Source organism: Sphingomonas sp. Sphisp66, assembly GCF_047324325.1.
GTDB lineage: Bacteria > Pseudomonadota > Alphaproteobacteria > Sphingomonadales > Sphingomonadaceae > Sphingomonas.
In genome coordinates this window covers 1,897,750-2,123,055 of sequence record NZ_CP168508.1, presented here as the reverse complement: position 1 = coordinate 2,123,055, position 225,306 = coordinate 1,897,750, and the positions used below count along the sequence as shown (strand labels likewise).

The 225,306-nt window shown below is 67.1% G+C and carries 209 protein-coding genes, 3 tRNA genes and 1 pseudogene (1 of these 213 only partly in view); 111 read left to right on the top strand and 102 right to left on the bottom strand.

Annotated features, from left to right (window positions below):
* Positions 1-2,251, top strand: partial view of an alanine--tRNA ligase gene (alaS, locus tag ACEN8G_RS10340; protein WP_413414011.1) — the 3' portion only. The gene continues 401 nt to the left of window position 1, outside the view; the window shows 2,251 of its 2,652 coding nt (coding positions 402-2,652); the start codon falls outside the window, past its left edge; its stop codon occupies positions 2,249-2,251.
* 165 nt (positions 2,252-2,416) lie between these two features.
* Here the strand turns inward: alaS and ACEN8G_RS10335 are convergent, their stop codons facing one another.
* The 3 genes from ACEN8G_RS10335 to ACEN8G_RS10325 all read right to left on the bottom strand — a co-directional run bounded on the left by ACEN8G_RS10335 (position 2,417) and on the right by ACEN8G_RS10325 (position 5,322).
* On the bottom strand, positions 2,417-2,935 hold the full coding sequence (locus ACEN8G_RS10335; RefSeq protein WP_307118997.1) for a hypothetical protein: 519 nt from the start codon (positions 2,933-2,935) through the stop codon (positions 2,417-2,419).
* Between the two features lie 5 nt (positions 2,936-2,940).
* Positions 2,941-3,453, bottom strand: a complete 513-nt coding sequence (locus ACEN8G_RS10330) for a hypothetical protein (protein ID WP_413414010.1) — start codon at positions 3,451-3,453, stop codon at positions 2,941-2,943.
* 72 nt (positions 3,454-3,525) lie between these two features.
* On the bottom strand, positions 3,526-5,322 hold the full coding sequence (locus ACEN8G_RS10325; RefSeq protein WP_413414009.1) for a cation:proton antiporter: 1,797 nt from the start codon (positions 5,320-5,322) through the stop codon (positions 3,526-3,528).
* 424 nt (positions 5,323-5,746) lie between these two features.
* On the opposite strand from ACEN8G_RS10325, the gene ACEN8G_RS10320 reads away from it, so the two are divergent.
* A complete protein-coding gene (locus ACEN8G_RS10320) occupies positions 5,747-7,468 on the top strand; it encodes a hypothetical protein (RefSeq protein ID WP_413414007.1) in 1,722 nt (573 codons plus the stop codon).
* 57 nt (positions 7,469-7,525) lie between these two features.
* On the opposite strand, the gene ACEN8G_RS10315 is transcribed toward ACEN8G_RS10320, so the two are convergent.
* Positions 7,526-7,933, bottom strand: a complete 408-nt coding sequence (locus tag ACEN8G_RS10315; protein ID WP_413414006.1) for a MarR family winged helix-turn-helix transcriptional regulator — start codon at positions 7,931-7,933, stop codon at positions 7,526-7,528.
* 62 nt (positions 7,934-7,995) lie between these two features.
* On the opposite strand from ACEN8G_RS10315, the gene ACEN8G_RS10310 reads away from it, so the two are divergent.
* From ACEN8G_RS10310 to ACEN8G_RS10295, 4 genes are all read left to right on the top strand, one after another.
* Positions 7,996-9,759 carry a chloride channel protein gene (locus ACEN8G_RS10310; protein WP_413414004.1) on the top strand — a complete coding sequence of 588 codons (1,764 nt, stop codon included), beginning with the start codon at positions 7,996-7,998 and terminating at the stop codon, positions 9,757-9,759.
* Positions 9,760-9,955: 196 nt separating this feature from the next.
* On the top strand, positions 9,956-12,544 hold the full coding sequence (locus tag ACEN8G_RS10305; protein WP_413414003.1) for a TonB-dependent receptor: 2,589 nt from the start codon (positions 9,956-9,958) through the stop codon (positions 12,542-12,544).
* Positions 12,544-13,365 carry a hypothetical protein gene (locus ACEN8G_RS10300; protein ID WP_413414002.1) on the top strand — a complete coding sequence of 274 codons (822 nt, stop codon included), beginning with the start codon at positions 12,544-12,546 and terminating at the stop codon, positions 13,363-13,365. Before ACEN8G_RS10305 ends, ACEN8G_RS10300 begins: the two co-directional genes overlap by 1 nt.
* 70 nt (positions 13,366-13,435) lie before the next feature.
* A complete protein-coding gene (locus tag ACEN8G_RS10295; protein ID WP_413414001.1) occupies positions 13,436-14,119 on the top strand; it encodes a hypothetical protein in 684 nt (227 codons plus the stop codon).
* 304 nt (positions 14,120-14,423) lie between these two features.
* Here the strand turns inward: ACEN8G_RS10295 and ACEN8G_RS10290 are convergent, their stop codons facing one another.
* The 4 genes from ACEN8G_RS10290 to ACEN8G_RS10275 all read right to left on the bottom strand — a co-directional run bounded on the left by ACEN8G_RS10290 (position 14,424) and on the right by ACEN8G_RS10275 (position 17,754).
* The gene (locus ACEN8G_RS10290; RefSeq protein WP_413414000.1) at positions 14,424-14,630 is read right to left on the bottom strand and encodes a hypothetical protein; all 207 of its coding nucleotides are present in this window, start codon (positions 14,628-14,630) and stop codon (positions 14,424-14,426) included.
* Positions 14,631-14,796: 166 nt separating this feature from the next.
* On the bottom strand, positions 14,797-15,726 hold the full coding sequence (locus ACEN8G_RS10285; protein ID WP_413413999.1) for an IS1595 family transposase: 930 nt from the start codon (positions 15,724-15,726) through the stop codon (positions 14,797-14,799).
* A gap of 105 nt (positions 15,727-15,831) precedes the next feature.
* Complete coding sequence (locus tag ACEN8G_RS10280) at positions 15,832-17,052, bottom strand: NADP-dependent isocitrate dehydrogenase (RefSeq protein WP_413413997.1); 1,221 nt, start codon at positions 17,050-17,052, stop codon at positions 15,832-15,834.
* Between the two features lie 84 nt (positions 17,053-17,136).
* Complete coding sequence (locus ACEN8G_RS10275) at positions 17,137-17,754, bottom strand: class I SAM-dependent methyltransferase (RefSeq protein ID WP_413413996.1); 618 nt, start codon at positions 17,752-17,754, stop codon at positions 17,137-17,139.
* Positions 17,755-17,905: 151 nt separating this feature from the next.
* On the opposite strand from ACEN8G_RS10275, the gene ACEN8G_RS10270 reads away from it, so the two are divergent.
* The 3 genes from ACEN8G_RS10270 to ACEN8G_RS10260 all read left to right on the top strand — a co-directional run bounded on the left by ACEN8G_RS10270 (position 17,906) and on the right by ACEN8G_RS10260 (position 19,924).
* Positions 17,906-18,307 carry a hypothetical protein gene (locus ACEN8G_RS10270; protein WP_413413995.1) on the top strand — a complete coding sequence of 134 codons (402 nt, stop codon included), beginning with the start codon at positions 17,906-17,908 and terminating at the stop codon, positions 18,305-18,307.
* A gap of 61 nt (positions 18,308-18,368) precedes the next feature.
* Positions 18,369-19,097: a phosphatidylserine decarboxylase gene (locus ACEN8G_RS10265; protein WP_413413994.1), complete on the top strand. Its 729-nt coding sequence runs from the start codon at positions 18,369-18,371 to the stop codon at positions 19,095-19,097.
* Positions 19,098-19,147: 50 nt separating this feature from the next.
* Positions 19,148-19,924 (top strand): CDP-alcohol phosphatidyltransferase family protein, encoded by a 777-nt coding sequence (locus tag ACEN8G_RS10260; RefSeq protein ID WP_413414044.1) that lies wholly within the window; start codon positions 19,148-19,150, stop codon positions 19,922-19,924.
* On the opposite strand, the gene ACEN8G_RS10255 is transcribed toward ACEN8G_RS10260, so the two are convergent.
* Positions 19,875-20,093, bottom strand: a complete 219-nt coding sequence (locus ACEN8G_RS10255) for a hypothetical protein (protein ID WP_413413993.1) — start codon at positions 20,091-20,093, stop codon at positions 19,875-19,877. The two genes, ACEN8G_RS10260 and ACEN8G_RS10255, sit on opposite strands and share 50 nt — an antisense overlap.
* 220 nt (positions 20,094-20,313) lie before the next feature.
* Between ACEN8G_RS10255 and ACEN8G_RS10250 the strand changes: the two genes are divergently transcribed.
* The 13 genes from ACEN8G_RS10250 to fabZ all read left to right on the top strand — a co-directional run bounded on the left by ACEN8G_RS10250 (position 20,314) and on the right by fabZ (position 34,442).
* On the top strand, positions 20,314-20,781 hold the full coding sequence (locus tag ACEN8G_RS10250) for a hypothetical protein (protein ID WP_413413992.1): 468 nt from the start codon (positions 20,314-20,316) through the stop codon (positions 20,779-20,781).
* A gap of 172 nt (positions 20,782-20,953) precedes the next feature.
* Entirely contained in the window at positions 20,954-21,751 is a 798-nt protein-coding gene (gene rpsB, locus ACEN8G_RS10245; protein WP_307119010.1) for a 30S ribosomal protein S2, read from the top strand.
* 216 nt (positions 21,752-21,967) lie between these two features.
* Positions 21,968-22,900: a translation elongation factor Ts gene (gene tsf / locus ACEN8G_RS10240; RefSeq protein ID WP_307119011.1), complete on the top strand. Its 933-nt coding sequence runs from the start codon at positions 21,968-21,970 to the stop codon at positions 22,898-22,900.
* Positions 22,901-23,139: 239 nt separating this feature from the next.
* On the top strand, positions 23,140-25,029 hold the full coding sequence (locus ACEN8G_RS10235; RefSeq protein WP_413413991.1) for a beta-N-acetylhexosaminidase family protein: 1,890 nt from the start codon (positions 23,140-23,142) through the stop codon (positions 25,027-25,029).
* Between the two features lie 178 nt (positions 25,030-25,207).
* The gene (gene pyrH, locus ACEN8G_RS10230; protein ID WP_413413990.1) at positions 25,208-25,939 is read left to right on the top strand and encodes a UMP kinase; all 732 of its coding nucleotides are present in this window, start codon (positions 25,208-25,210) and stop codon (positions 25,937-25,939) included.
* Positions 25,940-25,952: 13 nt separating this feature from the next.
* Entirely contained in the window at positions 25,953-26,510 is a 558-nt protein-coding gene (frr, locus tag ACEN8G_RS10225) for a ribosome recycling factor (protein ID WP_413413989.1), read from the top strand.
* 54 nt (positions 26,511-26,564) lie between these two features.
* Positions 26,565-27,296 (top strand): isoprenyl transferase, encoded by a 732-nt coding sequence (locus ACEN8G_RS10220; RefSeq protein WP_413413988.1) that lies wholly within the window; start codon positions 26,565-26,567, stop codon positions 27,294-27,296.
* On the top strand, positions 27,293-28,087 hold the full coding sequence (locus ACEN8G_RS10215; protein WP_413413987.1) for a phosphatidate cytidylyltransferase: 795 nt from the start codon (positions 27,293-27,295) through the stop codon (positions 28,085-28,087). Before ACEN8G_RS10220 ends, ACEN8G_RS10215 begins: the two co-directional genes overlap by 4 nt.
* Positions 28,084-29,241, top strand: a complete 1,158-nt coding sequence (dxr, locus tag ACEN8G_RS10210) for a 1-deoxy-D-xylulose-5-phosphate reductoisomerase (protein ID WP_413413986.1) — start codon at positions 28,084-28,086, stop codon at positions 29,239-29,241. The genes ACEN8G_RS10215 and dxr overlap by 4 nt, the downstream gene beginning before the upstream one ends.
* Entirely contained in the window at positions 29,238-30,371 is a 1,134-nt protein-coding gene (locus tag ACEN8G_RS10205) for a M50 family metallopeptidase (protein ID WP_413413985.1), read from the top strand. The genes dxr and ACEN8G_RS10205 overlap by 4 nt, the downstream gene beginning before the upstream one ends.
* Positions 30,372-30,439: 68 nt before the next feature.
* Positions 30,440-33,211 (top strand): outer membrane protein assembly factor BamA, encoded by a 2,772-nt coding sequence (bamA, locus tag ACEN8G_RS10200; RefSeq protein WP_413413984.1) that lies wholly within the window; start codon positions 30,440-30,442, stop codon positions 33,209-33,211.
* A complete protein-coding gene (locus tag ACEN8G_RS10195) occupies positions 33,211-33,966 on the top strand; it encodes an OmpH family outer membrane protein (protein ID WP_413413983.1) in 756 nt (251 codons plus the stop codon). The genes bamA and ACEN8G_RS10195 overlap by 1 nt, the downstream gene beginning before the upstream one ends.
* Positions 33,963-34,442, top strand: coding sequence for a 3-hydroxyacyl-ACP dehydratase FabZ (gene fabZ / locus ACEN8G_RS10190; protein ID WP_307119021.1), 480 nt, complete (start codon positions 33,963-33,965; stop codon positions 34,440-34,442). The genes ACEN8G_RS10195 and fabZ overlap by 4 nt, the downstream gene beginning before the upstream one ends.
* A gap of 76 nt (positions 34,443-34,518) precedes the next feature.
* Here the strand turns inward: fabZ and ACEN8G_RS10185 are convergent, their stop codons facing one another.
* Positions 34,519-34,965, bottom strand: a complete 447-nt coding sequence (locus tag ACEN8G_RS10185; protein WP_413413982.1) for a hypothetical protein — start codon at positions 34,963-34,965, stop codon at positions 34,519-34,521.
* Between the two features lie 126 nt (positions 34,966-35,091).
* Here ACEN8G_RS10185 and rpmE point away from each other — a divergent pair, with 126 nt between their 5' ends.
* From rpmE to ACEN8G_RS10170, 3 genes are all read left to right on the top strand, one after another.
* On the top strand, positions 35,092-35,322 hold the full coding sequence (rpmE, locus tag ACEN8G_RS10180) for a 50S ribosomal protein L31 (RefSeq protein ID WP_086130097.1): 231 nt from the start codon (positions 35,092-35,094) through the stop codon (positions 35,320-35,322).
* A gap of 139 nt (positions 35,323-35,461) precedes the next feature.
* The gene (locus ACEN8G_RS10175; RefSeq protein ID WP_413413981.1) at positions 35,462-35,719 is read left to right on the top strand and encodes a PilZ domain-containing protein; all 258 of its coding nucleotides are present in this window, start codon (positions 35,462-35,464) and stop codon (positions 35,717-35,719) included.
* Positions 35,720-35,815: 96 nt separating this feature from the next.
* The gene (locus tag ACEN8G_RS10170) at positions 35,816-36,331 is read left to right on the top strand and encodes a hypothetical protein (RefSeq protein WP_413413980.1); all 516 of its coding nucleotides are present in this window, start codon (positions 35,816-35,818) and stop codon (positions 36,329-36,331) included.
* A 16-nt stretch (positions 36,332-36,347) separates the two neighbouring features.
* On the opposite strand, the gene ACEN8G_RS10165 is transcribed toward ACEN8G_RS10170, so the two are convergent.
* The 4 genes from ACEN8G_RS10165 to ACEN8G_RS10150 form a co-directional block, all read right to left on the bottom strand.
* A complete protein-coding gene (locus ACEN8G_RS10165) occupies positions 36,348-37,388 on the bottom strand; it encodes a DUF2332 domain-containing protein (protein WP_413413979.1) in 1,041 nt (346 codons plus the stop codon).
* Positions 37,389-37,479: 91 nt separating this feature from the next.
* Positions 37,480-39,339 (bottom strand): methyl-accepting chemotaxis protein, encoded by a 1,860-nt coding sequence (locus ACEN8G_RS10160; protein WP_413413978.1) that lies wholly within the window; start codon positions 39,337-39,339, stop codon positions 37,480-37,482.
* A 125-nt stretch (positions 39,340-39,464) separates the two neighbouring features.
* A complete protein-coding gene (locus ACEN8G_RS10155) occupies positions 39,465-41,975 on the bottom strand; it encodes a TonB-dependent receptor domain-containing protein (protein WP_413413977.1) in 2,511 nt (836 codons plus the stop codon).
* A gap of 651 nt (positions 41,976-42,626) precedes the next feature.
* A tRNA-Ser gene (locus ACEN8G_RS10150) sits at positions 42,627-42,716 on the bottom strand.
* Between the two features lie 128 nt (positions 42,717-42,844).
* Here ACEN8G_RS10150 and ACEN8G_RS10145 point away from each other — a divergent pair.
* The 5 genes from ACEN8G_RS10145 to ACEN8G_RS10125 all read left to right on the top strand — a co-directional run bounded on the left by ACEN8G_RS10145 (position 42,845) and on the right by ACEN8G_RS10125 (position 47,698).
* Positions 42,845-43,870, top strand: a complete 1,026-nt coding sequence (locus ACEN8G_RS10145) for a lytic transglycosylase domain-containing protein (RefSeq protein WP_413413976.1) — start codon at positions 42,845-42,847, stop codon at positions 43,868-43,870.
* Positions 43,854-45,017: an SPOR domain-containing protein gene (locus ACEN8G_RS10140; protein ID WP_413413975.1), complete on the top strand. Its 1,164-nt coding sequence runs from the start codon at positions 43,854-43,856 to the stop codon at positions 45,015-45,017. Before ACEN8G_RS10145 ends, ACEN8G_RS10140 begins: the two co-directional genes overlap by 17 nt.
* 17 nt (positions 45,018-45,034) lie before the next feature.
* A complete protein-coding gene (locus ACEN8G_RS10135; protein ID WP_413413974.1) occupies positions 45,035-46,204 on the top strand; it encodes a D-alanyl-D-alanine carboxypeptidase family protein in 1,170 nt (389 codons plus the stop codon).
* A 144-nt stretch (positions 46,205-46,348) separates the two neighbouring features.
* Positions 46,349-47,326, top strand: coding sequence for an AAA family ATPase (locus ACEN8G_RS10130; RefSeq protein ID WP_413413973.1), 978 nt, complete (start codon positions 46,349-46,351; stop codon positions 47,324-47,326).
* 51 nt (positions 47,327-47,377) lie between these two features.
* Positions 47,378-47,698 carry a hypothetical protein gene (locus ACEN8G_RS10125; RefSeq protein WP_413413971.1) on the top strand — a complete coding sequence of 107 codons (321 nt, stop codon included), beginning with the start codon at positions 47,378-47,380 and terminating at the stop codon, positions 47,696-47,698.
* Positions 47,699-47,836: 138 nt separating this feature from the next.
* Here ACEN8G_RS10125 and ACEN8G_RS10120 read toward each other — a convergent pair whose 3' ends face one another.
* Positions 47,837-48,475: a hypothetical protein gene (locus ACEN8G_RS10120; protein WP_413413970.1), complete on the bottom strand. Its 639-nt coding sequence runs from the start codon at positions 48,473-48,475 to the stop codon at positions 47,837-47,839.
* Positions 48,476-48,655: 180 nt separating this feature from the next.
* Here ACEN8G_RS10120 and metG point away from each other — a divergent pair, with 180 nt between their 5' ends.
* The 4 genes from metG to ACEN8G_RS10100 all read left to right on the top strand — a co-directional run bounded on the left by metG (position 48,656) and on the right by ACEN8G_RS10100 (position 52,509).
* Positions 48,656-50,197: a methionine--tRNA ligase gene (metG, locus tag ACEN8G_RS10115; protein ID WP_413413968.1), complete on the top strand. Its 1,542-nt coding sequence runs from the start codon at positions 48,656-48,658 to the stop codon at positions 50,195-50,197.
* The gene (locus ACEN8G_RS10110; protein WP_413413967.1) at positions 50,194-50,973 is read left to right on the top strand and encodes a TatD family hydrolase; all 780 of its coding nucleotides are present in this window, start codon (positions 50,194-50,196) and stop codon (positions 50,971-50,973) included. Before metG ends, ACEN8G_RS10110 begins: the two co-directional genes overlap by 4 nt.
* A 127-nt stretch (positions 50,974-51,100) precedes the next feature.
* Positions 51,101-51,868 carry an MBL fold metallo-hydrolase gene (locus ACEN8G_RS10105; RefSeq protein WP_413413966.1) on the top strand — a complete coding sequence of 256 codons (768 nt, stop codon included), beginning with the start codon at positions 51,101-51,103 and terminating at the stop codon, positions 51,866-51,868.
* Positions 51,865-52,509 (top strand): TIGR02281 family clan AA aspartic protease, encoded by a 645-nt coding sequence (locus ACEN8G_RS10100; RefSeq protein ID WP_413413965.1) that lies wholly within the window; start codon positions 51,865-51,867, stop codon positions 52,507-52,509. Before ACEN8G_RS10105 ends, ACEN8G_RS10100 begins: the two co-directional genes overlap by 4 nt.
* A 3-nt stretch (positions 52,510-52,512) precedes the next feature.
* On the opposite strand, the gene ACEN8G_RS10095 is transcribed toward ACEN8G_RS10100, so the two are convergent.
* From ACEN8G_RS10095 to ACEN8G_RS10055, 9 genes are all read right to left on the bottom strand, one after another.
* A complete protein-coding gene (locus tag ACEN8G_RS10095; protein ID WP_307119097.1) occupies positions 52,513-52,680 on the bottom strand; it encodes a hypothetical protein in 168 nt (55 codons plus the stop codon).
* Positions 52,681-53,103: 423 nt separating this feature from the next.
* Complete coding sequence (locus tag ACEN8G_RS10090; protein ID WP_413413963.1) at positions 53,104-53,877, bottom strand: alpha/beta fold hydrolase; 774 nt, start codon at positions 53,875-53,877, stop codon at positions 53,104-53,106.
* Between the two features lie 11 nt (positions 53,878-53,888).
* Positions 53,889-54,659 (bottom strand): SDR family oxidoreductase, encoded by a 771-nt coding sequence (locus ACEN8G_RS10085; RefSeq protein ID WP_413413961.1) that lies wholly within the window; start codon positions 54,657-54,659, stop codon positions 53,889-53,891.
* Positions 54,656-55,285: a glutathione binding-like protein gene (locus ACEN8G_RS10080; RefSeq protein WP_413413960.1), complete on the bottom strand. Its 630-nt coding sequence runs from the start codon at positions 55,283-55,285 to the stop codon at positions 54,656-54,658. The genes ACEN8G_RS10085 and ACEN8G_RS10080 overlap by 4 nt, the downstream gene beginning before the upstream one ends.
* Positions 55,282-55,923: a sensor histidine kinase gene (locus tag ACEN8G_RS10075; RefSeq protein ID WP_413413959.1), complete on the bottom strand. Its 642-nt coding sequence runs from the start codon at positions 55,921-55,923 to the stop codon at positions 55,282-55,284. Before ACEN8G_RS10075 ends, ACEN8G_RS10080 begins: the two co-directional genes overlap by 4 nt.
* Positions 55,924-56,082: 159 nt before the next feature.
* Positions 56,083-56,547: a carboxymuconolactone decarboxylase family protein gene (locus tag ACEN8G_RS10070; protein WP_413413958.1), complete on the bottom strand. Its 465-nt coding sequence runs from the start codon at positions 56,545-56,547 to the stop codon at positions 56,083-56,085.
* A gap of 27 nt (positions 56,548-56,574) precedes the next feature.
* Positions 56,575-57,021, bottom strand: coding sequence for a hypothetical protein (locus ACEN8G_RS10065; protein ID WP_413413957.1), 447 nt, complete (start codon positions 57,019-57,021; stop codon positions 56,575-56,577).
* On the bottom strand, positions 57,018-57,779 hold the full coding sequence (locus ACEN8G_RS10060) for an SDR family oxidoreductase (RefSeq protein WP_413413956.1): 762 nt from the start codon (positions 57,777-57,779) through the stop codon (positions 57,018-57,020). Before ACEN8G_RS10060 ends, ACEN8G_RS10065 begins: the two co-directional genes overlap by 4 nt.
* A 25-nt stretch (positions 57,780-57,804) precedes the next feature.
* The gene (locus ACEN8G_RS10055; protein WP_413413955.1) at positions 57,805-58,557 is read right to left on the bottom strand and encodes an SDR family oxidoreductase; all 753 of its coding nucleotides are present in this window, start codon (positions 58,555-58,557) and stop codon (positions 57,805-57,807) included.
* A 323-nt stretch (positions 58,558-58,880) separates the two neighbouring features.
* Here ACEN8G_RS10055 and ACEN8G_RS10050 point away from each other — a divergent pair, with 323 nt between their 5' ends.
* Positions 58,881-59,702, top strand: a complete 822-nt coding sequence (locus tag ACEN8G_RS10050; RefSeq protein ID WP_413413954.1) for an alpha/beta fold hydrolase — start codon at positions 58,881-58,883, stop codon at positions 59,700-59,702.
* 38 nt (positions 59,703-59,740) lie between these two features.
* Here ACEN8G_RS10050 and ACEN8G_RS10045 read toward each other — a convergent pair whose 3' ends face one another.
* From ACEN8G_RS10045 to ACEN8G_RS10030, 4 genes are all read right to left on the bottom strand, one after another.
* Positions 59,741-61,435, bottom strand: coding sequence for a sensor histidine kinase (locus ACEN8G_RS10045; RefSeq protein ID WP_413413953.1), 1,695 nt, complete (start codon positions 61,433-61,435; stop codon positions 59,741-59,743).
* A 1-nt stretch (position 61,436) separates the two neighbouring features.
* A complete protein-coding gene (locus tag ACEN8G_RS10040) occupies positions 61,437-61,814 on the bottom strand; it encodes a response regulator transcription factor (protein ID WP_413413952.1) in 378 nt (125 codons plus the stop codon).
* 79 nt (positions 61,815-61,893) lie between these two features.
* Positions 61,894-62,556, bottom strand: a complete 663-nt coding sequence (locus tag ACEN8G_RS10035; protein ID WP_413413951.1) for a response regulator transcription factor — start codon at positions 62,554-62,556, stop codon at positions 61,894-61,896.
* 77 nt (positions 62,557-62,633) lie between these two features.
* Positions 62,634-63,029, bottom strand: coding sequence for a hypothetical protein (locus ACEN8G_RS10030; protein ID WP_413413950.1), 396 nt, complete (start codon positions 63,027-63,029; stop codon positions 62,634-62,636).
* Between the two features lie 181 nt (positions 63,030-63,210).
* Between ACEN8G_RS10030 and ACEN8G_RS10025 the strand changes: the two genes are divergently transcribed.
* Together ACEN8G_RS10025 and ACEN8G_RS10020 are read left to right on the top strand one after the other, a co-directional pair.
* Positions 63,211-66,288: a two-component regulator propeller domain-containing protein gene (locus ACEN8G_RS10025; protein ID WP_413413949.1), complete on the top strand. Its 3,078-nt coding sequence runs from the start codon at positions 63,211-63,213 to the stop codon at positions 66,286-66,288.
* On the top strand, positions 66,278-66,916 hold the full coding sequence (locus ACEN8G_RS10020) for a response regulator (RefSeq protein ID WP_413413948.1): 639 nt from the start codon (positions 66,278-66,280) through the stop codon (positions 66,914-66,916). The genes ACEN8G_RS10025 and ACEN8G_RS10020 overlap by 11 nt, the downstream gene beginning before the upstream one ends.
* Here the strand turns inward: ACEN8G_RS10020 and ACEN8G_RS10015 are convergent.
* The 9 genes from ACEN8G_RS10015 to ACEN8G_RS09975 all read right to left on the bottom strand — a co-directional run bounded on the left by ACEN8G_RS10015 (position 66,913) and on the right by ACEN8G_RS09975 (position 77,123).
* Positions 66,913-67,662: an SDR family NAD(P)-dependent oxidoreductase gene (locus ACEN8G_RS10015; RefSeq protein WP_413413947.1), complete on the bottom strand. Its 750-nt coding sequence runs from the start codon at positions 67,660-67,662 to the stop codon at positions 66,913-66,915. The two genes, ACEN8G_RS10020 and ACEN8G_RS10015, sit on opposite strands and share 4 nt — an antisense overlap.
* A 352-nt stretch (positions 67,663-68,014) precedes the next feature.
* Positions 68,015-68,899 carry a phosphate ABC transporter substrate-binding protein gene (locus ACEN8G_RS10010; RefSeq protein ID WP_413413946.1) on the bottom strand — a complete coding sequence of 295 codons (885 nt, stop codon included), beginning with the start codon at positions 68,897-68,899 and terminating at the stop codon, positions 68,015-68,017.
* A gap of 9 nt (positions 68,900-68,908) precedes the next feature.
* A complete protein-coding gene (locus ACEN8G_RS10005; protein ID WP_413413944.1) occupies positions 68,909-70,477 on the bottom strand; it encodes an acetolactate synthase large subunit in 1,569 nt (522 codons plus the stop codon).
* A gap of 191 nt (positions 70,478-70,668) precedes the next feature.
* The gene (locus ACEN8G_RS10000) at positions 70,669-71,526 is read right to left on the bottom strand and encodes an HpcH/HpaI aldolase family protein (protein WP_413413943.1); all 858 of its coding nucleotides are present in this window, start codon (positions 71,524-71,526) and stop codon (positions 70,669-70,671) included.
* Positions 71,526-72,551: a protocatechuate 3,4-dioxygenase gene (locus ACEN8G_RS09995; protein ID WP_413413942.1), complete on the bottom strand. Its 1,026-nt coding sequence runs from the start codon at positions 72,549-72,551 to the stop codon at positions 71,526-71,528. Before ACEN8G_RS09995 ends, ACEN8G_RS10000 begins: the two co-directional genes overlap by 1 nt.
* A gap of 4 nt (positions 72,552-72,555) precedes the next feature.
* The gene (locus ACEN8G_RS09990) at positions 72,556-73,860 is read right to left on the bottom strand and encodes an MFS transporter (RefSeq protein WP_413413941.1); all 1,305 of its coding nucleotides are present in this window, start codon (positions 73,858-73,860) and stop codon (positions 72,556-72,558) included.
* A gap of 30 nt (positions 73,861-73,890) precedes the next feature.
* Positions 73,891-74,766 carry an amidohydrolase family protein gene (locus ACEN8G_RS09985; protein ID WP_413413940.1) on the bottom strand — a complete coding sequence of 292 codons (876 nt, stop codon included), beginning with the start codon at positions 74,764-74,766 and terminating at the stop codon, positions 73,891-73,893.
* 219 nt (positions 74,767-74,985) lie between these two features.
* Positions 74,986-76,005, bottom strand: a complete 1,020-nt coding sequence (locus tag ACEN8G_RS09980; RefSeq protein ID WP_413419424.1) for an amidohydrolase family protein — start codon at positions 76,003-76,005, stop codon at positions 74,986-74,988.
* 125 nt (positions 76,006-76,130) lie between these two features.
* Positions 76,131-77,123 carry an ABC transporter substrate-binding protein gene (locus tag ACEN8G_RS09975; protein WP_413415420.1) on the bottom strand — a complete coding sequence of 331 codons (993 nt, stop codon included), beginning with the start codon at positions 77,121-77,123 and terminating at the stop codon, positions 76,131-76,133.
* Positions 77,124-77,578: 455 nt separating this feature from the next.
* Between ACEN8G_RS09975 and ACEN8G_RS09970 the strand changes: the two genes are divergently transcribed.
* Both ACEN8G_RS09970 and ACEN8G_RS09965 read left to right on the top strand, forming a co-directional pair.
* Positions 77,579-78,817, top strand: a complete 1,239-nt coding sequence (locus ACEN8G_RS09970; RefSeq protein ID WP_413415419.1) for a LysR family transcriptional regulator — start codon at positions 77,579-77,581, stop codon at positions 78,815-78,817.
* A 5-nt stretch (positions 78,818-78,822) separates the two neighbouring features.
* A complete protein-coding gene (locus ACEN8G_RS09965) occupies positions 78,823-79,935 on the top strand; it encodes a lactonase family protein (protein ID WP_413415418.1) in 1,113 nt (370 codons plus the stop codon).
* Here ACEN8G_RS09965 and ACEN8G_RS09960 read toward each other — a convergent pair.
* Positions 79,932-81,185 (bottom strand): MFS transporter, encoded by a 1,254-nt coding sequence (locus tag ACEN8G_RS09960; protein ID WP_413415417.1) that lies wholly within the window; start codon positions 81,183-81,185, stop codon positions 79,932-79,934. The two genes, ACEN8G_RS09965 and ACEN8G_RS09960, sit on opposite strands and share 4 nt — an antisense overlap.
* Positions 81,186-81,299: 114 nt before the next feature.
* Here ACEN8G_RS09960 and ACEN8G_RS09955 point away from each other — a divergent pair, with 114 nt between their 5' ends.
* Positions 81,300-82,997, top strand: a complete 1,698-nt coding sequence (locus ACEN8G_RS09955) for a thiamine pyrophosphate-binding protein (protein ID WP_413415416.1) — start codon at positions 81,300-81,302, stop codon at positions 82,995-82,997.
* A 142-nt stretch (positions 82,998-83,139) separates the two neighbouring features.
* Here ACEN8G_RS09955 and ACEN8G_RS09950 read toward each other — a convergent pair whose 3' ends face one another.
* Positions 83,140-85,422, bottom strand: a complete 2,283-nt coding sequence (locus ACEN8G_RS09950; protein ID WP_413415415.1) for a TonB-dependent receptor — start codon at positions 85,420-85,422, stop codon at positions 83,140-83,142.
* Positions 85,423-85,592: 170 nt separating this feature from the next.
* The gene (locus ACEN8G_RS09945) at positions 85,593-87,476 is read right to left on the bottom strand and encodes a hypothetical protein (RefSeq protein ID WP_413415414.1); all 1,884 of its coding nucleotides are present in this window, start codon (positions 87,474-87,476) and stop codon (positions 85,593-85,595) included.
* 296 nt (positions 87,477-87,772) lie between these two features.
* On the opposite strand from ACEN8G_RS09945, the gene ACEN8G_RS09940 reads away from it, so the two are divergent.
* The gene (locus tag ACEN8G_RS09940) at positions 87,773-90,634 is read left to right on the top strand and encodes a TonB-dependent receptor domain-containing protein (protein WP_413415413.1); all 2,862 of its coding nucleotides are present in this window, start codon (positions 87,773-87,775) and stop codon (positions 90,632-90,634) included.
* A gap of 129 nt (positions 90,635-90,763) precedes the next feature.
* On the opposite strand, the gene ACEN8G_RS09935 is transcribed toward ACEN8G_RS09940, so the two are convergent.
* Both ACEN8G_RS09935 and ACEN8G_RS09930 read right to left on the bottom strand, forming a co-directional pair.
* Positions 90,764-95,407: an autotransporter domain-containing protein gene (locus tag ACEN8G_RS09935; protein ID WP_413415412.1), complete on the bottom strand. Its 4,644-nt coding sequence runs from the start codon at positions 95,405-95,407 to the stop codon at positions 90,764-90,766.
* Positions 95,408-95,575: 168 nt separating this feature from the next.
* Complete coding sequence (locus tag ACEN8G_RS09930) at positions 95,576-96,568, bottom strand: helix-turn-helix domain-containing protein (protein WP_413415411.1); 993 nt, start codon at positions 96,566-96,568, stop codon at positions 95,576-95,578.
* A gap of 140 nt (positions 96,569-96,708) precedes the next feature.
* Here ACEN8G_RS09930 and mazG point away from each other — a divergent pair, with 140 nt between their 5' ends.
* Together mazG and ACEN8G_RS09920 are read left to right on the top strand one after the other, a co-directional pair.
* A complete protein-coding gene (gene mazG, locus ACEN8G_RS09925) occupies positions 96,709-97,467 on the top strand; it encodes a nucleoside triphosphate pyrophosphohydrolase (protein ID WP_413415410.1) in 759 nt (252 codons plus the stop codon).
* Positions 97,467-97,796, top strand: coding sequence for a low molecular weight protein tyrosine phosphatase family protein (locus ACEN8G_RS09920; protein ID WP_413415409.1), 330 nt, complete (start codon positions 97,467-97,469; stop codon positions 97,794-97,796). Before mazG ends, ACEN8G_RS09920 begins: the two co-directional genes overlap by 1 nt.
* A gap of 3 nt (positions 97,797-97,799) precedes the next feature.
* Here the strand turns inward: ACEN8G_RS09920 and hflX are convergent, their stop codons facing one another.
* The 7 genes from hflX to dusB all read right to left on the bottom strand — a co-directional run bounded on the left by hflX (position 97,800) and on the right by dusB (position 107,281).
* Entirely contained in the window at positions 97,800-99,086 is a 1,287-nt protein-coding gene (hflX, locus tag ACEN8G_RS09915) for a GTPase HflX (RefSeq protein WP_413415408.1), read from the bottom strand.
* Between the two features lie 8 nt (positions 99,087-99,094).
* The gene (gene hfq, locus ACEN8G_RS09910; protein WP_307119113.1) at positions 99,095-99,649 is read right to left on the bottom strand and encodes an RNA chaperone Hfq; all 555 of its coding nucleotides are present in this window, start codon (positions 99,647-99,649) and stop codon (positions 99,095-99,097) included.
* A gap of 363 nt (positions 99,650-100,012) precedes the next feature.
* A complete protein-coding gene (locus ACEN8G_RS09905; RefSeq protein ID WP_413415407.1) occupies positions 100,013-101,392 on the bottom strand; it encodes a sigma-54-dependent transcriptional regulator in 1,380 nt (459 codons plus the stop codon).
* A complete protein-coding gene (locus ACEN8G_RS09900; RefSeq protein WP_413415421.1) occupies positions 101,389-103,701 on the bottom strand; it encodes an ATP-binding protein in 2,313 nt (770 codons plus the stop codon). Before ACEN8G_RS09900 ends, ACEN8G_RS09905 begins: the two co-directional genes overlap by 4 nt.
* 60 nt (positions 103,702-103,761) lie before the next feature.
* The gene (gene ntrC / locus ACEN8G_RS09895; protein WP_413415405.1) at positions 103,762-105,207 is read right to left on the bottom strand and encodes a nitrogen regulation protein NR(I); all 1,446 of its coding nucleotides are present in this window, start codon (positions 105,205-105,207) and stop codon (positions 103,762-103,764) included.
* A complete protein-coding gene (locus ACEN8G_RS09890) occupies positions 105,204-106,307 on the bottom strand; it encodes a two-component system sensor histidine kinase NtrB (RefSeq protein ID WP_413415404.1) in 1,104 nt (367 codons plus the stop codon). Before ACEN8G_RS09890 ends, ntrC begins: the two co-directional genes overlap by 4 nt.
* Complete coding sequence (dusB, locus tag ACEN8G_RS09885) at positions 106,283-107,281, bottom strand: tRNA dihydrouridine synthase DusB (protein ID WP_413415403.1); 999 nt, start codon at positions 107,279-107,281, stop codon at positions 106,283-106,285. Before dusB ends, ACEN8G_RS09890 begins: the two co-directional genes overlap by 25 nt.
* A gap of 535 nt (positions 107,282-107,816) precedes the next feature.
* Between dusB and ACEN8G_RS09880 the strand changes: the two genes are divergently transcribed.
* Both ACEN8G_RS09880 and ACEN8G_RS09875 read left to right on the top strand, forming a co-directional pair.
* Positions 107,817-108,941 (top strand): bifunctional 2-C-methyl-D-erythritol 4-phosphate cytidylyltransferase/2-C-methyl-D-erythritol 2,4-cyclodiphosphate synthase, encoded by a 1,125-nt coding sequence (locus tag ACEN8G_RS09880; protein ID WP_413415402.1) that lies wholly within the window; start codon positions 107,817-107,819, stop codon positions 108,939-108,941.
* 430 nt (positions 108,942-109,371) lie between these two features.
* On the top strand, positions 109,372-109,917 hold the full coding sequence (locus ACEN8G_RS09875; RefSeq protein ID WP_413415401.1) for a CinA family protein: 546 nt from the start codon (positions 109,372-109,374) through the stop codon (positions 109,915-109,917).
* Here the strand turns inward: ACEN8G_RS09875 and ACEN8G_RS09870 are convergent.
* Both ACEN8G_RS09870 and lipA read right to left on the bottom strand, forming a co-directional pair.
* On the bottom strand, positions 109,833-110,339 hold the full coding sequence (locus tag ACEN8G_RS09870; protein WP_307119120.1) for a type II toxin-antitoxin system RatA family toxin: 507 nt from the start codon (positions 110,337-110,339) through the stop codon (positions 109,833-109,835). The genes ACEN8G_RS09875 and ACEN8G_RS09870 overlap by 85 nt on opposite strands.
* A 96-nt stretch (positions 110,340-110,435) precedes the next feature.
* On the bottom strand, positions 110,436-111,362 hold the full coding sequence (gene lipA, locus ACEN8G_RS09865; protein ID WP_413415400.1) for a lipoyl synthase: 927 nt from the start codon (positions 111,360-111,362) through the stop codon (positions 110,436-110,438).
* A 127-nt stretch (positions 111,363-111,489) separates the two neighbouring features.
* Here lipA and ACEN8G_RS09860 point away from each other — a divergent pair, with 127 nt between their 5' ends.
* Positions 111,490-112,119 carry a carbonic anhydrase gene (locus ACEN8G_RS09860; protein WP_307119121.1) on the top strand — a complete coding sequence of 210 codons (630 nt, stop codon included), beginning with the start codon at positions 111,490-111,492 and terminating at the stop codon, positions 112,117-112,119.
* Positions 112,120-112,242: 123 nt separating this feature from the next.
* Here the strand turns inward: ACEN8G_RS09860 and ACEN8G_RS09855 are convergent, their stop codons facing one another.
* From ACEN8G_RS09855 to aspS, 4 genes are all read right to left on the bottom strand, one after another.
* Positions 112,243-113,016: a polyphosphate kinase 2 family protein gene (locus ACEN8G_RS09855; protein ID WP_413415399.1), complete on the bottom strand. Its 774-nt coding sequence runs from the start codon at positions 113,014-113,016 to the stop codon at positions 112,243-112,245.
* A gap of 59 nt (positions 113,017-113,075) precedes the next feature.
* Positions 113,076-114,092 carry a 2-hydroxyacid dehydrogenase gene (locus ACEN8G_RS09850; RefSeq protein ID WP_413415398.1) on the bottom strand — a complete coding sequence of 339 codons (1,017 nt, stop codon included), beginning with the start codon at positions 114,090-114,092 and terminating at the stop codon, positions 113,076-113,078.
* Between the two features lie 182 nt (positions 114,093-114,274).
* Positions 114,275-115,666, bottom strand: a complete 1,392-nt coding sequence (locus ACEN8G_RS09845; protein ID WP_413419395.1) for an L-serine ammonia-lyase — start codon at positions 115,664-115,666, stop codon at positions 114,275-114,277.
* Positions 115,667-115,922: 256 nt separating this feature from the next.
* Positions 115,923-117,761, bottom strand: a complete 1,839-nt coding sequence (gene aspS, locus ACEN8G_RS09840; RefSeq protein WP_413417033.1) for an aspartate--tRNA ligase — start codon at positions 117,759-117,761, stop codon at positions 115,923-115,925.
* A gap of 175 nt (positions 117,762-117,936) precedes the next feature.
* On the opposite strand from aspS, the gene rnd reads away from it, so the two are divergent.
* The 3 genes from rnd to ACEN8G_RS09825 all read left to right on the top strand — a co-directional run bounded on the left by rnd (position 117,937) and on the right by ACEN8G_RS09825 (position 119,773).
* Positions 117,937-119,115 carry a ribonuclease D gene (rnd, locus tag ACEN8G_RS09835; protein ID WP_413417031.1) on the top strand — a complete coding sequence of 393 codons (1,179 nt, stop codon included), beginning with the start codon at positions 117,937-117,939 and terminating at the stop codon, positions 119,113-119,115.
* Complete coding sequence (locus ACEN8G_RS09830; protein ID WP_413417029.1) at positions 119,112-119,399, top strand: I78 family peptidase inhibitor; 288 nt, start codon at positions 119,112-119,114, stop codon at positions 119,397-119,399. Before rnd ends, ACEN8G_RS09830 begins: the two co-directional genes overlap by 4 nt.
* Positions 119,400-119,485: 86 nt before the next feature.
* On the top strand, positions 119,486-119,773 hold the full coding sequence (locus ACEN8G_RS09825) for an I78 family peptidase inhibitor (RefSeq protein WP_413417027.1): 288 nt from the start codon (positions 119,486-119,488) through the stop codon (positions 119,771-119,773).
* Positions 119,774-119,914: 141 nt separating this feature from the next.
* Here ACEN8G_RS09825 and ACEN8G_RS09820 read toward each other — a convergent pair whose 3' ends face one another.
* The 4 genes from ACEN8G_RS09820 to ACEN8G_RS09805 are packed head-to-tail and all read right to left on the bottom strand — an operon-like array spanning position 119,915 to position 125,509.
* Positions 119,915-121,414, bottom strand: coding sequence for a Ppx/GppA family phosphatase (locus tag ACEN8G_RS09820; protein WP_413417025.1), 1,500 nt, complete (start codon positions 121,412-121,414; stop codon positions 119,915-119,917).
* Positions 121,411-123,561 (bottom strand): RNA degradosome polyphosphate kinase, encoded by a 2,151-nt coding sequence (locus tag ACEN8G_RS09815; RefSeq protein WP_413417023.1) that lies wholly within the window; start codon positions 123,559-123,561, stop codon positions 121,411-121,413. Before ACEN8G_RS09815 ends, ACEN8G_RS09820 begins: the two co-directional genes overlap by 4 nt.
* A gap of 47 nt (positions 123,562-123,608) precedes the next feature.
* Positions 123,609-124,214: a chromosomal replication initiator DnaA gene (locus tag ACEN8G_RS09810; RefSeq protein ID WP_413417021.1), complete on the bottom strand. Its 606-nt coding sequence runs from the start codon at positions 124,212-124,214 to the stop codon at positions 123,609-123,611.
* The gene (locus ACEN8G_RS09805) at positions 124,211-125,509 is read right to left on the bottom strand and encodes a heavy-metal-associated domain-containing protein (RefSeq protein ID WP_413417019.1); all 1,299 of its coding nucleotides are present in this window, start codon (positions 125,507-125,509) and stop codon (positions 124,211-124,213) included. The genes ACEN8G_RS09810 and ACEN8G_RS09805 overlap by 4 nt, the downstream gene beginning before the upstream one ends.
* Before the next feature lie 234 nt (positions 125,510-125,743).
* Here ACEN8G_RS09805 and ACEN8G_RS09800 point away from each other — a divergent pair, with 234 nt between their 5' ends.
* From ACEN8G_RS09800 to ACEN8G_RS09750, 11 genes are all read left to right on the top strand, one after another.
* The gene (locus ACEN8G_RS09800) at positions 125,744-126,691 is read left to right on the top strand and encodes a hypothetical protein (protein ID WP_413740776.1); all 948 of its coding nucleotides are present in this window, start codon (positions 125,744-125,746) and stop codon (positions 126,689-126,691) included.
* Positions 126,692-126,782: 91 nt separating this feature from the next.
* Entirely contained in the window at positions 126,783-127,877 is a 1,095-nt protein-coding gene (purM, locus tag ACEN8G_RS09795; protein WP_413417015.1) for a phosphoribosylformylglycinamidine cyclo-ligase, read from the top strand.
* 93 nt (positions 127,878-127,970) lie between these two features.
* The gene (purN, locus tag ACEN8G_RS09790; protein ID WP_413417013.1) at positions 127,971-128,537 is read left to right on the top strand and encodes a phosphoribosylglycinamide formyltransferase; all 567 of its coding nucleotides are present in this window, start codon (positions 127,971-127,973) and stop codon (positions 128,535-128,537) included.
* On the top strand, positions 128,528-128,905 hold the full coding sequence (locus ACEN8G_RS09785) for an MmcQ/YjbR family DNA-binding protein (RefSeq protein ID WP_413417011.1): 378 nt from the start codon (positions 128,528-128,530) through the stop codon (positions 128,903-128,905). The genes purN and ACEN8G_RS09785 overlap by 10 nt, the downstream gene beginning before the upstream one ends.
* Before the next feature lie 93 nt (positions 128,906-128,998).
* Positions 128,999-129,199, top strand: a complete 201-nt coding sequence (locus tag ACEN8G_RS09780) for a hypothetical protein (protein WP_413417009.1) — start codon at positions 128,999-129,001, stop codon at positions 129,197-129,199.
* Between the two features lie 43 nt (positions 129,200-129,242).
* Positions 129,243-129,938, top strand: a complete 696-nt coding sequence (locus tag ACEN8G_RS09775; protein WP_413417008.1) for an endonuclease/exonuclease/phosphatase family protein — start codon at positions 129,243-129,245, stop codon at positions 129,936-129,938.
* Complete coding sequence (locus ACEN8G_RS09770; RefSeq protein ID WP_413417006.1) at positions 129,938-132,229, top strand: patatin-like protein; 2,292 nt, start codon at positions 129,938-129,940, stop codon at positions 132,227-132,229. The genes ACEN8G_RS09775 and ACEN8G_RS09770 overlap by 1 nt, the downstream gene beginning before the upstream one ends.
* Positions 132,230-132,443: 214 nt before the next feature.
* Complete coding sequence (locus ACEN8G_RS09765; RefSeq protein WP_413418243.1) at positions 132,444-132,806, top strand: lipopolysaccharide assembly protein LapA domain-containing protein; 363 nt, start codon at positions 132,444-132,446, stop codon at positions 132,804-132,806.
* Complete coding sequence (gene pyrF / locus ACEN8G_RS09760) at positions 132,803-133,474, top strand: orotidine-5'-phosphate decarboxylase (RefSeq protein ID WP_413418241.1); 672 nt, start codon at positions 132,803-132,805, stop codon at positions 133,472-133,474. Before ACEN8G_RS09765 ends, pyrF begins: the two co-directional genes overlap by 4 nt.
* Positions 133,474-133,839 (top strand): hypothetical protein, encoded by a 366-nt coding sequence (locus tag ACEN8G_RS09755; protein WP_413418239.1) that lies wholly within the window; start codon positions 133,474-133,476, stop codon positions 133,837-133,839. Before pyrF ends, ACEN8G_RS09755 begins: the two co-directional genes overlap by 1 nt.
* Positions 133,840-133,854: 15 nt before the next feature.
* Positions 133,855-134,547 carry a lysozyme inhibitor LprI family protein gene (locus tag ACEN8G_RS09750; RefSeq protein ID WP_413418238.1) on the top strand — a complete coding sequence of 231 codons (693 nt, stop codon included), beginning with the start codon at positions 133,855-133,857 and terminating at the stop codon, positions 134,545-134,547.
* A gap of 129 nt (positions 134,548-134,676) precedes the next feature.
* Here ACEN8G_RS09750 and ACEN8G_RS09745 read toward each other — a convergent pair whose 3' ends face one another.
* Positions 134,677-135,426, bottom strand: a complete 750-nt coding sequence (locus ACEN8G_RS09745; protein WP_413418236.1) for an SDR family oxidoreductase — start codon at positions 135,424-135,426, stop codon at positions 134,677-134,679.
* 98 nt (positions 135,427-135,524) lie between these two features.
* On the opposite strand from ACEN8G_RS09745, the gene ACEN8G_RS09740 reads away from it, so the two are divergent.
* The 9 genes from ACEN8G_RS09740 to ACEN8G_RS09700 all read left to right on the top strand — a co-directional run bounded on the left by ACEN8G_RS09740 (position 135,525) and on the right by ACEN8G_RS09700 (position 142,319).
* Positions 135,525-135,914 (top strand): winged helix-turn-helix transcriptional regulator, encoded by a 390-nt coding sequence (locus ACEN8G_RS09740; RefSeq protein ID WP_413418234.1) that lies wholly within the window; start codon positions 135,525-135,527, stop codon positions 135,912-135,914.
* Between the two features lie 77 nt (positions 135,915-135,991).
* Entirely contained in the window at positions 135,992-136,504 is a 513-nt protein-coding gene (locus tag ACEN8G_RS09735) for a GNAT family N-acetyltransferase (protein WP_413418232.1), read from the top strand.
* Entirely contained in the window at positions 136,504-137,133 is a 630-nt protein-coding gene (locus ACEN8G_RS09730) for a phosphoribosylanthranilate isomerase (protein WP_413418230.1), read from the top strand. The genes ACEN8G_RS09735 and ACEN8G_RS09730 overlap by 1 nt, the downstream gene beginning before the upstream one ends.
* A 105-nt stretch (positions 137,134-137,238) precedes the next feature.
* Positions 137,239-138,465, top strand: coding sequence for a tryptophan synthase subunit beta (trpB, locus tag ACEN8G_RS09725; RefSeq protein ID WP_413418228.1), 1,227 nt, complete (start codon positions 137,239-137,241; stop codon positions 138,463-138,465).
* Entirely contained in the window at positions 138,465-138,647 is a 183-nt protein-coding gene (locus tag ACEN8G_RS09720; protein ID WP_413418226.1) for a hypothetical protein, read from the top strand. The genes trpB and ACEN8G_RS09720 overlap by 1 nt, the downstream gene beginning before the upstream one ends.
* On the top strand, positions 138,644-139,432 hold the full coding sequence (gene trpA / locus ACEN8G_RS09715; RefSeq protein ID WP_413418224.1) for a tryptophan synthase subunit alpha: 789 nt from the start codon (positions 138,644-138,646) through the stop codon (positions 139,430-139,432). Before ACEN8G_RS09720 ends, trpA begins: the two co-directional genes overlap by 4 nt.
* Positions 139,429-140,283 carry an acetyl-CoA carboxylase, carboxyltransferase subunit beta gene (gene accD / locus ACEN8G_RS09710; protein ID WP_413418222.1) on the top strand — a complete coding sequence of 285 codons (855 nt, stop codon included), beginning with the start codon at positions 139,429-139,431 and terminating at the stop codon, positions 140,281-140,283. Before trpA ends, accD begins: the two co-directional genes overlap by 4 nt.
* 110 nt (positions 140,284-140,393) lie before the next feature.
* Positions 140,394-141,701, top strand: coding sequence for a bifunctional folylpolyglutamate synthase/dihydrofolate synthase (locus ACEN8G_RS09705; protein ID WP_413418220.1), 1,308 nt, complete (start codon positions 140,394-140,396; stop codon positions 141,699-141,701).
* A gap of 186 nt (positions 141,702-141,887) precedes the next feature.
* A complete protein-coding gene (locus tag ACEN8G_RS09700; RefSeq protein WP_413418159.1) occupies positions 141,888-142,319 on the top strand; it encodes a DUF6628 family protein in 432 nt (143 codons plus the stop codon).
* A gap of 59 nt (positions 142,320-142,378) precedes the next feature.
* Here the strand turns inward: ACEN8G_RS09700 and ACEN8G_RS09695 are convergent, their stop codons facing one another.
* From ACEN8G_RS09695 to ACEN8G_RS09685, 3 genes are read right to left on the bottom strand one after another with little or no spacing between them, the layout of a single operon-like run.
* Positions 142,379-142,864 carry a DUF2939 domain-containing protein gene (locus tag ACEN8G_RS09695; protein WP_413418157.1) on the bottom strand — a complete coding sequence of 162 codons (486 nt, stop codon included), beginning with the start codon at positions 142,862-142,864 and terminating at the stop codon, positions 142,379-142,381.
* Positions 142,861-143,622: a tetratricopeptide repeat protein gene (locus ACEN8G_RS09690; RefSeq protein ID WP_413418155.1), complete on the bottom strand. Its 762-nt coding sequence runs from the start codon at positions 143,620-143,622 to the stop codon at positions 142,861-142,863. Before ACEN8G_RS09690 ends, ACEN8G_RS09695 begins: the two co-directional genes overlap by 4 nt.
* A complete protein-coding gene (locus ACEN8G_RS09685; RefSeq protein WP_413418161.1) occupies positions 143,622-144,926 on the bottom strand; it encodes an AmpG family muropeptide MFS transporter in 1,305 nt (434 codons plus the stop codon). Before ACEN8G_RS09685 ends, ACEN8G_RS09690 begins: the two co-directional genes overlap by 1 nt.
* Positions 144,927-145,443: 517 nt before the next feature.
* On the opposite strand from ACEN8G_RS09685, the gene ACEN8G_RS09680 reads away from it, so the two are divergent.
* A complete protein-coding gene (locus tag ACEN8G_RS09680; protein WP_413418153.1) occupies positions 145,444-146,568 on the top strand; it encodes an aromatic ring-hydroxylating oxygenase subunit alpha in 1,125 nt (374 codons plus the stop codon).
* Positions 146,569-146,646: 78 nt separating this feature from the next.
* Positions 146,647-146,796, top strand: a complete 150-nt coding sequence (locus tag ACEN8G_RS09675) for a hypothetical protein (protein WP_307119158.1) — start codon at positions 146,647-146,649, stop codon at positions 146,794-146,796.
* On the opposite strand, the gene ACEN8G_RS09670 is transcribed toward ACEN8G_RS09675, so the two are convergent.
* Complete coding sequence (locus ACEN8G_RS09670; RefSeq protein ID WP_413418151.1) at positions 146,793-147,227, bottom strand: response regulator; 435 nt, start codon at positions 147,225-147,227, stop codon at positions 146,793-146,795. The two genes, ACEN8G_RS09675 and ACEN8G_RS09670, sit on opposite strands and share 4 nt — an antisense overlap.
* A gap of 195 nt (positions 147,228-147,422) precedes the next feature.
* On the opposite strand from ACEN8G_RS09670, the gene ACEN8G_RS09665 reads away from it, so the two are divergent.
* Together ACEN8G_RS09665 and rsmD are read left to right on the top strand one after the other, a co-directional pair.
* Complete coding sequence (locus ACEN8G_RS09665; protein WP_413418149.1) at positions 147,423-148,697, top strand: pseudouridine synthase; 1,275 nt, start codon at positions 147,423-147,425, stop codon at positions 148,695-148,697.
* Positions 148,694-149,245, top strand: coding sequence for a 16S rRNA (guanine(966)-N(2))-methyltransferase RsmD (rsmD, locus tag ACEN8G_RS09660; RefSeq protein ID WP_413418147.1), 552 nt, complete (start codon positions 148,694-148,696; stop codon positions 149,243-149,245). The genes ACEN8G_RS09665 and rsmD overlap by 4 nt, the downstream gene beginning before the upstream one ends.
* On the opposite strand, the gene ACEN8G_RS09655 is transcribed toward rsmD, so the two are convergent.
* Together ACEN8G_RS09655 and ACEN8G_RS09650 are read right to left on the bottom strand one after the other, a co-directional pair.
* A complete protein-coding gene (locus ACEN8G_RS09655; RefSeq protein ID WP_413418145.1) occupies positions 149,242-150,390 on the bottom strand; it encodes an aspartyl protease family protein in 1,149 nt (382 codons plus the stop codon). The two genes, rsmD and ACEN8G_RS09655, sit on opposite strands and share 4 nt — an antisense overlap.
* A 72-nt stretch (positions 150,391-150,462) precedes the next feature.
* The gene (locus tag ACEN8G_RS09650; RefSeq protein ID WP_413740775.1) at positions 150,463-151,719 is read right to left on the bottom strand and encodes an MFS transporter; all 1,257 of its coding nucleotides are present in this window, start codon (positions 151,717-151,719) and stop codon (positions 150,463-150,465) included.
* Between the two features lie 123 nt (positions 151,720-151,842).
* On the opposite strand from ACEN8G_RS09650, the gene ACEN8G_RS09645 reads away from it, so the two are divergent.
* On the top strand, positions 151,843-152,028 hold the full coding sequence (locus ACEN8G_RS09645) for a hypothetical protein (RefSeq protein ID WP_413415394.1): 186 nt from the start codon (positions 151,843-151,845) through the stop codon (positions 152,026-152,028).
* Between the two features lie 78 nt (positions 152,029-152,106).
* On the opposite strand, the gene ACEN8G_RS09640 is transcribed toward ACEN8G_RS09645, so the two are convergent.
* Positions 152,107-153,750 (bottom strand): inorganic phosphate transporter, encoded by a 1,644-nt coding sequence (locus ACEN8G_RS09640; RefSeq protein ID WP_413415393.1) that lies wholly within the window; start codon positions 153,748-153,750, stop codon positions 152,107-152,109.
* A gap of 207 nt (positions 153,751-153,957) precedes the next feature.
* Here ACEN8G_RS09640 and ACEN8G_RS09635 point away from each other — a divergent pair, with 207 nt between their 5' ends.
* Positions 153,958-154,230 carry a hypothetical protein gene (locus ACEN8G_RS09635; protein ID WP_413415392.1) on the top strand — a complete coding sequence of 91 codons (273 nt, stop codon included), beginning with the start codon at positions 153,958-153,960 and terminating at the stop codon, positions 154,228-154,230.
* Between the two features lie 66 nt (positions 154,231-154,296).
* On the opposite strand, the gene ACEN8G_RS09630 is transcribed toward ACEN8G_RS09635, so the two are convergent.
* Entirely contained in the window at positions 154,297-154,794 is a 498-nt protein-coding gene (locus ACEN8G_RS09630) for a hypothetical protein (protein WP_413415391.1), read from the bottom strand.
* 179 nt (positions 154,795-154,973) lie between these two features.
* Between ACEN8G_RS09630 and ACEN8G_RS09625 the strand changes: the two genes are divergently transcribed.
* The gene (locus ACEN8G_RS09625) at positions 154,974-157,292 is read left to right on the top strand and encodes an ATP-dependent helicase (protein WP_413415390.1); all 2,319 of its coding nucleotides are present in this window, start codon (positions 154,974-154,976) and stop codon (positions 157,290-157,292) included.
* Here ACEN8G_RS09625 and ACEN8G_RS09620 read toward each other — a convergent pair.
* Positions 157,284-157,751 (bottom strand): hypothetical protein, encoded by a 468-nt coding sequence (locus ACEN8G_RS09620; RefSeq protein WP_413415389.1) that lies wholly within the window; start codon positions 157,749-157,751, stop codon positions 157,284-157,286. The two genes, ACEN8G_RS09625 and ACEN8G_RS09620, sit on opposite strands and share 9 nt — an antisense overlap.
* A gap of 565 nt (positions 157,752-158,316) precedes the next feature.
* Here ACEN8G_RS09620 and ACEN8G_RS09615 point away from each other — a divergent pair.
* From ACEN8G_RS09615 to ACEN8G_RS09605, 3 genes and pseudogenes are all read left to right on the top strand, one after another.
* The gene (locus ACEN8G_RS09615; protein WP_413415388.1) at positions 158,317-158,562 is read left to right on the top strand and encodes a type II toxin-antitoxin system Phd/YefM family antitoxin; all 246 of its coding nucleotides are present in this window, start codon (positions 158,317-158,319) and stop codon (positions 158,560-158,562) included.
* Positions 158,562-158,891, top strand: a pseudogene (locus tag ACEN8G_RS09610) (type II toxin-antitoxin system VapC family toxin); the annotation flags it as partial. The gene ACEN8G_RS09615 and the pseudogene ACEN8G_RS09610, both read left to right, overlap by 1 nt.
* A gap of 134 nt (positions 158,892-159,025) precedes the next feature.
* The gene (locus tag ACEN8G_RS09605) at positions 159,026-159,466 is read left to right on the top strand and encodes a hypothetical protein (protein ID WP_413415397.1); all 441 of its coding nucleotides are present in this window, start codon (positions 159,026-159,028) and stop codon (positions 159,464-159,466) included.
* Between the two features lie 44 nt (positions 159,467-159,510).
* Here ACEN8G_RS09605 and ACEN8G_RS09600 read toward each other — a convergent pair whose 3' ends face one another.
* Positions 159,511-159,858, bottom strand: a complete 348-nt coding sequence (locus tag ACEN8G_RS09600; RefSeq protein ID WP_413415387.1) for a WYL domain-containing protein — start codon at positions 159,856-159,858, stop codon at positions 159,511-159,513.
* Positions 159,859-160,055: 197 nt separating this feature from the next.
* On the opposite strand from ACEN8G_RS09600, the gene ACEN8G_RS09595 reads away from it, so the two are divergent.
* The gene (locus tag ACEN8G_RS09595; protein WP_413415386.1) at positions 160,056-161,531 is read left to right on the top strand and encodes a serine hydrolase; all 1,476 of its coding nucleotides are present in this window, start codon (positions 160,056-160,058) and stop codon (positions 161,529-161,531) included.
* On the opposite strand, the gene ACEN8G_RS09590 is transcribed toward ACEN8G_RS09595, so the two are convergent.
* Positions 161,528-163,720, bottom strand: a complete 2,193-nt coding sequence (locus tag ACEN8G_RS09590; protein ID WP_307119174.1) for a putative bifunctional diguanylate cyclase/phosphodiesterase — start codon at positions 163,718-163,720, stop codon at positions 161,528-161,530. The genes ACEN8G_RS09595 and ACEN8G_RS09590 overlap by 4 nt on opposite strands.
* 186 nt (positions 163,721-163,906) lie before the next feature.
* Here ACEN8G_RS09590 and ACEN8G_RS09585 point away from each other — a divergent pair, with 186 nt between their 5' ends.
* Complete coding sequence (locus tag ACEN8G_RS09585) at positions 163,907-164,638, top strand: hypothetical protein (protein WP_413415385.1); 732 nt, start codon at positions 163,907-163,909, stop codon at positions 164,636-164,638.
* Here ACEN8G_RS09585 and ACEN8G_RS09580 read toward each other — a convergent pair.
* The gene (locus tag ACEN8G_RS09580; RefSeq protein WP_413415384.1) at positions 164,635-165,306 is read right to left on the bottom strand and encodes a hypothetical protein; all 672 of its coding nucleotides are present in this window, start codon (positions 165,304-165,306) and stop codon (positions 164,635-164,637) included. The two genes, ACEN8G_RS09585 and ACEN8G_RS09580, sit on opposite strands and share 4 nt — an antisense overlap.
* Positions 165,307-165,404: 98 nt before the next feature.
* Between ACEN8G_RS09580 and ACEN8G_RS09575 the strand changes: the two genes are divergently transcribed.
* The 8 genes from ACEN8G_RS09575 (at position 165,405) to ACEN8G_RS09540 (ending at position 173,331) form a co-directional block, all read left to right on the top strand.
* On the top strand, positions 165,405-165,854 hold the full coding sequence (locus ACEN8G_RS09575; RefSeq protein WP_413415383.1) for a hypothetical protein: 450 nt from the start codon (positions 165,405-165,407) through the stop codon (positions 165,852-165,854).
* Between the two features lie 452 nt (positions 165,855-166,306).
* A complete protein-coding gene (locus ACEN8G_RS09570; protein ID WP_307119178.1) occupies positions 166,307-166,834 on the top strand; it encodes a glycine zipper 2TM domain-containing protein in 528 nt (175 codons plus the stop codon).
* 131 nt (positions 166,835-166,965) lie between these two features.
* The gene (locus ACEN8G_RS09565; RefSeq protein WP_413415382.1) at positions 166,966-167,514 is read left to right on the top strand and encodes a hemerythrin domain-containing protein; all 549 of its coding nucleotides are present in this window, start codon (positions 166,966-166,968) and stop codon (positions 167,512-167,514) included.
* 185 nt (positions 167,515-167,699) lie between these two features.
* A complete protein-coding gene (locus tag ACEN8G_RS09560; RefSeq protein WP_413415380.1) occupies positions 167,700-169,091 on the top strand; it encodes an MFS transporter in 1,392 nt (463 codons plus the stop codon).
* 79 nt (positions 169,092-169,170) lie between these two features.
* Positions 169,171-170,502: an MFS transporter gene (locus ACEN8G_RS09555; protein WP_307119181.1), complete on the top strand. Its 1,332-nt coding sequence runs from the start codon at positions 169,171-169,173 to the stop codon at positions 170,500-170,502.
* The gene (gene cysK / locus ACEN8G_RS09550) at positions 170,499-171,419 is read left to right on the top strand and encodes a cysteine synthase A (RefSeq protein WP_413415379.1); all 921 of its coding nucleotides are present in this window, start codon (positions 170,499-170,501) and stop codon (positions 171,417-171,419) included. Before ACEN8G_RS09555 ends, cysK begins: the two co-directional genes overlap by 4 nt.
* A gap of 72 nt (positions 171,420-171,491) precedes the next feature.
* A complete protein-coding gene (locus ACEN8G_RS09545; protein ID WP_413415378.1) occupies positions 171,492-171,806 on the top strand; it encodes a hypothetical protein in 315 nt (104 codons plus the stop codon).
* Positions 171,807-171,897: 91 nt separating this feature from the next.
* On the top strand, positions 171,898-173,331 hold the full coding sequence (locus ACEN8G_RS09540; protein WP_413415377.1) for a cell wall hydrolase: 1,434 nt from the start codon (positions 171,898-171,900) through the stop codon (positions 173,329-173,331).
* Here the strand turns inward: ACEN8G_RS09540 and ACEN8G_RS09535 are convergent.
* The 8 genes from ACEN8G_RS09535 to ACEN8G_RS09500 all read right to left on the bottom strand — a co-directional run bounded on the left by ACEN8G_RS09535 (position 173,328) and on the right by ACEN8G_RS09500 (position 179,765).
* Complete coding sequence (locus ACEN8G_RS09535; RefSeq protein WP_413415376.1) at positions 173,328-174,770, bottom strand: PH domain-containing protein; 1,443 nt, start codon at positions 174,768-174,770, stop codon at positions 173,328-173,330. The two genes, ACEN8G_RS09540 and ACEN8G_RS09535, sit on opposite strands and share 4 nt — an antisense overlap.
* Positions 174,763-175,242, bottom strand: a complete 480-nt coding sequence (locus tag ACEN8G_RS09530; protein ID WP_413415375.1) for a PH domain-containing protein — start codon at positions 175,240-175,242, stop codon at positions 174,763-174,765. Before ACEN8G_RS09530 ends, ACEN8G_RS09535 begins: the two co-directional genes overlap by 8 nt.
* 108 nt (positions 175,243-175,350) lie before the next feature.
* Positions 175,351-175,938, bottom strand: a complete 588-nt coding sequence (locus ACEN8G_RS09525) for a hypothetical protein (RefSeq protein WP_413415373.1) — start codon at positions 175,936-175,938, stop codon at positions 175,351-175,353.
* Between the two features lie 239 nt (positions 175,939-176,177).
* On the bottom strand, positions 176,178-177,980 hold the full coding sequence (locus ACEN8G_RS09520) for an acyl-CoA dehydrogenase C-terminal domain-containing protein (protein WP_413415372.1): 1,803 nt from the start codon (positions 177,978-177,980) through the stop codon (positions 176,178-176,180).
* An 18-nt stretch (positions 177,981-177,998) separates the two neighbouring features.
* Entirely contained in the window at positions 177,999-178,418 is a 420-nt protein-coding gene (locus tag ACEN8G_RS09515; RefSeq protein WP_413415371.1) for a MerR family transcriptional regulator, read from the bottom strand.
* A 146-nt stretch (positions 178,419-178,564) separates the two neighbouring features.
* Entirely contained in the window at positions 178,565-179,071 is a 507-nt protein-coding gene (locus ACEN8G_RS09510; RefSeq protein WP_413415370.1) for a hypothetical protein, read from the bottom strand.
* Entirely contained in the window at positions 179,068-179,424 is a 357-nt protein-coding gene (gene hisI, locus ACEN8G_RS09505) for a phosphoribosyl-AMP cyclohydrolase (protein WP_413415369.1), read from the bottom strand. Before hisI ends, ACEN8G_RS09510 begins: the two co-directional genes overlap by 4 nt.
* A 104-nt stretch (positions 179,425-179,528) precedes the next feature.
* Entirely contained in the window at positions 179,529-179,765 is a 237-nt protein-coding gene (locus tag ACEN8G_RS09500; RefSeq protein WP_413415368.1) for a Rho termination factor N-terminal domain-containing protein, read from the bottom strand.
* A 131-nt stretch (positions 179,766-179,896) separates the two neighbouring features.
* Here ACEN8G_RS09500 and purF point away from each other — a divergent pair, with 131 nt between their 5' ends.
* Both purF and ACEN8G_RS09490 read left to right on the top strand, forming a co-directional pair.
* On the top strand, positions 179,897-181,357 hold the full coding sequence (gene purF, locus ACEN8G_RS09495; protein WP_413415367.1) for an amidophosphoribosyltransferase: 1,461 nt from the start codon (positions 179,897-179,899) through the stop codon (positions 181,355-181,357).
* 7 nt (positions 181,358-181,364) lie between these two features.
* Positions 181,365-182,078, top strand: coding sequence for an SDR family NAD(P)-dependent oxidoreductase (locus tag ACEN8G_RS09490; RefSeq protein WP_413415366.1), 714 nt, complete (start codon positions 181,365-181,367; stop codon positions 182,076-182,078).
* A gap of 69 nt (positions 182,079-182,147) precedes the next feature.
* Here ACEN8G_RS09490 and ACEN8G_RS09485 read toward each other — a convergent pair whose 3' ends face one another.
* The 8 genes from ACEN8G_RS09485 to ACEN8G_RS09450 all read right to left on the bottom strand — a co-directional run bounded on the left by ACEN8G_RS09485 (position 182,148) and on the right by ACEN8G_RS09450 (position 190,567).
* Positions 182,148-183,329 carry a serine hydrolase domain-containing protein gene (locus ACEN8G_RS09485; protein ID WP_413415365.1) on the bottom strand — a complete coding sequence of 394 codons (1,182 nt, stop codon included), beginning with the start codon at positions 183,327-183,329 and terminating at the stop codon, positions 182,148-182,150.
* On the bottom strand, positions 183,329-184,564 hold the full coding sequence (locus tag ACEN8G_RS09480; RefSeq protein WP_413415364.1) for a class I SAM-dependent methyltransferase: 1,236 nt from the start codon (positions 184,562-184,564) through the stop codon (positions 183,329-183,331). The genes ACEN8G_RS09485 and ACEN8G_RS09480 overlap by 1 nt, the downstream gene beginning before the upstream one ends.
* A gap of 40 nt (positions 184,565-184,604) precedes the next feature.
* Entirely contained in the window at positions 184,605-185,765 is a 1,161-nt protein-coding gene (locus tag ACEN8G_RS09475; protein ID WP_413415363.1) for an acyltransferase family protein, read from the bottom strand.
* 120 nt (positions 185,766-185,885) lie between these two features.
* On the bottom strand, positions 185,886-186,920 hold the full coding sequence (locus ACEN8G_RS09470) for a 2-oxoacid:ferredoxin oxidoreductase subunit beta (RefSeq protein ID WP_413415362.1): 1,035 nt from the start codon (positions 186,918-186,920) through the stop codon (positions 185,886-185,888).
* On the bottom strand, positions 186,917-187,087 hold the full coding sequence (locus tag ACEN8G_RS09465; protein WP_413415361.1) for a CPCC family cysteine-rich protein: 171 nt from the start codon (positions 187,085-187,087) through the stop codon (positions 186,917-186,919). The genes ACEN8G_RS09470 and ACEN8G_RS09465 overlap by 4 nt, the downstream gene beginning before the upstream one ends.
* 25 nt (positions 187,088-187,112) lie before the next feature.
* Complete coding sequence (locus tag ACEN8G_RS09460; RefSeq protein WP_413415360.1) at positions 187,113-187,583, bottom strand: hypothetical protein; 471 nt, start codon at positions 187,581-187,583, stop codon at positions 187,113-187,115.
* A gap of 74 nt (positions 187,584-187,657) precedes the next feature.
* A complete protein-coding gene (locus ACEN8G_RS09455) occupies positions 187,658-189,601 on the bottom strand; it encodes a 2-oxoacid:acceptor oxidoreductase subunit alpha (RefSeq protein WP_413415359.1) in 1,944 nt (647 codons plus the stop codon).
* Positions 189,602-189,652: 51 nt separating this feature from the next.
* Complete coding sequence (locus ACEN8G_RS09450; RefSeq protein ID WP_413415396.1) at positions 189,653-190,567, bottom strand: histone deacetylase; 915 nt, start codon at positions 190,565-190,567, stop codon at positions 189,653-189,655.
* Between the two features lie 172 nt (positions 190,568-190,739).
* Here ACEN8G_RS09450 and ACEN8G_RS09445 point away from each other — a divergent pair, with 172 nt between their 5' ends.
* The 7 genes from ACEN8G_RS09445 to ACEN8G_RS09415 all read left to right on the top strand — a co-directional run bounded on the left by ACEN8G_RS09445 (position 190,740) and on the right by ACEN8G_RS09415 (position 197,467).
* Positions 190,740-191,219 (top strand): RNA pyrophosphohydrolase, encoded by a 480-nt coding sequence (locus ACEN8G_RS09445; RefSeq protein ID WP_413416536.1) that lies wholly within the window; start codon positions 190,740-190,742, stop codon positions 191,217-191,219.
* Between the two features lie 45 nt (positions 191,220-191,264).
* On the top strand, positions 191,265-192,200 hold the full coding sequence (locus ACEN8G_RS09440) for a YdiY family protein (RefSeq protein WP_413416535.1): 936 nt from the start codon (positions 191,265-191,267) through the stop codon (positions 192,198-192,200).
* A gap of 157 nt (positions 192,201-192,357) precedes the next feature.
* On the top strand, positions 192,358-193,566 hold the full coding sequence (locus ACEN8G_RS09435) for a hydrolase (RefSeq protein WP_413416534.1): 1,209 nt from the start codon (positions 192,358-192,360) through the stop codon (positions 193,564-193,566).
* Positions 193,563-194,573 (top strand): arginine N-succinyltransferase, encoded by a 1,011-nt coding sequence (locus ACEN8G_RS09430; RefSeq protein WP_413416533.1) that lies wholly within the window; start codon positions 193,563-193,565, stop codon positions 194,571-194,573. The genes ACEN8G_RS09435 and ACEN8G_RS09430 overlap by 4 nt, the downstream gene beginning before the upstream one ends.
* Positions 194,573-195,832 (top strand): N-succinylarginine dihydrolase, encoded by a 1,260-nt coding sequence (locus tag ACEN8G_RS09425; protein ID WP_413416532.1) that lies wholly within the window; start codon positions 194,573-194,575, stop codon positions 195,830-195,832. The genes ACEN8G_RS09430 and ACEN8G_RS09425 overlap by 1 nt, the downstream gene beginning before the upstream one ends.
* A 51-nt stretch (positions 195,833-195,883) precedes the next feature.
* Positions 195,884-196,096, top strand: coding sequence for a hypothetical protein (locus ACEN8G_RS09420; protein WP_413416531.1), 213 nt, complete (start codon positions 195,884-195,886; stop codon positions 196,094-196,096).
* 69 nt (positions 196,097-196,165) lie between these two features.
* Positions 196,166-197,467 (top strand): sensor histidine kinase, encoded by a 1,302-nt coding sequence (locus ACEN8G_RS09415; RefSeq protein WP_413416530.1) that lies wholly within the window; start codon positions 196,166-196,168, stop codon positions 197,465-197,467.
* Positions 197,468-197,619: 152 nt separating this feature from the next.
* Here ACEN8G_RS09415 and ACEN8G_RS09410 read toward each other — a convergent pair.
* Positions 197,620-197,696: transfer RNA gene (locus tag ACEN8G_RS09410), tRNA-Arg, on the bottom strand.
* Between the two features lie 82 nt (positions 197,697-197,778).
* Here ACEN8G_RS09410 and ACEN8G_RS09405 point away from each other — a divergent pair.
* Complete coding sequence (locus tag ACEN8G_RS09405; protein WP_413416529.1) at positions 197,779-198,276, top strand: hypothetical protein; 498 nt, start codon at positions 197,779-197,781, stop codon at positions 198,274-198,276.
* A 4-nt stretch (positions 198,277-198,280) separates the two neighbouring features.
* On the opposite strand, the gene ACEN8G_RS09400 is transcribed toward ACEN8G_RS09405, so the two are convergent.
* Positions 198,281-200,563, bottom strand: a complete 2,283-nt coding sequence (locus tag ACEN8G_RS09400; RefSeq protein ID WP_413416528.1) for a fused MFS/spermidine synthase — start codon at positions 200,561-200,563, stop codon at positions 198,281-198,283.
* A gap of 414 nt (positions 200,564-200,977) precedes the next feature.
* Between ACEN8G_RS09400 and ACEN8G_RS09395 the strand changes: the two genes are divergently transcribed.
* The gene (locus ACEN8G_RS09395; protein ID WP_413416527.1) at positions 200,978-202,111 is read left to right on the top strand and encodes an FAD-dependent oxidoreductase; all 1,134 of its coding nucleotides are present in this window, start codon (positions 200,978-200,980) and stop codon (positions 202,109-202,111) included.
* Here ACEN8G_RS09395 and ACEN8G_RS09390 read toward each other — a convergent pair.
* The 7 genes from ACEN8G_RS09390 to ACEN8G_RS09360 form a co-directional block, all read right to left on the bottom strand.
* Positions 202,083-202,226: a hypothetical protein gene (locus tag ACEN8G_RS09390; protein ID WP_413416526.1), complete on the bottom strand. Its 144-nt coding sequence runs from the start codon at positions 202,224-202,226 to the stop codon at positions 202,083-202,085. The two genes, ACEN8G_RS09395 and ACEN8G_RS09390, sit on opposite strands and share 29 nt — an antisense overlap.
* Positions 202,223-202,609: a GNAT family N-acetyltransferase gene (locus ACEN8G_RS09385; RefSeq protein WP_413416525.1), complete on the bottom strand. Its 387-nt coding sequence runs from the start codon at positions 202,607-202,609 to the stop codon at positions 202,223-202,225. Before ACEN8G_RS09385 ends, ACEN8G_RS09390 begins: the two co-directional genes overlap by 4 nt.
* On the bottom strand, positions 202,606-203,148 hold the full coding sequence (locus tag ACEN8G_RS09380) for a GNAT family N-acetyltransferase (protein WP_413416524.1): 543 nt from the start codon (positions 203,146-203,148) through the stop codon (positions 202,606-202,608). Before ACEN8G_RS09380 ends, ACEN8G_RS09385 begins: the two co-directional genes overlap by 4 nt.
* Positions 203,145-203,681, bottom strand: coding sequence for a GNAT family N-acetyltransferase (locus ACEN8G_RS09375; RefSeq protein WP_413416523.1), 537 nt, complete (start codon positions 203,679-203,681; stop codon positions 203,145-203,147). The genes ACEN8G_RS09380 and ACEN8G_RS09375 overlap by 4 nt, the downstream gene beginning before the upstream one ends.
* 43 nt (positions 203,682-203,724) lie before the next feature.
* The gene (gene hemB, locus ACEN8G_RS09370; protein ID WP_413416522.1) at positions 203,725-204,708 is read right to left on the bottom strand and encodes a porphobilinogen synthase; all 984 of its coding nucleotides are present in this window, start codon (positions 204,706-204,708) and stop codon (positions 203,725-203,727) included.
* An 18-nt stretch (positions 204,709-204,726) separates the two neighbouring features.
* Positions 204,727-206,169: an MATE family efflux transporter gene (locus ACEN8G_RS09365; protein WP_413416521.1), complete on the bottom strand. Its 1,443-nt coding sequence runs from the start codon at positions 206,167-206,169 to the stop codon at positions 204,727-204,729.
* Positions 206,170-206,306: 137 nt separating this feature from the next.
* Entirely contained in the window at positions 206,307-209,153 is a 2,847-nt protein-coding gene (locus tag ACEN8G_RS09360) for a valine--tRNA ligase (protein WP_413416520.1), read from the bottom strand.
* Positions 209,154-209,263: 110 nt separating this feature from the next.
* Between ACEN8G_RS09360 and ACEN8G_RS09355 the strand changes: the two genes are divergently transcribed.
* A complete protein-coding gene (locus ACEN8G_RS09355) occupies positions 209,264-209,686 on the top strand; it encodes an MAPEG family protein (RefSeq protein WP_413416537.1) in 423 nt (140 codons plus the stop codon).
* Between the two features lie 47 nt (positions 209,687-209,733).
* On the opposite strand, the gene ACEN8G_RS09350 is transcribed toward ACEN8G_RS09355, so the two are convergent.
* The 4 genes from ACEN8G_RS09350 to ACEN8G_RS09335 form a co-directional block, all read right to left on the bottom strand.
* Positions 209,734-211,779 (bottom strand): prolyl oligopeptidase family serine peptidase, encoded by a 2,046-nt coding sequence (locus ACEN8G_RS09350; protein ID WP_413418141.1) that lies wholly within the window; start codon positions 211,777-211,779, stop codon positions 209,734-209,736.
* Between the two features lie 166 nt (positions 211,780-211,945).
* Positions 211,946-212,467, bottom strand: a complete 522-nt coding sequence (locus ACEN8G_RS09345; protein ID WP_413418139.1) for a DUF2497 domain-containing protein — start codon at positions 212,465-212,467, stop codon at positions 211,946-211,948.
* A 36-nt stretch (positions 212,468-212,503) separates the two neighbouring features.
* Positions 212,504-214,108: a TolC family outer membrane protein gene (locus ACEN8G_RS09340; RefSeq protein ID WP_413418137.1), complete on the bottom strand. Its 1,605-nt coding sequence runs from the start codon at positions 214,106-214,108 to the stop codon at positions 212,504-212,506.
* A gap of 16 nt (positions 214,109-214,124) precedes the next feature.
* Positions 214,125-214,805, bottom strand: a complete 681-nt coding sequence (locus tag ACEN8G_RS09335) for a protein-L-isoaspartate O-methyltransferase family protein (protein ID WP_413740774.1) — start codon at positions 214,803-214,805, stop codon at positions 214,125-214,127.
* 168 nt (positions 214,806-214,973) lie between these two features.
* Here ACEN8G_RS09335 and ACEN8G_RS09330 point away from each other — a divergent pair.
* The 8 genes from ACEN8G_RS09330 (at position 214,974) to ACEN8G_RS09295 (ending at position 220,082) form a co-directional block, all read left to right on the top strand.
* Positions 214,974-215,047, top strand: a tRNA-Cys gene (locus tag ACEN8G_RS09330).
* Between the two features lie 168 nt (positions 215,048-215,215).
* Positions 215,216-215,431 (top strand): hypothetical protein, encoded by a 216-nt coding sequence (locus ACEN8G_RS09325; protein ID WP_307119221.1) that lies wholly within the window; start codon positions 215,216-215,218, stop codon positions 215,429-215,431.
* Positions 215,432-215,487: 56 nt separating this feature from the next.
* Entirely contained in the window at positions 215,488-215,787 is a 300-nt protein-coding gene (locus tag ACEN8G_RS09320; protein WP_413418133.1) for a hypothetical protein, read from the top strand.
* A 37-nt stretch (positions 215,788-215,824) separates the two neighbouring features.
* Entirely contained in the window at positions 215,825-217,258 is a 1,434-nt protein-coding gene (cysS, locus tag ACEN8G_RS09315; protein ID WP_413418131.1) for a cysteine--tRNA ligase, read from the top strand.
* 71 nt (positions 217,259-217,329) lie between these two features.
* Positions 217,330-218,046 carry a hypothetical protein gene (locus tag ACEN8G_RS09310; protein WP_413418129.1) on the top strand — a complete coding sequence of 239 codons (717 nt, stop codon included), beginning with the start codon at positions 217,330-217,332 and terminating at the stop codon, positions 218,044-218,046.
* A 150-nt stretch (positions 218,047-218,196) separates the two neighbouring features.
* The gene (locus ACEN8G_RS09305; RefSeq protein ID WP_413418127.1) at positions 218,197-219,132 is read left to right on the top strand and encodes a D-2-hydroxyacid dehydrogenase; all 936 of its coding nucleotides are present in this window, start codon (positions 218,197-218,199) and stop codon (positions 219,130-219,132) included.
* 165 nt (positions 219,133-219,297) lie between these two features.
* A complete protein-coding gene (locus tag ACEN8G_RS09300; protein ID WP_413415774.1) occupies positions 219,298-219,624 on the top strand; it encodes an ArsR/SmtB family transcription factor in 327 nt (108 codons plus the stop codon).
* Between the two features lie 2 nt (positions 219,625-219,626).
* Entirely contained in the window at positions 219,627-220,082 is a 456-nt protein-coding gene (locus ACEN8G_RS09295; RefSeq protein ID WP_413415775.1) for an SRPBCC family protein, read from the top strand.
* Positions 220,083-220,088: 6 nt separating this feature from the next.
* Here the strand turns inward: ACEN8G_RS09295 and ACEN8G_RS09290 are convergent, their stop codons facing one another.
* Positions 220,089-220,730, bottom strand: coding sequence for a hypothetical protein (locus ACEN8G_RS09290; protein WP_413415776.1), 642 nt, complete (start codon positions 220,728-220,730; stop codon positions 220,089-220,091).
* Positions 220,731-221,050: 320 nt separating this feature from the next.
* Between ACEN8G_RS09290 and ACEN8G_RS09285 the strand changes: the two genes are divergently transcribed.
* Both ACEN8G_RS09285 and ACEN8G_RS09280 read left to right on the top strand, forming a co-directional pair.
* Positions 221,051-222,424, top strand: coding sequence for a class II 3-deoxy-7-phosphoheptulonate synthase (locus ACEN8G_RS09285; RefSeq protein WP_307119601.1), 1,374 nt, complete (start codon positions 221,051-221,053; stop codon positions 222,422-222,424).
* Positions 222,425-222,511: 87 nt separating this feature from the next.
* Complete coding sequence (locus tag ACEN8G_RS09280) at positions 222,512-225,274, top strand: PAS domain S-box protein (protein WP_413415778.1); 2,763 nt, start codon at positions 222,512-222,514, stop codon at positions 225,272-225,274.
* The last annotated feature ends 32 nt before the right edge of the window (positions 225,275-225,306 follow it).

Here is a 225,306-nt window from a genome sequence, read left to right as displayed (position 1 = left end):
CCAGGCGTTCGAGCTGTGGAAGAAGATCGCCGGGCTCCCCGAGGAGCGGATCATCCGCATCCCGACCAAGGACAATTTCTGGGCGATGGGCTCGGACGGTCCGTGCGGGCCGTGCTCGGAAATCTTCTACGATCACGGCGACCATATCTGGGGCGGCCCGCCGGGATCGCCGGAAGAGGATGGCGACCGCTTCGTCGAGATCTGGAACCTCGTCTTCATGCAGTTCCTGCAGGAGAATGATGAGATCATCGGTGACCTGCCGCGGCCCTCGATCGACACCGGCATGGGCCTGGAGCGCGTCGCCGCGGTGCTGCAGGGCGTGCACGACAATTACGATACCGACACGTTCAAGGCGCTGATCGCCGAATCGGGTGCGCTGACCGGCGCATCGACCACCGGCGAGAACCAGGCGAGCCACCGCGTGATCGCCGATCACCTGCGCTCGGCCGGCTTCCTGGTGGCGGACGGCGTGCTGCCGGCGAACGAGGGCCGCGGCTATGTGCTCCGCCGCATCATGCGCCGTGCGATGCGCCACGCCCATCTGCTCGGCGCCAAGGATCCGCTGATGCACCGCATGGTGCCGTCGCTGGTCGCCGAGATGGGCGCTGCGTTCCCCGAACTGGTCCGCGCCCAGCCGCTGATCGAGGCAACGTTGCTGCAGGAGGAGACGCGCTTCCGCCAGACGCTGGCCAACGGCTTGCGCTTGCTCGACGAGGCGACCACCGGCATGGCGGCGGGCGACACGCTGCCGGGCGAGACCGCTTTCAAGCTCTACGACACGTTCGGCTTCCCCTATGACCTGACCGAGGACGCGCTGCGCGCCCAGGAGATCAGCGTCGATCGTGCCGGCTTCGACACTGCGATGGCCGCGCAGAAGGCTGCCGCGCGCGCCGCCTGGAAGGGCTCGGGCGAGAAGGCTTCGGAAGAGCTGTGGTACGACCTGGCCGACGAGCTGGGCGGCACCGAGTTCACCGGCTATGCCGGCACCCAGGGCGAAGGCCAGGTGCTGGCGATCGTCAAGGACGGCGCCAAGGTCGACAAGGCGGTGGCCGGCGACAGCGTGACGATCTTGACCAACCAGACGCCCTTCTACGCCGAGAGCGGCGGCCAGATGGGCGATGTCGGCGTGATCGCGAACGACAAGCTGAGCGCGGCGGTGACCGACACCTCCAAGCCGCTCGGGCGCCTGCATGCGCACCATGCCAAGATCGAGACCGGCGAAGTCGCCGTGGGCGATGCGGTGCAGCTCACCGTCGATGTGAACCACCGCGACCGCGTGCGCGCCAACCACTCGGCGACGCACCTGCTGCACGCCGCGCTGCGCAAGCGGCTGGGCGGGCATGTGACGCAGAAGGGCAGCCTCGTGGCGCCCGATCGCCTGCGCTTCGACTTCTCGCACCCCTCGGCGCTGTCGGCTGAGGATATCGCGGACATCGAGGCCGATGTGAACGCGCAGATTCGCCATAACGGCGCGGTCGAGACCCGGCTGATGACCCCGGACGACGCGATCGCCGCCGGCGCGATGGCGCTGTTCGGCGAAAAATATGGCGACGAGGTCCGCGTGCTCTCGATGGGGCTGGGCGAGGATGCGTCCTATTCGGTCGAGCTGTGCGGCGGCACCCACGTCAATGCGACGGGCGACATCGCGATCTTCAAGATCGTCTCCGAGAGCGCGGTTTCGAGCGGCGTGCGCCGTATCGAGGCGCTTACCGGTGAAGGTGCGCGGCTGTGGCTCAATGGCCGCGACGCGCAGCTGCGCGAGGCTGCGGCGGCGCTCAAGACGTCGCCCGACGATGTCGTGGCGCGCGTCGGTGCGCTGGTCGAGGAGCGGCGCAAGCTCGAGCGCGAGCTGGCCGAGGCCAAGAAGGCGCTGGCGCTGGGCGGCGGCGGTGCCGCCCAGGCGGCTGGTCCGGAGCAGGTCGCAGGGATCAACTTCATCGGCCAGGTGATCGACGGGCTCGAACCCAAGGAACTGCGCGGCGCGGTCGACGAGGCCAAGCAGCGGGTCGGCGCGGGCGTGGTCGCGCTGGTCGCTGTGAACGACGGCCGGGCCTCGGTCGCAGTCGGCGTGACCGACGGGATCGGCGCGAGCGCGGTCGACCTGGTCAAGGTCGCGGTGGCGGTGCTGGGCGGGCAGGGCGGCGGTGGCCGTCCCGACATGGCCCAGGGCGGCGGCCCGGACGGCGACAAGGGCGCGGAGGCGCTCGACGCGGTCAAGGCCGCGCTGGCGGAAGCGCTCGCGGCGGCTTGACTCTAATTCCTCCCCCAGCTTGCTGGGGGAGGGGACCATCCGAGGGATGGTGGAGGGGCCGCGCCGACGGCGTGCCCTTCGCTCGATAGCGCGGACTGCCCCTCCACCACCGGCTTCGCCGGCGGTCCCCCTCCCCGAGACGAGCTCGGGGAGGAATTAGGTGGACTACATCCCCGGTGCCCAGCCTTCCTCGGGCGAGACCCAGAGCGCGCGCTGGTTCATGTCGGCGCGGACCTGGCCGTCGATGATCACGTCGGAGACCAGGCCGTCGCCATCGGGGCGGTCGCGGTAGCAGCGCTTCCGGCCGGCGAGCGGCTGGAGCGCGAGCATCAGGCGCTGGCGGACCGAGGTCTCCACCGCCGGGGCGAGCGCGGCGCCGTCCTTGGTGAGCTTGCCCGACGTGAAGTCGATCGGGCGCACGGTCGAGCAGACCGCGCCGTCCTCGATCTGGCCCGGGGTCTGATACTCGATCAGGATCGTCGGCTCGGTCGAGACCACACCGGTGATCACCGCGTCGAACCGGCCATCGGCATGCACGGTGTAGCGTACCATCGTCGCGCAGGTCCGGGCGCGGCTGTCCGGGTTGATGCAGCGGATCTTGCCGGCGCGGGCGGGATCGAGCAGGTCAGGGGCCGGCAGCGGCGCGGGCGCGGCGGTGGCGAGCAGGAGCAGGGTGGCGATCATCGGCATCAGTTCCCGAGCTTGTAGCCGTCCTTCTCGCCCACCCAGATGAATTTCTGGCTGAGATCGGCGCGGACGGCGCCGTCGATGGTGAGTTCGTTGGTCAGCAGGCCGCCCTCCGCCGGCTTGATCGTCGTGCAGGCGGCCTTGCCGTCGAGAGGGGAGATGGCGGCGACCATCTGGCTCTTCACCGCGGTGGCGGTCGCCTCGTCCGCCGGCGCGCCGTTGACGAGCACGGTGCCGCCCTGGAAATCGGCCAGGCTGATCGTCTCGCAGAGCTGGCCGTCCTTGATCGCGCCCTTGGTGCGCACCTCCATGGTGATCAGCGGGGTGGGGGCAAGGAACAGCTGGGTGGTCGATTCATAGCTCGCGCCGCTGATCTTGTAGCGGGTGGTGCCGAGGCAGGTCTTCTTCTCCGCATTGGGCACCACGCACTGGGTCTTGCCCTCGCGGGCCGGGGCGAGCGGATCGGCGGTCTGTCCCGCGGCGGCGAGGGCGAGAAGCAGCAGGCTGGTGATCATCGAGGCACTCCCGGAACAAGCTATGCGGCAAGAGATGCGCTGCCGCCGCGGGGCGGGCAAGCGCAATCGGCGTCAGGCGGGCGTATCGGTCTCCTCCGTGCCGCCCTTGCCCAGGCGCACGCGGCGGAAGCGGGGCTCGCGGTCCATGCCGGCGACGTCCTTGATCTTCTTGCGCATCTCGTCGCGCTTCTCGTGGATCGAGGCGATCACCGGGCCGACCGCCATGCCGAGATCGACCAGCACCACCTCGGAGAGCTGGAGCGAGCTCTCCAGCGCCTCGGGCACCGCCTCGGTCGCGCCGGCGCGGTAGAGCTCGGCGGCATGAGCGGTGTCGCGGGCGCGGGCGATGATCGGCAGGTTCGGCACCCAGCCGCGCACGCGGCGGGTGAGGCGGACGGTGAGGACGGGATCGTCCATCGTCAGCACCAGCGCCTTGGCGTGGCCGAGGTTGAGCTGGTCGACCAGTTCCGAGCGGGTGACGTCGCCGAACAGCACGTTGTAGCCGCCGCGCCGGGCGGTGTTGACGTTGTCGATGTCGGCATCGACGCCGATATAGGGCAGGTTGTGGCGTCGGAGCATGTCGGCGACGGTGCGGCCGACGCGGCCGAAGCCGATCACCACGGTGCCGGCCTGGACCTGCTCGAGCGCGGTATCGGGCACGTCCTCGCTCCGGCTGCGCTCGATCAGTTGGGCGATCAGGCGCCCGGCCTTGGCGAGCAGCGGCGTGGCGGTGAGGCCGATCGCGGTGACGGTGGTCCAGAAGCCGGCGGTGCTGGGCGAGATCAGGCCCGCCGCACCGGCGACGCCGAGCACGATCAGCGTGGTCTCGGACGGGCTGGCCATCAGCACGCCGGTCTCCGCCGCGGTGCCGGTGCGCGCGCCCGAGAGCTTGAGCAGGCCCATGGTCACGGCGGTCTTGACCAGCATGACCATCAGCGAGGCGCCGAGCAGGGGCGCCCAGTTCTCGAGCACGAAGCGCAGGTCCAGCCGCATGCCGACGGTGATCAGGAACACGCCGAGCGCAAGGCCCTTGAACGGCGCGGTGATCGCTTCGACTTCGCCATGATATTCGGTCTCGGCGATCAGCAGGCCGGCGATCAGCGCGCCGACGATCGGCGAGAGGCCGACGGCGCTGGTCGCCAGGCTGGCGACGATCACGACGAGCAGGCTGGCGGCGAGGAACAGCTCGGGGCTCTTGGTGCGCGCCGCCTGGGCGAACATGCGCGGGAGGAGGAGACGGCCGCCTAGGAACAGCACCGCGACGGTGACGATGCCCAGGCCGAGCGTGGAGAGCAGCTTCCAGGCGCCGGCGTCTCCGCCGACCGCGGGGGCGAAGGCGCCGAGCAGGAAGATGATCGGGACCAGCGCGAGATCCTCGAACAGCAGCATCGAGAAGGCGGCGCGGCCTACCGCGCTGGTGGTGCCGGCGATCGGGATGACGAGCGCGGTAGAGGAGAGCGAGAGCGCCAGGCCGAGCCCGATCGCGCCGCCGGTGCTGAGCCCGGTGAGATAGAGCATCGCGGCCAGGATCAGGCCAGCGCCGAGCAACTCCGCCGCGCCGACGCCGAAGACGAGCGTGCGCATCGCCCAGAGGCGCTTGAAAGACAGCTCCAGGCCGATCGAGAACAGCAGCAGAATGATGCCGAACTCGGCGAACGGCTCGATCGCATGCGCGTCCGAGATGGTCAGGTGGACGAGCCAGGGCTGCTGCTCGACCAGATCGCCCAAACCGCCGGGGCCGACGAGTGCGCCGACCAGGATGAACCCGATGACCGGGCTGATCCGGAAGCGGGCAAAGGCCGGGATGACGAGGCCGGCGGCGCCGAGGATGACGAGCGCGTCGCGCAGGCCGCTGTTCGCCAGGTTCATCGCCGGGCCTCAGCGTCGAAGGCCGGGAGGTTCATGTCGGAGATGGGAAGGGGGCGCGGCGCGCGCGGGATCATCGGGTGCGGGATCGAATTTATGGCCATCTCTCCCTAGGCAGCATGGCGGGGCGGACATTGCAAGGCCGAGGGAGAAATTCCCGTCGGGCTCCGGCAAGGGAAGGGGATGTTTGACAAGGTTCGAGTGGATTTGCTTGGGATCGTTGAGAATATCTGCGCAAATTATCTAAGTTAAGATGCTGTCATCCAAGTAAAAATAGTCGAATTCTTCTTTCATTTCGGTGCATTTGCCAGATTGAGCAGGGTGGTCTGATGCTATATCTTCGAAAAATAGAAGATATGCGGATCAATAGGCCGCGTCGGCGGTCGCCGGGTCGTTTCTTGAAGTCTGGATAGACAGAGGAATCGACATGGAAATTGAATCCGTTCTCGCCCGCCGCGTTGAACTGCGGAATATAAATCGCCTGCGCTTCGATGCGATCGATCGCGGCGACCTGGTGATCAAGCCCTTCCTGGCCCCGTGCCGCGTCAAGATCTTGCTGGTGGCCGATGGCGTGAATGGCGGTTTCGTCAACGTCACCTATGGGCGGCTCTATTTCAGCCTCTCGGCATTGTGCGAAGTCCTGGAGCACAGCCCGGACTGGTGGGTGCGCTACGACCTGACCAAGATGCATCGGCAGACAGATCCCCTTGGCGCGGCGGACAGGAACGACTTCCGCTTCACCGACAAGGATTTCAACATCAACGATTATGACCAGATCTGGTTCTTCGGCGCGCGGACCAACTTCAACGACAGTCAGCGCCTGTCCGACGCGGAACTGGCGATCATCGCGCGCTGGATGGACGAGAAGCAGGGCGGAGTCTTCGCGGTGGGCGACCATGCCGATTTCGGCGCGTCGCTGTGCGGCCGGATCCCGCGCGTCGCGACTATGCGCAAATGGGCGCCGGCGCAGAGCCCGCCGAGCCCCACCGGGGCGGACCGGCATGACACGCTGGTGCGCGGGCACGACAATTTCTACAATTTCAACGACGAATCCGACGACATTCCGATGAAGGTGCGCCTGCGCCGCTATCCTTTGTGGTCGACCTCGCCCTTTCAGCGCCGCTGGGCGCCGCATCCGGTGCTGTGCGGCAAGAAGGGGCCGATCGACATCCTGCCCGACCACCCGCATGAAGGCGAGGTGATCGAGCCGACCAACGGCGCCGCGACCTTCGGCTTCGGCAGCTATACCAACAAGCCCGAATATCCCGAGGTGAACGGCCATCGCGAGATGCCGCACATCATCGCCTGGGCGCGAGTGCAGGGCGACCATACCGAGGGGCGCAGCGGCCAGCCTGGCACCGATCGCAACAAGGGGCCGGCCAATGCCAAGGAGTTCGGTGCGGTGGGCGCCTATGACGGGCATCTGGGCAATGTCGGCCGGGTGGTGGTCGATTCGACCTGGCACCACTGGATGGACGTCAACCTGATCGGCCGGCCGCGCACCGGCGACCAGATTGATCCGGTGGACGATGACGACCCCAAGGCGTTCGGCTTCGAATATAGCGCGGACGGCAAGGCGGCCTATGCGCGGATCAAGGAGTATTTCCTGAACGTCGCCAAATGGCTCGCCGCGCCGGCCAAGCAGAATTGCATGTTCACCCGCGCGACCTGGGGCATCGTGGTCCGCTATCCGCTCGCCGAGCAGCTGAGCCCCAAGCTGCCGATCTGGGAGCTGGGCGGCTTCGCGCGCGATGCGATCGGGCGCCGGGCGTCGCTGTGCACGATGTACTCGTGGATCAAGCCGCATTTCCCCGAATGGCGCGAATTGCTGCCGATCGACATCAAGCGCGTGCCGGACCCGACCGAGGAACTGCTCGCGCCGAGCTGGGAGGCGTTCGAGGCCTATGTGCTGGGCGGCATCACCCGTAAGATGCTCGAACTGGCCTATGCCGCGGCGGCGAAGGAAGACGAGGTGGCGGACCGCCAGGTCGCCGATGCGATGGCCAAGGGGCTGAAGCTCGGCGCGGAGAGCTTCCACAAGGACCTGCAGAAATCGCAGGAGAAGACCGGGCGCCGCTATGCCGAGGCCGTGGCGCAGGGCGCGCGGGTGAAGGTGAGCGCGGCAACTTTCCTCGACGAGCACCGCTAGCCATATGGGCCGGCACCGGGGAAGGCCCCCGGTGCCGGCCCATATGTCGCGCGGCGATCAATCCAGGCGGGTGAGCAGCGCGGTGAACATCGGGCGGAGGCGGAGCAGTTCCTCGCGGTGGGTGGCCGAGAGCTGTTCGAGCAACTCGCACGCCCGGGGCGTCAGCCCGATCAGCGCCTGGCGCCGGTCGCTTTCCGAGATGGAGCGCGCGACCAGACCGAGCGCTTCGAGCCGCTCGATCAGCCCCGAGGCGCTGTGCGGCTTGATCACCAGCCGTTCGGCGACATGGCCGATCGTCACCTGTTCCGCGGGTGCGCCGCGGATCGCGAGCAGCGCCTGGTGCTGCTGGGCGGTCAGCCCCTGCTCCGCCGCGCGCCGCTCGCTGAACACCAGGAACATGCGGAGCGCGTGCCGGAAATCGGCGAGTGCGGCGTAATCGACGGGATCGGAAACTTCCCCGGCCATGATCTTCCTTCGTTGACTATATCGTATTGCGATATATTTGCGCGGCGTGGAGGAAGTGTTCCATGTCAAAACCCCCTATGCAAGCCGCGGCCCGGCTTGCCGATTACAGTGCCGACTGGCGGATGGCGATGCTGGCTGCGGCCGCGCTGGTGGTGGGCACCGGCGGCGCGCTGGGGGCCTGGCTTCTCGTCAAGCTGATCGCGATCGCGGCCAACCTGTTCTGGTTCGGCGAGCTCTCGACCGCTGCGCGCGAGATCACGGACAATCATCTGGGGCTCTGGGTGGCGGCGATCCCGGTGCTGGGCGCGCTGCTGAACGGCGTGATGGCGCGCTTCGGATCGGAGAAGATCCGCGGCCATGGCATCCCGGAGGCGATCGAGGCGATCCTCTATGGCGAGAGCAGGCTCTCGCTGAAGGTCGCGCTGCTCAAGCCGCTTTCCTCGGCGATCTCGATCGGTAGCGGCGGGCCGTTCGGCGCGGAGGGGCCGATCATCATGACCGGCGGCGCGATCGGATCGCTGTTCGCGCAATGCTTCCACCTGAGCGCGGCCGAGCGGAAGACGCTGCTCGTCGCAGGTGCAGCGGCGGGGATGACCGGGATCTTCGGCACGCCGCTGGCCGCGATCCTGCTGGCGATCGAAGTGCTGCTGTTCGAATGGAAGCCGCGCAGCTTCGTGCCGGTGGTGGTGGCGGTGCTGGTCTCCTTCGCCTGGCGGCCGCTGCTGTTCGGTGCCGGCCCGCTTTTCCCCTTCACCTTTGCTGGCATGGCCGACAGCGGCACGATGCTGGGGCTGGCGCTCGGCCTTGGGCTGCTCGTCGGGCTGGAGGCGGCGTTGCTCTCGCAGCTGCTCTACCGGGTCGAAGACCTGTTCCACCGCCTGCCGGTGCACTGGATGTGGTGGCCGGCGATCGGCGCGGTGGTGGTCGGCCTGGGCGGGCTGATCGATGCGCATGTGCTGGGCGCGGGCTATGGCAATATCCAGAACCTGCTGGATGGCGGGCTGGCGGTGCGCGCCGTGCTGGCGCTGCTGGTGGTCAAGGCGGTGGTCTGGCTGGTCGCGCTGGGATCGGGCACGTCGGGCGGCGTGCTCGCGCCGCTGCTGACGCTGGGCGGCGCGCTCGGCTATCTGGTCGGGCTGTGGCTGCCCGGGACGCCGGGGCTCTGGGCGATGATCGGCATGGCGGGGATCATGAGCGGCGCGATGCGGGCGCCGCTGACCGGCGCGCTGTTCGTGGCCGAGCTGACTGGGCATTTCGACATGCTGCCGCTGGCCGCAGCCGCCTCGACGGGTGCCTATGCGGTGAGCGTGCTGGTGATGCGCCGCTCGATCCTGACGGAGAAGATCGCACGGCGCGGGCGGCATATCCTGCAGGAATATACCGTGGATCCGCTCGACTTCCTCCAGGCGGGCGACGTGATGACGCGCGAGCCTACCACCTTGCCCGGGTGCATGCCGGTGGAAGGCGCGGTGGAGTTCTTCGCCGGGCAGGCGGCGCATCGCAGCTATCCGGTGGTGGATGGCGAGGAGCGGCTGCTCGGGCTGGTCTCGCGCAGCGATGCGCTGCGCTGGCAGACCGAGGGACGGGTGTGGGAGTCGACGCTGGCCGATATCCTGTCCGACGCGTCGCAGCCCTGCGCCTTTCCCGACACGCCGATCGGGGCGGTGGCGGACCTGATGGTGGAAACGGGCGTGGGGCGCATCCCGATCGTCGAGCGCGCCGGCAACCGGGTGGTGGGGATATTGTCGCGGCACGACCTGCTCAAGGCGCGGAGCCTGCGCCGGAAGGACGAGCTTGGGCGGGGCCGGGGGTTCGGCGGCCGATAACCGGGGATTCCGTAGCGGTATGCGCATTGGGCAAGCCTGATCGAATATAAACTATCGCTGGTCGCGGAACTGTCATCTTCCCGCAGCGCGATCGTCACCGACCGCGCTCAACGGACCCCGGAACAGGGCATGCTGCAGCTGCGAAGCCCTGTCGTGCGCGCCGCCCGGCGCGTGCCCAGGACATAAGGGGTCGACAATGCGCACCATACGCACGCTTGGGATGCTCGGCATCTCCGCGCTTTCCTTCACCATCGCCAATGCGGCGCACGCGCAGAGCGTGGCGGACGACACCGAGACCGAGATCGTCGTCTCCGGCCAGCGCGCCAGCCAGCAGCGCGCGATCGACGCCAAGCGTACCGCGATCGGCATCCTCGATGTCGCCGCCGCCGACGAAATGGGCCGGCTGCCGGATCGCAACGTCTCCGAGGTGGTGGAGCATCTCCCGGGCGTCGGCGTCACCTATGACCAGGGCGAGGGGCGCTATGTCGCGATCCGCGGCGTGCCGTCGAATCTCAACAACTATACGCTGAACGGCATGGAGATCGGCAATCCGGACGGCACCACCCGTTCGCTGCCGCTCGACATCGTCTCGGGCCAGCTGCTCAACCGCGTCGAAGTCTCCAAGGTCAAGACCGCGGACATGGACGGGCAGGGCATCGGCGGCACGATCAACCTGGTCTCGCAGACCGCGTTCGACTTCCGGGAGGCCTTCGCCTTCTCGGCGAGCGCCAAGGCGGGCTATCAGGAGCTGAACAAGAAGGTGCCGGTGCAGGGCGACGCCAGCCTTGCGGCGCGCTTCGGGGCCGACGAGCAGTTCGGCCTGGTGCTGGGCGTCAGCTATTCCTATCGCGACTTCAACAGCGAGGGCTTCTATCCCGACAACTGGAAGCCCGACGCGCGGTTCGCGCGCGGCGGTACGCCCGACAATATCAAATACACCGAATATTCGCTGGCTCGCCGCCGCCTGGGCGGCACCGGCTCGTTCGACTGGCATCCCAGCGACCGCCAGACCTTCTATGTCCGCGGCTTCTATTCGAAGTTCACCGAGGACGAGGTCCGTCCGCGCTACCGGCTGGATTTCACCACCACGGCCTTCACGGTGAACCCCGATGGCCTGACCGGCTTCACCAACGGCGTGGCGAGCAGCGCCACCGGCACACCGGGTTCGGGCCCGGAGCGGCGCGAGGATTTGCGCCTCGACTACAAGGCCAAGTGGCTCGCCAGCGGCATGGTCGGCGGCACGACCGAGTTCGACGGCTTCAAGCTCGCCTATGAGGGCGGCTACAGCCGCAACCAGACGCTCGACCAGTTCCCGATCTGGCAGTTCCGCTGCAACCCGGGCCGGGTCACCTTCGACTTCAGCGAACCGCTGTACGTGGCGAAGCCGGACACCGAGTGCACCGCGAACCAGATGCAGTTCCGCCAGTATCAATATTCGCACCAGCTCAACGACGAGACGATCTGGCAGGGCAAGGTCGATGGCACGATCGATGTGAGCGACATCGGCTTCGTCAAGTTCGGCGCAAAGTATCGCAACACCGACCGCAGCTTCGACCAGGACACGCCGACCTGGGTGCGCGCCTCGGCGACGGCGAACCGCTGGACGCTGGGCCAGTATAATCTCGGCGGCGCGGCGGTGTGCGTCTATCCGGACAATACCGGCCGCTGCTTCAGCAATGGCCCGACCTTCGACATCCCGGCGCTGCAGGCCTTCACCGCCCAGCATCTCGGCGACGCGCTGATGCCGCTCGACGCGGCGACGACGCTTGCCAACAACAGCCTGTCCGACTTCCGGCTGAAGGAGAAGGTGTGGGCCGGCTATGTGATGGCCAACCTGACCTTCGGCGCGGTCACCGTGACGCCGGGCCTGCGCTACGAGCACACCAGCCTGGACGATCGCGGCAACGCGCTGCGCGGCGGATCGGCGATCGTGCCCGTGGCGACGACGAACAGCTATGACGATTTCCTGCCTTCGCTGGTCGTCAAGATCGCACCGTCGGACCGGGTGATCGTCCGCCTGGCCTATTCGCGCAGCCTGGGCCGGCCGGAATATTCGAGCCTCAACCCCGGCGGCTCGATCAGCGCGCTCGGCACCGACAACAGCGCCTCGTTCGGCAATCCCGACCTGAAGCCCTATCGCGCCGACAATCTCGACGCGATGGCCGAATGGTATTTCGCGCCGGGCGGCCTGTTCAGCGTCGGTGCCTTCGCCAAGTTCATCAAGAACCCGATCTTCAGCCAGGCCACCGTGCTGACCAATGCGACGATCCTGGGCGTCACCTATCCCACGATCAGCGTGAGCCAGCCGTTCAACGCCGACAAGGGCGACATCATCGGCATCGAGGCGCAGTACCAGCAGCAGTTCACCTTCCTGCCCGGGCTGCTCTCCGGCTTCGGCATCCAGCTGACCGGCACGCTGACCGACTCGAACCTGAAACTGCCGAACGGGCGCACCTCGACCTTCCCGAGCCAGTCGCGCTACCTCTATGGCGCCGAGATCTTCTACCAGCGCGGGCCGGTGGAAGCCTCGGTCGCCTATCACAATACCGGCCATGCGCTGATCGCGGTCGGTGATCCTGCATATAACGACCAGTATAATGACGATCTGCGCCGCTTGGACGCCAAGGCGAGCGTCGCGATCCTCAAGGGCGTGCGCATCTTCGCCGAGGCGCAGAACCTGACCGACGAGCCGACCCGCCAATATCAGGCCGGCAACCCCAACTGGATCATCCAGAACGAGCGCTATGGGCGGACGTTCTACATGGGCGTGTCGGCGAAGTTCTGATGCTGGTCGCCTCGATCCTGCTCCTGGCCGCCGCACCCGGCGGCCAGGATGCATCGCCGCCGCTTCGCGAAGCTCCCACGCTCGCCCCGGCCGAAGTCACCGCGCGCTGGCCCGCCGAGGAAGCCAAGCAGGGTGTTGTCGCCGATGCCCGGCATTTCTACGCGATCAGCAACAACCTGATCGGCAAGTATGACAAGAAGACCGGCAAGCGCATTGCCCGCTGGGAGGGCGACAAACGGCTCTACCCGCACATGAACTCCTGCGTCATCGACGGCACGATGCTGGTGTGCGCCGCGTCCAACTACCCCGCAGTGCCGATGGCGAGCGCAGTGGAGTTCTTCGACACGCGGACGATGCAGCATGTGAAGAGCGTCGCGCTGGCGCCGTTCCCGGGCTCGCTCACCTGGATCGAGAGCAAGGGCGATCACTGGTGGGCGATGTTCGCCAACTATCCTGCCGATCATGGCGGCGAGGGCGGGCGCGACCATCGCTGGACGGTGCTGATGGAGCTGGATGCGCAGTTCCAGCCGCTCCGTTCCTGGCATTTCCCGCCGGAGCTGCTCGCGCGGTTCGCGCCGATGAGCAGCTCGGGCGGCTCCTGGGGCAAGGACGGGCTGCTCTACGTCACCGGGCATGACCGGCCGGAGCTCTATGCGGTCAAGCTGCCTGAGGCGGGCACCTTGCTCGAATGGGTGGCGACGGTGCCGATCCCGACCAACGGCCAGGCAGTGACCTGGGACCCGGTGCAGCCGCGCACGCTCTGGTCGATCGAGCGCAAGGCCCGTCAGGTGGTGGCGAGCCGGATACCGTCGGTGCGCTAAGCCCGCCGCTTCGACGGACAAAAGAAAGGCGATATTGTAGTTCGCGTACCCAGCGTGTTATGCTGCCTAAGTGGCAGACGATTCTTCGGATAGCGATCCCATCGCGGCGCTGTTGGTGGCTGGCCTTGCGACGCAAACCTATACTCCCCCCGTTCCCACCGACGAGAGGCAATTCGACGGCATCACGCCGGAGGATTACCATACCTATCTAGAGCCAAGCGCCACCCTACAAGCGATGCCATTCGGCTTGGCAAATTATGAGCAACTTTGGCGCGAGCTGCGGAACGACCGCTACAAGGCCGCGGCTGATGAGGTGGTTTGGGCCTACAAGGGCAAGACCGGTCGCGACAGATTTGCGGTGCTGGACCACTGGATATGGACCATCTTCAAACCTGAGATTGGCTCCGATTTCTGGCAGACCGGTTACTTCGACACCCACATACCCGTCGAGGGCGCTTACAGCGTTTCATCTTCCGGATGGATTCGGGTTTTCGGTACTCGTTTTCTAATCCAGGGCGCGACCGCCGTTCCTAAGATTGCAGGGCCTGACGCTACCGAATCGCGGCCTACTGTGTCGCGAGCGGAGCTAGCGAGCTGGCACGAGGTATTTCGCCAAGTGCATCCCGATGCGCCAGAAGCGCTCGCGCTGCGCTCGGCTACGGCGATGTTTCCCGACAAGCGAGTTCCTCGCGAGTATGTCCGCGAATTGCGCGGCCCTCAAAAGCGGGGAAGACCGGCAACTCGCCACGATTAGCCGCGAATTATCGGCGATTTTGCCGCGATATTAGACGGCGGTTTTTGGGCCGCGGAAAATGCCTCCATCAACACGGGAGGCACGACATGCACACCCTCAGGAGAGATAGCACCTACCGCGTGATGCCTGCGCTCGCGGTGGGGATGAAACGCAGAGACCGCCACAACTCTGGACGGGGAGCGGCAGCGGTCTCAAGTGGGCACATCGCCTTTTCGTGCGCAGGGGGCGGGCTGGAGCCGGGTGACGGATTCCTACCTGTACGCCTTCGGGTCCGATCCCCGACGCCTCCACCGCATAGCATCAACTACCGATCAATGGAATCCTTGCGCTTGGGCTCGGGCGTGACGGTCGTGGATGGTGGTGTCAGCCCGTACTTTTCGTACAGCTCCTTCTTTGAGAGCGGCTTCGACTGCTTCGCTTCAAGGGCCTGAACACGGTTCTCAAGATCGGACACGCGAGGATCGCTGCAAGCAGATGCCATCAGCAAAGCGAGAACGATAGCCAAGCGCATCAGATCTACTCCTTGTCAGTCTTTACCTTGCGAACCAGTCTATCAAACGCCGCGTCGGCCTCGGTGGGGTTTAGTTCGCCAGCATCGATGAGCCTTTGAGCGTTTCGCTTGAAACGCTCGCTCTGCTCCTCCGGTGTCTCGCTGTGCTGTTTCTTGGGCATGGCGCTTAGGCTCCTGCGTTAGTCCTCGCGTAGGTGAGGCGCTTTCCGACCACGCCGGTAAGCAGAATGTCGGCGCGTTCTGTGTCGCCGATGCCGTGCGCAACGCGGTTGTTATAGCGGAACTCGAACTCAGCGAGGTAGCGGTGAAGGTGTTGCTCGCCACAGTGCTGGTAAACGCCCTTCATGCCGCGCTTGAAGATGCTGAAATAGCCCTCGACGGTGTTGCTGTGGATCGTGCGGTCCTCAAGGTTCACGTACTGGCCCTTGCCGTGGCTGGTGGTACCGTGCGCTGCGAAGTGATCCCTGAGGAAGCGATAGCCGCTATGTTCGTCGGTCATAATGCGAGCTTCGCGCGCGACGTTCTCAAGCACGATCGGCATAAGGGTCGCAGCGTTGACGTTATCAACGACCATTGTGCGCGCGGTCCCGCTATCGCGGTCCAGCAGCGCCAGAACCTTCATCTTGTGGTGGAATGCGCGCTTCTTTTCCACGCCCTTCAACTGGCCGATGAAGGTTTCATCAACCTCCACGGTGCCGCCGCCAGTGCCGAACATACCGCCATCGCTCGAACGCATCGCTTCGCGGATGCGCTGCGACATGAACCAAGCGGTCTTGAGGGTAACGCCCAAAATCCGATGAAGCTGGTTGCTCGAAATGCCCTTCTTGCTGCCAGCGATCAGATACATCGCCTGAAGCCAGACGTTCATCGGAATGTGGCTGCTCTCGAAGATGGTGCCGACCTTCACGGTGAAAGGCTTGCGGCACTGGTAGCACTTGTAGGCACCAATGCGGGTGCTCTTGCCCTGCATCTTGCTGATGCGCTCGACGCCGCCGCAGTGAGGGCACACCGGGCCGTTGGGCCAGATGCGCGCCTCAACGTAGGCGTAGGCGGCCTCTTCGTTATGGAAGTGCGGTGCGGAAAGGTTGCTGCTCATGACATGAATCCTGCGCTTTTGCGTGGGTGCGTCAAGTATAATAACGCCAAAAGAAAAGGGGGAGCGTCGCCGCTCCCCCTTCGCATTTCCGGCGGTGCCGAAGGCTTACGCCCAGGCGGCCATCTTGGCTTCGAGGTTCTCGCGGATCGCCTCGAAGAACTGCTCGGTGGTCATCCAGGGCTGGTCCGGACCAATCAGGATCGCGAGGTCCTTGGTCATCTTGCCGCTCTCGACGGTCTCGATGCAGACGGCCTCGAGCGTCTCGGCGAAGCGAGTGACGTCCGGGGTGTTGTCGAACTTGCCGCGGAACGACAGGCCCTGGGTCCAGGCGAAGATCGACGCGATCGGATTGGTCGAGGTCGCCTTGCCCTGCTGGTGCATGCGGTAGTGACGGGTGACGGTGCCGTGGGCGGCTTCCGCCTCGATCGTCTTGCCGTCCGGCGACATCAGGACCGAGGTCATCAGGCCGAGCGAGCCGAAGCCCTGGGCGACGGTGTCCGACTGGACGTCGCCGTCATAGTTCTTGCAGGCCCAGACGAACTTGCCCGACCACTTGAGCGCCGAGGCGACCATGTCGTCGATCAGGCGGTGCTCGTAGACGATGCCGGCGGCCTTGAACTTGTCGGCGAACTCGGCGTCGAAGGTCTCCTGGAAGAGGTCCTTGAAGCGGCCGTCATAGGCCTTGAGGATCGTGTTCTTGGTCGACAGGTAGAGCGGCCAGCCGCGGTCGAGCGCGTAGTTCATGCTCGCCTTGGCGAAGTCGCGGATCGACTCGTCGAGGTTGTACATGCCCATGGCAACGCCGGCGCTCGGGAAGTCGAACACTTCATATTCGAGCTCGTCGCCATTGGTGCCGACCCACTTCATCGTGAGCTTGCCGGCGCCGGGGACCTTGAAATCGGTCGCGCGGTACTGGTCACCGAAGGCGTGACGGCCGACGACGATCGGGTCGGTCCAGCCCGGGACGAGACGGGGAACGTTCTTGATCACGATAGGCTCGCGGAAGACGACGCCGCCCAGGATGTTGCGGATCGTGCCGTTCGGCGACTTCCACATCTTCTTGAGGTTGAATTCCTCGACGCGGGCCTCGTCCGGAGTGATCGTGGCGCACTTCACGCCGACGCCGTACTGCTGGATCGCCTTGGCGGAATCGATCGTGACCTGGTCGTCGGTCGCGTCGCGATTCTCGACCGAGAGGTCGTAATACTTCAGGTCGATGTCGAGGTACGGCTTGATCAGGCGCTCACGGATCCACTGCCAGATGATCCGCGTCATTTCGTCGCCGTCGATCTCCACGACGGGCGTTGCAACCTTGATCTTCGCCATTGCTCGCTGTTCCTTTTAAAGGGTTTGGGCGAGCGTCTAGGAGGATGGGGCGGGGGGATCAAGCCCGCCCCCCTGCAACCGGTATCAGTCGTTCCAGGCCCACCAGAGCTGCGCCGGCGGGATGTTGATCCACTCCATCGCGTGATCGATGTGCGACCAGTGCGGGGTGAGGAAGTTCTTCACGCGCGGGTTGTACTGGTAGACCAGGAAGGCGCCGCCCTTTCGGATGACCTCGCGGGTCGCCTTGGCGATCGCGTCGCCTACGCCCGGCGGAAGCGTCGAAAAGGGCAGTCCCGATGCGATGTAATCCGCATGTTCGAATCCATGATCGGCGACGATCTGCTTCACGTCCGCCGCCGAGCCCTGGATCGCGATCAGGCGCGGATCGGGGATGCTCTGCTTCAGGTAGCGGATGAAATCGGGGTTGGTGTCGATCACGATCAGCTTCGCGTCGGGGGCGAGTCGATCGAGGATCGGACGGGTGAAGGTGCCGACGCCGGGGCCGTATTCGACGAACAGCTTGGTGTTCTCCCAGTCGACCGGGGCGAGCATCTTGTTGATCACGAAGCGGGAGGAGGGCGCCACCGCGCCGACCATCACCGGTCGCTTGAGAAATCCCCGGAAGAACATGCCCCAGGGCGACGGCGCGCCGGCGGGGCGGCGGTTACGCGTACGGGCCTTCGCGGCGGTGGAAGCGGGCATGGGCGACCTTATTACAATTTGGGGACAGTCGCGGCATTTGGGCAATTCGAACGAACATGCAAGCGGCGTGGTTGCATTTCACCGCATCCGGGTGGTTCAGTTGTGGGCAAGTTAGGGTGCGTCATCCTTCTTCGCATAGGAGGGAGGACGCATGATCCTGACGATGATGGCGCTGTTGCTGGCGGTGCAGCAGCAGCAGCAGCGGGAGCCCGATATCGCGCGGGCGGAGATGCTTAGCACGGCGGACAGATTCGAACCGATCACCGACGCGGAGCTGATCGCGGTGGTCAAGGCGCCGTTCGATCCGATGAGCGACGTGCGCACATGGAAGCTTGCGGTGGGGCTGCACCGCGGTGTGCCGGTGGTCGCCACCTACACCTGCTCGGACCTGTGCCCGGACCATACCAAGCGAATCATCCGCTATAATTTGACCGCCGGCGCGGCGTGCGACCGGGTGGGCGGAGTCTCCAAGGACATCATCGTGCCGATCAGGATCGGCGCGGGACCGCGACGCTACTGCCTGCCGGCGGTGACGGCCCCGTTCCAGAACTAGGAGGGATAGAGCGGGCTGCACACGCGTTGTGTTGACCGCGACACGCAGCTAGAGCCTACCGATGGCATCTATCGACAAGCCCCCGCTCGGCACCCCCACGGTGAAATGGCGTTTCCCCGACATTCACCCCGAGGGCCGCAAATATGTGGCGATCGCCGCCGCGATCGCGCTGCTCAGCCTTTTCGTGTTCGATTTCATCACCTGGCCCCTGGTGTTCCTCACCTTCGGCGTCGCGGCCTTCTTCCGCGATCCGATCCGGGTGACGCCGCAGGGCGAGGGGATGCTGATCGCGCCCGCCGACGGGCTGGTCACGATGATCCAGCGCGTCGAGCTGCCGCCCGAGCTGCGGGGCCCGCAGGCGCTGGGCGAGGCGCCGATGGTGCGCGTGTCGATCTTCATGAGCGTGTTCGACGTGCACGTGAACCGCACGCCGATCACCGGCACGATCCGCCACGTCATCTATATCTCCGGCCGCTTCCTCAACGCCGATCTCGACAAGGCGAGCGAGGAGAATGAGCGCCAGCACTTCATCGTCGAGGACAAGAACGGGCTGCGCATCGGCTTTACCCAGATCGCCGGCCTGGTCGCGCGGCGTATCGTCAGCTTCACCAAGCCGGGCGACATGGTCGTGGCCGGCCAGCGCGTCGGCCTGATCCGCTTCGGCAGCCGCGTCGACGTGTTCCTGCCCGAGGATTACGCCGCCCAGGTCACGCTCGGCCAGCGCACGATCGCGGGCGAGACGGTCATCGCCAAGAAGGGGGCCGCGGCCGTCAGCGGCATCTCGCAGTGAGCGACCGACGCGGCGACACGCGGCTGCCGCGCACGCTGCGGCCGCGCCGCATGCGAAGGATGCGGCGGGTGCGGGGCATCCCGCTGCGGGCGATCGCGCCCAATGCCGTGACCGCGCTGGCGCTGTGTTCGGGATTGACCGCGATACGGTTTGCCATCGACGGAAAATGGGAACTGGCGGTTCTCATGGTGCTGATCGCGGGTTTGCTCGACGGTATCGACGGCAAGATCGCCCGGATGATGCGCGGCGAGAGCCGGTTCGGTGCCGAGCTGGACAGCCTGTCCGACGCGATCTCGTTCGGCGTCGCGCCGGCGCTGATTCTCTATCTCTGGTCGCTGCAGGCGATCGGCCGGTTCGGCTGGATGATCGCGCTGGTCCATGCCCTGTTCTGCGCGCTGCGCCTGGCGCGGTTCAACGCGCAGATCGACGCGGAGGAGCAGCCGCACAAGTCGGCGGGCTTCCTCACCGGCGTACCCGCCCCGGCGGCAGCGGTGCTGGCCTTGCTGCCGCTCTATCTCTGGCTGTTCACCGACGAGCCGCATCTGCGCTCGCCGGCGGTGGTGGCGCCCTGGACGGCGTTCATCGCGGTGCTGATGATCTCTAGCGTCGCGACCTTCGCGCCGCATGTCCGCCTGAAGCAGCGCATCCGCTTCGAGGCGATCGCCGTACTGGTGGTGCTGGTCGCGGCGCTGGTGGCCGCACCCTGGCCGACGCTGGCGGTGATCGCGATCCTGTACCTGGTCTCTATCCCGTTCAGCGTGCGAAGCTACCGCAAGGTCAGGCAGCTGCGCGCAGCGGGAACGGTGCGGGGCGGCGCGCCGGAGTAGCGTAGCGAACCGTAACACGGGTCGCGACCAGCTCGGGCAGCGGCTGGACGAGGTTGCGGCCGGTCAGCTCACGCATGCGGGGAAGTGCGGCGGCGATCGACGTGAAGATCGTCCAGCCCGCGATGGCAGAGGCGGCGGCGAACAGCAGAACGGTAAGCAATGCAGTCATCACTTGGCTCCCAAAACGCGCCAAAGCTGGCGAGAACCTTGCGATTCCAACCTATTGGCGCCCGCTGACGTTCCCTGTCCGCGTTGTGAGCCCTTTATGTTCCGCTAACGTTCCTGTGTCAAGCGTGTGTTCTCAGCTTGTTCCGGGTGGGTGGACCGTCGCTTGTCAGCGCACCCCGCATGCCCCTAGCATCCCGGCCAAAATGGGAGGGGTGGATTCCATGCGACTGAAGATTCTGGCGGCGATCACGGGTGTTGCGATGCTCTACACCGATGTCGCCGCGGCGCAGGCGATCAACCTGCAGAGCTGCCCGGCAACCAAGCTGGAGGCGAGCACGCTGATCTCGAAGCTCAAGCAGAATGGCGAGGCGCCGGGCGGGACGCTTTCCTTCGATGCCGGCAACCTGCGCTTCCAGGGCGACCCGGTGCAGGGCCTGTACACCAACCGGGACACCGGCTGGCTCCATATCCGCCTGCCGCGCGCGCCTTCCGCCTATGCGGCGGCGGTGCGGGCGGCGCATGCGGCCGATGCGGCGCGCATCAATTGCGACGAGCCCGACAAGGGCTGCTATATCCGCATGAACGACAAGCGGGCCTGGGGTCTCTACAGCGTCGACTTCTCCACCTTCGAGGGGCGTTTCGTGAAGGAAGGCGAGCCGGACGGGCGCTACTTGATCTGCTTCTACTGACGCCGCCTGGTTGAAAGCGGGGGCTGGGAAGACGCGGCCACGCACCCTTGCACTTCGCGGCGCCTTCGCGTAAGGGCGCCGCCTCAACCCCGCATGGGAAGCATCATAACCCGGTGCCGAACGCCGTTCGGTCACTCGCTTCCCAGAGGAACAACCGGAAGGAGTTATCCCTATGGCGGCACCTGTCGTCACCCTGCAGCAGCTGCTCGAATCGGGCGCGCACTTCGGTCACCAGACCCACCGCTGGAACCCGAAGATGAAGCCCTACATCTTCGGCGAGCGCAACGGCGTTCACATCATCGACCTCTCGCAGACCGTGCCGCTCTTCGCGCGCGCTCTCGAGTTCGTGAACTCGACCGTCGCCGCCGGCGGCAAGGTCCTGTTCGTCGGCACCAAGCGCCAGGCGCAGGAGCCGATCGCCGAGGCAGCCCGCCGCGCGAACCAGCACTTCGTCAACCACCGCTGGCTGGGCGGCATGCTCACCAACTGGAAGACCATCTCGCAGTCGATCAAGCGCCTCAAGACGCTCGAAGAGCAGCTCTCGGGCGACACGCACGGCCTGACCAAGAAGGAAGTGCTGCAGCTCACCCGTGAGCGCGACAAGCTCGAGCTCTCGCTCGGCGGCATCCGCGACATGGGCGGCCTGCCCGACGTGATGTTCGTGATCGACGCGAACAAGGAAGAGCTGGCGATCAAGGAAGCCAACACCCTTGGCATCCCCGTCGTCGCGATCCTCGACTCGAACGTCAGCCCGGACGGCATCGCCTTCCCGGTTCCGGCGAACGACGACGCCTCGCGCGCCATCCGCCTGTACTGCGAAGCGATCGCCATCGCGGCGACCCGCGGCAACCAGGACCGTCAGGCGAGCTTCGGCGTCGACCTGGGCGCCCAGGAAGTCGCTCCGGTCGAGCCGGCCCTGACCGAGGTTTCGGAGCAGGCCGTCGAGGGCGAGCGTCAGATCGACGCGTAAGTTGAAACTGGCTGTCTTCGAACTGACATAGGCGCGCACTAGGCGGCCGTCAGTTCGAAGGCGCCGATCCTTTCTCCCGTTCGTGCTGCGTTTGTCGAAGCACCGTCTTCCTTCCGGCGCCCGGCAAGAGAGAACGGACCTTCGACAAGCGCAGGGCGAACGGGTTTTACATAGATGGCCGGGCTACGCCCCGGCTGCCAGCTAGAGGAATTGAACATGGCCGAGATCACCGCAGCAGCCGTGAAGGAACTCCGCGAGAAGAGCGGCGCCGGCATGATGGACTGCAAGAAGGCGCTGGCCGAGACCAATGGCGACATGGAAGCCGCAGTCGACTGGCTGCGCACCAAGGGCCTCGCCGCCGCTGCCAAGAAGTCGAGCCGCACCGCCGCTGAAGGCCTGGTCGGCCTCGAAGTCTCGGGCACCAAGGGCGTGGCCGTCGAAGTCAACTCGCAGACCGACTTCGTCGCCAAGAACGAGATCTTCCAGACCTTCGTTCGTGACGTGACCTCGGTCGCGCTCGAGCTGGGCGACGATCTCGAGACGATCAAGGCGGCTCCGCTGCCGGCCGGCACCGTCGAGGAAGTGCTGACCAACAACATCTCGACGATCGGCGAGAACCAGGTTCTCCGCCGCGCCAAGAAGGTCGAAGTCGCCAACGGCGCGGTGATCCCGTACGTCCACAACGCCGCGGCCCCGGGCCTGGGCAAGATCGGCGTGCTCGTCGCGCTCGAGTCGGACGCCGCTGCCGACGTGCTCGAGCCGCTCGGCAAGCAGATCGCGATGCACATCGCCGCTGCCTTCCCGCTGGCGCTGTCGGTCGAGGATCTCGATCCGGAGCTGGTCGAGCGCGAGGCCGCGATCCTGCGCGAGAAGAACGCCGACAAGATCGTCGGCAAGTCGGCCGAGGTTGCGGAGAAGATCCTCAACGGGCCGATCGAGAAGTTCAAGAAGGAGAACGCGCTCCTCACCCAGCTCTTCGTGATGGACGGCAAGACCCCGGTCGCCGACGTCATCGCCAAGGCTGGCAAGGACGCCGGTGCCTCGATCGTGCTGAAGGACTATGTCCGCTTCCAGCTCGGCGAAGGCATCGAGAAGGAAGAGAGCGACTTCGCCGCCGAAGTGGCTGCGACCGCTGGTCTCACCAAGTAAGGTCTTCCCGGACCTGAATGCGCGGGCGCTGTCACCCCAGGGTGGCAGCGCCCGTTTGCGTTTCCGGGCATCGCCCGGCTGCCGCCGGGGCATCGACCCTCTCGACAATGTTCGCTTGGTTTCCTACCAATCTAATACCACTATCGGCAGGAGCCTTGTTCATGCGCATGTCCCGTTCCCTTCACGTTGGTGTCGTCATGGGGCGGGGTGCCGTGCTGGCTCTGGCAATGGGGAGCGCGATGCCCGCGCTCGCGCAGGTCTCGACCGCGCCGGCGATCTTCCCGACGCCGGCGGCGATGCGGCTGACTGGACCGGACTTCGCGCTGGGTGAGACGGTAGTGCTCGTGCGGGCGAAGGGCGTGGATGCGGCGACCGAGAAGCTGGTCCGCGAGGTCCTAGTCACCGCCGGCGTGCGTGATATTCGGGTTGCGGCGGCGCTGCCGAAGCGGCTCGACGCGACCTATGTGGTGATCGGCGTGGGCGATGCGGCGCCCGTTCGCGATGCGCTGGCCCGGACGGGCGCGTCGGTGCCCGAGCAGGACGAGGGCTATGCGCTGGCCAGCCAGGCGAGCGACGGCGGTGCGCTGTTGGTGCTGGCGGGCAGGGACTGGGACGGCCTCTACCATGCCGCGCAGAGCTTCCGGCAGATCGTGGCGCGCGGGCGCGCGTCCTCGGTCACTGTCTCCGATTATCCGGCGATGCCGGTGCGCGGCACGATCGAGGGCTTCTATGGCAAGCCCTGGTCGATGGCCGAGCGGGAGGACCACATCGCGTTCCTCGCCCGGTTCAAGGCCAACACCTATATCTACAGCCCGAAGGACGATGTGTTCGCCCGCGACAAGTGGCGCGAGGCCTATCCCGCCGACACGCTGCAGGCGCTCGGCAAGGTGGTGGACGTCGCCAATCGCGAGCATGTCAATTTCGTCTATGCGATCTCGCCCGGGCCGACGATCTGCTACAGCGATCCGAAGGAGCTGGACGCGGTGCGCCGCAAGTTCGCCGCGCTGCGCGGGCTGGGCGTGCGCAGCTTCTATGTCGCGCTCGACGACATCGAATATACCAAGTGGAACTGCCCGGCCGACGAGGCCGAGTTCGGCAAGCCCGGCCAGAAGGCGGCGGCGGCGGCGCAGGCCAGCCTGCTCAACGCGGTCCAGGGCGACCTGGCTGCGGCCGGCCATGGCTCGCTGACCATGGTGCCGACCGAATATTACAACACCACCGAATCGCCCTACAAGGCGGAGCTGCGCAAGGCGCTGGATCCGCGTGTGGTGGTGCAATGGACCGGGACCGATACGGTGCCCGCCGCGATCTCGGTCGCCGATGCCAAGAGCGCGACCAAGGCGTTCGGCCGCAAGACCCTGCTCTGGGACAATTACCCGGTGAACGATTATGGCGAGACCGCCGGGCGGCTGCTGCTGGCGCCCTATGACCGACGCCAGGCCGGGCTTTCGACCGAGCTGGGCGGCATCGTCTCCAATCCGATGAACCAGGAAGTGGCGAGCCGCCCTGCGGTGGCCGGCGTGCTGGCCTTTTCGTGGAACGACCGCAATTACGATGCCCAGCGCACCTGGCGCGCGGCGGCGTTCTATTTGGCCGGCGGCGATGCCGGGACGGCCGAGGCGCTGCTCACCTTCTTCGACACCCAGCATGTCGCGCCGACCTTCGGCCATCAGCCCTGGCAGCCCCAGGCCCCGAAGCTCAAGGCGCTGATCGACACCGCGCGCGACGCGCTGGCGGACAATGATCCGCATGCGATCGCCAGGTCGCTCGGCGCGCTCGGTGACGCTGCCGACGCCCTGACGGCAGCACCCGACCGGATCCGCGCCGGTGTGGTCATGCCGGGCTTCGTCCGCGAGGCCGGGCCGTGGCTCGACGCCGCCGAGCTCTGGGGCCGGGCGCTGCGCCTGACGGTGGACGGCCTGACCGCTGCCCGCGCCGGCCAGCCGGGTGCAATGCTCTCCTTCGCCGCTGCGGCTGAGCTGGCGAAGAAGGCCGCGGCGATTCGCTCGATCCCCGGCGCCACCCGCCCCGAGGGGCCGATAAAGGTTTCGGACGGTGTGCTGGACCGCTTCGTCAGCGATGCGCCGGGGCTGGTCTATCTGGCGCCTGCGGTTTCGCCGAAGGACTGAGGCCACCTTGTTCCCCGGCTTTCGCCGGGGAACTGGAAAGTACTCTGGCATCATCCACAGCTGTTACCGTTGTCACGGCAAGGCGCGCGGCAAATAGGCCGTGCGCCCGCTTGTCCCTTTGTGCGCGCTCCTCTAGGGTCCGCGCCGCTCCCAGTATCCGTAGTAACCAAAGGCTCCGATGACCGCTCCCCGATTCAAACGCATCCTCCTCAAACTCTCGGGCGAGGTCCTGATGGGGCAGGGGCAGTTCGGCATCGATCCGGACACCTGCGAGCGCGTGGCGCTCGAAGTGAAGGACGCCAAGGAAAGCGGCCTCGAGATCTGCATGGTCGTCGGCGGCGGCAACATCTTCCGCGGGCTGGCAGGCGCTGCGCAGGGCTTTGACCGCGCTTCGGCCGATTACATGGGCATGCTCGCGACGGTGATGAACGCGCTGGCGATGCAGAACGCGCTCGAGAAGATCGGCGTGGACACGCGCGTCCAGTCCGCGATCCCGATGGCTTCGGTGTGCGAGCCGTACATCCGCCGCCGTGCCGAGCGCCATATGGAGAAGGGCCGCGTCGTGCTGTTCGCGGCCGGCACCGGCCTGCCGTTCTTCACCACCGACACCACCGCGGCGCTGCGCGCGGCCGAGATGCAGTGCGACGCGCTGTTCAAGGGCACCTCGGTCGATGGCGTCTATGATGCCGACCCCAAGAAGGTGCCGAGCGCAAAGCGTTACGATACGCTGGATTACAACCGCGTCCTCGCAGACGATCTGAAGGTGATGGACGCCTCTGCCGTGGCCCTTTGCCGCGACAACAACATCCCGATCGTCGTGTTCAACATCCGCGACGCGGGCAACCTGACCCGCGTGCTGCGCGGCGAGGGCACCTCGACGATCGTCCAGAACGAAACCCAATTCGCATAAGAAGGAGCCGATAATGGCCGCTTACGACAAGGCCGACCTCGAGCGCCGCATGAACGGCGCGGTGGAGTCGCTGAAGCATGACCTGCAGGGCCTGCGCACGGGCCGGGCGAGCACCACGTTGCTCGATCCGGTGACCGTCGAGGTGTACGGTGCGCATATGCCGATCAGCCAGGTGGCGACGGTCGCGGCGCCCGAGCCGCGCCTGCTCTCGGTGACGGTGTGGGACAAGTCCAATGTCGGTCCCGTCGAGAAGGCGATCCGCTCGGCCGGCCTCGGCCTCAACCCGATCACCGACGGCCAGACGCTGCGCCTGCCGATCCCGGACCTGACCGAGGAGCGCCGCAAGGAGCTCGCCAAGCTCGCCAGCAAATATGCCGAGGCGGCCCGCATCGCCGCGCGCAACGTGCGCCGTGACGGCAATGACAGCCTGAAGACCGACGAGAAGAAGGGCGTCTTTTCGGAAGACGAGCGCAAGCGCCACGAGACCGAGGTGCAGAAGCTGACCGACAGCACGATCGCCGAGATCGATGCGGCGGCGGCGGCCAAGGAAAAGGAAATCCTCGGCAAGTGAACCCGGCCCACGCCCTGTCTGTTGCTTGCCGGAATGACGTCAGTGGCGCTTTCGATGGCCGCTAAGCCCGCTCCCGCGTCGGAAGGCGCCGCGCCCCCGCGCCATGTTGCCATCATCATGGACGGCAATGGCCGCTGGGCGAAAAAGCGCCTGCTGCCGCGCATCGCCGGGCACAAGCAGGGCGTCGAGGCGGTGCGGCGGATCAGCCGCGCCGCGCGCAAGCTCGGGATCGAGGTGCTGACGCTCTACGCCTTCTCCTCGGAGAATTGGCGGCGGCCGGAAGAGGAGGTGCGGGACCTGATGGGCCTGCTCCGCCACTTCCTGGCGAGCGAGCTGGACGAGCTGGTCTCCGAGGGCGTGAAGCTGCGGATCATCGGCGCGTGGCGCAAGCTGTCGCCCGACCTGGTCGCGATGATCGACGGTGCGATCGCGCGCACCGCCAACAATCCCGGGCCGACTTTGGTGATCGCGCTCAACTATGGCGCCCAGGCCGAGCTGGCCGAGGCGGCGCGGATGCTGGCCGAGAAGGCGAAGGCGGGCGAGATCGATCCCGCTGCGATCGACGAGAAGGCGTTCGAGGCGGCGCTCGACACGGGCGACCTGCCGCCACTCGACCTGCTGATCCGCACCTCGGGCGAGCAGCGCCTGTCGAACTTCCTGCTGTGGCAGGCGGCCTATGCCGAATTCCTGTTCACCGACACGCTGTGGCCGGACTTCGACGAAAAGGCGCTTGCCGACGCGCTCGACCAATATGGCCGCCGCCAGCGCCGCTTCGGGGGCCTGTGAGCAAGACCGGTTCCGAGCTCGCCACCAGGCTGGGCGTCGCCTTCGTTTTGATCGGCCTGGCCTTTGCCGCGCTCTATTCCGGGGGCGTGGGCTTCTGGATGGTGGTCAGCGTGATCGGCGTGCTGATGATGGGCGAGTGGGCGATGCTCGCCGGCGCCAATCTCAAGGGCAAAAGGCTCGCTCAATATGCGATCTCGGTGCCGCTGGCGGCGATGCTGCCGGGGCTGGCGCCCGAGCTGGGCAGCGTGGGACAGGAGTTCCTGGCGCTCGGCCTGATCATCGGCGTGTTCTTCTTCCTGGCGATCGTCGCCAAGGGCGGGCAGCTCGCGCTGGGCGCCTTCTATGTCGGCCTGCCGGTGCTGGCGCTGGTGACGATCCGCGAGCAGCCCGTGCAGGGCCTGTTGCTGACCTTCTGGGCGATGGCGCTGGTGTGGGCGTGCGACAGCGCCGCCTATTTCGCCGGCCGCGCGATCGGCGGGCCGAAGCTTGCCCCGGCGATCAGCCCGAACAAGACCTGGGCGGGATTCCTGGGCGGCGTGGCGGGTGCGACACTGTTCGCCTTCGCGCTGGTCTGGTTGTTCGACCTGCCCGTGGCGCTGGCCTGGGCGACGCCGGTCCTCGCCGTGCTGGCGCAGCTCGGCGACCTGTTCGAGAGCCATCTCAAGCGCTGTGCCGGTGTCAAGGATTCGGGCAATCTGCTGCCCGGCCATGGCGGCGTGCTCGACCGGCTCGACGGGCTGGTCGCGAGCGCGCCGGTGGCTGCCCTGCTGGTGCTCTGGCTCGTCCGATGAAAAGCGTGACGATATTGGGCGCCACCGGATCGGTGGGCAGCTCGACGCTCGACCTGATCGAGCGCGAACCCGAGCGATTCGAAGTGGTTGCGCTCACCGCCAATTGCGATGTCGAGAAGCTCGCCGCGGCGGCGATCCGCACCAATGCGCGCCACGCCGTGGTCGCCGACGAGAGCTGCCTGCCGGCGCTGCGCGAGCGGCTGGCGGGGACGGGGATCACCGCTGCCGGTGGCCCGCAGGCGGTGTGCGAGGCGGCGCGGATGGGTGCCGACTGGACGATGGCAGCGATCGTCGGCCTCGCCGGGCTCGGCTCGGCGATGGCGGCGGTGGAGCGGGGCGGCACGGTGGTGCTCGCCAACAAGGAGCCGCTGGTCTCGGCCGGCGATCTGGTCACCGCGGCGGCACGACGCCACGGCGCCACGATCCTGCCCGCCGATTCGGAGCACAATGCGATCTACCAGTGCTTCGATTTCGAGCGGCCGGAACGCGTGCGGCGGATCATCCTGACCGCGAGCGGCGGCCCGTTCCGCGACTGGGACCTGGAAGCGATGCGCGGCGTGACGCCGGCCCAGGCCTGCGCGCATCCCAACTGGTCGATGGGCGCCAAGATCTCGGTCGATTCGGCGACGATGATGAACAAGGGCCTCGAGCTGATCGAGGCGGCGCGGCTGTTTCCGGTGGCGAACGATGCGCTGGAGATTCTCGTGCATCGCCAGTCGGTTATCCACTCGATGGTGGAATATGTCGACGGTTCGGTGCTGGCCCAGATGGGCCCGTCCGACATGCGCGTGCCGATCGCCCATACGCTGGCCTGGCCCGACCGGATGGCGACGCCGATGCCGCCGCTCGACTTTGTGGCAATGGCAAGGCTGGACTTCGAGGCGCCCGATCCGGTGCGTTTCCCGGCGTTGCGGCTGGCGCGCGAGGCGCTGGAGGCGGGCGGTGCCCGTCCGGCGATCCTCAATGCGGCCAATGAAGTGGCGGTAGCGGCCTTCCTTTCGGGCCGGCTCAACTTTCTTGAAATTGCCGCAATCTCTGCCGATACGCTTGACCGCTATGACCCGGTCGCTCCGGAAAGCCTCGAAGCCGTTTGGGCAATCGACGCCGAGGCTAGGCGGATCGCGGGCGAGCGTGTGAAGGACGGCGTCGCTTGATTCAAACTCCCGGCATCCTGGTCACCATACTCGCCTTCGTGCTGGTGCTCGGGCCGCTCGTGTTCCTGCACGAGCTCGGCCATTACCTCGCCGGGCGGTGGTTCGGCGTGAAGGCCGAGGAATTCTCGATCGGCTTCGGCCGCGAGATCGCCGGCTTCACCGACAGGCGCGGCACCCGCTGGAAGTTCGGCTGGCTGCCGCTCGGCGGCTATGTCCGCTTCGCCGGCGACATGAACCCGGCCAGCCAGCCTTCGCCCGAATGGCTTTCGCTACCGGCCAGAGAGCGGGCGCAGACCTTCCAGGCCAAGGCGCTGTGGCAGCGCGCGATCATCGTCGCCGCCGGCCCGATCATGAACTTCCTGGTCGCGATCGCGATCCTCAGCACCTTTGCGGTCGGCTATGGCAAGGTGGTGACGCCGCCGGTGATCGCCAGCGTCGCGCCGGGGAGCGCGGCCGAGCGCTCGGGCCTCAAGGCCGGTGACCGGATCGTCGCGCTCGACGGGCGCCAGGTCGGGGACTTCATCGATATCGGCAGGTTCGCCATGCTCCGCTCGGGCGAGACGGTGACGGTCGAGTATCAGCGCGGCGGCCAGACCCTGCGGACCAGCGCGACGATCGGCTCGCTGACCGAGAAGGACCGGTTCGGTAACATCACGCATCGCGGCGTGCTGGGCATTGGGCGCGGCGCGTCGGAAGTCAGGCCCGTGGCGCTCTGGGAAGCGCCGGGCGAGGGGATTTCGCAGACGATCGGGATCGTGCGGACCACGATCGAGGGGCTGCAGCGGATCATCCTGGGACGCATCCCGGTGACCGAACTGGGCGGCCCCCTCAAGATCGCCAAGGTCTCGGGCGAGTTTCTCGCAATGGGACCGGTCCAATTGGTCTATCTGATCGCGCTGATCTCCATTAATCTGGGATTCATCAACCTGTTGCCAGTTCCGGTGCTGGATGGCGGCCATCTGCTGTTCTACGCAGTAGAAGCCGTCCGCCGCCGCCCGGTGGAGCCGCAGGTTATGGAGTGGGCGTACCGGGGCGGTTTGGTCGCAATTCTCGCGCTCATGCTGTTCGTTACGTTCAATGACCTCGGCACGTTCGGCGTGTGGAGAAATCTGGCCGGGTTGATCGGCTGATGTGGTTCGTGCAGGGCGGTGCAAGCCGCGTGGCTGACGGCCGGTATTTTGATTCCGACTGGGGTGGGATGGTGACTGCGATCAAGGCAACGAAAATCGGCGCGCGCGCCACGGCGACGACCCTTCTCGCGAGCACGATGCTCTCGGGCATGGCAGTCGCGCAGACCGCGCCCCAGACGGCTCCGGCGGCTACGCCCCCGGCAGCCCAGGCCGCGCCCGCTCCCGCGGTGCCGGTACCTGCAGCACGGACGATCAAGTCGATCCGCGTGCAGGGCTCGCAGCGCATCGAGCCGGAAACGGTGATGAGCTACACCCGCCTGCGCGTGGGCGATGCCTATACCAACGAGACGATCGACCAGGCTATCAAGGACCTGCTCGCTTCCGAGCTGCTCGCCGACGTGACGATCGAAGGCGTCGAGACCGGCGACCTGGTGATCCGCATCCGCGAGAACCCGGTGATCAACCGCGTGATCTACGAGGGCAACAAGCGGCTCAAGGAAGACAAGATCAAGAAGGAAGTGAAGCTGGCGCCGCGCCAGATCTTCACCCGCACCGCGGTCCGCGCCGACGTCGCGCGCATCGTCGAGCTCTATCGCCGCCAGGGCCGCTTCGCCGCCGTGGTCGAGCCGAAGATGGTCAGCCTCGACCAGAACCGCGTCGACGTGATCTTCGAGGTCCATGAGGGCCCGAAGTCCAAGGTCCGCCAGATCAACATCATCGGCAACGAGGTGTTCTCGGACGGCAAGCTGCGCAGCGAGATGGCGACCAAGACCGCCAGCCTGATGCACCTGATGAGCTCGAACACGAGCTACGACCAGGATCGCCTGGCCTATGACCAGCAGAAGCTGCGCCAGTTCTACCTGACCAACGGCTATGCCGATTTCCGCGTGATCTCGGCCGTGGCCGAGCTGACCCCGGACAAGAAGGACTTCATCATCACCTACGTGGTGGAGGAAGGCCCGCGCTACAAGTTCGGTCCGGTCACCGTCGACAGCGCGATCCGCGACTTCGACGACAAGAAGCTCGCCGCCGCGCTGAGCATCAAGGAAGGCGACTGGTACAATGCGAAGGCCGTGGAAGACACGGTCGAGCAGCTGAGCGAGACCGCCGGTATCGCCGGCTACGCGTTCGCCGATGTCCGCCCCGACTTCCAGCGCGACAAGGAATCGCTGACGATGGGGATGAATTTCCACATCGCCGAGGCGAACCGCACGTACATCGAGCGCATCGACATCACCGGCAACCGCCAGACCCAGGACAAGGTGATCCGCCGCGAGTTCCGCGTGGCCGAGGGCGATGCCTTCAACACCTTCCTGGTCAAGCGCTCGCAGGACCGCATCAACTCGCTCGGCTATTTCCAGGACAAGTTCGAGATCGAGCGCGCCGAAGGCTCGGCGCCGGACCGCATCGTGCTCAAGGCCAATGTCGAAGAGCGCGCGAACGGCGAACTGACGCTGTCCGCCGGCTTCTCGAGCCTCGAGCAGTTCATTCTCCAGGCGTCGATCCGCCAGCGCAACTTCCGCGGCATGGGCCAGACGGTCTCCGCCTCGGTCGACTATTCGAGCTATTCGAAGTCGGTCGAGCTGGGCTTCACCGAGCCCTATCTGTTCGACAAGAACATCGCGCTGGGCGGCACGATCTTCCGCCGCGACTATAACGCGTTCAACTATATCGGCTCGGATCGCTCGACCACCTACAGCCAGGTCTCGACCGGCTTCCAGGTCGTCGCAGGCGTGCCGCTGACCGAATATTGGACGCTGTCGGGCCGCTACTACCTCGCCCAGGACGATGTGACGCTCGACAAGACGAGCTTCTACACCGACGGCGTCTGCGATCCGCTGAAGGCGGGCCGCTATTATTGCGAGGCCGTGGGCAACCGCATCACCTCGCTGGTCGGCGTGACGCTGACCTATGACAGCCTCAACAGCCGCCTGCGCCCGTCGCGCGGTCAGCGGCTGTCGCTGAGCGGCGACTTCGCCGGCGTCGGCGGCGACGTGCGCTACCTGCGTGCGCGCTTCGACGGCGACAAGTACTGGAATGTCGGCAGCGGCTTCATCGCCTCGCTGTCGGTCGAGGGCGGCTATATCCACAGCCTGGAGAAGAGCCGCGGCGCGGGCATCGATCCGGTGCGCATCACCGACCGCTTCTACCTGGGCGAGCCGCAGTTCCGCGGCTTCGACATCCGCGGCGTCGGCCCGCGCGTCCAGCGCATCAACTATACCGGCGATCCCACCGCGGGCACCCAGCTGCTGGTTACCGACCGCGACCAGATCATCGACGATGCGATCGGCGGCAAGGCTTACTACCTGACCAAGGCCGAGCTCGAGATCCCGCTGGGCGCCGGTGCGGCCGAGATGGGCCTGCGTCCGTCGATCTTCGTCATGGCGGGCAGCCTGTTCAACATCACCCGTCCGGGCAAGACGATCGAGTTCGCCCAGGCCAAGGACGCCAGCGGCAAGCTGCTGTTCAACCAGGACGGTTCGCCGACGCTGCTGCCCAAGGACAATTTCCTGAAGGACGGTTCGGGCAACCAGCTCTACATCGTGAGCGGGTCCGACCCGACCTATTCGGGCTTCTACACGACCTGTAAGGTCGGTTACGCCGCCAGCGCGACCGCGCCGTGCGTCGGCACCTCGATCAACGCCATCGCCAATTCTCCGATCACGCCCTTCTACGAGCGCTATGTGGGCGACAGCGCCTCGCCGCGCCTGTCGATCGGCTTCGGCGTGAACTGGAATTCGCCCTTCGGCCCGCTGCGTATCGACGTGGCCAAGACGTTGCTCCACGCCAAGGGCGACGACACCAAGCTTGTAACCTTCAACGTAGGGACTCAATTCTGATGATTACCAAGAAGCGCATCTTCGCCGCGCTGCTCGCGGCGCCCGCCGCGCTTGTCGTCGCGGCTCCCGCGCACGCACAGGTCAACGGCATTGCCACCGCCAGCCCGGTCCGCGTGATCGATGCTTCCAAGGCGTTCAATGCTGCCCAGCAGCAGATCCAGACGACCTACAAGACCGCCTTCGAGCAGATCAACGCGCGCCGCCAGGCCGCGCAGAAGGAAGCCGAGCCGCTTCTCGCCCAGCTCGACACCAACAAGGACAAGAAGGTCGACGACAACGAGCTCAAGGCGGCCCAGACTGCCAAGAACCCGGTGCTCGACAAGATCGCCGCGCTCCAGAACGCTGCGAACACCGACGTCCAGAAGCTGAGCAACCCGGCCGCCCGCGCCGAGCTGTTCGCGATCGAGTCGATCCTGCGCCAGTATGAGCCGGCCCAGCTGCGCGTCGTCACCGCCCGCAAGATCGGCGTGGTGCTGTCGCCGGAAGTGTTCATGTACGCACCCGATTCGGCCGACATCAGCGACGCGATCACCGCCGAGCTCGACAAGGCGACGCCGACCGTGAGCATCCAGCCGCCGGCCGACTGGCAGCCCGCCCGCGAGACGCTGGCGCTGCAGCAGCAGCTCGCCCAGATCGAGCAGGTCCGTGCCTATCAGGCCGCTGCCCAGCAGCAGCGCGCTGCCGGTGCCGCTCCGGCTGCAGCCGCGCCTGCGCCTGCCGCTGCCGGCGCCAAGAAGCCCGCTGAGCCGCGGTGAGCGAGGAAGCAACGGCAGCCGTCGACATCGGCCCGCTTGACATCAAGCGGGTGATGGCGGCGCTGCCGCATCGTTACCCGATGCTGCTCGTCGATCGCGTCGAGGAGCTGGTCCCGGACCAGCGAATCGCCGCTATCAAGGCGGTCTCGATGAACGAGGAATTCTTCCAGGGGCATTTCCCCGGAAGGCCGATCATGCCCGGCGTCCTCCAGGTGGAGGCGCTGGCGCAGGCGGCGGGTGTGCTCGCGGTCGAGAGTCTCGGCCTCGCCGGATCGGGCAAGCTCGTCTATTTCATGTCGATCGACGGGGTGAAGTTCCGCAAGCCGGTCGAGCCCGGCGTGCTGCTCCGCCTCGAGGTCGAGTTCATCCAGAAGCGGTCGCGCGTCTGCAAGTTCGCTGGCAAGGCGCTGCTGAACGGTGAAGTCGCCACCGAGTGCGAGTTCACCGCGATGATCGCGGATCCGCCTGCGGCCTGATCGGCGATTGCATTGAGCCAGACGCCGGCGGATGGGGTGACCCCGTCTCGCCGGCGTTCTGCTGTCCGGCGTCCGGCTAGTCCGATGGTCTCGGGTTCCGGTTTCTGGCACGCTCCGCCCGGCGTTCGGCGGCTTTCTCCTGCCGTTCGAGCCGGCGTGCCTCACGCAGATAGCGTATGCGTTCGGACCGTGTGAGTATCGGCGCACCACCAACCACGATCTCATCCATCGACACATCCGATGGTGCGACCTGCGCGGCGGGCGCTTCCTGTGCCGCGGCGGGGAGCGCCGCGATGCTTGCCGCCAGCGCCGCCACGGCGATCACTGCTTTCCCGGCCGGGCGACGATAGGAAACGCATAGCTCGCCCTGCGCGGTGGCCAGGGTACGGAGCCGTTGCGCATCGCCGAGCGGATCGAGGTCAGTCACCCGCTTGCTGCATTCGCGGCAGAAGTCGCCGTCCATCACCGTATCCAGCCGGTCTGCGACGGGGCAGGGGCGGGCGATCTTGGGAAAGCTGTCCACGACGTTGCTCCCGGTTGCGTCCTGTCAGCCTATATTGAGGCTTGGCCGTTGCCTAGCGGCTTCGTCTCTGCTAGGCGCGCGCCTCCTCTGCCGGTCGGAAACCGGTGGCTTTGCAAGGAATTCGACGTGAAGAAAGATACCCACCCCGACTACCACATGATCAAGGTGCAGATGACCGACGGCACCGTGTACGAGACCCGCTCCACCTGGGGCAAGGAAGGCGACACGATGACCCTCGACATCGACCCGCTGGCGCACCCGGCCTGGACCGGCGGTTCGCAGCGTCTTCTCGATCAGGGTGGCCAGGTCGCGCGCTTCAACAAGCGCTTCGGCGGCCTCAACCTCGGCAAGAAGTAAAATTCTGGTGGGCTTTCGGCGCGTTACCTCGTTAACGCGCCGTTAGCCAGCCGAGGCTAGCTTGTCGGGCATGGCAAGCGCAGCACGAGCATTCGCAGCGGAATTCGAACCGGCCGAGGAACTGGGCCGGCGGCGTTCCATGCGTGCGCCGGTTTCGCTCGACGCGAAGATCGGCCGCGGCGGACTGGACCGCGCGCTCTGCAAGGTGGTGGACGTGTCGCTGCACGGCGCGCGAATCCAGACCTATTCCGAAGTCCGCGCCAATTCGATGATCTGGCTGGCGCTGCCCAATGTGGGGCATGTCGCGGCTCGCGTGGTCTGGTCGAACGATTTCGAGGCGGGCCTCGAATTCCAGACCTCGCTTACTCCCGAAGCTTTCGAGACACTTACGGCATAACGATGGCACCACGCGCCGAAAGGAGGCGCGGGGCGATTGCGCTTGTGTTCAAACTAAGACATCTTTGGCCAACTTCACCTGCTGGGGAAACTGGTGATGCTCAAGGGTCTGCTGCTTTGCGCGGCGGCATGTGCCGCGCCCACGACGGTAATGGCTGGCGACAAGGACCTGCCGATCGTCCCGAACGTGAAGGCGATGCTCGCCGCCGATGGCGGGGTGCGTCCGACGGCGCCCGGCCGCAAGGTCGCGGTTGCCCGGCCTGCAACCTTCGTTCCGATCGCCTATCGCGGCCTCGAACGTCCCGATCTGTCCACTGCAACCGTTTCGCAGCCCCCGGTGCGGCTGCAATCCGGCACTTCGGTCGCCGAGATGAAGGCGGCGCGGGACTGGCACCTCGCGGTGGTGGAGAACAGCGAGAATGCCACCAGCGCGCGTGGGGGCAGCTGGGCGGTGTACGATACGCTTTCCGACCACAGGAAGCCGCGTTTTCGCCGTTCGGCGCTGAGCACCATGCTGGTTCTCAAGATCGACGGGAAGTCGGATACCTCGCCGGTCAGCGTAGGCGGAGGCGGGGTCGCTTCCGCGCTGTGGAAGGCGATGCCGGGGGACTGATCCCCCGGACACCCACTCAACCCAGCCAGTCTATCCAGTTGCCATAGGCGTGGCAGGTCGCGAGCCTGCGCGTCTCTCCGCTCGGCCAGCAGGTGAGGGTCAGGTGCACCTCGCTACGTGTCGGCGTCCATTCGAAGCCGATCCAGGCCAAAGGACGCTCGGCGGTGGCGCGAGCGCCGGCGCCGTGGATCGCACGCAGCACCGTCCCGCGATCCTCGCCGCTCAGATATTGCAGCACCATCGAGTGGAAGACGACGCGGCAGCGGCCCGCACCCTGCGGCTCGGCCAGGCGCTCGACCAGCCAGGAGGCGGCGTCCTGCCGGTCGATCCGCGGCGGGTGGCTCAGCGCCAGGTCGAGCGCACGCTCGAGCCGGCGCGCGCGGCCGGGCTGGTCGGCCCAGACATAGGAGAGCAGCCGCTCGCGCGTCGCCGCATCGCCGGCATCAAGCGGGTTGAGATCGACCCCGCGCGCCGCCGCCACGTCGATCGGGGCCGGGAAGGGGGCCGGGCCGGTCCATAACGGCATGACGTGCACCGGCGACTCCATGTCGCCTGCCAGCACGCCGCCCAGGTCATAGCCATAGCGCGCGAGGTTGAGGTTGAGCCCGCAGCTCGAGCCCAGCTCGAGCAGCTCGAAGGGCAGGTCGAACTTGCGGCGCACCACCATCAGCGCGGCACCGATCGCGGCGGCGCGGCCGACTTCGTTGGTCTGCGGCGTATCCTGCATCCAATGGGCGATGAAATCGTCCGAGGCGGCGAGGGCGGCACCGATCGCGCCGTCATAATCGTCATGCTCGCGGGCATAGAGCGCGCGCAGGGCGGCCGGTTCGCCGCGCCGCGCCAGCGCATGCAGCGCGGCATTGAAGCGCATCGCCAGCGCCGAGGAGGAGGGATCACGCGGCCAGCCGGCGATCAGCGCGGAGGTGCGCGGCGCAAGGAAGAGCTGGCGATGCCCGGCCTCGAGCACCGATGCGACGAAGGGCGAGCCGAGCCGCCGTGCGACCCGGGCCTGGCGGTGGAGCTCCCCCGCGGCGGCATTGGGCACCATCATGTTCATTCTGTTTTCCTTGCCGCCCCTGAGAGGAGCGGAGACATGCAGGTACGAAAAGGTCCGGCCCGGCGGCATGACGCCTCCGGGCCGGTTGTGGTCAGAAGGACTGCCAGTCGTCGAGCGCGGCACCGTTGGTCGGGCGGACCAGCGCCGGGATCGCCGCGGCCGGCAGCGGCCTGGCCGCGATGTCGAACCCGCCACGCGCCGGCTTGCGGCTGCCGCCATGGCCGGCTCCGCCGACGTTGAAACGACGGGCCTGCTCGGAGAGCGTGGTCACTTCGCTGGCGAGGTGACGCGCCGCCGCCGAGGTTTCCTCGACCATCGCCGCATTCTGCTGGGTCGACTGGTCCATCGCGCCGATCGCCGTGCTGACCTCGCTGATCGCGGTGGCCTGGGCCTGGTTGTCGGTCGCCATCTCGCCGAGCAGCGAGTGGACCTCGCCGACGCCGGTCGAGATGTCGGCCAGGGCGCCATCGACCTTCTGCACTGCCTCGACCGCCGACACGATGTCGGTCTGGGTCGCGGTCAGCTGGTCGCGGGCGCGGCCGGCCTCTTCCTCGGCACGCATCGCCAGGGCGGAGACCAGGTCGGCGACCACGGCGAAGCCACGGCCCGCCTCGCCGGCACGGCCGGCTTCGACCGCCGCGTTCATCGCAAGCACGCGCGTCTGGAAGGCGATCTTGTCGAGCCCTTCGATGACGCTGTCGATGCCCTTGGCACTGTCGCTGACCCGGTTCATCGCCTGCATCGCCTCGTCCGCGGTCTCGCGGCCGTTGGTGACCGTGGCGATCGTCTCGTCGGCGCGCGAGACGGTGCGGTTGGCCGCATCGGCAGTCGCGCGCAGGCGGCCGTTCATCTGGGTCACCGCGGCAGCCGTCTCCTCGAGGCTGGCGGCATTGGCTTCGGTGCGGCGGGCGAGATCTTCCGAGGCCTGGGCGATCTCGTTCGAGCCGGTGTTGATCGACTGGGTCGATTCCATCACCGAGGCAATCAGGCTGCGCAGTTCGCCCACGGCGGCGTTGAAGTTGGTCTTTACCGCTTCATAGTCGCCCGGGAAGGCCTGGGTGATCTCGGCGGTGAGATTGCCGCCGGCGAGCTCGGAGAGATGCGCCGAGACGGTCTCGACGACCATCTTCTGCTCGGCTTCCGCCTTGGCATTGGCGGCGTCGGACGCCTGCTTGGCGACCGCCGCGTCGCGGAACACCAGCACGGCGCGAGCCATGTCGCCCAGCTCGTCGCCGCGATCCGTGTCCGGCACCGCGATGTCGTTCCGGCCGGCGGCGAGATCCGCCATCGTCCGGGTGAGGCCCGAGACCGGGGCCGCGATCAGCCGGGTGAGCATCACCGCGAGCGTGACGGCGATGCCGATCAGCGCGAGCGCGCCGAGGGCGAGGACCCACAGCGCCGTGCCGATCGCGGATTCCTGGCTCGCGCCGTTCTTCTCGATCAGCGCATTCTGGGCGTCCTTGATGTCGCGCAGCGGCAGCACGGCGGCACTGGTCAGCACGGCCTTGCCGGCGGCGCGCACATCCGCCTCGGCCGCGTCACGCTGGCCGGACTTGACCTTGGCGATCAAGCGATCGCTCCAGTCCTTGCGCCACTTGAGCGTCTCTTCGCGCGACTTGAGCAGCGCGTCGAGCAGCTTGGGCTCGCCCTTCAGCAGCCCCTCGAGCTCCGCCGAAGTCTTGTCATAGTCCTCGCGGCCCTCGTTGTACGACTTGAGATAGGTTTCGTCGCCGGTCACGAGGAAGCCGCGCATCTGGCTGTTCTGGCGCAGCAGCGCGGTCTCCAGAGTCAGCGTCTTGGCGTGGATCGACTGGCTGAGATTGTTCGCGTCGGTCGAGCCGCGAATCGACGAGATGCTGGAGTAGAACACCAGCATCACGACGGCCGCCGTCGCGCAGATCGTCAGGAACGAAAGCCCCAGCTTCCTGGGTATCTTCATGGCCTTCAGCATATATTCCTAGCCTTTCCAGGTGGCGGCTCTTGCGACCGCAGGTGTCGCCACCCTCAAAGGGGGCCTTCCGATACGGATCGGGACCCGGGCCGCGCCCCCTCGCGCCGCCCGGGTCCCTTTCCCCATCAGAAGTCGAAGCGGACCGCCGCCGAGATGGTGCGGCCGTTGAGCACATGGGCCCGGGCCACACCCACCGCCGGGATCACCGCGTCGTCGATCGCTGTGATCGCGATGACGTCGAAGAGATTGGCGGCGTTGAGCGACAGCGTGACCTTGTCGAGCGGACGGAACTGCACGAACGCGTTGGTCGTCGTGTAGCCCGGCACCTTCAGCGTGTTCGCGGCGGTAGCCCAGCTGCCGGTGGTCCCGATGACGACCGCGCCGACGCTGAACTTGTCGGTCGTGATCTGCGGGGTCACCTGGTAGATCAGCTTCGCCTGGTGCTGCGGCGTGTTGCCGCTGTTCGCCGGGGTGAACACGTCGTTCGTGATCTCCGCGTCGGTATAGGTCGCACCCGCGGTCAGGCTGAAGATGCCCATGCGGTAGCTGCCCTCGAACTCGGCGCCGATCGCCTTGTAGTCGCGCAGCAGCGGCAGGCCGGTGGTCGAGTCGAGGTTGCTGTCCTCGGCCTTGGCCCAGAAGCCGGTGAGGTTCAGCGTCAGGTTCTCGTTGCGGTACTTAACGCCCGCCTCGGCCTGGTGCACGACGTCGACCGCATTGTCCTTGTCGACCATCTTACCGGTGTTCGGGTTGACCAGCGGGCTGAACTGGATGCGGTCGCCATTGGCACGGCCGCCGCGGCTGTAGCGCGCGAAGACCGCGAGCGGTTCGGCGATGCGCCAGTTGATGCCGGCCGAGTAGCTCAGATAGCCATAGGTGTAGTCGACCACGCCCGGGGTGGCGGGGGTGATCGCCACGGCCATCTCCGGCACCGAGATCACGCCGTCGCCATTGACGTCGCGCGGGGCGACGCCGACGCGGCCACCGCCCAGGTCGGCACCGAACACCGTGCCTTCGGCCTTGCCGAAGTCATAGCGGATCGAGCCGCCGATCGCGACGCCGCCGATCTTGAGGTTCACCGAGGCGAAGGGCGCATTGGTGGTGTAGCCGAGCTTGTAGCCGCGGCGGAACTGGCCCGGGGTCGGCGCGCCATAGCGCAGCGTGCCGTCCTGGGTGACCTTCACGCCGCCGGCGGTGGCGACGTCGAGCAGCTGGGCATCGCCATTGTCCGAGATGCCGCTGAGCACGGTCGCCCAGTTCCAGTCGGAGTCGATGTTCTGGTGCGAGCTGTAGAGGCCGACCGTGGTGGTCAGGTCGTTGCCGCCGAGCTTCCACACCTTGCTGGCGCGGATGTCGTTGGTGACGTTGCTCAGGTCGTTCAGGTCGGTGTCGGCGAGCATCATCAGCGCGCCCAGGCCGTTGCCGTTGAGCGTCGACGGGCTGGTGATCACCGAGCCGGTGTTCGGGCCGCTGGCATAGCGCAGCGTGCCGCCCGGAGCACCGAATGCCGCCGGCATCGCGGCCGCGGGCACGAACTGGGTGTAGTAGATGCCCATATAGTGGTTGGACATGTTCGAGTAGCGGAACTTCTCGGTCACGTCCCAGCCGGCGATGTCGAACTTCGCCTCGAGGCCGACCGACTTCTGGATCGGGTGCTGGCCGGCGGTCACGTCGTCGCGCACCGGCTGGTTATTGCCGTCCAGGGTCAGCTGGGTCTGGTAGAACTTCGAGAACAGCGAGTCGTGACGCACGTCATAGCCCGCGATGTTCTTGTACTTCGGATCGGCGTTGGTGCCGCTCACCGCGATCGGGGTGATGTCGTACGCGGGCGTACGGTCATCCAGATACTTGGCGTAGAAGCGGATATAGCCGCCGTCGAACTCCTTGGTGACGTTCAGCTTGATCTGGCCGCCGCGGGTCGAGGTGAAGCCGGTCGCGCGCGGGCCTTCGCCGTCGCGGTAGAAGCCGCCGACGTGGAAGCGCAGCGTCGGGGTGATCTTCGCGCCATAGTCGAAGTCGATGCGGCGCATGCCATAGTCGAGGCCGGCCGAGAGCTGGACCGAGCCGCCTTCGACGTCGCCGGTCTTCGAGATGAAGTTGACGATGCCGCCGGGCGAGTTCGACGCGAAGGTCGAGGCCGAGCCGCCGCGGATCGCTTCCACCGCGGCCAGGTTCAGGTCGGCGCGCAGGAAGCTGTCGGCGGTCGCGAACGCGATGTCGCCGAATTCGAGCACGGGCAGGCCGTCTTCCTGGAGCTGCAGGAACTTGGCGCCGGTCGAGGCGATCGGCAGGCCGCGGATGGTGATGTTGGCGCTGCCCTCACCGGTCGATGCTTCCGAGCGGATGCCGGGGATGTCGCGCAGGATCTCGGAGATCGAGCGGGCGCCGATCTTGTCGATCTCGCTGGCGCGCAGGGCGCTGGTCGAGGTGGCGCTGTCGAGGCGGTCGCGGCCCTTGGCGACGCCGGTCGAGAAGACCTCCTCGGTCTTCTTGGCGGCCGGGGCGTTCTGCTTCTCGCCCTCGGGCTTGGCGTCCTTGCCGGCGACGGCCGGAGCGACCGGCGTGGTTTCCGACGCCATGGCCGGAGCGGCCAGCGCGAACGGGGCGACGGTGATCAACAGGAAATGCTTCTTCATGTTATGCTTTACCCACCTTGAAATGGTGACCCCGAAGGGCCTTGCTCCCTGGAATTCTCGTATGTTCTGCTGCTTCGACCCGGCCGGGCGCGGCGCGGGCGAAGCGGAAACCGATGCGGAAGGGGCCTGCCGGGCGGTGCGGACGCGCAGGGCGCGCAAGGAGGCTGTCCGGCGCGACGGGTGTCACGCTGGCTGAAGCCTGTTGCGATGCCGGATTGCGTTCGCGCGGAGCGGTTCCCCCAAGCTCCTCGCGTCGACATGGCAAAACGGCGCGCTACGCCGTCGCTGCCTGTCCCTTGAATGTAGCGCTGCCCTTGCCGGACAGCTGCGCCTGGCCTTGCTCCTTCCCCCTCATGTGGCCGGAGGGCCACGCGGTTAATATAGCCGGGCGTGTCTGCGAGGTGTCGAAACTACGTAAAATAAATATTCTGCGCAGAATCTGTATATCTCTGAGAAGCAACAGGTTCCTTGAGGCGGGTGCGGCCGGTGTCGCAAATTCGGCATACATTGTTGCATGACGGACACATGTCTAGGCTGCGGGCGGTGCTGGCGGATGGCCTGCCGGCTGGGCGGAGCACAGACAGTTCGACCCCGACCGGATTCGCAAGGCCGAACGGCCGCCCGATCTTGTGCGAGTTCCAGGGCAGGGGTTGGCGGAGAGGGTGGGATTCGAACCCACGGTGCGCTTCCACGCACGGCGGTTTTCAAGACCGCTGCCTTAAACCACTCGGCCACCTCTCCGCGTCGCGGCACTCGCTATCCGGATTGTCGACGATCCGCTACAATTTGTTGACGAAAGCGGACGCCGGGGGGTTCTGCATCCCGTCTCCCTGTGGCACAAAATGCGCATGCGGGGATCGAGTAGAATGATGCGTAGCCTGTTGGCGCTCGGCGTGGCCGTGATCGCGGCGGCGCCGATGGGCGCCCCTGCGATCGCGCAGGACGAGAGCGGGTTCCAGACCTATCTGGGCGAGCTTTCGCGACAGGCGGCGGCGCAGGGCGTGAGCCGGCGGACGATCGACAGCGTGATCCCGACGCTGACCTACAATGCCCGGGTGGTGCAGCTCGACCGGCAGCAGCCCGAGACCGCGCCCAACGCGCCGATCTCCAATTTCGAGCCCTATCGGGTCAAGCATGTCGACGCGGCGCGGATCGGGCAGGGCAGGGCGGCCTATCAGCGCCAGCGCCCGCGGCTGCAGCGGATCGAGGCCGAGACCGGGGTGCCGGAATCGATCATGGTGGCGATCTGGGGGCACGAGACCAATTACGGCAAGGTGATGGGCGGGTTCGACCTGCCGCGCGCGCTTGCCAGCCTGGCCTATGAGGGGCGCCGCCGCGACCTGTTCGCCAGCGAGTTCATCGCGACGCTCAAGATGATCGACCGCGGCGTGCCGCGCGAGAAGCTGGTCGGCAGCTGGGCCGGCGCGTTCGGCGGGCCGCAATTCCTGCCCTCGGTCTATCTGCGCCTCGCCCGCGACGGCGACGGCGACGGCATGGCCGACATCTGGACGAGCGAGGCGGACACGCTGACCTCGATCGCCAATTATTTCGTCAACGCCGGCTGGCGCAAGGGCCAGCCCTGGGGCTTCGCGGTCACCGTGCCCGCAGGTCTCGACCGCAGCGCGCTCGTCAACAAGACCGTCGCGCCGCGCTGCCCGCGCGTGTTCGACCGACACAGCCGCTGGAAGACGATGGCGGAGTGGCGCGCGCTGGGGATCGTGCCGCAGACCCGCGCCTGGCCGGGCGACAATGTCCAGGCGACTTTGCTCGAGCCCGACGGCCCGGGCAGGACCGGCTATCTGCTCACCGGCAATTATCGCGTGATCCTCGATTATAATTGCTCGAATTTTTACGCTTTGTCGGTAGGCCTGCTCGCCGATGAGGTCGAACGCTAGCATTTTCGCGCTCTCGCTCCTCGCCGCGCTTGGCGGCGGAGCCCCGAGCTATGCCCATGTCCCGCAGCAGGGCTCCGTAGGCGCGCAAGCCTATGGCGGGCAGGATCAATCCACCGAGACGTGGCGCGCCGCCGACGGCACGATCCGCTCGCGCCCTGCGCGAGTGCAGCCGCAGTATCAGCCCGCGCCCGAGTCGGTCGCGCCGCCGCCCGAGCCCCAGGCCGAGCCGCAGCCGCAATGGGCCGATCCCGCGCCCGCGCAGCAGTCGGGCGTGCCGGGCGCCTCCTATGCGGTGCCGGGCAGCGCGCCTGCCCCGCAGAAGAAGGGAAGGGCGCCCGCGCCGGTCCAGCCGCAGCCGCAGCCGCAGCCGGCCCCTTCGCTGCCCCAGGACTATAGCGACCCCACGGCCGGCGTGACCGGGCCGAGCGGCTCGTCCCAGCCCGGCCCGGGCGAGACGCCGCGCTACGACGAGATCGGCTATGCCGGTATCCGCCCGGTCAGCGACGCTGCGGACCAGGCAGTGGTGGCGGTGCACCGCTCGCTGCCGGCCAACTCCTATGTCGAGGTCACCTCGCTCGACACCGGCAGGACGATCCTGGTGCTGGTCACCGGCTCGGACCCCGGCGCCGATCACCCGATCGACCTCTCGGCCGGTGCCGCTCGCCTGCTCGGCGCGCAGGGCGACTCGATCGCGGTGCGCATCCGCAGCGTCAACCCGCCCTCGATGGACAAGGCCGCGCTCCAGGCCGGCCGGCCCGCCGGCGACCGCGCCGATGCGCCGCAGGTGCTGCTCACCGCGCTGCGCAAGCGCCTGCCGAACCAGCCCAGCTACGCCGCCGCGCCGCCGCGGGTGACTCCGCCCGCCTATGGCCCGCCGCGTACCGCTGCGCCCCGCCCGGCGCCCGTCCGCACGCCGCCGCCGGCCCCGCGCCCGGCCGCGCACGGCAAGTTTATCGTGCAGGTCGCCGCACTTTCTAACGCCGGGCGCGCACAAGCGCTTGCCCAAAGCCTAGGCGGGTTCGTAAAGCCGGGTGGCGGGCTCTATCGCGTCCAGCTCGGTCCCTTCGCCACGGCGGGCGAGGCCGAAGCGGCACGACGGCGCGCCGCGGGCGCGGGCTATGGAGATGCACGCGTCCAAGCCAACTGAAAGGCCGGACGGACCCCATGAAGAAGTTTTTGCTTGCCGCATCGTTCCTGGCGCTCGCCGCCGCCCAGTCGACGAATGCCGCCGGCCCGCCGCCTTTCGATACGCCGGCGCCGATCGCGTACATGGAGGACCTGTCCTCCGGCGCGGTGCTCTATGCCAAGGATGCGGATCGCCGCATCCCGCCGGCGTCGATGGCGAAGATGATGACCGTCTATGTCGCCTTCGACCTGATCAAGCGGGGCGAGCTGAGCCTCGACAAGCAGATCGAGGTGCAGCCCGAGACCTGGAAGAAGTGGCACAGCCAGGGCTCGACCATGTTCCTGGCGGTGGGTGAGAAGCCGACCGTCTCCGACCTGCTCAAGGGCATCGTCACCCTGTCCGGCAACGACGCCTGCGTCGTCCTGGCCGAGGGCATTTCGGGCACCGAGGAGGCATTCGTCCAGCGGATGAACGAGGCGGCCAAGAAGCTCGGCCTGACCAACAGCCATTTCGGCACGTCGAACGGCTGGCCGGACGAGGGCCGCACCTATGTGACCGCGCGCGACCTGGCGCATCTCGCCAAGGCGACGATCAAGGATCATCCGAAGCTCTACAAGGACTTCTACGCGCTGCCGAGCTTCACCTGGGGCAAGACGCTGGGTGCCGGCGCTGCGATCAGCCAGGCCAATCGCGACCCGCTGCTCGGCAAGGTGCAGGGCGCCGACGGCCTGAAGACCGGCCATACCGACGAGGCCGGCTATGGCTTCACCGGCTCGGCCGAGCAGAATGGCCGCCGCCTGGTGATGGTGGTCGCCGGGCTCGACACCTATGGTGGCCGCGCCGAGGAATCGGTGAAGTTCATGAACTGGGGCTTCCGCGCCTGGCAGGCCCGCCCGATCGTCAAGAAGGGTCGCAAGGTCGGCGAGGTGCAGGTGCAGGGCGGCACCACGGGCAGCGTCGGCGTGATCGCGCCGAACGACCTCAATGCCACCGTTCCCGCCGGCACCGCGCCCGAGATGCAGGGGCGCATCGTCTATAACGGCCCGGTCCCGGCCGGCTTCAAGGCGGGCGACCATATCGCCGACCTGGTCATCGACTCGCCGGGCCTGCCCTCGCAGACCGTGCCGCTGGTGGCGGAGCAGGACGTCGCCGAAGCGGGGTTCTTCGGCCGGGCTTGGCGCGGCTTCTGGTCGCTGTTCGGCTATTGATGCAAGAATCCTCCCCCGCCGGGGGGAGGTGGCAGCCGGAGGCTGACGGAGGGGGAGGACAGCCCAACCGTCGTGCTTCCTCCCCCTCCGCCGCGCTGCGCGCGCCACCTCCCCCTGGCGGGGGAGGATTGCTAGAAGGCTGCCATGCCCCTGATCGGCAACGAACCCGCCCGTGAGGCACTCGCCGCCGCGATGCGGAACGGCAACCTGCACCATGCCTGGCTGATCGCCGGGCCCGAAGGCGTGGGGAAGGGGAGCTTTGCCCGGGCTGCGGCGCTGCGGATGCTGTCCGAGGCGGCGGGGCGTGATCACCTCGCCCCCGGTTGGGAGGTGCCCGCCGAAAGCCAGACGGTCCATCTCGTCGACGCCGGCGCGCACCCGGATTATCGCGAGCTCGTCCGCCTGCCCAAGGATCCGGAAAAGCCCGACGAGGCGCTGGCCCGCTCGATCACCATCGCGCAGGTCCGCTCGCTCCAGGCGCTGTTCGCCACCAAGCCGAGCTTCTCGCCGCGCCGGGTGATCGTGATCGACGCGATCGACGATCTGGAGCGCGGCGGCGCCAATGCGCTGCTCAAGAACCTGGAGGAGCCGCCGGCGGGGACGATCTTCCTGCTGGTCAGCCATGCGCCCGGCCGGCTGCTGCCGACGATCCGCTCGCGCTGCCGGCTGCTCCGCTTCGAGGCGCTGAGCGACGGCGACGTGGCGGAGATCCTCCATGCGCAGCTGCCCGATGCGAGCGGCAGCGAGATCGCCGCGCTGGTCAAGGCGGGCGAGGGCTCGCCGGGCCGGGCGCTGGGCTTTGCCGGGCTCGACATCGCTGCGATCGAGGCGGAGATGACAGCACTTGCTGAAACCGGCGACCCCTCCAACCAGATCCGCGCCCGCCTGGCCAAGCTACTCGGCGCCAAGGCCGCGCAGCCGCGCTACGAGGCGTTCCTGGAGCGCGCGCCGAGCTTCATCGCCGAACGGGCGAAGACGCTGTCGGGTGATGCCCTGCGCACCGCGCTCGACGCCTATGCCGCCGCACGCGAGCTGGGCGGGGCGGCGACCGGCCTGTCGCTCGACGCCTCGGCGACGGTGTTCGAGATGAGTGGCATCCTCGCGCGGCTGGGACGCGCTTAACGCCGTCTTAGCCATCCGCGGTTATTCCGGCCCCGAAACAGGGGATATCTCATGACCGCGATCACCGGCATTACCGGCATTGGCGCCAACGCGACCTCGCAGGCTGCTGCGACCAACGGCTCCAGCCACCTGAACTTCGACGCGATCCTGGAGGCCTTCAAGAAGGCCGCGAGCGAGACGCCCGAGCAGCGCGCCCGTGACGCGGTGCTCAAGAAGCACGACCTCTCCGAGGAGGACTACAAGAAGCTCCCGCCCAAGGAGAAGGACGCGATCGACAAGGAGATCGCCGAGGCGGTGCGCAAGGTGCACGAGCGCAAGACCGGCGTGGCGATCGGCGACTCCCCGGTGCCGACGGAGAAGCTGTTCGGGTGATCTTCTGCTGAGCGGTTCCCAATCCCGAACCTGCTCCCCGGCGAAAGCCGGGGCCCAAGGTCACAAGCGAGCCGGCAGAGAAACCCTGGGCCCCGGCCTTCGCCGGGGAACTGTTAACGACTATCTCAAGGCTGCCGCTTAACCACCACCCCACCCCAGCAGATCGTCCGGATCGGGCGTGTCCTCCATGTACAGGACCTTGCTCGGCCTCTTGCTCTTCTTCTCGATGATCCGGTCATAGGCCGCATCGCCTTTGCCGCTCTTGTTGAGCTTCATCTCGCGGCTGATGTAATCGCCGGTCAGCAGGTTCCAGCTGATCTCCAGCCCGTCATGCGCATAGGTGCGGCTGTAGAGCGTCGCGTCGAGACCGATCAGCCGCATGCGCGGCTTCGGCCCGGGGACCAGGCGGTAGCGATAGACCGTGTTCACCGCCGTGGTGCCGCCGACCAGGTCGGTGATCTTCAGCACGCCCTTGGTGATGCGCACCTCGGCCGCACCGAGCGGATAGCTGTCGAGCTTGAGCGTGCCGATGGTGACCAGGTCGACATCGAACTCGCCCCTGGCGAGCAGCATCGCCTTGACCGTGCGGCTCTGCTCGCCGCGGCCGATCAGCACGGTGTCGGCCTGGCCGTCCCCGTTAAGGTCTCCATCGGTGCGGCTTTCGACTTCCTCGCCCTTCTCGAGCCAGGACTTGAGGGACTCGTCGCTGATTGGTGAGGCCGTCTGCGCTGCCGCCGGCGTGGCGATCAGCAATGCCGCGAGTGCCCAGATCCGCATCTTGGTGCCTCCCCCTAGGTTCGTGTATTCCATATCCTATTCCGTCATCCCCGCGAAGGCGGGGATCCAGGATTTCTCCGCCGGGCCGCTCTTGGCTCTGGATCCCCGCCTTCGCGGGGATGACGAGGGAAGGGCGTGAGCCGGGGTGACGCGACGAAACTGATCGCCTAAAGGGCCGGGATGGCCGACCCCTTCTACATCACCACCGCGATCCATTATCCCAATGGCCGCCCGCATATCGGGCATGCCTATGAGATGATCGCCGCCGACGCGATCGCCCGCTTCCAGCGCCAGCAGGGCCGCGACGTCTTCTTCCAGACCGGCACCGACGAGCATGGCCTCAAGATGGTCAAGACGGCGCGCGACCGCGACATGACCGCGCGCGAGCTGGCGGATGAGATGTCGAGCTATTTCAGTGAAATGGCCGAGAAACTCGATATTTCGTGCGATCGTTTCATCCGCACTTCGGAGGCCGATCACTACAAGGCCAGCCAAGCGATCTGGCAGGCGATGGCCGATGCCGGCGACCTCTACCTCGATCGCTACGAGGGCTGGTATTCGGTGCGCGACGAGGCGTTCTACGAAGAGAAGGAGCTGGTCGAAGGGGAAGGGGGCGAGAAGCTCTCCCCCCAGGGTACCCCGGTCGAGTGGACCGCGGAGGAGACCTGGTTCTTCAAGCTCTCCAAGTACGAAAAGCCGCTGCTCGATTTCTATGCCGCCAACCCGGACTTCATCCGTCCGGAATCGCGCCGCAACGAGATCCTGCGCTTCGTCGAAGGCGGGCTCGCCGACCTGTCGGTCTCGCGCACCAGCTTCGACTGGGGCGTGCCGGTGCCGGGTTCGCCCGGGCACGTCATGTATGTCTGGGTGGATGCGCTGACCAATTACCTGACCGGCGCGGGCTATCCCGACGACCAGGTGCGGCTGGCGCGCTACTGGCCGGCGGACATCCATCTGATCGGCAAGGACATTGTCCGCTTCCACACCGTCTACTGGCCCGCCTTCCTGATGTCGGCGAAGATCGCGCTCCCGAAGCAGGTCTTCGGCCACGGCTTCCTGCTCAACCGCGGGGAGAAGATGTCCAAGTCGGTCGGCAATGTCGTCGATCCGATGGCGCTGGCCGATTATTACGGCGTCGATGCGCTGCGCTATTTCCTGTTGCGCGACGTCAGCTTCGGCAATGACGGCACGTTCAGCGACGAGGCGATCGTCACCCGGGCCAATGCCGACCTGTCGAACAGCTTCGGCAACCTCGCCCAGCGCGTGCTGAGCTTCATTGCCAAGAATCTCGACGGCGCCTTGCCCGGCGACGGGGACCGCGAGGATGCGGACCCGATCTTGCTCGCGGAAGTCGATGTGGCCTGTGCCGGTTTTCGAACCGCCTTCCAGGATCTTGCCCTGAGCCAGGCTGTCGAAGCGTGGATGGGTGGCGTGTTTGCCTGCAACCAGTATATCGATGCGCAAGCGCCCTGGGCGTTGCGGAAGACCGACCCGGACCGGATGCACGCTGTTCTGAAGACGCTGGTGCGCGCGATCCGACGTCTTGCCGTCACCATTTATCCGGTGACGCCGACGTCTGCCGAGCGGTTGCTGGCGCAAATCGGACAGAAGCCGACGTTTGAGGATGACAACATCTGGTATCATCAACTGGTCGTTGATGACTTCCGGATCGCCCCGCCGACCCCCATCTTCCCTCGCCTGGAGCTTAGGCAAGAACCGTGAACCTCGCCGACAGTCACTGCCATCTGATCTACAAGGGCCTGGGCGAGCAGCAGCCTGAGGTGCTGGCGCGGGCGCGCGAAGCCGGCGTGGTCGCGATGCTCAACATCTCGACGCGCGAGCGCGAATGGGACGAGGTGATCGCGGTCGCCGAGCGGGAAAGCGACGTCTGGGCCTCTGTCGGCATCCATCCGCACGAGGCGGACGAGCACCCCGATGTCGATGCGGCCAAGCTGGTCGCGCAGGCACGGCATCCGCGGGTGGTCGGCATCGGCGAGACCGGGCTCGACTATTATTACGACCATAGCGACCGCGACCGCCAGCGCGCGAGCTTCCGCGCGCATATCGCCGCGTGCCGCGAGACCCAGCTGCCGCTGATCGTCCACACTCGCGATGCCGAGGCGGATACCGCCGAGATATTGCGCGAGGAGATGGGGAAGGGGGCCTTTCCGGGCGTGATCCACTGCTTCACCGCGAGCCGGGAATTCTCGGAGATCGCGCTGGAGCTGGGATTCTACATCTCGATCTCGGGCATCGTGACCTTCAAGAACGCGAAAGACCTGCAGGACACCGCGGCGCAGCTGCCGCTCGACCGCCTGCTGATCGAGACCGACGCGCCCTTCCTCGCGCCGGTGCCGCACCGGGGCAAGACCGGAGAGCCGGCCTTCGTCGCCGACACCTGCCGCTTCCTGGCGCAGCTGCGCGGCGAGGACCCGGAGGCGCTCGCCGAGGCGACGCGGGCGAATTTCCACAAGCTGTTCTCGAAGACGCTGGGATGAAGGCGCCGCGGTCCGTTCCCCTTCCGCTTGCGGGAGGGGTCAGGGGAGGGGATGCTCCTTTCCCGATCGCGCGACCGGACAAGCCCTCCCCCAGCCCCTCCCGCAAGCGGAAGGGGAGCAAATAGTGTTGAACTTCCGCCTCCTCGGCTCCGGAACCTCCTCCGGCGTGCCGCGGATCGGGAATGACTGGGGTGCCTGTGATCCCGTTGAGCCCAGGAACCGTCGCACCCGCGCCTCGGCGCTGGTCTGGACCCCGACGACGCGCATCCTGATCGACACCAGCCCCGATTTCCGAGAGCAGGCGCTGGCCGCCGGCATCAGCGATGTCGATGCGGTGATCTGGACGCACGACCATGCTGATCACTGCCACGGCATCGATGATCTTCGGCAGGTCATGCATGCGCGGGCAGGGGAGCCGGTGCGCGGGCTGGCGCGCCCCTTCACCCTCGAGCAGCTGACGACGCGGTTCAGCTATGCCTTTCGCGGGAGCAAGCTCTATCGGCCGACCGTGGCGATCGAGCCGCTGCCCGATGCAATCACGATCGGCGATATCCATATCCGAGTGGCGGATCAGCCACATGGCGGCATCACCTCGGCGGGTCTGCGTTTTGACGCTAACGGAAAATCAGTAGCTTATGCTATAGATTTCAATGAGATGACGCAGGATATGCGTAACTTGTATAAGGATCTGAATCTCTGGGTGGCCGATTGTCTGCGCCGCGCGCCGCATCCGACCCACGCGCATCTCGACGCGGTGCTCGGATGGGTGAGGGACCTCGCGCCGCGGCGTGCGCTGCTCGCGCATATGGACAATTCGATGGACTATGCGACCCTCGTCGCCACGCTGCCCGCCGGAGTCGAGCCGGGCTATGACGGCATGGAGGTCGCGCTGTGAGCGATGATCGCATCATTCAGCTGCTGCTGTTGCTCGGCGCGCTGATGCTTGCCTTCCGGGCCTTGTCCGCCCAGCGCGTCACGCTGCGCGGTCTTGCCCAGACGTTGCTGCTCTGGGGGATCGTAGGCGTGACGATGGTCATCGTGATGTACCATCGCCAGGAACTGGGTGGACTGCTGGCCCGCGCGTCGGAGAAGCTCGGTTACGAGCAGCAGGTCGTCCAGGGCGACACGGTGCGGATCAAGATGAGCCCGGACGGGCATTTCTGGGCGCGGGTGCGGATCAACGGCGTCGAGCGGCGCATGCTGGTCGACAGTGGCGCGACAGTCACCGCGATCTCGCGCGACACCGCCGAGGCGGCCGGCGTCAAGCCCGTGCTGGCGCCGCCGGTGCTGATCGAGACCGCCAACGGCACCGTCCAGGCGCAGGAAGCGCGGGCGGACGATGTCGCGATCGGGCCGCTATCGACGCAGGACCTGCCGATGGTGGTCGGCGAGAGCTTCGGCGACCTCGATGTGCTGGGAATGAACTTCCTGTCGCGGCTCAAGTCCTGGCGGGTCGAGGACCGCACGCTGATCCTCGAGCCGCGCAAGGGTGCCGAGGCGAGGGTTATGATCCCGCGCTCGGCCGAACAGGATTAAGGCTTAGTCGAGTACAACGTTGTCAGCATGGCGTGGCTCGAAGCCGCGCGCGCGGCGTTCATACTCATGCGCCATGCCCATATGAGCGCGGAAGCTCGCCATGCCCTTGGCCCGCATTGCGGCACCACGTGCTTCATCGGCACGCTGCGCGTAATATTTGCTCTCGGTCATGGTGGCTTCCGTGATCATTTGTTGCAGAGGTAAGCGGTCTGCCGGATCGCGGCACTCCGTAAAACCGCGTAGTCGGGGATGGACCGTGTGCATTGCGGGCCAGAATTCTGGGGATAGGCATCATGGCAGGCTCGGGCATGCCGGCTTGGCGCAGTGTTAATTTTACATAATGTATATTATCGATCCATTGCTTTGTAAGCACATGCTCCAAATGAGGCACTTCTTCGAGTTCCAAGACTGGCTCGCTACCCTGCCGTCATCGTGGCGATCGCTATCTGGCCGTTAGCGGTCCGCCCCCTTTGAGGGCAAGTTCGCAATAGCGGGGATCTCGTGAGGCTTTCGCCCCGCACTTCATTGCTTGAGATCCCCTGTCCACCGCCTTGCGTAACCATAGCGGCTCTCGTTCGAGGCCGAGCTGGCCCACTACCTCACGGTTGCCGCCTCCTCGATAAGCTCCGCGACTTCCGTGGGATGCGAGACCATCAGCGCGTGCGAAGCACCGGGAATCTCCACTATCTTCCGGGCGTGCGCGCGCTCGGCCATGAACTTCATGACCGCGGCGGGAATGTTCCGGTCGGCGCTGCCATAGATCATGTAGTTCGGCAGCGTTTTCCAGGTTGCGACACCCGTGGGCTCCTGCAGCGCCTTCATCGTGATCGGGCGCTGGGTGGCCGCCATCACCGCCGCCTGGCCGACGGGGACATCGGCGGCGAATTGCGCATGGAACCTCGCCGGCTGGATATAGAGGTCCTGCCCGCCGTCCGGCAGCGGAACCGCAGTCAGCGCCTCGCCCAGCGTGCTGCCCGGGAATTTGCCCGAGAGCGAGAAGCTCGACTCCCCTGTTTCCGGCGCGAAACCAGCAACATAGACCAGCGCCTTGATGTTCTGGTTGCCATTCGCTGCCTCGGTGATCACCGGGCCGCCATAGCTATGGCCGACCAGCACCACCGGGCCCCTGATCGACTTGACCACCGCTGAGACCGCGGCCCCGTCGCTCGCGACGCTGCGCAGCGGGTTTGCGGCGGCGATGACGGTATAGCCGTCCTTCTCCAGCCGGGTAATCACCGGCTCCCAGCTGGAGCTTTCGGCAAAGGCGCCGTGGACAAGCACGATCACAGGCTTCTCGGCTGTGGTCTGGGCATGGGCGGCGCCAGAGAGGAGGAGTGCGGTGGGCAGCAGAAGTGTCGAGAGACGCATGGATATTCTCCTCAATTGGGGATGGAGATGCGGTGGGGCTGGAGGCTGTCGCGCAGCCAGTCGTCGAAGGTGAGCGTGGCGATACGCGCCCCGGTACCCGGCAGGAGCGAGTGCTCGCCGAGCTCGGCCCCGAAATAGGGCGCTGCGACATCGGCGACGATCCGGCGCGGGTCCTCCTGCGCGGTGGCGATCTCGACGGCGACCTGGTCGAGCCGCAGCCGCTCGGGACCGGCGACCTCAAGCATGCCGTTGAAGGGAGCGCTGAACACCGCGTCGGCCAGCATGTCGGCCAGATCCTCGCCGGCGATCGGCTGGACCAGTGCCGGCGCGATCCGGATGTCGCGTTCGGTCCCCGCCTGCACCACGGAACTGATGAACTCGAAGAACTGGGTCGAGCGCAGGATGGTGAAGGGAATGCCCGATCCGGCGGCCATCTCCTCCTGCAGCTTCTTGCCGCGGAAATAGCCGCTGGCGAGCAGCCCATCGGTACCGACGATCGACAGCACGACATGATGTCGCACACCCACACGCTGCCCGGCATCGAGCAGGTTGCGGCTCGACGTCTCGAAGAAGCGCATCGCCGCGTCGCCATCGTCGGGTGAGACGTTGGTGACGTCGATCACCACCTCCGCGCCGTCCAGCGCTGCATCCAGCCCGACGCCTGTGAAGCTGTCCACGCCGGTGGTGCGTGAGGCCTCCACGACGCGCAGATCCTCCTGGCGCAGGTTGCGTACCAGCCGCTCGCCGATCCGACCGCGGCTGCCGATCACCGCGACCTTCATATCAGCGCCTCGATCGAAGAGATGTCGACCGAGGGGAGCGGTACGAACAGCCCCTCCTCCATCAGCGCCCGGCGGACGGTGGGGCGTTCGGCGACGCGTTCGAAATAGCCGAGCATGTCGGTCGACATCGGCACGCCGAACGCCTGTGCCCAGCGCAGCATGACGAACAGATAGGCATCGGCGACGGTGAAACGCGGGCCGAACAGATAGAGCTCGTTGATATGCGCTTCGATCAGCGCCAGCCGACTGGCGACCGCCTCGCTGGCCGCAGCGCGCTCGGCCTCGTCCTCCGAATGCCAGAAGGGCTTGAAGGCGACGTGCAACTCGGTCGACAGCCAGGAGAGCATCTCGATAAGCCGGGTGCGGCCGAGCGGCCCGCCGGGAGTCAGGCTGGCATCCATGCCGGCGATGAACTCGAGGATCGCCGTGTTCTCGCTCACCGTATTGCCGTCGTCGAGGACGAGTAGCGGCACATAGCCGCGCGGGTTGATTGCGATATAGTCATAGCCATGCTCGGTCGTCTTGGTCTTGATGTCGACCCGCTCGAACTCGGCGGCGAGGCCGGCCTCGTGCAGCGAGATCCGGCCGGACAGGCTGCAAGCGCCGGGGGCGTAATAGAGCTTCATGATCGGGACTCCTGGAAAGCTGCGGGCAGGTGCAGAGTGACGATGGTGCCAGTGCCGGCTTCGCTCTCGATCGAGACGCCGCCGCCGGCACTCCGGGCGAAGCGCTCGACCATCGGCAGGCCGATGCCGCCCAGCCCGTCGCGCTTGGTGGTGAAGAAGGGATCGAAGACACGGGCAAGCGTCGCGGGCGACATGCCAGCGCCGTGATCGCGGACGCCGAGTGTCACCGCGCAAGGAAGTGCGCGTGCCTCGATCCACACCGTCCCCTCCCCGCTCATCGCGTCGCGCGCGTTTAGAACGAGGTTGAGTAGCGCCCGGCGCAGCCCGATCGGATCACATGCCAGGGCAGGCAGCCCGGGCTCGGCGATTACGACGACACGCAGCAGCCGATCCTCGCCGCCGGCGATCAGCGCGACGATATCGGCGAGGCACTCCGCGACATCGCAGCGCAGGTTCGCCATCGCCCGGGCGCTGGCCTGCGCCATGTTCTGGTGGAGGATCGTACCGGCGTGATCGAGCGAGGTACGGGCGCGATGGAGGAGCGGCTCGCGATGGGTCACCGGCATGTCCGGCGTCCGTGCCAGGATGTTGAGCGCGGATGTCGCGATCTGGACGAGATTGCCCAGGTCGTGGAGCATACCCGCTCCAGCGAGCGCAACTTCGCTGCCCATGGCCGGGCCCAAGGGCGGCAATATCTCTTGTCCTTGCAGGACCGGGGACTGGGGAACCATCACCGAGCTCCTTGTCAGAGAGGGGGCCGCGGGGTGCGGAGGGGAGCCACCCCGCGGCCCGGCCGGTCAGGCCGCCGCGGCCGCCGGGGCCTCGACCGGGTGCACGGCGCGAAGGCCGATCTGCACGCGGTTCCAAAGGTTGATTGCGCCGATCGCCAGCGTCAGCCAGGCGATTTCGCTCTCGCTGAACTGGGCCTGGAGCATCGCGTAGTCGGCGTCCGGCGCATGCGTCTTGGCGATGCGAGTGAGCGTCTCGGTCCAGTTGAGTGCGGCGCGCTCGCGATCGGTGTAGGCGGGCGAGTCACGCCAGCCGTCGAGCAGGTGGAGGCGCTGGTGGCTCTCGCCGTTCTTGATGGCGTCCTTCACATGCATGTCGATGCAGAAGGCGCAGCCGTTGACCTGCGAGGCACGGATCTTCACCAGCTCGAGCAGGCTGTGCTCGAGCCCGCTCTTCTCGATCGCGGCTTCGACGCCGATCATCGCCTTGGTGCCTTCGCCGGCGACCTGGAAGATGTTCATACGGGGGGTCATTGCTATTCTCCTTGCTTGGATGATGGATCAGATGCGCGCGGACGATCGGTCGCTCAGCGCGTAGAAGGTGAGCCCGGCGCCGATCAGCGCGGGGAGCGTGACGGCGGGAAAGTCTCGCAGCAGCACCGAAGGGCCGCAGATGCCCGCCGCGACTTCCCAGAAATGGAAGAGGGCATGGCAGGCGAGCCACAGCGTCGCCCCGCCCCACAGCACCGGCCGCGCATTGGGGCGCACCGTGCCGATCAGGAAGGCGGCGCCGAGGAACAGGAAGATGATCCCGATGTCGCGGATGAAGTGCTGGTTGAACGGACCGGTGGTGGTCACGCCGGGGACCGCGAAATACCAGCCGACCGGCGAGATCAGCATATAGGTGCCGTTGAGCAGCCCCCCGACGCCGAGCAGCACGGCGAGGAAGACGCAGAGCTGGCGGAGCACCGGCCTGTCGTCCCCGGCTGGGCGCGCACGCGCGCTCATTTCGCCACCGGTGCGGGCACGTTGGCGAGCCACCAGTCGAAGCCGGTGGTGCCCAGCCGGGCATCCGGCCCGGGCATCAGCGAGGCATCGTCGATGGCGACGCCGAAATAGGGTGCCGCCGGATCGGCGACCACGCGGCGCGGATCCCTGTCGAACGCCAGCACCTGCGCGACCAGTTCGTCGATGCGATACGCCTGTGGGCCGGCCACTTCGATCAGGCCGTTGACCGGCTCGGACAGCGCAGCCCGGGCGACTGCGGCAGCGACGTCCTGCGCCGCCATCGGCTGGAAAAGCGCCGGCGACAGGCGAACCGTGTCGCCCTCGGTCGCCGAATTGGCGATGCCGCGCAGGAACTCGAAGAACTGCGTCGCGTGGATCAGCGTGAACGGGATGCCCGAGGCGGCGATGCCCTTTTCCTGGGCGAGCTTGGCCTGGAAATAGCCGCTGGCCTGGAGCCGATCAGTGCCGACCACCGAGAGCGCGATGTGATGGCGCACCCCGGCCCTCTTCTCGGCGGCCGCGATGTTGCGTCCCGCTTTCTCGAAGAAGTCGAGCGCCGCCGGGCCGTCGAGCGTCGGTGAGTTGGAGACGTCGATCACCACCTGGGCGCCCTGCAGCGCCTGGTCGAGCCCCTCGCCGGTCAGCGTGTCGACACCGGTGTTGGGTGCGGCGGCGAACACCTCGTGCCCTTCCTTCGCCAGCAGGGCGACGGTCTTCGACCCGATCAGGCCGGTGCCGCCAATCACCACGATCTTCATGTTGCGTCCTTTCGATTGGATGGGTTCAGGCCGGAGTGAGCGCACTGCGGAACCAGTTCTCGAGACTGGCGTCGCCCGGCCCTACAGCGGCATCGGAGACGAGCTTCTCCTCACCGAGCCGCGCTCCGAAGAAGCGGGCATCGGCGTCGGTCAGCACCGGGCGATAATCCTCGCCCGCGGTCAGCATCTGCTGGGCGAGGCCTGGCAGCGCATAGCTGTTCGGCCCGGCGACCTCGAGCACGGCATTGACCGGATCGCGCAGCGCCACCTGCATCAGCACCCGCGCGGCATCCTCCGTCGCGATCGGCTGGACGCGGATCGGCGGCACGCGGACTTCCGCCTCGCTGCGCCCGGCATCGATGATGTCGTGGATATATTCGAACAGCGGCGTCGAGCGGACGATGGTGAACGGGATGCCCGACCCGGCGATCAGTCGCTCCTGCGCGTGCTTGGCCTGGTAATAGCCGTCGCCGATCCGCTCGGCGCCGATCGCGGAGAAGGTGATGTGGTGCTTGGTGCCCGCTGCCTGCTCGGCGGCGAGCAAGGTGGCGCCCGCGCGCTCGAAGAAGCGAAGCATCTCGGTCGCATCGGCATAGCCGGGACTGGAAACGTCGATCACCGCCTCGGCGCCGTCCAGCGCCCGGTCGAGCCCCGCGCCGGTGACAATGTCCACCCCGGCCGCCCGTGCTGCGACGACCACCTGGTGCCCCGCCGCCTCGAGCTGGCGGACCAGCCGCGTGCCGACCAGGCCGGTGCCTCCCACCACGGTAATGCGCATGTCCCGTCTCCGCATTCGAACAGGGCTGCAGGATCACGGATCGCGCCCCGCGCCTCCATCGTGCCGAGGCATGCGCGATCCTCGCCTTTTGGCAGGCCCCCCTGTCCCAAGGTGCAGGTCACGCCACCCCGGCGGAGGACCGGACGGCGGAACCGATACCCGCGCACCGCAATGCCCGACCTTGGGCGAGCCTCGCCTCGCCCCTTGTCCCACCGGGCTCCCCCGGAGGTGCGATCGACCGGGGCCCGGCCCCTCCCCTAGCCCGTCCCCGCCGGGAGGCGGCCCGTGGCGGGTCGTGCGGCGCGCATCCAGGGAGACACTCGATGCCGATGTTCACCACCAGCGACGGACACATGATGCACTACAAGGACTGGGGCCAGGGCCCGGTCGTCACCTTCTCGCATGGCTGGCCGCTCAGCTCGGACGCGTGGAGCGGCCAGATGCAGTTCCTCGCCGCGCAGGGCTATCGCTGCATCGCGCACGACCGCCGCGGCCACGGCAAGTCGGCCCAGACCGGCACCGGCAACGACATGGACAGCTATGCCGACGATCTCGAGCAGCTGTTCGCCGCGCTCGGCCTGCAGGACATCACCATGGTCGGCCATTCGACCGGCGGCGGCGAAGTCGCCCGCTATATCGGCCGCCACGGCACCGGCCGCGTCAAGAAGGCCGTGCTGCTCGGCGCGGTACCGCCGGTGATGGTGCAGAGCGAAGCGAACCCCGAGGGCCTCCCCCTTAGCGTGTTCGACGGCCTGCGCCACGACATCCTCAAGAACCGATCGCAATTCTACAAGGACTTCGCGATCCCCTTCTTCAGCGCCAACCGCCCGGACGCGAACGTGCCGCAGAGCCTGCTCGACGAGTTCTGGCTGATCAGCATGCAGGCCGGCCTGAAGAACGCCTATGAGTGCATCAAGGCATTCAGCGAGACCGATTTCACCGAGGACCTGAAGAAGTTCGACGTGCCGACGCTGATCGTCCACGGCGAGGACGACCAGATCGTGCCGATCGCGGACTCGGCCCACAAATCCGCCAAGCTGGTGCAGGGCGCGCAGTCGCTCTTCTATCCGGGCCTCCCTCATGGCCTGACCGCGACGCATGCCGATCGGTTCAACGCCGATCTGCTCGCCTTCCTGCGCAGCTGAAGCGGAGACGCCCGGCGGTGTCCCAGCGCCGCCGGGCGTCAGCCCGAAATCGGCGGCAGCGTCACCTGGAAGAAGGCGCCGCCCTGCGCATGGTTCGCTGCCGAGATGCCCCCGCCATGCGCGGCGATGATTGACTGGCAGACGGCCAGGCCGATCCCCATTCCGTCCTGCTTGGTGGTGAAGAAGCCTTCGAACACCCGGTGCAGGTCTTCGGCGGCGATGCCCGGCCCATTGTCGCGCACCGACAGGCGTACGCCCCCGAAGCCATCCCGCCCGGTGGTGATCTCGATCTGCGAATGCGGCCGTCCGGCCATTGCCTGCAGGCTGTTGACCAGCAGGTTGACCACCACCTGCTGGAGCTGGACCCGGTCGCCGAGCACGCGCGGCAGGCCGATGTCGAGCCTGACGCCCAGCTGGATGCCGCGCGCCTCGATATCATGGCAGACGAACATCAAAGCTTCCTCGACCACCCGGTTCAGGTCGAGCGCCGTGCGGTTCGGCACATGGCGACCGGCCATGCCGCGGATGCGCTGGACGATCTGACTGGCATGGCGCGCGCTGTCGGCGATTCGCCGGGTCAGCTGGCCGACCTTGTCGAGGTTCGGCTCGTCGCGCGCCAGCCAGCGCAGGCTGGTCTCGGCGTTCATCGCGATCGCGGCGAGCGGCTGGTTCACTTCGTGCGCGATCGAGCTTGCCAGCTCGCCCAGCGTCGCGATCCGCGCCGCCCGGGCATATTCCTCCTGGAGCTGGCGCAGCTGCACCTCGGTCTGCAGCCGCTCGGTGACGTCCTCGAACATCAGCAGCGTCACGTCCAGCCGCTCGGGCGGCGTCGGATAGGTGATCGACAGCTGCACGTCGCGCAGCTGCCCGTCGAAGGTCCGCAGCTTCATGATCTCGGTCAGGTTGCGGCGCCCGTCGAAATGCGCGGTGATCACCCGCTTGGCGGTATCGGGCGAGGCTGCGAACAGATAATCGACCGGCCCGATCAGCCGATCGGCGCTCCCCGCTCCGAACAGCTCCACCGCGTTGCGGTTCGCATCGGTCACCCGGACGATCGCGCGCGATTCGAACGGCAGGTCGGGATTCGCATCGAGATAGGCGCCGACATCGGTCACGCCCGCCGCGCGCAGCTCGTCGAAGATCGGCAGCATCGCGGTGGAATCGACCAGCACCAGCGCCCAGGGGAGATGGTGGATCAGCGTGCGATAGCGCTCTTCGCTCGCGCGCAGCGACCAGAGCGAGCGCTTGTCGGTCACGCCGCCGCCCACCGAGACGAAGACGAGGTCGGGATGTGCGGGATCGGTCGAGATGTTCACCGTCGCGTCGTTGAACACGCTCGAGATTATCTTGCGGGTTCGCGCGGCGCCGGGAATGTCCGCCAGCTCGGCGAGGATCAGCTCGGCCAGCGCCGGCCAGCTCTCGGCCGGCCAATAGGCGGTGACCGGCGCGCCGATCATCCGCCGCCGCCCGCCGATCGGGCCGAGAGCGCGCAGGGCATTGTCGTCGATGTCGACCACGCGCACGAGATCGAGCAGTGCGCTGGCCCAGTCGCCCGGCACCTCGCCCGCGGCTATCCGGGCGATCAGCCCGCGCGCGCCGGAAATGTCGAACACGCTCCACGCGCTCGTTTCCTCGTCCATCCCGGCATGGGCGACATCGCCGATGCGCGGGAGCAGCGCCGGGGATAGTTCGGGGTCGGCGTCCGCGGCCTCCTGCTGGGACAGCGGCTCCATCTCAGGCGCCCCTGCCGGTGTTGCCCAGCGCCACGCGAAGCGCGCCGAGCAGCGCAACATTCGCGACGGGCTTGGCGAACCAGGCGGTTGCCCCATCCCGCAGTGCGTGGGCACATGCCACCTCGTCGGCCAGCGAAGTGACGAAGATCATCGGTATCGGCGAGCCGCAGGCGCGCAGCCGGCGCTGCAGCTCCAGCCCGTCCATCTCCGGCATGCGGACATCGGAGATCACGCAGTCGAACTCGCTCGCCCGGTCGAGGAAAGCGGCCGCCCGCTCGAAGCCCAGCGCCGCCATCCCCTCCACCTGGAGGAGCTCGCACAGCGCCTCGCGCACGGCCAGGTCGTCATCCACGATCGCGATCACCACTGGCCTGGACAAGGGACGCGTCCTCTCGGCGCGAGCTGCGCCCGTCCGCGACTGTCGCCCAAGGTCCAGGCAGTCGTAACCATACCATGGTCTAGGTCTCCTCCTGCCGAAGGGGTTCGGGCAGCAGGTCCCAGGCACGGATCAACTCGCCGACCGTGCTCACTTCCATCTTGCGCATCACGCTGCTGCGATGGAGCTTCACCGTCACTTCGCTGATACCCAGGTCATAGGCGATCTGCTTGTTGAGCCGGCCGCGGGCGACCTGGCGGAGCACCTGGCGCTCGCGCGGCGTGAGCGTGGCGTGGCGGTCCGCCTGGCGCTTGGCCAGCTCGGCATCGGCGCGCTGGGCCAGGTCGCGCTCGATCCCGGCGGTCACTGCGTCGAGCAACGACTGGTCGCGCGCCGGCTTGGTGAGGAAATCGACCGCGCCGGCCTTCATCGCCTGCACCGACATCGGAATGTCGCCATGGCCGGTGAGGAATATGATCGGCTTGGCGTTGCCGGTGCTGGCCAGATATTGCTGCAGGTCGAGCCCGCTCGATCCCGGCATGCGCACGTCCAGGACCATGCAGCCCGGCCGCTCGGGCAGATTCGCCTCGAGCAGCTCGCGCGACGAGGCGAAGCCGGCGGCGTCGATTCCCACCGAGAGCATCAGCTCCTCGATCGCGGTGCGCACGGCGGCATCGTCATCGACGATCACCACCAGCGGGCGGGCGGGTGCGGCGGGCCGGTGCATTTGCGTTATCTGGTTCATCGCAGGACCTCCTGGCTTGGCGGCTGGAGACGAGTGACCCTTCCACTGGGCGCGACGAGGCGCCATCCCGGTTCCGGTTAGCCGGGACCTACCCGATCCGGGGAGCGCGGCTCGAGCCGGATCACCCGTCGGCCATGGAGATGCGCATCGATCGAAAAGGCGCCCGGGCCGAGCAGCACGAACGCAGCTGCCCCTCCCGCGCAGGCGAGCAGAAACCAGGCGGGCAGGCCCGGAGTCCCGGTAAAGCCGATCGCCAGCACGATGACGAGCAGCGCTCCTGCCGCCCGCGCGCCGAAGCCGAGCACCAGCGCCAGGCCAAGCAGGCTGGCCCCCAGCCCGATCGACACCGCGTTCGACGGCGACGGCCAGAGCAGGGCGAGCGAAGGATAGGCGATTACCGCATAGGACAGGCGCAGCAGCAGCAGCGCGACGCCGAACAGACCATCCGGATAGCGTAGAATCAATTTGGGCACCGTCAGGCGATAGCTCCCCCATGGGGGCCGGCCAGCCTTCGGTCCGGGGATTTGCCGCTCCCCCATTCGGGGGTAGCATCGCATCCACCTGACGGCGAAGGGGCGGATTGCTTCGAACAGGCTCAGGCGGAGACCCGGCGGGATTGCTGAAACGGCGATGCAATTGATCAGGGGGCTACCAGTGCTGGCGACCCTCGTCGCGGCGCTGCTCTTCCAGCCCGTCGGCGCGGCGCCGGCCGATGTGCCGCGCCTGATCGCCCATTATACCCATCAGCGCTGGAGCGAGGAGAGCGACGCGCCACGTCCGGTGGTTGCCCTGGCGCAGGATCGGCGCGGCTATCTCTGGGTCGCGGCCAATGCCGGGCTGTTCCGCTTCGACGGTATCCGCTTCGAACCGATGAGCGCCGGCGTCGACCCTGCCGTCCATGGCCCGCCCTCGGCGATCCTCGTCCGGCGCAATGGCGATGTCTGGACGAATTTCGAGCGGAGCGGCCGCTTCGCTGTCTATCGCGACGGCCGGCTGCGCTTCCTCGATGCGCCGCCCTCGCCCGATCGGGTCCTGTCGATGCAGGAGGCGGCAGACGGCACGATCTGGGTGCTGACCGAACGGATGGGGCTTCCGCTCCTGCGCTTCCGGAACGGCCGCTGGACTTCGTTCGGCAGCGGAGTCGGCGCGCCGGTCGATAACCCCTTCAGCCTTGTGGTGACACGGGACGGCACGGCATGGGTCGCCTTTTCCGGCGAAGTGATGCGGCTCAGGCCGAATGCCAGCCGTTTCGAGTCCGTCCGCAGGGACTTTCGTGCGCTGGGGCGGCTCTCGCTCGATCCCGAGGAACGTGTCTGGATCAGCGACCGCCATGGCAGCTATCCGCTGACCGGCCCGGGCGGCCACGGAAAGCCGCCCGCGCTTCGCTATCCCTACGCCACCGACAGCGCCGAGATCCGCGGCTGGCCGCGTTTCGACCGCGAGGGCAATCTTTGGATCGCGACCTATTATGACGGGCTCCAGCGCGTGCGCAGTGCCGATCCGCGCGGCGCCGCCACACCCGTTGAGGCAAGGGCGCGGGTCGAGCGCTTCACCGCGCATGACGGCCTGTCGTCCAATGCCGCCACCCAGATCTTCCAGGACGTGGAAGGCAATGTCTGGGCGGGCACCGAGAATGGCCTGGACCGGTTCTGGCCCGCGACGCTGCGCTACGAGCCGCAGCTTGCCCAGCCTGCCGCATTCGGCGACCTGCTGCTGCGCGGCTCGGACGGCAGCGTCTATATCGGCCAGGCAGCGACGGTGTACCGCGTGCGGCCCGGTGGACGGCCGGAGCCGATCTTCCGTACGCCGGACAACGAACCGCGCACCCTGTGCGAAGCGCCGGACCACGCGATCTGGATCGGCATGAGCAAGAGCGTGGGCCCCGGGCCGCCCCCCAGCAAGCCGGTGATGATCTGGAAGGACGGCAGCCTCCGTGTCGGCCCCCGCGTGCCGCTCAACTATGTCGTCTATGACTGCGCCTTCGATGTGCGCGGGGATTTCTGGGTGACTGCCTGGCTGGGTGGCATGGCACGGCTGCACGACGGGCGCTGGCAGCGCGTCACGCCGCCACCTGGCCAGCCCTTCGCGCCGCGTTCGATGGTGGCGGACGCGCAGGGCCGGATCCTGGTCCATTGGAGCGACCGGGTGCTGGGCCGGTTCGATGGGCTGACCCGCCAATCGTTCCCGCTTCCCTTTGGAAGTCACGGCAATGACGAGATCGCCTTGCACCCGGAACCCGGCGCGCTGTTCGTCGCCGGTGAATTCGGCCTCGCCCGGCTGCGCGACGATCGCTTCCAGACCATCTCCACCCGCCAGGCGCCCCTTTTCGGCGGCGTCAACGGCATGGCCCGCAGCGCTTCCGGAGAAACCTGGCTGGCGAGGCCCGGCGGCATCCTGCGCGTCCGTTCAGCCGATCTCGACCGTGCCTTCGTCCAGCCAGGCTGGACACCGCCGATGCAGGTCTTCGGGGCTGCCGACGGCCTGCGCAGCCGACCCCATTCGCACAGCCGCAACGCGATCGTGCAGGGCGGTGACGGACGTCTCTGGATCGCGACGCAGACCGGCACCTTGTGGCTCGATCCCAAGGACGTGAAGCGCAGCCTGGCGCCGCCGCGGGTCACGGTCGGCGCGCTGATCGCCGACAAGGTCTATCGCGATCCGACAAGCGTCACCCTGCCCGCCGGCCGCTCGAACGTGCAGATCGATTTCGCGGTGCTGAGCTTCTCCAACCAGCACGCCACTCAGGTCCGTTACCGGATCGAGGGGCAGGATAGCGAGTGGGTCGATCCCGGTACCCGGCGCCAGGCCTTCTACACCAATCTCGCCCCTGGCACCTATCGCTTCCAGTTGATCGCCGCGAACGACAATGGTGCGTGGAACCAGGCCGGGGCGACGGTGGAGTTCACCATACCGCCGACCTTCGTGCAGTCGAAATGGTTCCTTGCCCTGTGCGCAGCGATCGTGCTGGCGCTGCTCTGGCTCGCCTACCGATTGCGCATGGCCCAGGTCGCTGGCCGTATCCGCGCGCGCCTGGAGGAGCGGATGGGCGAGCGCGAACGGATCGCCCGCGAGTTGCACGACACGCTGCTCCAGAGCGTCCAGGGCCTGGTCCTCCGCTTCCAGTCGGTCGCCAACAAGATGCCGCCGGAGGGGCCCGCCCGGGGTCAGCTCGAGGCGGCGCTCGCGCGTGCCGACGAGATCATCGCCGACGGCCGGGAGCGGGTGCAGGGCCTGCGCGGCGCCGACGACAAGGGCGACCTGCCCGAACTGCTCAAGGAGCGCGCGGTCGCCGCCGGCTTCGATCCGGCGGTTGGCGTGCGCATCGTGGTGGAGGGGCGTCAGCGCCCGGTCGATCCGCTCGTCGCGGTGGAGCTCAGCCGGATCGTCGACGAGGCGCTGTTCAACGTCCACCGCCACGCCAATGCCGGCGCCGTCGAGATCGTCATCCGCTTCGGCGCGCGCCAGCTGGGCGTCGAGATCCGCGACGATGGCGTCGGCATTCCTGCCGAGATCGTGGCACGAGGACACAAGCCCGGCCATTTCGGGCTGATCGGCATGCGCGAGCGCGCCGAGCGGATCGGGTGCAGCTTCTCGATCGACAGCCGCCCCGGCATGGGCTGCGCGGTGACGATGACCCTTCCCGCCCGTCTCGCCTTCGCCGACCACGCGCCGGGCCGCCGCCGCTTCCTCTCCCAATTCTTCCGAAAAAGGCTCCCAGACCATGCCGCCTGAAAAAGGCCCCTCGCCAATCCGTATCCTCATCGTCGACGACCACCCCGTCCTGCGCGAGGGCGTCACCGCGATCCTCGAGGACCGCACCGACATGGTCGTGATCGGCGAGGCCCGTGACGGGGCCGAAGCGGTCTCGCGCTTTCGCGAGCTGCGTCCGGACGTGACGCTGATGGATCTGCAGATGCCGGTGATGAACGGCGTCGATGCGATAACCGCGATCCGCGCCGAATTCTCCGACGCCCGCATCCTCGTCCTCACCACCTATGCCGGCGACGTCCAGGCGGTGCGCGCGCTCAAGGCCGGGGCGACCGGCTATCTGCTCAAGAGCAGCCTGCGCACCGAGATGCTCGATGCGATTCACAACGTCCATCGCGGCCGGCGCCATGTCCACGGCGAGGTCGCCGCAGAGATCGCGCTGCACGTGGCGGACGACAATCTCAGCGAACGGGAGACCTCGGTGCTGCGGCTGGTCGCCGAGGGCAAGGCGAACAAGGAGATCGCCCATGCCCTCGCCCTTTCCGAGGAGACGGTGAAGGCCCACCTCAAGAATATCTTCGCCAAGCTCGACGTCAGCGACCGCACCCATGCGGTGACGGTCGCCGCCCGTCGCGGGATCATCGAGCTCTAGAGCAGCGCCATCCCGCCATCGACGCGCAGATTCACGCCGGTCACGAAGCTGCTCATGTCCGAGGCAAGGAACAGCGCCGCGCTCGCCAGTTCCTCGGGCCGACCGAGCCGGCCGAGCGGGATCGCGGCCGCCATCTGCGCCTCGAATGCCGGGCGCTGCTCGGCAGAGACGCCCAGCTTGCCGAGTATCTCGGTATCCGTGGGGCCCGGGCTCAGGACGTTGACGCGAATACCGCGCCCTCTGAGTTCGAGCGCCCAGCTACGCGCAAAGGCGTTGATCGCCGCCTTCGACCCGGCATAGACCGCATGCCCGTCGAGCACCTTCTCGCTAGCGAGCGATCCGGTGATCACGATCGCGCCTTGATCGCGAAGGAGCGGCGCCATCTTCTGCACGCCGACGAACACGCCGCGCGTGTTGGTGGCGAACTGTGCGTCATATTCGTCCTGCGGCACTTCGGCCGAATGGCGGATCGTGTTGATCCCGGCATTGGCGACATAGATGTCGAGCCCGCCAAAGCGCTCGCCGACCACGTCCGCCGCCCAGCTATGGAATTCGGGATCGCCGACATCGCCGATCACGGAGGTCGCGCCGCTGCCGATCCGCCGCACCGCTTCCTCCGCGGCGTCTGCCCGGCGGCCGGTGACGATCACCTGCGCGCCTTCCGCCGCAAAGGACCGGGCGATCGCGAAGCCGATCCCGCTCGTGCCGCCCGTGATCATTGCCGTCTTGCCGCTGAGCAAGGCCATGGTTCTACCTCCAGAATTGACTGGCCTGGAGGTAGGAAGCGGCCGCTCCCGAAGAACCTGTCCCCGAGTCTAGGCGCGCACCGACCAAGGTCGGTCCATCCCCCTGCCCTTGGCCAGATGCGGGCGGCAGGGACTTGTCGCAAAAGAGAACCGGAGAGCTCCCGGCAATGTCCGGGCAGCTTGGGGAGCCGTGTTAATCGGACGCGACAGGGATGATGAACGCAGGGGTTTTTCCGATTTCACCCTGCGGCCAACGAAATGGCAGTCGAGCGTCCCACCTGTCCGGCTCCTCCAAGAGAGTACGAAGCTATCGTCGGCGAGATGCGACAACCTCAAATCGCGCGTCCGAATCTCAGCTTCCCTCGCCCAGTGAGGCAGTCACGTCATCGAACAACGCATCGACCGCGATCCGGTGCGGGATGATCTTCTGCTCCAGCGCCCAGTCGATCGCCAGCTGGATGCCCTTACGGTTCGCCTCCAGCCCGATCGGCGGATAGACCGCCGGCACCCCGCCCTCGGTCGCGGCGCGGCTCTCGACCAGCATGCGGAAGATCTCGCGCACCACATCCGGCCGCTCGCGCGACAAGCTCTCATGCACCACGAACATGTGGTTGATGCACACCACGCCCTCGCGGGCATACCAGTCCTTCGCCGCCTCGAACGGGTGCGGCACCAGATACTCCACCCGCGGATCCTTGGGCAGGTCGACCCCCTGCAGCGTCGCCGCCAGCTCGCCGTCGAGCATCATCTGGCCGATGTCCGATCCCTTGGGCAGCGCCTCGACATTGGCCGGGTCGCGATATTCGAGTAGATGCCCTTCGCCGACCTTGCACCAGGTCACCTTGTCGAGATCGACGCCATATTCGTGCTGCAGGATGCCGCGGATCCAGAGGCCCGTGGTCTGCGCATAGCTGCGCACCCCCACCCGCTTGCCCTCGATATCCTTGGGGTTCAGGTGGCCGAAGTCGCGGTTGAACCCGGCGCAATGATGCTGGAAGCGGCCATTGACCGGGATCGGCAGCGCCACCCACGGCTTGCCGTGGATCTTGGCCTGCAGCAGCGTGACGATCGCCAGCTCGCCGCAGTCATAAGCGCCCTCGCGCAGCATCGCCTTGAAGCCGTTATGCGCCTGGGGCGGCCCGCAGAAATCGAGCTCGACAAGATCGGACGTGACGCGCCCGTCGCGCATCGCCTTGGTGACCGGATAGTCGGCCAGGTTGGTCTTCAGCTTCAGCACGTCAGCCCCTCACTTCAGCAGCACTTCGATCAGCACCGGTCCGTCCGCGCGAACCGAGTCCGTCAGTGCCTTGTGAAAATCCTCCGCGGTGGTGACACGCTTCGACGGCACGCCCATGCTGGTGCCCATCGCGACCCAGTCGATCCGCGGATTGTCGATATCGATCATCGCCATCGCCTGCGGCCCGATCTCGGTGCCGGCGCCCATGTTCGTGTATTCGGCCTTGAGGATCGCGTATTGGTGGTTGGCGTAGATGATCGTGGTGACCGGCAGCTGCTCGCGCGCCTGCGTCCAGAGCGACTGGATCGTGTACATCGCACTGCCGTCACCCACCATGCAGAAGGTCCGCCGGTCCGGGCAGGCCATCGCCGCGCCGGTGGCGACCGGCGTGCCATAGCCGATCGAACCGCCCATATTGTTGATCAGGTCGTGCGGGAGTGCGCCCATGGTCAGCCCCATCGACTCGCGCCCGGTGGTGAGCGATTCATCGACGACGATGCAGTTCTCGGGGATCGCCGCGGCGATTGCATGCGCGATGCTGATCGGATTGAGCGCGCCCTGCGGCACCGGCGTGTCGACGCGCTGCTGGATCAGCGGCGCGGTGTCTTTCAGCCCGAGCGCATCGATCAGCATCTCGAAGGCGAGCTCGCTGTCCTCATCCATATCGACCAGCCCGTGCACCAGCGTGCCCGGCGCCTTGAGCAGGCTCGGCTTGTCGGGATAGGCGAAGAAGGCGACCGGCTCCTTGGTCTCCGCCGTGATCAGATGCTTGAAGTCCTTGAGGAAGGCCGAACCCGGTGCCACCGCATAGGGGATGCGCTCGATCGGCACGCGCCCGGCACCGCGCTCGATCCGTGCAGTGAAGAACTGGCTGCCGAGCCGGCAGCCGGTGCCGGCCGCGATCCTGCCCGCCAGCTCGAGCGCGCGGCCGCGCGTCGCCTTGTTGGCGAGGATCAACAGTGCCGGCTCGCCCGAGCGCAGCACCTTGGCGACCTCGTCGATCCGCGCCTGGTCCGGCGCACGACGACCCGGCGGCGGCGCGGCGGGCAGCACGCGCTCGCCCGCATCCTGCCAGGCGGTGTCGCCGGGCAGGATCAGTGTGGCGATCTGCCCCGGATGCTCGCTCGCCTTGGCGACGGCAGTCGCCGCGTCCCAGGCGATCGAGCGCGCGCTCTCGGCCCGGCGCACCCAATGGCTGAGCGGCCGGGCCAGCCCTTCGATATCCGAAGTCAGCGGTGGATCGTACTTGAGGTGCGAAGCCGAATGCTCGCCGACGATATTGACCATGCCCACGCTGGCACGCTTGGCGTTATGGATATTGGCGAGGCCGTTGGCGAGGCCCGGGCCGAGGTGGAGCAAGGTCGAGGCCGGCTTGTCCTTCATCCGGTACCAGCCATCCGCCGCACCGGTGCACACCCCTTCGAACAGGCAAAGCACGCTCTTCATCCGCGGATTCTCGAGCGCCGCCAGGAAATGCATTTCGGAGGTGCCGGGGTTGGCGAAGCAAACTTCGACGCCCTGATCCGCCAGCGTATTCACCAGCGACTCGGCGCCGTTCATCTTGGGTCCCGCAGTCATTTGACGGGGGTGCCACTTCCAGGGCGACGGGGCGCAATCGGAATGGACTGGAGGGCGATAAGTTCGCTTGGAATCTCCCTCCCCCAAAAACCGTCATCCCCGCGAAGGCGGGGATCCAGGGTCACAAGCGACGACGCCCTTGGCTCTGGATCCCAGCCTTCGCGGGGATGACGATGGTTGGTTGGAGAGGATTAGTACCCCGCCAGTTCCCTCCCCTGGCCCACAACCCCATAGCTCCGCGTCGGCGCGCTCATCAGGAACTTGTACCCTTCCCCGATCAGCCGCTCGACATTCTTCGCGTTGGTGTGCGGGTTGCCGACCGCGACGCCATGCTTGTGGCAGACCTCGACGATCCGGTTCATCGCGCTGACCACTTCGGGATGCTCGTACTGGCGCGGATAGCCCAGTGCCTGCGACAGATCCCCCTCGCCGATCAGCACCAGCCCGATACCAGGCACGTTCGCCAGGATATCGTCGAGATTCTCGATCGCCTCAGGGCTCTCGCACATCATGCCGACCAGGATTTCGCCATGCGGTGCCAGCGGCCACACATCGGCGCGGGCATAATAGTCCTGCATCGCCAGGCCCCAGTAGCGCGCCGCGCTCGCCGGCCCGTCGCCGCGCACGCCCTTCGGTTCATACAACGCCGCGCCCGTCGGCTTCGCATAGCGGCACGAGGCGACCATGTTATAGGCCTGCTCCATCGTCGAGACATGCGGCGTGATCACACCGTACACCCCGCGATCGAGCACCTGCTTGGCCTGGAACTGGTTCATCTCTGCGCCGTTCGCCGGGATGCGCGCGATCGGCGTCACCGAAGGCGCAATCGATCCGGTCTCGGCGATCTTCTTGCGGTTGAGCATGTACTGGAGCGCATCGCCCAGCCCCGCCACGTCGTACGGGTTGTGCTCCATCTCGAAGACCACGCCGTCATAGGGCGCGTCGGTCATTTCCTGCGCGGTGAGCTTGTCGACCTTGGTGAAGCAGGTGAAGGCCGGCTTGCCCGCTTCGAACGCGCGAATGATTCCGTTGAGGCGTTCCGCCGCCATTATGCCGCTTCCTTCTTCTTCGCTGCGGTGACTGCCGGATCCCAGTACATGAAGCCCATGCCCTCGCCCGTGCCTGCGGCGGTGCGCCAGCAGGGGATATAGTCGACCAGGGTCATCTCGGCGCCGGTGTGCTGGAGCGCCATCATCACGATCGAGTAGATCTTCACTTCGCTCGTGCCCGATTGGTAATAGCCGTCCGGGATCGCCGCGAGCCCATCATAGTCGTAGCTGGCCAGCATCCCCATCACGCGCCGGTCGAATTCCTCGTCATTGACGAAGTGCGAGAGCCCCCCGCTGGCGATCACTGCCACGCGGACATCCTCGGGCCAGGCCTCGATCGCGTCGCGCAGCACCCGGCCGAACTGGATGCAGCGTGCCATCGAAGGCTGGGTCGGCGGGTAGAAGAGGTTGAACAGCACCGGCACATGGCGCGGCACCTGGTCGCCCATGATCTGGTGATAGACGAAGCTGTAGGCGTGGGGCACGACCGGATAGTCAGGCGCATAGCCCTGGCGCGAGGCCATCCAGCTGTTCTGAGGCCAGGCCTGCAGATCGTTCAGGTCGAAGCCCTGGTCCTGGAAGGTCTCGATCAGATAGGTCGCCAGCTGCGGATAGGCCTGGTGCACGACATGATGGTCGGGCGCGTAGACTGGGCGCTGGGGCGGGCCGTTATGCACCTCCTCGCCGGTGTAGATGGTGATCGACGGCGACTGGTCGGGCCAGATCTCCTTCTGGTCCTTGCCCAGCACGATCACCACGTCGGGCGCGGCGCGCTTGTACGCCTCGGCCATCTCGTCGAGCGCCGCGCGGCAGCGCCCCGCCCGTTCGGTGCGCTCTTCCAGCGTCAGGAACGGCTCGAACGCGGCGCCGCGCTCGGCTTCCAGCTCGGGATAGGTCCAGGTGCGGTTGCGGTACCAGAGCTCGGGGTTCTTGCGATCCCGCTCGCCATTGTTGAGCCAGTCCTCCGGGGCCTGGCCCAGCATGCCGCTGTGCGGCACGCACATTCCGAAAACGATCTTAGCCACGAGATTACTCCACAGTCTCGGTCACGCGCGGCGCCCATTCGGGCCGCAGCAAAATCCAGCACGCCAGCGCGCCCACCAGCAGGAACACGAAGATCACCAGCATCGGCAGCTCGTAATCGCCGCTCACATGCAGCAGCCATCCGGAGAGGCTGGCCGCCACCCCGCCGGCCAAGCTGGTCGCCACCTGCTGCACGCCGGTCACCAGCCCGATCGCCGGCTTGGGGATGAGGGTGAGACGGCACAGCGCCAGGTTGTTGGCGGTGGCCAGGCCAAGGAACGACAGCGAGAACACGTTCCAGAACAGCGCCCAGCCAAGCGAGGTCGCCCAGGCGCCGAGCAGCACGGTGCAGGCGCCGATGAAGCCGGCGATGACGAAGGCCTTGCGCACCAGCACCGGATTGCCGCCGCGCGCGATGATCCGGTCCGCGGTCCAGCCCGCGATCACCGCGACGATCGCGATCCCGGCGAAGCTGAAGAAGGTGTAGAGGCCCGACTTCTCCAGGCTCAGCCCGCGCTGCTCGACCAGATAGGCCGGCATCCAGGTCATGCAGTAGAAGGTGAAATAGCCGTAGCAGAAGTTGACGATCATCGCCCCCCACACGACCGGGCTTTTGAGGATCGAGGCGAAGGTGACCGACGATGCCGCCTTGCGCGCCGCCGCCTTGGCCTCGCCGCCCTTGGGCATGTCGTTCCGGACCATCAGCAGCCAGGGCACCAGCCACACCAGCCCGATCAGGCCGGTGAGCAGGAACATCAGCCGCCAGTCGTAATTGACGATCAGCCACGACGCGACCGGCGCGCCGATCGCCGGGCCGAACTTGTTACCCATGGTGAAGATGCCGACGGCGGTGCCGCTCTCGCCTTCGCTGAAATTGTTGCGGATCCAGCGGTAGCTCGCCGGCATCACGATCGCCTCTGCCGCGCCGACGATCACGCGCATCAGGATCAGCGCCATCAACGTGCCGACCAGCCCGGTCGCCGCCGTCGCCACGCACCACAAGGCGAAGCACACCGTATAGGGCGTCTTCACGCCGTAGCGGTCGACCAGCCAGCCCATCGGAATTTGGACTAGGCCATAGGACCAGAAGAACATCGCGCCGATCATGCCGCGATCGGTGTCGCTCAGGCTGAAATGCGCCTTGAAGGGCGGATCGGCCATCGCGGTCGAGATGCTGGTGCGGTCGACAAAGGCGATCAACACCCCGATCGCCAGCAGGAACAGGATCGACCAGCGCGTCGCCGCATCGAGCGCCACGGGCTTGGCCCGGGCTGCCGGGGGCGCCTCGGCCGGGTTGATCGTCTGGGCCATGTTACTCTCCTGTCTCGGCGCGCTGCGGTCTCATGCCGCTTCGGTCTTCGCGCCGACGTCTCGCAATTGGGGATACAGCGACTGGGCGGTGCGCGCGAAGACCCATTCGCGGTCCTCGCCCGAGAGGCTCGCCAGCCGCGCCTCGGCGGTCGCCCGGATCTCGGCGAGCGTGCCTGGCGAGGTCGGGTGGTTGGAGCCCCAGGCCAGCCGCTTCGCGCCGAACACTTCGGTCAGTTTGGGAAACCAGGTATCGGGCGTGGCAGCGCCCTTGGTGCTGTCGCCCATGATGCGCGGGGTGAGCTTCATGTAGATGTTCTCCACCGGCGCGAGCTCGAACAGGCTGGAGGCTAACGTATAGGGCGGGCCATCGGTGACATCGGGGCGTCCGAGGTGATCAAGGATGATCGGCACCTTGGGGAAGCGCTTCGCCAGCGCGGTGACGGCGGGCAGGCCCACCGGGCCGGTCTGGATGCACATGGTCAGCCCCAGCTCGCCGAGCAGCTCCCAGGCGGGATAGGCGCGCGGATCGTCCAGTTCGGAGGGGTCGAACTCCTTGGTGGAGCCCCCGGTGAACACGCGAAGACCGGCCAGGCCCCTGGCCACCCAATCCTTGATCACGGTCGCCGCGTCGGGCGCCAGCACGTCGACCGAGCCCACCGCGATCAGCCGGTCGGGGTAGCGATTGCAGGCATCGACGACATAGCTGTTGTCAAAACCGTACGTCGTCGACGAATGCACCACCGCCGCCTTGGCCACGCCCGCCGCGTCCATCTGCTCGATCAGCGTCTCGACAGTGGAGGGCCGCTCCTGCGACCAGTCGGAGCGCTTGCCGAACAAGGGCGCGGGCGGATAGCGGCCCTCATCGTCCGAGATCACGTGCGGATGGATATCGATAAACTGGGGCATGCCCACTCCCGGAAATTCGTCTTTCTGGGAATCTGCATCTGCCCAATCGCCGGGCCCGAATAGTTGAAGCTGCGTGGCGGGGGATAAGTTTCGGGGGTGAAGGAAACCGCCCCCTTCCCTCCAGAATCGTCATCCCGGCGGAAGCCGGGATCTCGTGCGGCCCTTGTCCTGCAAGTCGCCTGAGATCCCGGCTTCCGCCGGGATGACGGATTTTGGGTTTTAGAGCCCCCGGCTCTTCAGCAGCTTGTCCAGCGCCGGATACACCCGCCGCGCATTGCCCTCGAATATCTTGGCCTTGTCCTCGGCGCTCAGCGGCAGCGCGTCGACATAGCGTTTGGTGTCGTCGAAATATTCGCCGGTGTTAGGATCGCGCCCGCGCACCGCGCCGATCATCTCCGATCCGAACAGCACATTGTCCGCCGGGATCACCTTGGTCAGCAGCTCGACGCCGGGCAAATGATAGACACAGGTATCGAAGAAGATGTTGTCGAGCAGCCCCTCGAGCGGACGGTCGCGCATCTCCAGGCTCATGCCGCGATAGCGCCCCCAGTGATAGGGCACCGCGCCGCCGCCATGCGGGATCACCAGCCGCAGCGTCGGGAAGTCCTTGAACAGGTCCGACTGGAGGATCTGCATGAACACGCTGGTATCGGCGTTGATGTAATGCGCGCCGGTGCCGTGGAAATTGGGGTTACACGACGCGGCGACGTGCACCATGCCGGGCACGTCCAGTTCGCACATCGCCTCGAACAGCGGATACCATTCCTTGTCGGTGAAGGGCTTGCCGGTCCAGTATCCGCCGGTCGGGTCCGGGTTCACGTTGACGCCGACAAAACCCATCTCGACGATGCGCTTGAGCTCGGGGATCGAGTTCTTCGGCGGCGCGCCCGGCGACTGGGGCAGCATGCCCACCGGCACGAAGTTGTCGGGGTACATCTCGGTCACCCGCTTCACGAGGTCGTTCGAGATAGCCGCCCATTCCAGGCTGGTGCGCTCATTGCCGAGATGGTGGCTCATCAGCCCGGCGATCGGCGAGAACAGGGTCAGGTCGCTGCCGCGCTCCTGCTGGAGCCGGAGCTGGCCGCCCTCGATCCCCTCTCGGATCTGGTCGTCGCCCACATGCGCTTCGGCCAGGCTCGGCGCATTGGCAGGATCGTTGGCGGCCGCCACCTGGCGCTCGCGGAATTCGCGGAAGCTCTTGGGGACGGTGGTGAAATGGCCGTGGCAATCGATGATCATGTTTTCTTCTCTGCTCCCCTCCCTGGAAGGGAGGGGCTGGGGGTGGGTGGCTCTCCACGAGCCGAAACGCCCGGGGTGGCCAACCCACCCCCGCCCCCTCCCTTCCAGGGAGGGGAGAATTGCGCCTAAGCCTCCGCGCGAACCGGCGCCTTCGCGGGATCGACGAACAGCTCGTCCATCGACATGCGGCGAGGCGTCAGCCCCTGCTCGAAGGCGGTCTTCTCCAGCGCCTCGATCGTCGGGCGGTTCGCCTCGATCCCGTAGGGCAGCGGATCGGGGCCGACGATCTTCTGCAGCGCGCGATACTTGTCGGCGCCGGCACCCGTCGCCTCGCCCGAGTTGAGCTTGGCCAGCCACTCCTCCTTGGCACGGGTGAAGGCATCGTTGAGCGAGCGCGCCACCCAGGGATGCTCGGCGAGGATGGAGTCCTTCACCACGATCGTGCCGTGCATCGGATAGACGCCGGTGCGGGCGTAATATTCGGCCTCGGCCGCCTCGGCGTTCGGCATCAGATCGGGATAGTTCGCCTCGACTTCCTGCCAGCCGCCCGTGGGTGCGCCGGTGCGGCCGATGCCCGCCGCAGCCTCCACGCCCGCATCCAGCTCGCCCCTGGCGATCATCTCGGCGAGCGAGGTGCCTTCGGGGGCATGGATCACGTTCGAGGGCAGCTTGAGCTGCGTCACATGCTCCTCGTCATCGACCACCCAGGTGACCTTGGAATTGTCCAGGCCATATTCGTCGATGAACACCTGGCGGATCCACACCCCGGTGGTCACCGAATAGGCGCGCACGCCGACGCGCTTGCCCTCCAGGTCCTTGGGCGTCTTGATGCCGAGCTCGGGCCGCACGAGCATGCCCGAATGGTGGAAGCGCCGCACCACGAAGATCGGCAGCGCGACGAACGGCGCGCCATAGGCGCGGGCGATGATATAGGTGGTCGGCGCCAGCTCGCACACGTCGAACTCGACGTCGCGGACCATCCGACGGAACGCGCCGATCTGCGGCTTCACCGTGGCGATCTCGGCGTCGACGCCCTCGATCTCGATGCTGCCGTCGCGAATGGCGGACGTGTGCGGATGCTCCGCGATCGCCATTTTCAGATGTACCTTGCCCGCCACTTCACTGCTCTCCTGGAAACCCGACGGCACCGCGTGCCTGTTCGCCGCCAGAAGCCGCCGATCGCGCGGCAAGGTCAACGCGGCCGGAGCAATTCTTGGGGTGGCGGGACCATTTCCTATCGCCGCCAGCCGATAGATTTGCGGCGCAGGGGTATAAGTTTTGCGCCGATTGTTGCGATAAATTACATGTCGAGAAGCCGATTGCGCTGCAGCGCAGCATGACCGCTGAACGCAGATCCTGATGCGGGCGCCGCATATCGATTTTCCATCACCTTCTCAAAAGGATATCAGCAATCAGAAGGCGCAAACCGACCATGGGTTCGCACGATATTCAGCCCCTCCCCGGCACCGAAAATGCCGCAAGCGCGCCAAGCCAGCGATAAGAAACGCGCCCGTCGGACCCATTTCTATGCGCCCCCGAACGCGATAAGAATGGCGTTCGGAGAGGAACGATAATGACCGACATGGACCCGGGATCGCGCGCCGAATCGCTGAGCTTTCGGCAATTGAAACTGTTCGAGAGCGTCGGCCGGCTGAACAGCGTCCGCCGCGCTTCGGAGGAGTGCAACCTGTCGCAGCCCGCCGTCACCCAGGCGCTCGCCAAGCTCGAGCATCAGGTGGGCGTCGTTCTGCTCGAGCGCCGTGCCAGCGGCTCCTATCTCAACGAGCTGGGCGACATCTTCCATCGCCGCGTCACCCGCGTCTTCGCCCAGATCGAGCAGGCGCTGGTCGATCTGGCGGTACCCGGCGGCCGCGAAGGCGCCGCAGTGATCGCGCGCCGCATCTCCAAGAGCCAGGCGCGCAGCCTGATCGCCATCGTCGAGACCGGCTCCTTTGCCCAGGCGGCCGAGGCGCTGGGGCTCAGCCAGGCCTCGCTCCAGCGCGCCGCGCGCGACCTGGAGGGGAACCTCCGCAAGTCGCTCTATTATCGCACCGCCGCCGGCGTGATGGTCACCCCCACCGGCGTCGAGTTCGGCCGCAAGATCAAGCTCGCCACGCAGGAAATCGAGTGGGGCATCAAGGAGATCGACGCGGCGCTCGGCAATGCCAGCAGCCAGATCGCGATCGGCGCGATGCCGTTCGGCGGCTCGGTGCTGCTCGCCTCGGTGCTCGACGAGTTCGTCACCTCGCATCCGCGCGCCGATGTGAAGATCGTCAACGAAAGCGCGCCCGAGATGCTCAAGCGCCTGCGCGCCGGCGATGTCGATTTCGTCATCGGCCTCGTCCAGGAGACGGTGGCCGAGGACCTGACCAACCAGGCGCTCGCCAAGACGCCCTATACGATCGTCGCCCGCCGCGGCCACAAGCTGGCGCGCAAGGGCAAGGTCAGCGTCGAGGACCTGCTGCAATATGAGTGGGTGGTCGGCACGCCCGGCGCCGCAAGGCGGGCCTGTTTCGAGCGGCTGTTCGCCGGCGGCCCCGGCCCCAAGGCCTCTATCGCCACCTGCTCGCTGCCGGTGATCCGCCACCTGATCGCGCGCAGCGAGCGGCTGACGCTGGTGACCTCCTATGAGCTGAAGCATGAGGATGACGCGCTCGTGCCCATCGACTTCGGCGAGATCGAGCCTGCCCCGTCGATCGGCATCACCATGCGCGCCGACTGGCTGCCGACCCAGCTCCACCTCGATTTCATCGAGCTGCTCCGCCGCCACATGGCCGAAGTCGGCATCCATCCGCTCAAGAAAGCCAGCTGACCTTCATGACCCTCGACCTTAGCCGCCGCCGCTTCGCCGGCGCGGCGCTGCTCACGCTCGCTTTGCCCGCCGCCGCCAAACCGGCGAAGCGCGCGCCGCGCGTCTATATCGGCACCCAGGGCAAGGCGATCGTCTCGGCCCGGTTCGACAGCCGCACCGGCACACTGTCCGCGCTCGACACCGCCGCGCAGGTAGAACGCCCGACCTGGGTGATCGCGCATCCGTCCAAGCCACTGCTCTATGCGGTAAGCGAGACCGGCACGCCCGGCACCAGCCAGGGCAAGGTGTTCGGCTTCGCAGCCGATGCCACCGGCGCGTTGCGCCCGCTTGCCGGCCCGGACTCGGGTGGCGCAGGGCCGACGCATCTGGCGCTCGATGCGGTAAGCGGCACGCTGTTCGCCGCGCATTACGGCAGCGGCCATGTCGCCGCGCTGCCGATCGGCGCGAACGGCGCGCCCGGATCGGCCTCCTCGGTACAGGTGGACACAGGCTCCGGCCCCAGCCCGCGCCAGAAGGGCCCGCACGCGCATGGATCGGCGCTGCATCCCTCCGGCAAGGTCCTCGCCGTCGCCGATCTCGGCGCCGACCGGGTGTTCCTCTATGGCTTCGACCGCAGGACGCGCACGCTCGCGCCCAACTCCGCGACGATCGAAGTCCCCGCCGGCCATGGCCCGCGCCATCTCGCCTTCGATGCCGCGGGCAAGTTCCTGTTCCTGATCACCGAGCTTGTGCCCGAGCTGCGCGTCTATCGCTGGAACGCCGGCAAGCCCGAGCTGGTCGAGACGCTTTCCACGCTCGCCGCGCCGCTGGAGAAGGCAAGCGGCGCCGAAATCCGCCTCAGCGAGGATGGCCGCTTCGTCTATGTCTCGAACCGGGTGGAAGACAGCATCGCCGGCTATGCGATCGGCGCCGACGGCAAGCTGCGCGAAGTCACTCGGGTGACGGCCGACAAGACGCCGTGGAGCTTCACCTTGGCGCCCGGCGGCCGCTGGCTGCTCGCGACCAACCAGGGCGCGGGCACGGTCACCGTCCATGCCCGCGATCCTAAGACCGGGGTGATCGTCCCCGCCAGCCACTCGCTCGCGGTGGAAAAGCCGACCAGCCTCGCCTTTCTCTAGCGCTTGACCTCGAAGGTCTTCGCGTTGCGCAGCGACGGGAACCAGTGCGCCCAGAGCAGGGTGATGCCGATCGCGCCCACCCCGCCCGCGATCACCGCCGCGACTGGGCCGATCAGCGCGGCGAGGAAGCCGGACTCGGCCTCGCCCAGCTCGTTCGAGGCGGAGACGAACATCGACGAGACCGCGCCCACCCGCCCGCGCATCTCGTTGGGGGTGTAGAGTTGGATCAGCGTCTGGCGGACATAGACCGAAAGCATGTCCGCCGCGCCCAGGATCGCCAGGCAGGCGAGCGACAGGGGCATCCAGCGCGACAGGCCGAAGCCCACCGTGGCGGCGCCAAAGATCGCGACCGCCCCCAGCATCTTCATGCCGACATGCTGCCGGAGCGGGCGCCAGGAGAACCACAAGGCGATCGCCATCGCGCCTACCGCCGGCGCCGCGCGCATGTGACCGAGCGCTGCGGGCCCGGCGTGGAGGATGTCGCGCGCGAAGATCGGCAGCATCGCGGTGGCGCCGCCGAGCAGCACCGCGAACAGGTCGAGCGAGATCGCGCCGAGCACCAGCTTGTTGTCGCGGACATAGGCCAGCCCCTCGATCATCTGGCGCCACGGGTTGCGCGATCCGTCGAGCATCGTCCGGGCGATCGGCCGGATCAGCATCAGGCAGACCAGGGCGGCGCCATAGGCGACCGCACTGGTGAGATAGGGGAGCGGCGCCCAGGCGGCGTAGAGATAGCCGCCCAGCGCCGGGCCGAGGATGCCGCCCACCCGGTTGCCGATCGCGTTGGTCGCGATCGCGCGCGGCAGCACTTCGGGCGGCACGAGGTTCGGTGCAAGCGCATTGAGGGCGGGCATCGAGAAGGCCCGCGTGATGCCGAGCAGCACCGCGCCGGCGAACAAGGGCGCGAGCGTCTTGCCCTCGGCCAAGGTCGCCCAGGCGAGCATGCTCGCGCAGACCAGCTGCAGCCCCAGGCAGATCCGCCCGATCAGCCGCCGATCGACCCGGTCCGCCACCCAGCCGGTGATCAGCGTCAGCACGAAGATCGGCAGGAACTGCGCCAGACCGATCAGCCCGAGCTGCAATGCCGCCGCCTTGGTGCCCATGGTCAGCCGGGCGATGTCATAGACCTGCCAGCCGACCACCACGACCATCGCGTTCTGCGCCAGGTTCGCGCAGAGCCTGCCGATCCAGAACAGACGATAGTCGCGATAGGCGAAGGGTTGCTTGGGGCGTTCCTGGGGCTGATCCATGCTGCCGGCCTAACGCGCGAAACCCCGCCGCGCCACCGAACCAAACGCCAATCCGATTGCCCGGTCGCCGGGTTCGATATGCGGGTGCGCGGCGCCCGCCTTTAGGCTGGCCGCATGAGCGAGACCCAGATCACCGGCGCGGAAGCCGCCGTCCGCATGCTTCAGCTCCACGGCGTGAAGCACATCTTCGGCCTGTGCGGCGATACCAGCCTGCCTTTCTACGACGCGCTTGCCCGGCTCGATCACGGCATGGAGCATGTCCTCACCCGCGACGAGCGGCACGCCACCTACATGGCCGATGCCTATGCCCGGGTGACCGGCCGCATCGGCATCTGCGAGGGGCCGAGCGGCGGCGGCGCCACCTATATCCTGCCCGGCGTGATCGAAGCGAATGAGAGCTCGGTCGGACTGATCTCGATCACTTCCGACGTGCCGGTCACCGCGCGCGGCCGCTATCCGCTGACCGCGCTCGACCAGAAGGCGCTGTTCGCCCCGCTGACCAAGTGGAACGGCGTCGCCGACCACGTCACCCATATCCCGAACCTGTTCCGCACCGCCTTCCGCGCCGCCAGCACCGGCCGGCCGGGTGCCGCGCATATCGGCCTGCCCTATGACCTGCAGAAGCAGGATCTCGACGCCAGCCATGTCTGGGCGCAGGCCGAGCATGGCAGCTTCCCCGCCTATCGCACCGCCCCCGATCCCGAGCTGGTCGCCGCCGCCGCGGAGGTGCTGCTGCGCGCGAGGCGCCCGGTTTTGGTCTGCGGCGGCGGCACGATCCTGTCGGGCGCCTGTGCCGAGCTGGTCCGCCTGGCGGAGCTGCTCGACGCTCCCGTCGCCTCGACGGTGAGCGGGCACGGCACCATCCCCGACAACCACCCGCTGGCGATCGGCGTGGTCGGCGCCAATGGCGGCACCGACGAGACGCGCGACGCGCTGGCCGATGCGGACATGGTCGCCTTCATCGGCTGCCGTGCCGGCTCGACCACCACCGAGCATGGCAGCGTGCCGGGGCGCGGCGTGCCGATCGTCCATATCGATATCGACCCGATGGTGGTCGGCGCCAATTATCCGGTCGAGGCCGGGCTGGTCGGCGATGCGCGCTATTGCCTGAGCGCATTGCTCGCCGAGATCGCCTTCCGCCTCGAAGGCCGTCCGCCCGACAGCGACGCCGCCCGCCGCCTTGCCGGCCTGCGCGTCGCCAAGCGCGCGCGGTTCGAGGCGCTGGCGCATTCGAGCGAACGCCCGATCCGGCCCGAGCGCGTGCTCGCCGCGATCCAGAAGGCGCTGCCGGCCGACGGCATCATCGTCGCCGATCCGGGCACGCCCTGCCCCTATTTCTCGGGCTATTTCGATTTCGACAGCACCGGCCGGCGCTTCATCACCAACCGCGCGCACGGCGCGCTCGGCTTCTCGCTGCCCGCCGCCGTGGGCGCTGCCTATGGCCGGCCGGGCGCCAAGGTGGTCGCGGCGATGGGCGATGGCAGTTTCGGCTTCGCGGTGGGCGAGCTCGAGACGATCGTGCGCAAGGGGCTGCCGATCACGCTGATCGTGTTCAGCAATTCTTCCTATGGCTGGATCAAGGCGAGCCAGAAGGACGGCTATGGCAGCCGCTTCTTCTCGGTCGACTTCAACCGATCCGACCATGCCCGCATCGCCGAGGCCTTCGGGCTCAAGGCCTGGCGCGTCGAGAATCCCACCGAGCTCGACGCGGTAATCGCCGCCGCGATCCGCCATGACGGGCCGAGCCTGGTCGATGTGATCAGCCAGCCGCTGGAGGAATCCGCGGTGCCGGTGAGCAAATGGATGGGGTGAAATTCCCTTTCCATTTGGGAGAGGGAGGGAGCGCTGGAGGCGCGGAAGGGTGAGGGTCGACTGTCCGTTCGACCCTCACCCTTCCCACTCGGCTACGCCTCGCGGGCCCCTTCCCGCTCCCGGAGGGAGCGGGAGATTTCGGTTACTTGAAGTTGAAGCCCAGCGTCACGCCATAGGTCCGGGGCGCGTTGCTCGTGCCGTTGTCGCCGCTGTTGGTCGCGCCGAGCTGGCTCCAGTAATGCGTGTCCGTCAGGTTCTTGCCCCACACGCGGACCGTCCATTTGTCGCCGGGAATCTTCCAAGCAATCGAGGCATCGAGCAGGCTGTAATGACCCTGGAACACGCGCTCGTCGGTCGTGCCGACATAGCCGTCATTGTAGTAGTAATTGCCCGCGATCGTGAAGGTCCCGGCATTCTCCGTCGGGATGTCGAGCGACGCGCCTACGCTCGCGGTGAACTCCGGCGTGTTCTGCAGCTTGTTGCCCGAGGCATCGCCGCGCAGCAGGCAGTTGCCGCCGAGCTGGGCGAAGGGGCTGCCGAAGGTGCCGAGGCAGCTCTGCCCCGTCGGGATCACGAATCCGGCCGGCAGCGGGAACGGCACCGAGATGATCGCATTGGTGAAGTTCGTGTAGCGCGCGTGCGTGTAGTTCACGCCGCCGAACAGCTTGAAATCATGGCTGACCTGCCAGGTGATGTCGGCGTCGATACCATAGATATGGGCGCCGTCGGCATTGTAGATGCTGTTGGCTCCCGAGATGACCTGCTGCACCTGGATGTTCGACTGGTCGTAATAATATGCCGCGACGTTCAGGCGGACGTGCCGATCGAACAGGTCGGACTTGATGCCCACTTCATAGGCGTCGACCACTTCCGGATGGAGCAGGATGATCGGCGAGACCTGTGCGATATAGGTGCCGCTGCGGAAACCTCGGTTGTAGCTCGCATAGGCCAGCAGCTCGGGCGAGAAGCGGTGATCGAGCGACGCCCGCCAGGTCAGCTTGTTGAAGTTATGATCGTCGGCCGAGTTGGTCACGGTGCGAGTATTGGTAGCGCCGTTGAACGAGATCGCCTGTGCCGTCAGCGAGCGCTGGTCGCTGGTATAGCGGATACCGGCGGTGAAGTTGGTGCTCTCGCCAAAGGTATAGGTGCCTTCCGCGAAACCCGAGAAGCTGTCGAGCTTCACGTTGTTCACCTGGTCGGTATAGCCGTTGCCGCCAAAGGTGAGCAGCCCGCTCGACCGGCTCTGCGCGCTGCCGGCGCTGTCGTGCATGTAGAAGCCGCCCAGCACCCATTTGAAAGGGCCCTGGCTGTCCGAGATCAGGTTGATCTCCTGGGTGAACTGCTTGTCGTACTGGATATTGTCGATCACCAGCCGGAGCAGCGCGGTGCCGTCGGGGTCGAAATAATAAGTGAAGTCCGATTTGCGGTAGCCGGTCATGCTCTTCAGCGTGAAGCCGCCGAAATCATGGCTGATCGTCAGCCCGGTGCCCCATTGCCGCGTCGTCATCCGCGGATCGATATCCGAATAGATGTCGCGGTCCGGATCGCCGCCGGCGGCGATGATCTGGTTGGGGACGTTCTGGCCCAGCGCGTTGAGCTTGAAGTTGCGGAAGGCCGGCTCCGAGGCATAGCGCCCGTTGAAGTCGCCGCTCAGCAGCACCGACGTATCGGCATCCGGCTGCCAGAGCAGCTTGGCGCGGCCCGCCCAGGTGCGGCCGTTCTGGATGTCGTTGCCGGTGACGACATTCTTGCCGAAGCCGTTGCCGCGATCCTCGACCTGGGCCGAGATGCTGGCGGCCAGCGTGTCGGTGATGCCGCCGGTCAGGAACAGCGCGCCGCTGAGCGTCGAGTAGTTACCGAAGCCGATCTGGCCCTTGGCCTGGGTCTCGAAGCTCGGCGCCATGGTGGTGATCTGGATGAGGCCGCCGGTGGCGTTGCGCCCGAACAATGTGCCCTGCGGGCCTTTCAGCACCGCCACCTGATCGGTGTCGAACAGCGACTGGAGCACACCGAAGGACGCGCCGTAATAGAAGCCGTCGACATAGACGGCGACTGGGTTCTCGATGCCCGGGCCCTGGCCGGTGGCGCCGACGCCGCGGATGCGCGGCAGGCCGATGCCGCCCGTCGCGGTGGTGACGTTGAGCGCGGGCACGCTGGCCTTCAGGTCCATCGTGTCGGCCGTGCCGGCGGCGCTCAGCTGGTCGCTGTTGAGCGCGGTGATCGCGATCGGCACGTTCTGCGCGCTTTCCTGGCGCTTCTGTGCGGTGACGACGATGTCGACCAGGCCCGACTGGTCTTCCTGCACCGGCGCGGCGGCAGCAGCGGGGGCGGCATCCTGCGCGAAGGCGGGCATCACCCAGACAGCGGCGCCTGCCAGCAGTGCCCCACGCACCAGCCCACGCGCCACGCGATTGCGGTAGCTCATCAAACTTCCCTCCCTAACCGCCAGTCGAGCCGGCGTTCTTCGTCGTCAGCTGTCCGGTCCACGTTCATGGACCGCGCCAAGTTATTTGTTTCGACGATGAGGTTTACTTCGGCGGCGTGGCTTCCTGCTGATCAGAAACCCGCAGCCGCCGATAGTTTTGCTGATCTATATCAGCGCTTCGCCGGCAAATAGAGCGGCATCGAATCTTCCCACTTGCTGTCGGTCACGATCAGCTTGCCCGAACCGTCGCGGTTCATGATGTAGATCTGGCCATATTGCTGGAAAGTCTGGTCGTAGAGCGCGGCTTCGTCGCGGAAACCATGCTGCGATCCGCTCCACATGATCCGGTTGTCCGCGGTCCACACCGCATGGCCGTCGCTCGATTCATGCGTCGTCGCGCGGAAGAGATTCGAACCGTCGGGGCTGATCGTGTAGATATCGAAGTTTCCGTCCTCGATACGCTTGCGGGTGAAGACGATGCTCTTCCCGTCGGGCGACCAGCCGGGGAGATTGTCATAGCCCTGGGTGAGCACCCGGGTCTGGCGCGTCTCGAGGTTGAGGATGCGCAGGCCCTTCTCGTCGTCGCTCCACAGGCGATAGACGATCTCCTTGCCGTCGCCCGAATAGCTCGGGAAGCCGCAATGCTGCTTGCCGTCGGTCAACTGCTCGGCGCCGGTGCCATCGGCACGGACGCGCCACACCGCCGCATTGGCCTTGTCGCGCAGGAAGAACCACGCCCCCAGCCCGAAGCTGATCCACTCGCCATCGGGCGACCAGGCCGGCTGGAACGCGCCCGCGAGACCCTGCTGCACCAGCTTGGGATCGAGCCCGCGATCGGCCGCATCGAACACCTTGCGCTTGCCGCTGCCGTCCGGCCGCATCACCATGATCGAGCTGTTGCCGGTCTGCTTGTCGGTATAAACGATCCAGCCTTGCTTCGACATCAGCGGGAAGACGTCGGTCTCGCGATAGTCCCAGTCCTTGTCCCAGCTGTAGAGCGGCTTCCACACCGATCGCGCCGGGCGAAACGCGACCTTCTCGTAGATCACCTGCCGGCCGTCGTCGGACCAGTGCGGCGAGCGGATGAACGCCTGCTTCACCGCCGGGCGATCGCTCGTATAGGCCAGCCCTTCGTTAGGGCCGTACTTCACCAGATAGCCGATCTCGCTGTTCGAAAGGAATTGCGGCTGGAGCTTCAGCTCGTTGTCAGCCTGGTGCTCGACGCGTTCGCCACTCGCCACATCGACCGAGACGATCTTCGTCGGCGTCTTGCCCACATAATTGGGTCGACGTGCGCCCCAGGTCGCCTCCACGGTCATTTCGTAGAACACGATCCGCCGCCCATCGGGCGACCATTTGGGCGAGCCCAGGCAATAGCCGGGCTTGGTCGCCACCTTGCGGAAGCCCTTGCCGTCCACGCCGATCACATAGATCGACAGCTCCTGGGTATGTTCCCAGCCATGGCCGTTGTCGTGCCCGGTCCAGGCAGTGTTTCGATCCGAGGAGAAGGCGATCCACTTGCCATCCGGCGACCAGGCCGGGCGGTAATAGCAGTCCGGCTTGCCGTCCTCGCCGCGGACATCCCTGGTGCCCGTAAGCTGGCGCGTGCGACCGGACTTCAGGTCCATCAGCCAGATGTTCGCGCGGTAGCCGTTGCGGGTGGAGACGAAGGCGAGCGTCCGCCCATCGGGCGAGAGCACGCCGGCATCGTCCATCGGCGCCCCGGCGACGAGCGGCTGGACCAGCTTGCCGTCGGCGCTCGCGCGGAAGATGTCCGACTGGCCGTCGCCGTTCCGCTCCGAGGTGAAGAGGAAGCCGCCGCCCGGCGCGAACACGCCATTATATTCGAAGCGCGTATCGGCAAGCAGCTTGCGTTCGTTCGAGCCGTCGAGCCCCGCGATGTAGAGTTCGGAGACCGAGGGCGCGATGCGGTTCATCAGCATCACGCCCTTCTTGCCCGGCGTCGTCACCGGCCCCGCCCAATCCTCCGCCAGCGCCGAGCGCGCGGCCAGCGCAGTACCGGGCAGCGCCCACAGGAAATCACGACGACGCATCAAAACTCTCCCGCTCGCCCGCTCGTGAGGCGGGTCATCCTGGAGGCGAGTTTCGCCGCACGCGTCGTCCGGTCCAATCACAAAACCGCAGGCCCCGATCATTTCTGTTCGGGCGCCACGCATGCCGTAGCGCAAAATCTATCATCGCCCCGGCCAAACCAATGCGGACCGATCGCTGCCCGGCGCCTAACAGCTAGCCTCGCCGGCCCCCAAAGAAGCGCCGGCCAAGCCACCCGTCCAAAAGAGCGGGGGCAGAGAATACCCAAATCGGATAGAAAATGATTGGGGAGGATAGATTGAGCCCGAAGTTCCTTTGCGCGCTGCTTGCAGGTACGAGCACGCTGATCCTGTCGTCGCCCGCGCTGGCGCAGACCGCGCCCGACGCGACCACCGCTACCACGCCGCAAGCCGAAGACGCGCCGCTCACCACCGAGGGGCAGATCATCGTCACCGGCTCGCGCGTGATCAAGAATGGCGACAACAGCCCGTCGCCGGTCACCGTCATCTCCACCGAGGACGTGCTGACCTCCAACCCCGGCTCCACCCTGGCGGACGCGCTCAACACCCTGCCCGCCTTTGCCGGCTCGCGCGGTTCGTCGAGCAACCCCACCACCGTCGGCAGCGCCGCGGGCGGCAACGGTTCGGCCAACCAGCTCAACCTGCGCAACCTCGGCGCCACCCGCACCCTCGTCCTGCTGGACGGCAAGCGCATCCCGCCGACGCTGTTCAACGGCGTCGTGGACGTCGACATCGTGCCCCAGATGCTTGTCCAGCGCGTCGATATCGTCACTGGCGGCGTCTCCGCCGTCTATGGCTCGGACGCGATGTCGGGCGTGGTCAACTACGTTCTCAACCACAATTTCAACGGCATCCGGGCCGAGGCGAGCCGCGGCATCTCCGAATATGGCGACGATGCGAAGACCGACCTTGCGATCGCTTGGGGCGGCAATCTCGCCCAGGGCCTGCACCTCGAGCTGAGCTACGAATATCGCAAGGAGGACGGGATCGATAACCGCTCCTCGCGCCCCTGGCTCAACCAGGTCGGCGTGACCGGCGCGGGCACCACCGCCAATCCCTATGTGCTGCAGACCAACCTGCGCCAGAATGCCTTCCCGTTCGGCGGCCTGATCACCAGCGGCGCGCTGAACGGCCAGACCTTCGCCAGCAACGGCGTGCTCAGCCCCTTCGTCCGTGGCACCTCGACCGGCACCTCGTCGATCGAGATCGGCGGCAGCGGCGGCTATTGGGACTCCTCTCTGATCGCGAAACTGGAGGGCCACCAGCTGTTCGGCCGGCTCGACTATGACGCCCCGGGCGGTGGCGTGCATGCCTATGTCCAGGGATCGGCCAACTTCAAGACCAACACCAGCTATGCCGAGACCAGTCAGCTCAACAACGTCACGATCAGCCGGACCAACGCGTTCCTGCCGGCTGCCTATCAGGCGCTGATCCCGACCACCCAGCCCACCTTCACCTTCTCCAAGTTCATGAGCGACATCCCGCGCAACGAGGCCGTATCGGACTCGAAGCAGTGGATCGTCGCCGCGGGCCTGGACGGCAATCTTGGCGGTGCGAAATGGGCGGTGAACTACACCCATGGCCGCTCCGAGCTCGACACCGCGCTCGGCAACGTCATCAACCGCCAGAAGCTCTCGGCAGCGCTCGACGCGGTGAACAGCGGTGGCCAGGTCGTCTGCAACATCAGCGTGACCAATCCCGGCCTGATGCCCGGCTGCGTGCCGATCAACGTGTTCGGCCCCAACGCTGCCTCGGCAGCGGCGATCGATTACGTCACCGACACCGTCTATTTCTCCTCGGTCACCGAGATGGACGCGGTCTCGGGCGAAATCTCGGGCTCGCCGTTCAGCACCTGGGCCGGTCCGGTCTCGGTCGCGCTGTCGGGCGAATGGCGGAAGACGAGCTATTCCTCGAAGAGCAGCTCCACACCGGCCGACTTCGTCAACTGCACGGGCCTCCGCTACAATTGCGTCGCGACCAACACGGTCAATGAATCGAGCTTCGGCCAGGACCTTGCCGGGCATAGCCTGTCCGTCTGGGAAGTCGCCGGCGAGTTCGACCTGCCCCTGCTGCGCGACGTGCCCTTCTTCAAGTCGCTGAATATCAACGGGGCTGTGCGCTACACCAAGTACAATGTCAGCGGCGACTATGTGACGTGGAAACTCGGGGCCGACTGGCACCTCAACGACTGGATCAGCCTGCGCGCCACGCGCTCGCGCGACATCCGCGCGCCAACCCTGTTCGACCTCTACGCGCCGCTTTCGATCGTCCAGGTCCGCGCGCTCGATCTCTACACCAACACCACGCCGACGGTGCCGAACCCGAATTATTCGAACCCGAACCTGACGGCGGAGATCGGCAACACGCTGACCGGCGGCGTGGTGCTCAAGCCGGTGCGCGGCCTCAGCCTCGCGGTCGATGCCTATCGGATCAAGATCTCGGACGCGATCACCCAGATCAACGGCCAGACCGCCGAGATCCAGCTCGCCTGCTATGCCAGCGGCGGCACCTCGCCCTATTGCGCGCTGCAGAGCCGGCCGCAGGGCCTGAACGGCAACACCAGCGCGGCCAACCAGGCGACGAGCTGGTCGGCGCGCTACCTCAACATCTCGAACATCGAGGCCTGGGGCATCGATGTCGAGGCCAACTATACCGGCCGCCTGTTCGATCGCCCGATGAGCATCCGCCTGCTCGCCGCCTATCAGCCGGACCTGATCTTCCGCCAGCCGGGGCTCGCGGACATCGACATGGCGGGGGTAGGCTTCGGTGCACTGGGCTTCTCGGCCACGCCGACGGTGCGCCTCACCGGCTATCTCCATGTCGAGCCGGTCGAAGGCATCTCGCTCGACATCATGGAGCGCTGGCGCAATGCGATGAAGCTGGGTGCCGACGGCACCGGCGTGATCCAGAACAACCGGATCGCGCCGTTCGCCACGACCAACCTCAACCTGGCGTTCAACGTGCCGGGATCGAAGGGGAACTATCAGTTCTACGTCAACGTGCAGAACCTGTTCGACGCGACCCCGCCGCTCGCCGCCTATGTCGGCAACGGCACGCGTGCGGGCCTGCGCGACGGCTTCGCGCTCGGCGACGATCCGCGCGGCCGCTACTACACCGCCGGCGTGCGGCTGAAGTTCTAAGCTTTCGAGCCGTCGAAAGCCGCTTCCGGAGCGTTCGGCGGCCCTCCGGAATGCACGGTGGGTGTATAGCCGCTTGGCGTGGAAGCGGCCCATCCCTGATCCGATGGGCCGCTCCAGACCGACATGTTTTCAGAACCCCAGGCTGAAGCTGGCGCGGACCGACTGGTCCGAGGCACCCGACCCGAACTGGCCGCCATAGGCGATACCGAGCACTGCCCTGGAGGTCAGCGCGACATCGATCCCGGCGTCGAGCGCGGCCGCGTTGCGCGCGATCGGGGTGCCGGCGATCCGGAAGCTGCCGCCACCGCTCGCGAACTGCATCGCGGATAGCGGCGTCACGTCGCCGAACGCGTGGCGCCAACCCAGTGTACCCCGCGCAATGAGCTTCGCGCCGCCCAGCGAGAAGGAAGGCGCGGCACGCAGGCCCAGCGTCGAGAAGCTGGTGCTGCTGTCCGTCGAGGCGAGTCTCAGTGCTGCCGCCCCGCCCTTCTCGGTGATGCCGTCGATGCTCAACCGGACATGGGCGAAATCGGCGAAGGGCTCGACGCGGGTAGCTCCCAGCTCGATGCGATAGGCGAGTTCCCCGAAGACCTGGGTGGTCCGGGCATCCTGCTCGCCCTTGAGGCTGTCCGAGAAGCTCGGGAAAGCGACCAAACGCGTCGTGTCGAGCTGGTGCCAGCCATGGGACACGCCGAGCCGCACGGCCGCGGCACCGAGATCCGCACCGCCATAGATGCCGATCTCATAGCTTTCGCGTTTGCCTGACGAGCTGTGTGCCCGGGTGTCGAAGCTGGCTTTGCCATAGCTCCCCACTATGCCGAGCCGCGCCTTGCCGAGGACCGAGGTGTCGGCGCCGAGAACGAAGCCGTTGACCGACCGGTTGAGGCGCGCGGCGTTGCCGTCGCTCGCCCAATGGCCCCAGGAACCGAAGCCATTGCCCCAGATGGCGAAGCCGGCATCGGCCGCACGCAGGCGGTCGGTGGCGGCATCGCGCAGGAACCGGCTGTCCTCGATCAGCGCAGTGCGGGCGGAGGCATGGATCTCGCCGGAGAGCTGGTCGAACGCGGCGCGCCCCTGCTCGGCCGAGAGGTTGACGGCCGCTGCGAACACCGGACTGCTCCAGCCCAGCGCCTGGGTGGCGGTGCCGGTCGCACGCTGGTTCGGCGTCGCGCCGATGCTGGCGAAGCTGATGTCGTTGCGCCGCAGCCGCAGATAGACGTTGTTGCCGTCATAGCTGAGCGACGGGTCGAGGAAGGCGAGGTTCGAGGTCACGCCGGCGAACCGGCCGGTGCCGGTGATCCCGCCATCGGCATGGAGGATCAGATAGCTTGTCTCGGGCCGGTAGTTGCCCGCCCCTGCCAGCACCGAGACGGTGCCACCGTTGATGGTGGCGGCGCCCGTGGTGACGATACGGTCCGAGAGGCCGGCGGCATCGGCTTCGACCTCATAGGTCGAGCCGGTGTTGAACACGATGTTCCCCGCGACGTTGAGCGTGCCGATCGAGTTGCCCGGCGCGATCGTGCCTGAGACGATGGTGTTGCCGAGGGTGCCGGTGCCCTGCAGTCGCCCCGCCGCCAGCACGGTTACCGTGCCGCCGAGCTTGCCGTTCATTGCCAGCGTACCGGCTGCAACCGTGGTGGTCCCCGTATAGCCGCTCGAATCGCCGGTCAGCTCGGTCTTGCCCGAGCCTGCCTGACGGAGGTTGCCGGTGCCGCTAAGCACGCCGGCGAAGACGATATTGTTCGAGCGGTTGAAGGCCAGTGTGCCGTTGTTCGCGACGTTACCCGTGATCGAGCCGGTCGTGCCGCCGTTACCTAGCTGCAGCGTAGCGCCGGTGGCGATGCTGGTGCCTCCGGTATAGCCATTGTCGGCGGTGAGCGTGACGTTGCCGCTCAGCACCTGCACCGTGCCGGTGCCCGAGATGGTGCCGCCGAAGCTGGTCGCGTCGGACCGCGCAAAGGCCAGCGTGCCGTTGTTGGCGACGTTGCCGGCGATCGAGCCGGTCGTGCCGCCATTGCCGATCTGCAGCGTGCCGGCCTGGATCGTGGTGCCGCCCGAATAGCTGTTCGTGCCGGTGAGGATCAGCGTCCCGGCCTCGGTCTTGGTGATGCCGCCGGTGCCGGTGATCTCGGTGGCGATCTCGGCACTGTCGGCGAGCACGCGGATCTCGCTTCCTGCGGCATCGGTGACCAGCTGGCCGCTGCCCTGCAGGACATAGCCCCTGTCGACGAACTGGAGGCCGAGGAACGACTGCGCGCCTTCCAGGGTGATGGTGCCGCCGGCATAGCCGTTGTCGTCCTTGAACACGGCGTAGTTGCCGGCCCAGCTCGCCGGGGCGGTGCCGCCCTGGTTGAGCCACTGGGTGCTCGCGGCGTTCCAGGTGCCGTCGCCGCCCTGCCAGTGCTGCAGCGTATCGTCGCCGACGATCAGCGACGGGCTGATGAACAGGTCCACCGCGCCGCCGCCGACCCGCAGCTCGTAATTGACGTCGCTGAGCCCGGGCGTGGTACCGATCACGGCGGTGTTGCTGGTGAGTGCGCCGTAATAGCTGATCAGCCGGTAATAGCCGATCCCCGCCGCGCCATCGGCCGGGTCGCCGCTCTGGCTCAGGTTGATCGTGCCGTCGAGCGCGAGGTCGCCGCCCGAAACGATGATCCGGTCGCTGATGCTGAACGTGGCCCCGTTATTGTCGGGCCGGCCCAGCTCGAAATCGAGATTGCCGCCCGCCGCGACGGTGAGGCCACCGACGACGTTGAGCGTGCCGATCGAGTTGCCCGGGGCGAGATGGCCGCCGCTCTGCACGGTCGTGCGGCCGATGGTGCCGGAGCCGCCAACCGTGGCGCCGGACGCCACGGTGACGCTCGAGCCGAGCCGACCGTTCACTGTCAGCGTGCCTTCCTCGACAAAAGTCGTGCCGGTCAGCCAGGACGAATCCCCGGTCAGCGTCAGCCGCCCGCTGCCGGTCTTGTGCAGGTCGCCGGCGTCCAGGAGCGTGCCGGCATAGCTGGCGTCGCTGGTCTGGTTGAAGGTCAGCGATGCGCCGGCCAGGATCTTGGCGTTGCCGGTGAAGTGGCTCGCATTGGCGATCACGCTTCCCTGGTTGATTGCCCAGTCGACAGAGGAACTGCCGGTCAGCGTGACCGTGCCGCTGCCCATCTTGAGCATGGTGCCGCTGCCGGAGATCGTGCCGGCATAGCTGCCGTCGAACGCCTGGTTGAATGCCACGACGCTGGTGAGCGGAGCGGAGGTGAAGGTCAGGTCGCCGCCCAGGCTGTTGGTGTCGCCGACCAGGTTGCCGCCGGTGATCCGCCAGTCCTGATCACCGGTGCCGGTGAGCGTCCAGGTGCTCGTCCCCGATTTCTCGAAGGTGTCGAAGCCCAGATAATAGTTGAAGCTGGCAGTGGAGCCGATCTCGGTGACGTCGAAGGAGGAATCGGTGCTGCCGCCCAGCGCCAGCACATTGTTGACGCCGCCGGCCTGAACCACGACGCCGCCATCCATATAGGAGCCCGCGCGCAGCTCGAGCCGGTTGTTGTCGCCGTACAGGCCGATCGCCAGGTTGCGCTGCGAGGAGGCGTTCACGCCGCCGCGGATGATCCCCGAATTTATGATGGTGGAGCCGCCATGCTCGGCGCCCACCACGCCCATTCCGCCCGGGCCGACCGGGGTGCCGAACGCATAGCGCGGGCCACCCGCGCCGCCATTGATCTCGCCGGCATTGGTCAGCGTGACGGCCTGGCCGTCCATGAGGCGCACGCCCGCACCGCCCCTGCCGGTATAATAACTGCCACCGGAGTTGCCGGTATTGTTGTAGCCGCCCCGGCCGCCGATGATGGTGCCGGTCGCGCTGTTCTCGACCGTGCCGCCCCAGGCCCGCACGCCGTCGCCTCCGGCGCCGCCGCGCGAATAGCCATAGCCGCCCTCGCCGCCGGCGATCGCGCCCTGGTTGACCACCGTGCCGAGATTGCTGAGCACGCCGACGCCGCCGGCGCCGCCATCAGTGCTGAAGGTGCCGCCTTCGCCGCCCGTAACGCTGTTGCCGTTCCGGATCGTCAGCGTGCCGCCGTCATAGAGGAACACGCCGGCACCCGAGCCGGCATATTCCCGCCCCATGCCGCCGGTGATCGTGGTGAAGGCACCGCCCGTGCCGCCATCGACCGTGACGCTGCCGCCATAGAGCAGCACGAGTGCCGCGCCGCCGCCGCCGCTGCTGCCCTGATATGCACCCTGACCCCCTTGGCCCCCGACCACGTCATAGCCCTGGGTGGTGACCTGGACATTGGCGCCGGTCAGCACGAGCCCCGCGCCGCCGCCGCCGGCCGAGCTGCCTCCGCTGCCGGCGCCGCCGATATAGTCGGTCGCGAAAGCGAAATTGCCGGTGGCCGATACCACATTGCCAGTGCCGCCGGCGCCGCCCGGCTCACCGGCAGTAGGGCCGCCCGCGCCGCCGCCCCCGGCCGCGATGTCATTAGGCGTGCCGGGCTGGCCGCCCGCACCCCCGCCCGATCCGATGCCGCCTGCCGATGCCGTGCCATCCGGGGTCTGCGCCGCCGAACCGCCGATGCCGGAATTGGCACCACCGCCGCCGCCACCGATACCGCCCTGTCCAGGGGTGTTGCTGCGCCCGTAGTTGGCGCCGTTGCCGCCACCCTGGGTGTTCTTCTGGGCATGCGCCATCGAAGGCGCCAGGCTGATCGCGAGGGCGAGCGCCGCCAGCGAAGCCGAACCGCGAACCAGACGCGCCGACCGCGCCTTGAGAAACTGATGCTGCATAGCCCACCCCGATGGCGGCCCGTCTCGCCGGGCCGGAATTACATGTTGAAAGTCGGGGGCCCTTCGCCGCGGTTCCCCGGACCTGCGGCGATGGCCCGGCCGGCGCTTGCCACGGGGGTGCGACGGCTCACTATGCGATTCCGGCATGAACGCGCGGAGGCGCTGGAGTTAGTGCGCGCTCCTGCGCAGCGTATCGGATGGGCGCTCACCGAAGCGCAGGCGATAGGCCTGGGCGAAGCGGCCGAGCTCCCAGAAGCCGTAATGCATCGCGACGCTCGTGATCAGCGTGCTGGCCGGGTCCGACGCCAGCAGGGTCGCGCGCACCCGATCGAGCCGCCGGTTGCGGGCATAGTGCATCGCGCTTTCGCCCAGGAACTCCTGGCAGGCGAGGTTGAGGGTGCGCTGCGGCACGCCTACTGCCGCACAGATCGCCCCGAGCGACAGCATCTCCTCCGGCCGCTCCTCCACCGCGCGCTCGAACCGTGCGACGATGTCGCGGTGGCGGCCGAGCGCGGCGCGGTCGGCGCTCACCCGGCCCTGCACGAGGCAGGCGAGCAGGCTGTCGAGGATCGCACCGGAGAGCGCCCGCGCCGGATGCGGTGCCTCGACGATCCACGGCGTATCGCGGATCACATCGGCGACATCGCGCATCAGCCCGATGAGCCGGGTCAGCGCAGCCTCAGGCGCATGGAACATCCGGTCGTCGTCGAGCGGCACGCCGTGGTCGGTTCCGATCAGGTCGGGAGCATGGCCGGCGAGCAGGTCGAACGGCATTGCAACGATGCCGAAGGCCCAAGGCATGCCGGCGGGTGATCCGGTCACCGTCCGCTCGTCCGGGCGGAAATGGAAGATACGCCGGCCGAACAGCTTCCGGCCCGAGACCTGGCGAACGATGCCGGGCTCGGTGGCAAACATGAAGGTGTGGACATTGGGGATCGCCGCGGTCTGCGGGATGCCGCGGGCGAACTTGCCGATGCCGATATTGAGCCCGTCGAAAACCGCGCGGGCCAGCATCGCGTGGAAATTCCTGCCCGAGCCGCCCAGCGGGTTGGGGCTGCTCCCCGAATTGATCCCGCCGATCGCCGATGCCATCGCGTCAGGGTCGGAAAAGGTGCCGAAATAGCTTCGGGAAGCCGTTTCGGCTCGGGGATCGGGCGACATCGTTACGGGAGTAGCTCTGTCTTGCGGCCTTGCCAACATAGGCGGGTTTCCATGGCTTTCCGGCGCGATCGATGGCGCCGGGCTTTTCTTCCCGCCGCCCACTTCCTAGGGTCGGCACGTATCTTCCGGAGGCTCCTTCCTTGACCGCACCCGTGCCCGCAATCGACCGTCTCGTCGCCATCATGGCGCGGCTTCGCGATCCGAAGACCGGTTGCGAATGGGATACGGTGCAGACCTTCGCCACGATCGCGCCCTATACGATCGAGGAAGCCTATGAAGTGGCCGACGCGATCGAGCGCGGCGACATGGCGGATCTCAAGGACGAGCTTGGCGACCTGCTGCTCCAGGTGATCTTCCACAGCCGGATGGCCGAGGAAGCCGGTGACTTCGCCCTGGCCGACGTCGCCAATGCGATCAGCGACAAGATGGAGCGCCGCCACCCGCACATCTTCCTGGGTGCGGCCGAGGGCGGCCATCATCTGTGGGAACAGATCAAGGCCGCGGAGCGGGACGAAAAGGGGCATGAGAGCGCGATGGACGGCGTGGCGATCGGCCTCCCCGCCCTGCTCCGTGCCGAGAAGCTCCAGAAGCGCGCCGCCCGCACCGGTTTCGACTGGCCCGACCCTAGCGGCGCCCGCGCCAAGATCGACGAGGAACTGGCCGAGGTCGAGGCCGCTTCGACGCCGGCCGAGATCGAGGACGAGGTCGGCGACCTGCTGTTCGCGGTGGTCAATTGGGCGCGCAAGCTGGGTGTCGATCCCGAGGCAGCCCTGCGCGGAGCGAACGCAAAATTCGAGAAGCGTTTCAGGACGATGGAAGCCGAAGCTGGAGATCTGTTCGAAGCGATGGACCTCGATGCCAAGGAGGAGCTCTGGGTGAAGGCGAAACAGGCGGGGTGATGAAGAACGTCCTGTTCGTCTGCAGCCAGAATCGCCTGCGCAGCCCCACGGCGGAGCAGATCTTTGCCGATCATCCGGCGATCGAGACCAGCTCCGCCGGCACCAACAACGACGCCGAGAACCCGCTCAGCGCCGAGTTGATCGAATGGGCGGACCTGATCTTCGCGATGGAGCGCGAGCATCGCAGCAAGATCCAGAAGCGCTATCGTTCGGCGCTGAACGGCAAGAACATCGTCGTGCTCGGCATTCCCGACGAATATGAATTCATGGATCCGGAGCTGATCGCGCTGCTGCGTGCACGGATGGCGCGCTACCTGCCGCCGGCCTGAGCTTCAGCGCGTCAAAAACCGCTCATAGTCCCGCGGCGCCATCCGGACTTCATAGAACGCCTGATCCCCCTCGATCCGCTGATCGAGGACTTCGCCATGCTGGTGAAGCCAGGCAGCCCCCTGTCCGTCGGCCGGATCGAGAGGGACGGTGTAGCGGCGGTGGCCCTCGGTCAGGCGGGCGGCGACGGCGGCGATCAGGGCGTCCACCCCTTCCCCGGTCACCGCGGACACCGGCATGACGTCCTCGCGCTTGGCCGCTTCCGCCAGCAGCTCCTCGCGGCGTTCGGTGTCGAGCAGGTCGATCTTGTTCCAGGCCTCGAAGCGTGGCGTGGCTTCGGCGACGCCGATCTCGGCCAGCACCGCCTCGACATCGTCCTTCTGCGCCTCGCTGTCCGGATGGGCGACATCGCGGACATGGATCAGCAGGTCGGCCGAGACCACCTCTTCCAGCGTCGCCTTGAACGCGGCGACGAGCTGGGTCGGCAGCTCGGAGACGAAGCCCACCGTGTCGGAGAGGATCGCCTTGTCGATGCCGGGGAGCGAAATCTGACGCAAAGTCGGATCGAGCGTGGCGAAGAGCAAATTCTCCGCCATGACGTCACTTCCGGTCAGCCGATTGAAAAGCGTGGATTTTCCGGCGTTGGTATAGCCGACCAGCGCGATCACCGGCCAGGGCGCACGCTGGCGCCGGTCACGGTGCAGGCTGCGGGTGCGGCTGACCGAGTCCAGTTCACGGCGCAGGCGTGCCATGCGGTCGCGGATCAGCCGGCGGTCGGCCTCGATCTGGGTCTCGCCCGGGCCGCCGAGGAAGCCGAAGCCGCCGCGCTGGCGCTCGAGGTGGGTCCAGCTGCGCACGAGGCGGCCGGCCTGGTAATCGAGGTGGGCCAGCTCGACCTGGAGTCGGCCCTCAGCGGTGCGCGCGCGCTCGCCGAAGATCTCGAGGATCAGGCCGGTCCGGTCGATCACCTTGCACTTGAGGCCGGTCTCGAGGTTGCGCTGCTGCACCGGCGTGAGGCTCGCGTCGAATACGGCGAGCGTCAGCTCCTTGTCGCGGACCGTCTCGGCCAGGGCTTCCACCTGGCCCGAGCCGATCAGCGTGCCGGGCTTGGGCGCGCGGATGCGCAACGGCACCCGCTCCACCACATCGACGCCGATCGCGGCGGCGAGGCCGGCGGTCTCTTCAAGGCGAGCATCAGCGTCGCGCGAGCTGCCGCCGAGGTCCGGATAGACCACGACCGCACGCGCGCCCCGGCTGAATTCATCGGGGTCGCGTTCGAAACCGGTAGTCATAGATTCACTCAGTCGTCGCTATTCTGTTCCTCGGCGAGGTTCAGCGGGTGCGCCGGCTGGATCGTCGAGACAGCATGCTTGTAGACCAGCTGGGCCATGCCCTCGCGCTGGAGCAGCATGCAGAACAGGTCGAAGGACGCGATCTGGCCCTGCAGCATCACGCCATTGACCAGGAACATGGTGACATTTTCCTGCTGGCGGCGAACCGCGTTGAGGAAAATCTCCTGCAATACCGGGTTCTTGGACTGATGTTCTCCCACCGCTTCGAGAAGCGGGGCGAGATCCACCGGGCCCGATGGCATGATCGTGGAGATCGCGTGCTTGTAGATGAGCTGCGACTGGCCGTCGCGGCGGAGCAGCACCGAAAAATTGTCGAACCAGGTGACGATGCCCTGGAGCTTGACGCCCTTGACGAGGAACATCGTGACCGGCGTCTTCGACCGGCGCAGCGAGTTGAGGAACAGATCCTGAAGCGAGGTCTGCTTTTCGGCCATCGTGCGTGACTCTCTTTGTTGGCGGGAGTTTCCCGCTTGGCGCCGTTCTCTGGCGTCGGGACCGCGCACCCGTGTGGCGCGCAGCGCGGCCCTTTTATGCTGTGGGGGCCGAATCGTCCAGCCGATCCTACGCGTCGCCGGCGAGCGACTCGTCAAAGTTCACTAAGTTCACGCCACGCGCGGTTCTGCGACGTGCTGACGGACCCTTTTTCCGACGGATGCGCCGTTTCGCGCAATCATGATGCGCGGAGGGGATCCTATCTTTCCTACCGGTTCAAAGAGCGGCCGGAGGTGCGCCGGCAGCGGGAGGGAAGCAGGGGAAATCCTACATTGCAAGGTATCCGTCGCCGGGATCTCGTGCCGCTCTTTCCCCGCCTTCGCCTGAGATCCCGGCTTTCGCCGGGATGACGGATATAGTGGAGGGCTGGACCCCTACTCCTCCCGGCTGTCGGTGATCCCCAGCAGCTTGAGCTTCCGGTGCAGCGCCGAGCGCTCCATGCCGATGAAGCTTGCCGTGCGCGAGATGTTGCCCGAGAAGCGGCGGATCTGGACCTTCAGATATTCCCGCTCGAAGCTCTCGCGCGCCTCCTTGAGCGGTGCGCCCATGATCGCGCTGGTGCCCATGCCGCCGCCGGTATCAGCCGGGCGGCCGAGCACTTCGGGCGGCAGCAGGTCGAGATCGATGCGGCCGATCCGGTCGCCCGGGGCGAGGATCACGGTGCGCTCGACCACGTTGCGGAGCTGGCGGACATTGCCCGGCCATTCATAGCTCTGCAGCGCCACCATCGCGTCGGGCGCGATCTCCGGCGTCGGCACGCGGCGCTCATTGGCGTAATGGGCGACGAAATGCTCGACGAGGACGGGGATGTCCTCACGGCGATCGGTGAGCTGCGGGATCGCCACCGGTACGACGTTGAGGCGGTAATAGAGATCCTCGCGGAAGCGTCCCTCGGCGATCTCGGTCATCAGGTCGCGTGCGGTGGCGGAGACGACGCGGACATCGACCTTGACCACGCGGGTGCCGCCGACGCGGGTGAAGCTCTGGTCGGTCAGCACGCGCAGGATGCGGGCCTGGGTGGCGACCGGCATGTCGGCGATCTCGTCGAGGAACAGGGTGCCGCCATGCGCCTGCTCGAGCAGGCCGGTGCGGACCAGGTCCCCACCCTCCTCCACGCCGAACAGCTCCTCCTCGACCCGCTCGGGCTGCATGCGCGCGGCGCTGACGATGACGAAGGGCGCGGCGGCACGCTGGCTCCAGCCATGGAGCAGCCGGGCGGCGACTTCCTTGCCGGTGCCGGCGCCACCGGTGATCAGCACGCGGCTGCCGGTGGAGGCGACGCGCTTGAGGGTGGCGCGGACGGTGTTGATCGCGCCCGACTGGCCGGTCAGGTCCTCCTCACGCCCGATCGAGGCGCGGAGGGATGCGACTTCGCGCTTGAGCCGCTCGGTCTCGGTGGCGCGCTCGACGAGGAACAGCAGGCGCTCGGCTTCGAACGGCTTCTCGATGAAATCGGAGGCCCCGCGGCGGATCGCGGCGACGGCGGTGTCGAGATTGCCATGGCCCGAGATCACCAGCACCGGGATCGAGGGATCGCGGCGCTTGATCTCGTCGAGGATCTCCAGCCCGTCGAGCCGCGAGCCGTGCAGCCACACGTCGAGCAGCACCAGGCTGGGGCGGCGTTCGGCAATGGCTTCGAGCGCTGCGTCGCTGTCGGCCGCGCCCCGCGTCGTATAGCCCTCGTCCTCCAGCACGCCGGCGACCAGTTCACGGATGTCGCGCTCATCGTCGACGACCAGGATATCGAGGCTCATGATTTGGCACTTCCAGTACGCGTAAGCACGGCGGGACGCGGCTCGTCGCCGCCCTCGCCTTCAGGGGCGCTCGCCATTCCGGCGAGCTGATCGGTATCGAAGCAGATCGTCACCAGCGTGCCGCCGCCCGGGCGATCCGAGAAGCCGATGGTGCCGAAATGCTCCTCGACGATCTTCTTCACGATCGCGAGGCCGAGGCCGGTGCCGCGGCTGCGCGTCGTCATGTAGGGCTCGACGATCCGGTCGCGCTCGACCGGCAGGCCGATGCCGTTGTCGGCGAGCGTGAGGGTGAGCTTGCCCTCCGCCTCGGAGTGGATCGTCATGACGATCTCGCCCTGGGGCAGTGCCTCCCCTTCCCCGCGCGCCTCGATCGCCTCCACGGCGTTCTTCACGATGTTGGTGAAGGCCTGGCCGATCTGGCGGCGATCGCAGATCAGGCCGGGGGCCGGATCGGGCGCGTCCATCTCGAAGCGGACCGTGGGGTGCGCGACTTCGTGGAGGAACATTGCCTGGCGCGCGATGTCGAGCAGCGATTCCTGGCGGAACATCGGCTTGGGCATGCGCGCGAAGGACGAGAACTCGTCGACCATCCGGCGCAGATCGCCGACCTGGCGGACGATCGTGTCGGTCAGCTGGGCGAAGGTGCCGTCCTCGGGCTCGATCTTCTTGCCGTAGCGGCGCTTGAGGCGCTCGGCGGCGAGCTGGATCGGGGTGAGCGGGTTCTTGATCTCGTGCGCGATGCGGCGGGCGACGTCGGACCAGGCGGCGCGGCGCTGGTCGTTGAGCTGCTGGGTGATGTCGTCGAAGGTGAGCACCTTGCCCGCCTCGTCGCTGGTCACCTTCACCGCGAGGGTGCGCGCATCGCCGCCGGTGCCGAGCTGGATCACCGCCTCGCGGTCGCCGGTATCGAGCAACTCGTTGAGCTCCGGCGCGAGCTCGACCAGCGGGTGGCCGACCAGCTCCTGCTCGCCCTGATGGAGCAGCTCGATCGCGGATTCGTTGATCAGGCGGACCTTGCGCTGGGCATCGATCGAGATGACGCCGGCGGAGACGCCCGACATCACGGCCTCGATCAGGACGCGGCGGCTTTCGGCCTGGGCATTGGCGGTGACGAGCGCGTTGGTCTGGGCCTGGAGGCGCTCGGTCATGCCGTTGAAGGCGTTGCTGAGCGTGGCGACCTCGTCGCGCCCTTCCGGTTCGGGCACGCGTGCGCTGAGGTCGCCCTCGGCGGCGCGGCGGGCTGCGGCGACCAGCAGGTTGAGCGGGCGCACCAACCGGTCCGCCACGGCGAGCGCGACCCAGGCCGTCACCGCCATGATCAGCAGCGCCACGCCGAACAGCGCGACGTTGAAGCGAAGCTGCAGGGACTGCGCGCTCTTCTGCAACCCGTTATATTCGGTGATGATCGACTGTGCCTCGACCACCTGCCGGTTCAGGAAGGCCGCATCGACCGCCGAGCCGACATAGAGATAGGTGTCCTTCAGTCCCTTGACCGGGCGGACGATCCACAGGGTGTTGCCGGCATTGCCGACATAGGGCTTGCCGCCGCCGCTGATGTCTTCCGCCAGCTTCGGGGTGACGCGGACGGAGAAGATTTCCTTGAGCAGCTTGTCGGGCGGCGGAAGGATGCGCTCTGCCTGGGGCAGCGTGTCCTCCGGGATCTGCCAATAGTCGTAGATGTTTACGCCGCTGTCCTTGGTGTAGGAGAACAGCGCTGCCTGGTTGAGGTTGCGATAGTAAGTGTTCTGCCAGAAGAACTCGTGGAATCCCTGCGTGCCCGGCCGCAGATTGCCCGCTTCGCGCGAGATATCGCTGGCCATCGTATCGCTTTCCTTCACCCAGCGATCGATGATTTTCCCCTGCGCATTGCGGACCAGTTCCATCGAGGCGTCAAAGGCGTGCTTGGCGCGGTCCGAGATCCAGAACTGGCCGCCTGTCTGGAACATGATCGAGGCCGCGATCACGGTGAGCACGATGGGGACGGAGGCGAGCAGCGAGAAGATGCCGACCAGGCGGACGTGCAACTGCCCGCCCCCCTCCGCCAGCATCTTGGCGGCACGGCGCCGGGCAAAACGGCGCGCGACGAGCATCATCACCGCAACTGCGGGCACCAGATTGGCGATCAGGAGCAACGCCAGCAGGGTCGGCGTCATCCGATCGGTCGCCCTCTCGCCGCTCAGCACGAAATAGCTGGCGACCAGCACGACGATCGCAACGGCAACCACCGCGATTTCTGCCGTAGCGGTAAGGGCCAGCCGCCTCCGCGGCGGCAGCGTTTCGGTCAGAGGCTCGGCGGTGACGGCATCCATCGTGGCCAAGCTAGATCGAGATTGTGGCAAAAAGAACACATAATCGTGCTCGGCCTGTCGCTATTCGGTACCATCCGGGCGGCCCGGGCCGACATCGATGCCGAGCGTGTCGAGCCGCTTGCGCAGCGTATTCCGGTTGATTCCCAAGGCCCTGGCGGCACGCAGCTGGTTGCCGCCGTGACGCGCCAGCATCGCCTCGATCAGCGGGCGCTCCACCTCGCCGATGATCCGGTCGTAGAGCGTGCCGTCGTCGAGGGTGCGGGGCTCCTCGATCGCGATGCGCTCGAGCCGGGCGCGGACGGCGGCCTCGATCCCGGCATCGCGAGTCGCGGGCGCCGGCATGGCGCTCGCCTCGCCGAGCGCGCGGCGGATCGCATCGGCCTCGATCACTTCGTCGCGGCTGAGCGCAGCGATGCGGCGCATCAGGTTCTCGAGCTGGCGGACGTTGCCGGGCCAGTCATAGCCTTCCAGCACCGCCACGGCATTGGTGGCGAGGCTCTTGCGTGGAAGGCCGTCCTCGGCGGCGCGATCGAGGAAATGGCGGGCGAGCAAGGGCACGTCGTCGCGGCGTTCGCGGAGCGAGGGCAGCGCGATGGGGACGACGTTGAGGCGGTAGAACAGGTCCTCGCGGAACTGCCCGGCCTGGACCAAGGCGGCGAGGTCCTTGTTGGTAGCGGCGACGATGCGGACGTCCGCCTTGATCGCCCGGGCGCCGCCGACGGTGGTGAACTCGCCCTGCTGGAGGACGCGGAGCAGGCGGGTCTGGGCGTCCATCGGCATGTCGCCGATCTCGTCGAGGAACAGGGTGCCGCCCGCCGCCTGTTCGAACTTGCCGGCGACGCGGGCCTGGGCGCCGGTGAAGGCGCCGCGCTCATGGCCGAACAGCTCGGCCTCGATCAGCTCGCGGGGGATCGCCGCCATGTTGAGCGCGACGAAGGGCGCGCGGCGGCGCGGGCCGAGATCGTGGATCGCCTTGGCGACCAGCTCCTTGCCGGTGCCCGACTCGCCCGAGATCAGCACGGTGAGGTCGTTGGAGACGACGCGGGCGATGACCCGGTAGACCTCCTGCATCGCCGGCGAGCGGCCGATCAGCGAGGAGCCGCCGTTCAGCTCGTCCTCGGGGAATTCGGCGGGGGCATGGCGGCCGCGGGCAATGGCGCTGCGCACCGCCTGGCCGAGCACGTCGAGATCGAAAGGCTTGGGCAGATAGTCGAAGGCGCCGACCTCGGTGGCTCGGACTGCCGTCGCCAGGGTGTTCTGGGCGGAGAAGACGATCACCGGCAGCGCGGGATGCTCGGCGGTGAGCCGGGCGACTTCGTCCAGGCCGTTGCCGTCGGGCAGCACCACGTCGGTGACCAGCACGTCGGGCAGCGCGGCGCCGATCGCGCGGCGCAGCTCGGCGAGGCTGGCCGCCGTCGTGACGGCATGGCCTTCGCGGCGCAGCGCCGCTGCGACCACGGTGCGGATCGCGCTGTCGTCGTCGACGACGAGGACCGAGCCGGTCATGCCTTGGCTCGCGGCAGTAGGATGCGGAAGACGGTCATTTCGGGCGCGCGCTCACGGGCATATTGGACGATGCCGCCCATGTCGCGGACCAGCTTCTCGACGAGCGGGAGGCCGAGTCCCTTCCCCTCCGGCTTGCCCGAGACGAAGGGCTCGAAGAGATGCTCGGCAATGTCCTCGGGGGCGCCGGGGCCATTGTCCATCACGCAGATCTCGATCGGCAGCGGCACGCGTGGGCGGCCGGCGCCAGTGCTGACCGACATGCCGTGGCGATAGGCGGTCGACAGCACGATGCGTGGCTGGGCGAGGCCGGTGAGCGCCTCGGCGGCGTTCTTGAGCAGGTTCATCATCACCTGCTGGAAGGCGTCGGGATCGATCAGCACGGGGGGCAGCGAGGGATCGAAGCTCTCCTCGATCACCATGCCGCGCGCGAAGCCGGCCAGGGCGACCTTCCGGGCATGGTCGAGCAAGGGATAGATGTTGATCGGCTGGAGCTTCAGCGGCCGGGTGTCGGTGAAGTCCTGCATGCGGTCGATCAGCGCGGCGATGCGATCGACCTCGGTGGTGATCAGGCCGGTGAGCTCGCGGTCCTCGCCCGAGGCGGCGAGCAGCTGGGCGGCACCGCGGATGCCCGACAGCGGGTTCTTGATCTCGTGCGCGAGCATCGCGGCCGCGCCTACCGCGGCCCTGGCGCCGGCGGTGCGGTCCGCACCCTGCGCCACGCGGCGGGACTGGGGGGCGTGGTGGAGGGTGACGATCCGCCAGCCGGGATGATCGGCGACCTGGGTCTCGACATAGTCGACCCGGATTCGCGGGCCGCGGATCGCCTCGATCTCGATGTCGAAGGCGGCGAAGCCATGGCCGTCGCGGCGCTCGACATAGCCGTCGGGCGGGCTCAGCACCGCGTCATAGGGCTGGCCGACCATCGTGGTCTCGGCATGGTTGAGCAGCGCCTCGCAGGCGGCATTGGCATGGGCGATGCGGCCGTCGGGATCGATGACGAGGACCGCGACCGGCAGCGCGGCGAACATCTCGGCGAATTTGGGGCCGGTGGCGGGCGGCGCGGGCCGCAGCCGCCTCAGGCCGCCGCGCGGGAACGCCACGGCACGTAGAATTCGTCGAGCATCGCCAGCACGGTCCTGGCGTCCGGCACCTGGTTGACCTTGTTGCGGAACTCGGCCGAGCCGGGCAGGCCCTTGGTGTACCAGCCGAGATGCTTGCGCATCATGTTGACGCCGGTCATCTCGCCATAATGTTCGAGACTATCGACGTAATGCTCTAGAATCACACGATATTGCTCGTCGACGCTGGGCTCGGCGCGCTCGCCCTTGCCGGTCAGCGCGTCCATCACCTCGCGCAGGATCCACGGCTTGCCATAGGCGCCGCGGCCGATCATCACGCCGTCCGCGCCCGACTGGCGGAGCGCCTCGCGGGCATCCTCGACCGAGCAGATGTCGCCATTGACGATCACCGGGATCTTCACCGCGTCCTTGACCTTGCGGACGAAGGACCAGTCGGCCGAGCCGCGGTACATCTGGTTGCGGGTGCGGCCATGGACGGTGACGAGCTGGCAGCCGAGATCCTCGGCGATGCGGGCAAGCTCGGGGGCGTTGAGACTGTCGAGGTCCCAGCCCATCCGCATCTTGAGCGTGACCGGGACCTTCACCGCCTTGACGCAGGCATCGACGATCGCGGCGGCGTGCTTGAGGTCGCGCATCAGCGCCGAACCGGCATCGCCATTGGTGACCTTGCGGACCGGGCAGCCCATGTTGATGTCGATGATCGCGGCGCCGCGATCCTCGTTGAGCTTGGCGGCCTCGGCCATCTCGGGCGGCGAACAGCCGACGAGCTGCATCGAAACCGGCTCCTCGATCAGATCCCAGGCGGCCTTCTGGATCGACTGGCGCGTGTCGCGGATCGCGGCGGCGCTGGCGATCATCTCGGTGACGTTGAGGCCCGAGCCGTAGCGGCGGACCGCACGGCGGAACGGCAGATCGGTCACGCCGGTCATCGGCGCGAGGATCACCGGCGCTTCGACCTTGACCGGGCCGATCTGGATGGGGGCGAGTTCGCTCATGATGTTGCCTGAAAAATAGGCAGTGGCGCGTACAGGTACAAGCGGCGATTGGCAAGAAGCGGAACATACGGACGCGGAAGTTGGCGGGGTTTGCGCGGAGGGGTGCCTGTGCCGGCTGTTCCGGTTGGCGCGGCCGGCCGAAATGCGCGGGTTGCTGCGGAGTCGCGGCCGGTTTTGCGGACGCCTGGTTCGGGGAAGTTTGCAGTGTTTCGCTGCAGTTTTCGGTAACGCGTTGATATTACGTGCAAAGGCATGCGCGAGCTTTGGTGACTGGACAGTTCAAGGAGCGGCCGGTTCGGGACCGGCTGAGCTTCGAGGCTGTCAGAGGATTTCCTATTTTGGAAGGGGGCCAATCCGTCATCCCGGCGAAAGCCGGGATCTCGTGCGGCCCCTTCCCCGCGCCTTCGCCTGAGATCTCGACTTTCGTCGGGATGACGGCTTGGGGCGCGAGGTGCCGGCCTCGGTTGATGGGTGATGGCGCCTGAGGACCGGATCACGGTGGAACCCCAGACCTACATGCTCTACGTCCCCGCCAATGAAGACCGCCGCCATCATCGTCGCCGCCGGGAGCGGCATCCGGGCCGGGGGCAGCGTGCCCAAGCAGTTCGCACCGCTGGCCGGCAAGCCGATGCTGGTGCACAGCTACGCCGCCATGACGTCAAATCCTGGCATCGACACGGTGCTGGTGGTGATCGGCGAGGGCCAGGAGGCGATGCTGCGTGCCGCGCTGGGGGATGTGGACTTCGTTGTTGGCGGGGCGAGCCGGCGCGAGAGCGTGGCGAACGGGCTGGCGGCGCTGGGCGATGCCGAGCGCGTGCTGATCCATGATGCCGCCCGCCCCTTCCTGCCGCATGCCGTGATCGACCGGCTGCTGGCGGCGCTGGAAACGGTTTCAGGCGCGATCCCCGGCCTGCCGGTTGCGGACACGCTCGTTTCCGCGTCCGGGGTGTCCGTTCCGCGCGACGGGCTGACCCGGGTGCAGACGCCGCAGGCGTTCCGGGGAGAAGCGATCCGGGCGGCGCATGCGGCCTGGCCGGTGGAAAGCGAGGCGACCGACGATGCGCAGATGGTGCGCGCGCTCGGACTGGACGTTGCGGTCGTGGAAGGGAGCACCATGCTGGAGAAGATCACCCACCCCGCCGATTTCGCCGCCGCCGAGGCGCGGTTCGGGGCGCAGATGCGGGTGCGGACCGCGACGGGCTATGACGTGCACCGCTTCGCCGAGGGCGAGGAGCTATGGCTGGGCGGGGTGAAGGTGCCCTATTCGCGCGGGCTTTCGGGGCATAGCGACGCCGATGTGGCGCTGCATGCGATCACCGATGCGCTGCTGGGCACGATCGGCGCGGGCGATATCGGCATGCACTTCCCGCCGAGCGACCCGAAATGGCGCGGGGCGGCCTCGGCGCAGTTCCTCCAGCATGCGGCGTCTCTGGTGGCGGCGGAGGGTGGCGTGATCGACTTCGTCGATGTGACGATCATCTGCGAGGCGCCCAAGGTGGGCCCGCACCGCGATGCGATCCGGGCGAGCATCGCTTCGATCCTGAGGTTGAAGGTGTCCGAGGTGAGCGTGAAGGCGACGACGACCGAGCGGCTGGGGTTCACCGGGCGTGGCGAGGGGATGGCAGCGCAGGCTGTGGCTACGGTGCGGGTGCCGGGCTGATTTTGTTCACGCGGAGACGCGGAGGCGCGGAGAAGAAGATTTGGTTCGCGCAGAGGCGCAGAGAGCGCAGAGATGTCTCGCATCGCGTTAGCGATGCCCTCCAATACCCAGCTTCCGCACTCCCTGCCGCTGAAGCGGCGGAGGGCAAGTGCCACAGGCACGCGCTCTGCGCTCTTTGCGCCTCTGCGCGAACCAATCTTCTTCGCGCCTCCGCGCCTTCGCGTGAGAAATCAAAGGATGTCCGGGTTGGACCGGGTTGGGGCACACTGCCCCTCTCCCCGGCCCTCTCCCCTGGAGGGGAGAGGGAGAAGAAGCAGCGCCGCCGCCTGAGATCCCGGCTTTCGCCGGGATGACGGATTGGGCCAGACCAGCGCCTATGGGAACGAACTGACTCGCGTCGGCAACATTCCGGTGGCACATGCCCGGCCCTATGGATACGATTCTCCCGTCGGAGCTGGTCGCCGCCGCGCGCAAGGTGCTCGATGCCAATCGCGCAGCCGGCCGTCGCATCGCCGTTGCCGAGAGCTGCACCGGGGGCCTGGTCTCCGCCGCGCTCACCGAGATCCCCGGCTCGTCCGACGTCTTCGACGCCGGCTTCGTCACCTATTCGAACGAAGCCAAGCACGACGTGCTCAAGGTGGGCAGCGACGTGCTGGAGACCTTCGGCTCGGTTTCGATCGCGGTCGCGTGGAGCATGGCGCAGGGCGCACTCACCCGCACCCATGCCGATGTCGCGGTGGCGATCACCGGGATCGCCGGCCCCGATGGCGGCAGCGAGAAGAAGCCGGTGGGCACGGTGGTGTTCGCCCAGGCGGTGCGCGGCGCCGATCCCGACCATATCGTGGCGGATGCCCGCCATTTCGAGAATAACGGCCGCGCCGGCGTGCGGCTTCAGGCGGCGTTGTGCGCGCTCGAGCTGCTGATGCCGGGTGCTTCTGCCCCCGAGGACACCGAAGCCGACGTCGAATCGCCGTAGAGGCGGGCGGCGCGTTCCTCGAACGCGTTGATCATCTTGCGCAGCGCCCGGTCGAACATCTGGCCGGCGAGCATCTCGAACACGCGGTTCTTGAAGGCGAAGTCGACCGAGAAGTCGACCAGGCAGCCGCCCTGCCCGTCCGGGCGGAACTTCCAGTCGTTGCTGAGGTGCTTGAGCGGGCCCTCGACATATTCGATGTGCAGGCTGCCCGGCCGCGCCTTCTCGACGCGCGAGGTGAAGGTCTCGCGCAGGCCCTTGAAGCCGACGATCATGTCCGCGACCATCTGGGTGTCGCTGTTCGAGCGGACACGGATCGCGCTGACCCAGGGCAGGAACTCGGGGTAGCGCGCGACGTCCGCCACCAGGTCGAACATCTGCTCCGGGGTATAGGGTAGCGGTCGGGTTTCGCTGTGCTTGGGCATCGTATCAGTTCGTCATCCCGGCGAAAGCCGGGATCTCGGGAGATGGCGCGGGAATGGAGCCGCATGAGATCCCGGCTTTCGCCGGGATGACGGTTATCATTTCCCTGCCTTCGCCAGCTTCGCCTCGCGCGCGGCCTTCATCTCGGCGAAGTCCTCGCCGGCGTGATAGCTCGAGCGGGTCAGCGGCGACGAGGCGACCTGGAGGAAGCCCTTGGCGCGGCCGATCGCGCCATAGGCCTGGAAGGCGGCGGGGGTGACGAACTCCTCGACCTTGGCGTGGCGCGGGGTCGGCTGGAGATACTGGCCCATGGTGAGGAAATCGATGTCGGCCGAGCGCATGTCGTCCATCACCTGATGGACCTCCAGGCGCTGCTCGCCCAGGCCGAGCATGATGCCCGACTTGGTGAAGATCGTCGGGTCGAGGCGCTTGACCGTCTCCAGCAGGCGCAGCGAGGCGTAATAGCGCGCGCCCGGGCGGATGTTCGGATAGAGCCGGGGGACGGTCTCGAGATTGTGGTTGTAGACGTCCGGACGGGCGGCGACGATCGCCTCGACCGCGGCCTCGTGCTTGTTGCGGAAGTCGGGGGTGAGGATCTCGATCGTGGTGGTCGGGTTGGCCTTGCGGATTTCCTCGATCACCTTGACGAACTGGCTGGCGCCGCCGTCGGGCAGGTCGTCCCGGTCGACCGAGGTGATGACGATGTGCTCGAGGCCCATCTGCGCGGCGGCTTCGGCCACGTGCTGCGGCTCCAGCGGATCTACCTTGCGCGGCATGCCGGTCTTGACGTTGCAGAAGCGGCAGGCGCGCGTGCAGACGTCGCCGAGGATCATCACCGTGGCGTGTTTCTTCGTCCAGCACTCGCCGATGTTCGGGCAGGCCGCTTCCTCGCAGACGGTGACGAGGTTCTTCGAGCGCATCAGCGCCCGGGTCTTGGCGAAGCCTTCCGAGGTCGGGGCCTTGACGCGGATCCAGTCGGGCTTGCGCTGGCGTTCCGGGCGCGGTGCTGCGGAGAGATCGTTCATGAGGGGCCAGATAGAGCGGCTGGGCCGGGGTTTCCAGCCCCGCTTGCACTTTCGTCAACCGCGTGGCTTCGGCAACACTTCGATACAGAACTTGGCAGTCGGGATGACGGACGTTACGGCACGCGTCATGACCGACTTCACCGACCTGCTCGACGGCTATCAGCGCTTCCGGACCAGCGAATACCGGCGGCACCGCGACCGATGGTCGGGCCTCAGCGAGGGGCAGAGCCCGCGGGTGATGGTGATCGCCTGCTCGGACAGCCGAGTCGATCCGGCGCAGATCTTCGATACCGTGCCGGGCGAGATCTTCGTGGTGCGCAACGTCGCCAACCTGGTGCCGCCGTTCGAGGACGATGCGAGCCGCCACGGCGTCTCCGCCGCGCTGGAGTTCGCGGTGAACCAGCTCGAAGTGCCCGAGATCGTGGTGCTGGGGCATGGCGCGTGCGGCGGCGTCGGCGCGGCGCTGTCGCAGCGCTTCAAGGGCGCGCCGAACGGCGAAGGCGGGTTCATCGCCCACTGGGTCGACATGCTCGACCCGGCGCGCGAGCGGATCGTGGCGCAGCACGGCACCGGACCCGAGGCGGTGCGCGCGCTGGAGCTGGAGACGGTGCGCGTCTCGCTGACCAACCTCACCAGCTTCCCCTTCGTCAGCAAGCGGCTGGCCGAGGGCAGCCTCAAGCTCCACGGCGCCTATTTCGCGATTGCCGACGGGGTGCTGCACCTGATGGGCGAAGACGGGGAATTCGCGCCGGCTTGAGCAACTTAAGCCGTCATCCCGACGAAAGTCGGGATCTCGTGCGGCTCCGTCCCCGCGCCTTCGCCTGAGATCCCGGCTTTCGCCGGGATGACGGACTGGTGGCGGGATGACGTACCCGGGCGACTAAAGCCCCAGCGCCTTCCTCGCCACCTTCTCCACCTCGGGATCGAGCGCGGGCGGCTCCATCGGCACCTGCTTCTCCAGCGCGTCGGCGATGGCGGTGAGCGCGGCGATGCGGGCGGCCTTCTTGTCGTTGCCGTCGATCACGATCCAGGGGGCGTTTTCGGTGCTGGTCTTCGCGAACATCTCGTGCATCGCGTCGAGATATTCGGAGCGCTTCGCCCGGTTGCGGTAATCGTCGAGCCCGGTCTTCCAGCGCTTCCAGGGATGCTCGAGCCGGTCCTCGAGGCGCTTGTCCTGGGTCTTCTGGGTGACGTGGACGAAGACCTTGACCAGCGTGGTGCCGTTGGTGACGTGCTGGGCCTCGAAATCGTTGATCTCGTCATAGCCGCGCCGCCAGTCGGCTTCCCTGGCGAAGCCCTCGACCCGCTCGACCAGCACGCGACCGTACCAGCTGCGGTCGAACACCGCGATGTTGTGCTGGGCGGGCAGGCGCTGCCAGAAGCGCCAGAGGAAATGGTGCGCGAGCTCCTCGGGCGAAGGCGCGGCGATCGGCCAGACCTCGAAATAGCGCGGGTCCCATTCGGCGGTGAGGCGCTGGATGATGCCGCCCTTCCCCGCCGCGTCCCAGCCTTCGAACAGCACGATCGCGCGGCGGCGATGGACGATATGGGCGTACTGGATGTGGCTGAGGCGCTTCTGCAGCTTGGCCAGCGCCTTGTCGTAATTGCCGTCGAACGGCTTGCCCTTCTCGTACTTCGCCAGATCGATCGCCATGCCCGGTCCTTTCGTGCCTGGCAGAACGATAGAGCCGGCGCGGGGCTCCGCCAACCTGCCTAGTGCGACGCGGCGATCCGGCCGGCATCGACGCGGTTGGCGAGCAGCTTGCCCATCTCGGCATCGGCGATGCTGCGCAGCGTGGTCCCGGCGATCGCGCCGAGCGCTTCCTCGGTGAGGAAGGCCTGGTGGCCGGTGATCAGCACGTTGGGGAAGGTGAGCAGGCGCTGGAACAGGTCGTCCGAGACGATCTCGTTCGACAGGTCCTCGAAGAACAGGTCGGCTTCCTGCTCATAGACGTCGAGCGCGACGGCGCCGATCTTGCGCGACTTGAGCCCCTCGATCAGCGCGGCGGTGTCGATCAGCGCGCCGCGGCTGGTGTTGACGATGGTCAGGCCCGGGCGGGCGGCCTCGATGGCGGCGGCGTCGATCAGGTGACGGGTGTCCGGGGTGAGCGGGCAATGGAGGGTGACGATCTCCGCCGCGCGGAGCAGTTCGCCGCGCTCGACATAGCGCACCCCGAGTGCCTCCAGCGCGGGATCGGGATAGAGGTCGCTGGCCAGCACCTCGCAGCCGAAGCCGGCGCGCAGGCTGCGGGCGACGAGCGCGCCGATCTTGCCGGTGCCGATCACCCCGACGGTGCGGCCATGGAGGTTGCGGCCGATCAGCCCGTCGAGCGCGAAATTGTTCTCGCGGACCCGGGCCCAGGCGCGCGGGATCCTGCGATCGACGGCGAGCAGCAGGCCGATAGTGAACTCGGCGACGGCGTGGGGCGAATAGGCCGGTACGCGGACGACGTCGATGCCGAGCCGGGCGGCGGCGGCGAGGTCGACATTGTTGAAGCCGGCACAGCGCAGCGCGACGATCCGGGTACCGCCGGCGGCGAGCGTCTCCAGCACCTCGGCGTTCACCGTGTCGTTGACGAAGACGCATATCGCCGGGTGGTCTTTGGCCAGCGATGCGGTGGCGGGCTCGAGGCGGGGCTCGAGGAAGTCGAGGTCGTGGCCGAAGGCTGCGTTCGCTTCGGTGAGGAAGCGGCGGTCATAGGGCTTGGTGTTGAAGACGGCGATGCGCATGGGATTACGATCCCCTGCGTGGGGGCTGGTGGCAAGGGCCTCCTTTCCGTCATCTGCTCTTCACGTCATCCCGGCGAAAGCCGGGATCTCGTGCGGCTCCTGTCCTGCCGTCCGCGCCTTCGCCTGAGATCCCGGCTTTCGCCGGGATGACGGTTAGAGGGCGGGCGGGATGACGGATTATCTCAGCAGGCCACCACGTTCACCGCGAGCCCGCCCTGCGCGGTTTCCTTGTACTTGGAGCGCATGTCCTCGCCGGTCTGGCGCATCGTCTCGATCACGGCGTCGAGGCTGACGATGTGGCTGCCGTCGCCATGCATGGCGAGATAGGCCGCGTTGATCGCCTTGATCGCGCCCATGGTGTTGCGCTCGATGCAGGGGATCTGGACCAGACCTCCAATGGGATCGCAGGTGAGGCCGAGATTATGCTCCATGCCGATCTCGGCGGCATTCTCGATCTGGGCGTTGGTGGCGCCGAGCGCGGCGGCCAGGCCTGCCGCGGCCATCGAGCAGGCGACGCCGACCTCGCCCTGGCAGCCCATCTCGGCGGCGGAGATCGAGGCGCGCTTCTTGTAGAGGAAGCCGATCGCGGCGGTGGTGAGCAGGAAGGTGCGCGAGCCGGCGGGCGTCGGATTGGCGCAGAAGGTCTCGTAATAGCGCAGCACCGCCGGGATCACGCCCGCCGCCCCGTTGGTCGGCGCAGTGACGACGCGGCCGCCGGCGGCGTTCTCCTCGTTCACCGCGAGCGCCCAGAGGCTGACCCAGTCGAAGACGAGCGAGGGATCGCTGCGCGGCCCGCGCGCGAGCAGGCGCTGGTGGAGGTCGCGGGCGCGGCGCTTGACCTTGAGGCCGCCGGGCAGCTCCCCCTCCCCGCGCATGCCGCGATCGATACAGGCGGACATCGCGGCGCGCAGGCTGTCGAGAAAGGCGTCGGTCTCGGCGTCGTCGCGCCAGGCAGCTTCATTGGCGCGGACGATGTCGGCGATGCTGGCGTCCTGCGCCGCGGCCACGGCGAGCAGCTCGGCGCCCGAGGTGAAGGCGAAGGGCAGCTTGACGTTGGTCTGGGGCGGCTCGCATCCGCCCTCGACGATCGCGCCGCCGCCGATCGAATAATAGAAGGTCTCCCAGGGCTCGCCCTCGGCATAATGCGCGACGAAGCGCATGCCGTTGGGGTGGGCAGGCAGGAAACGGTCGTCGCGGAAGATCAGGTGGCGGCCCTCGACGAACGGCACCACGACATGGCCGCCGAGCGCGAGCTGCTGCTCGGCGCGGATCGTCTCGACGATGGTATTCACCGCATCGGGATCGACGCTCTCGGGCCGGTAGCCGGCCAGGCCGAGGATGGTGGCGATATCGGTGGCGTGGCCGCGTCCGGTGAGCGCGAGCGAGCCGAACAGCTCGCAGGAGACCGAGGTCGGCGTGCCGCGGTCGAGCGCCGCTTCTGCGAAGGACGCCGCGGCGCGCATCGGACCGACGGTGTGCGAGCTCGATGGGCCGATGCCGATGGTGAACAGGTCGGCGAGCCCAATGGTCGCCTCCGCCTGGGCGCGGGCCCGTGCGGTCTTCGCGTCAGACATTTCTACTCCTGCGTCCCGGCTCTGGCGGCCGGATTGCTTATGTTGGTTGTAGTTTTATGTCTGTACGTTGAAGTTTTATAACTTCAACTTCTAACTCCCCTCCCTGCAAGGGAGGGGTTGGGGGTGGGTTGCGACCCCGGCGGAGGCCGGGGGAGCCCAGCCGTTCGGTGGATGAAAAAGAAAAGGCCGGGCATCGAGCCCGGCCTTCCCTAACCCACCCCTAACCCCTCCCTTGCAGGGAGGGGAATCCAAGGGTTCAGCCCGCCGCGGGGTCGACGATGCCGTCGGTGCCCTTCTTGGCGAGGTCCGCCGCGACCTGGGGGGCGAGGCGGATGTTGAGCTCCTTGAGCTGCTTCTCGCTGACATAGGACGGGGCCTGCATCATCAGGTCCTCGGCCTTCTGGGTCATCGGGAAGACGATGACTTCGCGGATGTTCGGCTCGTCGGCGAGCAGCATGACGATGCGGTCCACGCCAGGGGCCGAGCCGCCGTGCGGCGGGGCGCCGAACTTGAAGGCGTTGATCATGCCGGCGAAGTTGGTGTCGACATCGGCCTGGGTGTAGCCGGCGATCTCGAACGCCTTGTACATGATCTCCGGACGGTGGTTCCGGATCGCGCCCGAGGACAGCTCGATGCCGTTGCAGACGATGTCGTACTGATAGGCCAGGATGTCGAGCGGGTCCTTGGTCTCCAGCGCTTCCAGCTCGCCCTGCGGCATCGAGAACGGGTTGTGGCTGAAGTCGACCTTCTTCGCGTCCTCGTCATATTCGAACATCGGGAAGTCGACGATCCAGCAGAACTCGAAGCGCTTCTTGTCGATCAGCTCGAGCTGCTCGGCGGCGCGGGTGCGCGCGAGGCCGGCGAGCTTGGCGGCCTGGGCTTCCTTGCCGGCGGCGAAGAAGATGCCGTCGTTCGGGCCGAGGCCCATCGCGTCGGCAATCGCCTTCATGCCTTCCTGGCCATGGTTGTTGGCGATCGGGCCGCCGAACACGCCGTCCTTCTGGGTGGCATAGCCGAGGCCCGGGAAGCCTTCCGACTGGGCCCAGCTGTTCATGTCGTCGAAGAACTTGCGGCTCTTCTCATGCGTGCCCGGCGCCGGGACCGCGCGGACGACATCGCCGCCCTCGACGATCGAGGCGAAGCGGCCGAAGCCCGAGCCCTTGAAGAACTCGCTCACGTCGGTGATCAGCAGCGGGTTGCGCAGATCGGGCTTGTCGTTGCCGTACTTCAGCATCGATTCGCGGTACGGGATGCGCTTGAACGGCAGAGCGGAAACGCTGCGGCCCATGCCTTCCCAATCGGCGAATTCCTCGAACACGCCGTGCAGCACCGGCTCGATCGCGGCGAACACGTCGTCCTGGGTGACGTAGCTCATCTCGAAATCGAGCTGGTAGAACTCGCCCGGCGAACGATCGGCGCGCGCGTCCTCGTCGCGGAAGCAGGGGGCGATCTGGAAATACTTGTCGAAGCCGGCGACCATCAGCAGCTGCTTGAACATCTGCGGCGCCTGGGGGAGCGCGTAGAACTTGCCCGGGTGGACGCGCGACGGAACGAGATAGTCGCGGGCGCCCTCGGGCGAGGACGCGGTCAGGATCGGGGTCTGGAACTCGGTGAAGCCCTGGTCGATCATCCGGCGGCGAAGCGAGGCGATGACGCTCGAGCGCAGCATGATGTTCTTGTGGACCTTCTCGCGGCGCAGATCGAGGAAGCGGTTCCTCAGGCGGATTTCTTCCGGGTACTCGGCATCGCCGAACACCGGCAGCGGCAGTTCCTGCGCCTGGCTCTGGATCTTCGCCTCAGTGACGCGGATCTCGACTTCACCGGTGGGGAGGTTCGGGTTCACTGCGGCGCCGTCGCGGGCGACGACCTTGCCGGTCATCGTCACCACCGATTCGCTGCGCAGCGACTCGATCACCTGGAAGGCCGGGCCGTCCACTTCGGTGACGATCTGGGTGATGCCATAATGGTCGCGCAGGTCGATGAAGACCAGGTCGCCATGGTCGCGCTTGCGGTGCACCCAGCCGGAGAGGCGGACTTCCTGGCCGACATGTTCGGCGCGGAGCTGGGCGCAGGTGTGCGTGCGATAGGCGTGCATTTCCGGTCTTTCCCTTGCTCGTCACCCCCGCGAAGGCGGGGGTCCAGGGTCGCGAGCGATGTTGCCTTGGGCTCTGGATCCCCGCCTGCGCGGGGATGACGAATAAATTAGCGTGGGCGCGCATTCCTTGCAGACCCCACTTTTGTCAACCCGAAGACCGGTCTATGGGCCTTGGATGCATATCCATGGTCTGATTGAAGACAGCGCGACTCTCGCCAACCTCTGCGCCCGCCTCGCCAACAAGCCGTACGTCTGCGTGGACACCGAGTTCATGCGCGAAAACAGCTACTGGCCCGAACTCTGCCTGATCCAGATCGCCGACGACGAAGAGGCCGCGGCGATCGATCCGATGGCACCGGGAATCGACCTCACGCCCCTGCTCGACCTGATGACCAGGAACGAGGACGTGCTGAAGGTCTTCCATGCCGGCGGCCAGGACATCGAGATCGTCTACAACCTCACCGGCAAGACGCCGCACCCGCTGTTCGACACCCAGGTCGCCGCGATGGCGCTCGGGCTGGGCGAGCAGATCGGCTATTCGAACCTGGTCGACACCTATCTGGGCTTCACGATCGACAAGGGCGCCCGCTTCACCGACTGGAGCCGCCGCCCGCTCGACAAGCGCCAGATCGACTATGCCATCGCCGACGTGACGCATCTCTCCAAGATCTTCCCCAAGATGCTGGAGAAGCTGAAGAAAACCGGTCGCGGCGCCTGGCTGGACCAGGAGATGGAGCGGCTCGCCGACCCTGAGAACTATCACAACGACCCGGACGAGGCGTGGCAGCGCGTGCGCGTGTCGAGCCGCAAGCCGGAGGTGCTCGGCCGCCTGAAGGCGCTTGCCCGCTGGCGCGAGCTCGAGGCGCAGGGCAAGGACCTGCCGCGCGGCCGCATCGTCAAGGACGAGACGCTGGCCGACCTGGCCGGCAACCCCCCGCGCAAGCAGAGCGACCTGGGCAAGGTGCGCGGGCTCTCCGCCGCCTGGGCCGGCAACGACATTGGCGGACGGCTGATGGCGGCGTTGGAAGGCGCCGAGCCGATGTCGACCGCCGAGCTGCCGCCGCGCGACGACCGCAAGCCCTCGCTTGGCAAGGACGGAGCGCTGGTGGCGGACCTGCTCAAGTTGCTGCTCAAGATCCGCGCCAAGGAGATCAACGTCGCGCCGCGCCTGCTCGCGCGCTCGGACGATCTCGAGTCGCTGGCGGCGGGCGTGCGCGACGGGCTCGCGATCCTGGAGGGCTGGCGCTACGAGCAGTTCGGCCGCGATGCGCTCAACCTGGTCGAGGGTCAGCTGGGGTTCACCGTCAAGAATGGTAAGCTCAAGATGACCCGTACCGAGGAACCCGCCGAATGATCCGTGTCGTCCTGCCCGCTTTTGCCCTGATGCTGACCGGTGCCTGCGCGGCGAAGACGCCGCCCCAGGCTATTCCGGGCGTGGAGTGCAACGCCACGAAGCTGGGCGGGCTGGTCGGCAAGGCGCGCAGCCCTGAGGTTGCCGAGGAAGCCAAGCGGCTTTCGGGCGCCAATATCGTGCGATGGCTCGAACCGGGGATGATGGTGACGCAGGAATTCCGGGCGGACCGGCTGAACCTGCACCTGGGCACCGACGGCAGGATCGGCTCCGCACGCTGCGGTTAAGCGGCGGATAGGCATAGGCCTCCCTCCCCTTCGTTACGCATCCGGGGTATAGACCGCGCCGCCGGGGGGCGAGCGAGGAGAGAGTTATGCGCGCCATCGGAATGATCGCGACCGCCCTGCTGGTTGCCGGCTGCATGAATGACGGCAGGCCCCACCCGATGCCCGGGCCGCGGCTGTGCAATGCGAATGCAGTGCAGCGCTTCATCGGCGCGCAGATGTCGCCGGGGCTCCAGTCGCGGCTGCGGGCGCGCAGCGGGGCGTCGAGCGTGCGGGTGGTGCGCCCGGGCGAGGCGATGACGATGGACTTCCGCCGCGACCGGCTGACGGTGGACCTCAACGAGCGCGGGCGGATCAACGGGCTGCGGTGTGTCTAATTGATCTCCCCTCCCTGGAAGGGAGGGGTCGGGGTGGGTCGCGTCGAGGCGGTACGGTAACCGATATCGGTACCTCCGCCGTAACGCGAGCACTCTACCCACCCCTAGCCCCTCCCTTCCAGGGAGGGGAACTTGCAGGGATCAGACCTCCAGCACCGGCGCCCGGCCGAACGCCGCGGCGAGTGCCTTGTGGCGCTTCTCCACCGCTTCGCCGTACAGCGCCTCGTCCTCGGGGTGCAGGCAGAGCGCGAGGGTCTCCTCGTCCATGTGCAGCTCGGAGCGGCGGATCGGGGCGGCGACGCCGCCCGACAGGCGCTGGCCGAGGCGGATGGCGAGGCCCCAGAGCTTGGCGCGCCACAGCGTGTCGTCATCGGCGAGCTGGGGCAGCGGCGCGGGCGTGTCGATCCCGCCGCCAAGCGCCGTGTAGAGCGCCTGGCCCAGCGCGGCGCGGCCCATCGAATCGATCGCCACCCAATTGCCGTGCAGCGCCGCGTCGAGGCCACGCTCGGCGCGGAACTCGGGATTGGCGTGCCAGCCGACATCGACCAGCTGGCAGGCGGCATGGCGCAGCCGGCCCAGCTCGTGCGGTTCGCCGGCGAAGAGCGGCGCGATCCACTTGTCGAGCAGGTCGCCATGCTCGGGGAAGCGGCCGAGCCGCTCGCCTTCGTCGCGGGTGGCGGCGATCAGCGGGTCCTGCTGGCGCAGCTCGGGCGAGAGGCGCTGGTAGAGCAGCCCTTCGCGCAGGCCATAGGCGGAGACGATCGTGCCGCTGCTGCCGAGTTGCTTGAGGACATGGCCGAGCAGCAGCGCGGCGTCCTCCAGCGTGTTGGCGCGGGCGCTGGACAGGTTGGGGATCGCCTTGAGATCGGCCTTGGGCATCGCCGCGATCGAGCTGGCCAGCTCGGTGATGCGCGGCACCGCCATCGGATATTGGTGGGCGATCGGCAGCGGATAATGCTTCAGGTGCATGTCGAGCCGGGCCAGGCTGCGCCATGATCCGCCGACCAGATAGAAGGGCAGACCCTTTCCCCGTCCCTTCCAGCCGGCGTCCCCGAGCAGCTTCGTCACCCGGCGTTCGAGCGCGGTCTTGCCCTCGGCACGGATCGCGCCGAGGCGGAGCACGCCCAGGGGGAAGGACACCCGGTCGGTCACCGTGCCGGCGACGACGCGGACCAGCTCCAGCGAGCCGCCGCCGAGATCGCCGACGATGCCGTCCGCCTCCGGAATGCCCGAGAGCACGCCCAGGCCCGAGGCCATCGCCTCCTCCTCGCCCGACAGCGTCTCGACCTCGAGGCCGAGCGCGCGGGCCGCCTCGATCAGCTCGCGGCCGTTGGAGGCGTCGCGGACCGCTGCCGTCGCGACGGTCCGCAACTCGCCGACCTGCATCTCGCGGGCGAGCGTGGCGAAGCGCGCCAGCGCCCCGCGCGCGGCGGCGAGGCTGGCGGGATCGATCGCACCGGTCTCGGCCAGGCCGCGGCCCAGGCCGGCCATCACTTTCTCGTTGAACAGGGTCGCCGGCAGGCGGGCCGAGCCCTGATAGACCACGAGGCGCACCGAGTTGGAGCCGATATCGATGATCGCGGTGCGACCCTCGATCCCGGCAGGCTTCGCGCGCGCCTTGCGGAAGGGCAATGTGGTCATTCCTTCGCCTTGGCCTTTGCCGGACCGCGGCGCCGCTTGAGCTGGAGCTTGGGCACGGGTTTGCGCGATTCGAGCGCGGCGCCGCGGCCCGAGAGCGACGGGTTGGTCATGAAATAGCGGTGCAGGTTGAAGGCGCCGTCCTCGCCCGGCTCGGTGCGGGTGTAATGGCCGTCGCTCTGGAGCAGCCAGCTCTGCTCGTTGTCGAGCAGATTGGCCACCATCACCTGGTCGAGCACCTGGTCGTGCACCGTCTTGTTGAGGATCGGCAGCATGAACTCGACGCGTCGATCGAAGTTGCGCTGCATCCAGTCGGCCGAGGAGATGTAGACCTTCGCGCCGTCGTTCGGCAGCGCCTTGCCGTTGCCGAAGGCCCAGATGCGGCTGTGCTCGAGGAAGCGGCCGACGATCGACTTGACCTTGATGTTCTCGCTCATGCCGGGGACGCCGGGGCGGAGGCAGCAGATGCCGCGGATGACCAATTCGATCTCCACACCGGCGTTGCTCGCTTCGTAGAGCTTTTCGACCACTGCGGGATCGACCAGCGAGTTCATCTTGGCCCAGAGCTGGCCGGGGCGGCCGGCACGGGCATGGGCGATCTCGTCGTCGATCAGCCCGACGAGGCGGTTGCGCAGGTCGCGCGGAGAGATGCCGATCAGCTCCAGCCCGTGCGGCTCCACATAGCCGGTGACATAGTTGAAGATCTGCGCGGCATCGCGGCCCACCCGCGGATCGGCGGTGAAGAAGCTGATGTCGGTATAGATGCGCGCGGTGATCGGATGGTAGTTGCCCGTGCCGAAGTGGCAATAGGTACGATAGCCATTGCCCTCGCGCCGGACGACCATCGAGACCTTGGCATGGGTCTTCCAGTCGATGAAGCCATAGACGACCTGGACGCCCGCCCGCTCGAGCGCGGTCGCCCAATAGAGGTTCTGCTCCTCGTCGAAGCGCGCCTTCAATTCGACCACAGCGGTGACCGACTTGCCGGCCTCGGCCGCGGCGATCAGCGCGTTGATCACGGCGGGCTGCTTGCCGGCGCGGTAGAGCGTCTGCTTGATCGCCACCACGTCCGGATCGGCCGCTGCCTGCTGCAGGAAGGAGATGACGACGTCGAACGTCTCATAGGGGTGGTGGACGACGATGTCCTTGGCCTTGATCGCCGCGAAGCAATCGCCGCCATATTCGCGGATCCGCTCGGGGAAGCGCGCCGAATAGGGGGTGAACTTGAGATCGGGCCGGTCCTCGTCGACCAGGAAAGCAAGGTCGCCGATGCCGAGGAAGCCGCCGGTCTCGGTGAGCAGCGCCTCGCTGCCGCCCAGCTCCTCCTTGAGCACCGCCTCCAGCTCGGGGGAGATGCTGTCCTCCATCTCGAGGCGGATCACGCGGCCGCGGCGGCGGCGCTTGATCGCCGAGCGGAAGGTCATGACCAGGTCCTCGGCCTCTTCCTCGATCTCGATGTCGCTGTCGCGCAGCACGCGGAACGCCGCGGCGCCGAGCGAAGTGTAGCCCGGGAAGAGCAGATGCGAGAAATGCTTGAGCACCGCCTCGACCGCGACATAGCGCGCGGGGTTGCCCGGCAGGCGGACGAAGCGCTTGATCGCGGTGGGGAGCAGGACGAGCTCGCGCACCGGCTCGCGGTCCGACTTGCGGACCAGGTCGAAGATCACGCTCGATCCCTGGTTGGGGATGAACGGGAACGGGTGCGCGGGATCGAGCGCCTGGGGGGTGAGGATCGGGAAGATCTGCTCGCGGAAATGGGTTTCCAGCCAGGCCTCGGTCTCGCCCTCGATCGCATTGGCGTCGAGGACATGGATGCCGGTCTCGGCGAGGTCGGCGCGGATATCGGTCCACACGCTCTGCTGGTTGTCGGCCAGCGTCTCGGCCTCGGCCGAGATGGCGGCGAGCTGCTGGCCGGGCGTGAGCCCGTCGGCCGAGCGCGCCTCGACCTTCTGGAGCTGCTGGCCCATCAGGCCGGCGACGCGGACCATGAAGAACTCGTCGAAGTTCGAGCCTGAGATCGACAGGAAGCGCAGCCGTTCGAGCAGCGGATGGGCGGGGTTGCACGCCTCTTCCATCACCCGGCGGTTGAAGGCGAGCCAGCTCAGCTCGCGATTGAAGTAACGTGCGGAATTATCCGGCGATTCGGTCATCGAGGTCCCTTCAACGGCGCGTGCTTTCGCTGCCTTGGTCATCGCCGTTAGTCGCCGTCCGTTTCGGTTATGAGACCAGCGGCGGCCAATGTGGCGCGCACTGCGGGGATCGACAAGCGCTTACCCTCCTCCAGCTCCAGTGCATCGGCAACGCGCAGGATCGCGATATGGCTGCGCTCGATCCGCCTGGCGATCCAGGCGATCACTTCGGGCTTGGCGTGGAGCAGGTGGCGCTCGAACGCGCGTTCCAGCAGCTGGGGGATGAGCTGGTCGTCGGGCGGGCCGATCTCGAGCAAGGGCGAGGCGGCGAGGCGCGACTTGAGATCGGGCAGCTTGACGTTCCAGGTCGGCGGCGCGGCCTGCGCGACAATCAGCAGCGGGCGGTGATCGGCCTGGGCCTGGTTCCAGGCGTGGAACACCTCCGCCTCCTTGCCGAGGTCGGCATCGTCGAAGATGCGCGCGCCGGTCTTCGCCGCGAAGATGCGGGCGAGCAGGCTGCGACCCGACTTGCGCGGGCCGGTGAGCAGGGCCGACATGACGGGCCAGGTGCCCCAATGTTCGAGCTGGTGGACGGCGCGGGCGTTGGAGTCGCTGACCAGGAATTCCGTCTCGCGTGCTTCGGGCAGTCCCAGCGGCAAGCGCAGTTGCGTCATCTGCCGTTCGGGGCTGGCGTGGTGCTGCCCGTGGGCGCCGGGATCGGTTGTTGGCCGCCGCCGCCGCCGCCACTACCGCTGCCGCCCGCGCGGCGGATGCGGAGGACCCCTGCCCCTTCCTGCACGCTCCAGCCGCGCGCCTCGAGCTGGGCACGCAGCGAGGCGATCTGGCCGTCATAGGCGACGCGCATCACCGAGATGCCGCCGAGCGCCAGGCTGGAGGTGACTGCCGAGCGCACGCCCGGAATGCCGCGCAGCGCTGCCTCGCCGGCATTGACCGAGCCGACATTGGGCGTGTCGAACTGGACGTTGAGCTGGGCACCGCTGGCCGCCGCGCTCGCATCGGGCGTGGGCGTCGCTTCCTCGGTCGCCTCGTCGGTGGGCTTCTCTTCCTCCGCCTTGGCCGAGGGCGGGCGGATGCCGAGCAGGCGATCGGTGTGAAGCTGGCCGAGTGCGAGCGCCTGCTGGAAGGCCTTGTCGATCCGCTGGACGCCGGCGTCCATCAGCGCATCGAGCGAATCGCCATTGTCGACGCGCAGGGCGAAGTCGGCGATCTTCTGGCGGTCCGGGCCGTGCGTGGCGGAGAAGATGCCGACGATCGGGCCGCCCGGATACTCCCGGCGCAGCTGGACTTCGGCGATCAGCACGTCGGACGCGCCGTACTGGTCGAGCACCGAGCGCCACCAGTTGCGGCCGCGGCGCAGCACCTGCCCCGCGTTGAGCAGCATCGAATCGGGGCCGTTGCCCTGCACGCGGACATAGTCGACCGTGCTGCCGCCGCTCTTGAAGCGGTTCCAGGCCTTGGCCCAGGCCGTCTCGCGCTCGAAGACGACGCCCGCGCCGCCCGAATATTCGAGCGGGACGATCAGCATCGGCGGCGACTGGTTCACCGCGACCGAGACGCCCAGGATGCTGCCGGCCTTGTTGCGATCGAACAGCACGCTGAGCCGCGCGATGTAGCGGGTCGGGCCGATCTGCTCCTTCTCGACGACGATGCCGGTGACCAGCGAGTCGAGCGCCGAATCAGACATGCTGGAAGCCTTGCCGGTCAGCTTGCGCGACAGCATCTCCCAGCCCTTGCGCTGGGCGAGCCGCCAGCCGCCATAGCGTGCGGCATCGGCATCCTTGCCCTTCACGTCGACATCGACGCCGGCGACTTCGAAGCTGCCCGAGGCGTCGATCGGCACGGCGCTGCCGCCCGCGGCCTTCTCTCCTTCGGCGAGCACGGCGCCGAGCCCCGCAAGCGCGAGCGCGGAGGCGATGCCGATGGTGAGGGATTTGCGGGCAAGGGTCATGCAGCGGCCCTTTTGGCGAAGCGGACGGGGAAATCCAAGCGCTGATGTAATTTCCGCCTGTCGGGCGCCCTAAGGGCCTTCAGATATTCGTAAATTAGGAGATTCCACAATGGTAGTTCGCCCCCTAACCCCATGACGTTCAAAATTAATCATGGTAAGCGTCTCCTCGATCGTAACGTCGATCCGCAAACGGGGAAATTCATCATGGTTAAAGCAAGCAAGCGCACTGCGTTGATGTTCGCATCTTTTTTGGGCTGCGGCCTGCTCTATGCTGCACCTGCACAGGCGCAGGCGACGAGGACTTGGGTTTCGGGCGTCGGTGACGACGTCAATCCTTGCAGCCGCACGGCGCCGTGCAAGACCTTCGCGGGGGCGATTTCGAAGACTGCGGCGGGTGGCGAGATCAACTGCCTCGACCCGGCCGGCTTCGGCGCGGTGACGATAACCAAGGCGATCACGCTCGCCTGCCAGTTCACCGAGGGCGGCGTGCTGGCCGGGGGCAGTGCCGGCATCATCGTCAACGCCGGCGCGACCGACGTGGTCGTCCTGCGCGGCCTGGACATCTACGGCGTCAGCGGGGCGACCTATGGCGTGCGCTTCATCGCCGGCGGCGCGCTGCACATCGAGGAATCGCAGATCCGCCGCTTCAACGGCACCAACGGCCAGGGCGTGTATTTCCAGCCGAGCGGCGATGCGGCGCTCTACATCTCGAACACCGTGATCACCGACAACGGCACCGGCGGCACCGGCGGCGGCGTGCTGGTCCAGCCGACCGGCACGGGCAGCGCCCGCGTCGCGTTGAACGGCGTGCGCTCGGAGAATAATTCGGGCGCGGGCTTCCGCATCGACACCGGTGGCAACACCACGACCGCGGGCAACGTCGTCTCGATCGAGAACAGCCAGCTGACCCGCAGCACCTGGGGCCTGCTGGTCAACACTCCGGCCGGTATGGCGAGCGCCACCGTGATGGTCCACGGCTCGGTCATCGCCTACAACACCAGCCGCGGCATCCTCGCCGGCGGCGCGACCGCGCTGGTCCGCGTCGGCGACACCACGATCACCGGCAACCAGGCGGGCCTGGAGAGCGGCACGGGTGCGGCGATCCGCAGCTATGGCGACAACCGCCTCGACGGCAATGGCAGCGACGGTGCCTTCGCGGCGCCGGTGCTCCCGAAGAAGTAAGCGTGCATCGGGCGCGGCCGGAGATCCCGGCCGCGCCCTTTTCCCCGCCAGCGGGGATGACGGCGCGACAAGATGGCGCTAAGCGCGCGCCATGAGCGACCAGAAGAACTATACCTATGCCCAGGCGGGCGTCTCGATCGCGGCCGGCAACGCGCTGGTCCGGGCGATCGGCCCGCTCGCCAAGTCCACGCGCCGCGCCGGTGCCGATGCCGATCTCGGCGGGTTCGGCGGCGTGTTCGACCTGAAGGCGGCGGGGTTCACCGACCCGCTGCTCGTCGCGGCGAATGACGGTGTGGGCACCAAGCTCAAGCTCGCCATCGACTACAATGCGCATGACGGCGTCGGCGTCGACCTGGTCGCGATGTGCGCCAACGACCTGATCGTGCAGGGTGCCGAGCCGCTCTTCTTCCTCGACTATTATGCCAGCGGCAAGCTGGTGCCCGAGACGGCCGAGCGGGTGATCGCTTCGATCGCGGAGGGTTGCCGCCAGGCCGGCTGCGCGCTGATCGGCGGCGAGACCGCCGAGATGCCGGGCATGTATGCCGAGAACGACTATGACCTGGCCGGCTTCTGCGTAGGCGCGGTCGAGCGCGACCAACTGCTCGACGGCAGCAAGATCCGTCCGGGCGACGTGCTGCTCGGCCTGGGCTCGACCGGTGTGCACTCGAACGGCTTCTCGCTGGTCCGCCGCCTCGCCGCCGACAAGGGCTGGAAGATGGACCGCCCTGCCCTGTTCGACCAGGACGTGATCCTGCTCGACGCGCTGATGGCGCCGACGCGCATCTATGTGCAAAGCCTGCTTCCGCAACTTCGCAAGGGCGCGATCCGCGGGCTGGCGCACATCACCGGCGGTGGGTTGCTCGAGAACGTCCCGCGCGTGCTGCCCGAGGGGTGTCATGCGAAGATCGACGCTGGCGCCTGGCCGCTGCCGCGGCTGATGGCGTTCCTGCAGGCGCAGGGGAATATCGAGCCCGAGGAAATGGCGCGCACCTTCAACTGCGGCATCGGCATGGTCGCGGTGGTCTCGCCGGACGTTGCCGGGGCGGTGAAGGACGAACTCTACGCCGCGGGCGAAGAAGTGTTCGTGATCGGCGAGGTCGTCGAGGGCGAGCGCGGCTGCACCGTGTTCGGCGGCGGCGAAGTGTGGAGCGCGCGTGGCGACTGGAGCGCGACGCATAATGGGTAAGGCATGTGCTCCTGCGAAAGCAGGAGCCCAGGGCCACGAGCGTCGTCGCCTGCGACTCCTGGGCTCCTGCTTGCGCAGGAGCACTGCGCTGTGATGCGCCGCAAGCTCGGTATCCTGATCTCGGGCCGGGGATCGAACATGGCGGCGCTCGTCGAAGCCGCGAAGGCGCCCGACTGCCCCTATGAGGTCGCGCTGGTTGCCAGCGACAAGCCCGAGGCCGAGGGGCTCGCCTGGGCGGCGGCGCAGGGCGTCGCCACCTTCGCGCAGAGCCCCAAGGGCATGGCCAAGGCGGAGTACGAAGCGAAGATCGACGCGGCGCTGCGCGACGCTGGCGTCGAGGCGATCGCGCTGGCGGGTTACATGCGCCTGCTCTCGGACGATTTCGTCGCGCGCTGGCGGGGCAGGATCGTCAACGTCCACCCCTCGCTGCTGCCCAAGTACAAGGGGCTCGACACGCATCAGCGGGCGATCGATGCGGGGGACAGCCATGGCGGGGTGTCGGTGCACATCGTCACCGAGGAGCTGGATGGCGGCGAGGTGCTCGGCCAGGCCGAAGTGGCGATCCTGCCCGGCGACACGGCGGAAAGCCTTGCACAGCGCGTGCTGAAGGAGGAACATCGGCTCTACCCAAGGGTAGTCGCCGAGTTCCTATGCCGCTGAACCCAGACCAAGACGCCGCGCTCGCCCAGGTCCGCGCCATCGCGCTGGAGCTTCCCGAAGCCGAGGAGCGGCCGAGCCATGGCCAGGCGACCTTCTTCGTCGCCGGCAAGCAGTTCGCCCAGTTCCGCCACGACCATCATGGCGACGGCCGCACCATCGTCGCGGTGAAGACCGCCGATGACGAGGAAGGGCCGAACCTGATCGGCATCGCGCCCGAGACCTATTCGAAGGTCGCTTATTTCGGGGTCGGCTGGGTCGGCATCGCGCTGGCCGGGCCGGAGATCGACTGGGATTTCGTCGGCGACAGGATCGCGCGGAGCTGGGAACTGGCCGCGCCCCGCCGCCTGCTCGAGGCCGGCGGGCGCTGAAATCTCTCGGAAATCTTGGATATTTTCGCGTCCGTCCGAGTTGGTCCCCCATTCCTCGCTCCCACATGGGTGTCAGCGAACTGGGAGAAGAACATGGGACAGAAGATCTCGCCCTCCGAACCGGAAGAGGAAGCCGGGGTGGCGACCGCCGAGCAGGGCGTGGTGCTGCTCGACGGGCCCAATGGCGTCGCCATCGCGATGACGCCCCAGGCTGCGGAGGAGACCGGGCGTCGGCTGCTCGCAGCGGCGCAGGAGGCCGCCAGCCAGGGCAATGCCGAGGCGCATCCGAGCTGAGACCCTTGCCTATGCCCGCCAGCCCCCGCGATAAGGGGCGCCGATGATCAAGGTCGCCAGCTACAACGTGCGCAAGTCGATCGGCACCGACCGGCGCCGAAGGCCCGAGCGCACGCTGCAGGTGCTCTGCGAGATCGGCGCCGACATCGTCGCGCTCCAGGAAGCCGATCGCCGCTTCGGCGAGCGCTCGGCGGTGCTGACCCAGCATCTGCTTGCCGAGCATAGCGACTACAAGCCGGTGCCCTTCGGTACCAAGGCGCGCTCGATGGGCTGGCACGGCAATGCGCTGCTGGTGCGCAAGGACGCGACCGTCCTCGACTGCGAGGCGATCCATCTGCCGGCGCTGGAGCCGCGTGGCGCGGTGATGGCCGATGTCCGGCTCGCGAGCGGCACGGTGGTGCGCGTGGTCGGCATGCACCTCGACCTGTCCGGCCTGTGGCGGCGGCGCCAGGCGCATGCGATCATCACGCATCTCCAGGCCAGCACGCATCAATATCCGACGATCCTGATGGGCGACCTCAACGAGTGGAGCGCCCAGTCGGGCTGCCTGCGCGACTTCGCCAGCCACTATGCCTTTGCCGCCACCGGCAAGAGCTTCCATGCCCGGCGCCCGATGGCGCGGCTCGACCGGATCATGGCGAGCCGTGAATTGACCATCACCGATGCCGGGGTGCATGACAGCCTTCAGGCGCGCACCGCGTCCGATCACCTGCCCATCTGGGCCACTATAATGGTTTAATGGCCGAAACTCGCGACAAGGAACTCCGGCTCGCACTGGTCTGCTACGGCGGCATCAGCCTGGCCGTGTACATGCACGGCATCACCAAGGAGATCTGGCGCCTCGCCCGGGCGAGCTGCGCCGAGCGCGACGGCAGCGACGGGCGGCCGGACGTCTATCGCGAGCTGATCGAGGAGATCCGCGAGACCTCGGGCGTCAACCTGCGCGTGCTGGTCGATATCCTGGCCGGCGCCAGCGCGGGCGGGATCAACACGGTGTTCCTCGCCCAGGCGATCGCCACCGGCCAGTCGCTCGACCCGCTGACCGACCTGTGGATGGACAATGCCGATGTCGAGGCGCTGCTCGAGCCGCGCCAGCGCCCGTCGCACCGCTTCGCCAAGCTCTGGGCGGTGCCGATCGCCTGGCTGGTCGCCAACCGCTCCAAGACGGTGGACGAGACGGTGGAAATCGGCGCGCGCGAGGAAGTGCGCACCAAGCTAGAGCATTTCGTCCGCTCGCGCTGGTTCGAGCCGCCCTTCGGCGGCAAGCGCCTGGCCAACACGATCCTCGACGCCTTTGCCGCCATGGCCAAGGGACCGAAGGAGAAAAGGCTGCTGCCCGACGGCCAGCCGCTCGACCTGTTCGTCACCGTCACCGATTTCCGCGGCCATCCCGAGGCGCTGCGGCTCAATTCGCCGGCCAGCGTGATGGAGAACGAACACCGGCTCGTCTTCTCCTTCACCGATCGCGGCTATCCGGACGAGAAGTTCGCCGACGCCGCCAGCCTGACCTTCGCCGCGCGCGCCACGTCGAGCTTCCCGGGCGCCTTCCCGCCGATGACGGTGGGCGAGATGGACGAGCTTATGGCCGAGCGGAAACAGGCCTGGCCGCAGCGCGATGCCTTTCTGGAGCGGGTGCTTCCGCACCAATGGGCGGACAACAAGGCAGCCAAGGCGGTGCTGATCGACGGCTCGGTGCTCGCAAACGCGCCCTTCCGGCCGGCGATGGAGGCGCTGAAGGAGCGCCCTGCCCGCCGCCAGGTCGACCGGCGCTTCGTGTTCGTCGATCCCTTCCCCAATTTCCGCTTCGACTTCTATGGCGGGGACGACGGGACGCCAGGCTTCTTCGCGACGATCATCGGCGCGCTCTCCGAGCTGCCGCGCGAGCAGCCGATCCGCGACAATCTCGACGAGATCGCCCGACGCTCGCACCGGATCGAGCGGATGCTCGGCATCCTCACCGAGATCCGCGCCGACGTCGAGACCCAGGTCGAGGCGCTGTTCGGCTATACGCTGTGGCTCGACTATCCGAACCCCAAGCGGCTCGCCGCCTGGCGCAAGCGGGCGCAGATCACGGCGGCTGCCAAGGCGGGCTATGGCCATACCGCCTATGGCCTGCTCAAGGTCGAAGGCGCGATCGATCGCACCGCGCGGCTGCTCTACAATGTCGGCGAGCGGCACGGGCCCGAGCGGCTGCACGAGATCCGCGAGGCGCTGGCCGCGGCAGTCCAGTCGCGCGGGGCCGACCAGTTCGGCGCGATGCACTCCAACGGCGCCTCGCCCGAGACGCTGGAGTTCCTGCGCACGCACGATCTGGGCTTCCGCATCCGCCGCCTGCGCCTGCTCGCCCGCCGGCTGACCGAGATCGACCTGCCGACCAGCCATGGCGCGCTCCGGCCGATGCGCGAGGCGATCTACGACTCGCTCGCCAGCTATCTGGAGCTCAAGCGTGCCGACACCTATGCCGACCTGCGCGACGAGATCCGGATGATGACCGACGATGCCGGCCCGATCCTCGATCGGCTGGCGGACCGGATGCAGCTCAAGAAGCTCGACGGCGAGACCGATGCGCGGCTGGCCGAGGGGCTCAGCACGCTGTCGAAGGAACTGCGGCGGCCGATGCTGCTCGCGCATCTCGGCTTCCCCTTCTACGACATCGCCACGCTGCCGCTGCTCCAGGGCGAAGGCGTCGACGAGTTCGACCCGATCCGTGTCGACCGCATCGCACCGGACGACGCCACCGCGATCCGCACCGGCGGGGCCGAGGCGACGCTGAAGGGCATCCAGTTCAACAGCTTCGGCGCGTTCTTCAGCCGGGCGTACCGCGAGAACGACTATCTATGGGGCCGGCTGCACGGTGCGGATCGGCTGATCGACATCGTGCTGTCGACGCTCGATCCTGCTGCGCGGCTTTCCGACGAGCGGGCGGCGGCGATCAAGCGGCGGGCGTTCCACGCGATCCTCGACGAGGAAGAGCAACGGCTGACCAAGATCCCCGGACTGTTCGCGGAGCTTAGGGCGGAGATCGGGTAAACTCCTTCTCCCCCTGTGGGAGAAGGAAGGGGCCCGCGCGCGAAGCGCGTGGGAAGGATGAGGGGGAGTGAGCCCCCACCCCCGTCCCCCTCACCCTTCCGCCGACTTCGTCGGCTCCCTCCCTCTCCCACAAGGGGAGAGGGAATTAGCTGCTCTGGCCAAATCCCCCTCCCCGCCCTAAAGTCCACCCCGGTTCACGCAGGAAGGGAGACGCATGCGGTTTCTGAAGGTGCTGTTCTGGCTGTTGCTGGGCGGCCTGGTCGCTGGCTTTGTGATCTATAACGGCGACGAGCGCGTGAACGTGCACCTGTGGAGCGGCCTGATCGCCGATTTCAGTCTGCCGCTACTGCTGATCCTTGTCTTCCTCGCCGGGCTGCTGCCCGTCCTCCTCGCCTATCATGCGCTGCGCTGGCGGATGCGCCAGCGGATCACCGGGCTGGAGCGCGCGCTGAACGATATCCGCGCGATCCAGGCGATGCCGGAGCCGGTCGGCGCCGCACCCGAGCCGACCCCTGCGCCGGTGCCCGCCATCCCGGCTGCACCCCAGGGCGGCCTGCCGCTGGGAGACGTGCAGTGAGCCCGATCTATGTCGCGATCGACACGCCGGATCTGGAGCGTGCCAAGATGATTGCACAGCGCGTGAAGGCGCATGTCGGGGGCATCAAGCTCGGCCTCGAATTCTTCATGGCGAACGGCCGCGCGGGCGTGCACGAGATGCATGACATCGGCCTGCCGATCTTCCTCGACCTCAAGTTCCACGACATCCCCAACACCGTCGCCAAGGCGATCCAGGCGCTCCGCCCGCTCGAGCCGGCGATCCTGACCGTGCACGCCGCCGGCGGCCGCGCGATGCTCGAGGATGCCAAGGCCGCGGCGCCGACCGGCACCAAGGTGGTGGCGGTGACGATGCTCACCAGCCTCGACGACAGCGACCTGACCTCGATCGGCCTCAAGCCCGATCCGCATGAGCAGGTGATGCGGCTGACCGAGCTGGCCAAGGCCTCGGGCGTCGACGGCATCGTCTGCTCGGGCAACGAAGTCGCGGCAGCCAGGAAGATCTGGCATGACGGCTTCTTCGTCATCCCGGGCGTTCGCCCGGCGAACGGCGTGATCGGCGACCAGAAGCGCGTGGTGACCCCGCGCGCCGCGCTCGATGCCGGCGCCTCGATCCTGGTCGTCGGCCGCCCGATCACCCAGGCCGCCGATCCCGACCTCGCCGCGCGCGAGATCGAGGCGACGCTTTGATGGACCTGCTCCTCGGCGGCTTCGATTTGCTGCTGCTGGGGCTGGGTGCCAATCCATTGATCTGGTTCGCGTTCGTACTCGTCGGGCTCGGGGGTGCCCTCGGGCTGACGATGCTGCGTCGGCGCGGACTGCGGCTCGGGTTGCTGCTCCTGTGGATTCCGCTTCCCCTGCTGGCTGGGATTGCCTTCGCGGCGCCCTGCATGCTTTCGTCGCATGATGCGCCCGGCGCCTGTTACGGGGAGGGTATGGCGCTCGTGATGAGCATGGCGGTGGCGCTGGTGTGGGCGGCAGGGTCCGTGATCGGGATGATCATGGGCATACGACGCCGCGCCGGAGATCGGGTGGAGACACGACGGGGCTTTTGAACAAGGGAGGTAGCGATGTTGCGACTTGCAGGCTTCGGACTCTTCGCCTTTTTCCTCGCTCTCTTCGGCCTTCGTGCCGAGCCGGCCCCGCAACAGGCCAGTTTCGACTGCGCCAAGGCAAGCCATCCACTCGAGAAGACGATCTGCGCCAGCCCGAAGCTGCGCGCGCTCGATGGCGAAGTGGCGGCGCTCTACAGGCAGAAGCTCGCCCTCCTGTTCGACAAGGCCGGCTTCCGCGGCCAGCAGCGCGACTGGCAGCAGATCCTGCGCACTCGCTGCGCGAAGAAATGCGATCCCGCCGCGGTGGAGGCGGACTATACCGTCCAGCGCAACTCGCTGCGCGGCTTCAACGAGGAGCTATGGGACGCGAGCTACAAGACCGCGGACGTCGAGCAGCTCGCGATCACCCATATCGATGCCAGGCAGTTCGACTTCACGCTGAACCGTGATCTCGAGGGCGAGGCCCTGTGCAAGCTCCCCGCCAGCGATGGCGAGGCAGGCGCGATCGCCCGCTTCACCACGCCGGACAAGGCAAGCTGGAGTGCCGGGGCCTGCCGGATCGACTTCACGCTCGAGCGTGACGGGACCGGCCATGTCACCGGGATCGGCGCCGTCGCTTCGGCGGGGTGCAAGCGCTACTGCAAGGCGAACCATGTGCTGAGCGACAATTTCACCCCGGCGAACAACTGGGTGGCGAGCAACCAGTAGGACTCGCCTATTTCCATTCGTCATCCCCGCGCAGGCGGGGATCCAGAGTTACAGAGGGCGTCGCTCAGCCACCCTGGATCCCCGCCTTCGCGGGGATGACGGATTTGGCTCTATCGTTCAGCGCAGCAATCAGTGTGTGCCGTCGTTGAGGATGGCGAACACCTTCGCATAATCCCCCCGCGCCTCGGCGAAGCGCAGGAACTTGACCCGCTCGGTCAGGTTCTCGGCCGCGCCCGCTTCGAGCTGCGCCATGGTCTCGGCGATATAGTCGGCCAGCGGCATCGAATTGGGGTTCTGGGCATGGCCCGGCATCAGGTCGGTCGCCACCGCCGGCGGGGCGATCTCGATCACTTCGACGCTGGTGTCCTTGAGCTGCGCGCGGAGCGACTGGGTCCAGCTGTGGATCGCCGCCTTGGTCGCCGAATAGGTCGGCGTGGCGACGAGCGGCACGAAGGCGAGGCCCGAGGTCACGGTCAGCACGGCGGCCCTGGGCCGGGCGAGCAGGTGAGGCAGCAGTGCGGCGTTCAGGCGGATCGGGCCGAGCAGGTTGGTCGCGATCGTCGCCTCCGCGATGGCGAGGTCCGATCCTTCGGCGGCGAGGTCCTCGGCCTGCATGATGCCGGCATTGTGGATCACCGCGTTGAGATCCGGATGTGCCGCGACGATCTCCGCGGCGAAGCGGGAGATGTCGGCGGGATCGGAAACGTCGAGCGTCGCGGTGGCGATGCCGGGGGTGGCGGCGGCGACGTCTTCCAGCGCGCTCGCGCGGCGGCCCGAGACGATCACCTTGTTGCCCTGGGCGTGGAGCGCCTCGGCAAGCGCGCGGCCGATGCCCGAGCCGCCGCCGGTGATCAGGATGGTGTTGCCGGTCATGTCCATGATTGCTTCCTCCGATTTTCGGTGGACGCCAGATATTGTCGAACGGTACCCAATGGGGAGTAGGCACCCAAAATATTCATACACACCTTTTGGAAACCATGGCAACGAACCCACATCACGACTATCCCGACCTCGACCCGCGGGTTGAGGCACTCGTCACCGAGATCATCGGCCGCGTCGCCGACAAATGGACGATGATCGTGCTCGAGGCGCTGACCGAGCATGGCGAGCTGCGCTTCTCGAAGCTGCGCGCTGAATGCGGCGGGATCAGCCAGAAGATGCTCACCCAGACCGTGCGTGCGATGGAGCGCGACGGGCTGCTGATCCGCACCGTCCACCCCGTGATCCCGCCGCGGGTGGAGTATCGGCTCACCGAGCTGGGCGGCAGCCTGGCCGAGGCGTTCTGCGGCGTTTGGGTATGGGCGGCGCGCAACCTCGAGCGGATCGAGGCATCGCGGACGGCGTTCGATGTACGGGACGCCGGCTGAATTCGGCTCGTTTGGGAACGGATCCGGCTGATAACAGGTACTTGCCAAAGACCCCACATCATCCGACACAGCGCGCCATGCCCGACAATGTGACGATCCGCCCCGCCACGCGCGACGACCTGCCCGCGATCCACCCGGTGATCGAGCGCGCCTATCGCGGCGAGACCGCGCGTGCCGGATGGACGCACGAGGCCGACCTGATCATCGAGAGTCCGCGCACCGACATCGCGACCCTGACGGCGATCGTCCATGATCCAGGGCAGCGCCTGCTGATCGCCGACGCTGGCGACCGCCTGCTCGGCTGCGTGCAGGTGACCTCGAAGGGTGACGGCCTCGCCTATCTCGGCCTGCTCTGCGTCGATCCCGGGCTCCAGTCGGGCGGGCTCGGCAAGCAGCTGGTCACCGCCGCCGAGGATTGCGCGCGCGACGTGTTCGGCGCCGGCGCGATGGAGATGACGGTGATCGACAAGCGCACCGAGCTGATCGCCTTCTACGAGCGCCGCGGCTACCGCAATTCGGGCGAGAAGCGCGACTTTCCGGTGCCGCTCGATCCGCCCTTGTTCATGGACGTGCTGGTCAAGGACCTCTGATGGCGGTCACTGCCAAGATCTGCGGCCTGTCCACGCCCGAGACGCTCGATGCCGCGATTGCCGGCGGGGTGAGCCATGTCGGCTTCGTCTTCTTTCCGCCCTCCCCGCGCAATGTCGGGTTCGATCAGGTGCGGGCGCTGATTGCCCGGGTGCCGGCGCATGTCGGCACGGTCGGGGTGTTCGTCGATCCGGACGAGGCCCTGCTCTCCGCCGCGCTCGCCACGGGCATCCAGGCGGTGCAGCTCCACAAGACCGCGCCCGAGCGCGCCGCGGCGATACGCATGCGCGTGCCGGTCTGGGCGGCGGTGGCGGTGAAGACGCGCGCGGATGTCGACAAGGCTGCCGCCTATCGGGGTGTGGCCGACCGCATCCTCTATGACGCCAAGACTCCCGAAGGCGCGGCACTGCCCGGCGGCATGGGCCTGCGTTTCGACTGGAAGCTGCTCGAGAACATCCCCCAGCCTTTGCCCTGGGCGCTTTCGGGCGGCCTCGATGCGGGCAATGTCCGCGAGGCGGTGGGCGTGACCGGCGCCAGGCTGGTGGACGTCTCCTCGGGCGTGGAAAGCGCGCCGGGCGTCAAGGATGTTGCCAAGATCGCCGCATTCCTTAAAGCGGTCGCGCAATGTTGAGGCCGTTCGCCCCTTTCCGCATCGAGTTTGGCCGTATCGAGTTTCGATGGCGTTGATCGCTCGCTCCCACGCCAGCGCCCGCCATCCGAAATCACGAGAGACGCAATGACCGACACTGCTGCCACCTTGCCCAATTCCCTGCGCAACCTGCCCGACGAGCATGGCCATTTCGGCCAGTTCGGTGGCCGCTTCGTCGCCGAGACGCTGATGCCGCTGATCCTCGACCTGGAGCGCGAATATCGCGCGGCCAAGGAGGATCCGGCGTTCAAGGCCGAGTTCGACGATCTTCTGGAGCATTATGTCGGCCGCCCGAGCCCGCTCTACTTCGCCGAGCGGCTGACGGAACATTACGGCGGCGCCAAGATCTACTTCAAGCGCGAGGAGCTGAACCACACCGGCGCGCACAAGATCAACAACTGCATCGGCCAGATCCTGCTCGCGAGGCGGATGGGCAAGACGCGGATCATCGCCGAGACCGGCGCGGGCCAGCACGGCGTCGCCACTGCCACGGTGGCGGCACGGTTCGGCCTGCCTTGCGTGATCTTCATGGGCGCCAAGGATGTCGAGCGGCAGAAGCCCAACGTCTTCCGGATGAAGCTGCTAGGTGCCGAAGTGCATCCGGTGACCAGCGGCGCCGAGACGCTGAAGGACGCGATGAACGAGGCGCTGCGCGACTGGGTCGCCAACGTCCACGACACTTTCTACATCATCGGCACCGCAGCGGGCCCGCACCCCTATCCCGAGCTGGTCCGCGACTTCCAGAGCGTGATCGGCATCGAGGCGCGCGCGCAGATCCAGAAGGCGGAAGGCCGCCTGCCCGACCTGCTGATCGCCGCGGTGGGCGGCGGATCGAACGCGATCGGGCTGTTCCACCCCTTCCTCGACGACAAGGATGTCGCGATGATCGGCGTGGAAGCTGCGGGGCACGGCATCGAGACCGGCCAGCATGCCGCCAGCCTCACCGGCGGCGCGCCGGGCATCCTCCACGGCAACCGCACCTATCTGCTCCAGGACGAGGACGGCCAGATCACCGAGGCGCACTCGATCTCGGCGGGCCTCGACTATCCGGGCATCGGCCCCGAGCATAGCTGGCTGCACGAGAGCGGGCGCGTCGACTATCTGCCGATCACCGACAGCCAAGCGCTCGACGCCTTCCAGCTCTGCTGCAAGCTCGAGGGGATCATCCCGGCGCTCGAAAGCTCGCACGCGCTCGCCGCGCTGGAGACCAAGGCGCGCGAGATGGGGCCGGACAAGATCATCGTGGTCAATGTCTCGGGCCGCGGCGACAAGGACATCTTCACCGTGGCGGATGCGCTGGGGGTGGAGCTGTGATGGTGCGAATTGTTCCACTGGATTTCGTGATCTTTGTGGCCGCGATGCTGCTGGTGACCGTCCTTGGAAATTCGCTCCGCGCACGGCCTTTGCTGGGTAGCGACCAACTTATCTTCATTGGAAGCGCCGCGCTGGTGATCGCAATCGGGCGGTACGCCATCCATAGAGGGAAGCCGGCATGAGCCGCCTCTCCAACGCCTTTCCGGCCGACCGCGCAGCGCTGGTCACCTTCATCACCGCAGGCGATGGCGACACCGCCGCCAACCTCGATGCACTTGTCGCGGGCGGTGCGGACGTGATTGAGCTGGGCATGCCCTTCACCGATCCGATGGCCGATGGTCCGGCGATCCAGGCGGCGAACCTGCGCGCGCTCGGTGTCGGCACGCGCACCGCCGATGTCCTCGCTATCGCCAGCGGCTTTCGCGAGCGTCACCCCAGCGTGCCGCTGGTGCTGATGGGCTATGCCAACACGATGACCCGGCCGACGAATGAAGCGTTCGCGGCCAAGGCGGCCGAGGCCGGCGCGGACGGGGTGATCATCGTCGACATCCCGCCCGAGGAGGCACCCGAGGTCGCTCCCTTCACCGCGCATGGGATCGATGTGATACGCCTCGCCACCCCGACCACCGATGCAGCGCGCCTGCCGGCGGTGCTCAAGGGGGCGTCGGGCTTCCTCTATTATGTCTCGGTCGCCGGGATCACCGGGCTGCAACAGGCCGCCCAGGGATCGATCGAGGATGCCGTGGCGCGGCTCAAGGCCGCCACCGACCTGCCCGTCGCGGTCGGCTTCGGCGTCCGCACGCCGGAGCAGGCCGAGGCGATAGCGCGCGTCGCCGATGGCGTCGTGGTCGGTTCGGCAATCGTTGAACTCGTAGGAAAACACGGGAAGGATGCGCCGGAGCCTATCCGCGCCTATATCCGCTCCCTCAAGACGGCCGTGGAGGCCGCAAGGAAAGAAGTCGCATGAGCTGGATCGATCGCGTCCGCAACGTCCTGGCCTTCACGCCGAAGAAGGAGACCCCCGACAATCTCTGGCACAAGTGCAAGGGATGCGGGCAGATGACGTTCACCAAGGAGCTGGAAGCGAACCAGCATGTCTGCCCGCATTGCGATCATCACGATCGCATCGGCCCGGCGGAGCGCTTCCAGTATCTGTTCGACGAGGGCAGCTACACCGTGCTTGCCACCCCCAAGGTGGCCGAGGACCCGCTCAAGTTCCGTGACCAGAAGCCCTATCCGGCGCGCCTCAAGGCGGCGCGGACCAGCACCGGCGAGCAGGACGCGTTCATCAACGCATCGGGCACGATCCTCGGCCGCAAGGCAGTGATCGGCGTGCAGGACTTCGCCTTCATGGGCGGATCGATGGGCCAGGCCGTGGGCGAGGCGTTCATTCAGGGCGTCGAGGCGGCGATCGCGGCCCGTGCGCCGTTCATCGCCTTCACCGCCTCGGGCGGCGCGCGCATGCAGGAGGGCATCCTCAGCCTGATGCAGATGCCGCGCACCACCGTGGCGATCGAGATGCTCCATGACGCGGGCCTGCCCTATATCGTCGTGCTGACCGATCCGACCTCGGGCGGCGTGATGGCCGCCTATGCGATGCTGGGCGACGTCCAGATCGCCGAGCCGCGCGCCACGCTGGCCTTTACCGGTCGCCGCGTGATCGAGAATACGATCCGCGAGAAGCTGCCCGACGATTTCCAGACCTCGGAATATTATCGCGAGCATGGCCTGATCGACATGGTCACCCACCGCAAGGAGCTGCGCGAGACGCTGGGCCAGCTGATCGGGCTGCTCTGCGAGGGGAAGAAGGCAGCGTGACAATTCTCCCCTCCCGCTTGCGGGAGGGGTCGGGGGAGGGCATGTGGCACCCGATGCCTATTTCGGACAGCCCCTCCCCAAACCCCGCCCCCAAGCGGGAGGGGAACTAGATGCCCGACCACGCAACCTCCACCGACCCCCACGTCCAGCGCCAGCTTGACCGGCTGACGGCGCTCTCGCCGGGCGCAGACATTCTCGGGCTCGAGCGGATCACTCGCCTGCTCGAGCGCGTCGGCAGCCCGCAGCTGGCGCTGCCGCCGGTGCTCCATGTCGCCGGCACCAATGGCAAGGGTTCGACCTGCGCCTTCCTGCGCGCCGCGATCGAGGCCGCGGGCATGCGTGCGCATGTCTATTCCAGCCCGCACCTCGTCCGCTTCAACGAGCGGATCCGCCTGTCGGGCGAGCTGATCGCCGATGCGCTCCTGGCGCCGCTGCTCGAGGAAGTGCTCGATGCCGGCGGCGACATCGGCGCGAGCTTCTTCGAAGTGACCACCGCCGCCGCCTTCCTCGCCTTTGCCCGGGTGCCGGCGGATGCGCTGATCCTGGAGGTCGGCCTGGGCGGGCGGCTCGACGCGACCAATGTCGTCGCCCAACCGGCGGTGACCGGCATCGCCCAGCTCGGCATCGACCATCAGGCGTTCCTGGGCGACACGCTGGAGAAGATCGCCGCCGAGAAGGCCGGCATCGCCAAGCCCGGCGTGCCGCTGGTGACGATGCGCTATGCGCCGCACATCGCCCAGATCGTCGCCGCCGCTGGCGCGCCGGTGTTCGCGCAGGGCACAGCCTGGGATTTCGAGACGCGCGGTGACAGGCTCGTCTATCGCGATGCCCGGGGCGAGGTGGAGACGCCCCTCCCCGCGCTAGCCGGGCCACACCAGCCCGCCAACTTGTCGCTCGCCATCGCGATGCTGCGCCATCAGCAGGCGCTGTCCGTGGCCGATGATGCGCTTGCCGCTACGGCGAGGAATGCGCGCTGGCCGGCCCGCATGCAGCGGCTCGGCGACGGCCCGCTGCTCCATTTGTTGCCGCCCGGCAGCGAGCTGTGGCTCGACGGGGGACACAACGAAGCCGCCGCCGCCGCGGTGAGCACCACGCTTGCCCAGGTGGCGCAGGGTCGCCCGGTGCAGCTCGTGCTCGGCATGCTTTCTAACAAGGACGCGCAGGGGCTTCTGGCGCCGTTCGCACACCTCGCCGCCGGGCTGCACGCGGTGCCGGTGCCGGGGCATGAGCATCACGCGCCGTCGCGACTCGCCGAAGTGGCGCAGGCGCTCGGCATTCCGCATGCCGCGGTCGCGCCGGACGTGCCCCGCGCACTGACCGCCATCGCCCGAGAGGACGGTTCGCCGGTCGTGCTGGTGCTGGGGTCGCTATATCTGGCGGGGACGGTGCTCGAGGCGAATGGGGAATTGCCAGTCTGATCTCTGTTCCCCGGCGAAAGCCAGGGCCCAGGGTTTCTCTGCCGGATCGCTTGTGGCCCTGGGCCCCGGCTTTCGCCGGGGAACCGTTTGGTACGTGCGGCGAACCGCCGTCCATACGCCCCTTTATTGCGATTGACTATTAATTGCATATCCGCAAGATTTCCGATCACAGCGATCGGAGTCCCCATGACCGTCAGTGCCACGCTTACCGCCCTGCCCGAACTCCAGCCCGAGGACCCCGGTGCGCGGCTGTTGCTGTTCGGCGTCCGCCAGATGGGCGCGCACGGCATCCATGACGCCTGCACGGCGCACGCCTTCGTCACCGCGTTCGGCAAGGGCTTCCAGCGTCCGCTCGTGCTGCTGCGCGCGCTGATGCAGGAGATGTCGGCGCTCTCCGCCGGGCCGATCCAGATCGCGCCCTGGTGCTGCGCCCGGATGACCGGCGCCGAGGCCGCGCTGCTCCAGGTGCTCGGCCGCGTCCGCACCCAGCCCCAGCTCTCCGCCGTGCTGCTCGCCGACATGCTCGGCGTGCGCGATGCGACCGGCGTGCTGATCACCGCCCATGCGCTCGCCAACAGCTTTGCCGATATGGGGCTTGCCCTCGACGCCGAGGACTAGGGTGTTTCGCTTTCAGAAGGCCGTGCTGGCCTGGCTGTTCCCCGGCGAGGAGCGCCGGACTAGAACGCGTCCGGAGGCAGGGTTATCGCCTCGAGCTTCCAGCTCATCCCCCGCATCCGGAACGCCAGCGCCGCCCCGTCGCTCCGGGTCAGCTCGAAGCGATTGAGCGCAACGCGGCGATAGCGCATCTCGTTGGCCTTGAGCTTGATCGTGCCGGGGCGCTCGGTCTCGGCCAGCGGCGCGGCGGCGAAGATGAAGCGCATCCCCTCGGGCGAGACCGCGGCATCGACCACCGTATCGGCGATCCCCGAACGGACCAGCGCGCCCAGCACGCCGCCGCCCTCGCCATGCATCCGGGCCGAGAGCTGGGTCTTCACGCTGCCGCGCACCGAATCGAAATCGACATGGCTGGCCAGCGCATCGACGTCGCGCGCCTCTGCCGCCCGCTTCATCTGCCACAGCGTGTAATAGGGCGAGCCCCAGACCCAGCCGCCGCCGGCGAGCAGGACCAGTACCACCAGTACGATAAGCCAGCGCTTCCTCACGCCGTCACGCCCTTTGCACGGAGCCCGGCCAGCGCCTCGGTCGCCCAGCGATACATGTCGGCCTCTGCCGCGCGCTGCTGGCGATCCATCCGCTTCATCCGTTTCTCCACCTCTTCGAGCACCACCAGCGCCTTGCGATCCCAGCCCTGGTCGATCAGCAGCGCGGCATAGCGGCAGCGCGCCTCCTCGCCCGGCATGCGGGTGACGACATCGGCGTAAAGTTCCAGCGCCTCGGCCTTGCGGCCGAGATGCTCGAGCGTCTTGGCACGCAATAGTTGCTGCCGGTCGCGCTCGCTCTGGCCGAGCGGCTCGGCACTCTCGTCGAGCAGTGCCAGCGCCTGGCCGGCCTGCCCGGTCTCGTAGAGCGCATTGGCGAGCTTGCCCTGGGTGCGCGTGTCGGGATCGCCTGCGGTCATCCGCAGCGACTCGCGGTAGAGCGGCACGGCCTCCTCGTGCCGGCCCAGCGCAGCCAGCGCATCGGCGACGCGCAGGCGGTTCGCGGCGGTATCGGCCAGATCGAGCGCGCTGCGGGCGGCGCGCAGCTCACGCTCGGGATCGAGCGCCGCCACTGCCTTGGCCCGTGCGGTGCGGACGTGCCGGTTCTGCCCCAGGCCAGGGAGGATCTCGACGAAGAAATAGGCGATGGCGCTCACCACGGGCAGGAAGATCAACGCAGTAACCCATAGCGGGTTGCCGCCTCGGCGCATCAGATGGACGATGCAGGCTACCTGCAGGGCAATGACGAGGAGGTAGGGCATCAGGCTTTTGCCTCTTCCCCGCCTTCGCCTTCGGTGCCTGCCGTGCCGATCGAGCGATCCACCAGCCCGGTGCGCATCATCCACCAATAGATGAATACGCCCGGCAGCGCGATCAGCGTGGTCAGCAGGTAGAAGTTCACATAGCCCATCGTCTCGATCAGGCTGCCCGCGGTCGTGCCGGTCAGGAAGCGGCCGAGGATGCTCGCCCCGGCCGAGATCAGCGCATATTGGGCGGCAGTGAAGCGCAGGTCGGTGAGCGCCGAGAAATAGGCGATGACGACGACGCCGCCAAAGCCCGAGGCGATGTTCTCGAAGCCGATCGCGCCAGCCATGCCGATGTTCGAATGACCTGCTGCGGCGAGTGCCGCGAAGCTCAGGTTGGAGACCGCCATCAGCACCAGGCTGAGCAGCACCGAACGCTTCATGCCCATCCGCGCATAGAGCATGCCGCCGATGAACACGCCGATCATGTAGGCGAAGAAGCCGAGCGCGACGTCATAGAAGGCGATCTCGTCGTTGGTGAAGCCGAGATCGTCGAACAGCAGGCGGAAGGTGAGGTTCGCCAGCGTGTCGCCGATCTTGTGGACCAGGATGAAGATCAGCACGATCCACGCGCCCTGACGCTGGAAGAACTCGACGAACGGCCCCCAGATCGACTTCACCACGGTGGCGATGCCCTTGCGCTCGGCGGGCGGGCGGTGGCGCTCGGGCTCGCCGATCATCAGGCCGGCGATGATCGCGGGCAATGCGAACAGCGCGCAGACCAGATAGGCGGCTTCCCAGCCGAAGCGGGCGGCGACGACCAGCGCCACCGCGCCGGCACCGGCGGAGCCGATCCGCCAGCCATATTGCGACATGCCGGAGCCATAGCCGAGCTGGCGCGGCTCGAGGATCTCGATCCGGTAGCCGTCGATCACGATGTCATAGGTGGCGCCGGCCAGGCCGACCAGGATCGCCGCGGTAACCATCGGCCAGATATTGCTCGGATCGGCCTGGGTGAAGGCCATGTTGGCGACGGCGGCGACCACCAGGATGCCGGCGACGATCAGCCAGGAGACGCGCTGGCCGAGCCGGCCCAGGATCGGCAGCTTCACGCCGTCGATCACCCACGCCCAGAGGAATTTGAGGTTGTAGACCAGGATGGCGAGCGCGAAGGCGGTGATCGTCGCCTTGTCGATCCCGTCCTGCTTCAGCCGGCTGGTCAGCGTCGCGCCGATCATCGCGAAGGGGAAGCCGGAGGAAAGGCCGAGCGCGAAGGATGCCAGCGGCGCATTCTCGAAATAGGGCCGCACGCCTTCGGGCAGGTCGGCGCGCCAGTCTGCGGGCGCGGCCTTGCGCCCGGCGAAGAAGGCGGCGACCAGTGCCGCCAGCCCCAGCCAGTATCCGATCGCGGGCTGGATCGCGCTCGCCGCCAGCGCCTTGGGCGGCGAGAAGGCGGCGAACAGCACCGCGAGGATCACCAGCACGCCGCCGACCGCGGCGCCGCCGACCATCAGGCTGGCGCCGCCGCGCTGACGCCAGACGAAGCTGAAGACCAGGCTCGCGGCCGCCACCAGCATGCCCAGCACGAAGGTCATCGACGGCTTGAACGCGCCCGCGCCGAGCAGGAAGTCATAGCCGTGCACCGCCAGCGGCGCCGAACCCGGCGTCGCCACGGTCAGCCAGGGCAGTGCAAGCAGCGCCAATGCCGCCGCCAATGCCAGCTGCGCCGCCGGATAAGCCCATTGCGGCCGCATCCCTTGCTCCATTCCTGCTTGACCCCCACCAAATTCCAGCGCGAAACTAGCCAAAAATACGCGGAAGGCCAGAGGGAGGAATGTCATGAACGCGCCAACCGAAGGCCAATTGGCGCTGGCCGGAGTGCTGGCCCGGGGCGGATCTCGGGACGGGGGCGAAATCGCCCATGTCGCGGCATCGGTCTATACCAGCCCGAAGCGTTTCGCCGACGAGCAGGTTTACATCTTCGCGCAGGTCCCGCTGGTCATCGCGCCGTCCTCGCTTCTCCCCGAGCCGAACATGGCGATCCCGCATGACGGATTCGGAAAGCCGCTGCTGATCGCGCGCGACAAGGCGGGCGTGGCGCATGTCTTCCTCAATGTCTGCCGGCATCGCGGCACCCGCCTGGTCGAGGGCTGCGATGCGGTGAAGGGCGGGCGCCTGGTCTGCCCCTATCACGCCTGGACCTATGCGTTCGACGGCAGGCTGGTCGGCCTCCCCCGCCCCGACACCTTCCCCGGCCTCGACAAGGGCGAGTACGGCCTGAAGCGCCTGCCGACCCACGAGGCCGGCGGGCTGATCTGGTTCTCCTTCGCCGAGGAGGCCGACTTCGCCGAAGCCGACACGCTGGCGCGCGATTTCGAGGCATTCGACCTGGCCGGCCAGCACCTGTTCCGCCGGCGCACGCATGACGTGCAGGCGAACTGGAAGCTGATCATGGACGCCTTCCTGGAGGGCTATCACATCCAGCGCCTCCATGCCGGCACGATCGCCCCCTTCTTCAAGGACGGCGTCTCGACCGCCGACACGATCGGCCCGCACCAGCGATCGGCAGTGGGACGCGAGGCGGCGCTGGCCGCGCTCTCCTCAAGCGACTGGGCGACGCTGCGCGCGGCGATCACCTACACCTACCAGATGTTCCCCGGCACCGTGCTGGTGGTCAGTCCCGATTACATCAACCTGATGGTGCTGATGCCCCAGTCCGAGGGACGGGTGCTGGTCGAGGATTTCATGCTGATCCCCGAGGCGCCGGCGACCGAGAAGGCGCTCGCCCATTGGGAGCGGAGCTGGGAGCTGCTCGACGGCGGCGTCTTCGCCGCGGAGGACTTCCGCGCCTGTGAACTGGGCCAGCAGGGGCTCGCCTCCGGCGCGATCGAGCGGGTGACGCTGGGCACGCTCGAGCTCGGCATCCGCCACTTCCACGACGCGGTTAACGCGCATCTCCGGTAAATTGCGGAAAGGAATTCCTCAGGATTTCGCGCATGCCGGTGCAGACGTACCTAAAAGGTACTTCGAGAGGATCACGTCATGCCGCTTCCGCTGCCGCCCCGCGAATTCCTGGACATCCATGAGGAAGACCGTCTTCCGCGTGGTGTCGGGCTGATCATCGCGTTCGGTATCGGCGCGGTGAGCTGGGCGATCGTCGTCGTCGCCGCGATCGCGCTGCTGCGCGGCTAAGCGGGGCTCAGGAACAGGCTGAAGCTGACCGGCAGCCGCCGCGGCGCCTTGGCACCCTCCAGCACAGCCTCGATCGCAGCGATCGCCGTCAGCAGGTCGCGCTGCGGATAGGGCTTGGCGAGGCAACCCGCCGCCAGCGTCCGCGCGCCTTCCGGACAACTCCCCGTCACGAACAGCACCGGCACGCCGCGCCCCTGCGCCGCCCGCGCCACGTCCACGCCACTGCCATCGGCAAGGTCGATGTCGGCCAGCACCAGGTCGAGCTCGTCGTCCGCTGCGATCACGCGCAGCGCCTCGGCGCTGGTATCCACCGTCGCCGCGATCACGAACCCCTCCCCGGTCAGGAAATGCTCCGTGTCGAAGGCGATCAGCGGCTCGTCTTCCACCACCAGGACCCGCTCGATTCGCCGCTTCTTCCGTCCGAACAACATGTCGCCTCAAAACCCGCCAAGCATCTGAACCCGAAGCGCTAACGCGCCATGCCCTTTCGAGGGCGCAATAATTTTTGAAGCGACCGCGACAATCGCTATATCGCGCGAGTGTCATCATCCAATACCAAAGAAACGCAGCGCATTGCGAAGCTGCTGGCCCGTGCTGGAATCGCGTCCCGTCGCGACATCGAGCGCATGATCACCGACGGGCGAATCGCCCTGGACGGCAAGGTGCTAGATACGCCCGCCACGCTGCTCACCTCGCTGCGCGGGGTGACGGTAGACGGCAAGCCGGTCGCCGAGCCCGCCCCTGCCCGCCTGTTCCGCTATCACAAGCCCGCCGGCCTGCTCACCACCGAGCGCGACCCCGCGGGGCGCCCGACCATCTATGACCATCTGCCCGAGGGGCTGCCGCGCGTGATGCCGGTGGGCCGGCTCGATCTCAGCACCGAAGGGCTGTTGCTCCTCACCACCGATGGCGAGTTCAAGCGCGAGCTCGAGCTGCCTGCCACCGGCGTCGAGCGCAGTTACCGCGCCCGCGCCTATGGCAACGTCACCCAGGCCCAGCTCGAGTCGCTGATGCTCGGCGTCGAGATCGAAGGCATCCGCTACGGATCGATCAACGCCAATATCGAGCGGCGCACCGGTGCCAACGTGTGGATCGAGATGACCCTGACCGAGGGCAAGAACCGCGAAGTCCGCCGCGTGCTCGAATATCTCGGGCTCGAGGTGAACCGCCTGATCCGCACCCGCTACGGTCCCTTCTATCTGGGCGACATGCCTCCGGGCGACGTCGACGAGATCCGCAAGGCCGATTTGATCACCTTCCGCACCGTCCTGTCCAAGTCGGGCGGCGGCAAGGCGGCGTCGAACCTGCAGTTCGCGGTGCGCTCGCGCGTCGTCGAGCCCGCGCCCCGGCCACAGCCGGTGTCGGGTGGCAAGGAGCCCGAAGGGCGCCGCAAGATCGCCAGGCCCGAGCCTGCGCCGAAAAAGCCGGTGTTCACCGCGCGTGTGACGCCCAAGGCACGCGACGAGGAAGAGCGTCCCCGCGCACCCGGCAAGACAGGCTTCCCGCCGCGTGGTGAGCGTCCTGCCAGGGGCGAGCGCAGCGAGGAACGGCCCCGCGGTCCGGGCAAGCCCGGCTTTGCCTCGCGCGGCGAGCGCCCGGCAAGGGGTGAGCGCGGCGAAGAACGCCCCCGCGGTCCCGGTAAGCCCGGATTCCCGCCTCGAGGCGAGCGCACCGATGAGCGCCCGCGTACGCCTGGCAAATTCGCGCCCCGTACGCCACGCGAAGAAGCTCCCGCCAACCCTGCCCGCGCGGCCCGTGCCCGGGCGCACCGCGATGCGCGCGAGCCGCAACCGGGCGACTTCGTCGATCGGCCCAAGGGTCCGCGTCGCCCGGATCGCGGCCCCGCCAGCGGTCGCGGCAAGCCGGGCAAGCCCGCTCGCCCGCCGAGGACGCGCAAATGAGGATCATCGCAGGAGACTGGCGCGGCCGCCCGCTCGTCGCGCCCAAGGGCGACACCACCCGCCCCACCGCCGATCGCACGCGTGAGGCGCTGTTCTCGATGCTCGCCAGCCGGATCGGTAGCTTCGAGGAGCTGGCGGTAGCCGACCTGTTCGCAGGCTCGGGCGCGCTGGGCCTGGAGGCGCTGTCACGCGGTGCCGCCTCCTGCCTGTTCGTCGAGCAGGACAAGGCAGCACTCGATGCCCTGCGCGCCAACATCGCCAAGCTGGGTGCCAAGGGCGCGGAGGTCCGTCCCGGCTCGGTGCTGTCGCTCGGTCCCGCCCGCGCGCCGATGGACCTGATCCTGATGGACCCGCCCTATGGCACGGGCGCCGGCAGCGTCGCGCTCGACAAGCTCGGGCGGCTCGGCTGGGCCGGCCCCGCCACCTGGATCAGCATCGAAACGGCGAAGGACGAGACGCCCGATATCGCCGGGTTCGAGATCGACGCCACCCGCGTCCATGGCAAGGCGCGGCTTACCTTGCTGCGCGCCGTGCCCGTGGGAGCCTAGAACCAGGGCGCCAGCGTGTAGCTGACGTCCTGCTGGGCTCCGCCACGCTCCACCTTGAGCGTCACCGTCTTGCCCGGCGGGCCGCCGATCGCGCGGATCATCGCCTGGAAGTCGCCGCCGACCAGCACGTCGCCGGTACGGACGCCCGCCTTTGCCGCGGGGCTGCCGATGCCGACATCGCCGACCACCGACTTGCCCTTCACCTGGTCGATCCACAGGCCCGACAGTGGATAGGTCTGGCGCGGCGCCTGCATGCCGTTGCGCGCCGCGTACAGGGCGCCCGCCGAGACATCGGTGGACAGGTGGAGTTGGGAGAGCACGTTCAGGCCGATAAGGCCATCCTGACCCCCGCCCGAGAGCGTACCCGGGGCACTCACCTTCACCAGCAGGTCGTTGAAGACCAGCGGCCCGATCTTCAGCTCCCTGGTACGATAGAAGCGCGCCGCGACACCGTCGCCATCGCCCACGCCGAAGGCGCGGACCGGGGCATAGGGCTTGTCGCTCTCCCACAATCCGCTGTTCCGCGCCGCGCGGCCGTTGAGCCCCAGGCCCGGCGCACCGGTATCGGCGATACACTGCACGGCATAGCCGTCGATCGTCGCGTCGAGTTCGATGCGGTCGGCGCTGTTCCCCTTGTCGAAGCGGCCAGGCAGGCGGGTCAGCCCGTCGAAATCGGGCCGGCCACCGGTATAGGCGCGCCACTCGCCCTTCACGAAGTCGAAGTCGCTGTCATAGGTGGTGAACAGCCCCGCACCAAAGGCGCCGACCGCCTCGCCAAGCTTCCGCCCGATGCCGGCGAAGAGCATGTTGGTGAAGCGCGTGCCGCTGGCGAGGCGGACCTCGCGCGCGCTGTACCAGCTGTAATCGGCGACCTTGCCGCCGACGCCGACGATCTTGCGGCCCTGCACCGGGTCGAGCCCCATTTCCTTGGCGGCGCCGTCATAGATGAAACTGAGCGCGCCGCCGGTGTCGACGATGAAGAAATGCGGCCCCTTGCCGTTCACCATCGCCGCGATCCAGACCCGCCCGTCCTCCACCACGATGTGATTGACCACCGGCCCGTCGGCCGCGAGCGCGCGCAGGGGCACCAGTCCCGCCGCCGCCAGCGCCGCACCGCCGCCGATAACACTCCGCCTGTCGATCATCATGAAAATCCCTTTGTGTCGGAAGGGAAACTATTCAGCCTAAATGACCGAATAAAGACGACTTATCTGGTTCTATCGGTTTCGGACCAATATCAGCCCGAGCAGGCTGAGCATGCCGGCGCCGGCCAGATAATAGCCGACCCAGCTGAGCCCGCCCTGCTTGACCAGCGTCTCGGCGATCAGCGGCGTGAGGCCGCCGCCCAGGATGCCGCCCAGGTTGAAGGTGACCGAGACACCGGTATAGCGCACCCGCGCCGGGAACAGGCTGGGCAGCCAACCGCCGAGCGGACCGTAGACGAAGCCCATCACGAACAGCCCGAAGGCAAGCCAGGCGGCGACGCTCAGCAGCGATCCCGGCACCAGCAGCGTCGCCATGGTCATGCCCACCGGAATGGTGAACAGGCAGCCGAGCATCAGCACGCTGTTGGCGGTACGCTTGTCGGCACTGATCCCGGCGGTGACTATACCGGCGGCCATGAACAGGATCGCCAGCAGCTCGATCCCCAGGAACGTCTCGCGGTCATAGCCGAGCGTCTTGGTGCCATAGCCGATGATGAACACGGTCGAGATGTAGAACAGCGCGAAGCAGGCGATCGTGCCGACGGTGCCGGCGAATGTAGCGAGCGCGCTGGTGCGGAACAGCTCGCCGATCGGCACGGCGGGCGGCGCTTCCTGCTCGCTGGCGGCGACGAATTCGGGGGTCTCGGTGATCTTCAGGCGCACCCACAGGCCGAGGAACACGAGCACCGCGCTCGCCAGGAACGGCAGGCGCCAGCCCCATTCGCGGAAGGTGCCCTCGTCCATCACCGCGCCCAGCACCAGGAAGAAGCCATTGGCGAAGATGAAGCCTACCGGCGCGCCCATTGGCGGGAAGCTGCCATAGCGGTTGGCCCAGCCCGGCGGAGCGTTCTCCACCGCGAGCAGGCTCGCCCCGCCCCATTCGCCGCCCAGCCCCAGCCCCTGGCCGAAGCGCAGCAGGCAAAGCAGCAGCGGCGCCGTCCAGCCGAGCAGCGCATAGCCGGGCAGGAATCCGATCAGCACGGTCGAGATGCCCATCAGCATCAGCGAGGCGACCAGGGTCGACTTGCGCCCGAGCTTGTCGCCGAAATGGCCGAACAGCACGCCGCCCAGCGGCCGCGCGAAGAAGGCGACGGAGAAGCTGGCATAGCTGGCGAGCTGGCGGATCCAGGGTTCGCTCGCCGGGAAGAACAGGTCGGGGAAGACGAGCGCCGCGGCCGTGGCGTAGATGTAGAAATCATAGAACTCGACCGACGTGCCCACCAGGCTGGCGAACAGGATACGGCGGTGCGATGCGGCGGCTTTGGTCATGCCCACTCCCTTGATCGCCTCCTCCTTGGCTCCAACCGGCGCAAAGGGGAAGCCTGTTCATCGGCGGGACAGTTTCGCACGCGTACCGGAAGCACCACAGCGACCGGGATAGGGAGACGGGCGATGCGCGAATCGGCAGGCAGGCGGCTGGCTTTCGCCATGCTGTTCGCGGTTATGGCCGGTCTGCTGGTCGCCTTCTGGAACCCGATCGACGGCATCAAGGCCGATCTGCGCGCCGACAGCCAGGGCTTCAAGTTCAGCATCGAGCTGGCGACGCACCTGTTCGAGGTGGGGCTGAAGAAGCTCTAGGCTTCGTCGATCGATCGCCTCGCCATTATCCGTCATCCTCGCCCCAAACCGTCATCCCGGCTTTCGCCGGGATGACGTTTATAAACCGAACGCCCGAACCGCGTTGAGCATCAGCCAGTAGAGGCACCCCGACAGCGCCATCGCCGCCGGCAGGGTGAGCAGCCAGGCCAGCGCCAGGTTGCGCAGCGTGCGCGGCTGGAGGCCATGTCCGCTCGCCACCGAGGCGCCGGCGACGCCCGAGGAGAGGATGTGCGTGGTCGAGACCGGCATGCCGAAGCGGTCCAGGCCGAAGATGGTGCTCGCCGCGACCAGCTCGGCCGAGGCGCCCATCGCATAGGTCATGTGCTGCTTGCCGATCTTCTCGCCCACCGTCACCACGATCCGCTTCCACCCGATCATCGTGCCCAGGCCGAGCGCCAGCGCCACCACCACTTTCACCCAGAGCGGGATGAAGCGCGTGCCGGCCTCGAGGCTCTTCTGGTAGTCGGCCACTGCCTTGAGCTCCTCGGGCTTGTAGCCGTCGGGCTTCTTGGTGACGAGCTTGGTGGTGTCGAGCACCAGGTACATGTCGTTGCGGACATTGCCCGTGGCCTCGGCCGGCACCTTGCTCAGCGCGCCAAAGCCCTGGACGCGGGTGGTGAGGTCGCTCGACAGGCTCTCGAGCGCCGCGAACACCTCGGGCGTATCGGCCTTGCGCTGCTGGAGCGCGGTGGTCAGCACGGTGCGGGCCTGGGCCGGCGCCATTTCGGGCAGGTTGCCGCTGCGCGCGTCGAACACCGCCTCGGCGACATGCGCGGTCTGCACATAGGCCGGGGTGGCGCTGACCGACTGGGTGCGGTTGAGCGCATAGGCCGTCGGCGCGCAGCCGATCAGGATCAGCATGATCAGCCCCATGCCCTTCTGGCCGTCGTTCGAGCCATGGCTGAACGAGACCGCGGTGCAGGTGAAGATCAGCGCGCTGCGGATGCCGATCGGCGGCGCGGTGTTGGGCATCGGCGAGGTGTAGAGCTTCTGGTTCTTCAGGAAGAGCCGCATCACGAACAGCAGCGCCATCGCCGCGAAGAAACCGATCAGCGGCGCCATCCACAGGCCGGTCAGCACCTTCTGTGCCTGGCTCCAGTCGACGCCGGCGGTGCCGCCGCGCGAGCCCGCATTGATCAGCTGGTTGGCGAAGCCGACGCCGAGCACCGAGCCGATCAGCGTGTGCGACGAGCTGTTGGGCAGGCCGACATACCAGGTGCCGAGGTTCCACAGCACCGCGGCGAGCAGCAGCGCGAAGATCATCGCGAAGCCGCCCGAGGAGCCGACGTTGAGGATCAGCTCGACCGGCAGCAGGGTGATGATCGAATAGGCGACCGCGCCGCTCGAGAACATCACGCCCAGGAAGTTCCAGAAGCCCGACCAGACCACCGCGAAATGGGCGGGCATCGAATTGGTGTAGATCACCGTGGCGACGGCGTTGGCGGTGTCGTGGAAGCCGTTCACGAACTCGAAGCCGAGCGCGATAAGCAGCGCCAGGCCGAGGAACAGGAACACGCCGGTGGCGAGTTCCTCCCCCACGCCGCGCGTGTCGGTCAGCACGCTCCATCCGGCGAAGACCAGCCCGCCGACCATGATCGCCGCGAAGAGCAGCTTGGCCAGGGGATGGGTCTTGTAGTCGAATCGGGGGCCGGGCTGCGGTTGGTCAACCGGTGCGGCTTGGTCCAGAGCGAGTGATGCCATGATGTGCGCGCCTCTGGCCGGAGGGTGTGACAGCGTTATGACAAACGCATGACACGGTGATGGATCGGTGCATCGGCAACATCCGGAAACGCGATTGCGGGTCGGTGCCGGACCGGCGGATTAGCACCGAAAGCGCCCCAACTTGCTTTGCCAAACCCCTGGTCGCGTTGGACAACCGGAGCGCCTGTTGCTGGCAAGGAGACAAGAATGAAGGAACTTTCATTGCTCGCCGCCTGTGCAACGCTGGCCCTTGCGGGTTCGGCGATGCTTCCGTCCAAGGCCATGGCGCAGACCATCCCGGAATGCCTGCCGGAACTCAGCCCCGACGCGCCGCCGCCGAATCCCGAGGACAATTGCGACGAGGTCGGCAATCCCGAGGAAGGCGGCACCGACAATCCACCGCCCCCGCCGCCGCCTCCGGGCTGGCCCGGCCGCTTCGCCCACGCCGACACGCTCTATGCGCGTGAGCTTTCGGTCTAGGCCTGTCGTTGACGGACGGTTGGGCGTGATCGTGCCAACCGTCCGATAGCGCCGCGGCCGAGGCCGTCAGAAGCGCAGCTGCATATAGGCCTTGGGGCCCGGCTTGATCCCGCGATTGCCGCCCGGCGCGCTCATGAAGCCGCGTCCGCGCAGCCGCCGCAGCCAGGCGAAGCCCATCTCAACGTGGTCCGACGCCTCGAAGCTCAGCCGCGCCCCGGCATAGTGGCGCGCATCGCGCACCATGCCGCGCTCCGCATCGAAGCGCGGCGCCTGGGCCACTGCGCTCACGCCCAGCCAGGTATGGCCAAGCACCCGCTTCTGCACCGAGAAGCCATAGGTCGCGCGGGTCTCGTCGGCGCGCCAGCCGTCGCTGCTGCCGCGCACCGTGCTGCTGGTCCGCAACCAGAGCCCCGCCACGCGTTCCTCGGTCTTCACCCGGATTTCCGGCCGCATCACCAGATAGGCGGTCTGCGCCGCCGCGATCGCCTGCGCACAGGCCGGCGCGCTCGCGAAAATCGCCGCCGCTCCGACAATTGCCCCCAGACCCGTCCCCGATATTCTCATTATCCCAGCCCCCCAGCTGCGGGATTTGGCCGTCAAACCATGGTTGACGGCAATTCAGTAGTATTGCGGGTTTGTTTCAGGCGCCAGCGCGATATTGCGATCATGTTTCCGCCTGCCCCGGCCCTCCTCCTATGCGCGCGGAGCTTGCGGCAGTCTCGCGCGTTCCCTAGTTGTTCGCCATGACCCTGCCCGTAGAGACCGACGCCAACGCCCCCTATCTGAGCGGCCTGAACCCGCCCCAGCGCGAGGCGGTGCTCACCGCGGAGGGGCCGGTGCTCGTTCTGGCCGGCGCCGGCACGGGCAAGACCGCCGCGCTCACCGCCCGCCTCGCCCATCTGCTCTGGACCCGCCGCGCCTTCCCGTCCGAGATCCTCGCCGTCACCTTCACCAACAAGGCGGCACGCGAGATGAAGGAGCGCGTCGGCCGTCTCGTCGGCGCTGCGGTCGAGGGCATGCCCTGGCTCGGTACTTTCCACGCGATCGGCGCCAAGATGCTGCGTCGCCATGCCGAGCTGGTCGGGCTGCAATCCAACTTCACCATCCTCGATACCGACGACCAGCTCCGCCTGATCAAGCAGCTGATCCTCGCCGCCGATCTCGACGAGAAGCGCTGGCCCGCCCGCCAGCTCGCCGGGCTGATCGACGAATGGAAGAACAAGGGCCTCACGCCCTCTGAAATTGGAGCAGGCGAGTCCGAGCGCTACGCGAACGGCCGCGGTGCCGCGCTCTACCATCTCTACCAGGAGCGGCTGAAGGCGCTCAACGCCTGCGACTTCGGCGACCTGCTCCTCCACATGCTGGTGATCCTCAAGGCCCACCGCGACGTGCTGGAGAGCTATCAGCAGCGCTTCCGCTACATCCTGGTCGACGAATATCAGGACACCAACGCCGTCCAGTATCTCTGGCTGCGGCTGCTTGCCCAGGAGCGCAAGAACATCTGCTGCGTCGGCGACGACGACCAGTCGATCTATTCGTGGCGCGGCGCGCTGGTCGAGAACATCCTGAAGTTCGAGAAGGACTTCCCCGGCGCCAAGGTGATCAAGCTCGAGCAGAATTACCGCTCGACCCCGCACATCCTCGCCGCAGCCTCCGGCGTGATCGCCAACAATAGCGGCCGCCTCGGCAAGACGCTGTGGACCGACAAGGACGAGGGCGAGAAGGTCAAGGTGCTCGGCGTATGGGACGGGCCCGAGGAAGCCCGCCGCGTCGGCGAGGAAATGGAAGGCCTGCAGCGCGGCGGCAAGTCGCTCGACGACATGGCGATCCTCGTCCGCGCCCAGCACCAGACCCGCGAGTTCGAAGACCGGTTCATCGCGATCGGCCTGCCCTATCGCATCATCGGCGGCTTCCGCTTCTACGAGCGCCAGGAAATCCGCGACGCGCTCGCCTATCTCCGCGTCGTCGCCCAGCCGGCGGACGACCTCGCCTTCGAGCGCATCGTCAACGTTCCCAAGCGCGGCCTGGGCGACAAGGCGCTGGCGAAGGTCCACCAACATGCCCGCTCGGCAGGCGTCCCACTCACCACCGCCGCCGCGCGCATCCTCGATACCGACGAACTGACGCCCCAGGCTCGCCGCGCGCTGGGCAACCTGGTCGGCGACATGGCGCGCTGGCGGAGCATGGGCAACGACCTCCAGCACCCGGACCTCGCCCGCATCATCCTCGACGAGAGCGGCTACACCGCGATGTGGCAGGCCGATCGCACCGCCGAGGCCGCGGGCCGGCTCGAGAACCTCAACGAGCTCGTCCGCGCGATGGAGGAATATGAGACGCTCGGCGCCTTCCTCGAGCATGTCAGCCTCGTCATGGACAACGAGACCAATGCCGACGAGCCCAAGGTCACGATCATGACGATCCACGCCGCCAAGGGGCTGGAATTCGACACCGTGTTCCTGGTCGGCTGGGAGGAAGGCATCTTCCCCTCGCAGCGCGCGCTCGACGAGGGTGGCAACGCCTCGCTGGAGGAGGAACGCCGCCTGGCGTACGTCGCGATCACCCGCGCCCGGCGAAAGGCTTTCATCCTTCACGCCGCCAATCGCCGCATCTACGGCCAGTGGAACTCAAGCATCCCGAGCCGCTTCGTCGCCGAGCTGCCCGAGGCGCATATCGAGAGCGAAAGCACGATGACCGGCGGCGCGTCGCTATGGCAGGCGAACTGGAGCGAACGCAGCGACCCCTTCGCGGATGTGTCTCGCGGAACGGGGAGAGGCCCGGGCTGGCAACGCGCCGCAGGCGTGGACATGAAGAACCCCGGCGGCGGTTTCACCGCCCGCACCTTCTCGCGCGAACCCGCCCGCGTGGTGGAAAGCCGCGCGTCGGCCGTGAGCTTCGGCGCCAAGGCCCGCGACGACCTGTCGCTGGGCCAGCGCGTGTTCCACCAGAAGTTCGGCTACGGCGTGATCGCCGAGATCGAAGGCAACAAGCTGGAGATCGACTTCGAACAGGCCGGGCGGAAGCGGGTTATGGATAGTTTTGTGAGTGCGAACTTATCAAAATAGTTTATCATACAAATAGTTTGTTGCCATGCCCAAGATCACCGTAAGAAAAACTCCAATAATTAAGAAGCGAATGGCATTCATTTTGATTTTATAGAATTTTACAGCATCTCCCCAGTAAAATGTGTAAATAGGGTACCATCTTGCGATAGGCTTTCTTATTACCGTAGCGAAAACCAGAGCGGCAATGGGCAATAGAAGTGCGACCATCGGAGCATTAATATTGCCAATTTGCCCAGCCTGTATTAGATTAACCTTATGAATATAATCTTCAAGTGATTTAGAATTATTGTGAGCATCAATTATCAGCTTTGTATTAGAACTCTCTAATCGATTAGAAGCATAGATAATTATTGCAGGCATGGCCAAAAGTGCAAATATTGGAACTAAATTTGCAATATCCTTGCTAAGAATGCGTGAAGCTATTGCATGAGATCTAATTTTATTTAGCCTCTCTTCCAAGAGAGAATTTGTTACGAATGTCCAGTCAATGTTTTCGGATTGAACTAGGTACCATATAGGTGGCTCAGGCCTGTTTCTATCATCTGATATGTCGTTAAAACTGACGATAATCTTCTCCTGATCATTGATGTGACTTGTTGATGTTATGGTGACTCTAACAATTCTTTTGCTACCATCGTTCTCGCTTTGTAAGATTTCAGATAATTCATCTGGCTTATCTATGATTCCATTTACATATTTTACCGAATACTGGAATTCTGCGTCCGCGCCGCTTAGTTTTTTATCTGATCATTGAGGGTGTCGTTGATCCTAGTGATTTCGATATCGCTTAATAGGAAGCCGCTATCTATTCTAGATTTTACCTCTGATTTTGCCATTTGCCTCTCCCCTTAGTAAGTAAGCATGCGATTTTCAGATTAGTAATGTGAAGCGTTAGATGAGGCCAATTTGATTCATCCACCTTATCTGCTGCTCATCCCATAATGGCTCAGATTTGCTCTGATGGCCTTTCAACGTTGCTTAACCCTGATATAGTCACCAACCTAGTCAGGAGCCCACCGCTGCCATGGAACGCATCAACCTAGCCGACGCCAAGGCGCGCCTCAGCGAGATCGTTGATCGGGTCGAGGCGGGCGAGAGCATCGAGATCGTCCGGCGCGGCAAGCCCGCTGCGCGGCTGGTGCCGGCCTCAAAGCAGCGCGAGCTGAAGCCCATTGATTTCGAGGCGCTGCGCAAGCTGCGCGAGTCCCTGCCCTATCAGGAAGAATCTGCTGCCGACTTGATCCGGCGCATGCGCGACTCCGGCTATTGATGCTCTATCTCGATGCCTCGCTGGTCGTCGCCCTGCTGACGCAGGAGGTGCACAGCGATAGCGCGGTCGCATGGTTCAAGCGCCAGTCGATAGGATCGCTCTTCATCAGCGGGTGGACGGTCACGGAGGTATCGAGCGCGCTCGCGCTAAAGGTGCGGACCGAGGCCCTGTCGCTTGAGGGGCGCGCCGCGGCGCTCACCGCCTGGAACAACCTTCGCGACGACAGCCTGCTCACACTTGCCATTGCCGACGAGCATTTCGAGCAGGCCGCACAGATCGCAGATCGCCATGACCTCGGCATGCGCAGCGGCGATGCGCTGCACCTCGCCGTTGCACGCGATGCAGGGTGTCGCCTGGCCACGCTCGACAAGCGCATGGCCGATGCCGCACTCCAGCTTGGCGTGCGGTCGAGCGGCTCTAAACGCCCTTCCAAAATAGGATTTCGTCTGATCTACCCTGGTAGATGGACGACATCCCCACCCCCAATCCGCTCGAAGACGACGGCCCCAGCCGCCTCGACTTCATCCCCGTTCCGCTTGAACGCGTGCAGCACAATGGCTGGACCGAGCGCCGACAGCGGGACTTCATCACCGCGCTCCTGGCGATGGGCTCGGTGCGGCATGCCTGCCGCGCGGTCGGCAAGACCCGGCAGTCCGCGTACAAGCTCCGCGAACGCCCCGGCGCCGAAAGCTTCGCCGCTGCCTGGGATCACGCGCTGGCGATGGGATATTGCGACGCCTTCGATCGCGCGCTGGAACGCGCCAAGATCGGCATCGTCACCCCGCGCTTCTACAAGGGCAAGCAAGTCGGGACGAAGCACCGGTTCGATTGTCGCCTCGCCATGGCGGCGCTCAACGGCTTGCCGCCGGTGCCTCCGCAACTGCGCAAGAATGTTGCGAGATGAAGTGCGTTCGCGGGAACTGTGTCAACCTAAGCGCGCGAAACGCCTCAGGCCGCCGCCTCGACCTTGATCAGCGTCACGCCCTGGTACTTCTCGAGCGAGGCGTCGAACAGCCCGCTCACCACGAAGTCGCGCTCCAGCAGGGTCAGTTCCTTCAGCCCGTCGAGCTTGAACGTTCCCACCTTCTCCTCGCGCGGCAGGAAGCCTTCCTTGGAGACGACCACGGCGTCGAGATACACCTGGTCGTGCCGGGTGTAGAGGATGTGCGGCGCCAGGATCATCCGGGTGCGGTTATAGGTCGCGGACACGCATTTGTGGCGCACCACGGCTTCGAACAGCAGCGGGAGCATGACGGCGGGCGGAGGGGTCGGATCGGCTTCGAGACTCAACTTCATCCCCTCTCCATGGCATCCATGCTGCAACGCAGCAAGTCGCTGTGCGGCTCCAGGTCCCCAGAACGCGGTCCCCGTGCCGTATGTTTCGTAAACTTCCGCGCCGCCGCAAGCCCCAATACCGCTCGTGTATTATATGGGCATTACACCCTTGACGCCCAACGCTACAAATGTAGTCTCGGCGGCGAAGGGATGAACACATGCAGCCACTCCGCCTGAACCGCCGCCAGATCCTCGCCGCGATGCCCGCCACTGCCGGCATCGCCCTGTTACCCGGCCTCGCCCGCGCCGCCGTCGCCCCGGACCCGGTCCAGGCGCTGGTCGATGGTTTCGTGGGGAGCGGCAAGGCGCCCGGCGTGTCGGTAGCCGTGATCCGCGACGGCAGGACCCGCTTCCACAATGCCGGCGTGATCTCGCTCGCGACCAAGGCCCCCGCCACCGAGCACAGCGTCTTCGAGATCGGCTCGATCTCCAAGACCTTCACCAGCCTGATCCTCGCCCATGCGATCCGCGAGGGCCGGGCGTCGCTCGGCGACGATGTCCGCAAGCATCTGCCGCCCGGCTATGACAATCTGGTGCGAGACGGCCGCGCGGTGACGCTGCGCGACATGGTCACCACCACCTCGGCCCTGCCCGACAATGTCCCCGACTGGATGGCTCGCTTCGCCAAGCTGCCGCCCGCCGAGCTGCCCTTCGCCGTGGCGAAGCTGCTCCAGGGCTATGACCAGCCGAGCTTCCTCGCCGATCTCAAGGCCGCGCAGCTGGTCGATATGCCCGGCCATCTGCCCCGGCACAGCAATGTCGCCTCGCAATTGCAGGGCATAGTGGCCGAGCGGCTCTATGGCGCGTCCTATGACGCACTGCTCGCCCGTTTCATCGAGAAGCCGCTCGGCATGCGCGCCGGCGGAGCAGCGGCGCCGCCTGCCCTGCTTGTCACCGGCTATTCGACCGATGGCACGCCGAGGCCCGCGCTCGACATGCCGGTGATCCGCGCCGCCGGCGGCCTGCGCTATTCGACGACCGACCTGGCCCGCTACCTCTCGGCCCAGCTCGCCGCCAGCGATCCCGCCATCGCCCTTACCCACCAACCCTTGTTCGGCACGCCGGACGCCGGCCAGATCGGCTTCCACTGGGTCATCGGCAAGACCGCCGACAGCCAGGTCTATCTGCGCCATTCGGGCGGCACGCTAGGCTGCTCCAGCTATTGCGACTTCTATCCGGCGCAGCGTTACGGCGTGGCCGTGCTCGCCAACAGCTCGGGCGCGCAGAACACTGCCCAGGGCCTGGCCGATGCGATCCATGCGGCGCTGTTCGGACCGCCCAGGGGGCTCGCCGCGCTGGAGGAAGCGCTGGAGCAGAGCAACTATGCCGATGTCCCCGGCACCATCGCCGCGATCAGGGAGCGCTACCCCGAGCTGCACCTGAACGAGGAGCATGTGAACATGTGGGGCTATCGCCTGCTGCGCGCGCCGCGACCCCAGGCCGCCCGCGGTATCTTCGCCTGGAACGTCGCCGCGCATCCCGACAGCTGGAACGCGCATGATAGCCTGGCCGAGGTGCTGGCCGCGACCGGAGACCGGGCCGGCGCGATCGCCGAGTATCGCCGCTCGCTGGAGCTCAACCCCGGCAACGACAATGGGAGGGCGATGCTCGAGAAGCTCGACAAACAGCCTTAGACTTCGATCCCGTTCCACTCGGTAACGGTGTGGAAGGCCGGCATCGACAGCCCGCCCTCGCCGGTCTTGGCGACGAGGTTGTGGCCCTGCTGCTGCAGCCCCGCCTCGGTGATCACCTTGGGCGAGACGCGATGCCGGGTGGTGAGCACGCCATTGGCGTCCTCGACCAGCGGCTGCTCGAACTCGATGCCCTGCTGCTGGTTCATCGAGCGGCGGACGGTGGCGACCACCATCTGCCCCTCGCCAAGGTCGACGACGAACTGGGTGCCCTCGGGCACGTCGACGATCCCGTCGATCAGCGCGCCGGAGGCCGAGACGTTCTTGAGCACCGCGGGGTAGTAATGATTGTCGTGAATCACCCCCACCTTGCGGAAGGTGGTGTGGCGGATGTGGCGCTGGCGGGCCGGCCCCTGGGGCTGGATCACCCATTTGCCGTCCTTGAAGTTGCTGGCCAGCTCGTCGCTCGCCACTGCCCGGCTGTAGAGGAAGCCCTGGATATGGCTGACGTTGAGCTTCCGCATCGTCTCGAGCTGGTCGAAGCTCTCGATGCCCTCGGCGGTGGTCTCCATGCCCAGCGCATTGGCCAGCGCGACGATCGCTGCGATGATCGCCTGGTTGCGGGCGCCTTCCTCGGTGGTGCCGCGGACGAAGCTCTGGTCGATCTTGATCTTGTCGAACGGCGCGGTCTTCAGATAGCCGAGCGAGGAATAGCCGGTGCCGAAATCGTCGAGCGCCAGCCGCACGCCGAGCCGCTTGAGCGCGGCGAAGCGCGCATCGGTCTCCGAACCGTCCTCGAGGAACACGCTCTCGGTGATCTCGAGCTCGAGCCGCTCGGGGGCGAGCCCCGAATTGGCCAGCGCGCTCATCACGATGGCGGGCAGCGCCTCGCTGGCGAACTGGAGCGGCGAGACATTGACTGCGACGCGCAGCTCGCCCGGCCATTTCGCCGCATCGACACAGGCCTGGCGCAGCGTCCACTCACCGAGCTGCGGGATCAGGTTCGCGTCCTCGGCGATCGGGATGAAGATCGCCGGCGAGATCCGTCCGCGCCTCGGGTGGTTCCAGCGCAGCAGCGCCTCGAAGCCGGTGACTTCCTCGCTGCGGGCGCCGACGATCGGCTGATAGTGCACCGCCAGCTCGCCATTGGAGAGTGCGTCGATCAGGTCCTGCTCAAGCAGCCGGCGATCCTCGGCGGCCTGGAGCAGGTCGGAGGAGAAGAAGCGCGCCCGGCCCCGGCCCGATCCCTTGGCGGCGTAGAGCGCCAGGTCGGCGTTGCGGACCAGCTCGTCGCTGGTGCCGGCGTCGAACGGGCTCACCGCGATGCCGATCGAGGCGCCGATCAGGCAGCGGCTGCCGTTGATCATATAGGGGTGCGAGAGCGACTCGATGATCCGGTTGGCCAGGTCGAAGATGCCCACCCGGTTGTGCGCATCGGGCAGGATCACCTGGAACTCGTCGCCGCCCATCCGGGCGATCTGCTCGGGATTGCCGACGATGGTCGAGAGCCGCTCGGCGACCTGCTTGAGCAGCGCGTCGCCCACCGGATGGCCCAAGCTGTCGTTGATCGCCTTGAACCGGTCGAGGTCGATCAGCATCAGCGCGCAGGGGCGCTGCTGGTTGCGGAACGCCGCGATCGTGCTGTCGAGCAGGTTGCTCATCCGGCGCCGGTTGGGCAGGCCGGTGAGCGGATCGTACATGGCGAGCCGATTGCTCTCATGCGCCGCCCGCTGCTCCCGCGTCACATCGACGCCGTGACCGAGATAGCCGCTGAAACTGCCCCGCGAATCGCGGGTGGGCTGGCCGGAAAGCGCCCACCAGCGCTCCTCGCCGACGATGTCGACCAGCAGCGGGATCGCGTCGAACCGGGCCTGGCGCGCCATCTGGAACGGCATGGTCCGCCGGCGCTCGGCATCGGCCTCCTCATTTGCGTTCTTGAACAGCGAGATCAGGTCGCGGCCGATCAGCGTGTCGCCCGTCACGCCCAGCGAGCGCGCCGCGCCTTCGCTGACATAGGTGATCCGGCCCTCGGCGTCGGTCGCCCAGAACCAGCCCAGGTCCATCGCCTCATAGTTGCGGAACAGCCGCAGATGTTCGGCAGCCAGCGGATCAGGCCCGCTCCTGCGCATGAAGGGTGCGGCGTTTCCGCCCACGCCGACCGCCTTGGCCGCCCCTCCCAATCTGCCACCCATGCACGTCGCCCGAGATATATTGTTCCTGAAATGGTTCTAACGGCCCGACCCTTTAGGCTTTGTGAAGGTCCGGCATCGGTAAACATGGCGGCAACCCGAAACCTGCCTCGTGTCCGCAACCCGCACATGATAGCAACGTGCCCGAAACGATTGCGAAAGGATCGGAATATGCGCCGCGCACTGCCCATGGCCCTGCTGGCCACCACGGTGTTTGCCGGCCCCGCTTTCGCACAATCGACGCCGTCGGATGTCGCCGATCTGGTGGGCGCACGCGGCGCGGGTGGCGAGACTCAGCTCCAGGCGCGGGGATACAGCTTCGTCACCGTCAACACGGTAGGCAGCACCAAATGGTCGCTGTGGTGGAGCGATCGGCAGCGCCAGTGCATCCAGGTCGCGACCAGCGATGGGCGCTATGCGCAGATTCAGCGCGTGCCCGAGCAGAATTGCCGTCCGGATACGTCCTCGCCCGCCGCCGATACCGGTACCGATCGCGGTGACCGCTTCGGTCCGTCGATCACCCTGGTCTGCTTCGGCGGCGGCAGCACGCCCGCCGCGCAGTACCAGTCCGGTTATGTCTACAACAGCCGCAGCCACCGCTTCGAGCCGCAATATGGCACCACGCTCGGCCGTGACGGCTTCGCCTCGGACCTGCAGATCGAGATCTGGCATGGCCGCGGCCGCATCCGGCCCGAGGGCAAGCTGGTCTCGCCGATCCATTCGGGCGGCGACAATGGCTGGTGGGACATCCAGAACCTGGTCGTCACCGCCGATCGCATCACCGGCGAGTATCGGATGAATGGGCTGAACAAGCCCCGGTTCGAGATCGATCGCCGCTCGGGCATCATCCGCATCCGCGCCGCGACCAGCTTCACCGGCCGCTGCGACGCGGGCGACTGGCGTGGCGGCGGCGGCTTCTAGGCGAGCAGGGCGGCCAGCAGCACGAAGACAAGCGTACATTCGAGCATCGTCACCGTGGCGATGCCGAAACCGCGCAATTTCGAGATGTTGAGCGCCCGGGCGAACCAGAAACTCTGCAGCGTGCCGTACCAGAGGAAGGCGACGAGCAGGATCCACAGCCCGGCGACGCGGAACAGCGGATTGCCCGGCATCTGTGTCGCCAGCGAGCCGATGCCGAGCACCAGCGCGAACACGCCGGCGGGATAGCATTGCGCGTAGAATAGCGGCTTCAGGCTGTCGCGGGTCAGCTTCTCCCGGCGCCGGCGCAGCAAGGCCACCGCCATGATCAGCGGGAAGACGGCGAAGAACAGCAGCCGCACGAGCAACAGGCTGGTATCGTCGCTGATCAGCCCGGCCAGTCCGCGCTTCTCCGCCACCAGCTCGCTCTGCCCGACCAGCGCCAGCTCGATCGTGTGGCTGAGCAGCAGGGTGAGCAGCAGGAACAGCGGCGGGCTCAGCACGTCGGGATATTGCTGCTCGGGCGCATCCTCCAGCTCGCTGTCGGCATACGCCATCATCGTGAAGGGCCGCCGGATCGTCCGCCACAGCGTCACCGGATAGAAGACCAGCCAGGTGATGATCTCGTAGAGCAGGTCGTCGAGCGACTTGAGGAACTGCATAAAGTTCATGGTGCGGTTTCAGCACAGCCGCGCTGGGCTTCCAATCGCCGTTCAGCCGCTGGCAAGCGGCGCGCGGCATGCTAGCCTGGAAACAAAGGGGAAATTCCATGATCCGCTGTCTGACGCTGCTTGCCGTTCCAGCACTTCTCTTCGCCCTGCCCGTGGCGGCGCAAGACCAGGAACCGACCGTCGAGGCGGTGCAGGCGAGCCTGGACAAGTTCGACTATGCCCAGATGCGGGTCGAGATCTTCGTATCGCGGGACGACGGCAAGAAGGCCTGGCTGCTCAACCGCCAGGCGACGGGCAGCCGGACGCTGCGGCGCTGCGTGACCGAATTCACCACGCCCAAGGTGCTTCTGATCGCCAACACCAAGCCGACAGCGACCTATGTCCTCGACTGGAGCGAAGTGACCAAAGTGTCCTCCTCCGATCTCTACGAGATGGACCTGGAGCACCGCGACACAGCGTTGCGGACGAAGTTCCGGTTCAATCTGACCGGCCTCGCGCCGGCCTTCAGCGAAGCGTTCGAATTCCTCCGGAATCAATGCGCCCGCTGAGCCCGCACATCGGGCTTCCAATGTAGGAAATCCTTTCGCATAGACTGATGGATGAAGCCGCCTTCGCCAATATGCTCGCCATCGACCATGGTCGCGGCCCGGTCTGCCGTTTCACACGCGCCAGCACACCTGCATCGACCCTCTCCCGCTTTTGCGGGAGAGGGTGGTCGAGCTTTGGCGAGACCGGGTGAGGGCATGGGTGAGAGGCAAGCGCCGCGTCCCCACATCATGCCCGCGACGGCTCTGGCTGTCGCGTTCAGCGAAGATGTTTCCCACGTCGCGCGCGTGGATGTCGTGAACTTAGTGAACTTCCGCGCGCTGGCTGGTGCGATTCACCGCACTTCATTACGGGTCCGTCGTATCGGCACCGTCCGTTCAGCCCGGCTTCACGCGCATGTCCGGAACGTTTCGATGCCCCTGGCCGTATGGGCCCTCGGGAAGGAGAATTGATCATGAAGCATCTGATAACCCTCGCCGCTGCAGCCGCGGCCAGCCTGGCGGTCGCGTCGCCGGCGATGGCCCAGCGCGCGCCCATCTATGGGCAGGACGAGGAAGCGCGTTTCGATGCCGCGCAGCAGCGGTTCGAGCGCGAGTACGACCAGTTCCAGCAGGCGCTCGACCGCTATCGCGCCTACAAGGCCCGCCCGGTCGCGCCGCCGCCCCCGCCGCGTGGCGGTTATGGCTATGATCCGCGCGACGACGAATTCTATGACGCCTCGCGCGACTATCGCGCCCCGCCGCCGGGCTATCAGGACCGCGTGCTCAGCCAGGACGACCGCATCTATCGCGGCAATGACGGCAAATATTACTGCAAGCGCTCGGACGGCACGACCGGCCTGATCGTCGGCGCGGCCGCGGGCGGCCTGTTCGGCAACGTCATCGCGGGCGGCCGTTCCAAGACCGTCGGCACGCTGCTCGGCGCCATCGCCGGCGGCGCGCTCGGCAGTTCGGTGGACCGCGACCAGGTCCGCTGCCGCTAAGCTGTTCCGAGGCCTCGCCGCCGGTCGCGGCGGGGCCTCCGTAGCTTCCCCTATTGGGGTAGCTCCGGAGCGGCTACTTCCCTCCTTTGCGGGCATAACCGCGCCATAATGGGGGTATGAGGAGTCGCGTAATGCCCGTTGAGCGCGTGCTGAGACAGCACGCCCATATTCTCGCCAATGCCGATGCGCTCGAGACCCTGGTCTCTGGTCCGCGGCCGGCGAATGTCGAGGGGCTGGGATTCCGTCGCTGGATGTTCACCCGCGATCTGCTGATGCATTTCGCCAAGATGGAGGGCCAGGTCTATGGCCCGCTGATGGACGAAGTGGGGGGCGACGTGGCCCAGGCCGCAAGCCGCGCCAGTGCCGAGACCGCCGCGCTGGTCGCCGATTTCCGCGAGCATGTCACCCGCTGGCATGGCCTTCCCAGCGAGGAGCAATGGGACACCTATGCCCGCTCGATCCGCTGGCTGATGACGCGCATCCGCGAGCGGATCGAGGGCGAGGCGGCCGAGATTCTTCCGCTGCTCCCGCAGCTACCGGTCAATGACGATGGCGACTGCCCGCGCAAGCCGGACCATCGCTACGTCGCCGATGCGTGGGAGATACGCGAACTGATCTTCGATGGGCCGAGTTTCGTGAATGCGAACCGGCCCGACCCAGGAGAGGCGGAGGCCGCCTGATCGGGCTCAATGCCAGAAGATCAGGATCAGCAGGATGATCGGGATCGGAATACCAAGCAGCCACAACAGGATGCCCTTACCCATCTTCACTCTCCAAGTTGTTGGTTTCGATAGCGAAAGAACCGTCCAGAGGCGGTGAGGGTTCCCACTGGAAAGACAGGACGGCTTCGGGCAGTGACGCAGGGATGACCGACGGCCTGCCCCAGCCCCGCCGCGCCCTTGCCATCGCCGCGCTCTCGTTCGGGTCGGCGCTGGTGGTGATCGACGGCGCGATCGCCACGGTGGCGCTGCCCACCATTGCCCGCGACCTGCACGTCGACAGTTCGGCCGCGGTCTCGGTGGTCACCGTCTACCAGCTGATGCTGGTCATGCTGCTCCTGCCGCTGGCCGGCCTGGGCGAGCGGATCGGCCTCAAGCGGATGTACCAGACCGGGCAGCTGGTCTTCACCGTGGCGACGGTGCTGTGCTTCTTCGCCAAGAGCCTGCCCTTCCTGCTGATCGTCCGGGCGGCGCAGGCGGTGGGTGCGGCGGCGGCGCTCAGCGTCTCCTCGGCGTTGATCCGCCAGGTCTATCCGGCCAAGCATCTCGGCCGCGGGCTGGGCATCAATTCGGTGGTCGTGTCGAGCTCCGCCGCGCTGGCGCCGACACTCGGCGGTCTGGTGCTGGCGATCGGCCCCTGGCCCTGGGTGTTCGCCTCGGCGGTGCCCTTCGCCATCGCCAGCCTGCTCCTCGGTCGCGCCCTGCCCGACAATGCAGCGCGGGACGAGCCGTTCGACGTGTTCGGCGCGCTGCTCTGCGCCGGCATGTTCGGGCTGGTGATCGGCGGGCTGGAGAGCAGTGTCCATGGCGACAGCCCTGTCGTATCCGGTGCGGTAGTGCTCGCCGGCGCGGTGATCGGCCTGCTGTTCGTCCGGCGCGAGCTGCGCGAGCCCAAGCCGATCCTGCCGGTCGACCTGCTCACCCGGCCAGTACTCGCCCTGTCGGTGGTCGGCGCCTATACCGCCTTCATCGCGACGATGACGCTGCTGCTCTCGCTGCCCTTCCGCCTCCAGCACGGCTATGGCTTCTCGCCGTCCGAGGTGGGCGCGGTGATCGCGCCCTGGCCACTGACCACGATGATCGTGGCGCCGCTCGCCGGTTCACTGTCCGACCGCTATCCCGCTGGCGCCCTGGGCGGGATTGGCATGGTCGTCGCAGTTACGGGGCTGCTCTTCCTCGCATTCCTTCCGGCGGATCCGAGCTGGCTCGACATTGCGTGGCGCATGTCGCTGACCGGTGCCGGCTTCGGCATGTTCCTCTCGCCCAATGCGCGGCTGATCATCGGCTCCGCGCCGATCGACCGCGCGGCGGCCGCAGGCGGGCTGACCTCAACCACCCGGATGGTCGGCCAGACTACCGGCGCCACGCTGGTGGCGGCGCTGCTGGCGCTCGGCATCGGCGGAGGGATTGTGCCACCTCTGGTCTCGGCCGGGCTCGCGACCATCGCCGGCCTGTGCAGCCTTGCCCGCCTCCGTCCCGCAATCCGAAACCCGCGTGCCGCCGAAACCGAGGACGTCCAGCCCGCCAAGCTGCGCTGATGAGATAATACCTTTGTTTGGGCACCGGAGCCGCAATCGCTCGTTGCGGTTGCGTTGCGGAAGCGACTAGAGGCAAACCATGGCCGCCGAAGCAAAGCACCCGTTCGCCGTACCCAATTTCCGCTATTATTTCCTCGCCCGGCTCTCGACGACGCTCGGGCAGATGGCGATGGTGATCGTCATCGGCTGGCAGGTGTACGACATCGCCCGCAGGACGATGACGGTGAAGGAGGCGGCGTTCCAGCTCGGCTTGATCGGCGTTGCCCAGTTCCTGCCGCTGCTGTTCCTGTCGCTCTTCGCCGGCTGGGTGGCGGACCGGCTCGACCGCCGCTGGATCGCCCGCGCCGCGGTGGCGCTCGAGGCCTTCTGCGCGATCAGCCTGGGGGTGCTCACCTACACCAACGCGATCACCCTGCCCTGGCTGTTCGGTATCGCGGCGCTGCTCGGCGTCGCCCGCGCCTTCGCCAGCCCGGCGCTGAGCGCGCTCTCGCCCAATCTGGTGCCCAAGGCGATCCTGCCCACCGCGATCGCGCTGAGCTCGCTGTCCTGGCAGATCGGCACCGTGATCGGTCCGGCGATGGGCGGTTACCTCTACGCGGCGGCGGACTGGCTCTCCTACGCAGTGGCGGGCGGCCTGTTCCTGGTCTCCTTCGTCCTGCTGATGCTGATCGGCGACGTGCCGCGGAGCGCGCGCAAGTTCAGCGGCAGCCCCTGGGCGCAAATGATCGACGGGCTCCATTATGTCCGCCGCAACCGGCTGGTACTCGGCGCGATCTCGCTCGACCTGTTCGCCGTGCTGCTCGGCGGCGCGACGGCGATGCTGCCGGTCTATGCCCGCGACATCCTGCAGGTCGGTTCGGAAGGGCTCGGCCATCTGCGCGCGGCCCCGGCGATCGGTGCGGTGGTGACCGCGGTGTTCTTCTCATGGCGGCCGCTCAAGAGCGATGTCGGCGTGAAGATGCTGCTCGCCGTTGCCCTGTTCGGCGTGGCGACGGTGATCTTCGGCCTGTCCGCGCCGTTGCTGGTGCCGGCGCTCGGGCCGAGCGCAATCGGCCATGACACCGCCCCCGCCGTGCTGGTCGCATTGTTCGCGCTGTTCGTGCTCGGCGCGGCCGACATGGTCTCGGTCTATGTCCGGCAATCGCTGATCCAGCTCTATACGCCGGACGAGATGCGCGGCCGGGTCGGCGCGGTCTCGACGCTGTTCATTTCCGGCTCGAACGAGCTGGGCGAGGCCGAGTCCGGTTTCCTCGCCGCATTGATCGGCCCGGTCGCCGCGGTGGTGGGCGGCGGCATCGGCGCCGTCCTTGTCACACTGGCATGGGCCAAGCTATTTCCAGAGCTGAGGCGGGCTCGCACGTTCGACCCTCCGGCCAATCTCGAGATTCCTCCCAAGGAGATGACGACATGAAGGCCAATACGATCCTCGAGACGATCGGCAACACGCCGCACATCCGCATCCAGAAGCTGTTCCCGGATTCGGAAGTGTGGGTGAAGTCCGAGCGCTCCAATCCCGGTGGCTCGATCAAGGACCGCATCGCGCTGGCGATGATCGAGGCGGCCGAGCGTGACGGCAGCCTGCAGCCGGGCGGCACGATCGTCGAGCCGACCAGCGGCAACACCGGCGTCGGCCTGGCGATGGTCGCGGCGGTGAAGGGCTACAAGCTGATCCTGGTGATGCCCGAGAGCATGAGCCTCGAGCGCCGCCGTCTGATGCTCGCCTATGGCGCGGCCTTCGACCTCACCCCGCGCGAGAAGGGCATGAAGGGTGCGATCGAGCGGGCGATGGAGATCGTCGAGACCACGCCCGGCGCCTGGATGCCGCAGCAGTTCGAGAACCCGGCGAACATCGACGTGCACGTGAAGACCACGGCACAGGAAATCCTCAACGACTTCGCCGATGCGCCGATCGACGTGGTGATCACCGGCGTCGGCACCGGCGGCCACATCACCGGCGTCGCCGAGACGCTGAAGAAGACCTGGCCGAACCTCAAGGTCTATGCGGTAGAGCCCGAGCTCTCGCCCGTGATCTCGGGCGGCCAGCCCGGCCCGCACCCGATCCAGGGCATCGGCGCCGGCTTCGTGCCGCGCAACCTCCACACCGACGCGATCGACGGCGTGATCAAGGTCGATGCCGGCGTTGCTAAGGACATGGCCCGCCGCGCGGCGCGCGAGGAAGGCATGCTCGTCGGCATCTCGTCGGGCGCGACTCTGGCGGCGATCCTGCAGAAGCTTCCCGACCTGCCCCAGGGCAGCCGGGTGCTCGGGTTCAATTATGATACAGGTGAGCGCTATCTGAGCGTTCCGGACTTCCTTCCGGAGAGCTGAGGCCACTGGAATTACCCCCGGATTGACGGTAGCTTCCCCGAGTCGGGGAAACGTGTTTCCGGGGGGGAATTCGTGCGCAATGCGATGATTCTGGTGAGCGTGATGCTCGCCATCTATCTGGGGTGGCCGCTCGCCTTCGGAGGCAAGCAGCGTGGGCTGGAAACGCCGGCGGAAGCGCGCGGCGTGGTGGCAGCGCCGGTTTCGGTCGCGAAGCATGCCAGGCCAGTGGCCATGGCCAAGCTCGCGGCGCCTGCGCGTCCCGAGAGCTGCTACAAGCGCTATCAGCGCGAAGTGAAGCTCTGCACGGGCGCCACCGCTGCCGCCTGCAAGCTCGGCGCGGCCGATCATTGGGACATGTGCGAAGCCACGGGCTTCTGGCCGAACTGAGCCCTTCGCGGGCAGGCTGACCGGGCATTGCGGCGTTTCGGCGCCGCAATGGTTCCAACCTTGTGACTTCTGCGTTATGGGCGGCGACCCCATGCCGACCCTCCCTTCCCTTCGCACCATCGGAGCGCCCTCGCTCCGCGTCTCGCCCCTGCTGGCGGCGCTGCTCGGCCTCGTCACGATCGTGGCGATCGCGCTGCCGCTCTGGCTGGTGGCGCACACCCCGCGCACGGTGGTGCACAAGCGCGGGCCGGTGAAGGTGTCGCACCGGGTGGTGCCCAAGTCAGAATTGCCGCCGGTCGAGCCGGTCGAGCTCCAGGTCGTCACCCCGGACGACGCGCGGACCTTCAACGCCTCCATCCCCTTCTCCACCCTGCCCAACCCGGCGGCGCGGCCGTTCAATATCTTCGGCGCCGAGGACAGTCGGGCGCGGGCGGTCGATTGCCTTGCCGCCGCGGTCTATTACGAGGCGGGCGACGATGCCGAGGGGCAGCGCGCCGTGGCACAGGTGATCATCAACCGCGCGCGCCACCCGGCCTTCCCCAAGTCGATCTGCGGCGTGGTGTTCCAGGGCTCGGAACGCTCGACGGGCTGCCAGTTCACCTTCACCTGCGACGGCGCGATGCTGCGCTACTTGCCGACCGCCGCGGCCTGGGAGCGTGCGCGCTACGTCGCCCGGATCGCGCTGAACGGCTCGGTCTACAAGCCGGTCGGCCACGCCACCCATTATCACACCGACTGGGTGGTGCCGTACTGGAGCGCCAGCCTCGAGAAGATCACCGCGGTCCATACCCATCTCTTCTTCCGCTGGGCGGGCTGGTGGGGCACGCCGCCGGCGTTCAACCGCGCCTATACCGGCGTCGAGCCCAACATCGCGCTGATGGCGCGGCTCGCCCCCGACAACTTCCAGCCCGACCCGACGATCGAGGGGCTGGTGCCTGGGACGGTCGGCAGCGACGGCGCGTTCATCGACCCCGCCTCGATCCCGCAAAGCGCCGTCCCCGCGCCGATGGCGGTCGAGGGCGGCGGCGAATCGAACAACTTCATGCTTACCCTTCCCCAGGGCATCGGCCCCGATGCCTTTGCCGCCCTCGCCATCCGCACCTGCGGCGAGCGGCCCTATTGCAAGTTCATGGCCTGGGCGGATTCGAAGCAGACCCCGGCCAAGCTGCCGCTCTCCACCGCCCAGGTCTCGACCATGTCGTTCAGCTATCTGCGCGACGAGACGCAGGGCTTCGCCAAGGCGCTGTGGAACTGCGCCCAGTTCCGCCGCCCCAGCCCGGTCCAGTGCATGCGCGCCCAGATCCCGACCGAGATGGCCGCGCCCGCTCCCGCCGCGACGCCGATCCCCGGCGCCACCCCGCTCGCTGCGCCCGCGCCGCTGACCGGAATCCGGCGCAAGGTCGAGGCGGTGACGCCGGCCAGTGCGCCAGCGACAGTGCCGGCCCAGGGCAAGGGCGCGGTGAGCTTCACCCTGCCCGTGCCGCGCCCCTCGCCGACCCCGCGCCCCACGCCCGAGGCGCGCTAGTCGACCCGGGCCGCCAGTGCCTGGGTCAGCGCCAGCGCGGCATCGAGCGGGGCATCGGTCACATTGGGGCGATGCAGGCCATTTGCACCCGCCGTGTCCACCACCACCGTCGCCACGCCGAGCCAGCGCTGCAGCCAGCTCTGCTGCACGGTGAGCGTCTGGATCGACTCGAAGGGCACGATCCAGTCGCGCTGCGAGAGCACCCCGCGCATCACCTGCAGGCTGGTGTCGCGCAGGGCATAGCGATGGAAACTGCGCTGGAAGAGCGCGACGACCACCGGCACGGGAACCAGCAGCAGCCCCCACCAGAGCGGCGGCAGGAACCAGCCGGCGATCCCGAAGACCAGCGCCACCGGCACGCCATGGCGGATCGCCGAGCGCAAGATGTGCGCCGAGGCCACCGGACGCAAGCCGATCCGCTCGAACGGCGGCAAGGGCGTGGCGGCGACGACCTCGGCCGCTTCCGCCGCAGTGGCGAAGGGGGCCAGCTCCTGCCGGCCCGAAGGATCGTCGCTGCCGCCCAGCGTCTGCACCGCGACGGTGTTCCAGCCCAGCCGCCCGCTGATCGCCCCGCGATGGACGAGGCCGAGCTGGATGCGTCGGTCGGCGATCACCACTTCTGATCGGGTCAGCAGCCCACGCACGCGGCGGAAGCGGCCCGGCTCATGGCTGAGCGTGAAGCCATAGTCGCGCAGCAGCGTGCGGACGATGCCCGCAACCACCCCGAGCAACAGTGCCACCGCCAGCACCAGGGCCAGCGCCAGGAGGCTGAACTGGGCGAGAGCGACCCGCTCGGCCTCGCCGAACCATTTCTCCCAATCGAACTCCACCACCCGGTCGATCGAGTGGATCGCGCCATAGATCGCGGCGAGCCAGAGCATCGAGAAGCCGAACACCCCGCGTAGCAGGACGCGGCCGAGCGACATGGCGTAGACGGTGCGACGCTCGGGCTCGGCGGGGGTTGGTTCGTCTGCACCTGCCGGAGCGGTGGGACGATAGGCGCGCAGCAGGGCACGCAGCCGCTCGGCTTCGGCGAGCGAGACGCTGTCGAGCTCGGCCTCCTCGGCCTTGCCGCCGCCGGTCTCGATCCGGACCAGCGCCAGGCCGAAGATGCGGGCGAAGGGACTGCGCTCGATCGACACGTCCTGGATGCGGCCGCGCGGGATCGAACGGCGGCTGCGCTGCACCAGGCCATGCTGGATCAGCACCTCCTCTTCGCCGATCGTGTAGGTGAAGGTCCACCAGCCGAGCCAGGTCGTGACGATCACCGCCGCGGCAATGACGGCAAAGGTGGCGAACGCCATCACCGGATGGAACTCCCGCCCGGCGAAGCCCAGCACCAGCGGCGGGACGACGAGTGTGGACGGCGCGCGCTTCACGAAGCGCATGATCACGGTGAGGACGTGGAGCCGCTGTGGCGCCGAGCCGGCGTCAGTCATGCCCGGCGCTGCCGATCCGCTCGCGGATCGCGTCGCGGATATCCTCGGCGGTGTCACGGGAAACGCCCGGAAGCACCACGAAGTTGTTCTCGCTGCCCGCCGTGTGGACGATCAGCCGCGCGACCCCGAACAGCCGCTCGAGCACGTCCTGGGCCACGTCGATATGCTGGACGCGGAGGACCGGGACGATGGTGTGCACGCGGGTGAACAGCCCATATTCGACATGGAGCTCGCTGCCGGTGAAAGCATAGCCCCAGCGGCGCCAGCTGCGCCCCGGCGCGAAGACGGCGATCCACAAGGCGAGCAGCAGCACCGGCGCCAGGATCAGCCCCGGTATCGGCAGGCCGGGCACGAAGATCTCCGCGGCGACGGCGGCAGCGAGCAGGACGAGCGCATTGCGGATCGCCCGCAGGCGGATGACGTGAAGCTGCCCACGCTCGAGTGGCGTGAGCGGTACGATGGCCAAGGTCATGAAAAGACTATCGACACCCCCGGTTCGCGGCTCAAGTGCCTTACTGCACCATTACGGCGTCGGCATGACATATCGCGCCAAAGTTCATGAAGTTCACGCCAAAGCCCCCTATTCCTCCCTGCCGATCTGCTTCCAATGTCCGCCCAGACCCTCGCGGACGAGTTTGTAGACTTGATTGTTCGGGTGCTTCGGCGCGCAGAAGCCCGACAGATTATAGGTCCTGCCCGCCTCGCGCAGCTCGGTGAGATAGCCGGGACCATCCGTACAGATCACCAGCTCCGACGGATCCTTATTGGGCATGCGCTCGGGATCGAACAACAGGGCGTGAACGCGTCGGGCGATGCCGGCGTAGCTGCAATCGCCCTGCACGCAGAAGGCGAGGTTGAGCGAGCGCTCGGCGGCCAGGCGGCAGCGGGTTTGCGACAGATTGCACTGGTGGCGGACGGTATCGAGCGATGCGACCGCCTCTCCCTTCTCGCCGGGCGTGATGGTGACGATGTTGCGCTCGCCACCGCGCAGCGCGGGCGTGGTGCTGAACCGGATAGCGGCGTCGCCGATCTCGCCGAGCCTGGGGCTGGCGAAGGGGTTGCGATCGGCCTGCTTCGTTAGCCACGAATCCCCGGTGGTGCGATCGGGGTCGTTCCCGGGATTGAAGTCGTTCGGGCCCAGCAGCAACAGCAATGCGAATGTCAGCATCCGGCACCTCCCCTTGGGGGCCGGATGCAAACATTTGAAATCCTACATTGCAAGCGGGATCGGATCTCCAGCCCATTCCTCCGTCACCCTGAACTTGTTTGGCATCTATCCCGCTGGAACAGGGCTTCTGTCCGTCATCCCGGCGAAAGCCGGGATCTCAGGCAGCAGCGCGGGACAAGAGCCGCACAAGATCCCGGCTTTCGCCGGGATGACGGTTATGGTGCCGGGGGTAGGCCTATTTACGCCGCCCGGAACAGATCCGGGTCGAGCGCCATCACCGTTTCGCTGCCGGCCTCGATCTTGCGGCGCAGGCCGCTCGCGTCCGGGAAGAAGCGCTCGGCGTAGAAGCGGGCGGTGACCAGCTTGGCTTCGTAGAACTTCGCGTCGCCCTCGCCCGTGGCCAGTGCTGCGGCGGCTGCCTTGGCCATGCGGAGCCACATCAGGCCGAGCGCCACCGTGCCGGTGAGCTGCATATAGGGATAGGCGCCGGCACCGACGTCGTTCGGGTTCTTGAAGCCGTTCTGGGCGAGCCACATTGTCGCGCCCTGGAGATGGCCAAGCGTCTTCTCCAGCCCTTCGGCGAGGACAGCGAGCTTCTCGTCCGACTTCGCAGCGGCGGCTTCCTCGGCGACCAGCTTGAAGAAGGCCTGGACCGCGCGGCCGCCGTTCATGGCGAGCTTGCGGCCGACCAGGTCCATCGCCTGGACGCCGTTGGTGCCCTCATAGATCATCGAGATGCGGGCATCGCGGACATATTGCTCCATGCCCCATTCGGCGATGTAGCCATGCCCGCCATAGACCTGCTGGCTGTCGGTCGCGACCTTGTAGCCGATGTCGGTGCCGACGCCCTTGATCACCGGGGTGAGCAGGCCGACCAGGTCCGCGGCGAGCTGGCGCTCCTCCTCGGTCGGGGCGGCGTGCTCGAGATCGACCTGGAGCGCCCCCCACAGGCACAGCGCGCGCATGCCCTCGGTCTGCGCCTTTGCTTCCATCAGCATGCGGCGGACGTCCGGGTGGACGAACAGCGTGTCGGCCTTTTCGTTCGGCTCCTGCGGGCCGGTGAGCGCGCGGCCCTGGCGACGGTCATGCGCATACTGGACGGCGTTCTGCAGCGCGACTTCGCCGACACCGAGGCCCTGGAGGCCCACACCCAGACGAGCAGCGTTCATCATGATGAACATCGCGGCAAGGCCCTTCATCTCCTCGCCGACGAGCCAGCCGGTGGCGCCGTCATAGTTCATCACGCAGGTCGAGTTGGCGTGGATGCCCATCTTGTGCTCGATCGAGCCGCAGGTGACGGCGTTGCGCGCGCCCAGCGTGTCATCGTCGTTGACCAGGAACTTGGGCACCACGAACAGCGAGATGCCCTTGCTGCTCTCCGGCGCGCCGGGCGTCTTGGCGAGGACGAGGTGGATGATGTTCTCGGTCAGGTCATGCTCGCCCGACGAGATGAAGATCTTGGTGCCGGTGATCGAGTAGCTGCCATCGGCGTTCGGCTCGGCGCGGGTGCGGATCAGGCCGAGATCGGTGCCGCACTGCGGCTCGGTGAGGTTCATCGTGCCGCCCCAGGTGCCGGCGACCATCTTGGGGACATACTTCGCCTGCTGCTCGGGCGAGCCCTTGACCAGCAGCGACGCGATCGCGCCGTGGGTGAGGCCGGGATACATGGCGAAGGCCATGTTGGCGGAGATCATATACTCCTGGAACGCGGTGGAGATGACGTGCGGCATCCCCTGGCCGCCGAACTCGACGGGCGCGCTCAGCGTGCCCCAGCCGCTCTCGACGAACTGGTTGTACGCTTCCTTGTAGCCGGCGGGGGTGGTGACGCTGCCGTCGTCATGGCGCTTGCAGCCCTCCTGGTCGCCCGAATGGTTGAGCGGGAACAGGACTTCCGCGACGAACTGGCCGCCCTGCTCGAGCACGGCGTCGACCGTGTCGGGGGTGGCGTTCTCGAAGCCGGGCAGGTTGGCGTAGCGATCGAGGCCGATCACCTGCTCGAGGATGAAGCGCGTGTCGCGCACCGGCGGGGTGTACTGGGGCATTTCAGGGTTCCTCGGGGGTTAGTCGCTGCTCTTGAGCAGTTCGACGAATTGCTGGAGCTCGGTGATGTGCGCGTCGATGTCGCGCTTCTGGTTCTCGAGCAGCTCGATGCGTTCGAGGCAGCGCTCGAGCGTGAACTGCTTCTGGGTGCTGCGGCCGTCGCCGACATCGTAGAGGTCGATCATCTCGCGGATCTCGGCCAGGCTGAAGCCGACGCGCTTGCCGCGCAGGATCCAGGCGAGCCGGGCACGGTCGCGGTGTGAATAGATGCGGGTGGTGCCGCGGCGCTCGGGGCCGATCAGCCCCTCGTCCTCATAGAAGCGCAAGGCGCGCGGCGTGACCGAGAACTCGGCGCACAGGTCCGAGATGGTGAAGGAGTCGCGGTCCGGGCGCTGATCGATCGGCGCCAGGGCCTCGAGCGGAAAGGCTGGTGCGTTCATGGGCATGGAAAATACCTTCCCCTTACGTGAACGTCAACTCACTACATCCGTCATCCCGGCGAAAGCTGGGATCTCGTGCGGCTCCTTCCCCGCGCCTTCGCCTGAGATCCCGGCTTTTGCCGGGATGACGGACTGGTGGGCGACGGTTACTGCGCGCCGCAGAGCCTCTTGCCGCTGGCATCGCGCATCGCCGCGGCCTCGGCCGCCGACTCGCTGAGCCGCGCAACCTCCAGCCCCGCATAGGAGGCGCGTTTTGCGCAGAATTTGTTGCAGCCATCGGGCAGCGCGCCCGGGAAGGCGATCTTGTCGCCGTCGTACTTGGCGTCGAACGAGCAGCTGCCGTCCTCGCCGAACTCGATATGGAGCGCCTCCCCTACCCGGCTCGCCCTGCCCGAGCCGCTGCAGGTGATGCGGTCGCCATAGTCGACGAACGCTCCGATCCGGTAGCCGAGCTCCTCGTCGGGGACGATGCAGATGCGGTCGGTGTCGCGGGCGTAGAGGCCGGCGACGTCGGTATCCGCCGGATTGCGGACCAGGCCGCGCTCGATCGCGGCCTTTTCGAGGTCCTGGGGCTTCTCGGCCTTTTGCGCGGGAGTACCGCCGCCCGAGCAGGCGGCGAGGAGCAAGGCGAGGGGCAGTCCGGCGCGCTTCATCCGCGGAGGAGCTTTCCGCCCTCGACGATCCGGTAGAAGCAGCTCGGCGCGCCGGTGTGGCAGGCCGGGCCGTGCGGCTCGACCTTGAGCCAGACGGCGTCCTGGTCGCAGTCGATCCGGGCTTCGAGCACCTTGAGGACATGGCCCGAGGTCTCGCCCTTCTTCCAGAGCCTGCCGCGGCTGCGCGACCAGAAGGTGGCCTCACCGGTATCGAGCGTCGCCTGGAGCGCCTCGGCATTCATGTGCGCGAGCATCAGCACCGTGCCGTCGGGTGCGGTGCAGACCGCGGTGATCAAGCCGGCGGCGTCGTATTTCGGGTCGAGCACGAGGCCCGTTTCGCGTTCATTGTCCACGGAGGTTGCTCTAGCCAACCCCGTGTTCCTGCGAAAGCAGGAACCCAGAGCCAAAAGCGGTGCCGCTTGTAACCCTGGGCTCCTGCTTTCGCAGGAGCGCGAGCTCAGCGATCCCGAATCGCGTCGATCAGCTCGTCCTTGTCCATCTTCGAGCGGCCTTCGATGCCGATCTCCTTCGCCTCGTCGTAGAGTTCGTCCTTCGAGCGGTCCTCCAGCTTGCCGCCGCGATGGTCGATCGAGCCATTCGCCTGCGCATTGGCGATTCGCGCCGACTTCTCCTTCGAGTTCCCTTCGTCGCGCAGCTTCTCGTAGAGCGCCTCGTTCTTGATCTGCCCGGGCATGGAAACGTCTCCTTCTGCCCTGAAAAACAACCGGAAAACCCTGCAAGTTCATTTCTTTGTGACAGACCGGCGACAAATCGCGCCGAAGCGCCTATATGCCCGCCCGACAGTTCCAAACCCCTTGAGGGCCGATGCTTACCACGAACCCGTTCGATGACGACAAGCTGCGCGAAGAGTGCGGCATTTTCGGCGTTTCCGGCATGGACGGCGCTGCCGCCGCGGTCGCGCTCGGCCTGCATGCGCTGCAGCACCGTGGCCAGGAGGCGGCGGGCATCACCAGCTTCGACGGCCGCCAGTTCCACATCCACCGCGCAATGGGCCATGTCGCCGGCAATTTCGACCGCGACGACGTGATCCGCGGGCTGCACGGCGACACCGCCTGCGGCCATGTCCGCTACTCGACGACCGGCGAGACCTCGCTGCGCAACGTGCAGCCGCTCTACGCCGAGCTGGCGAGCGGCGGCTTCGCGATCGCGCATAACGGCAACATCTCGAACGCGATGCGCCTGCGCCGCGACCTGATCCGCCGCGGCGCGATCTTCCAGTCGACCAGCGACACCGAGGTGATCATCCACCTCGTCGCGACCTCGCAGTTCCGCACGCTGATCGACCGCTTCATCGACGCGCTGAAGCAGGTCGAGGGCGCCTATTCGCTGATCGTCATGACCCCCGAGGGCATGATCGCCTGCCGCGATCCGCTGGGCATCCGCCCGCTGGTGATGGGCAAGCTCGACGACACGATCGTCTTCGCCTCGGAGACGGTGGCGCTCGACGTGGTCGGCGCCGACTATGTCCGCGACGTCGAGCCGGGCGAACTGGTGATCGTCAAGGGCGGCGAGATCAGCTCGCACAAGCCCTTCGCCCCGGTCTCCGCGCGGCCGTGCATCTTCGAATATGTCTATTTCTCCCGCCCCGATTCGATCAGCGACAACCGCTCGGTCTATTCGGTGCGCAAGGCGATCGGCGCCCAGCTGGCGATCGAAGGGCCGGTGGATGCCGATCTGGTCGTCCCCGTCCCCGATTCGGGCGTGCCGGCGGCGATCGGCTATGCCCAGCAGAGCGGGATCCCGTTCGAGCTCGGCATCATCCGCTCGCACTATGTCGGCCGCACCTTCATCCAGCCGGGCGACCAGATCCGCCACCTGGGCGTGAAGCTGAAGCACAACGCCAATCGCGAGCTGATCAAGGGCAAGCGCGTGGTGCTGATCGACGATTCGATCGTGCGCGGCACGACCAGCCTCAAGATCGTGCAGATGATGCGCGAAGCCGGCGCGGCGGAAGTGCATATGCGCATCGCCTCGCCGCCGACCCGGCACAGCTGCTTCTACGGCGTCGATACGCCGGAGCGCGCCAAGCTGCTCGCCGCCAAGCTCGATGTGGGCGGGATGACCGACTTCATCCATGCCGACAGCCTGTCGTTCATCAGCATCGACGGCCTCTACAAGGCACTGGGCGAGGCGCACCGCGCGGACATCCACCCGAAATATTGCGACGCCTGCTTCACCGGCGAATATCCGACGACGCTGACCGACCAGGACGAGAACGGCCCGCCGACCGACCAGTTCGCGCTGCTCCACGAGCGCGTGGGCTAAGACCGGGATGAGCGAGGGGGCACTTTCGGGGCGCACGGCGCTCGTCACCGGCGCGAGCCGGGGCATCGGTGCGGCGACTGCGCTGGCACTGGCCGGCCACGGTGCGCATGTGATCCTGACCGCGCGCACCGCGGGCGGGCTCGAGGAAGTCGAGGAGGCGATCTTCGCCGCTGGCGGCTCCGCGACGATCGCGCCGATGGACCTGACCGAGAATGACAGCATCGCCCGCCTTGCCGAGGCGATCTCCGGGCGCTGGACGGCGCTCGACATACTGGTGCTCAACGCCGCGCAACTCGGCACGCTTAGTGCGGTGCCGGCGATCGACTTCAAGGAATTCGCCAAGGTGCTGACGCTCAACGTCACCGCCCAGGCGGCGATGCTGGCGGCGTTCGACCCGATGCTCAAGGCATCGAGCGGGGCGCGGGTGATCGGGGTTACGTCCAGTGTCGGCCGCACCGCGCGCGCCTATTGGGGCGTGTACGGTTCGTCCAAGGCAGCCTTCGAGAACCTGCTGCTCACCTATGGCGAGGAAGTCGCGCAGATCAGCAAGGTCCGCGTGGGCATCGTCGATCCGGGCGCGACCCGGACGAAGATGCGCGAGCGCGCCTTCCCGGGCGAGGATCCCGCGACGGTGAAGGCGCCGGAAGTGGTGGCCGAGGCGATCGCGAAGCTGGCGGTTTCGGGGTTCGAGAGCGGGCATTTCGAGCGAGTCGAGGGCTGAGCTCAAGCTCCCTCGCCCACGTCGTTCCCTCCCCTAGCCCCTCCCGCAAGCGGGAGGGGAATTTAGCGCCTACTTCGCCGCAGCCTCGAACAGCCGGTTGAGGAACGCCGTGCGCGCCTGGCCATAAGCGTCGTCGCTGGCCTTGGGCGCCGCGGCTGATACCGCGATCACCACCTTCGACTTCGGGTCCACCCGGATCGTCTGGCCAAAGATGCCCTGGGCGCCGAAGCGGCCCTCGGGATAGGTCCACCATTGATAGCCATAGCCGCGGCCCGGCACGCCGATATCGGCATGGGCGCTGGTCGACTCGCGGAACCAGCCCGGGGAGACGACGCCCTTGCCGCCCTCCAGCGCGAACTGGCCCATCCGGGCATAATCCCGCAGCGACACGGAGAGGCAGCAGCCGCTGACCTCGTGGCCGGACGGATCGACCATCCAGAAGGCATCCTGCTCCATGCCGTACGGCATCCAGATCTTGGCGCTGAGATAGGAGGCGAGCGGCTGCTTCGTCGCGCGCATCACCAGCACGCCGATCAGGTTGGTCTCGCCAGTCTTGTAGACCCATTTGGACCCCGGCGCGGACTCGCGGGGCAGCTTCTTCATGTAGAAGACGGTGGGGTCCTCACCCGCCGGCACCGGCTCTAGGAACATGCGGGCGACGTCCGACTTGGCGTTGGTATAGTCCTCGTTCCACTTCACGCCCGAGGTCATGGTGAGCAGCTGGGCGATGGTCACCCCGTCATAGCCACTGCCGGCGAGCTCGGGGATGTACTTGGTCACAGGCTCGTCGACCGACTTGATATAGCCGTCCTTGATCGCGGCACCGACCAGCGACGAGGTGAACGACTTGGCGACCGAGAAGCTGGTCCACCGCCCCTGCTGCGAATAGCCGCGGGCATAGCGTTCCAGCACGATCTTGCCGTCCTTGAGCACGATCAGCCCGGCGATGTTCTGCTGCGCGATGAAGGTGTCGAGATCGGCCTCGGGAAAGGCGAGCGGCTTGCCGGCGGGCAGCGCGCGGACCTTGCCGCCGGCCCGGACGATATGGCCGGGGAAGAGCTTTTCCATATGGGGGAAATTCTGGTCGCGCTGCGCCTGGCTCCAGAACAGCACCTCGGCACCGACCTTGCGCAGCCCGCTACTGTCACCGGACTGGATCTTCACCTCGGGCGAGACCACCGCCTGGGCCAATGCCCCCTGCCCCGCGAACGTCCCGAACGCGAGCGCACCCGCCAACAGCCAGTTCTTCATCACCCCTCCTCCTTGACCAAGGTGAGCTGGATGACGTCGATACCGCCACCTCTGAACCCACCTTCGCAATACATCAGATAATAGCGCCACAAGTCGATGAATTTGCGGTCGAATTGCTCAGGCAATGCACCCGCCGCCACGGCCGCGTCGAAGCGCTCGCGCCACAGGCGGAGCGTCTCGGCATAATCGAGGCCGAAGCCGGTGCGGTCCTGCGCCTTGAGCCCGCGCGCCGCGGCCAGTGCGCCGAACCGCTCCTCCGACAGCAACAGCCCGCCCGGAAAGACATAGGCCTGGATGAAGTCGACGTTCGAGGCATAGTCCTCGAAAAAGGCGTCGTCGAAGGTGATGACTTGCAGCGCGGCACGGCCGCCCGGCTTGAGCGCGCCGGCGATCGCATCGAGATAGGCGGGCCAATAGGCCTGTCCCACCGCCTCGGCCATCTCGATGCTCGCGACCGCGTCATAGCTGCCGGTGACGTCGCGATAGTCGGTAAGGGTGAAGCGGGCGTTCTGCGGCACGCGCGCCTCTGCCCAGGCCTTTTGCTCGGTCGAGAGCGTGATGCCATGGACCTTGCGGCCCTCGGCCACCGCCAGTTCGGCGAAGCTGCCCCAGCCACAGCCGATCTCGAGAATCTCGTCGCCGGCCCTGGTGTCGGTGCGCGCGAGGATCGCGGCGAGCTTCTCGTGCTGGGCCGCTTCCAGCGACTGGCCGGGCGCGGTGAACAGCGCGCTCGAATAGGTCATGCCGGGATCGAGCCAGAGCCGGTAGAAATCATTGCCCAGATCGTAATGGAAATGGATGTTCCGTCGCGATCCGCCACGATGGTTGCGATTGCGCCAGTGGAGCAGGCGCTTGATGCGCTTCGAGAAGCCGGTCGCGCGGGCCTGGCGGGCGAGCGCGGCGCGGTTGAGTCCGAACAGCGCGAAGAGCTGGACCGGATCGGGGCTCGCCCATTCGCCAAGCGCCCAGGCCTGGTACCAGCCAATCGAGCCGCCGATCGCGAGCCGGAGTAGCGCCCGCCAGCTGCGCAGGTCGACCACTGCCGCCGGCCCATCGGCGCGACCGCCGAGCAGGCGGGCCGTGCCATCGGGCAGGCCGAGCGACAGGCTTCCCTGGGCAATGCCCGCATCGATCCTGTCGAGCTGGCGGCGGAACACCGGGGCCAGGGTGCGCGAGAACCAGCCGGGTTTCCGCGGAGAATGGTCAGGGGCGGAAGGACTTAGCGGCGCATGCATTTCGAGGCGCACAATGCACGCGCCGGTGAGTCGGGCAAGCCTAGTGTGCGGGACGCTTCTTCACGCGCTCGCCATTGAAGAGATAGCGCAGCGCCGGGCTCAGCCTGATCAGCTTCCAGATGGCGTAGGAGCCGAAAAAGGCGGTGAGGCAGAGCAGGATGAACTTGGGCCAGACCGGGATCGGTAGCAAGTCGAGCCAGGGCGTGAACAGCACGATCAGCGGCTCGTGGAACAGGTAGATCACGAAGGAGGCGGAGACGAGCGCCTTCACCCAGCGGCGCTCGCCATGGATGAAATGGGCGAGCGCGCCGAGCGCCGCCTGGGTGAGGCAGATCGCGGCCACGCCGGTCAGCACCGGGCGCCAGAGGAACGGCACCATACGTGGGTAGAAGACCACCATGATGCTGGCGGCTAGCCCGGTGAGGAACAGGATCCAGGAGAAGCGGGCAAAGCGCCGGTCGAGCGCCGGGATGCGCTGGAGGACCGCGCCGAGCAGGAACCAGGGCAGATAGTCGAGCGCGTAGCGGGCCGAGAGGAAGTTGACAGAGAAGTTGCTCAGGTAGCGATAGCGCTCGAGCTGGAGCGCGCCGAGACCGCACAGGCCGAGGAGCAGGCCGGTGGCGAGGGTGATGGGAATGAACCATTGCACCAGCGCGCGCCGCTCCCCCTTGAGCTCGGCATGGGCGAGCGCTGGGAACAGCCAGACCAGGGCGGCCAGTCCGGCGGTGTAGTAGAGCAGCACCTGCACGAACCAGAGATGCTCGAACGGATTCCGCTCGGTCATCGTCATGATCTCCCACCACCGCCCGATCGGATCCGGATGGCCGGTCTCGAGCAGCAGCAGGAAGTGCATCGCCGGCACGAGCAGGAAGGTGCCGGCGAGGAAGGGCGGGACGAGCCGGTGGAGGCGCGACGGCAGATAGCTCGCCACCGGGCGGCGATGGAGCAGCATCGCGGCGAAATAGCCGGCGATCATGTAGAAGCCCGGCATGCGGAACAGATGGAGATAGTCGGCGATCTCGATGAAATCGCGCGACCGGTCATGGAAGTTCGCGATCCACGGCCCCGGGCGGACGGTCAGCGAGGCGTGGTAGGGAATGCCGAACAGCAGGAACACCGCCCGCAGCGCATCGAGATCATGCCGGCGCGCGCGCTCCTGGGGCGCGCGGAAGCTGTTGGGAGTGGCTTCGCCGGGGGTCATTGCGGATAGACGTTCGGCACCGGCGCAAGTTCATGCGCTTCGAAATCGGTTGTGGCGCCGATCAGCATGAACGGCGCGATAGGCCAGTCCGCCCGCAATGCAAGCCGATAGCGACGGGCGTCAGAGCTTGTGCGGTTCCTTGTCGACCATCCAGGTCTGGCCCTTCGACACCAGCTTCTGGAGGTCGGCCGTCTTGCCTTCGCTCGCCGCCCTGTTCTGCGCGACCACCGCGCTCTCGAAGGTGGGCGCGGGATCGTCATAGAGCACGCCCAGCGCCATCGGGAACGGGCCGAAGGGCATCTCGACGAGCATATGGGCGATGGCGCGGTTGGTGACGTTGTGGACGATCACCCCTGCCCCTTCCCAATCCCCGTCGGTCACCTCGACGACCTTGAGGGTGAGGCTGTGCATGTCGAGCGTCAGGCCCCTGGTGCCGCCGGCGAAGAGCAGCGGCTTGCCGTGCTCGGCCCAGAGCTGGTTGGCCGCGGCGTTGGGCTTGGCGGTGAAGGGCTCGAAGACCTCGTCGTTATAGACGATGCAGTTCTGGAAGATCTCGACGAACGCCGCGCCCTGGTGCGCATGCGCGGCCTTGAGCACGCTCGGCAGGTTCTTGTGCACGTCGATCCCGCGGGCGACGAAACGCGCGCCTGCCCCCAGCGCGAAGGCGCAGGGCTTGGCGGGATGGTCGACCGAGCCGAACGGGGTGGAGGGCGAGCGCGTGCCTTCGCGGCTCGTTGGCGAATATTGCCCCTTGGTGAGGCCGTAGATCTCATTGTTGAACAGCAGGAACTGGCAGTTCAGGTTGCGCCGCAGCAGGTGCATCGTGTGGTTGCCGCCGATCGACAGCGCGTCGCCGTCGCCGGTGATGATCCACACGTCGAGATCGGGATTGGCGAGCTTGACCCCCGTCGCCACCGCCGGCGCGCGGCCATGGATGGTGTGGAAGCCATAGGTCTCCATGTAATAGGGAAAGCGCGACGAGCAGCCGATGCCGCTGACGAACACCGTGTTCTCGGGCGCGACGCCCAGCTCGGGCATGGTCCGCTGCACGGCTTTCAGGATCGCATAGTCGCCGCAGCCGGGGCACCAGCGGACCTCCTGGTCGGTCTCCCAGTCCTTGGGGGTGCTCGGGCGGATGGTGGTGATCTCGTTCATTGCACTCGCTTCCCCGTCGCGTGCCATTGCCGGCGCGCCTCGTTCAACGACATATGGTTGGCCCCGCCGGCATAATCGCCGTCTGCAAGCTGGACCGGGTCATTCTCCCATCCGCAGACCGGGCAGACGACATAGTCGCCGTCCTCCATCTCAGTCCTTTCGCACACGGGACAGAGGAAGACGGTCTCCATCTCAATTCGCTTCCGCGATGGAGAGTTTCTCCATCGTGATGCCCCCGAGCAGGTCTCGGCGGATGGCGTCGAAGACGCCGCGGCGGTCCTCGGTGCGGTAGATGGTGGCCAATATGGTGACGCGGACGCCGTCGATATCGGCGATCCAGCTCTGCTTGATGCCCTGCTTCGTCAGATAGTCGCCGAAGAAGTTGCGTGAAGGCGAATGGCCGTCGAGGCTGAACTTTCCTTCGAACAGCGTTTCGACCAGCCCGGCCTGGCGCGGGCCGGCGCGGCCATTCTCGGCCATGTCGGGCCAGGTCATGCTGCGCGGCGCGTCGGCAAGGACGACCGCGATTACCGGCCCCCGCGCATCCCCGCCGCGATAGGCGACCATGGGCCCGTGATAGCCGCTCGTATCGCCATCATCGCGACCCAGCCCGGCGAGTTGCGACGGCAGCGCGCCAAACCGCGCGGCAACCGCTTGCGACATTTCCGCCCGTTGCGCGATTGCGGCGGGCGCGGCGAGCAGCAGCGGCAGGGCCAGCAGCATTGGGGACCGACAGATCACGGGTTCACCGCCTCCGGGCTGGGCAGCTGGCGGTCGTCGGGCGGGAGCTCCTGGTCGAAGTCCACGCCGATATGCTGGGCGATCGCCTTTTCGATCTCGGCGATGCGGAAGGGCTGGCCCGAGACCTTGGTGAGCGACCGGGCATCGACCAGATACCGGTCGCGCAGCAAAGTCTTGAGCTGGCCGGTGTTCATTTCCGGTACGAGGATATGCTCATAACTCTTTAGCAGGTCGCCAAGATTTTTCGGTAGCGGCCAGATGTGGCGGATATGGACATGGCTGACGTCATGCCCCTTGCCTCGTGCCCGGCGCACCGCCTGGGCGATCGGGCCATAGGTCGAGCCCCAGCCGACCACGACGAGCTTGCCGCCTGCCTGGCCCTGCTCGACCGCCTGGTCTGGCACATCGATGCCCAGCACCTTGTCGCGGCGGGTATCGGTCATCGCCTGGTGGTTGGCGGGGGAATAGTCGATGTTGCCCGATCCCTGCGCCTTCTCGATGCCGCCGATGCGGTGGAGCAGGCCCGGGGTGCCCGGCTTCACCCAGGGGCGCTTGAGCTTGTCGTCGCGGCCATAGGGCTGGAATTTCTCGCCCTCGGACGGCACCTCGGTGTGGAACTGCACCGGGAAAGGCGCGTAGGCCGACATGTCCGGCACCTTCCAGGGCTCGGCGGCATTCTGGAGATAACCGTCGGTGAGCAGCATCACCGGGGTCATGTACTGCGTCGCGATGCGCACCGCCTCGATCGCGACATCGAAGCAGTCCGCGGCCGAGCGGGCGGCGATCACCGGGACCGGCGAGTCACCATTTCTGCCGTAGACCGCTTGGTATAGATCGGACTGCTCAGTTTTCGTGGGAAGTCCGGTCGAGGGCCCGCCGCGCTGGGCGTTGACGATCACCAGCGGCAGCTCGGTCATGATCGCCAGGCCGATCGCCTCGGTCTTGAGCGCAATGCCGGGACCCGAGGAGCAGGTGACGCCAAGGCTGCCGGCATAGGCGCTGCCCAGCGCCGAGGCGACCGCCGCGATCTCGTCCTCCGCCTGGAAGGTGGTGACGCCATATTCCTTGTAGCGCGACAGCGTGTGGAGGATCGCGCTGGCCGGGGTGATCGGATAGCCGCCGAAGAACATCGGCAGGCTGGCGAGTTGCGCGCCGGCGACCAGCCCCAGCGAGATCGACTCCGCACCCGTCACGGTCCGGTACAGCCCCGGCTCGGCGGGCGCGGCGGCGACCTGGCGCTGGCTGATCCCCATCGCGCCCAGCTCGGCCGTCTCGCCATAGGCGTGCCCGGCATTGAGCGCGGCGATATTGGCCTCGGCCAGCTCCGGCGCCTTGGCGAACTTGGCCTTGAGCCAGTCGACCAGCGGCTGGCGATCCCGGTCGAACATCCAGAGCGCCAGCCCCAGCGTCCACATGTTCTTGCAGCGCAGCGCTTCCTTGTTGCCGAGGCCGAAGGGCTTCACCGCATCGAGCGTGAGCTGCGAGATGTTGAGCTTGAGCAGCTGCCACTTCGCCAGGCTGCCATCCTCGAGCGGATTGGCCGCGTATTTCGCCTTGTCGAGGTTACGCTGGCCGAACTCGCCCTCGTCGGCGATGATCAGCCCGCCGGGCTTGAGCGCATCGACATTGGTCTTGAGCGCCGCCGGGTTCATCGCGACGAGCACGTCGGGCTGGTCGCCCGCGGTATCGATCTGGGCCGAACCGAAATTGATCTGGAAGGCGGAGACCCCGAAGAGCGTGCCCTGGGGCGCGCGGATCTCGGCGGGGAAGTCGGGGAAAGTGGCAAGGTCGTTGCCGGCCAGCGCGGTGGAAAGCGTGAACTGGCCGCCGGTAAGCTGCATGCCGTCGCCGGAATCACCGGCGAAGCGAACCACGATCGCTTCGGGTGCGGGATGCGCCGACGCCTCATCGGGCGTGAGCCTATGCACGGCAGTAGCCACAGCCGGTCTCCTGCAATTTTATATCGTTGCGCAGATGTCTACGCCCCAATTTCAAACCTGCAAAGCCCGGCCTGCAACTCCCTGTCCCAGCGCGAGGATCGAGGCGACGTGGCGCCGCGATACTTCGAGCGCATCCTCGCCGTAACCGCCGCCCAGAGCACTCGCGAACGGGATGCCGCGTGACGTCATGGCGCCGGAAATCCAGCGATCCCGCTCGACCAACCCGTCATAGGAAAGCGCGAGCCGCCCCAGCCGGTCACCGGCGAGCGGATCGACCCCGGCCTGATAAAGAACCAGATCGGGTGCGAAACTTTCGAGCAGCGGAAGCAGCGTGCGCTCGAGCGTTTCCATATATTCCGCGTCCTCCACCCCGTCGGGCAGCGGCACGTCGAGCGTCGAACGCGCCTTGCGGACCGGGAAGTTCTTCTCGGCATGGATCGAATAGGTCGCGATCTCTGGCCTGCCCGCGGTTAGCGAGGCGGTGCCGTCGCCTTGGTGCACGTCGCAATCGACGACCAGGATGCGGCCGACCGTCCCCTCCTCGACCAGCCGCACCGCGGCGAGCGCCAGGTCGTTGAACACGCAGAAGCCCGCGCCGGTGCTGGCGAGGGCATGATGGCTGCCGCCGGCGGTATTGGCCGCGAAGCCATGTTCGAGCGCGATCTGCGCGGCGAGCCAGGTGCCGCCGGGCACCGCCTGGGACCGGCGCGCCACCTCCGGCGTGACCGGGAAGCCGATGCGCCGCTCCTTTTCGGGCGGCACCGACGCGTTCAGCACCTGCTCGACATAGTCGGGATCGTGCACCGCCTCGAGCCAATGGCGCGGCATAGGCTCGGGCTGGTGCCAGGTGAAGGCGGCGCCTTCCGCGCGCAGCAGGTCGCGGACCAGGCCGTTCTTGTTCCACTGATACTGGCTGCGCTTCGGCGCCGGGGCGACATAATCGGGGTGGTGGACGAGGTGGATCACGCGAGGAACGTAGGTCACCCTCGCTCCTCCGTCATCCCCGCCTCTCCTCCGTCATCCCCGCGAAGGCGGGGATCCAGAGTAACGAAGCGATGACCTGCTTGGCTCTGGATCCCCGCCTTCGCGGGGATGACGAGGGTGGTTTGGCTTGCAATCCCGCGCTACGAGGCCTGCCATGACCGACATCGCCTCCCTTCCATATCGCCCCTGCGCGGGCGTGATGCTGCTCAACCGCCATGGCCAGGTCTTCGTCGGCCAGCGGCTCGATTCGGTGGTCGAGGCCTGGCAGATGCCGCAGGGCGGGATCGATCCCGGCGAAGAGCCGATCGACGCCGCCTGGCGCGAGCTTTGGGAAGAGACCGGCGTCGAGCGCCAGCATGCCGAGCTGATCGCCCAGGCCCCCGAGGAGCTGTTCTACGACCTGCCCGAGGACCTGGTCGGGCGGATCTGGAAGGGCAAGTGGCGCGGCCAGCGCCAGCGCTGGTTCCTGTTCCGCTTCCTCGGCGAAGACCACGACGTCAACATCCAGACCGCCGAGCCGGAATTCCGTGCCTGGCGCTGGGCGGAGCCGAAAGATCTCCCTGACATCATCGTTCCCTTCAAGCGTGCGCTCTATAAGGAACTGTTGACCGTCTTTGAGCAACATCTCGCCTGATCCTGCCCTATTCTGGTCCCCATGACAGCGCTACCAGCCATGCCCATGCGAGCCTCGCTTTTCGCCCTGCCATTGCTGATCGCCGCCTTGCCGGCCGCCGCCATGCCGATGGACGACGATGACAGCACCGCTGCCCTCGAAGCGGCGAATGTCTCGCCGGCGTTGAAGGCGATGCTCGAGGCCGCGATGCAGTCCGGCAACGAGAACGACGTCGCGGTCATCGTCAAATATGCCCGCGCCGCGGACCCGGAAAGCGCCGACAAGCTGGTCAAGATCGCCGCCGACTGGCGCGATTCCCGGCTGAAAAAGGCCCAGGCCAAGATCCGCAGCGCCGATTTCTTCGCGCTGGTGAAGGGCCATGCCGAGCTGGGCGGCTATGTCACCACCGGCAACACCGAGAATGTCGGCATCGCCGCGGCGATGGAGCTGAAGCGCGACGGGCTCGACTGGCGCCACAAGCTGCGCGTCCAGGCAGACTACCAGGAGAGCCTGGGCATTACCACGCGCGAGCGCTACCTCGCCGCCTACGAGCCCAACTGGAAGTTCGACGACCGCGCCTATCTCTATGGCGCCGCGCAGTATGAAAGCGACCGCTTCTCTGGCTTCAGCGACCGCGTCTCGCTGTCGAGCGGGATCGGCTACAGCGCGATCAAGTCGCCGGCGGTGAAGCTCGATCTCGAAGTCGGCCCGGCGTTCCGCTACACGCGCTTCCTCGACCAGCCGGCCGAGAGCAACGCAGCGGCGCGCGGAAGCCTCGATTTCGGCTGGAAGATCACCAAGGGCATCTCGGTGACGCAGAATGCCTCGGCCTATCTGCAGGACGCCAACAGCACCATCTCGTCCAAGTCAGCGCTGCTCACCCGACTGTTCGGGCCGCTCTCGGCGCAGTTCAGCTATTCGCTGCAGTTCGAAAGCACGCCGGCGATCGGCCGCAAGACGACGGATTCCACCAGCCGCGCAGCGCTGGTCGTCGATTTCTGACCTTCTGTTCCCCGGCCAAAGCCGGGGCCCAGGGTTTCTCTGACCTATCGCTCGCGTCTCTGGGGCCCGGCATTCGCCAGGGATCTATTCCTCCATTGCATGACTTTCCGCACTCGCCGGGGCTGACGGCAATAATATTTCGCGCTAGTCCCTCGGCATGACCGAGCTTTCCAAGATCGAACGCGCGGCAGTGGAGAGGGCCGCGGCGTCGCCGATGCTGGCGCGTACCGAGGCATGGACGGCGATCAACAGCGGCACCCGCAACATCGCGGGGCTCGCCCGCATGGCCGATGCGCTGGCCGACGCCTTCTCCGTCCTGCCTGGCCACCTCGCGCTCCTCGAGCCCGAGGCCGCCAGCAGCGTGACCGCCGACGGGCAGGTGCTGCCGCTGGCGCATGGCCACCACCTCCACCTCGCGGTGCGCCCCGACGCTCCGGTGCAGCTGCTGCTGACCGGACACATGGACACCGTCTATGGCGCCGACCATCCCTTCCAGGCGAACCACTGGCTGCCCGACGGCAACCTCAACGCGCCGGGCGCCGCCGACATGAAGGGCGGGCTGGCACTGATGCTCGCCGCGCTCGAGGCAGTGGAGGAAAGCCCGCTCGCCGCGCATATCGGCTATGAGGTGCTGATCAATTCGGACGAGGAGACCGGCTCCTTCTCCTCCGCCGGCCTGATCGCCGGCGCGGCCAAGGGCAAGGTCGCCGCGCTCACCTATGAGCCTGCCCTGCCCGACGGCACGCTGGCGGGTGCCCGCGGCGGCACCGGCAATTTCTCGATCGTGGTGCACGGCAAGTCCGCCCATGCCGGGCGCAACCCGGACGAAGGGCGCAACGCGCTGGTCGCCGCGGCCGACCTGGCGATGCGGCTCAATGACGCCAAGGCTCCCGGCCTGGCGGTGAACCCGGCGAAGATCGACGGCGGCGGTCCCAACAACGTCGTGCCCGATCTCGCTATCCTGCGCGTCAATTTCCGGCCGAAGGACGGCGAGGCGATCACCAGGGCCCGGATCGCGATTGACCAGGCCGTCGCGATCGTCTCGGTGAAGCATGACGTGCGCGTCCATGTCCATGGCAGCTTCAACCGCCCGCCCAAGCCCCTGGACCCGGGTGCTGAGAAACTGTTCGAACTGGTCAAGGCATCCGGCACGGACCTGGGCATTCCCGTCGCGTGGAAGTTCTCCGGCGGCGTCTGCGACGGAAACAACATCGCCGCGTGTGGGGTGCCGGTCGTCGACACGATGGGCGCGCGGGGCGGCCTGATCCACAGCCCGGACGAATTCCTGATCCCGGAGAGTCTGGCCGAACGCGCCGCCCTCTCCGCCGTCACCATGTTGCGTATCGCCGAAAAGGGGAAATTATGAGCTTCGTGATCCGTGCCGCCCGCGACGAGGATCTGCAGGCGCTCTACGAGATGGCGAAGCTGACCGGGGGCGGCTTCACCAATCTCCAGCCTGAGAAGGAAGTGCTGCGCGCCAAGCTCGCGCGCAGCCACGCCGCCTTCGATCGCCCCGAGGACGAGAGCGGCGACGACGTGTTCGTGCTGGTGCTCGAGAATGTCGATACCGGCGAGGTGCGCGGGACCTGCCAGATCTTCACCGCGGTGGGGCAGCGCTGGCCCTTCTATTCCTATCGCCTCGCCACCGAGACCAAGCACAGCGAGGAGCTCGGCCGCACCTTCCGCGCCGAGACGCTGAGCCTGGTCAACGACCTGGAGGGCGCGAGCGAGGTGGGCGGGCTGTTCCTCCACCCGGGCGAGCGCGCCGGCGGGCTGGGCATGCTGCTCGCGCGCAGCCGCTACATGTTCATCGCCCGCCACCGCCCGCGCTTCGCCGAGAAGATCCTGGCAGAGCTGCGCGGCGTGATCGACGAGGCGGGCGGATCGCCCTTCTGGGACGGTGTCGCCGGGCGCTTCTTCGGGATGAACTTCCAGGAGGCGGACAGCTTCAATGCGATCCATGGCAACCAGTTCATCGCTGATCTGATGCCCAAGCACCCGATCTACACCGCGATGCTCTCCGAGAGCGCGCGCGGGGTGATCGGCCTCCCCCACCCCTCGGGCCGCGCCGCGATGCGCATGCTGGAGAGCGAGGGCTTCGCCTGGGAACGCTATGTCGACATCTTCGACGGCGGCCCGACCATGACCGCGCGCACCGACCAGGTGAACACGGTACGCGATGCGAAGACCGCCAGGGTGGCGGCGATCGAGACCGGCGGCGAAGCGGCCCTGGTCGCGACCGGGCAGCTCACCGGCTTCCGCGTAACGCAGGGGCGCGTATCGGTCCGGGACGGCGGCGTGGTGATCGATCCGCGCACCGCCGAGCTGCTCGGCGTCGGGGTGGGCGACGAAGTGATGCACGTGGGGCGCTGATGCTTACCGAGATCAACTTCGACGGGATCATCGGTCCCAGCCACAATTATGCCGGGCTGAGCCATGGCAACCTCGCGGCGACGCGCAACCGGGGCGAGACTTCCTATCCGCGCGCGGCGGCGCTGCAGGGCATCGCCAAGATGCAGGCGAACATCGCGCTGGGGCTCACCCAGGGCATCCTCCTGCCCCATGCCCGGCCCGATCATCGCTGGCTTGCCGGCCTCGGCACCCGCTACGAGGATGCGCCGTCGCATACCCAGGCCCAGGCGCTCTCCGCCTCGCCGATGTGGGCGGCCAATGCCGCGACCGTCTCGCCCGCGCCCGACACCGCCGACGGCAAATGCCACCTGACCGTCGCCAATCTGGTGACGATGCCGCATCGCAGCCATGAATGGCCCGAGACGCTGGCCCAGCTCCGCCTCGCCTTTGCCGACCCCGCCTTTGTGGTGCACGGCCCGGTGCCGCCACCGTTCGGCGACGAGGGCGCGGCCAATCATATGCGGCTCGCCGCCGAGCATGATGCGCCAGGGGTGGAGATATTCGTCTACGGCATCTCCGGCGGCCCCTTCCCCGCCCGCCAGCATCCCGATGCCAGCGCGGCGGTGGCGCGGCGCCACCGGCTCGAGCGGGTGCTGTTCGTCCAGCAGTCCGAAGAGGCGATCGCCGCGGGGGCCTTCCACAACGACGTGGTCGCGGTGGCGAACGGCCGGGTGCTGTTCGCGCACGAACACGCCTTTGCCGAGAAGGACCGCTTCTACGCGGATCTGCGCGCGATGCTGCCCGAGGTCGAGATCGTCGAGGTGCCTGCCGCGCAGGTCAGCCTGGCCGACGCGATCAAGTCGTATTTGTTCAACGCCCAGCTGGTCACGCTGCCTTCGGGCGAGATGGCGCTGGTGCTGCCGGGCGAGGCACGCGACACGCCGAGCGTATGGAACTGGCTCCAGGCGCATGTCGCGGGCAATGGCCCGATCCGTCGGCTGGAGGTTGTCGACGTCCGCCAGTCGATGGCGAATGGCGGCGGGCCCGCATGTCTCCGTTTGCGCGTGGTTTGCGACGCCAGGACCGTCGATCCGCGCTTTTTGCTCAATGACGCGAAGGCGAACCGTATCGCGGCTGTCATCGAAACCCACTGGCCCGAGGCGATTCCCTTCGGCGCGATCGGCGATCCGGCGTTGATCGCCCAGGTCGAGACGGCCCGGCGCGCGCTGCTGGAGGTGTTGGACCTGTCGGATTTACTTACAGATAACCATCTCATTTAACGCGAAACTACGCATTTTGGCGGTTGGCCCGGGGCTTGCTTAACCTTTGGCATGTTCTACCGCATGGGCCGCCTGTTCACGATCAAGACCAAGTTCGAGGCCTTCCTCGTGATCTACGGCCTCGCCTGTGGCGCAACCGAGCGCGGCGTGCATTATCTCGGGAAATTTCCGGGACTTGGCGGCTGGATGCTGTTCGCGCTCTGCCCGATCGCGGTGTTCATGGCCGGCGCCAAGATACTCGACAGCTTCGATGTTCCCGATTGAGGGGGTAATTGCGTCTGTAACGGTCGGGGGGTAGGCCGGGAAGCTGGCCCGTGGGGAGGTTCTAAGCGCGTGCGTTTGTTTCCAGGTATCTTTTCCACTCTGGCGGCACAGGCGCTGCTCGCGGCCGTGGTGCCGGGCGGCCTCATGGTGTTCGTGATGCACGAAGGCCAGCAGGCCCAGCTCGCCCAGCGCGACGACGAGCGACTCGATGCCTTCGTCCAGACCGCCGCCGAGGCTGCCCGCGCCGGACGCCCGCTCGATCAGGTCGCGCATCTGCCCGGGCCGCTTGCCGGCCGCGTGCTGCTCGTCGATCCGCACGGCCAGGCGATCGCCGGCCCGACCACTTCCCTCACCCCGCGCGCCGAACGCCCCGTGGTGGTCGATGGACGCACCGTGGCGACCGCCAGGCTGGTCCGCCCGCCGGAGCTGTCCGATCAGGACCGCCGCACCCTCGCCACCCAATATATCGGCATCGCCGCGATCGTGCTGGTGCTGTTCGTGCTGTTGCTGGTGATGGCCTATGTCTTCGCCCGGCGCTGGTCCAGGCCGCAGCTCCAGCTCTACCGGATGAGCCGCGACGTGGTGAACGGCGACCTCGACCTCTATTTCGACGAGGAAGGCCCCGCCGAGGTGGTCGCGACGATGCGCAACCTCCGGCGGATCGCCAGCCAGTTCAGCCGCCTGGAGACCGCGCGTCGCACCTGGCTGGTGTCGATCTCGGGCGAGCTCAAGGGCCCGACCGAGAATATGGGCGAGCATTTCATCAAGCTGTGCGAGATGGAGCCGCCGCTTCCGCCCGAACTGATCGGCGCGATCGAGGAGGACACCCGCCGGCTGATCCACATGGCCGAGGACCTGAATGCGGTGGCGCTGGCCGATCTCGGCCGCCTGCCGGTGACCTTCGCCCCGGTCGATCCGCGCGCGCTGATCCACAACGCGATCTATGCCGACAAGAAGCGTGCCGAGGCGCAGGGCGTGCGGCTCGAGACCAGCACGCTGCCCGAATACACCGTGATCGTGAAATGGGACGGCGCGCGAATCGAGCAGCTGTTCGGCGCTCTGATCGACAATTCGCTGCGCTACACGCCCAAGAACGGCCGAATCGTGCTGGGCCTGGAAAGCTCGCGCGACGCCTGGCGCCTGATCATCGACGACAACGCCCCGGGCGTGGACGTAATGCTCGCCCAGCGGCTGTTCGAGCCCTTCTACCGTTCTTCCGACCGGGCCGACGAATCGGCGGCCTCGGGCCTGGGCCTGGCTACCGCTCGGGCGATCGTGGAGGCGCATCACGGGCGTATCGAGGCGAGCCGCTCGCCGATCGGCGGCCTGCGCGTGACCGTGATCCTGCCGGGCAATCCGCCGACCGCCTGATTCGGCTTCCGGAGCCCGAGACAGCGAAGCCCCGCCTGGCCCCGGCCCGGCGGGGCTTTTCGCATGGGATGCGTCCTGGCGGCCTTTCGCAGGGCTTCAGGAGCCGAATAAACAAAAACCCCGCTAAGCCATTGGCCTAGCGGGGTTTTCATTGGCGCGCCCGGAACGATTCGAACGTCCGACCCTCAGATTCGTAGTCTGATGCTCTATCCAGCTGAGCTACGGGCGCGCTGTGGAGGGGTGCCTTTAGAAGCGGTTTTCAGATCGCGCAAGCCGTTGCGTGCAGTTTTCCACAGGCATAAGGCGCAAACATGCGATTTATTCTGCTGCTCAGCCTCACCGCCCTCGCCGGATGCACCGAAACGACGGGGCGCTACCCCTCGCTGCTGCCCCGACCGATCGAATCGACCAGCCTTGCCGAGCCCGAGCGCCCGGTGGTGGTGGCGACGCCCGATGCGGCGCTCGACAAGCGAATCGCCGAGATCCGCGCCGGGCTCGACGCCGGGATCAAGAGCTTCACCGCCGGCGCGCAGGATGCCGAGGCGAAGATCGCCGTCTCGCGCGGCCTTCCCCAAGGCTCCGAGCCCTGGCTGCAGGCCCAGGTGGCGATGGGCCAACTCGCCGAGCTGCGCCGCCCCGCCGTCTCCGCGCTCTCCGAGCTCGAGGAGCTGGCCACCCAGCGCGGCGTGGACGGCCTGCCGCCCTATCCGGCGCTCGATGCCGCGGTGAGCGCCGCCGAGCAGGCAGCCAGCTCGCAACAGGCAAAGATCGATTCGCTCGAAGCGGCGCTGGGCGGCACCGGCAGCTGACGAATCATTCGCCCGCCAGCTCCGGGTGCAGCACCCGGAGCACGGGCACCACTGAGGCATAATCGTCGGTCCAGGGCTGGAAGGCGGGCCAGCTGCCGAGCCGCCGCCAGCCCCCGCCCCGCGCGACCAGCCGCTCCAGCACCTTCGGATCGTGGCTGAGCGCGATCCATTCCGAAGCCGATTCGGCCTCGGGCTCGACCTGGTCGACCTTGGTGCCGCCACCGAGCCTGGGCGTGGCGACGAAATGCGGCTCAGGCTCGTAGGAGAGCCGCACCGCTTTCCACCCACCGTCGCGCGCCGCCGCCGAGACTACCGGCGCCAGCGCCATGAAGCGGTTCGAGATATGGACGAGCAGCAGCCCGTTCGGCGCCAGCACGCGGCTATAGGTGGCGAAGGCCTCGCGGGTGAGCAGGTGCATCGGCACCGTGTCCGACGAGAAGGCGTCGAGCGCGAGCAGGTCGAAACCGGCGGTCTGCGATTCGGTGAGGCGAACGCGCGCGTCGCCCAGCGAGATCCGGACCTGTGGCGCGCACTGGCTGAGGAAGGTGAACTTGCCCGAATCGCGGGCGAGATGGACGATCGCCGGATCGATCTCGAAGAAGCGCCAGCTCTGGCCTGGCCGCGCATAACAGGCGAGCGTGCCGGTACCGAGGCCGACCACGCCGACACGGGCAGCGGGGCCATAGAGATCGGGCAGCGCCTGCATCGCCTGCCCCACGCCGGAGCCCGGCACATAATAGGTCGTCGGCTGGGTCGAGCGCAGGCCCTTGAGCTGGATGCCGTGGAGCGTGGTGCCATGCGCGAGCTGGCGCTCGTTGCGATAGTCGGTGACCGTGTAGACGCCGAAATAGCTGCGGGTGCGCGCATCGGTGAGCGAGAGCTGGATCGAGCGATAGCCGCCGAACAGGATCAGCCCGCCCGCCAGCGCGACGAGATAGGCCGGGCGGCGGCCGATCGCGACCAGGCCGATCGCCGCGACCAGGACGAAGGCGACCTGCTCGTGCATCTCGCCGAGCAGCTTGCCGGGGTTGGCGATGCCCATCCAGACCAGCAGCACCACGAGTGCAACGATCAGGATCGTCTTGCCACGGGTGCCGTGCCGCCAGAAGTCGCCGATCGCCGGGATCAGGAAGATCTGCGGGCAGAGCGCCCCGGCGGCGAGGACCAGCAGCGGATATTCATAGGTCCAGTCGAACAGGATCGGCGCGATCAGCCCGGCGAACACGCCGCCCAGCACGCCGCCGACCGACATGGCGAGGTAGAAGCCGGTCAGCCGGTCCGGCGCAGGCCGCAGCGCGTACATGCGGGCGTGCAGCGTCACCGAGACGGTGAAGAGCAGCAGCAGCCCGATGATCGCATTGACATAGGCGAGCTGCTGGTGGCCGGCGATCAGCGTGGCGCCGAACATCAGGATGATCACCGGGGCGAATTTAGTGAGGATACCGGGCAGCACCGCATTGTCGCGGAACGCCACCGAGAAGCTGAGCAAATAGAGGCCGAGCGGCAGCACCCAGAGCATCGGCACGGCGACGATGTCGGTGGTCAGGAAGGTCGTAGTCGCCAGCATCAGGCCCGATGGGACCAGCGCCAGCACGATCCAGTGGAGCACCCGGCGGCGCGGCGGCGCGGGCGTGTGGTGCGCGACATGCGGCTCGTCCTCGGCGCGGGGCGGCAGGCGCGAGGCGCAGCCGGCAACGAGCAGCAGGACCAGGGCATAGCCGGCGGTCCACAGCCAGCTCTGCCCCTTGAGCGCCAGATTGGGTTCGACGAGCAGCGGATAGGCGATCAGCCCGCCGAAGCTGCCGATATTGGAGGCGGCATAGAGCGCATAGGGATCGCGGCCATGGCTGGCGATGCTGTACCAGCGCTGGAGCAGCGGCGCCTGGGCCGAGATGGCAAAGAAAAGCGGGCCGATCGAGGCGACGAGCAGCCAGGGCACCCAGAGCGCGGGCTCGGCACCGCCGGGCAGTTCCATCGCGATCACGCCGATCGGCAGCCACAGCGCGGCGATAACGAGCACGGCGAGATGGATCGTCGCCTGCATCCGCGGCGGCACCCGGCCGAGCCAGTGCGCATAGGCATAGCCGCCGAGCAGCAGTGCCTGATAGACCAGCATCGCGCTGTTCCACACCGCCGGCGCGCCGCCGAGCTGGGGCAGCGCCATGCGGGCGACCATCGGCTGGACGAGGAAGAGCAGGAAGGAGCCGGCCAGGATCGCGGCGACGAACAGCCAGCGCGTGGCGCGCGCGCCGTCCCGTGTCGTCACGTCGTCGATCGCGCCCTCCATCGCCTCAGTCCCCCGCCCCGCTGTGCAGTGATTCGCCTTGCCGACGGCTGAATGACGCGCGGAAGTTTACGAACCATACGCCACGGGGGCCCCGATTCCCCTTCCCCGAAAGGCAGGCGAGGCCGGACAGGGAAAGCTGCGGGGTGCGCGATGCGATCATGCGGCGAAGGCAAGCAGAGGAAATCCTGCTAGTAAAGGGGTGGCATGCCCTGCCTTGCCAGTGCCTGGCCAGCGCGGTAGATCGCGCCGTCGCGAAAAACGACGGCCTGCGTCGCCCAGGTGCTCGCAGGCTGCCGAGTACACGCCTGCCATGTCCGCATGGCTCGGCCAGCGTCTCCAGAAGCAACCGTCCGCACTTGTCGGACTTCCGTGACCTACGCGCGCGCGTGCCGGTTGCGGCAACAGGAGCGCGAGATGCGAAATCCGATCACCATCATCGGCGCCGGCCTCGGCGGCCTCACCCTTACCCGGATCCTCCACCTGAGCGGCATCCCCGCAATCGTCTGGGAGGCGGAGACCTCGCCCGATGCCCGCACCCAGGGCGGGCTGCTCGACATCCACGAGCATAGCGGCCAGCGCGCGCTTAGGGACGCCGGGCTGTTCCACGCCTTTCGCCGGCTGATCCGTCCCAGCGAGGACGCCAAGCGCGTTGCCGACAGCCATGGTAACATCCTGCTCGACCAGCCCGGCTCGGGCCAGCGCCCCGAAGTCGACCGCGGCGAATTGCGCCGGCTGCTCCTCGACTCGCTGCCACCCGAATGCATCCGCTGGGGGCGCAGGCTCGTCTCCGCATCGCCGATGGGCGACGGGCGGCACGAGATCGCCTTTGCCGACGGCTCGCGTCTCACGAGCGACCTGCTCATCGGCGCCGATGGGGCATGGTCGAAGGTGCGTCCGCTGCTATCGGACGCCCTGCCCGGCTATACCGGCACCTGCTTCGTCGAGACGCATCTGCACGACGGCAACGGGCGTCATCGGGCCAGCATCGAGGCGATCGGTAGCGGCACGCTGATGGCGGTGGCACCGGGCAAGGGCATATTGGCACATCGCAATGCCGATGGCAGCCTGCACGTCTATGCGGCGCTGAACCGGCCTGAGGCCTGGATCGCCGCAATCGACTTCAGCGAGGCCAGCGCCGGCCTGGCCCAGATCGCCACCGAGTTCAAGGAATGGGCGCCGCAGCTGACCGCGCTGATCACCGAGGGCGATACGCCACCCCTGCTCCGGCCGATCCATGCCCTGCCGGTCGAGCATCGCTGGCAGCGGGTACCGGGTGTCACCCTGCTCGGCGATGCGGCCCACCTGATGTCGCCCTTTTCCGGCGAAGGCGCCAATCTCGCGATGCTGGACGGGGCGGAGCTGGCCCGTGCGATCGTCGCTCATCCCGGCGATACCGAGGCGGCGCTTGCAGCCTATGAGCGGGCGCTATTCCCGCGCAGCGCCAGGGTTGCCCGGGAGAGCGCGGAGAACCTGGCCCGCTTCTTCGGTGACGAGGCACCGGGAAGCGTGGTCGCGCTGTTCAGGCCGGGCGTGCGATCCGATAGGTGATGTGCGGGTTGAGCCCCTCGGGCGCATTGGGGTGGATGAAGTCCTGTTCGGGCACCCGGACCATGCCGAGCCGCTCCATCAGTCCCCAGCTGCGGCTGTTCTCGATCACCGTCATCGCCGCGACCGTCGGCGCGCCCAGATGGCTCCAGGCCAGTCGAGGCTGGCCTGGGCCGCCTCGCGCGCATAGCCCTTGCCCCAATAGCCCGGAGCGAAGCGCCAGCCGATCTCCACCTCGCCGAACAACGGCGTGCCCTCAGGGCCGGGCTTGAGCCCGCAAAAGCCTAGGAACGCGCCGTCTTCCTTGCGCGCCACCGCCCAGAAGCAATGGCCATGCGCATCGAGGATCGCGTTCTGCCGCTCCATGGCCGCGTCGGCCGCCTCGGGGCTGAGCGGGGGGCCTAGGAACTCCATCACCGCGGGATCCTGGCCCATGACGTGCCATGCCGGGCGGTCGCTGTCCTGCCAGCGGCGGAGGATCAGGCGGGTGGTCTCGATCATTGCGGGCGCTCCAGCGTGTAGACGACCTGCGCGCCGGCAGGATCGCCGGGCGGATAGCTCTGGTGGTGGAAGTCGAGGTCCGAGCGCCGGACCATGCCGAGACGCTCCATCAGGCCCCAGCTGGCCTTGTTGCCGATCGTCGTCCAGGCCCCGATCGCCGGTGCATCGAGATTGCGCCAGCCCCAGGCGATGCTCGCCTCGGCGGCCTCGCGGGCATAGCCCCTGCCCCAATGCGCTTCGGCGATGCGCCAGCCGATCTCGGGCATGCCGGCAACCTGTGCGCCCACCGGATAGTCCGAGGCGATGCGGATGCCGCAGCTGCCGATCAGCTCGCCGGTGTCGCGCAGCTCGGTCGCCCAATAGCAATGGCCGAAGCGGGCATGATCGTTCAGCCGGCGCGCGAACATCGTGTCCAGGGTCGCGCGCGGCTGGACCCCGCCCAGGTGCCGCATCATAGCCGTGGTATTGACCAGCGCGTCGAACGCCGGGCGGTCCTCCGGCACCCAGGGGCGCAGGCGAAGGCGCGCCGTCTCGATCATGCCGGGCGGTCGATCGTGTAGACGATCATCGCGCCGAAGGGATCGCCCTCGGCATAGTCCGGATGGCGGAAGTCCAGATCCTCGCGGCGGACCATACCGAGCCGCTTCATCAAGCCCCAGCTGGGCTTGTTGTCGATCACCGTCCAGGCGGCGATGCGCGGGCGGTCGGTATTGGCCCAGCCCCAGGCCATGCTTGCCTGCGCCGCCTCGCGGGCAATGCCCTGGCCCCAGAATTTCTCGCCGATCCGCCAGCCGATCTCCAGCTCCTCGGGCACCGGCGTGTTCGGATGGCCGCCGATGCGCAGGCCGCAGACGCCGGCCATCTCGCCGGTCTCGCGGATCTCGACCACCCACATGCAATGGCCGTTGCGCGCCTGCTGGTCGATCATCCGGTCGACGATCGCGTCATGCTTGGCCTGGGGCACCGGGCCACCGAAATGCTCCATCATCGCCGGGGTGTTGGCGAGGGCGTGGAAGACGGGCTTGTCCTCCTCGCGCCAGGGTCGGAGGTGCAGGCGTTCGGTGGTGATCATGTCTTCCCCTCTCCGGCCTCTCCCTTGAACGGGAGAGTGATGATTATCCCAGCAGCTTCGCGGCCAGCGGCGCGTGATAGGTCAGCACGCCCGAGCAGCCGGCGCGGCGGAAAGCCATCAGCGTCTCGAGCACCAGCGCCTCGCGGTCGCCGGCACCCACCGCAGCCGCGGCCTCGATCATCGCGTATTCGCCGCTCACCTGATAGGCGAAGACCGGCACCTGGAACTCGCTCTTCACGCGCAGGATGATGTCGAGATAGGGCAGGCCCGGCTTGACCATCACGCTGTCCGCGCCCTCGGCGATGTCGAGCGCGACTTCGCGCAGCGCTTCCTCGGCATTGGCCGGGTCCATCTGATAGGTCTTCTTGTCGCCCTTGAGCAGCCCGCGGCTGCCGACCGCGTCGCGGAACGGGCCGTAGAAGCCCGAGGCGTATTTGGCGGCATAGGCCATGATCTGGACGTTGACATGCCCGTTCGCCTCCAGCGCGCCGCGGATCGCGCCGACGCGGCCGTCCATCATGTCCGAGGGAGCGACGATGTCCGAACCCGCCTCGGCCTGGAGCAGTGCCTGGTCGACCAGCACCGCGCTGGTCTCGTCGTTGAGGACATAGCCCTGCGCGTCGACGATCCCGTCATGGCCGTGGGCGGTGTACGGATCGAGCGCGACGTCAGTGAGGACGCCGATATCGGGCACCGCGTCCTTGATCGCCTTGATCGCGCGGCACATCAGATTGTCGGGGTTGAGTGCCTCGCGCCCGTCCTCAGTACGCAGTTCGCGCGGGGTGTTGGGGAAGAGCGCCAGGCAAGGGATGCCGAGGTCGCGGGCCTCGCGGGCGCGCTCGACAATGCCCTTCAGGCCCCAGCGCGAGACGCCGGGGAGTGCTGCGATCGGCTCCTCTTCCTCGCCCTCGGTGACGAAGAGCGGCCAGATCAAATTGGCGGGGGTAAGGACGGTCTCGGCATGCATCCGGCGGCTCCACTCGGAAGCACGGGTGCGGCGGAGGCGGAGCGCAGGATAGTGACTCATGGTGGCGCTGATGCGCCCTCAGCAATTGGGTTGCAAGCGTCCCGCGGGCTCGGTGGTGGCGAGCGTCTCCTCCTCGACCGTGGCGGGCTCCGGCGGCACTTCGAGCACCTGCGCGCGCCAGCGGCCATGGCGGTAATAGAGCGCGGCGAACAGCAGCGAGAAGGCCGAGCCGATCGGGAAGGACAGCCACAGCGCGTCGCTGCCGAACCAGCGCTGGCCGAAGAATGCGAAGCCGAAGCGGATCGGGAAGAGCGTGATCGCCAGGATGACGAGCGGCGGCACGGTCGCGCCATTGGCGCGCACGGTGGAGAACAGCACCATGGTCGCGCCGAACATCACGAAGGTCCAGCTGGCGAGCAGCTGGATGTGGCGGGCGATCGGGATCGCCGGGCTGTCGGCACCGACGAACAGCGCCATCACCGGGCGATCGAACAGGATGATCGCGCCGATCACGACCAGGGTGATGACGGTGTTGAAGACCAGGCCGGAGCGAGTGATCGCCCCTACCCGCTCCCACTTCCCGGCACCGATATTCTGCGCGGCCATGCTGGAGACGGCGACGCCGATCGCCATCGCGGGCATCTGGATATAGGTCCAGAGCTGCTGCGAAACGGCATAGGCCGCGGCGGTATCGACGCCCAGCCGGTTGACCAGCCCGATCATGGTGAGGCCCGCGGTGGACATCACCAGCATCTGCGCACCCATCGGCAGGCCCTTGGCGACGATCGTGCGGACCAGCGCGCCCTCGGGGACCAGATAGCGAAGTTCGGCACCGCGCAGGCGGATCGGCAGGTCGCGCAGATAGACGTAGAGCAGCAGGCCGAGCGACGATACGACACCCGCGATCAGCGTGGCGGTGGCCGAGCCGGCGATCCCCATGCGCGGGAACGGGCCGATGCCCTCGATCAGCAGCGGGTTGAGGCCGGCATCGATGGTGACGCTCAGCACCATGAACCAGAGCGGGGTGATCGAATCGCCGGTGCCGCGCAGGCTCATCTGGATCAGCACGCCGAGCATGGAGAAGGGCAGACCGAGGAAGATGACGCGCAGATAGGCAAGCGCCATGCCCTGTGCCTCGCCGGGCGTCGCCAGCAGGCGGAGGATCTGCGGGGCGAACAACCAGCCCAGGATCGCGATGAGGACCGCGCCGCCCATCACCAGCCCGATCGCCGAGCCGAAGGCGCGCCGCGCCGCCTCGACGTCGCGCCGGCCCATCGACTGGCCGATCAGGATCGTGGCCGCCATGCCAAAGCCGAACACCGCCGAGAACATCAGGAACATGATGATGTTGGCGTTGCTGGTCGCCGCCAGCGCCTGCTCGCCGAGGAAACGCCCGACCCAGATCGAGTTGATCGAGCCGTTCAGCGACTGGAGGATGTTCGAGCCGAGCGTGGGCAGCGCGAACAGCAGGAGCGTCCTGCCGATCGGGCCCTGGGTGAGGTCGTGGCGCGGTGCTGGCATGGTCTGCTGGACCCCTCCCCGTTCGGGTTTGTTCCCCGTTGCATAAACCGTCATCCCCGCGCAGGCGGGGATCCAGGGTTACAAGCGACGTCGCTCTTGGCTCTGGATCCCCGCCTGCGCGGGGATGACGAACTACATTAGCCGAGCCGCGCCAGCGCCGCGCTCAGCCGTTCGGCCTCGGCGGCCTTTTCGGCATGGTCGGCACGGGCCTTCTCGACTGCCTCAGGCTTTGCCTTCTCGACGAAGCTCGGGTTGTTCAGGCGACCTGCGAGGCCATCGCGTTCCTTCTCGGCCGCAGCGATCGCCTTGGTCAGGCGTGCCTTCTCGGCCTCGATATCGACCACGTCGCCGAGCGGCACCACGAAGGTCGCCTCATCGACGACGATCTGCAGCGAACCACCGGCGGGGACTTCCCCCGATGCCTGGTCGACACGGGCGAGGCGCGCAAGCGCTGCTTCCTGACGGCCGAGCCGTGCGACGGTCTCCGCCGAGGCATCGCGAACGAAGATCGGCAGACGTGCGCCCGGGGGCACGTTGAGCTCGGTACGGGCGGCACGGATCTCGCTCACCAGCCGGATCAGCCAGTCGATCTCCTGCGCGGCCGTGGGATCGAGCGCACGGGCATCGGCCATCGGCCACTTGGCGACGATCAGCTCATAGTCGCGCGGGCCCATCTTCGACCACAGCTCTTCGGTGATGAAGGGCATGAACGGGTGGAGCATGACCAGGATCTGGTCGAGCACCCAGCCCGCGACAGCGCGGGTCTCGTCCGCGCCCTCGACGCCCTCGCCCTGCAGCACCGGCTTGATCAGCTCAAGATACCAGTCGCAGAAGCGGCTCCAGGTGAACTGGTAGATCGTGTTGGCAGCTTCGTCGAAGCGCAGATCGGCCAGCGCCAGGTCGAGCGTCTGCACGGTGGCGACCGTCTCGGCGATGATCCAGCGGTTGACGGCCAGCGACGCCTCGGGTGCCTCGATAGTCTTCGACGCGACGATGCCGTTCGACTGGGCGAAGCGCGCGGCGTTCCACAGCTTGGTGCCGAAGTTGCGATAGCCCTCGATCCGGCGCTCATCCATCTTGATGTCGCGGCCCTGGCTTTCCATCGCCGCCATGAAGAAGCGCAGCGCATCGGCGCCGTAATTGTCGATCAGCCCGAGCGGATTGACGACATTGCCCTTGGACTTGGACATCTTCTGCCCGTCCGCCGCACGCACCAGACCGTGGAGGTACAAGGTCTTGAAGGGCACTGCCTTCATGAACTGCAGGCCCTGCATCATCATCCGGGCATCCCAGAAGAACAGGATGTCGAAGCCCGAGATCAGCACGTCGTTCGGATAGCGCCCGCCGAGTGTGGGATCGGGATTCTCCGGCCAACCCATCGTCGCGAAGGGCCAGAGCGCAGAGGAGAACCAGGTGTCGAGCACGTCAGAGTCGCGAACGAGGATGATCGCCCCCAACCCTTCCTCACGCAGCGCTTCCCGGAAACGCTTCTGTTCTTCCCAAGAATCGACAATCTGAATGTGTTCTGGAGTAAGTCCCTCAATGCCGTAGTAATCAACCGCAGCTTGCCGAACTTCATCCTCGGTCTCGGCGACGAACGCGTGGGTCAATCGGTTCGGTTCGCCCGCAGAAAATCCGACGTGACCATACACCGGCGTGCCGTCAGCCATCTTGGCAGGACCAAACCACGCCGGAATCCGATGTCCCCACCAGAGCTGGCGCGAGACGCACCAGGGCTGGATGTTCTCCATCCAGTTGAAATAGGTCTTTTCCCAGCTCTTCGGCACGATCTTCGTCGCGCCCGAGCGGACCGCCTCGATCGCCGGCTTGGCGAGCGTCGCGGCATCGACATACCATTGGTCGGTCAACCAGGGCTCGATCACGTCGCCCGAGCGATCGCCGAACGGGGTCGCGATCGTGCGCGGCTCGGCGTCATGCTCCTCGCCGTCCTTGTCGACATGCGGGATCAGGAAGCCTTCTTCCTTCAGGCGGGCGACCACCAACTTGCGCGCCTCGAACCGGTCGATCCCGAGCAGTTCCTCTGGGATGAGCCCGTCGCTGGTCTGGGTGATGCGCGCCTTGGCATCGAGCATGTTGAGCATGTCGCGCGCCTCGATCCCGGCGCGGCGGCCGACTTCGAAGTCGTTGAAGTCATGCCCCGGCGTGATCTTCACCGCGCCCGAGCCGAGCTCGGGATCGGCATGCTCGTCGGTGACGATCGGGATCAGACGGCCGGTGATCGGCAGCTTGACCTGCTTGCCAACCAGCGCAGCGTAACGCTCGTCGGTCGGGTGCACGGCAACGGCCATGTCGGCCAGCATCGTCTCAGGGCGCGTGGTCGCAACCTCGATGAAGCCCGATCCGTCGGCGAGCGGATATTTCAGGTGCCAGAAGCTGCCCTTGACGTCCTTGGTCTCGACCTCGAGGTCGCTAATCGCGGTGCCGAGGCCCGGATCCCAGTTCACCAGGCGCTTGTCGCGATACAGCAGCTTCTGCTTGTGCAGTTCGACGAACACTTTGAGCACGGCCTTGGAGAAGCCCGGGTCCATGGTGAAGCGCTCGTCGGACCAGTCCATCGAGCAGCCGAGGCGGCGGAGCTGCTGCGTGATCTCGCCGCCGCTCTCTTCCTTCCACTCCCAGACCTTCGCGATGAATTCGTCACGCGTGAAGTCGGTGCGCTTCTGCTGCCGGGCGTTGAGCTGGCGCTCGACGACCATCTGCGTCGCGATGCCCGCGTGATCGGTGCCGACCACCCAGCGCGCGTCCTTGCCCTTCAACCGGGCATGGCGGACCAGAATGTCCTGCAACGTGTTGTCGAGCGCATGGCCGATATGCAGGCTGCCGGTGACGTTGGGCGGCGGGTTGACCAGCGTCCAGGGATCGGCGCCATCGCGCTCGGGGCGGAACAGGCCGCTCTTTTCCCAATGCTGGTACCAGCGGGCTTCCAGTTCGGCGGGGTCGAAGGTCTTGGGGAGTTCGCTCATGATCGAGCGGCTTTAGCGGCGAGCCGGGGCCCGGGTCGATACAAAACTCGCAGATAATGCGGGTTCTTGATACAAATGCGTAACGACCACGCCGAAGGAGGGAGGCGATGATGCGTCTGGAAATGACCGTATTGGTTTGGAGTTGCCTGTTGGCGCTCGTGCATATCTTCGGCGCCGCGCAGGTGAAGACGCGGCAATATGGGCCGAAATGGAACATGGGCGCACGCGACGAGGAGCTGCCGCCCCCTGCCCCGATCGTCGGCCGGATGATGCGCGCGCAGGCGAATTTCTTCGAAACCTTCCCGCTGGCGATCATCGCGGTGGTCGCGCTGAGCGTGACCGGCACCCAGACCTTCTGGACCCAGCTTGGCGCGCTGCTCTGGCTCGGCGGACGGATCGTCTATTTGCCGCTCTATGCCGCCGGCGTGCCGGTGGCGCGGACGATCGTGTTCCTGATCAGCCTGGTCGGCATCCTGATGATGCTGTGGCCGTCGCTGGCGCTGGGCGTGGGCACGAACACGATCTTCGGCTGAGCCCGTTCCGCCGTCACCCCGCTCGCACGGGGTGACGGCCGGAGGCATTACTTCGCCGGCGGCGCGTACTGGTTCAGCCAGCTGAGCACCGTGCCATACCACTGCATCGAGTTCTTCGGCTTGAGCACCCAGTGGTTCTCGTCCGGGAAGACCAGCAGCTTGGACGGGATGTCCTTGCGCTGCAGCGCGGTGAACGCCGCCAGCCCTTGCGTGTAGGGAATGCGGAAGTCCTTCTCGCTGGTGATCACCAGCTGGGGCGTCTTCCACTTGTCGACGTAATTGACCGGGTTCCACTTCTCGAACGCGGCGGGGTCCTCGAAATAGGCCTTGCCGCCATGTTCCCACTCGTCGAACCACAGCTCCTCGGTCTCATAGGCCATGGCGCGGGCGTCGAACACGCCGTCATGCTGGACGATGCACTTGAACCGATCGGGCCACTGGCCTTCGATCCAGTTCATCATGTAGCCGCCATAGGAGGCGCCGAGTGCGCAGGCATTGTCGGCGTCGAGGTACGCGAACTTGGTCGTCGCCGCGGCTAAGCCCTTTTGCAGGTCCTCGAGCGGCCAGCCGCCCCAATTGTTGCGGATCGCGTCGGTGAAGGCCTGGCCGTAGCCGGTCGAGCCGTGGAAATCGACCGCGACCACCGCATAGCCGGCGCCGGCGAACACCGCGGGGTTCCAGCGATAGGACCAGCTGTTGTTGCTCGAACCCTGCGGGCCGCCATGGACGATGAAGGCGATCGGCGCCTTCTTGCCCTCGGCCAGGCTGGCCGGGCGCACCGAATAGCCCCAGACGGTGTCGTTGTTGGCACCGGTGAAGCTGAACCGCTCGACCTTGGGCAGGTCGATGCCGGCGAGCTTCTCGGCGTTGACCGCGGTGAGCTGGGTGCTGACCTTACCCTTGAGCTGGTAGAAGTCGTCGGGCGCGGTGAGGCTGTTCATCGAATAGACGATGCCCGCCTTGGTCGGCACCACGGAGGTGACGTTACCGAGCTGGGTCAGGCGGGTGACCTTGCCGGTCTTGGGATCGACCGACCAGATCGGGTTCTCCTGCGTGTCCTCGGCCGTGACGTAGATCGTCTTGGAATCCGGCGCCCAGGCGATCGAGCCGACCGAGCGGTCCCATGCCTGGGTCAGCGCCTTCACTTCGCCGGTGGCGAGGTTGCGTAGCTGGAGGACCTGGCGATCGGCCTCATAGGTGGCGCGGGCCATCGAGAAATAGGCGAGCCACTTGCCGTCGGGCGAGACGGTGGGAAGATTGTCCATCCCCTCGTTCGCCTTGGTCAAGTTCACCGGCGCCGCGGAGCCGTCCGCCGGCGCCGAGAAGATGTCGAGATTAGTCGACTTGGACTCGATCCGGCCCGCTTCGCGCAGGGCAAAGTAAACAGTCTTGCCGTCCGCGCTCCACGACACTTCCTCGCCGCCGCCGAACGGCTTGGAGGGCGTGTCGCCGATCAGCTGGCCGACGATCGGAGTGCCGTTGCCGGTGGCGCCGTTGGGGCCGAAGGGCAGGACGAAGAGCTGCGAGCGATCGCCGTTGCTCCACGTATCCCAGTGGCGGACGAACAGCTGGTCATAAGTGCGGCCCGAGCCGGCATTCGGGTCCTTCTTGATCATCGGAAGCTCGAGGCTGGGCGCGCCGGGCTTGCGATCGGCCCAGACCAGCAGCTTCGAGCCGTCGGGCGAGACCTTGAAGCCGCTGAACCCACCCGGGATATGGGTGAGCTGGGTCGGCGTGCCGCCGGTGACCGCGACGCCCCACACGGCATCGTCGCCGCCCTTGTCCGACTGGAACCACACGGTCTTGCCGTCGGCGGAGAATTGCGGGCTGGTCTCGTTGACATCGGCTTCCGCGACCAGCTTCTCGGGCTTGGCGCCCTTCACGGTCAGGTCGAGGCGCCACAGGTCGTAGCGGCCGCGATTGGCGGCGAGATCGGTCTCGCGCTGCTGCCAGACGAGCCAATGCCCGTCGGGCGACACCGCGGGGGCGCCGACGCGCGACAGGGTGGCGACGTCCTGGATGGTGAGGTCACGCGCCAGCGCGGGCGCGGTGGTGGCGGCGAGCGCAACGCCCGCGAGCAGGATGTGCTTCATGGAGCGGGACGATAGCCGGAAGGTTGCGGGCGTTACAATCGGTCGCGCGCAACAAAATATCGTCATCCGGGCGGAAGCCGGAATCTCAGGCGATGACGGGAAAAGAGCCGCACGAAATCCCGGCTTTCGCCGGGATGACGGATTGGTCTTGGGATTGGAAGGCGGCTTACTGCCGCCCGGTGATCCGCGAGATTTCCTTCGCGACCATGTCTTCCACCAGCCGCGGCAGATTGGCGTCGAGCCAGTCGCGCAGCATCGGCTTGAGCATCTCGCGGACCATGCCCTCGAGCGTGTCCGATCCGGTGACCTCGGGCTTCACCACCATGCGCGACAGCGCCTCGAGCGGCCCGCGGGTCGCCTGGACGGCGCTTTCCGAGACGATCGGTTCGGCCGGTGCTTCGGCTGCGGGAGCTGCAGTAGCCGCGGCACGCGCCGGCTTGGCGGGCGCCTCGGGCTGCGAAGGGGAACCCATCGACATCGGCGTCGGCGTCTCCACTCTGTCTTCGTCGACCGGCTGGCTCAGCTCGAGAATCTCGTCAACCGTGGCGGGCTTGTCCGCCACGGTCGTCGCAGACCGTCCGCCGCGGCGCGCACGCGTCGCGATGGCAGCATCGCCCTCCTCGGCGATGATGCGCTTGATGGAGGAAAGGATCTCCTCCATCGACGGCTCGCTACTGATGTCCCCCATCAACCGGCTACTCCAAAAAGCCCCGGAGGCGGGTAATCACGGCTTTTTACGGTTAATGTCAACCGGTCGCGTGGCGTCATTGCGCTGAAGCACCGGATCGAGCGAGGTGGCGGTGACGTCGGGCGTCTGCACCGGCGTCTGGTTGGTACGGGTTCCCACCGCCTGCGGCTCGGGATCGTCGTTGCGATCCGACCAGCGATTTTTCACGCGCTTGTAGTTGATCTCGGGGTCGTAGAGCGGCCCGCCGTCAAGGTTAAGGTCGCGCGCCTCGGCCCGGCCCATCGCCGCCAGCAGTTGGAAGCCGGCGACATAGGCGTCGCGTTCCGCCGTGACATAGTTGACCTGGCTGTTGAGCAGTTCCTGCTCCGCATTCAGGATGTCGAGGATGGTGCGGGTGCCGACGCTGTTCTCGGCGCGGACGCCCTCGAGGCTGAGCTTGTTGGCATCGACCGCGACGCGGGTCGATTCGATCACCCGCAGCGAGGACTGGTAATTGGCATAGGCCGAGCGCACCTGGGCGATCACGCCGCGCTCGGTGAGCGTGACGGTCTCCAGCGCCGCGGCACGGCGTGCCTGGGCCTGGCGGACCTGCGCAGCCGGACGACCGCCCTGGAAGACCGGGAGCGTGACCTGGGCGCCGACCGTGTTGGCGATGCCGTTTGCATTGATCCCGCCCAGCGTGTGGGCCTGGTCGCTCAGCGAACCCAGATAGTTATAGTAGCTGGTGCCGGCGGTGAGGGCCACCTGCGGCGAGCGCGTCGCCTGGGCGGCCTTGATGTCGAACGCGGTGGCGTCGCGCTGCTTCTGCGCGGCCTCGAGATCCGGATTGTTGGCGATCGCCGCCTGCTCCGCGTCCTGCACGTCGCCCGGCAGGTTCGGCAGCGCCGGCGGCTGGGCGAGCACGCCCGGCGGGGTACCGATGATGCGGATATAGTTTTCGCGCGAGCCGATCAGACCGGCCTCTGCGGTGCGGAGCTGGCTCTGGGCGAGCGCGAGGCGCGCCTCCGACTGGGCGACGTCGGTGCGGGTCAGATCGCCGACCTCGAACCGGTCGCGAGTCGCCTGCAGGTTGACCTCGAGCACGTGGACGTTCTGCTGGTTCAGGCGGACGATCGCCTCGAAGCGCAGCACGTCGACATAGGAGGTCACCGCGTCGGTGAAGAGCTGTGCCTCGGAGCCGCGCAGGCTCGCCTGGCCGGCATCGACGCGAGTCTCCGCCGCGCGCACCGAATTGCGCACCGCGCCGCCCGAATAGACCGGCACCGACAGGTTGAGGCCAAGCCGGCCCTGGCGGGTCGGCCCCGCCAGCGGGCCCGACTGCGCGTCGCTGTCATAGATGCTGTCGCTTAGCGAACCGGTGCCGTTCACGCCGGGACGGCCCGCGGCACGGGCGATCGGCACATTCTCGTCATTGGCGCGCTGGGTGGCGCGGTCCGACTGGAGGCCCGGATTGGTGTTGTACGCCTGAACCAGTGCGTCGCGCAGCGTCGTCGTCGGCTGAGCGGCTTCGCCCGGCGCGGCAGTGCCGACCTCGACGCGCACCGGCGTGTCGGTGCCCGTCCGCGTCGTCGTGGTCTGCGCAGCGGCAGGCACGGCGATCGCGATGAAGCTGGCGCCCAGGAACAGAGAGGAAATTCGCATGAGCCTCTTTCAGAAGTCAGAATTGAAAGGTTCGTAGGCGCTCGAAACCAGGAAGAATTGCACATTCGATGTCGGCGAAATCGGCGAGGCCGAAGCCGCCTTCGGTGCGGCGGCCCGACGCAAGGCGGGTCACGCCGCGATCGACGATGCCGGTCACCACGCGCCCTTCGGGCTTGAGCTGATCGAGCAGCGCGGCGGGAAGCTCCTCGACCGCACCGTCGACGACGATCAGGTCATAGGGGCCTTCCGGGGCATGGCCGGCGCCGAGCGGCCCTTCGACCGGCTCGACATTGGCATAGGGGGCGAGCGTGGTGCGGGAGAGCGCGGCGAGCACCGGCTCCTCCTCGAGCGCGACCACCGCATTGGCGAGGCCGGCGAGCAGCGCCGCGGTATAGCCGCCGGCGGCGCCGATCAGCAGCACCTTGTCGGTCGGGCGAATGTCGGCGGCGGTCAGCAGCCGGCCCGTGGCGAGCGGCAGATTGTGGTTGCGGCCACCGGCGAGCGGCAGCAGCGTGTCGCGATAGGCGATCGCGCGGTGCGCCTGGGGAAGGAAGTCCTCGCGCGGCACGCGGGCCATCGCTTCCACCACGCGCGTGTCGTTCACGGCGTTGGTGCGCAGCTGGCTGGCAACCATCGCATGGCGCATCGTTTCGAAGCGGTTCGCCTCGGCAGGCGCGGAATCTACCGTAAGAGCCATCATTACCCCGGCTATCTGGCACAACCGTGTTAGTTGCGCAATACACTGTTTATGTAGGGCGGCTTGTATCCCCTTCGCAACGCTTCGCCAAGCAAGGTGCGCAGCTATTTTTGCACTGCAATGTTGACATGGCGGCAAGCACCTGCGCATTGCCGCCGCTCGCTCCGAGGCCCGATGGCGGAGTGGTGACGCAGAGGACTGCAAATCCTTGCACGCCGGTTCGATTCCGGCTCGGGCCTCCACTTTTTTCGCGTCACATTTCACACCAGGATGGACGCTTTGGCGTGGCCAGTGTGGCTTTCGCGCCACTTATCCACAGTTTTGCACGGTCCGTCGCCGGCGTTTCGACCCGAGTGCGGAACAAATCGCGATTCGCTCCCGTTGAGGTCCTGAGTATCGGGAGACGAAGCATGTACGATTTCGGCATCCGAAATGTCCTTACCGGCTATCGCGTCGCGTATCGTTCGCAGGAGCGGAACTATTGCCCCGGCTGTGGCGGATCGCACTGGATGATCGGCCGGCTCACCGCGGAATGCGCCTATTGCGCGACCGCGCTGCCCCTGCTCGCGGGCGGCAGCACCGGCAACGGCCTGATCCGGCGCAGCGAGACTGCCCTCGCCGCCTGAACCGTTTCGCCGGACGCGCGTTTTCGCGGGTCGGAACTCCGCGAATGGGAGCGCTTATGACCGATATTGCCGTGACCTCACCCGTCGAGCGCATCGCCCGCGTCATCGTCGCCGAGATGGTGAGCCCGAATGCCGAGGCCTATGAGGGGCCAGACGACCCGGTGAGCGTGATCGTCGATCGGATCTGGCGCGCCGAGATCAACCGCGCCGTCGCTATCCTGCACACGCTGCGCGAGCCGACTCGCGGCATGGTCGAGGCCGGGCGGGCCGCGGGCGGCGATCCGGCGGAGGTCTGGAGCGCGATGGTCCGCGCGGCGCTGGACAGCACGGTCGAGGTGATGCCCGAGCCCGCCTGAGGCTTGCAGCGCCCCGCCGAGCCGCTATGCCGCCCGGATGACCGCGCAACTCACGCTCTATAATTCGCTTACCCGCAGCCTGGAAGCCTTCCAGCCGCTCGACCCCGCAAAAGGGGTCCGCGTCTACTCGTGCGGACCGACGGTCTACAACTATGCCCATCTCGGCAATCTGCGCGCCTATGTCTTCACCGACACGCTGAGCCGGGTGCTTAGCTGGAAGGGCTATCCCCTCACCCATGTCATCAACATCACCGATGTCGGCCATCTGACCAGCGACGCCGATGCCGGCGACGACAAGATGGAGGCGGCGGCCAAAGCCCAGGCGAAGAGCATCTGGGACATCGCGGCGCATTACACCGCAGCGTTCAAGCAGAACATTTCCGATCTCAACATCCGCCAGCCGACGCGCTGGTCCGTCGCGACCGATCACATCGCCGAGATGATCGACTTCGCCGAGAAGATTGCACCCGAGCATTGCTACGAGCTCGATTCGGGCCTGTATTTCGACAGCACCACCGTGCCCGATTACGGCAAGCTCGCCGGATCGCAGGACGATGCACGCGAGGGCCGGATCGAAGCGGTGGAGGGCAAGCGCCATCCGCAGGACTTCGCGATCTGGCGCAAGTCGCCGCCAGGCGAGCAGCGCCAGATGGAATGGGACAGCCCCTGGGGCAAGGGCGCGCCGGGCTGGCACCTCGAATGCTCGGTGATGAGCATCAAATATCTGGGGGCGCCGTTCGACATCCATACCGGCGGCATCGACCACCGCGAGATCCACCATCCGAACGAGATCGCACAGAATCAGGCATTCTGCGGCTGCTCCGACACGGGCTCGCATTTCTGGATGCACAACAACTTCCTGGTCGATCGCCAGGGCAAGATGTCCAAGTCCAAGGGCGGCTTCACCACGCTCCAGTCGCTGATCGACGCGGGCGTGCATCCCCTCGCCTATCGCCTGCTCTGCCTGCAGGCGCAGTATCGCAGCGAACTGGAATTCTCGGCCGAGAACCTGGCGGCGGCGCTGACCCGGCTGAAACGTCTGGTGATGACGGTGACCGCGCTCAAGGCGCGGGCTGAGGGCGAGGGCACTGCGCCCGTCGCCTGGATCGAGCGGCTCGACGAGGCAATGTCGGACGATCTCAACACGCCCAGGGCACTACCGGCGCTCGACGAGATGCTCGCCGAGAAGAAGCTGTCGCCCGCCGATCGCCTCGCCGGGCTGGCTGCCTTCGATGCCGTGCTCGGCCTCAAGCTGACCGAGCTGAGCCGCGAGGACCTGCGCGTGCGCCCCACGGCGGCAACGATCACCGCCCAGGAGATCGAGGACCGGCTGGTCGAGCGCAAGGAAGCGCGGCTGGTGAAGGACTTCCAGCGCTCCGACACGATCCGCGACGAACTCGCCACCGCCGGCGTCGAGGTGATGGACGGCGATCCGATGGGCTGGGACTGGAAGCCGCTGCTCGGCGGATAATCAGGGCCGCCAGCGCGTTGCACTCCGTGCTGCGCCTCTCGGGAAGAGGGGCGACAACGGAGTATCTGCGTATGCTGAAGTCCCTGCCCCTCACCGCCCTGGTCGCCGCGCTGGCACTGGGTGCCTGCAACCAGGCGCCCAGGACCACCGACAATGCCGTGGTCGATGTCGACAATGCGGTCGCCCCCAATGATGCGACGCTGAACGACGTGCCGGTGGTCGAGGATTCCGACGATGCGACGGCGGTGACGGTCGCCGCGGTGCCCAAGGCGGCCGCCGGCACCAGCGCCGCCGATGCCGCGCCGCTCCACGATGCCGGCACGATCGAGGACGAGATCCGCGCGGGCCGGAACGTCCAGCGCATCCGCTATGGCGAGGGCTGGGCCTGGACCCGCGGCGGCAGGATCGTCCGCACCTCGGACCGCGACGGCAAGGAAGTCGCCTATTTCCGCCCGGGCGAGAGCAAGCCCTTCTTCGTCCAGCGCGACGAACGCAGCTATGTCTTCCGGGAGGGCAAGCCCGTCCGCCAGTTCGACGACGACGGCAAGGCCCGCGCGCCCGAGCCGGACCGTGTTCGCGAGGCCGATGAAGCGGCAAAAGCGGCCCATGATCGCCGCGAGCAGGCCGAGAAGGCACGCGACCATGCCCGCGACAACCCGCGCGGGGATCGCGACCGCAGCGATCGTCGCCCGGAGGGTTCGCCCTCGCCTACCCCTTCGCCGACTGCCACCTCGGATCATGGCCGCGACCGGGATCGGGATCGTAACCTCGAGCGCCACCAGAACTGAACGGATCCCCGGCGACGGCGGGGGCCCAGTCTCGATGTCCTTGGTGAGGCGGGAGAACCTCGCGGACGACGTTGCAACTGGGCCCCGGCCTTCGCCGGGGATCAGGATTGGCTTTGAACGCGGGCGGGAGCCGCGCTAGCCTCCAACCCCATGAAGGCCGTGCTCCCCGCCCTCGCCCGCCCGCTCGTGGAGCCGCAGCTCCCCGCCGGGCTCGACGTCCACTGGTTCACCTCGGCCGACGAGGCTGTCGCGCTTGTCGGCGATGCGGACATCGGCTGGCTCGACAACAACAACCCGCGCGAATGGGCGCGCACCGTGGCCGCGGCTAGCAGGCTGCAATGGCTCTCGACCATCTATGCCGGGCTCGATGCGCTCGACGCCGAACTGCTGCGCGAGCGCGGCACGCGGGTGACCAATGGCAGCGGCGTCAATGCGCACACGGTTGCGGAATATGCCGTGATGGGCGCGCTGGTCGCCGCCAAGCGCTTCGACCAGGTCGTCCGCGCCGCCGACCGCCACGAATGGCCGGTCGATGCGCCGGGCAAGCTCGAGCTGTTCGAGAGCAAGGCGCTGGTGATCGGCTATGGCACGATCGGGCGGCTGATCGGCGAGCGGCTGAAGGGATTCGGCGTGGAGGTGACCGGCGTCACCCGCTCCGGTGCCGAGGGCACGGTGGGGCCGGACGCATGGCGCGCCCTGCTGCCCGAGACCGACTGGGTATTCCTCGCCGCCCCTTCCACGGACGAAAGCCGGGCGATGATCGGTGCCGAGGAGTTGGCGGCGATGAAGCCAAGCGCCTGGATCGTCAATGTCGGTCGTGGCGAGCTGATCGACCAGGACGCGCTGATCGAGGCCTGCACCCGGCGGCGCATCGCCGGTGCGTTCCTCGACACGGTGACCCCCGAGCCGCTGCCGCCCGAGCATCCGCTCTGGACTACCCCGAACCTCATCCACTCGATGCACCTGTCGGGCCGCAGCCAGACCCGCATGTTCCTGCGCGCCGCGGCGCTGTTCGTGGAGAATGTCCAGGCGTTCGTGGACGGGCGACCGCTGAAGAATGAGGTTGATCTCGCAGCGGGATACTAGCCTGCCCGTTCCCCGGCGAAAGCCGGGGCCCAGGGTTTCTCTGCCGTGTCGCTTGTGACCCTGAGCCCCGGCTTTCGCCGGGGAACTGAGTTGGCTTTAGATGCATAGTTTCCCGTCCACCTAACTTTCCCTTGCGCCCCACCCCGCGCCAAATTACTTAGTCCCATGCCTAACCAAATCGACGCCGCCTTCGCTGCGCTTGCCGATCCCACCCGCCGCGCGGTGGTCGAGCGGCTCGGCAACGGCCCGGCCAGCGTTAGCGAACTGGCCGGCGGCTTCACCATGGCGATGCCCAGCTTCCTCCAGCACATCCGCCTGCTTGAGGGCGCCGGGCTGGTGCGCACCGAGAAGCAGGGCCGCGTGCGCACCTGCACGCTCGAGCCGCTAGCGCTCGCCGCGGTGGAGCAATGGATCGTCGAGCGCCGCCGCGCGACCGAGGCGCGTTACGACCGCCTCGCCAAGTTCCTCGACGCCCAGGATCAGGAGAATTGAGTATGGCCGAGGCCGTCCACGACAAGTTCGTCATCGATCGCCGCTTCAAGCAGAGCCCTGCCAGGGTATTCGCCGCCTTCGCCACCGAAGAGGGCAAGGCGCGCTGGTTCTCCGGTCCCAACGAGACCTGGGACATGGTCGACCGCCATTTCGACTTCCGCGTCGGCGGCACCGAGCATCTCGAGGGCAAATGGAAAAGCGGCACGGTGACCCGCTTCGACTGCTCCTATCACGACATCGTGCCCGACCGCCGCATCGTCTATGCCTATCGGATGAAACTGAACGGCAAGCCGATCTCCGTGAACCTCTGCTCGATCGAACTGCTGCCCGACGGCGACGGCACAAGGCTGCTCCACACCGAGCATGGCATCTATCTCGACGGCTATGAGGACAATGGCTCGCGCCTGCACGGAATCGGCCTGCAGTACGACAAGCTCGCCGAGACGCTGCCGGATTGATCAGGTTCAGGCGAGCGCGGCCTCGATCGTTCCCTCGCCGGCCGCGAGCCGCTCCGCTTCCCAGCGCATGTTCGCCCGCGCCCGATCCTCGAGCGCCGTTTCCGGCAGGCCCCGGGCGGCGGACAGGACGCGAAGAAGCGGCGCGGCGCAGAGGCTGCCGAGCACCTTGATCCGTCCCGCACGATAGGCCTCGTCGGAATAGCGGCGATATTCGTCGCGGATCGCCAGGGCATAGCGTCGATAGACCTCGGACCCGGCTGCGAGGATGGCAAGATCGAGATCGACCAGGATCCCGGCCAGCGCATGATCGGTCCGATGTCCGGCCGTGGCCATCACACAGGCCTCGAAGTCGCGCATCTCGTCCTCGGGCCATTGCAGCAATGCCAGTCCGATATCGGCGCTGCGCCGCTCATTGTCCTTCGCAGCGACGTCGTAAAAGGCATCGTGAAGCCAGATCGCGGTGCGCAGCACCCGTCGGTCACGCTCGCCCAGTGCCGGGGCGAACCAGCGATCGAGCCCGTCCAGCATGTGCCGGATGTGATCGAGATTGTGATAGGCGAGCGGGCTGTCGGCGAACCGCTCGACCAGCAGTGCGCGAAGCAAAGGCGGCAGGTCGGCGGTCAGGGTTGCGACGGCATCGGCGGACACGCTGGCAATTCTAGCCCCGGGGGACGACGAGGCAAGTTTACCCCATCGGGGAAATTTTTCGCTTGCACGATTTTACCCAGCGGGGGTAAGTCGCTCGCATTATGACGACACTGGCAGGCACCAAGATCCGCCGCTTCCGCGAGGAGCGCTCCCTCACCCGCGCCGCATTCGGCGCCTGGTTCGACATTCCCGGCTCCACCGTCCAGGGCTGGGAGAAGGACGGCAAGCGCGCGAACGCCAAGGTGATGAACCTGATCGCCGCCCACGGCATCGCCGGTGCCGCCGACTGGAACGTCACCGTGCGCGATGCGGAGAATGACATGCATGCAAGCTGGAGCCCCTCGAGCTGGAAGGCCGCCGAGGCGCGCCAGCTGCCCAATTACCCCGATCAGGGCGCGCTCGACGCCGCGACGACCCAGCTGACCTCCTTCCCGCCCCTCGTCTTCGCCGGCGAGGCGCGCGAGCTGACCAGCGAGCTGGCCAAGGTGTCGCGCGGCGAGGCGTTCCTGCTCCAGGGCGGTGACTGCGCCGAGAGCTTCGCCGAGTTCCACCCGAACAACATCCGCGACACGTTCCGCGTGCTGCTCCAGATGGCGGTGGTGCTCACCTTCGCCTCGAAGCTGCCGACGGTGAAGCTTGGCCGCATGGCCGGCCAGTTCGCCAAGCCGCGCTCGGCCGATACCGAGACGATCAACGGCGTCGAGCTGCCCAGCTACCGCGGCGACAATGTCAACGACATCGCCTTCACCCCCGAGGCACGCATTCCCGATCCGCAGCGCATGCTCCAGGGCTATTCGCAGTCGGCGGCGACGCTCAACCTGCTGCGCGCCTTCGCGCAGGGCGGCTATGCCAACCTGCACCAGGTGCATAAGTGGACCCACGACTTCATGGGCCGCAGCCCCTGGGCGAAGAAGTACGCCGACGTCGCCGACCGGATCGGCGAGGCGCTCGACTTCATGGCCGCCTGCGGCATCGATGCCGACAGCGTGCCGCAATTGAAGGCGACCAGCTTCTACACCAGCCACGAGGCGCTGCTGCTTCCCTATGAGGAAGCGATGACGCGCCAGGATTCGCTGACCGGCGACTGGTACGACACGTCCGCGCACTTCCTGTGGATCGGCGATCGCACCCGTTTCGAGGGTTCGGCGCATGTCGAGTTCCTGCGCGGCATCGGCAATCCGATCGGCATGAAGTGCGGGCCGAGCCTCGAGCCGGACGCGTTGCTGCGCCTGCTCGACACGCTCAACCCGAGCCGCACGCCGGGCCGGATGACGCTGATCACCCGCTATGGCCATGACAAGATCGAGGCCGGCCTGCCCAAGCTCGTCCGCGCGGTGAAGCGCGAAGGGCATCCGGTGGTGTGGAGCTGCGATCCGATGCACGGCAACGTCATCAAGGCGGCAAATGGCTACAAGACCCGCCCGTTCGACCGCATTCTCGCCGAAGTCCGCGGCTTCTTCGCCGTCCACCGCGCCGAAGGCACCTTCGCGGGCGGCATCCATGCCGAGATGACCGGGCAGAACGTCACCGAATGCACCGGCGGCGCGATCGACATCACCGAGCAGGGGCTGGCCGATCGCTACCACACGCATTGCGACCCGCGTCTCAATGCGGGACAGAGCCTGGAACTCGCGTTCCTGCTCGCCGAAATGCTCAACGAGGAAATGGCGGAACGTAGAAAAGCCGCAGCTTGATAAATTATTGCGCAACCATTCCGTAAATTAGCGGATTTACATCGCTGTCAGTATTTCCGATGGGCTTCCCCCGAGAACGGAGATCGGATGGCAACGGTGAGGGAGCGTCTGCCGGAAGACTGGGTTGCGGCGGTGCGTCCGGCGCTGATGTTGTTCGTCGGTGCTCTGGCCGGCTGCATCGCCTGGGCATATTGGTACCAGTTCACCGGCCATAATCCCCCCCTGGGCCTTGCCATCGGCGTCTCTGTGGGCGGGCTGATGCTGACCAGCACGCGGCTCTGGCCGCTGCTCGTCCTGGCAGTGCTGGTGACCTATTGGCTGTTCCAGTCCACCTTTCCGCTGGTCGAGCAGGCCTTTCGCGCGGTGGGGCTCGCGCTTGGCGCGCTGCTTACCGCGAGGCTGATCCAGCGCCGCGGCATAAGCGCGAACGAGCTGCTCGATCCGCGCTCGGTCCTCTGGATCTTCCTCGCCGCGGTAGCCGGATCGATCGTCGCCGCTGGGATCGTCGCGCTCGGCGGGATCACTGCGGGGCACCCGTTCAGCTTTGTCGACAAGTTCGCCCAGCAAGGGATCGGCATGATCCTGGTGGCGCCGCTGGTGCTGGTCTGGGCAACGCCCCCGCGCGAGCGCTGGTCGCCATTGCGCTGGGTCGGCTTCATCGCCGTCATGCTGTTCTGCGGCGCCATCGCCGCCCATGCCTTCCTGACGACGACCGGCAGCCCGATGAGCTGGGCGATCTTCCCGCCGCTCGTTCTAGCCGCGCTCGGCTGGCATTTGCGCGGCGCCACGACCTCGGTGGCGATCAGCGCGGTGATCGTGCTGTGGAGCACCGAGATCGACACCGGCCCCTTCTCCACCGCGGTGGCGGAACATCGCCAGCTCCTGGCGCAGATCTTCGTCGCCGTGACCTGCGTGACGATATTCCTGCTCGCCGCCTATGCCGATGAACGCCATGCGGAAGACAAGCTAAGCCTCGCCGCACGGCGCCTCGAGATGGCGCGGCGCAACCTCACCAACATGGCACGCGATGCGACATCTGCAGTGGCGATTCTAGATCGGGACCTCCACTTCGTCGCCGCGTCGAAGCGCTTCCTCACCGATTTCCGCCTGCCCGAGGATGTTTCGGTGGAAGGGCGCAGCCATTTCGAGGTCTTCCCGGTCTGCGCGCCGGAGCGCCGTGACCAATATGCCCGCGTGCTGGCGGGCGAGGCGCTTTCGGGCAACGCCGATGCCCTGCGCCATCCGGACGGCACCGTCGACTATGTCCGCTGGAGTTTCCGTCCCTGGCGCGACGAGGACGACCAGGTCGCCGGCGTGGTGATCACCAGCGAATTCGTCACTGCCGAGATGGAAGACCGGCGCAGGCTCGAGGAAGCCGAGCGCCGCTATCGCGCGGTGTTCGAGCAGGCCGGCGTCGGCGTCGGCCGCCTGTCCACCGACGGCGTGTTCCTCGAGGTGAACGACCGGATCTGCGAGCTCACCGGCTATCCGCGCGAGACGCTGATCGGTGCGAGCTGCCGGATGATCAGCTCTCCGGAGGAGTGGCAATCGAGCCTCGACGGGATCCAGGCGCTCGCCAGCGGCGAAGTCCCCTTCTATTCCGACGACCGGATCATCGTGCTGCCCGATGGCAGCCGGCGCCCGGTGCATTGCACCGCCAACCTGGTCCGTTCGGGTGACGGCACGGGCGACTATCTCGCGATCGTCATCCTCGACATCTCGCGGCGCGTCGAGGCGCAGCGCGCGCTGGAGGAGAGCGAGAAGCTGCTCCGCCTCGCCCAGGAAGCCGCCGGGGTCGGCGTCTGGGAGATCAACCTGATCCGCGGCGGCTCCCGCCACTCGCCGCAAAGCGCGCGCCTGTTCGGCCTCGAATGGCACGACGGCGAATATCGCATGGCCGATGTCGCCGACCGGCTCGGCGTTGATCAGGTGATCGAACTGCGCAAGGCGATCGTGCATGCCCGGAAGACCAGGGGGCCGCTCGATATGACGCTGCAGCTCACCATGCCCGATGGCGAGAGCCGCTGGGTGACGCTGCAGGGTCGCTATGACGGGCATGATGGCCAGCCGCGCCTGCTCGGGCTGGTGATCGACATCACCCGCGACATGGAAGCCGACACCCAGCTGCGCGAGGTGCATGAGAAGCTGCTCCGGCTCGCCCGACTGAACGCGATGGGCGCAATGGCCTCGACCCTGGCGCACGAGCTCAACCAGCCGCTCGCCGCGATCACCAATTATCTCGAGGCGTGCCGCTATCTCACCCGTTCGCGCGGCGATCCCGATCACGACATCCTCGACGCTCTCGATCGCGCCCGGGTCCAGGCGCTGCGGGCCGGGGACATTATCCGCAAGATCCGCTCCTTCACGGTCAGCGGCGAGATCACCCAGGTGAACCTCGACCTCAACGCGGTGATAAAATCGGCCTGCTCCGCAGTGCGCCAGCTCAAGGGATCGCGGGATGCGAAGATCGAATGCGACTTCGATTTGCTTCCCGCCGATCTGATCGGCGACACCCTCCAGATCGAGCAGGTGCTGACCAACCTGATCCGCAACGGCGTGGAGGCCACTGCCGGGCGCGAGCGGCGCGAAGTGACGGTGGCCACGCGAATCGAGCCCGAGGAAGTGGTCGTCAGCATCGCCGATACCGGGCCGGGCCTGAGCGAGGCGATGCTCGACAATCTCTTCGAGCCGTTCCGCACCACCAAGGAAAGCGGCACCGGGCTCGGGCTGCCGATCTGCCGGACCATCGTGGAAGCGCATGGCGGGCGGCTCTGGGCGGAGAACCGCCCGGATGGTGGCGCGATCTTCAGCTTCGCGCTGCCGATCGTGCGGGCCGGCGAGACGGTCTGACCGATCACGCAACAATCTGAAACACCACAGCA

Bases quoted from the DNA above. Each gene is read 5' to 3' on its own strand.
- ACEN8G_RS10290 (WP_413414000.1), bottom strand. From the start codon at position 14,630: ATGCGCTTGGCTATCGTTCTCGCTTTGCTGATGGCATCTGCTTGCAGC.
- ACEN8G_RS09780 (WP_413417009.1), top strand. From the start codon at position 128,999: ATGGGACAGAAGATCTCGCCCTCCGAACCGGAAGAGGAAGCCGGGGTG.
- ACEN8G_RS10120 (WP_413413970.1), bottom strand. From the start codon at position 48,475: ATGCGGATCTGGGCACTCGCGGCATTGCTGATCGCCACGCCGGCGGCA.
- ACEN8G_RS09320 (WP_413418133.1), top strand. From the start codon at position 215,488: ATGACCGATATTGCCGTGACCTCACCCGTCGAGCGCATCGCCCGCGTC.
- ACEN8G_RS09325 (WP_307119221.1), top strand. From the start codon at position 215,216: ATGTACGATTTCGGCATCCGAAATGTCCTTACCGGCTATCGCGTCGCG.
- ACEN8G_RS10300 (WP_413414002.1), top strand. From the start codon at position 12,544: ATGCTGGTCGCCTCGATCCTGCTCCTGGCCGCCGCACCCGGCGGCCAG.
- ACEN8G_RS10075 (WP_413413959.1), bottom strand. From the start codon at position 55,923: ATGCTCCACGACCTGGGCAATCTCGTCCAGATCGCGACATCCGCGCTC.
- ACEN8G_RS10265 (WP_413413994.1), top strand. From the start codon at position 18,369: ATGGCATCTATCGACAAGCCCCCGCTCGGCACCCCCACGGTGAAATGG.
- ACEN8G_RS09990 (WP_413413941.1), bottom strand. From the start codon at position 73,860: ATGGCCCAGACGATCAACCCGGCCGAGGCGCCCCCGGCAGCCCGGGCC.
- ACEN8G_RS09690 (WP_413418155.1), bottom strand. From the start codon at position 143,622: ATGCCCTACCTCCTCGTCATTGCCCTGCAGGTAGCCTGCATCGTCCAT.
- ACEN8G_RS09435 (WP_413416534.1), top strand. From the start codon at position 192,358: ATGACCGAGCTTTCCAAGATCGAACGCGCGGCAGTGGAGAGGGCCGCG.
- ACEN8G_RS09280 (WP_413415778.1), top strand. From the start codon at position 222,512: ATGGCAACGGTGAGGGAGCGTCTGCCGGAAGACTGGGTTGCGGCGGTG.
- ACEN8G_RS10080 (WP_413413960.1), bottom strand. From the start codon at position 55,285: ATGAAGCTCTATTACGCCCCCGGCGCTTGCAGCCTGTCCGGCCGGATC.
- ACEN8G_RS10285 (WP_413413999.1), bottom strand. From the start codon at position 15,726: ATGAGCAGCAACCTTTCCGCACCGCACTTCCATAACGAAGAGGCCGCC.
- ACEN8G_RS09965 (WP_413415418.1), top strand. From the start codon at position 78,823: ATGACCCTCGACCTTAGCCGCCGCCGCTTCGCCGGCGCGGCGCTGCTC.
- ACEN8G_RS10315 (WP_413414006.1), bottom strand. From the start codon at position 7,933: ATGGCCGGGGAAGTTTCCGATCCCGTCGATTACGCCGCACTCGCCGAT.
- ACEN8G_RS09745 (WP_413418236.1), bottom strand. From the start codon at position 135,426: ATGGACATGACCGGCAACACCATCCTGATCACCGGCGGCGGCTCGGGC.
- ACEN8G_RS09380 (WP_413416524.1), bottom strand. From the start codon at position 203,148: ATGATCGAGACGGCGCGCCTTCGCCTGCGCCCCTGGGTGCCGGAGGAC.
- ACEN8G_RS10325 (WP_413414009.1), bottom strand. From the start codon at position 5,322: ATGAACCTGGCGAACAGCGGCCTGCGCGACGCGCTCGTCATCCTCGGC.
- ACEN8G_RS09590 (WP_307119174.1), bottom strand. From the start codon at position 163,720: ATGGGTGGCAGATTGGGAGGGGCGGCCAAGGCGGTCGGCGTGGGCGGA.
- ACEN8G_RS09785 (WP_413417011.1), top strand. From the start codon at position 128,528: ATGCCGCTGAACCCAGACCAAGACGCCGCGCTCGCCCAGGTCCGCGCC.
- ACEN8G_RS09355 (WP_413416537.1), top strand. From the start codon at position 209,264: ATGCGTCTGGAAATGACCGTATTGGTTTGGAGTTGCCTGTTGGCGCTC.
- ACEN8G_RS09560 (WP_413415380.1), top strand. From the start codon at position 167,700: ATGACCGACGGCCTGCCCCAGCCCCGCCGCGCCCTTGCCATCGCCGCG.
- ACEN8G_RS09570 (WP_307119178.1), top strand. From the start codon at position 166,307: ATGAAGCATCTGATAACCCTCGCCGCTGCAGCCGCGGCCAGCCTGGCG.
- ACEN8G_RS09445 (WP_413416536.1), top strand. From the start codon at position 190,740: ATGACCGACATCGCCTCCCTTCCATATCGCCCCTGCGCGGGCGTGATG.
- ACEN8G_RS09740 (WP_413418234.1), top strand. From the start codon at position 135,525: ATGGCAACGAACCCACATCACGACTATCCCGACCTCGACCCGCGGGTT.
- ACEN8G_RS09670 (WP_413418151.1), bottom strand. From the start codon at position 147,227: ATGTTGTTCGGACGGAAGAAGCGGCGAATCGAGCGGGTCCTGGTGGTG.
- ACEN8G_RS09645 (WP_413415394.1), top strand. From the start codon at position 151,843: ATGCGCGAATCGGCAGGCAGGCGGCTGGCTTTCGCCATGCTGTTCGCG.
- ACEN8G_RS09880 (WP_413415402.1), top strand. From the start codon at position 107,817: ATGAAGACCGCCGCCATCATCGTCGCCGCCGGGAGCGGCATCCGGGCC.
- rpsB (WP_307119010.1), top strand. From the start codon at position 20,954: ATGGCGGCACCTGTCGTCACCCTGCAGCAGCTGCTCGAATCGGGCGCG.
- ACEN8G_RS10020 (WP_413413948.1), top strand. From the start codon at position 66,278: ATGCCGCCTGAAAAAGGCCCCTCGCCAATCCGTATCCTCATCGTCGAC.
- ACEN8G_RS10330 (WP_413414010.1), bottom strand. From the start codon at position 3,453: ATGATCACCAGCCTGCTGCTTCTCGCCCTCGCCGCCGCGGGACAGACC.
- accD (WP_413418222.1), top strand. From the start codon at position 139,429: ATGAGCTGGATCGATCGCGTCCGCAACGTCCTGGCCTTCACGCCGAAG.
- ACEN8G_RS09420 (WP_413416531.1), top strand. From the start codon at position 195,884: ATGTTCTACCGCATGGGCCGCCTGTTCACGATCAAGACCAAGTTCGAG.
- ACEN8G_RS09500 (WP_413415368.1), bottom strand. From the start codon at position 179,765: ATGCCCGGGCAGATCAAGAACGAGGCGCTCTACGAGAAGCTGCGCGAC.
- ACEN8G_RS09950 (WP_413415415.1), bottom strand. From the start codon at position 85,422: ATGAGCTACCGCAATCGCGTGGCGCGTGGGCTGGTGCGTGGGGCACTG.
- ACEN8G_RS10000 (WP_413413943.1), bottom strand. From the start codon at position 71,526: ATGGCGGCGGAACGCCTCAACGGAATCATTCGCGCGTTCGAAGCGGGC.
- ACEN8G_RS09335 (WP_413740774.1), bottom strand. From the start codon at position 214,805: ATGGCTCTTACGGTAGATTCCGCGCCTGCCGAGGCGAACCGCTTCGAA.
- purF (WP_413415367.1), top strand. From the start codon at position 179,897: ATGCTTACCACGAACCCGTTCGATGACGACAAGCTGCGCGAAGAGTGC.
- ACEN8G_RS09735 (WP_413418232.1), top strand. From the start codon at position 135,992: ATGCCCGACAATGTGACGATCCGCCCCGCCACGCGCGACGACCTGCCC.
- dusB (WP_413415403.1), bottom strand. From the start codon at position 107,281: ATGAGCGAACTCGCCCCCATCCAGATCGGCCCGGTCAAGGTCGAAGCG.
- ACEN8G_RS09480 (WP_413415364.1), bottom strand. From the start codon at position 184,564: ATGCATGCGCCGCTAAGTCCTTCCGCCCCTGACCATTCTCCGCGGAAA.
- ACEN8G_RS09630 (WP_413415391.1), bottom strand. From the start codon at position 154,794: ATGAGAATATCGGGGACGGGTCTGGGGGCAATTGTCGGAGCGGCGGCG.
- lipA (WP_413415400.1), bottom strand. From the start codon at position 111,362: ATGAACGATCTCTCCGCAGCACCGCGCCCGGAACGCCAGCGCAAGCCC.
- ACEN8G_RS09845 (WP_413419395.1), bottom strand. From the start codon at position 115,666: ATGTCTGACGCGAAGACCGCACGGGCCCGCGCCCAGGCGGAGGCGACC.
- ACEN8G_RS09770 (WP_413417006.1), top strand. From the start codon at position 129,938: ATGGCCGAAACTCGCGACAAGGAACTCCGGCTCGCACTGGTCTGCTAC.
- ACEN8G_RS09850 (WP_413415398.1), bottom strand. From the start codon at position 114,092: ATGCGCATCGCCGTCTTCAACACCAAGCCCTATGACCGCCGCTTCCTC.
- ACEN8G_RS10070 (WP_413413958.1), bottom strand. From the start codon at position 56,547: ATGACCCCCCGTATGAACATCTTCCAGGTCGCCGGCGAAGGCACCAAG.
- ACEN8G_RS10015 (WP_413413947.1), bottom strand. From the start codon at position 67,662: ATGGCCTTGCTCAGCGGCAAGACGGCAATGATCACGGGCGGCACGAGC.
- ACEN8G_RS09665 (WP_413418149.1), top strand. From the start codon at position 147,423: ATGATCACCGACGGGCGAATCGCCCTGGACGGCAAGGTGCTAGATACG.
- ACEN8G_RS10135 (WP_413413974.1), top strand. From the start codon at position 45,035: ATGAAGAAGTTTTTGCTTGCCGCATCGTTCCTGGCGCTCGCCGCCGCC.
- ACEN8G_RS09640 (WP_413415393.1), bottom strand. From the start codon at position 153,750: ATGGCATCACTCGCTCTGGACCAAGCCGCACCGGTTGACCAACCGCAG.
- purN (WP_413417013.1), top strand. From the start codon at position 127,971: ATGCGCCGCAAGCTCGGTATCCTGATCTCGGGCCGGGGATCGAACATG.
- ACEN8G_RS10160 (WP_413413978.1), bottom strand. From the start codon at position 39,339: ATGCTGAAGGCCATGAAGATACCCAGGAAGCTGGGGCTTTCGTTCCTG.
- ACEN8G_RS10270 (WP_413413995.1), top strand. From the start codon at position 17,906: ATGATCCTGACGATGATGGCGCTGTTGCTGGCGGTGCAGCAGCAGCAG.
- ACEN8G_RS09350 (WP_413418141.1), bottom strand. From the start codon at position 211,779: ATGAAGCACATCCTGCTCGCGGGCGTTGCGCTCGCCGCCACCACCGCG.
- pyrH (WP_413413990.1), top strand. From the start codon at position 25,208: ATGACCGCTCCCCGATTCAAACGCATCCTCCTCAAACTCTCGGGCGAG.
- ACEN8G_RS09820 (WP_413417025.1), bottom strand. From the start codon at position 121,414: ATGACCACATTGCCCTTCCGCAAGGCGCGCGCGAAGCCTGCCGGGATC.
- ACEN8G_RS09900 (WP_413415421.1), bottom strand. From the start codon at position 103,701: ATGGATGCCGTCACCGCCGAGCCTCTGACCGAAACGCTGCCGCCGCGG.
- ACEN8G_RS09345 (WP_413418139.1), bottom strand. From the start codon at position 212,467: ATGGGGGACATCAGTAGCGAGCCGTCGATGGAGGAGATCCTTTCCTCC.
- ACEN8G_RS09625 (WP_413415390.1), top strand. From the start codon at position 154,974: ATGACCCTGCCCGTAGAGACCGACGCCAACGCCCCCTATCTGAGCGGC.
- ACEN8G_RS10005 (WP_413413944.1), bottom strand. From the start codon at position 70,477: ATGACTGCGGGACCCAAGATGAACGGCGCCGAGTCGCTGGTGAATACG.
- ACEN8G_RS09300 (WP_413415774.1), top strand. From the start codon at position 219,298: ATGCCTAACCAAATCGACGCCGCCTTCGCTGCGCTTGCCGATCCCACC.
- ACEN8G_RS10145 (WP_413413976.1), top strand. From the start codon at position 42,845: ATGCGTAGCCTGTTGGCGCTCGGCGTGGCCGTGATCGCGGCGGCGCCG.
- ACEN8G_RS09285 (WP_307119601.1), top strand. From the start codon at position 221,051: ATGCATGCAAGCTGGAGCCCCTCGAGCTGGAAGGCCGCCGAGGCGCGC.
- ACEN8G_RS09905 (WP_413415407.1), bottom strand. From the start codon at position 101,392: ATGAGCCTCGATATCCTGGTCGTCGACGATGAGCGCGACATCCGTGAA.
- hemB (WP_413416522.1), bottom strand. From the start codon at position 204,708: ATGAGTCACTATCCTGCGCTCCGCCTCCGCCGCACCCGTGCTTCCGAG.
- ACEN8G_RS09440 (WP_413416535.1), top strand. From the start codon at position 191,265: ATGCGAGCCTCGCTTTTCGCCCTGCCATTGCTGATCGCCGCCTTGCCG.
- ACEN8G_RS10090 (WP_413413963.1), bottom strand. From the start codon at position 53,877: ATGCGTCTCTCGACACTTCTGCTGCCCACCGCACTCCTCCTCTCTGGC.
- cysS (WP_413418131.1), top strand. From the start codon at position 215,825: ATGACCGCGCAACTCACGCTCTATAATTCGCTTACCCGCAGCCTGGAA.
- frr (WP_413413989.1), top strand. From the start codon at position 25,953: ATGGCCGCTTACGACAAGGCCGACCTCGAGCGCCGCATGAACGGCGCG.
- bamA (WP_413413984.1), top strand. From the start codon at position 30,440: ATGGTGACTGCGATCAAGGCAACGAAAATCGGCGCGCGCGCCACGGCG.
- ACEN8G_RS09970 (WP_413415419.1), top strand. From the start codon at position 77,579: ATGACCGACATGGACCCGGGATCGCGCGCCGAATCGCTGAGCTTTCGG.
- hflX (WP_413415408.1), bottom strand. From the start codon at position 99,086: ATGACTACCGGTTTCGAACGCGACCCCGATGAATTCAGCCGGGGCGCG.
- ACEN8G_RS09475 (WP_413415363.1), bottom strand. From the start codon at position 185,765: ATGACCCCCGGCGAAGCCACTCCCAACAGCTTCCGCGCGCCCCAGGAG.
- ACEN8G_RS09930 (WP_413415411.1), bottom strand. From the start codon at position 96,568: ATGTCGCCCGATCCCCGAGCCGAAACGGCTTCCCGAAGCTATTTCGGC.
- ACEN8G_RS09400 (WP_413416528.1), bottom strand. From the start codon at position 200,563: ATGGAGGGCGCGATCGACGACGTGACGACACGGGACGGCGCGCGCGCC.
- ACEN8G_RS09980 (WP_413419424.1), bottom strand. From the start codon at position 76,005: ATGATCATCGATTGCCACGGCCATTTCACCACCGTCCCCAAGAGCTTC.
- ACEN8G_RS09775 (WP_413417008.1), top strand. From the start codon at position 129,243: ATGATCAAGGTCGCCAGCTACAACGTGCGCAAGTCGATCGGCACCGAC.
- ACEN8G_RS09565 (WP_413415382.1), top strand. From the start codon at position 166,966: ATGCCCGTTGAGCGCGTGCTGAGACAGCACGCCCATATTCTCGCCAAT.
- ACEN8G_RS09960 (WP_413415417.1), bottom strand. From the start codon at position 81,185: ATGGATCAGCCCCAGGAACGCCCCAAGCAACCCTTCGCCTATCGCGAC.
- ACEN8G_RS09510 (WP_413415370.1), bottom strand. From the start codon at position 179,071: ATGAAGCGCGCCGGACTGCCCCTCGCCTTGCTCCTCGCCGCCTGCTCG.
- ACEN8G_RS10130 (WP_413413973.1), top strand. From the start codon at position 46,349: ATGCCCCTGATCGGCAACGAACCCGCCCGTGAGGCACTCGCCGCCGCG.
- ACEN8G_RS10045 (WP_413413953.1), bottom strand. From the start codon at position 61,435: ATGGAGCCGCTGTCCCAGCAGGAGGCCGCGGACGCCGACCCCGAACTA.
- ACEN8G_RS09405 (WP_413416529.1), top strand. From the start codon at position 197,779: ATGCGATTTATTCTGCTGCTCAGCCTCACCGCCCTCGCCGGATGCACC.
- ACEN8G_RS10280 (WP_413413997.1), bottom strand. From the start codon at position 17,052: ATGGCGAAGATCAAGGTTGCAACGCCCGTCGTGGAGATCGACGGCGAC.
- ACEN8G_RS09825 (WP_413417027.1), top strand. From the start codon at position 119,486: ATGCGCGCCATCGGAATGATCGCGACCGCCCTGCTGGTTGCCGGCTGC.
- ACEN8G_RS10055 (WP_413413955.1), bottom strand. From the start codon at position 58,557: ATGCGCATTACCGTGGTGGGAGGCACCGGCCTGGTCGGCACGCGGCTG.
- ACEN8G_RS09365 (WP_413416521.1), bottom strand. From the start codon at position 206,169: ATGCCAGCACCGCGCCACGACCTCACCCAGGGCCCGATCGGCAGGACG.
- ACEN8G_RS09860 (WP_307119121.1), top strand. From the start codon at position 111,490: ATGACCGACTTCACCGACCTGCTCGACGGCTATCAGCGCTTCCGGACC.
- ACEN8G_RS10275 (WP_413413996.1), bottom strand. From the start codon at position 17,754: ATGCCCGCTTCCACCGCCGCGAAGGCCCGTACGCGTAACCGCCGCCCC.
- ACEN8G_RS09305 (WP_413418127.1), top strand. From the start codon at position 218,197: ATGAAGGCCGTGCTCCCCGCCCTCGCCCGCCCGCTCGTGGAGCCGCAG.
- ACEN8G_RS09470 (WP_413415362.1), bottom strand. From the start codon at position 186,920: ATGAACGAGATCACCACCATCCGCCCGAGCACCCCCAAGGACTGGGAG.
- ACEN8G_RS10085 (WP_413413961.1), bottom strand. From the start codon at position 54,659: ATGAAGGTCGCGGTGATCGGCAGCCGCGGTCGGATCGGCGAGCGGCTG.
- ACEN8G_RS10035 (WP_413413951.1), bottom strand. From the start codon at position 62,556: ATGAACCAGATAACGCAAATGCACCGGCCCGCCGCACCCGCCCGCCCG.
- ACEN8G_RS09700 (WP_413418159.1), top strand. From the start codon at position 141,888: ATGACCGTCAGTGCCACGCTTACCGCCCTGCCCGAACTCCAGCCCGAG.
- rsmD (WP_413418147.1), top strand. From the start codon at position 148,694: ATGAGGATCATCGCAGGAGACTGGCGCGGCCGCCCGCTCGTCGCGCCC.
- ACEN8G_RS09655 (WP_413418145.1), bottom strand. From the start codon at position 150,390: ATGATCGACAGGCGGAGTGTTATCGGCGGCGGTGCGGCGCTGGCGGCG.
- ACEN8G_RS09390 (WP_413416526.1), bottom strand. From the start codon at position 202,226: ATGACGGTGATCGAGAACAGCCGCAGCTGGGGACTGATGGAGCGGCTC.
- ACEN8G_RS09830 (WP_413417029.1), top strand. From the start codon at position 119,112: ATGATCCGTGTCGTCCTGCCCGCTTTTGCCCTGATGCTGACCGGTGCC.
- purM (WP_413417015.1), top strand. From the start codon at position 126,783: ATGAGCGACCAGAAGAACTATACCTATGCCCAGGCGGGCGTCTCGATC.
- ACEN8G_RS09675 (WP_307119158.1), top strand. From the start codon at position 146,647: ATGCCGCTTCCGCTGCCGCCCCGCGAATTCCTGGACATCCATGAGGAA.
- ACEN8G_RS10195 (WP_413413983.1), top strand. From the start codon at position 33,211: ATGATTACCAAGAAGCGCATCTTCGCCGCGCTGCTCGCGGCGCCCGCC.
- ACEN8G_RS09425 (WP_413416532.1), top strand. From the start codon at position 194,573: ATGCTTACCGAGATCAACTTCGACGGGATCATCGGTCCCAGCCACAAT.
- trpA (WP_413418224.1), top strand. From the start codon at position 138,644: ATGAGCCGCCTCTCCAACGCCTTTCCGGCCGACCGCGCAGCGCTGGTC.
- ACEN8G_RS09955 (WP_413415416.1), top strand. From the start codon at position 81,300: ATGAGCGAGACCCAGATCACCGGCGCGGAAGCCGCCGTCCGCATGCTT.
- ACEN8G_RS09750 (WP_413418238.1), top strand. From the start codon at position 133,855: ATGTTGCGACTTGCAGGCTTCGGACTCTTCGCCTTTTTCCTCGCTCTC.
- ACEN8G_RS10050 (WP_413413954.1), top strand. From the start codon at position 58,881: ATGCCGATGTTCACCACCAGCGACGGACACATGATGCACTACAAGGAC.
- ACEN8G_RS09535 (WP_413415376.1), bottom strand. From the start codon at position 174,770: ATGACTGACGCCGGCTCGGCGCCACAGCGGCTCCACGTCCTCACCGTG.
- ACEN8G_RS09575 (WP_413415383.1), top strand. From the start codon at position 165,405: ATGATCCGCTGTCTGACGCTGCTTGCCGTTCCAGCACTTCTCTTCGCC.
- ACEN8G_RS09705 (WP_413418220.1), top strand. From the start codon at position 140,394: ATGCCCGACCACGCAACCTCCACCGACCCCCACGTCCAGCGCCAGCTT.
- ACEN8G_RS09815 (WP_413417023.1), bottom strand. From the start codon at position 123,561: ATGACCGAATCGCCGGATAATTCCGCACGTTACTTCAATCGCGAGCTG.
- ACEN8G_RS09945 (WP_413415414.1), bottom strand. From the start codon at position 87,476: ATGCGTCGTCGTGATTTCCTGTGGGCGCTGCCCGGTACTGCGCTGGCC.
- ACEN8G_RS09485 (WP_413415365.1), bottom strand. From the start codon at position 183,329: ATGAAGAACTGGCTGTTGGCGGGTGCGCTCGCGTTCGGGACGTTCGCG.
- ACEN8G_RS09515 (WP_413415371.1), bottom strand. From the start codon at position 178,418: ATGAACGCACCAGCCTTTCCGCTCGAGGCCCTGGCGCCGATCGATCAG.
- ACEN8G_RS09295 (WP_413415775.1), top strand. From the start codon at position 219,627: ATGGCCGAGGCCGTCCACGACAAGTTCGTCATCGATCGCCGCTTCAAG.
- cysK (WP_413415379.1), top strand. From the start codon at position 170,499: ATGAAGGCCAATACGATCCTCGAGACGATCGGCAACACGCCGCACATC.
- ACEN8G_RS10220 (WP_413413988.1), top strand. From the start codon at position 26,565: ATGGCCGCTAAGCCCGCTCCCGCGTCGGAAGGCGCCGCGCCCCCGCGC.
- ACEN8G_RS10060 (WP_413413956.1), bottom strand. From the start codon at position 57,779: ATGAAGATCGTGGTGATTGGCGGCACCGGCCTGATCGGGTCGAAGACC.
- ACEN8G_RS09730 (WP_413418230.1), top strand. From the start codon at position 136,504: ATGGCGGTCACTGCCAAGATCTGCGGCCTGTCCACGCCCGAGACGCTC.
- ACEN8G_RS09985 (WP_413413940.1), bottom strand. From the start codon at position 74,766: ATGCCCCAGTTTATCGATATCCATCCGCACGTGATCTCGGACGATGAG.
- ACEN8G_RS09615 (WP_413415388.1), top strand. From the start codon at position 158,317: ATGGAACGCATCAACCTAGCCGACGCCAAGGCGCGCCTCAGCGAGATC.
- ACEN8G_RS09585 (WP_413415385.1), top strand. From the start codon at position 163,907: ATGGCCCTGCTGGCCACCACGGTGTTTGCCGGCCCCGCTTTCGCACAA.
- ACEN8G_RS09920 (WP_413415409.1), top strand. From the start codon at position 97,467: ATGAAGAACGTCCTGTTCGTCTGCAGCCAGAATCGCCTGCGCAGCCCC.
- ACEN8G_RS09430 (WP_413416533.1), top strand. From the start codon at position 193,563: ATGAGCTTCGTGATCCGTGCCGCCCGCGACGAGGATCTGCAGGCGCTC.
- ACEN8G_RS09595 (WP_413415386.1), top strand. From the start codon at position 160,056: ATGCAGCCACTCCGCCTGAACCGCCGCCAGATCCTCGCCGCGATGCCC.
- ACEN8G_RS09395 (WP_413416527.1), top strand. From the start codon at position 200,978: ATGCGAAATCCGATCACCATCATCGGCGCCGGCCTCGGCGGCCTCACC.
- ACEN8G_RS09935 (WP_413415412.1), bottom strand. From the start codon at position 95,407: ATGCAGCATCAGTTTCTCAAGGCGCGGTCGGCGCGTCTGGTTCGCGGT.
- ACEN8G_RS10155 (WP_413413977.1), bottom strand. From the start codon at position 41,975: ATGAAGAAGCATTTCCTGTTGATCACCGTCGCCCCGTTCGCGCTGGCC.
- ACEN8G_RS10165 (WP_413413979.1), bottom strand. From the start codon at position 37,388: ATGAACATGATGGTGCCCAATGCCGCCGCGGGGGAGCTCCACCGCCAG.
- ACEN8G_RS10065 (WP_413413957.1), bottom strand. From the start codon at position 57,021: ATGAGCGCGCGTGCGCGCCCAGCCGGGGACGACAGGCCGGTGCTCCGC.
- ACEN8G_RS09720 (WP_413418226.1), top strand. From the start codon at position 138,465: ATGGTGCGAATTGTTCCACTGGATTTCGTGATCTTTGTGGCCGCGATG.
- ACEN8G_RS10310 (WP_413414004.1), top strand. From the start codon at position 7,996: ATGTCAAAACCCCCTATGCAAGCCGCGGCCCGGCTTGCCGATTACAGT.
- ACEN8G_RS09530 (WP_413415375.1), bottom strand. From the start codon at position 175,242: ATGACCTTGGCCATCGTACCGCTCACGCCACTCGAGCGTGGGCAGCTT.
- ACEN8G_RS10255 (WP_413413993.1), bottom strand. From the start codon at position 20,093: ATGACTGCATTGCTTACCGTTCTGCTGTTCGCCGCCGCCTCTGCCATC.
- trpB (WP_413418228.1), top strand. From the start codon at position 137,239: ATGACCGACACTGCTGCCACCTTGCCCAATTCCCTGCGCAACCTGCCC.
- ACEN8G_RS10250 (WP_413413992.1), top strand. From the start codon at position 20,314: ATGCGACTGAAGATTCTGGCGGCGATCACGGGTGTTGCGATGCTCTAC.
- ACEN8G_RS09650 (WP_413740775.1), bottom strand. From the start codon at position 151,719: ATGACCAAAGCCGCCGCATCGCACCGCCGTATCCTGTTCGCCAGCCTG.
- ACEN8G_RS09605 (WP_413415397.1), top strand. From the start codon at position 159,026: ATGGACGACATCCCCACCCCCAATCCGCTCGAAGACGACGGCCCCAGC.
- ACEN8G_RS10260 (WP_413414044.1), top strand. From the start codon at position 19,148: ATGCGAAGGATGCGGCGGGTGCGGGGCATCCCGCTGCGGGCGATCGCG.
- dxr (WP_413413986.1), top strand. From the start codon at position 28,084: ATGAAAAGCGTGACGATATTGGGCGCCACCGGATCGGTGGGCAGCTCG.
- ACEN8G_RS09360 (WP_413416520.1), bottom strand. From the start codon at position 209,153: ATGAGCGAACTCCCCAAGACCTTCGACCCCGCCGAACTGGAAGCCCGC.
- ACEN8G_RS09310 (WP_413418129.1), top strand. From the start codon at position 217,330: ATGCTGAAGTCCCTGCCCCTCACCGCCCTGGTCGCCGCGCTGGCACTG.
- ACEN8G_RS09680 (WP_413418153.1), top strand. From the start codon at position 145,444: ATGAACGCGCCAACCGAAGGCCAATTGGCGCTGGCCGGAGTGCTGGCC.
- ACEN8G_RS10335 (WP_307118997.1), bottom strand. From the start codon at position 2,935: ATGATCGCCACCCTGCTCCTGCTCGCCACCGCCGCGCCCGCGCCGCTG.
- ACEN8G_RS09810 (WP_413417021.1), bottom strand. From the start codon at position 124,214: ATGACGCAACTGCGCTTGCCGCTGGGACTGCCCGAAGCACGCGAGACG.
- ACEN8G_RS09555 (WP_307119181.1), top strand. From the start codon at position 169,171: ATGGCCGCCGAAGCAAAGCACCCGTTCGCCGTACCCAATTTCCGCTAT.
- aspS (WP_413417033.1), bottom strand. From the start codon at position 117,761: ATGCACGCCTATCGCACGCACACCTGCGCCCAGCTCCGCGCCGAACAT.
- ACEN8G_RS09525 (WP_413415373.1), bottom strand. From the start codon at position 175,938: ATGCTGACATTCGCATTGCTGTTGCTGCTGGGCCCGAACGACTTCAAT.
- tsf (WP_307119011.1), top strand. From the start codon at position 21,968: ATGGCCGAGATCACCGCAGCAGCCGTGAAGGAACTCCGCGAGAAGAGC.
- ACEN8G_RS09805 (WP_413417019.1), bottom strand. From the start codon at position 125,509: ATGACCCTTGCCCGCAAATCCCTCACCATCGGCATCGCCTCCGCGCTC.
- ACEN8G_RS10095 (WP_307119097.1), bottom strand. From the start codon at position 52,680: ATGACCGAGAGCAAATATTACGCGCAGCGTGCCGATGAAGCACGTGGT.
- ACEN8G_RS09460 (WP_413415360.1), bottom strand. From the start codon at position 187,583: ATGTCGCAAGCGGTTGCCGCGCGGTTTGGCGCGCTGCCGTCGCAACTC.
- ACEN8G_RS10175 (WP_413413981.1), top strand. From the start codon at position 35,462: ATGCGTGCGCCGGTTTCGCTCGACGCGAAGATCGGCCGCGGCGGACTG.
- ACEN8G_RS09800 (WP_413740776.1), top strand. From the start codon at position 125,744: ATGTTCGCATCTTTTTTGGGCTGCGGCCTGCTCTATGCTGCACCTGCA.
- metG (WP_413413968.1), top strand. From the start codon at position 48,656: ATGGCCGACCCCTTCTACATCACCACCGCGATCCATTATCCCAATGGC.
- ACEN8G_RS09870 (WP_307119120.1), bottom strand. From the start codon at position 110,339: ATGCCCAAGCACAGCGAAACCCGACCGCTACCCTATACCCCGGAGCAG.
- ACEN8G_RS09385 (WP_413416525.1), bottom strand. From the start codon at position 202,609: ATGATCGAGACCACCCGCCTGATCCTCCGCCGCTGGCAGGACAGCGAC.
- ACEN8G_RS10320 (WP_413414007.1), top strand. From the start codon at position 5,747: ATGGAAATTGAATCCGTTCTCGCCCGCCGCGTTGAACTGCGGAATATA.
- ACEN8G_RS09855 (WP_413415399.1), bottom strand. From the start codon at position 113,016: ATGGCGATCGATCTGGCGAAGTACGAGAAGGGCAAGCCGTTCGACGGC.
- ACEN8G_RS09340 (WP_413418137.1), bottom strand. From the start codon at position 214,108: ATGCGAATTTCCTCTCTGTTCCTGGGCGCCAGCTTCATCGCGATCGCC.
- ACEN8G_RS09635 (WP_413415392.1), top strand. From the start codon at position 153,958: ATGAAGGAACTTTCATTGCTCGCCGCCTGTGCAACGCTGGCCCTTGCG.
- ACEN8G_RS09600 (WP_413415387.1), bottom strand. From the start codon at position 159,858: ATGAAGTTGAGTCTCGAAGCCGATCCGACCCCTCCGCCCGCCGTCATG.
- ACEN8G_RS09375 (WP_413416523.1), bottom strand. From the start codon at position 203,681: ATGATCACCACCGAACGCCTGCACCTCCGACCCTGGCGCGAGGAGGAC.
- ACEN8G_RS10140 (WP_413413975.1), top strand. From the start codon at position 43,854: ATGAGGTCGAACGCTAGCATTTTCGCGCTCTCGCTCCTCGCCGCGCTT.
- ACEN8G_RS09755 (WP_413418239.1), top strand. From the start codon at position 133,474: ATGGACCTGCTCCTCGGCGGCTTCGATTTGCTGCTGCTGGGGCTGGGT.
- ACEN8G_RS10305 (WP_413414003.1), top strand. From the start codon at position 9,956: ATGCGCACCATACGCACGCTTGGGATGCTCGGCATCTCCGCGCTTTCC.
- ACEN8G_RS09490 (WP_413415366.1), top strand. From the start codon at position 181,365: ATGAGCGAGGGGGCACTTTCGGGGCGCACGGCGCTCGTCACCGGCGCG.
- ntrC (WP_413415405.1), bottom strand. From the start codon at position 105,207: ATGACCGGCTCGGTCCTCGTCGTCGACGACGACAGCGCGATCCGCACC.
- rnd (WP_413417031.1), top strand. From the start codon at position 117,937: ATGCATATCCATGGTCTGATTGAAGACAGCGCGACTCTCGCCAACCTC.
- ACEN8G_RS09520 (WP_413415372.1), bottom strand. From the start codon at position 177,980: ATGCCCCAGTACACCCCGCCGGTGCGCGACACGCGCTTCATCCTCGAG.
- ACEN8G_RS09765 (WP_413418243.1), top strand. From the start codon at position 132,444: ATGCGGTTTCTGAAGGTGCTGTTCTGGCTGTTGCTGGGCGGCCTGGTC.
- ACEN8G_RS10235 (WP_413413991.1), top strand. From the start codon at position 23,140: ATGCCCGCGCTCGCGCAGGTCTCGACCGCGCCGGCGATCTTCCCGACG.
- ACEN8G_RS09875 (WP_413415401.1), top strand. From the start codon at position 109,372: ATGGATACGATTCTCCCGTCGGAGCTGGTCGCCGCCGCGCGCAAGGTG.
- ACEN8G_RS09540 (WP_413415377.1), top strand. From the start codon at position 171,898: ATGCCGACCCTCCCTTCCCTTCGCACCATCGGAGCGCCCTCGCTCCGC.
- ACEN8G_RS09580 (WP_413415384.1), bottom strand. From the start codon at position 165,306: ATGAACTTTATGCAGTTCCTCAAGTCGCTCGACGACCTGCTCTACGAG.
- ACEN8G_RS10170 (WP_413413980.1), top strand. From the start codon at position 35,816: ATGCTCAAGGGTCTGCTGCTTTGCGCGGCGGCATGTGCCGCGCCCACG.
- ACEN8G_RS10125 (WP_413413971.1), top strand. From the start codon at position 47,378: ATGACCGCGATCACCGGCATTACCGGCATTGGCGCCAACGCGACCTCG.